This window comes from Winogradskyella rapida (assembly GCF_042675845.1).
GTDB classification, from domain to species: Bacteria; Bacteroidota; Bacteroidia; order Flavobacteriales; family Flavobacteriaceae; genus Winogradskyella; species Winogradskyella rapida.
In genome coordinates this window covers 230685-405348 of sequence record NZ_JBHTKM010000010.1, presented here as the reverse complement: position 1 = coordinate 405348, position 174664 = coordinate 230685, and the positions used below count along the sequence as shown (strand labels likewise).

161 protein-coding genes and 1 other RNA gene (1 of these 162 running past the window's edge) are annotated in these 174664 nt (G+C 35.2%); 76 read left to right on the top strand and 86 right to left on the bottom strand.

Features of this window, described 5'->3' with window-relative positions; all coding sequences use genetic code 11:
- Nucleotides 1-140: 140 nt before the first annotated feature.
- The gene (locus ACFQ13_RS03675) at nt 141-836 is read left to right on the top strand and encodes a hypothetical protein (RefSeq protein ID WP_386114118.1); all 696 of its coding nucleotides are present in this window, start codon (nt 141-143) and stop codon (nt 834-836) included.
- 598 nt (nt 837-1434) lie between these two features.
- Here the strand turns inward: ACFQ13_RS03675 and ACFQ13_RS03670 are convergent.
- The 12 genes from ACFQ13_RS03670 to ACFQ13_RS03615 all read right to left on the bottom strand — a co-directional run bounded on the left by ACFQ13_RS03670 (nt 1435) and on the right by ACFQ13_RS03615 (nt 15680).
- Complete coding sequence (locus ACFQ13_RS03670) at nt 1435-1674, bottom strand: DUF6095 family protein (RefSeq protein ID WP_386114116.1); 240 nt, start codon at nt 1672-1674, stop codon at nt 1435-1437.
- The gene (gene murQ, locus ACFQ13_RS03665; RefSeq protein WP_386114114.1) at nt 1661-2473 is read right to left on the bottom strand and encodes an N-acetylmuramic acid 6-phosphate etherase; all 813 of its coding nucleotides are present in this window, start codon (nt 2471-2473) and stop codon (nt 1661-1663) included. Before murQ ends, ACFQ13_RS03670 begins: the two co-directional genes overlap by 14 nt.
- A gap of 199 nt (nt 2474-2672) precedes the next feature.
- On the bottom strand, nt 2673-3488 hold the full coding sequence (locus ACFQ13_RS03660) for a DUF4249 domain-containing protein (RefSeq protein WP_386114112.1): 816 nt from the start codon (nt 3486-3488) through the stop codon (nt 2673-2675).
- 4 nt (nt 3489-3492) lie between these two features.
- Nucleotides 3493-5868: a TonB-dependent receptor gene (locus tag ACFQ13_RS03655; protein ID WP_386114110.1), complete on the bottom strand. Its 2376-nt coding sequence runs from the start codon at nt 5866-5868 to the stop codon at nt 3493-3495.
- 148 nt (nt 5869-6016) lie between these two features.
- Complete coding sequence (locus tag ACFQ13_RS03650) at nt 6017-8239, bottom strand: NADP-dependent isocitrate dehydrogenase (RefSeq protein WP_386114109.1); 2223 nt, start codon at nt 8237-8239, stop codon at nt 6017-6019.
- A 146-nt stretch (nt 8240-8385) separates the two neighbouring features.
- Complete coding sequence (locus tag ACFQ13_RS03645; RefSeq protein WP_386114107.1) at nt 8386-8958, bottom strand: pentapeptide repeat-containing protein; 573 nt, start codon at nt 8956-8958, stop codon at nt 8386-8388.
- 800 nt (nt 8959-9758) lie between these two features.
- Complete coding sequence (gene rplS, locus ACFQ13_RS03640; protein ID WP_114310487.1) at nt 9759-10109, bottom strand: 50S ribosomal protein L19; 351 nt, start codon at nt 10107-10109, stop codon at nt 9759-9761.
- 148 nt (nt 10110-10257) lie between these two features.
- Nucleotides 10258-10941: a tRNA (guanosine(37)-N1)-methyltransferase TrmD gene (trmD, locus tag ACFQ13_RS03635; RefSeq protein ID WP_114310486.1), complete on the bottom strand. Its 684-nt coding sequence runs from the start codon at nt 10939-10941 to the stop codon at nt 10258-10260.
- A gap of 109 nt (nt 10942-11050) precedes the next feature.
- Entirely contained in the window at nt 11051-11593 is a 543-nt protein-coding gene (hemG, locus tag ACFQ13_RS03630; protein ID WP_386114104.1) for a menaquinone-dependent protoporphyrinogen IX dehydrogenase, read from the bottom strand.
- Nucleotides 11594-11848: 255 nt separating this feature from the next.
- Complete coding sequence (locus tag ACFQ13_RS03625) at nt 11849-12457, bottom strand: tRNA (guanine-N1)-methyltransferase (RefSeq protein ID WP_386114101.1); 609 nt, start codon at nt 12455-12457, stop codon at nt 11849-11851.
- A gap of 225 nt (nt 12458-12682) precedes the next feature.
- Nucleotides 12683-14131, bottom strand: coding sequence for a glyceraldehyde-3-phosphate dehydrogenase (locus ACFQ13_RS03620; protein WP_386114099.1), 1449 nt, complete (start codon nt 14129-14131; stop codon nt 12683-12685).
- A gap of 139 nt (nt 14132-14270) precedes the next feature.
- The gene (locus tag ACFQ13_RS03615; RefSeq protein WP_386114098.1) at nt 14271-15680 is read right to left on the bottom strand and encodes a trypsin-like peptidase domain-containing protein; all 1410 of its coding nucleotides are present in this window, start codon (nt 15678-15680) and stop codon (nt 14271-14273) included.
- 168 nt (nt 15681-15848) lie between these two features.
- Between ACFQ13_RS03615 and dapF the strand changes: the two genes are divergently transcribed.
- The 5 genes from dapF to ACFQ13_RS03590 all read left to right on the top strand — a co-directional run bounded on the left by dapF (nt 15849) and on the right by ACFQ13_RS03590 (nt 19867).
- On the top strand, nt 15849-16622 hold the full coding sequence (dapF, locus tag ACFQ13_RS03610) for a diaminopimelate epimerase (protein WP_386114096.1): 774 nt from the start codon (nt 15849-15851) through the stop codon (nt 16620-16622).
- Nucleotides 16616-17140 (top strand): GNAT family N-acetyltransferase, encoded by a 525-nt coding sequence (locus ACFQ13_RS03605; protein ID WP_386114093.1) that lies wholly within the window; start codon nt 16616-16618, stop codon nt 17138-17140. Before dapF ends, ACFQ13_RS03605 begins: the two co-directional genes overlap by 7 nt.
- A gap of 2 nt (nt 17141-17142) precedes the next feature.
- Nucleotides 17143-18186: an endolytic transglycosylase MltG gene (gene mltG / locus ACFQ13_RS03600; RefSeq protein ID WP_386114091.1), complete on the top strand. Its 1044-nt coding sequence runs from the start codon at nt 17143-17145 to the stop codon at nt 18184-18186.
- Nucleotides 18137-19093 (top strand): DUF2279 domain-containing protein, encoded by a 957-nt coding sequence (locus ACFQ13_RS03595; RefSeq protein ID WP_386114088.1) that lies wholly within the window; start codon nt 18137-18139, stop codon nt 19091-19093. Before mltG ends, ACFQ13_RS03595 begins: the two co-directional genes overlap by 50 nt.
- A 117-nt stretch (nt 19094-19210) precedes the next feature.
- Nucleotides 19211-19867 (top strand): peptidoglycan-binding protein LysM, encoded by a 657-nt coding sequence (locus ACFQ13_RS03590; protein ID WP_114310477.1) that lies wholly within the window; start codon nt 19211-19213, stop codon nt 19865-19867.
- A gap of 97 nt (nt 19868-19964) precedes the next feature.
- On the opposite strand, the gene ACFQ13_RS03585 is transcribed toward ACFQ13_RS03590, so the two are convergent.
- The 7 genes from ACFQ13_RS03585 to dnaA form a co-directional block, all read right to left on the bottom strand.
- A complete protein-coding gene (locus tag ACFQ13_RS03585; protein WP_386114085.1) occupies nt 19965-20399 on the bottom strand; it encodes a hypothetical protein in 435 nt (144 codons plus the stop codon).
- Entirely contained in the window at nt 20389-20808 is a 420-nt protein-coding gene (locus tag ACFQ13_RS03580) for a hypothetical protein (protein ID WP_386114082.1), read from the bottom strand. The genes ACFQ13_RS03585 and ACFQ13_RS03580 overlap by 11 nt, the downstream gene beginning before the upstream one ends.
- Nucleotides 20809-20983: 175 nt before the next feature.
- The gene (locus ACFQ13_RS03575; RefSeq protein WP_386114081.1) at nt 20984-21634 is read right to left on the bottom strand and encodes an AbiU2 domain-containing protein; all 651 of its coding nucleotides are present in this window, start codon (nt 21632-21634) and stop codon (nt 20984-20986) included.
- 98 nt (nt 21635-21732) lie between these two features.
- Nucleotides 21733-22449: an SAM-dependent methyltransferase gene (locus tag ACFQ13_RS03570; RefSeq protein ID WP_114310473.1), complete on the bottom strand. Its 717-nt coding sequence runs from the start codon at nt 22447-22449 to the stop codon at nt 21733-21735.
- Nucleotides 22449-23870, bottom strand: a complete 1422-nt coding sequence (locus ACFQ13_RS03565; RefSeq protein WP_386114079.1) for a PQQ-dependent sugar dehydrogenase — start codon at nt 23868-23870, stop codon at nt 22449-22451. The genes ACFQ13_RS03570 and ACFQ13_RS03565 overlap by 1 nt, the downstream gene beginning before the upstream one ends.
- Nucleotides 23871-23928: 58 nt before the next feature.
- A complete protein-coding gene (locus ACFQ13_RS03560) occupies nt 23929-24387 on the bottom strand; it encodes a low molecular weight protein-tyrosine-phosphatase (RefSeq protein WP_386114077.1) in 459 nt (152 codons plus the stop codon).
- Nucleotides 24388-24398: 11 nt separating this feature from the next.
- A complete protein-coding gene (dnaA, locus tag ACFQ13_RS03555) occupies nt 24399-25826 on the bottom strand; it encodes a chromosomal replication initiator protein DnaA (RefSeq protein WP_114310470.1) in 1428 nt (475 codons plus the stop codon).
- 200 nt (nt 25827-26026) lie between these two features.
- Here dnaA and ACFQ13_RS03550 point away from each other — a divergent pair, with 200 nt between their 5' ends.
- Entirely contained in the window at nt 26027-26434 is a 408-nt protein-coding gene (locus tag ACFQ13_RS03550) for an acyl-CoA thioesterase (protein ID WP_386114076.1), read from the top strand.
- Here the strand turns inward: ACFQ13_RS03550 and ACFQ13_RS03545 are convergent.
- Genes ACFQ13_RS03545 through ACFQ13_RS03525 form a run of 5 tightly spaced genes read right to left on the bottom strand, consistent with a single transcriptional unit; the run spans nt 26429 to nt 30051 of the window.
- Nucleotides 26429-27034 (bottom strand): IMPACT family protein, encoded by a 606-nt coding sequence (locus ACFQ13_RS03545; RefSeq protein ID WP_386114075.1) that lies wholly within the window; start codon nt 27032-27034, stop codon nt 26429-26431. The two genes, ACFQ13_RS03550 and ACFQ13_RS03545, sit on opposite strands and share 6 nt — an antisense overlap.
- Nucleotides 27034-27885, bottom strand: a complete 852-nt coding sequence (locus ACFQ13_RS03540) for an EamA family transporter (RefSeq protein ID WP_386114073.1) — start codon at nt 27883-27885, stop codon at nt 27034-27036. The genes ACFQ13_RS03545 and ACFQ13_RS03540 overlap by 1 nt, the downstream gene beginning before the upstream one ends.
- Complete coding sequence (locus tag ACFQ13_RS03535) at nt 27882-28493, bottom strand: HAD family hydrolase (RefSeq protein WP_386114071.1); 612 nt, start codon at nt 28491-28493, stop codon at nt 27882-27884. Before ACFQ13_RS03535 ends, ACFQ13_RS03540 begins: the two co-directional genes overlap by 4 nt.
- Nucleotides 28494-28537: 44 nt before the next feature.
- Nucleotides 28538-29590, bottom strand: coding sequence for a bifunctional diaminohydroxyphosphoribosylaminopyrimidine deaminase/5-amino-6-(5-phosphoribosylamino)uracil reductase RibD (gene ribD, locus ACFQ13_RS03530; RefSeq protein ID WP_386114070.1), 1053 nt, complete (start codon nt 29588-29590; stop codon nt 28538-28540).
- Between the two features lie 2 nt (nt 29591-29592).
- On the bottom strand, nt 29593-30051 hold the full coding sequence (locus tag ACFQ13_RS03525) for an LEA type 2 family protein (protein ID WP_114310465.1): 459 nt from the start codon (nt 30049-30051) through the stop codon (nt 29593-29595).
- Nucleotides 30052-30113: 62 nt separating this feature from the next.
- On the opposite strand from ACFQ13_RS03525, the gene ACFQ13_RS03520 reads away from it, so the two are divergent.
- The 6 genes from ACFQ13_RS03520 (at nt 30114) to ACFQ13_RS03495 (ending at nt 35977) form a co-directional block, all read left to right on the top strand.
- Complete coding sequence (locus ACFQ13_RS03520; protein WP_114310464.1) at nt 30114-30605, top strand: GNAT family N-acetyltransferase; 492 nt, start codon at nt 30114-30116, stop codon at nt 30603-30605.
- 2 nt (nt 30606-30607) lie between these two features.
- A complete protein-coding gene (gene prmC, locus ACFQ13_RS03515; RefSeq protein ID WP_386114068.1) occupies nt 30608-31474 on the top strand; it encodes a peptide chain release factor N(5)-glutamine methyltransferase in 867 nt (288 codons plus the stop codon).
- Between the two features lies 1 nt (nt 31475).
- Nucleotides 31476-32057 carry an LOG family protein gene (locus ACFQ13_RS03510; protein WP_386114066.1) on the top strand — a complete coding sequence of 194 codons (582 nt, stop codon included), beginning with the start codon at nt 31476-31478 and terminating at the stop codon, nt 32055-32057.
- A 25-nt stretch (nt 32058-32082) separates the two neighbouring features.
- On the top strand, nt 32083-33135 hold the full coding sequence (locus ACFQ13_RS03505; RefSeq protein ID WP_386114064.1) for a hypothetical protein: 1053 nt from the start codon (nt 32083-32085) through the stop codon (nt 33133-33135).
- Nucleotides 33136-33140: 5 nt separating this feature from the next.
- Nucleotides 33141-35135, top strand: coding sequence for an NAD-dependent DNA ligase LigA (gene ligA / locus ACFQ13_RS03500; RefSeq protein WP_386114062.1), 1995 nt, complete (start codon nt 33141-33143; stop codon nt 35133-35135).
- A 101-nt stretch (nt 35136-35236) separates the two neighbouring features.
- Complete coding sequence (locus ACFQ13_RS03495; protein WP_386114060.1) at nt 35237-35977, top strand: hypothetical protein; 741 nt, start codon at nt 35237-35239, stop codon at nt 35975-35977.
- Between the two features lie 76 nt (nt 35978-36053).
- Here the strand turns inward: ACFQ13_RS03495 and ACFQ13_RS03490 are convergent, their stop codons facing one another.
- Nucleotides 36054-36968: a bifunctional metallophosphatase/5'-nucleotidase gene (locus tag ACFQ13_RS03490; protein ID WP_386114059.1), complete on the bottom strand. Its 915-nt coding sequence runs from the start codon at nt 36966-36968 to the stop codon at nt 36054-36056.
- A 69-nt stretch (nt 36969-37037) separates the two neighbouring features.
- Nucleotides 37038-37790 carry a 5'-nucleotidase C-terminal domain-containing protein gene (locus tag ACFQ13_RS03485; protein WP_386114057.1) on the bottom strand — a complete coding sequence of 251 codons (753 nt, stop codon included), beginning with the start codon at nt 37788-37790 and terminating at the stop codon, nt 37038-37040.
- 72 nt (nt 37791-37862) lie between these two features.
- Between ACFQ13_RS03485 and ACFQ13_RS03480 the strand changes: the two genes are divergently transcribed.
- The 15 genes from ACFQ13_RS03480 to ACFQ13_RS03410 all read left to right on the top strand — a co-directional run bounded on the left by ACFQ13_RS03480 (nt 37863) and on the right by ACFQ13_RS03410 (nt 55051).
- Nucleotides 37863-38381 (top strand): DUF6913 domain-containing protein, encoded by a 519-nt coding sequence (locus tag ACFQ13_RS03480; RefSeq protein WP_386114055.1) that lies wholly within the window; start codon nt 37863-37865, stop codon nt 38379-38381.
- On the top strand, nt 38381-39265 hold the full coding sequence (gene dapA / locus ACFQ13_RS03475; RefSeq protein ID WP_386114053.1) for a 4-hydroxy-tetrahydrodipicolinate synthase: 885 nt from the start codon (nt 38381-38383) through the stop codon (nt 39263-39265). Before ACFQ13_RS03480 ends, dapA begins: the two co-directional genes overlap by 1 nt.
- A 108-nt stretch (nt 39266-39373) precedes the next feature.
- Nucleotides 39374-40174, top strand: a complete 801-nt coding sequence (locus ACFQ13_RS03470; protein ID WP_386114050.1) for an outer membrane protein assembly factor BamD — start codon at nt 39374-39376, stop codon at nt 40172-40174.
- Nucleotides 40175-40185: 11 nt separating this feature from the next.
- On the top strand, nt 40186-40512 hold the full coding sequence (locus ACFQ13_RS03465) for a DNA-directed RNA polymerase subunit omega (RefSeq protein WP_386114137.1): 327 nt from the start codon (nt 40186-40188) through the stop codon (nt 40510-40512).
- Nucleotides 40513-40526: 14 nt separating this feature from the next.
- Nucleotides 40527-41747 carry a bifunctional phosphopantothenoylcysteine decarboxylase/phosphopantothenate--cysteine ligase CoaBC gene (gene coaBC / locus ACFQ13_RS03460; RefSeq protein WP_386114047.1) on the top strand — a complete coding sequence of 407 codons (1221 nt, stop codon included), beginning with the start codon at nt 40527-40529 and terminating at the stop codon, nt 41745-41747.
- Nucleotides 41740-42627: a type IX secretion system protein PorD gene (gene porD, locus ACFQ13_RS03455; RefSeq protein ID WP_386114045.1), complete on the top strand. Its 888-nt coding sequence runs from the start codon at nt 41740-41742 to the stop codon at nt 42625-42627. The genes coaBC and porD overlap by 8 nt, the downstream gene beginning before the upstream one ends.
- Before the next feature lie 142 nt (nt 42628-42769).
- Nucleotides 42770-44422 carry a DNA repair protein RecN gene (recN, locus tag ACFQ13_RS03450; protein WP_386114042.1) on the top strand — a complete coding sequence of 551 codons (1653 nt, stop codon included), beginning with the start codon at nt 42770-42772 and terminating at the stop codon, nt 44420-44422.
- A gap of 305 nt (nt 44423-44727) precedes the next feature.
- On the top strand, nt 44728-45549 hold the full coding sequence (locus tag ACFQ13_RS03445; protein ID WP_386114039.1) for an enoyl-ACP reductase FabI: 822 nt from the start codon (nt 44728-44730) through the stop codon (nt 45547-45549).
- A gap of 265 nt (nt 45550-45814) precedes the next feature.
- Nucleotides 45815-47935 (top strand): T9SS type A sorting domain-containing protein, encoded by a 2121-nt coding sequence (locus tag ACFQ13_RS03440; protein WP_386114135.1) that lies wholly within the window; start codon nt 45815-45817, stop codon nt 47933-47935.
- Nucleotides 47936-48300: 365 nt separating this feature from the next.
- A complete protein-coding gene (locus ACFQ13_RS03435) occupies nt 48301-49974 on the top strand; it encodes a T9SS type A sorting domain-containing protein (protein ID WP_386114037.1) in 1674 nt (557 codons plus the stop codon).
- A 159-nt stretch (nt 49975-50133) separates the two neighbouring features.
- Nucleotides 50134-51138, top strand: a complete 1005-nt coding sequence (locus tag ACFQ13_RS03430) for a glycosyltransferase (protein ID WP_386114034.1) — start codon at nt 50134-50136, stop codon at nt 51136-51138.
- A gap of 3 nt (nt 51139-51141) precedes the next feature.
- Entirely contained in the window at nt 51142-52104 is a 963-nt protein-coding gene (locus ACFQ13_RS03425) for a hypothetical protein (protein ID WP_386114033.1), read from the top strand.
- Nucleotide 52105: 1 nt separating this feature from the next.
- Nucleotides 52106-52693, top strand: a complete 588-nt coding sequence (coaE, locus tag ACFQ13_RS03420) for a dephospho-CoA kinase (RefSeq protein WP_386114030.1) — start codon at nt 52106-52108, stop codon at nt 52691-52693.
- Nucleotides 52694-52801: 108 nt separating this feature from the next.
- A complete protein-coding gene (locus ACFQ13_RS03415) occupies nt 52802-54337 on the top strand; it encodes a sensor histidine kinase (RefSeq protein ID WP_114310444.1) in 1536 nt (511 codons plus the stop codon).
- A gap of 9 nt (nt 54338-54346) precedes the next feature.
- Nucleotides 54347-55051, top strand: a complete 705-nt coding sequence (locus ACFQ13_RS03410; protein WP_386114028.1) for a response regulator transcription factor — start codon at nt 54347-54349, stop codon at nt 55049-55051.
- A gap of 89 nt (nt 55052-55140) precedes the next feature.
- Here the strand turns inward: ACFQ13_RS03410 and miaA are convergent, their stop codons facing one another.
- From miaA to ACFQ13_RS03370, 8 genes are all read right to left on the bottom strand, one after another.
- Nucleotides 55141-56055 carry a tRNA (adenosine(37)-N6)-dimethylallyltransferase MiaA gene (gene miaA / locus ACFQ13_RS03405; protein ID WP_386114026.1) on the bottom strand — a complete coding sequence of 305 codons (915 nt, stop codon included), beginning with the start codon at nt 56053-56055 and terminating at the stop codon, nt 55141-55143.
- 15 nt (nt 56056-56070) lie between these two features.
- Nucleotides 56071-56967: an ion transporter gene (locus ACFQ13_RS03400; protein ID WP_386114023.1), complete on the bottom strand. Its 897-nt coding sequence runs from the start codon at nt 56965-56967 to the stop codon at nt 56071-56073.
- A gap of 27 nt (nt 56968-56994) precedes the next feature.
- Nucleotides 56995-58941, bottom strand: a complete 1947-nt coding sequence (locus ACFQ13_RS03395; RefSeq protein WP_386114020.1) for a DUF3857 domain-containing protein — start codon at nt 58939-58941, stop codon at nt 56995-56997.
- Between the two features lie 6 nt (nt 58942-58947).
- Nucleotides 58948-60312 carry an exonuclease domain-containing protein gene (locus ACFQ13_RS03390; protein WP_386114133.1) on the bottom strand — a complete coding sequence of 455 codons (1365 nt, stop codon included), beginning with the start codon at nt 60310-60312 and terminating at the stop codon, nt 58948-58950.
- Between the two features lie 56 nt (nt 60313-60368).
- Nucleotides 60369-61031: a YggS family pyridoxal phosphate-dependent enzyme gene (locus ACFQ13_RS03385; protein WP_386114019.1), complete on the bottom strand. Its 663-nt coding sequence runs from the start codon at nt 61029-61031 to the stop codon at nt 60369-60371.
- Between the two features lie 51 nt (nt 61032-61082).
- Nucleotides 61083-62321, bottom strand: a complete 1239-nt coding sequence (locus ACFQ13_RS03380) for a DUF1015 domain-containing protein (protein WP_386114017.1) — start codon at nt 62319-62321, stop codon at nt 61083-61085.
- 240 nt (nt 62322-62561) lie between these two features.
- Nucleotides 62562-63455 carry a 3-hydroxybutyryl-CoA dehydrogenase gene (locus ACFQ13_RS03375; RefSeq protein WP_386114014.1) on the bottom strand — a complete coding sequence of 298 codons (894 nt, stop codon included), beginning with the start codon at nt 63453-63455 and terminating at the stop codon, nt 62562-62564.
- A 180-nt stretch (nt 63456-63635) separates the two neighbouring features.
- The gene (locus ACFQ13_RS03370; protein ID WP_386114012.1) at nt 63636-64595 is read right to left on the bottom strand and encodes a Gfo/Idh/MocA family protein; all 960 of its coding nucleotides are present in this window, start codon (nt 64593-64595) and stop codon (nt 63636-63638) included.
- A gap of 274 nt (nt 64596-64869) precedes the next feature.
- On the opposite strand from ACFQ13_RS03370, the gene ACFQ13_RS03365 reads away from it, so the two are divergent.
- The gene (locus tag ACFQ13_RS03365) at nt 64870-65511 is read left to right on the top strand and encodes a protein-L-isoaspartate(D-aspartate) O-methyltransferase (protein WP_386114010.1); all 642 of its coding nucleotides are present in this window, start codon (nt 64870-64872) and stop codon (nt 65509-65511) included.
- Nucleotides 65512-65592: 81 nt separating this feature from the next.
- On the opposite strand, the gene ACFQ13_RS03360 is transcribed toward ACFQ13_RS03365, so the two are convergent.
- The 5 genes from ACFQ13_RS03360 to smpB all read right to left on the bottom strand — a co-directional run bounded on the left by ACFQ13_RS03360 (nt 65593) and on the right by smpB (nt 70812).
- Nucleotides 65593-66609, bottom strand: a complete 1017-nt coding sequence (locus ACFQ13_RS03360; RefSeq protein ID WP_386114008.1) for a TQO small subunit DoxD — start codon at nt 66607-66609, stop codon at nt 65593-65595.
- 72 nt (nt 66610-66681) lie between these two features.
- Entirely contained in the window at nt 66682-67065 is a 384-nt protein-coding gene (locus tag ACFQ13_RS03355) for a hypothetical protein (protein ID WP_386114006.1), read from the bottom strand.
- Nucleotides 67066-67121: 56 nt separating this feature from the next.
- A complete protein-coding gene (locus ACFQ13_RS03350; RefSeq protein ID WP_386114003.1) occupies nt 67122-67658 on the bottom strand; it encodes a hypothetical protein in 537 nt (178 codons plus the stop codon).
- 9 nt (nt 67659-67667) lie between these two features.
- On the bottom strand, nt 67668-70136 hold the full coding sequence (locus ACFQ13_RS03345) for a DUF5686 and carboxypeptidase regulatory-like domain-containing protein (RefSeq protein WP_386114001.1): 2469 nt from the start codon (nt 70134-70136) through the stop codon (nt 67668-67670).
- Nucleotides 70137-70353: 217 nt separating this feature from the next.
- Nucleotides 70354-70812, bottom strand: coding sequence for an SsrA-binding protein SmpB (smpB, locus tag ACFQ13_RS03340; protein ID WP_386113999.1), 459 nt, complete (start codon nt 70810-70812; stop codon nt 70354-70356).
- A 209-nt stretch (nt 70813-71021) separates the two neighbouring features.
- Here smpB and ACFQ13_RS03335 point away from each other — a divergent pair, with 209 nt between their 5' ends.
- Complete coding sequence (locus tag ACFQ13_RS03335) at nt 71022-71810, top strand: DUF6503 family protein (protein ID WP_386113997.1); 789 nt, start codon at nt 71022-71024, stop codon at nt 71808-71810.
- On the opposite strand, the gene ACFQ13_RS03330 is transcribed toward ACFQ13_RS03335, so the two are convergent.
- The 4 genes from ACFQ13_RS03330 to clpB form a co-directional block, all read right to left on the bottom strand.
- Nucleotides 71796-72311 (bottom strand): SixA phosphatase family protein, encoded by a 516-nt coding sequence (locus ACFQ13_RS03330; RefSeq protein ID WP_386113995.1) that lies wholly within the window; start codon nt 72309-72311, stop codon nt 71796-71798. The genes ACFQ13_RS03335 and ACFQ13_RS03330 overlap by 15 nt on opposite strands.
- Nucleotides 72312-72348: 37 nt before the next feature.
- Nucleotides 72349-73047 (bottom strand): purine-nucleoside phosphorylase, encoded by a 699-nt coding sequence (gene deoD, locus ACFQ13_RS03325; protein ID WP_386113993.1) that lies wholly within the window; start codon nt 73045-73047, stop codon nt 72349-72351.
- 27 nt (nt 73048-73074) lie between these two features.
- Complete coding sequence (gene deoC, locus ACFQ13_RS03320) at nt 73075-73737, bottom strand: deoxyribose-phosphate aldolase (RefSeq protein WP_386113992.1); 663 nt, start codon at nt 73735-73737, stop codon at nt 73075-73077.
- A 649-nt stretch (nt 73738-74386) separates the two neighbouring features.
- Nucleotides 74387-76993 (bottom strand): ATP-dependent chaperone ClpB, encoded by a 2607-nt coding sequence (gene clpB / locus ACFQ13_RS03315; RefSeq protein ID WP_386113989.1) that lies wholly within the window; start codon nt 76991-76993, stop codon nt 74387-74389.
- 370 nt (nt 76994-77363) lie between these two features.
- On the opposite strand from clpB, the gene ytxJ reads away from it, so the two are divergent.
- Nucleotides 77364-77741, top strand: coding sequence for a bacillithiol system redox-active protein YtxJ (gene ytxJ, locus ACFQ13_RS03310; RefSeq protein ID WP_386113987.1), 378 nt, complete (start codon nt 77364-77366; stop codon nt 77739-77741).
- Nucleotides 77742-77808: 67 nt separating this feature from the next.
- Here the strand turns inward: ytxJ and ACFQ13_RS03305 are convergent, their stop codons facing one another.
- Together ACFQ13_RS03305 and ACFQ13_RS03300 are read right to left on the bottom strand one after the other, a co-directional pair.
- The gene (locus ACFQ13_RS03305) at nt 77809-82794 is read right to left on the bottom strand and encodes a LamG-like jellyroll fold domain-containing protein (RefSeq protein WP_386113984.1); all 4986 of its coding nucleotides are present in this window, start codon (nt 82792-82794) and stop codon (nt 77809-77811) included.
- Between the two features lie 507 nt (nt 82795-83301).
- The gene (locus ACFQ13_RS03300; protein WP_386113982.1) at nt 83302-84477 is read right to left on the bottom strand and encodes a hypothetical protein; all 1176 of its coding nucleotides are present in this window, start codon (nt 84475-84477) and stop codon (nt 83302-83304) included.
- Nucleotides 84478-84689: 212 nt separating this feature from the next.
- Between ACFQ13_RS03300 and ACFQ13_RS03295 the strand changes: the two genes are divergently transcribed.
- Nucleotides 84690-86378, top strand: a complete 1689-nt coding sequence (locus tag ACFQ13_RS03295) for an RluA family pseudouridine synthase (protein ID WP_386113979.1) — start codon at nt 84690-84692, stop codon at nt 86376-86378.
- Between the two features lie 206 nt (nt 86379-86584).
- Here ACFQ13_RS03295 and fahA read toward each other — a convergent pair whose 3' ends face one another.
- A complete protein-coding gene (fahA, locus tag ACFQ13_RS03290; protein ID WP_386113976.1) occupies nt 86585-87877 on the bottom strand; it encodes a fumarylacetoacetase in 1293 nt (430 codons plus the stop codon).
- Between the two features lie 109 nt (nt 87878-87986).
- Between fahA and glyA the strand changes: the two genes are divergently transcribed.
- On the top strand, nt 87987-89261 hold the full coding sequence (gene glyA, locus ACFQ13_RS03285; RefSeq protein ID WP_114310419.1) for a serine hydroxymethyltransferase: 1275 nt from the start codon (nt 87987-87989) through the stop codon (nt 89259-89261).
- Nucleotides 89262-89366: 105 nt separating this feature from the next.
- On the opposite strand, the gene ACFQ13_RS03280 is transcribed toward glyA, so the two are convergent.
- The 4 genes from ACFQ13_RS03280 to ACFQ13_RS03265 form a co-directional block, all read right to left on the bottom strand.
- A complete protein-coding gene (locus ACFQ13_RS03280) occupies nt 89367-90935 on the bottom strand; it encodes a hypothetical protein (protein WP_386113973.1) in 1569 nt (522 codons plus the stop codon).
- A 206-nt stretch (nt 90936-91141) separates the two neighbouring features.
- Nucleotides 91142-91906: a hypothetical protein gene (locus ACFQ13_RS03275; protein ID WP_386113971.1), complete on the bottom strand. Its 765-nt coding sequence runs from the start codon at nt 91904-91906 to the stop codon at nt 91142-91144.
- Nucleotides 91907-91989: 83 nt separating this feature from the next.
- Entirely contained in the window at nt 91990-92379 is a 390-nt protein-coding gene (locus ACFQ13_RS03270) for an acyl-CoA thioesterase (protein ID WP_386113968.1), read from the bottom strand.
- Between the two features lie 6 nt (nt 92380-92385).
- Nucleotides 92386-93414, bottom strand: a complete 1029-nt coding sequence (locus tag ACFQ13_RS03265) for a glutaminyl-peptide cyclotransferase (protein WP_386113966.1) — start codon at nt 93412-93414, stop codon at nt 92386-92388.
- A gap of 264 nt (nt 93415-93678) precedes the next feature.
- On the opposite strand from ACFQ13_RS03265, the gene ffs reads away from it, so the two are divergent.
- The 3 genes from ffs (at nt 93679) to fsa (ending at nt 95456) form a co-directional block, all read left to right on the top strand.
- Nucleotides 93679-93777, top strand: an RNA gene (gene ffs, locus ACFQ13_RS03260) — signal recognition particle sRNA small type.
- A 146-nt stretch (nt 93778-93923) separates the two neighbouring features.
- Nucleotides 93924-94727 carry an SDR family oxidoreductase gene (locus ACFQ13_RS03255; protein ID WP_386113963.1) on the top strand — a complete coding sequence of 268 codons (804 nt, stop codon included), beginning with the start codon at nt 93924-93926 and terminating at the stop codon, nt 94725-94727.
- 75 nt (nt 94728-94802) lie between these two features.
- Entirely contained in the window at nt 94803-95456 is a 654-nt protein-coding gene (gene fsa, locus ACFQ13_RS03250) for a fructose-6-phosphate aldolase (protein ID WP_114310413.1), read from the top strand.
- A 22-nt stretch (nt 95457-95478) separates the two neighbouring features.
- Here the strand turns inward: fsa and ACFQ13_RS03245 are convergent, their stop codons facing one another.
- A complete protein-coding gene (locus tag ACFQ13_RS03245) occupies nt 95479-96903 on the bottom strand; it encodes a TlpA family protein disulfide reductase (protein WP_386113959.1) in 1425 nt (474 codons plus the stop codon).
- A gap of 377 nt (nt 96904-97280) precedes the next feature.
- Between ACFQ13_RS03245 and ACFQ13_RS03240 the strand changes: the two genes are divergently transcribed.
- Entirely contained in the window at nt 97281-98906 is a 1626-nt protein-coding gene (locus ACFQ13_RS03240) for an ABC-F family ATP-binding cassette domain-containing protein (protein WP_386113957.1), read from the top strand.
- Between the two features lie 140 nt (nt 98907-99046).
- Here the strand turns inward: ACFQ13_RS03240 and ACFQ13_RS03235 are convergent, their stop codons facing one another.
- Nucleotides 99047-99286 (bottom strand): putative signal transducing protein, encoded by a 240-nt coding sequence (locus ACFQ13_RS03235; protein WP_386113954.1) that lies wholly within the window; start codon nt 99284-99286, stop codon nt 99047-99049.
- Between the two features lie 213 nt (nt 99287-99499).
- Here ACFQ13_RS03235 and katG point away from each other — a divergent pair, with 213 nt between their 5' ends.
- Together katG and ACFQ13_RS03225 are read left to right on the top strand one after the other, a co-directional pair.
- On the top strand, nt 99500-101731 hold the full coding sequence (gene katG / locus ACFQ13_RS03230) for a catalase/peroxidase HPI (RefSeq protein ID WP_386113951.1): 2232 nt from the start codon (nt 99500-99502) through the stop codon (nt 101729-101731).
- Between the two features lie 72 nt (nt 101732-101803).
- Entirely contained in the window at nt 101804-102274 is a 471-nt protein-coding gene (locus ACFQ13_RS03225) for an ankyrin repeat domain-containing protein (RefSeq protein ID WP_386113948.1), read from the top strand.
- Between the two features lie 178 nt (nt 102275-102452).
- Here ACFQ13_RS03225 and ACFQ13_RS03220 read toward each other — a convergent pair whose 3' ends face one another.
- The 10 genes from ACFQ13_RS03220 to ACFQ13_RS03175 all read right to left on the bottom strand — a co-directional run bounded on the left by ACFQ13_RS03220 (nt 102453) and on the right by ACFQ13_RS03175 (nt 112153).
- Complete coding sequence (locus ACFQ13_RS03220; protein WP_386113946.1) at nt 102453-103322, bottom strand: hypothetical protein; 870 nt, start codon at nt 103320-103322, stop codon at nt 102453-102455.
- A 189-nt stretch (nt 103323-103511) separates the two neighbouring features.
- Nucleotides 103512-104954, bottom strand: coding sequence for a hypothetical protein (locus ACFQ13_RS03215; protein WP_386113943.1), 1443 nt, complete (start codon nt 104952-104954; stop codon nt 103512-103514).
- Nucleotides 104955-105214: 260 nt separating this feature from the next.
- Complete coding sequence (locus ACFQ13_RS03210; RefSeq protein ID WP_386113940.1) at nt 105215-105745, bottom strand: TlpA family protein disulfide reductase; 531 nt, start codon at nt 105743-105745, stop codon at nt 105215-105217.
- A gap of 380 nt (nt 105746-106125) precedes the next feature.
- Nucleotides 106126-106347: a hypothetical protein gene (locus ACFQ13_RS03205; protein ID WP_386113937.1), complete on the bottom strand. Its 222-nt coding sequence runs from the start codon at nt 106345-106347 to the stop codon at nt 106126-106128.
- Between the two features lie 147 nt (nt 106348-106494).
- Nucleotides 106495-107499 carry a dienelactone hydrolase family protein gene (locus ACFQ13_RS03200; protein ID WP_386113935.1) on the bottom strand — a complete coding sequence of 335 codons (1005 nt, stop codon included), beginning with the start codon at nt 107497-107499 and terminating at the stop codon, nt 106495-106497.
- Between the two features lie 223 nt (nt 107500-107722).
- A complete protein-coding gene (locus ACFQ13_RS03195; protein ID WP_386113933.1) occupies nt 107723-107980 on the bottom strand; it encodes a DUF6952 family protein in 258 nt (85 codons plus the stop codon).
- 2 nt (nt 107981-107982) lie between these two features.
- On the bottom strand, nt 107983-108291 hold the full coding sequence (locus tag ACFQ13_RS03190; RefSeq protein ID WP_114310517.1) for a thioredoxin family protein: 309 nt from the start codon (nt 108289-108291) through the stop codon (nt 107983-107985).
- Between the two features lie 67 nt (nt 108292-108358).
- Complete coding sequence (locus ACFQ13_RS03185; protein ID WP_114310403.1) at nt 108359-108997, bottom strand: peroxiredoxin; 639 nt, start codon at nt 108995-108997, stop codon at nt 108359-108361.
- A gap of 142 nt (nt 108998-109139) precedes the next feature.
- Nucleotides 109140-110804 (bottom strand): Na+/H+ antiporter NhaC family protein, encoded by a 1665-nt coding sequence (locus ACFQ13_RS03180; RefSeq protein ID WP_386113931.1) that lies wholly within the window; start codon nt 110802-110804, stop codon nt 109140-109142.
- Nucleotides 110805-110953: 149 nt separating this feature from the next.
- The gene (locus tag ACFQ13_RS03175; RefSeq protein WP_386113929.1) at nt 110954-112153 is read right to left on the bottom strand and encodes an aminotransferase class I/II-fold pyridoxal phosphate-dependent enzyme; all 1200 of its coding nucleotides are present in this window, start codon (nt 112151-112153) and stop codon (nt 110954-110956) included.
- A 161-nt stretch (nt 112154-112314) separates the two neighbouring features.
- Here ACFQ13_RS03175 and ACFQ13_RS03170 point away from each other — a divergent pair, with 161 nt between their 5' ends.
- The 3 genes from ACFQ13_RS03170 to lpdA all read left to right on the top strand — a co-directional run bounded on the left by ACFQ13_RS03170 (nt 112315) and on the right by lpdA (nt 115560).
- Nucleotides 112315-112773 (top strand): Lrp/AsnC family transcriptional regulator, encoded by a 459-nt coding sequence (locus tag ACFQ13_RS03170; RefSeq protein WP_386113926.1) that lies wholly within the window; start codon nt 112315-112317, stop codon nt 112771-112773.
- Between the two features lie 120 nt (nt 112774-112893).
- Nucleotides 112894-113664: a LuxR C-terminal-related transcriptional regulator gene (locus tag ACFQ13_RS03165; RefSeq protein ID WP_386113924.1), complete on the top strand. Its 771-nt coding sequence runs from the start codon at nt 112894-112896 to the stop codon at nt 113662-113664.
- A 495-nt stretch (nt 113665-114159) separates the two neighbouring features.
- Nucleotides 114160-115560 (top strand): dihydrolipoyl dehydrogenase, encoded by a 1401-nt coding sequence (lpdA, locus tag ACFQ13_RS03160; RefSeq protein ID WP_386113921.1) that lies wholly within the window; start codon nt 114160-114162, stop codon nt 115558-115560.
- A gap of 95 nt (nt 115561-115655) precedes the next feature.
- On the opposite strand, the gene ACFQ13_RS03155 is transcribed toward lpdA, so the two are convergent.
- Nucleotides 115656-116249, bottom strand: a complete 594-nt coding sequence (locus ACFQ13_RS03155; RefSeq protein WP_386113919.1) for a hypothetical protein — start codon at nt 116247-116249, stop codon at nt 115656-115658.
- 405 nt (nt 116250-116654) lie between these two features.
- Here ACFQ13_RS03155 and ACFQ13_RS03150 point away from each other — a divergent pair, with 405 nt between their 5' ends.
- From ACFQ13_RS03150 to ACFQ13_RS03140, 3 genes are read left to right on the top strand one after another with little or no spacing between them, the layout of a single operon-like run.
- Nucleotides 116655-117248 (top strand): RNA polymerase sigma factor, encoded by a 594-nt coding sequence (locus ACFQ13_RS03150; RefSeq protein ID WP_386113916.1) that lies wholly within the window; start codon nt 116655-116657, stop codon nt 117246-117248.
- Nucleotides 117232-117411 carry a hypothetical protein gene (locus ACFQ13_RS03145; protein WP_114310395.1) on the top strand — a complete coding sequence of 60 codons (180 nt, stop codon included), beginning with the start codon at nt 117232-117234 and terminating at the stop codon, nt 117409-117411. The genes ACFQ13_RS03150 and ACFQ13_RS03145 overlap by 17 nt, the downstream gene beginning before the upstream one ends.
- Before the next feature lie 31 nt (nt 117412-117442).
- Complete coding sequence (locus ACFQ13_RS03140) at nt 117443-118276, top strand: mechanosensitive ion channel family protein (protein ID WP_386113913.1); 834 nt, start codon at nt 117443-117445, stop codon at nt 118274-118276.
- A gap of 109 nt (nt 118277-118385) precedes the next feature.
- On the opposite strand, the gene ACFQ13_RS03135 is transcribed toward ACFQ13_RS03140, so the two are convergent.
- Nucleotides 118386-119414 (bottom strand): formimidoylglutamase, encoded by a 1029-nt coding sequence (locus ACFQ13_RS03135; RefSeq protein WP_386113911.1) that lies wholly within the window; start codon nt 119412-119414, stop codon nt 118386-118388.
- A gap of 111 nt (nt 119415-119525) precedes the next feature.
- On the opposite strand from ACFQ13_RS03135, the gene ACFQ13_RS03130 reads away from it, so the two are divergent.
- Complete coding sequence (locus ACFQ13_RS03130) at nt 119526-120413, top strand: chromosome partitioning protein ParA (RefSeq protein ID WP_386113909.1); 888 nt, start codon at nt 119526-119528, stop codon at nt 120411-120413.
- A gap of 56 nt (nt 120414-120469) precedes the next feature.
- Here the strand turns inward: ACFQ13_RS03130 and hutI are convergent, their stop codons facing one another.
- The gene (gene hutI / locus ACFQ13_RS03125; RefSeq protein ID WP_386113906.1) at nt 120470-121708 is read right to left on the bottom strand and encodes an imidazolonepropionase; all 1239 of its coding nucleotides are present in this window, start codon (nt 121706-121708) and stop codon (nt 120470-120472) included.
- A gap of 423 nt (nt 121709-122131) precedes the next feature.
- Nucleotides 122132-123529 (bottom strand): class II fumarate hydratase, encoded by a 1398-nt coding sequence (gene fumC / locus ACFQ13_RS03120; RefSeq protein ID WP_386113904.1) that lies wholly within the window; start codon nt 123527-123529, stop codon nt 122132-122134.
- A gap of 337 nt (nt 123530-123866) precedes the next feature.
- Here fumC and ACFQ13_RS03115 point away from each other — a divergent pair, with 337 nt between their 5' ends.
- Nucleotides 123867-126266, top strand: coding sequence for a DUF2339 domain-containing protein (locus tag ACFQ13_RS03115; RefSeq protein WP_386113901.1), 2400 nt, complete (start codon nt 123867-123869; stop codon nt 126264-126266).
- Nucleotides 126250-127482 (top strand): DUF3999 family protein, encoded by a 1233-nt coding sequence (locus tag ACFQ13_RS03110; protein ID WP_386113898.1) that lies wholly within the window; start codon nt 126250-126252, stop codon nt 127480-127482. The genes ACFQ13_RS03115 and ACFQ13_RS03110 overlap by 17 nt, the downstream gene beginning before the upstream one ends.
- A gap of 12 nt (nt 127483-127494) precedes the next feature.
- Here ACFQ13_RS03110 and ACFQ13_RS03105 read toward each other — a convergent pair whose 3' ends face one another.
- Nucleotides 127495-128169, bottom strand: coding sequence for an ABC transporter ATP-binding protein (locus ACFQ13_RS03105; RefSeq protein ID WP_386113896.1), 675 nt, complete (start codon nt 128167-128169; stop codon nt 127495-127497).
- A 151-nt stretch (nt 128170-128320) separates the two neighbouring features.
- On the opposite strand from ACFQ13_RS03105, the gene ACFQ13_RS03100 reads away from it, so the two are divergent.
- The gene (locus ACFQ13_RS03100; protein ID WP_386113893.1) at nt 128321-128599 is read left to right on the top strand and encodes a hypothetical protein; all 279 of its coding nucleotides are present in this window, start codon (nt 128321-128323) and stop codon (nt 128597-128599) included.
- A 48-nt stretch (nt 128600-128647) separates the two neighbouring features.
- Here the strand turns inward: ACFQ13_RS03100 and ACFQ13_RS03095 are convergent, their stop codons facing one another.
- The 9 genes from ACFQ13_RS03095 to ACFQ13_RS03055 all read right to left on the bottom strand — a co-directional run bounded on the left by ACFQ13_RS03095 (nt 128648) and on the right by ACFQ13_RS03055 (nt 137318).
- Nucleotides 128648-129217: a type 1 periplasmic binding fold superfamily protein gene (locus ACFQ13_RS03095; RefSeq protein WP_386113890.1), complete on the bottom strand. Its 570-nt coding sequence runs from the start codon at nt 129215-129217 to the stop codon at nt 128648-128650.
- A gap of 14 nt (nt 129218-129231) precedes the next feature.
- Nucleotides 129232-131637 (bottom strand): TonB-dependent receptor, encoded by a 2406-nt coding sequence (locus tag ACFQ13_RS03090; protein WP_386113887.1) that lies wholly within the window; start codon nt 131635-131637, stop codon nt 129232-129234.
- 39 nt (nt 131638-131676) lie between these two features.
- Nucleotides 131677-132018 carry a hypothetical protein gene (locus ACFQ13_RS03085; protein ID WP_386113884.1) on the bottom strand — a complete coding sequence of 114 codons (342 nt, stop codon included), beginning with the start codon at nt 132016-132018 and terminating at the stop codon, nt 131677-131679.
- Complete coding sequence (locus tag ACFQ13_RS03080) at nt 132015-132509, bottom strand: DUF6787 family protein (RefSeq protein WP_386113882.1); 495 nt, start codon at nt 132507-132509, stop codon at nt 132015-132017. Before ACFQ13_RS03080 ends, ACFQ13_RS03085 begins: the two co-directional genes overlap by 4 nt.
- A gap of 50 nt (nt 132510-132559) precedes the next feature.
- Nucleotides 132560-133000: a DUF6146 family protein gene (locus ACFQ13_RS03075; protein WP_386113879.1), complete on the bottom strand. Its 441-nt coding sequence runs from the start codon at nt 132998-133000 to the stop codon at nt 132560-132562.
- A 209-nt stretch (nt 133001-133209) separates the two neighbouring features.
- Nucleotides 133210-133845: a DUF937 domain-containing protein gene (locus ACFQ13_RS03070; RefSeq protein WP_386113877.1), complete on the bottom strand. Its 636-nt coding sequence runs from the start codon at nt 133843-133845 to the stop codon at nt 133210-133212.
- A 153-nt stretch (nt 133846-133998) separates the two neighbouring features.
- Nucleotides 133999-134949 (bottom strand): D-2-hydroxyacid dehydrogenase, encoded by a 951-nt coding sequence (locus ACFQ13_RS03065; RefSeq protein WP_114310516.1) that lies wholly within the window; start codon nt 134947-134949, stop codon nt 133999-134001.
- Nucleotides 134950-135085: 136 nt separating this feature from the next.
- Nucleotides 135086-136147, bottom strand: a complete 1062-nt coding sequence (gene serC, locus ACFQ13_RS03060; RefSeq protein WP_386113874.1) for a 3-phosphoserine/phosphohydroxythreonine transaminase — start codon at nt 136145-136147, stop codon at nt 135086-135088.
- Nucleotides 136148-136259: 112 nt separating this feature from the next.
- A complete protein-coding gene (locus tag ACFQ13_RS03055; protein WP_386113872.1) occupies nt 136260-137318 on the bottom strand; it encodes an acyl-CoA reductase in 1059 nt (352 codons plus the stop codon).
- Between the two features lie 77 nt (nt 137319-137395).
- Between ACFQ13_RS03055 and ACFQ13_RS03050 the strand changes: the two genes are divergently transcribed.
- Nucleotides 137396-137752: a 4Fe-4S dicluster domain-containing protein gene (locus tag ACFQ13_RS03050; protein ID WP_114310378.1), complete on the top strand. Its 357-nt coding sequence runs from the start codon at nt 137396-137398 to the stop codon at nt 137750-137752.
- Nucleotides 137753-137836: 84 nt separating this feature from the next.
- Here ACFQ13_RS03050 and ACFQ13_RS03045 read toward each other — a convergent pair whose 3' ends face one another.
- The 3 genes from ACFQ13_RS03045 to ACFQ13_RS03035 all read right to left on the bottom strand — a co-directional run bounded on the left by ACFQ13_RS03045 (nt 137837) and on the right by ACFQ13_RS03035 (nt 143544).
- A complete protein-coding gene (locus ACFQ13_RS03045) occupies nt 137837-138334 on the bottom strand; it encodes a hypothetical protein (protein WP_386113869.1) in 498 nt (165 codons plus the stop codon).
- A gap of 148 nt (nt 138335-138482) precedes the next feature.
- Complete coding sequence (locus tag ACFQ13_RS03040; RefSeq protein WP_386113866.1) at nt 138483-138806, bottom strand: hypothetical protein; 324 nt, start codon at nt 138804-138806, stop codon at nt 138483-138485.
- 355 nt (nt 138807-139161) lie between these two features.
- Nucleotides 139162-143544 (bottom strand): AAA domain-containing protein, encoded by a 4383-nt coding sequence (locus ACFQ13_RS03035; protein WP_386113863.1) that lies wholly within the window; start codon nt 143542-143544, stop codon nt 139162-139164.
- Nucleotides 143545-144100: 556 nt separating this feature from the next.
- Here ACFQ13_RS03035 and ACFQ13_RS03030 point away from each other — a divergent pair.
- From ACFQ13_RS03030 to ACFQ13_RS03020, 3 genes are all read left to right on the top strand, one after another.
- On the top strand, nt 144101-144808 hold the full coding sequence (locus ACFQ13_RS03030) for an SIMPL domain-containing protein (protein ID WP_386113860.1): 708 nt from the start codon (nt 144101-144103) through the stop codon (nt 144806-144808).
- Nucleotides 144809-144897: 89 nt separating this feature from the next.
- On the top strand, nt 144898-145341 hold the full coding sequence (locus ACFQ13_RS03025; protein ID WP_386113858.1) for an SRPBCC domain-containing protein: 444 nt from the start codon (nt 144898-144900) through the stop codon (nt 145339-145341).
- Between the two features lie 147 nt (nt 145342-145488).
- On the top strand, nt 145489-146409 hold the full coding sequence (locus ACFQ13_RS03020) for a hypothetical protein (RefSeq protein ID WP_386113856.1): 921 nt from the start codon (nt 145489-145491) through the stop codon (nt 146407-146409).
- A 57-nt stretch (nt 146410-146466) separates the two neighbouring features.
- Here the strand turns inward: ACFQ13_RS03020 and ACFQ13_RS03015 are convergent, their stop codons facing one another.
- The 3 genes from ACFQ13_RS03015 to ACFQ13_RS03005 all read right to left on the bottom strand — a co-directional run bounded on the left by ACFQ13_RS03015 (nt 146467) and on the right by ACFQ13_RS03005 (nt 147792).
- On the bottom strand, nt 146467-146958 hold the full coding sequence (locus ACFQ13_RS03015; RefSeq protein WP_386113855.1) for a hypothetical protein: 492 nt from the start codon (nt 146956-146958) through the stop codon (nt 146467-146469).
- 11 nt (nt 146959-146969) lie between these two features.
- Nucleotides 146970-147230, bottom strand: coding sequence for a hypothetical protein (locus tag ACFQ13_RS03010; RefSeq protein ID WP_386113853.1), 261 nt, complete (start codon nt 147228-147230; stop codon nt 146970-146972).
- 85 nt (nt 147231-147315) lie between these two features.
- A complete protein-coding gene (locus ACFQ13_RS03005) occupies nt 147316-147792 on the bottom strand; it encodes an Hsp20/alpha crystallin family protein (protein ID WP_386113850.1) in 477 nt (158 codons plus the stop codon).
- A 338-nt stretch (nt 147793-148130) separates the two neighbouring features.
- Between ACFQ13_RS03005 and ACFQ13_RS03000 the strand changes: the two genes are divergently transcribed.
- From ACFQ13_RS03000 to ACFQ13_RS02955, 10 genes are all read left to right on the top strand, one after another.
- Nucleotides 148131-148568, top strand: coding sequence for a hypothetical protein (locus ACFQ13_RS03000; RefSeq protein ID WP_386113847.1), 438 nt, complete (start codon nt 148131-148133; stop codon nt 148566-148568).
- Between the two features lie 122 nt (nt 148569-148690).
- The gene (locus ACFQ13_RS02995) at nt 148691-149071 is read left to right on the top strand and encodes a hypothetical protein (RefSeq protein ID WP_386113844.1); all 381 of its coding nucleotides are present in this window, start codon (nt 148691-148693) and stop codon (nt 149069-149071) included.
- Nucleotides 149072-149139: 68 nt separating this feature from the next.
- Nucleotides 149140-149832: a haloacid dehalogenase type II gene (locus tag ACFQ13_RS02990; protein ID WP_386113841.1), complete on the top strand. Its 693-nt coding sequence runs from the start codon at nt 149140-149142 to the stop codon at nt 149830-149832.
- A 52-nt stretch (nt 149833-149884) separates the two neighbouring features.
- On the top strand, nt 149885-150448 hold the full coding sequence (locus ACFQ13_RS02985) for a helix-turn-helix domain-containing protein (protein ID WP_386113838.1): 564 nt from the start codon (nt 149885-149887) through the stop codon (nt 150446-150448).
- Between the two features lie 87 nt (nt 150449-150535).
- Nucleotides 150536-153061 (top strand): heavy metal translocating P-type ATPase, encoded by a 2526-nt coding sequence (locus tag ACFQ13_RS02980; RefSeq protein ID WP_386113835.1) that lies wholly within the window; start codon nt 150536-150538, stop codon nt 153059-153061.
- Nucleotides 153062-153251: 190 nt separating this feature from the next.
- Nucleotides 153252-153599 (top strand): hypothetical protein, encoded by a 348-nt coding sequence (locus ACFQ13_RS02975; RefSeq protein WP_386113832.1) that lies wholly within the window; start codon nt 153252-153254, stop codon nt 153597-153599.
- A 336-nt stretch (nt 153600-153935) separates the two neighbouring features.
- A complete protein-coding gene (ychF, locus tag ACFQ13_RS02970) occupies nt 153936-155030 on the top strand; it encodes a redox-regulated ATPase YchF (RefSeq protein ID WP_114310367.1) in 1095 nt (364 codons plus the stop codon).
- Between the two features lie 153 nt (nt 155031-155183).
- The gene (locus ACFQ13_RS02965; protein WP_114310366.1) at nt 155184-157043 is read left to right on the top strand and encodes a DNA topoisomerase IV subunit B; all 1860 of its coding nucleotides are present in this window, start codon (nt 155184-155186) and stop codon (nt 157041-157043) included.
- A complete protein-coding gene (locus ACFQ13_RS02960) occupies nt 157040-157513 on the top strand; it encodes a hypothetical protein (RefSeq protein WP_114310365.1) in 474 nt (157 codons plus the stop codon). Before ACFQ13_RS02965 ends, ACFQ13_RS02960 begins: the two co-directional genes overlap by 4 nt.
- Before the next feature lie 4 nt (nt 157514-157517).
- Entirely contained in the window at nt 157518-160145 is a 2628-nt protein-coding gene (locus ACFQ13_RS02955) for a DNA gyrase/topoisomerase IV subunit A (RefSeq protein WP_386113828.1), read from the top strand.
- A 130-nt stretch (nt 160146-160275) separates the two neighbouring features.
- On the opposite strand, the gene ACFQ13_RS02950 is transcribed toward ACFQ13_RS02955, so the two are convergent.
- Nucleotides 160276-160482 (bottom strand): helix-turn-helix transcriptional regulator, encoded by a 207-nt coding sequence (locus ACFQ13_RS02950; RefSeq protein ID WP_386113825.1) that lies wholly within the window; start codon nt 160480-160482, stop codon nt 160276-160278.
- Between the two features lie 699 nt (nt 160483-161181).
- On the opposite strand from ACFQ13_RS02950, the gene ACFQ13_RS02945 reads away from it, so the two are divergent.
- The 10 genes from ACFQ13_RS02945 (at nt 161182) to ACFQ13_RS02900 (ending at nt 171081) form a co-directional block, all read left to right on the top strand.
- Nucleotides 161182-162339, top strand: a complete 1158-nt coding sequence (locus ACFQ13_RS02945) for a hypothetical protein (RefSeq protein WP_386113823.1) — start codon at nt 161182-161184, stop codon at nt 162337-162339.
- A 48-nt stretch (nt 162340-162387) separates the two neighbouring features.
- Nucleotides 162388-162834: a hypothetical protein gene (locus ACFQ13_RS02940; protein WP_386113821.1), complete on the top strand. Its 447-nt coding sequence runs from the start codon at nt 162388-162390 to the stop codon at nt 162832-162834.
- A gap of 314 nt (nt 162835-163148) precedes the next feature.
- The gene (locus ACFQ13_RS02935; protein ID WP_386113820.1) at nt 163149-164171 is read left to right on the top strand and encodes an NAD(P)/FAD-dependent oxidoreductase; all 1023 of its coding nucleotides are present in this window, start codon (nt 163149-163151) and stop codon (nt 164169-164171) included.
- Nucleotides 164172-164518: 347 nt separating this feature from the next.
- On the top strand, nt 164519-165592 hold the full coding sequence (locus ACFQ13_RS02930; protein WP_386113818.1) for a hypothetical protein: 1074 nt from the start codon (nt 164519-164521) through the stop codon (nt 165590-165592).
- 152 nt (nt 165593-165744) lie between these two features.
- Nucleotides 165745-166845, top strand: coding sequence for a hypothetical protein (locus ACFQ13_RS02925; RefSeq protein WP_386113816.1), 1101 nt, complete (start codon nt 165745-165747; stop codon nt 166843-166845).
- A gap of 120 nt (nt 166846-166965) precedes the next feature.
- The gene (locus tag ACFQ13_RS02920; protein ID WP_386113814.1) at nt 166966-167883 is read left to right on the top strand and encodes a hypothetical protein; all 918 of its coding nucleotides are present in this window, start codon (nt 166966-166968) and stop codon (nt 167881-167883) included.
- An 85-nt stretch (nt 167884-167968) separates the two neighbouring features.
- On the top strand, nt 167969-168550 hold the full coding sequence (locus ACFQ13_RS02915) for a DUF4240 domain-containing protein (RefSeq protein ID WP_386113812.1): 582 nt from the start codon (nt 167969-167971) through the stop codon (nt 168548-168550).
- Nucleotides 168551-168722: 172 nt separating this feature from the next.
- A complete protein-coding gene (locus tag ACFQ13_RS02910; protein WP_386113810.1) occupies nt 168723-169265 on the top strand; it encodes a DUF4287 domain-containing protein in 543 nt (180 codons plus the stop codon).
- A gap of 215 nt (nt 169266-169480) precedes the next feature.
- A complete protein-coding gene (locus ACFQ13_RS02905; RefSeq protein ID WP_386113808.1) occupies nt 169481-170191 on the top strand; it encodes a hypothetical protein in 711 nt (236 codons plus the stop codon).
- An 8-nt stretch (nt 170192-170199) separates the two neighbouring features.
- Nucleotides 170200-171081 carry a hypothetical protein gene (locus tag ACFQ13_RS02900; RefSeq protein ID WP_386113806.1) on the top strand — a complete coding sequence of 294 codons (882 nt, stop codon included), beginning with the start codon at nt 170200-170202 and terminating at the stop codon, nt 171079-171081.
- 126 nt (nt 171082-171207) lie between these two features.
- On the opposite strand, the gene ACFQ13_RS02895 is transcribed toward ACFQ13_RS02900, so the two are convergent.
- Complete coding sequence (locus ACFQ13_RS02895) at nt 171208-171594, bottom strand: hypothetical protein (protein WP_386113804.1); 387 nt, start codon at nt 171592-171594, stop codon at nt 171208-171210.
- Between the two features lie 40 nt (nt 171595-171634).
- Nucleotides 171635-172057: a helix-turn-helix domain-containing protein gene (locus tag ACFQ13_RS02890; RefSeq protein WP_386113802.1), complete on the bottom strand. Its 423-nt coding sequence runs from the start codon at nt 172055-172057 to the stop codon at nt 171635-171637.
- Between the two features lie 303 nt (nt 172058-172360).
- Between ACFQ13_RS02890 and ACFQ13_RS02885 the strand changes: the two genes are divergently transcribed.
- The 3 genes from ACFQ13_RS02885 (at nt 172361) to ACFQ13_RS02875 (ending at nt 174645) form a co-directional block, all read left to right on the top strand.
- Nucleotides 172361-173503 carry a M14 family zinc carboxypeptidase gene (locus ACFQ13_RS02885; protein ID WP_386113800.1) on the top strand — a complete coding sequence of 381 codons (1143 nt, stop codon included), beginning with the start codon at nt 172361-172363 and terminating at the stop codon, nt 173501-173503.
- Nucleotides 173504-173577: 74 nt separating this feature from the next.
- Nucleotides 173578-174057 (top strand): Lrp/AsnC family transcriptional regulator, encoded by a 480-nt coding sequence (locus tag ACFQ13_RS02880; RefSeq protein ID WP_114310510.1) that lies wholly within the window; start codon nt 173578-173580, stop codon nt 174055-174057.
- Between the two features lie 69 nt (nt 174058-174126).
- The gene (locus ACFQ13_RS02875; RefSeq protein ID WP_386113797.1) at nt 174127-174645 is read left to right on the top strand and encodes a DinB family protein; all 519 of its coding nucleotides are present in this window, start codon (nt 174127-174129) and stop codon (nt 174643-174645) included.
- On the opposite strand, the gene aroB is transcribed toward ACFQ13_RS02875, so the two are convergent.
- Nucleotides 174642-174664, bottom strand: partial view of a 3-dehydroquinate synthase gene (aroB, locus tag ACFQ13_RS02870; protein WP_386113796.1) — the final stretch only. 1048 nt of this gene lie beyond the right edge of the window; 23 of the gene's 1071 nt are visible here — the last part of the coding sequence; the start codon falls outside the window, past its right edge — the gene reads right to left on this strand; its stop codon occupies nt 174642-174644. The genes ACFQ13_RS02875 and aroB overlap by 4 nt on opposite strands.

Here is a 174664-nt window from a genome sequence, read left to right as displayed (position 1 = left end):
AGTTAAGCCCGTTTGCGCCGATGGTACTACTTTACTGTGGAAGAGTAGGTCGCCGCCTTTTTTAAGAACCCTTACTAGATAACTAGTAAGGGTTTTTTGTTTTTTATACTTGATAGCAGTAATTTTACGAAAACCGAAATTTGAAAAACATACTTCTTTTTATATTCTTTATTACACTTTTTTCTAGTTGCGAAAAGGAAAAACCTGAACAGCTTCACACATTAGTTATTAAAAAAGAATATTGCGTTATTGAAAATGAAGGAATCATATTTTTACCAGAATTTGAATTAAGAAGAAATGATTCTTTGATTAGCACCCACAAGACGGAAATAATTACGAATTATTATAATATTGAAAATTTAAAATCTGGAAATTATAATATTGTATATACTTCATTGTTTAAAAGAACGGAATCGCAAAATATTATTTTGAATAATAAGAGCATTGACACTTTAATAATTTGTCTTGATAAAATTGATTATAGCTCAATCGACCATATACCATTTATTGATAGACTCAAGGAAAATGAGAATTATCTAATAGATGTTTATAATCAAGGGTGTTTTTCTTTAGGAGGTGCGACTATGAAAATTAGCAAAACCCAAAGCAAAATAATTGCAGAAGCTGATGAGAATAAAAAGGAATTAACATCGTCAGAAATTCAATATGTGAGACAATTTGAATTAGAATTAGTCAATATGAATTCTTGTTGTTGTACATCAACCGACTATTATTCATTGGAATATAATGATGAAGTTCTTAAAATAGAAGATGGTAGTTGCAATTGGTATGGTTATGGAAGGCTTTACAACAATCTATTCAATGTGGAAAATTAAAAACTATAGCTAACACCATGAATAATTAATTGCTGCATTGAGCTTACTTGCGGAAATTCCGGCTTAATTTTAACACGTTCGTAAATGTTTACTAACTTAGTTGCTAAACCATGAACTAACCATATACAAACATGGTTACAAAACATCGAAATAACCAAGCCTTTATATATAGCTCGCAATCTTACCATACTCCCAACTTCACAAGTAGCAGACCAAGACGTAACTTGATATTTAATTCTACTCAAAAAAATTACCTAACATACTATTTAGTAATCAGCTTTAGAAATAGGGCTAAGGTAGCACACTCCATATATAGTCAGCTGGATTAAAACTTAATTTTATATGGTTAAATAAATAAGAATGCTATAAGGAGACTTGTAGAATATAAACCTCTGCTTAAGGTCTTATACTTATATTAAGATCTTAGTAAAAAAGGCTTTATGCTAAGCCTTAGATAGGGTTTTTAGGTAAAAGCGGTTTCTCTATCGATAAAGCTAAAAAGGCAGTGCGAATGCCCCTATAGATTTACGTTTGTGCTATAAGAGTTATGTAAAGTGAAATCACTGATATGAACCCTAAAAAATTGAAATCGGTGGAATTATTTTTTCTTTTTAAACATGCTGTCTAAAATGGTATTGATACCCAAAAATAACATAACAACGGCGCCAATACATAATAGAAAGCCTAAAATAAGTAAAGGTATATAAAGTGATTTATCGCTATTATCTAAAGCTAAATGAACGATTGTGGGGCCTAAAAACATAAGCCCTAAACAAATTCCTAAACGTTTAACTCCTTTTACTAAAATGTCTTTATCGGTGTGATTATTGTCTTCCATGAGTGATACTATCTCTTACATTTTTATGCGTTTCTAATAGGGACGCGGCTTCGGTTTCAGAAATATTTAATTCATCCATAATCATCGTAATGGCGCGCTTAACGAGCTTATCGTTACTGAGCTGCATATCGACCATTTTGTTTCCCTTGACTTTGCCTAATTGAATCATGGTCGTTGTGGTGATCATATTAAGGACTAATTTTTGTGCAGTCCCTGCTTTCATTCTAGAACTTCCGGTTAAGAACTCTGGCCCAACGATAACTTCTACAGGAAATTGTGCGGTATGTGCTAACGGACTATTGTTGTTGCAGGTAATACAACCTGTAATGATATTATGTTTGTTACATTCTTCAAGGGCACTTATAACGTAAGGTGTAGTCCCTGATGCAGCGATACCAATAACCACATCTTTTTCTGTAATATGATAAGCTTCTAAATCTAACCAGCCTTGGGTTGTAGAATCTTCAGCATTTTCTACCGCTTTTCTTATGGCATGATCGCCTCCTGCGATGATGCCAATAACGACCTCATGGGAAACACCAAATGTTGGTGGACATTCCGAAGCATCTAGTATACCTAATCGACCACTGGTGCCTGCGCCCATATAAAACAAACGGCCACCTTCTTTTAATTTTGTGACCACATTGGTAATTAAGAGTTCTATTTGTGGTAAGGCTTTTTCTACAGCTAAGGGTACGGTTTGATCTTCTTTATTGATAGCGTGTACAATCTCGTTAACACTCATGTTTTCGAGATTATTATAATTTGAGGCTTGCTCTGTAGTTTTTATAAAAGTCATGGTTTATGGGTAAGCAATAAGGTTAGCGGATAAAGCGCATTAGCGGTAGTAACGGCATCCTTTTTACAAATTTAATTAATTGCGTGAGGGTGCCCTCGTTAATTTGAGTTTTTCTCTGTTGTTCTTTAAATTTCCTTAGGTTGTAAAAAGATATAGTGGATGACGCGACCCACCTTAAGTGGGGAATGCCCAAAAGCTATTATTCTACGGTATAAATAACTTCATCGACTTCTGAGAGTCTGAAATACCCGTAAGGAAAATTATCGGGATTGGTGGTATTGATACAATTGCCTCTAATGGTGGCGGGTTGAGTTTCAAATGGTCCACCGCCAGCGTCTCCGCCTTGTTGTAAAAGAATAAACATAAAATCATAGAATTGACTAGAAATACCATAGTTTCTTATGATAACCACATCTCCCGCTTCTAAATCTTCTTCGGTATAAAATCCAAATATTTCGTTACCATCTGTAAAGGTGTCGTCGTAGACCGCTAGGGTGGGAACTACGGGAATATCGCTAATAAATTCGAAAAAATAATAGTTATCTATTCCGGCCGGGTCGGTGTAAAAAGCTTTGAGTTCTATGTCTTCACCCGAAAAGCCACCTTCGTTATTCTGTTCTATAGAATTGATGGGAACCACGGACGTAAGGGTTTCAGTGGCCGTATAAATCTCGCCTTCATAATTGATAACCAAAGTATAATCTTCATTAATGACCGGTATAAAATTGGTATTGTAGTAAATCCCTGTATCGCCATCTTCTATAAAATTAAAGGTATTCCCTGAGCTGTCTGAAACTTGAATGCTTGCACCGTTGGCCGGCGGAATGCTGTCATTAAAAAATGGCGCAGTTAAGGACAACTTTATACTCTGCTCACTTCCGGTTGTATTTTTGAAATAATTAATAGATGCTTCAATGACCAATTTAGGTTCAGCTGTATTGAGGTCTACGTCTATGACATCTTCGCAATTAGTGCATAGTAGGAAGAAAGAGGTTATATAGAGGAGTTTTTTCATGATTTTAAAATTTAAAATTATAAGAGAAAGAAGGGACAATACCGAAAATAGATAAGCGTGTGGCTTCATTGTTTCCGGTATTTCGGTTTTCGCCGAAGGAAATACTAGCGGCATTTTTTCTGTTATAAAGATTATAGAGTCCGAAAACCCATTCGCCTTTAAACGCTTTTGTGGTATTGGGTTTTGGCGTATAATTAACGGCGACATCTAAACGGTGGTAAGCGGGAAGACGGCTTGAATTTCTGGCTTCGTAATTAGGAATGATAATATCGTTATATTGATACTGCCCGTTTGGAAATGTGGAAGGCTGGCCAGTTTGAAAAATAAAGTTAGAACTAAACGACCACTTTTTGTTGAGCTGGTAACTGGCTGTTACTGAAATATCATGGGTTTTATCATGTGCGGTGTTATACCAATCTCCGTTATTAATTCCGGTTTCTACAGGTGTTCTTCCTGGAGTTCGCTGTTCTGATTTTGATAGCGTATAGGCCAACCAACCCGTAAATTTTCCTTCATTTTTTTTAAAAAGGACTTCTAAACCATAGGCTCTTGCTTCTCCGTTAAGAATAACTTGCTCAATGGCATTGTTGGCAATAAGATCTGCCCCATCTATATAATCGATACGATTTTGAATGGTTTTATAAAATGTTTCAATTTCTAAGGAATAACGGTTATTGTTATAGGTTTTAAAATAGCCTAAGGCGACTTGATCTAATAACTGAGGTTTAATATATTTTCCGCTTGGCGTCCAAACATCTAATGGTGTAGGCGAACTGGTATTGGAGAGCAAGTGTAAATATTGACTCATACGATTATAGCTTGCTTTTACCGACGACGATTGATTTAATTGGTAGGCCATGGCTACACGAGGTTCTAAATTGGCAAAGGCGCTGATAACATCACTTCTGTTATAGGTTTCGGTCCCGATAGGTTCTGCTTTTTCGTAAATACCAATGGCTTCATTAAAAATTACTGGATTGTCATTTTCATATTGGTTTAATTCATCTTGTCCCATTCTATGAAAGACACTAAAGCGGGCGCCATAGCTTATAGAGAATTTATCACTTAATTTGTGTTCGGCATCTAAATAAATGGCATTTTCAAAAGCATATTTATCAATGAGTTTAAACGAATTTATACCAGACGCTTCGTTTATAGGTTCGATATCGCCGGGATTAAATTTGTAATACATACTGTTTAAGCCATATTCTAGCTTAAAGTTGTTATTGATATAATGTTTAAAATCGTACTTAAGATTAAAATTTCGAATGCCCGATACCCAATCGAAACCAACGAAGCCTAATTGTAGTCCGTAATAATAGTCCGAATAGATAAGGGATAGGTTAGAAAACAATTTTTCTGAATAGAGGTGGTTCCACCTAAAATTTAAGACGGCGTTTCCGAATGAATTTTCAAAACTATCTGAGATTTTAAAAACATCACGGCCAAAATACCCTGATAAGTACACACTGTTGTTATTGTTAATATTGTAACTTAATTTGGTATTTAAGTCGTAGAAGTAGGCAATATTATCTAAATCAAAAAGTGGTAAGAACAAGTGCGCATAACTGGTACGCCCCCCGATTAAAAAGGAGCCTTTGTCTTTTTTTAGTGGGCCTTCTGCAAGGAGTCGACTTGAAATTAATCCAATCCCGCCATTCATATGAAAAGATTTGCTATTACCTTCTTTCTGGTAGATATCTAAAACCGAAGATACGCGTCCGCCATACTTTGCCGGGATTCCTCCTTTATAGAGTTTAATATCTTTTATAGCATCCGGATTAAACACGGAAAAGAAACCAAACAAATGCGACGAATTAAAAATGGTGGCTTCATCTAAAAGAATAAGGTTTTGATCTGCTGCGCCACCTCTAACATTGAATCCGGATGCGCCTTCACCTGCATTAGTTACTCCAGGCAATAGGGTTATGGATTTTATAACATCGACTTCGCCCAGGACGACCGGCATACTCTTTATCGTTTTTATGGATAAGGAATTTACGCTCATCTGTGGTTTTTTGATATTTAATTTTTCAATATCCTGCGTGACCACGACTTCTTCTAAACTTTCTGTAGCTTCATTGAGTTTAAAGTTTTGAACCAAATTCTGATTAAGAACGATGGTTTCTGTCAGCGTTTGAAATCCGAGGTAACTGATTTGAATTTTATACGTGCCGGCGGGCAGGGTAATGGAGTAGAAGCCGTATTCATTGGTTACGGTTCCGGTTTGCTGTGACGGAACAATAACATTAACACCAATGAGCGTTTCATTGCTTAAATTATCGACTATGCTTCCGCTAAGGGTATAATTTTCTTGCGCAACAATAAATAAAGGACAGATTAAGATAAGATATCGTAGTCGTTTAAGAACTTGAATCATAAGATGTGATTGATGACATTTATTGAGGCGCTTCTATTCAGAAATGTCTCAAAATTAAGTGATTGTTATGATGTCTTAAAAATAACTTAAAAGCACAAAAAAAGCTTCCCGTAGGAAGCTTTTTAACATAACATTAATGTGTTATTAATTATGCGTTTATGATGGTATTTAAGACCTTACTTGGACGCATTGCATTAGAAACTAATTCTTCATTAGGATAGTAATATCCTTCAATATCATTAGGTTCTCCTTGGCATTCAATAAGTTCTTTTACAATAGCTTCTTCGTTAGAAGATAAAGCTTCATAAAGCTTAGTAAATTCAGCTTTTAATTCTGCATCTTTATCTTGGTTTGCTAAAGCTTCTGCCCAATATAAGGCTAGGTAGAAGTGACTTCCTCGGTTGTCTAATTCATTAACTTTTCTAGAAGGGCCTTTTCTGTTTTCTAATAATTTATCTGAAGCATCATCTAAAGCTTCTCCTAAGATTTTAGCTTTTTCATTAGAATTAACTTGAGAAAAATGTTCAAGTGAAACGGCTAAGGCTAAAAATTCTCCTAAAGAATCCCAACGTAAGTGATCTTCTGATAAGAACTGTTGTACGTGTTTTGGAGCCGATCCACCAGCACCAGTTTCAAATAAACCACCACCACTCATTAATGGTACAATAGAAAGCATTTTTGCACTTGTACCTACTTCTAAAATAGGGAATAAATCGGTTAAGTAATCTCTAAGTACATTTCCGGTTACCGATATAGTATCTTTTCCTTCTTTAATACGTTTTAGTGTAAAGTTTGTCGCTTCCACTAAAGATAAGATTCTAATATCTAAACCTTCTGTATCGTGATCTTTTAAATAAAGATTTACTTTTTTGATTAACTCAGCATCATGCGCTCTTTTCTTATTTAACCAGAATACTGCTGGAGTTTTAGAAGCTCTAGCTCTTGTTACAGCAAGCTTAACCCAGTCTTGGATTGGTGCATCTTTAACCTGACACATTCTCCAGATATCACCTTCTTCAACTTTATGCGTTAATAATACTGTTCCTTCAGCATCAATAACTTCTACTTTTCCTTTAGAAGAAATTTCAAATGTTTTATCATGAGATCCATATTCTTCAGCTTTTTGAGCCATAAGTCCAACATTAGGAACCGTTCCCATCGTTGTAGGATCAAAAGCACCATGCTTTTTACAGAAATCTATAGTTGCACTGTAAACACCGGCATAACTACTGTCTGGAATTACAGCTTTAGTATCTTGTTGTTTTCCTTCTGCATTCCACATTTGTCCAGAGGTTCTAATCATTGCTGGCATAGACGCATCAATAATTACATCACTAGGAACATGAAGATTGGTAATACCTCTATCAGAGTTTACCATTGCTAAGTCTGCACCGTGGTCTAGCGCAAAACGAATATCTTCTCTAATAACATCTCTTTTATCTTCTGGAAGTTCGCTTAATTTTTCAAGTAAGTTTCCAAATCCATTATTAACGTTCACACCAATTTTTTCGAACGTTTTTCCATGTTTCTTAAATAAGTCATCAAAGAATACACGAACGGCATGACCAAAAATGATAGGGTCTGAAACCTTCATCATGGTTGCTTTCATATGTAAAGAAAACAATACACTTTTATCTAAAGCATCTTCAACTTGCTCTTCTAAAAACTCTAATAAAGCTTTTTTACTCATTATTGTAGCGTCAATAATTTCGCCTTTCAATAATGCTAAATCACTTTTTAATGCGGTTTTATTCCCTTTAGCATCGGTATGAATAATATTTACCGAAGTCGCTTCTTCTAAAGTAACGGATTTCTCATTATTAGCGAAATCACCTTTAGACATGGTTGCCACGTGAGTTTTTGAGTCTGCAGACCAAGCTCCCATGCTATGTGGATTTTTCTTAGCGTAGTTTTTAACGGCTTTAGGAGCACGTCTATCCGAGTTCCCTTCTCTAAGCACTGGGTTTACAGCACTACCTTTAATTTTATCGTAACGCGATTTAATTTCTTTCTCGGTGTCGTTTGAAGGCTCACTAGGGTAATCAGGTATTTTAAAACCTTTAGCTTGAAGTTCTTCAATGGCAGCAACAAGTTGTGGTACTGATGCACTAATATTTGGTAATTTAATAATATTAGCTTCTGGTTTCTTAGCTAAGGCTCCAAGTTCTGCTAATGCATCTGCTACTTTTTGATCATCAGTTAAAAAATCTGGAAAAGTGGCTAAAATTCTAGCCGCTAAGGATATATCTTTTGTCTCTATAACAATCCCCGAAGACTTGGTAAATGCTTCCACAATCGGTAAAAATGAACGTGTTGCTAAAGCTGGTGCTTCATCCGTTTTTGTATAAACAATCTTTGCTGTTTTTGTCATAAGTCTTTAAAATAAAATGAATATAATTGCGCTCGAAATTGAGCTGAGCAAATATACGAAAAGGATATAGTTTTGTAGGTATAAGTTTGTCAGTAAACTCCTTTATATTTTATGAAAATGATAATTTGAGTCTTAAATATTTGTATTTAATCTAATATCTTGATATTGAAGGCATTTAGGAGTCCTGAAATATTTTCTTTTGAAAATGTCGCATTTTTGAGGATATTTTCTGACGGATTAATGGAAAAATTTACGGCTGTTGAAAAATCAGCATGCTGTAATTGGGTGTTATAAAAGCTAGATTGATATAAATCGCAGGACTTAAAAATGACGTGTTTGGCTTCAGATTTTGTGAAATCTACATTTTTCATAAGGCACTTCTCAAATACCGTATAATTAATTTTCAATTGATTAAAAGCACAAAAGTTTAAGGTACAATCGTTAAATTGAAAGGCTAGGAGAAAGGGATTACAATATTGAAAGTTGACCCCTAAAATTTTACAACGTGTAAAGACAACGTCGTTAAATGCGGTATTTTGAACCTGCACATTACTCAGGTTACAATCTAGAAACTCACATTCTATAAAAATGATATTCGCTAAACTGCTATTCTCAAAATTACAATTGGTAAAGGTGCAGCAACTATATTCGGCAAGCGCTAAGGGATTTTTACTATAATCCTTACCTCTAAAATTTTTTTGATAGACAGAATGTTCCATGCTACAAGTATACAAAAGAAAACAGAGATTCGATAAGAACTGGGGTGGGGCATTATGTCTTTGTAAAAGAGAATGGCACACAAGAGCGAGGGAACAGGACTTTAAACCTAGTGGGAGAGAAGTTGTGTGGTGATGCTACAAATAAAAAGCCATATCACTCAGAAATCTGTGTTGATATGGCTTTCATAGAAGTAGTTCTTACGTGACCAATAGAGTTAATTCGAACTCCGTTGAATGATTAATTAATGTCATCAACATTTATGGTTCAAGAGACCTAGCTTCAAAATTGAAACAATTCATAACTTTCAAAATGTATTGACCTGCTATGCTTTTGTTTCATAGGTTTGTTTTTTTTGATGTCTTACTTATAAATATCCTATAAATGAGTATTAGATGTAAAACATTGCTCATAATTTTCGAGTACAATTTTCATGATACAGTACTAATTTTGAACTTTTCACTTTAAGTCGTAATAGAAATCATTCACTTTAAGTGTCATGGTTGACTAACAAAAATCTATTCAAAAAAAGAATACATTATTCTGCAACCTCAAAAAACAATCCCAATACATAAAGAACGAATCTTTAGTAAGCAATTAACATAAATCTCAAATAATATTGAGAACTAAGTACATCTTGTTATTAATTGTTATGTAAATATACGCAATTATATATGAATTCGATAATATTTTAACACATTTAATATCAACAGTTTATAAACAGCACTTATTAACAAAAGTTCATAAATGAAAAAAGCCTTCTAAATAGAAGGCTTTTTGATCATTGTATATAAGTTGGAAACTATCTTCTAACTTCTTTAATTCTTGCTTTTTTACCAGTAAGACCTCTGAAGTAGAAAATTCTAGCTCTACGTACTTTACCACGTTTGTTAACTTCTACTTTTTGTAAAGCAGGTAAGTTTACTGGGAAGATACGCTCTACACCAACGGTACCAGACATTTTACGGATTGTAAACGTTTCAGAAGATCCACTTCCTTTACGTTGTAATACAACACCTCTAAAGAACTGTGTACGAACTTTTTCACCTTCTCTAATTTCATAGTATACTGTGATTGTATCACCAGCACTAAATTCAGGAAAGTCTTTACGGGTTACAAATTCGTCTTGTACAAATTTTATTAAAGAACTCATTTTATTTTATTTATAATTGTTTGATCTAAAGCAACATTCACGATTCTCGCCAGAGGTTGGTTCAAATTGGTTTGCAAAAGTAATACTTTTTTAAATATACACAATACTCTTGGGTAAAAAATAGAAAAATTAGCGCTAAGCTTGTTGTTTAAAGCTCCCCTTCTAATAGGTCTGGTCGTCTTTCTTTGGTACGCTTGTAGGCCTGTTCTTCTCTCCATTTCTCTATTTTAGGAAAGTTGCCACTAAAGAGGACCTCAGGGACTTTCATACCATCGTATTCTCTAGGTTTGGTGTAAATAGGCGGTGCCAATAAATTATCTTGAAAAGAATCTGTTAATGCAGAGGTTTCGTTTCCAAGAACCCCAGGGATTAAGCGGATTACAGCATCGCATAAGACCGCAGCACCAAGTTCGCCACCAGATAAGACGTAGTCGCCTATAGAAATTTCTCTAGTGATAAAGCGATCACGTACACGCTGATCTACACCTTTGTAATGACCACAAAGAATAATGATGTTTTCTTTTAGTGAGGTTTGGTTGGCAATACTTTGATTTAAAGTCTCTCCATCGGGCGTCATATAAATAAGTTCATCATAATGCCTTTCACTTTGTAATTTGGTAATACATTTCGCAATAGGCTCAATCGTCATAACCATACCAGCGCCACCACCAAATTGGGTGTCATCTACAGATTTATAGCCTCCTGTAGCATAATCTCTTAAATTGTGAAAATGAACCTCTACTAAACCTGCTTCAATAGCTCGTTTTAATATGGAAGCTTCAAAAGGACTTTTTAAAAGTTCTGGTAATACCGTGATAATATCTATGCGCATAACTTCATTTTATAAGGCTGCGAAGATATGTATAATTGATGTGATTTTTTAGCTATTGCAGCACTGAGGTGTAATTTTATGTTGGAAAAAGGGAATTTTAACCTTGGTATTAAGATTTAAGGAGTTGCTCTTTAATTCTCAATCCGAAATTTTTTACTTTATTCCAGTCGGTATAATCAATGGCCGTCTCAGATTTTGTGGGGCCATGGGTTAATTTCATAATGAATTGAATCATAATACGATCTAAAAAGGAATAGGACTTATAGTCAAGTTGCCCTGCAAACACTTCAACACTATTGGGTACCCATTGGGTTTGTTTTAAAAATTTGATAAGGTAAGGGTTGGTCTCTGGACTGTTTTTATCTTGATTACGTGCAACTAAATTCACCGAAAAAAAAGCTGTTTTAATATGGTTTAAAGCGGTACCGTTTTGGGCTATAAATTTTAGAATCTTTTTATGGTGTTTGCCATAGCGGATACTCGCTCCAATAATCAAGGTATGAAAATCTGAAACCTGAGCATCAAAGTTATCTATGGAATAGAGGGTTGTACGCATATTTTCTTGGCTTAAAATGCGCTGTAAATGTTCACAAATCTTTTTCGTATGTCCATCTACTGAAGCATAAATAATTCCGATGTTAGGGGCTTCCATTTTTAAATACGGTATTTGTGAAAATCGTATTTAAAGTTAATCAATTTTGGGCATTTTAAAGTGGGAAACCGTGAAAAAAAATGATGTTATTTATCGCGGGAATCCATATGATAAATCGCCATAGTTTTAAAGTGTACAAGGCTAGAGAAAACAGGCTATACTCACGGAAACGTTATAAGGCTAAACGATGCGGTACGTCTAAAAACAAAAAATCCGTAATGCAAGATTACGGATTTTAATGTGTAGTTTGTGTTATTAAGACTTATGCTTATTAAGCTCATCTTGTAATTGACGTCTTACTTTTTGTTCGCGTTCTAGGGCGTTGCGTCTATGTTCTTCAAATTCAGTTTCTACTTCTCCAAGTTTAAATTTGGCTTCACGTGTTGCAGAATTACTGCCTTTAAACTTATAAATAAAGAAGAGGAGTAAAGCTAATAGGGCTCCAATAATACTCCACATTAAGGCTTTGTAACTTCCTTTATCGGTTTGAATACCAAATAGGGAGATGTTATCTTTTTCGTCGTTTGTAGTATTCAATGTGGCTTCAGTACTTGATAAATTACTTTTTAAAGTTTCAATTTCTTCAGCTTGTCGGCTCACCACCGCTTGTGTATCTGTAAGATCTTTATGCACCGCTTTTAAAGAATCTAAGGTGTGTGCTTTTAAAGCATAAAGCCAAGTTTTTTTAACCGTTTTATATTCTTGCCAGCTATTAGAGCGTCGGATTACAAATTCAAATTGATTGTCGATACTACCCTCATTTAGAGATAGTTTATCTTCTTTATCGACATCTGTTTGTGCGCTTACAAATTGCAAACTTAATGTAACTGCAAGAACCACAGTGACTTTAGTTAAGAATTTCATCTTAGGTGTAATTTAGAGTTGTGTTAGATTTAAAAGTATGCCAAGATAATAATTTTATGAAGACTTCATAAAATTATTAGTAAACAAATAGCCTTACGGTGAGGTAAGGCTATTTATATACGAGACAAAATTTAGTTTAGATCTTAAAAGCTTTTAGAAGCCTAAATTTTTTGTTTGAAAAACCCCTAAGAGCTTTAGTCTCAGTTTCTTTTTTGTTGAAGAAAATTAATAATAGGTATAACGTCTCACTTTAGAAACATACTTGGCTAACCGAATGACTTGCTGACTATAGCCATATTCATTGTCATACCATATATATAGGATGGCATTTTTTCCATCTTTTCTTACAATGGTCGCTTTACTATCGTATATAGAAGGGGCAGAGCTTCCAACAATATCGCTAGACACCAACTCATCACTCATTTCATATTTAATCTGTTCCACAAGATCTCCTTCTAATGCATACTTTTTCATTACCGTATTAATATGCGTTACAGAAGCTTCATTTTCTAATTCCAAATTAAGTATAGCTAAAGATCCATTAGGGACAGGAACACGTATAGCATTAGAGGTTAGTTTACCTTCTAAGGAAGGAAGTGCTTTGCTAACGGCTTTACCAGCTCCGGTCTCGGTAATAACCATATTTAAACTAGCGGCTCTTCCACGGCGGTACTTAGAATGAAAATTATCAACTAAGTTTTGATCATTGGTGTAAGCATGTATGGTTTCTAAATGTCCCGTTTTAATGCCGAAAGAATCTTCAATAGCTTTTAACACTGGGGTTATGGCATTTGTGGTACAAGATGCTGCAGAGAAGATTTTTACCTTATCAGGGTTGTGCTCTAAGTGGTTAACACCATGCACAATATTAGGGATGCCTTTACCTGGCGCTGTTAAAAGAACTTTATCTACGCCTTTAGATTTTAAATGGCGACTTAAGGCTTCTTTATCTCTAAAGGCTCCAGTATTATCTATAATTAGCGCTTTATTTATACCATAAGCGGTGTAATCTATACTTTCAGGGGCATTGGCTGATATAATTTTTACCGTAGTTCCATTAATAATTAAGGCTGAATTTTCGGTGTCTACATTTACAATTCCAGAGAAATCTCCATGTACCGAGTCGTTTCTTAATAAGGACGCTCGTTTTTCTAATACCGTTTCATTAATCTCTCCTCGCGTTACAATTGCTCTTAGTCTTAATTGGTTGCCTTTGCCTGTTCTTGTCATTAATTCACGGGCCACTAAACGTCCAATTCTACCAAAACCATAGAGTACAACATCTTTAGGTTCTATATTTTTATTGTCTTTAGCGTTACCTAATTTTGAAGCTACAAAAGCGGTCGCATTGGCGTATTTCTGATCTTCTAAATGAAATTCATAGGTAAGTTTACCAATATCTAGCTTGGCAGGAGGCAGGTTAAAGGTACTAATGGCCTGAGCTATTTCTACAGAATCGAAAATAGAAATTGGCTTTTGAACAAATTTACCGGCGTACTCATGTAAGTTTAAAATTTCACTGACGTTTCTATCTATTAATTGGTTTCTAAACAATACCAATTCTATGGATTTATCATACCATAAATCGCTAACAATTCTAATAAATTCTACGGTGGCTTTTCGTCGATCAGCTTGAAATGCTAATTCTTTTTCATAAGTGGTATTAAATCCCATGTTTTCGTGGTTTAAGTGATTTAGATTTTGCGCAAAAATAATATATTTCAAACGTTTTCGTAGCCTGTTTGATGTAAAAATAAAACCCCTTCAGAAACGTAAATTCTGAAGGGGTTTTAGGTCGATATTTCTTCGTGTTTTATCTGAAATTATAAACGACTTTCTCTCCGTTTTTATTGATGACTTCAATTTGAAGCGGTTCGTTATAACGACGGGTTTTAATCGCGCTCTGTGCATCTTCAACAGTGTATAGTTTTTTACCGTTTATTTTGGTAATAATACTTCCTTCTTCCACACCACTTTTTATCCAGTTGGCTCTGTAGTTTTCATCTAATTCTGAAATTTTAACTCCGTAATCCGATTTAAAACGCTTTAATTCCTTCTCTGTAGGATTCTTAATTAAACCAATAGTCGGGAGGGTATAACTTGTTGGCTTTAATAAAGTCACCGGTACTTCCTCCAAGTCGCCATCTCGTAATAATGTAACATTAACCACATCGTCAGGGCTCTTGGTTTTTAAATATCCTGTTAGGTCTGAAAACTTATGAATCTCCACTTTATCAATTTTCTTAATAATATCTCCAGATCTTATACCTGCTTTTGAAGCTCCAGTATCTTCTTGTACTTCACTAACATAAAAGCCTTCAGTAATATCAGTCCCTAATTCTTTTGCAGCAGCACTATTTAGAGCACCACCCACAACGCCTAAAATTCCATTTTGTACATTACCATATTCCATAATATCATTCACAATCTTACGTGCAATATTACTTGGTACGGCAAAAGAATACCCTATATAAGAACCTGTTTGCGATGAAATTGCAGTGTTAATCCCAATTAAATCTCCGTTGGTGTTTACTAAAGCACCTCCAGAGTTTCCAGGGTTTACAGCTGCATCGGTTTGAATGAATGATTGCATATGCTGTCCTGATAAATCTCTAGATTTCGCACTGATAATTCCCGCAGTTACGGTTGAGTTTAAATTAAAAGGGTTACCAACGGCAAGAACCCATTCGCCAACCTTAGCATTATCAGAATCTCCAAACGCCATAAAAGGTAAGTCTTCATCAGCTTCAATTTTTAATAAGGCGATATCGGTGGTTTCATCGGTTCCAATTAATTCAGCATTATAGACTTTATTATTATTTAAGGTGATGCTAATTTCATTGGCATTTTTAATCACATGGTTGTTGGTTACAATATAGCCGGTTGGCGAAATAACCACGCCGCTTCCAGTACCAACTTGAGCACGTTGCGACTGACGTCCGAAAAACAAATCTTGCATAGTAGTCGGAGCAGAAACTACAGAGGTGTTTTTAACATGTACAACCGCATCTAAAGATTTTTCGGCCGCGTTTACAAAATTTGGGGCGCTACTTGCATTTGTATTTAAAGTGTTCGTTGTATTGGTCGGGACAAATACAGGGAAATCGGAGCGCTGCTCAACCAAAAGATCTTGCCCGTTTTCCTCCACAAAAAGTTTGTATCCTCCTAATGTTAATAGACCACCTAATGCAGAAACAAACACCAATGTTATAATCTTCTTCATAATTTTTCAGATTTAAGTTTAACTATTTAATTATATTTCTAACGATTAAAATTAGAAATTTATTGATTTTGATTTTCATTTTAACGACTATTTAACGCCAAATTTAACGCCCTATTAACAGCTATTTTTACGGTCTAATATGCTTATATTTGTCACTTATTTTTACATATGACATTTTACAAATACCAAGGAACAGGAAACGATTTTGTAATCGTAGATAATCGCTTACAAACTATAGACAAAAATAATACCAAACAGATTGCACAGCTTTGTGATCGACGATTTGGCATTGGAGCAGACGGCTTTATTCTCTTAGAAAATGATGAGAATGTAGACTTTAAAATGGTTTATTATAATGCGGATGGTAATGAAAGCAGTATGTGTGGTAATGGCGGACGTTGCATTGTAGCCTTTGCAAAATTTTTAGGCCTTATTGACAATGAAACGGAATTTATAGCTATTGACGGGCTACATAAAGCTAAGATTGAAAACGGTTTGGTGCATCTTCAAATGCAAGATGTTTCAGACGTTGAAACCTACGATACACATTTATTTTTAGATACAGGATCGCCACATCATGTAACCTTAGTGCCAGAATTAAAGGCGTTAGAAGTAAAAACTACGGGAGCAGAAATTAGATATGGTGCCCCTTATTATGACGCCGGAACCAACGTTAATTTTGTAGATCAAATAGGTGATGATCATTTTGCGGTAAGAACCTACGAGCGTGGAGTGGAAGATGAAACACTTTCTTGTGGTACCGGTGTCACAGCAGTGGCTTTAGCCATGCATCATAGTGGTAAAACCAAGGCACAAGAGGTGCGTTTAGAAACAGAAGGAGGACCTTTAAAAGTATCCTTTAAGTCAGGAGCTGAAGGCTATAATGATATTTGGTTGGTTGGCCCTGCACAACAAGTTTTTAAAGGCGAATTTCCATGGTAAGTCTTCAAGGAGAACGCATTTATTTAAGAGCTCTAGAGCCCGAAGATCTCGAGTTTGTATATGCTATTGAAAATAATACAGCGCTATGGGCTTTAAGTGACACCCAAACGCCGTATTCTAGATTTTTAATTAAGCAATATTTAGAGCATGCTCAACAAGATATTTTTGAAGCCAAACAACTTCGTTTAGCCATATGTAATCTTAATGATGCTACGATTGGCTTAATTGATCTTTTTGATTTCGATATAAAAAATAAGCGTGCTGGGATTGGCATTTTAATTCAAGATGAAGACCAACGTCAGCAAGGCTATGGTAAGGAAGCCTTAAGTATGCTGGTTAACTATTGTTTTAAAACCTTACATCTGCATCAAGTTTATGCCAATATTTCAGAACATAATAAAGCCAGTCTAAAATTGTTTGAAGGCAACGGTTTTAAAATCATTGGATTAAAGAAAGACTGGAGCTTTGACGGCACAAAATACACAAACGAATACCTTTTACAACGCATTAACGATTAACTATGTATATTAAAAAAATTTTATGGGCTGTTGCTCTTATTGGTTTAGCCATTTTTGGAGCCTTTGCCTATTATATTTACAGCACCATGTTTTCTCCAAATACAAATTTTGAAAACAAAACAGCTTACATTTATGTGCCTACTGACGCTAAGTATTCTGAGGTAAGATCGCAGCTAGAACCTTTGCTTAAGGATATCGAGGCTTTTGATGCTTTAGCAAAACAGAAGAAATATGTTTCTAATATTAAGGCAGGTCGTTTTGCAATTACCAAAGGAATGAATAATAATGATATTATAAATTCTATACGAAGTCGAAATCTTCCGGTGAAAGTAGCTTTTAACAATCAACACCGTTTGAAAGATTTAGCGGGGCGCATAAGCATGCAGATTGAAGCGGATAGTTTAGCCTTGTATACAGCGATGACGGATTCCACATTTTTATCTAAAAACGGATTTACTAAGGCTACGGCTTTAGGGATGTACTTGCCAAATAGTTATGAGTTTTTCTGGAATACCTCTGCTGAAACGTTTAGAGAACGTATGCTTAAGGAATACCACCGTTTTTGGACGGAAGCCAGATTGGCTAAAGCTAAAAAGTTGAAATTATCACCTAGTGAAGTGATCACTTTGGCGTCTATTGTTCATGAAGAATCAAAACAAGCCGATGAGCAACCTCGTGTTGCCGGGGTTTATTTAAACAGACTGCGTATTGGTATGCCTCTACAGGCCGATCCGACTTTAAAATTTGCAGCTTATCAATTGCCCGAATATGAAAATACAATTATTAGACGCGTTTTAAATGTGCATAAAACCATTGACTCACCTTATAACACATATAAAAACTTAGGTTTACCTCCAGGACTTATTGCTATGCCCGATTTATCGGCTATAAAAGCGGTTTTAAATCCGGAATCTCATAATTACCTTTATTTTGTAGCGGATGCTCAGCGTTTAGGTTATCATAAATTTGCAAAATCTTTAGCACAGCACAATAGTTATGCAAGAGCATATCACCGTTATTTATCATCTCAAGGGATTAATAAATAAGGTGAATCGGTTTTTATGCTATAGCGTTTGCTTTTTAGGCTTTAGTGTTGGGCTTTATGCACAATCGAAGTTCGATGCTTTTTTAACGCCTAGTGACACCTTAAACATTTCTAGAAGGAATACCGTCCTTATTACGGAATCTATAATGGCCACAAGTACGTTATTGGCGTTAAATGAATTGTGGTATGCGGATTATGAGCAATCTAATTTTAAAACCTTAGACGATAGTGGCGAGTGGTTGCAATTAGATAAAATGGGCCATATGTACTCGTCTTACCATTTAGGTAGGTTAGGGGCACAGGCTTTAAAATGGTCTGGAGTACCAAAGCAAGAGCAACTTATGTATGGCGCAACCTTAGGTTTAGGTTTTCTTACCGCCGTTGAAGTTATGGATGGTTTTTCGGAAGAATGGGGTTTTTCTTGGACAGATATGGCTGCCAATGCCGCCGGAACAGGTTTATATATAGGACAAGATTTACTGTGGAATGAGCAACGTTTGCTCTTAAAATATTCGTTTCATCAAACAAAATTTGCGGCACAGCGTCCAGATCAATTAGGAAATGGCTTAACGGAAGAATTTTTAAAAGACTATAATGGACAAACTTATTGGTTAAGTGCCAATATTAATTCGTTCTTAAAAACAGAAGGGATTCCTAATTGGTTAAATGTGGCATTTGGTTACGGAGCCGATGGTATGTTAACGGGAGAAGCTCAAGATCCCTTATTTTTAAATCAGAACAGGCAGCGGCAATATTACCTCAGTTTGGATGTCGATTTAAGCCGAATTAAGACAAATTCTCACCTGCTCAAAACACTATTTGACGTTTTCAACCTTATTAAGATCCCGTTTCCTACCCTTCAATTAAATGGCGATGGTCGGATAAAGTGGCACTATATCTACTTTTAAGTTAAAAATTTAACACTTAAAGCCTTGGTTTTCAGTATTTGAAAAAATGTTGTATATTTGCACGCGAATTTTGTGAAATGGTTCAAACAACCGTTTTACTATAATAATTTAGCTGTTATGATTAAAAATAGCGTAAAGAATATAGTATTACCATTTTCAATTTGTTTACTTATGGCTTTGGCCTTGTATCCAGATTCAGCTCTTAATCCAGACGTGTATTCCACAGAAGGATTGGAATTAGATTTTACAGTTTCTGAAGATTTAGCGATGGCAACGCCAGATCACAGCGTTAAATCTAATGTATTTACACCTTACTTAGGAAAATCCTTTGAAGGGTTTAAAGAAGCCTTAGCCTTTAAAGAATCTAGAGGTGATTATTTTACCGTAAATACTTTAGGGTACTTAGGTAAATATCAATTTGGGGCAGAAACCTTAAAAGTATTAGGAATCTATAACCCTAATCAGTTTCTCTATAATCCAGAATTACAAGAAAAAGCATTTATTGCGAATGCGGAACGTAATAAGTGGGTTTTAAGAAACGATATTAAGCGTTTTGAAGGTAAAAATATTGCGGGTGTTAAAGTTACCGAGTCTGGTATTTTGGCAGCAGCGCATTTAGCCGGACCAGGAAGTGTAAAGAAATTTTTACGTAGTTATGGCGGACAAAATTTCTCTGATGCTTATGGGGCTTCTGTAAAGTATTATATGAAGAAATTTTCGGGTTATGACACCTCAATGATTAAGCCCGATAAAAAAGCTAGAGTAACCCTTTAGACTTTAGAATCAAAATTAGAAAATGCTCTAAATTTTAAACGATGGTTTAAGGTTTAGAGCATTTTTATGTTGTAGTGTATTGAGGTCTGTGCGGCTTTTAGAGGCCGTCAAATATGCCTCCAATAAATTCGCCAATGCCTTCAAATAGTTCGTCAAAACTACTCCCGAAATCTAACCACGAAGCGTCAATATCGATATCAGAAATGGCTAACCAATCATCGGAGGTAGAAATGGCCAGTCCGCTTAACATTTCGGTTTTCATTTCAACATAGTTGCAAACTTCTCCTGTGATTTTGTGATAAGCGTCAAAGTCCGTATGAGATGAGAAGGTACACATAGCCCAACAATGCCAATCAATCCCATTTAAAGAATCATAATATTTAGATTTTTTTGAAGCTTTTTTGACGTCTTCTGGCTTATAATAGTTGTGCTTTCCGTGTTCAGCGACTAGTAGCTTTCCAATAGTGGTGATATATTCCTTTTTATTGGGCGGTGCTGCAGGACATTGGGTGTTACTCTTTTTATTTTTCATTTAGTTGGTCAAAATATTTTTTCCGATAGAAGTCATTTACATCTCTTTTTATAGTGTCTCCTTTTGCTTTAAGGATATAATATTCAAAATCCGAATCCATTTCCTTATAAAGGGAGTCTCCAATCGTCAGTTTTTTGTATAAGGAAAAAGGTATTTTCTTTTCTAATTTATCATCAATGAGAATTGCTCTTGAGCGTCCGTTATTATTATCAGGCAATAGGTTTGTTACTTTTCCTGCGTAGGCCTTATTTCGAATTTTTTTATATTGTTTTTCAAGATAGGTTTTCGAATTATTTTGAAAAATAGATATCGAGATCAGTACAAGAAAAATTGGAATAAATACCATTGCAAGACTTTTTCGGATGGTCTTGTCTTGTTGTTCCAGTTTATCTTTGTTTTCCGTACTCATTCGTTGTTTTATTGATGATGTACGGGATATACTTAGTTTCGTGGTTAAGCAACTAATTTAGCAAATAAAAACCGAATAGAACTGAGCGTAGCGCATTAGAAAAATAAAATCTTTAGGATTTTTGTAAGAAGAGGAGAACTAGCCATAAATTATTTATGGTGTTATGTGCTGGCTTTTAATCTCTGATTATTTTTAATAGTTCTTGTATTTCTATAGATGAATCTAGTTTACTATATCCATTTAATGTCAATTTTTGGATTTTTTTGAATTTGTGCAAATTATTTATAACACCTGGAGTAGTATATAGAATATCAAAACACCAGTGGTGGTTATCAAATTTTAAATTTAATTCACTGAATATATTTTGAAGACCTTCTAGAATTTCCCAACTTTCTTTTAAGGAAATATCATATTTATAAGTTTTTTTTCTCTTGTCGTTGTGTGCATAATATTTATTCCGTAAACCTTCTATTTGATCAAATTTCGTAGAAATCGTTGATAAATTATCGCTGAAATTATTTAATTCTTGTAATGAAATTGAATTTGCCCAATCTATTCTTTTTAAGTTTATTTTACAGAATTCAAGAAGCTTTTGAATATTGTGGTCTTCCTTTTTTCCAATTAATTTAAAAACATCTATAATGAATAGTCTTATATAGTTTCTATATAATCTATTAAAAAATATAGATTCAGTTAAGATTTCTTTCTCTTGTGAGTTGTAACTTTCTCTTAAACTTTGAATATCCTTTTTTACATATTCTAGTTCGAGTAATGTATTTCGAATTTCAGATAATCTTTCTTTCAATTTTTGTGTTTCCGGACTCATTTTTTTCTCAGTTTACGCACCACAAAATACCATACACCACTGTCAATGGCCAAAGAAAACAGTATTTATAGTGATTTAGGTTTTAAAGCGTCACGGACTTAGTCTTTTTGAATGATAAAGATGGCTGGGCGCTTATGGAAATCTTCCTTATTATGTTTCCAATCCTTAGCGGCTTTGGTTTTTATAAACTCGGTAGGTAAGGTTAAATCGCAAGCCACACAAACCCGGGTATTAGGGTGTAGTATAGATACCAAATCCTCTAACATCTTCATGTTTCTATACGGAGTTTCAATAAATATTTGCGACTGGTTGTGTTCCGAAGATAAGCGCTCTAAGGTTTTTAATTTCGACTTACGTTCACTTTTATCTATAGGAAGGTAGCCATTAAAGGTAAAGCTTTGGCCATTCATTCCAGATCCCATTAAGGCCAGTAGAATAGAGGAAGGGCCTACTAAGGGCATCACTCTTATATCCATTTCGTGCGCTAAACCAGCAATGTCTGCTCCTGGATCTGCAATAGCCGGACATCCTGCTTCCGATAATAAGCCTATTGAAATACCTTCTAAACAAGGATTTAAAAACGTATTGCGTTCTTCTTCAGTGGTATATTTATTTAAGACTTGAAGCTTTAGATTGGGTTGCGATTTGCTTGGCGAAATACGCTTTATAAATCGACGTGCTGTTTTTTCGTTTTCAACAATATAATAATCGAGTTCCTCAACTATTTTTTTTATAGAAATAGGTAAGACCTCTAGAGGAGGGTTGTCTCCTAATCGCGTTGGAATAAGGTATAGGTTGCCTTTAGAATTGCTCATTAATATTTAATTAATTGGTGTAGGTTTTCTTGTCCGTTTTTAGTGCTAATTTTAATAATATAGATACCATTCGCTAAGGAAGAAATATCTATGCTACTAGTGTTTAACTGCGGCACAGAAATGCTTTTTAAGTTTTGTCCTTGTAAATCATAAATTTGGATAACACTTACAGCATTTAAAGACGCATGTGAGCCAAAGTTAATATTTATATTGTTTTGTGCAGGATTTGGATACACAGAAGTTTCAAAATAAGATAAATCGGAAAGACCAAGCGCAGGATCTTTAAGTTTATAGATTAATCCGCCGTTGAGATCAGCAATATAAAGTTCGCCATTGAGATCTTCTCCAAAAGCGGACCAGTTTCCCGAAAAGGCTTCTAAATGTCTTGTCCATGTGTTAGTACTGTTGTCGTAAACAAGATAACCAATTTCTTCACTGCAATAATCGGCAAAAAAATAAGCCCCTTGAAAATTTGGATAATTAGTGCCTCGATAGACATAGCCGCCTGTGATAGAACATTTGGAAAGTCCGTCGTTAAAATGATTATAACCTCCAACAGGGAACGTGTAAGTTTCATTATCATTGCAAGCTGTTGAGCTAAATAGGGTATTACCTTCATAACATTTCCAACCATAGTTAAGACCTAATGCCGCTTCGCTTTCAGTGGCATAGTTTATTTCTTCATAATTACTTTGTCCCACATCGGCAATCCAAAGCGCACCATTAAGACGGTCAAATGAAAATTTCCAAGGGTTCCTTAAGCCATAGGCCCAAATTTCAGGGCGTGCTTCTGAATTATTTATAAAAGGATTAGACGTTGGAATACTGTAATTTTCGGAGGCGGTAAAGGTATCTACATCAATGCGCAACATTTTTCCTAATAAGCTTAATTTATTTTGCGCGTAATTTTGTGGATCGCCAGCAGAACCCCCATCTCCGGTAGAGATGTATAAATAATTATCAGCACCAAAAGCCATTTCTCCACCGTTGTGATTGCTATAAGGCTGGGTTATAGTAAGGATTATTAATTCTGAATTTGGATCGGCTTGAAGCTCATTCTCTAAGCTTCGTGTGTAGCGCGCTATAATAGTGTTGCCGCTATTATTTATATAGTTGACGTAGATATAACCATTATTGGTGTAATTAGGATGAAAAGCCAAACCTAAAAGTCCTCTTTCGTTTCCTGAGTCAGAAACCTTAGCATCTATATCTAAAAAAGGGGTGGCTTCTACATTGCCATCGGTTTGAAGGACTTTAATATAACCATCGCGTTCGGCAACATAGAGTCTTTCAGAGCCGTCATGTTTTATATTAACAGGATTATTAAGCCCAGAGGCGAAGAGTTCTAATTCTAAGGTTTGTCCATAGAACGTTGTCCAGGTAAGCATCAAAAAACAGAGCAGTAAATTAGAAGTTTTCATCTTAACGGAATTAAGGTTCTCTACTAATTTACAAAAAAGAGAGGTGAAAACTGCTTATCTATAAGTAAATCAGTTCTTTGTGAAGTATTTTAGAGGTGTCGTTAATTAAATTGTATACATATTCAAAATCTGTTTCATCACCGTAATACGGGTCTGGAACATTTTTATTTTGAATGCTGCTATTAGCCTCTAAAAATAGTTTTACTTTATTTTGGTCGGCGGTATTTCGGGCTAGTTTTAGGATGTCGCGGTAATTAGCATCATCCATAGCATAGATGATATCGAAGGTATCGAAATCCGAAACTTGAAACTGACGGGCACGTTGTCCACTAATATCAATATGGTGTTTACGAGCTACAGCAATAGAGCGTTTGTCTGGAGATTTACCAATATGGTAAGCTGCAGTACCTGAAGAATCTACATAAAATAGATCTTCAGGTAATTGCGCTTGCATTATGCCATGTGCTAACGGTGAACGGCAAATATTACCTAAACACACCATTAAGATACGTGTCATAATAATTAGGTTTAAAGGGCTAGTTTTTTAGACAAGTCCTCTACGTATTTTCTAAATTGTTTGTCTGTAGAAGAGAGGTTGTCAACAGTTTTACAAGCATGTAATACTGTGGCATGATCACGTTGTCCTATTTGAGAACCAATACTTGCTAAGGACGCTTTAGTATATTTTTTTGCAAAAAACATAGCTAATTGACGTGCCTGAACAATATGACGTTTTCTTGTTTTAGACTGTAGCGTATTCACATCCATTTGGAAGTAATCTGAAACCACTTTCTGAATGTAATCGATAGAGACTTCACGTTTGGTATTTTTAACAAACTTCTCTACGATATCTTTCGCTAAGTTTATTGTAATCTCTTTTCTGTTGAAAGATGATTGCGCGATTAATGAAATAATAGCACCTTCAAGTTCTCTAACATTACTTTTTATATGTTTTGCAACATAATCAATAATGTCATCTGGCATTTCAACACCATCTCTATAAAGTTTGTTCTTTAATATAGAGACTCTAGTTTCAAAGTCTGGTGTTTGCAATTCAGCAGAGAGTCCCCACTTAAAACGCGATAATAAACGTTGTTCAATATCTTGCATATCTACAGGAGCCTTGTCACTTGTTAAAATAACTTGCTTCCCGTTTTGATGCAGGTGATTAAAAATATGAAAGAATACATCTTGAGTACCTGTTTTACCAGATAAGAATTGCACATCATCAATGATCAGTACATCGATAATTTGATAGAAATGAATAAAGTCATTTCTATTGTTTTTCTTCACAGAGTCTATATACTGTTGCGTAAATTTTTCAGCAGAAATATAGAGTACTGTTTTCTCAGGATATTTGTCTTTAATGTCTACCCCAATGGCATGCGCTAAGTGTGTTTTTCCTAGACCAACACCTCCAAAAATAAGAAGCGGGTTAAAAGAGGTTCCACCAGGTTTGTTGGCTACAGCAATTCCTGCATTTCTAGCCAATCGGTTAGAGTCTCCTTCTAAGAAATTTTCAAAACTATAGCTCGGGTTAAGTTGCGATTCAATCTTAACATTTCTAATTCCAGGAATTATAAATGGATTTTTAAGCTCAGGGCTTTTGTTATTGAATGGCACATCTACATCTTGAGATTTTAAGGCTGATCTATTAGCACTTGGTATCTTCTCTGTAAATGGTTGTTTATTCCCGTAGGTATTCTCCATTTTGATCACATAGACCAATTTGGCATCTTCGCCCAGCTCTTTATGTAACGATACTTTTAAAATCTTTACATAATGTTCTTCTAACCACTCGTAGAAGAATTTACTTGGAACTTGAATACTCAATGCATTACCAGAAAGTTTGACAGCATCTATAGGTTCAAACCAAGTTTTATAGGCTTGCGGTTGTATATTATCTTTTATAAAAGCGAGACAATTACTCCATACAGATTGCGCTGTGATCCCCATTCGTTAACTTAAGTTTTTTATTGATAAATTAGATTAGTAAAAAAAAAGAGAAATGATTTCTCTTGTAGTTTTCAACAGGGCAAATATGTGAACAAAATTCTTAAAAAAAAAATCTAATTTCGTCGAATCTTTAGATTTTTTTTCCCATGTTTAAAAAACATTTTAAATGTACAAAATTATACTTATTAAAGCTAAAATATATGGATTATAATGAAACTAAATTAAAAGTACGTTACGGCGAAACAGATCAAATGGGTGTGGTCTATCATGCCAATTATGCGGCCTATTTTGAAGTGGGAAGAACCGAGTGGTTACGCGAGTTTGGCCTTAGTTATAAAGGTATGGAAGACGATGGAATTATGCTGCCTGTTGTTTCATTATCCATAAATTACAAGAATTCTGCCCACTATGATGATGTTCTTACCGTGAAGACCATGCTTAAAAAAATGCCTACTGCATCGATAGAATTTTCCTACGAAATATATAACGAATCTGAGGTCTTATTAGTCACCGGAAACACCGTTTTGGCTTTTGTAAATATGGAACGAAATCGACCAACACGATGTCCAAAATATCTCTTAGAAAAATTGAAAAATTACACCTTATAAAGACTTAATTTCAACACCAAAAAAATGTGAAAAAAGTTCAAATATTTTTTCACTGTGATTTTTTCTAACTGATATTTCTAATAAACAATCAAGTTCTAAAATTTGATTGGTGATTTGCACGTCATTTTCTTTTAAAATACGCATCACTTTACTCATGTTTTTATACTCAAATTGGAGTTGAAAAGAGGAGTTAATGGTGCGTTCTATAATTTCGCACGCTTCTAAAGTTAATTGCGCACTTGTTCTATAAGCATTAATTAAACCACCAACACCAAGTTTTACACCGCCATAATACCGCACAACGATAATTAGCGTATTGGTGACTTCAAAGGATTGGAGTTGCCCATAAATTGGCATTCCGGCAGAATTGTTGGGTTCGCCATCATCATTTGCTCTATAATTAAGGGTTTCTGTACCAATTTGGTAGGCGTAGCACCAGTGTCTGGCCGCATAGTGCTCCTTTTTTATGGCTTCTAAATGCGCTTTAACCTGGTCTTCATGAGTAACAGGAAAAGCAAAGCCATAAAACTTACTGTTTTTATCCTTAAATAATTCACCTTGAGCCGGTGCTTTTATGGTTTTGTATAAATCGTTTTCCATTATGCTAAAGTAACTAATAAGATGGCGATTAAGGCTAGGACTATGCCTATCCAGTTTTTTATTGAGATCTGTTCTTTAAAGAAAAGGAGCCCTATTATAGTAGAGAGTGCTAATATCGCAATATGGTTTACTGTAAATAGGGTAGAGCTTTCTGTGTTTTCTACACGTAAGGCCATTAACAAAAAGTGAATGGAGCCATAATTTACAATCCCTAAGGTAACCCCAAAAGGGATAGCTTTAAGCGTTAGGTTGTTTTTGGTTTTTAAGGCTCTAAAACTTAGAAGCAAAACGCCGATTAGAGCAGCCATGGCAAATATTGTTGCTGAAAACAGCGGGATTTGATCATCTGGCGCAAAATAATTGATTGAGGTATCTATGGTTCCAGATCCAAAAAACAAAATCAAGGGCAAATAGATAGACTGTTTTAAGACGACGTTTCCTTTTTCTTTAAGGGAAGTGAGGAAGACCGCCACTAAAGCGATAAGGATCCCTATAATTTTTTGCGCTCCGATACTTTCATTAAAAACAATTATACCAAAAACAATAGGGATAATCACACTCATTTTACTCGATACCGAGGCTACAGATAATCCATTTTTTTGAGCCGTTAAGGCCATAACATTAAAGATGGCTATAAACAAGAATCCGAGCATTACAGCCGCGAAAAACCAACTAGTTTGTACGATCTCAGATGGATTTACCTCGCCATCATAGTATAGAAACCCACAAAAGAAAGCTATAAAATAATTTATAACGATAACTTGAAGCGTATCAATATTAAATTTCTTTAAGAGCTTAAAAAGCACAAAAATGGCTGTAGAGGATAGGATGCTTATAAGTAAGTAAATCAAAAGAGGTCCTTTTTAGTTTCAAAAAGTGTGACAACATCTTCTTGGGTTTCATCAATATTCCAGGTATGAAAACCGAGGCGTTCCGCCGTATCCGTATTGGCTTTAGTATCGTCTATAAAAAGACATTCTTCGGCTATTAGATTGTTTTCCTTCAGAACAAATTCAAAAATATCGGCATTAGGTTTTCTAAAATGAATTTCTTGCGATAAATAAAAGACATCAAAGCAATTTTTAAAGGCTTCAAAAAATGGAACACTAGCTTTTACCGCATCAATATGTAAGTGATTGGTATTGCTTAACAGAATGAGCTTATATTGCTTTTGCTGTGCTAAATTCTGAATAAACTCTAAACGATGTTCTGGAAAATCTTTAAGGATAGAATTCCACACCTCTACAAGTGTTTGTTCATCTAAATGCGGAAACCTGGTTTTATAAAACTGAATAAATGCTTCGGTAGACATTTTCCCCATTTCATAATATTCATTGGTTGCGTTTATTTCTGCATCTAAGGCTTTAAGTTGAAATACATTTAAAGCATTTTGTAAAGCGCCTTGTTTATCTAGGTTGATAAAGACATCGCCAAAATCGAAAATTAGTGTTTTAATCATTGGTGTTTCCCTTTAATAGAGGGGGGATTAGTTGTGTTAATTGGTTATTTAGACTTTGGTTTAAAAATCTTTAGCGTATCATCTAAAATAGGCTGTTCTGAAACTAAAAGTCCGTTGAGTTTAGGCGCTTTCACCCCTTTATTAAATTGCGACGGTCCTATAAAGACTCTAGCTTCGTCCCAAAGGTTTTCGTCTATAAAGGTTTGTAGCGTTTGAGCGCCACCTTCAATAATGACAGAATTTATATTACGTTGGTATAAAACCGCACAGATTTGTTTCGCAATGTCCTGTTTTAAGCTCCAATCTATAGAGACGTTAGACTGTAATGTATCTTCATGCTCATGATTTGCACTTCCAATAACGAGGGTTTCTGCGTCGGTATTAAAAATGTTAGCTTCAGAAGCTAATTTAAAATCTTTATCTAAAACAATTCTAATAGGGTTGGCTCCAGACCAATCTCTAACGGTTAAGCTAGGATTGTCTTCTGTCACGGTTTGGGTTCCTACTAAAATGGCTTGCTCTTCGGCACGCCACTTATGCACAAGCTGACGAGAGTACTTATTTGTAATCCAAACTGGTTTCTGTTCGTTTCTTGATTTAGGCGCTATAAAACCATCTTGTGTTTCGGCCCATTTTAAAATAATATAAGGCCGTTGTTTTTGATGGATGCTAAAAAAACGCTTGTGGTGTTCTTTGCATTCCGCTTCTAAAACACCCACAGTGACATGGCAACCTGCTGCTTTTAGTCTTGCAATGCCTTTTCCGGCCACTTCCGGATTATCATCTACACAACCAATAACCACATTCGGAATTTTACGGGCTATAATTAAATCGCTACAAGGCGGTGTTTTTCCAAAATGGCTACAAGGTTCTAAGGTGACGTAAATCGTGCTTTTTTCTAAAAGTGAAGGGTCTTTTACGGCGTTAATTGCGTTTACTTCGGCATGGTTGCCTCCATAAGCACTGGTAAATCCTTCACTAATAATCTGGTCTTTGTAAACAATAACAGCACCTACCATAGGGTTGGGCCTTGTACTGCCTAAGCCATTTTTAGCAATTTGTAAGCAACGTTTAATGTAAGTGTCGTGAGAAGTCAATCTTAAAATTTTATTTTTACATCTTGAATTTCATCTAACGTATAGGTAGAGGAGTAACCCAAAATTTTATATTTAATAGCGCCTTTATAATGCAGTTGTAGGCTTTGAGTGAGTAGGCTTCCAAGGAGACTGCCCAAGTTTTTATCGTTCATTATGCTTTCGGTGGCCACCTTTACGGTTAGCGGAATGGTGAATTTTTCTTTCCTTGGCACATCAAATTCATCAGAAATAACCGAAGCCAATTCTAAATCATTAAGGTAGACTTTTAAGTCGTCCGTTTTTAAGGTGCCCCCAACATCATTCTTATTTAGAAATAGGGCTTCCGCTCTAATGGTGATCTGTTTAGAATTAGAGTCAATGACTTCAATGTTCTCTAACCTAACAAATTCGGGCTTTTTAGTGAAAGAACAACTGACCAATAGTGTAAAAAATAGGGAAAACATTAAGACTCTTTTCAGCATAAAATTCTTTTTATATGTATCTTTCTCGCCGAAAATAATTCAGCCTTAAAAATTAAAGTTTAGTGCGTAAAGATACTATTGTTATTCGAGAAATTGAAGCGAAGGATAATCCTAAGATTGCCAAAGCTATTCGGAGTGTTTTAATAGAAATGGGCGTGCCTAAAGTAGGGACGGCTTATGAAGATGCGGCTTTAGATTGTATGACGGAAACCTATAATGAAGCCAATAAAGCTTATTTTGTAGTGGCACATAACGATGAGATTATTGGTGGAGCGGGAATAGCACCTTTAGAAAACTATGAAGGAAAGGTGTGCGAATTGCAAAAAATGTATTTTATGCCTGAGGCCCGAGGCAAAGGACTAGGAAGCCAAATGATGGAAACCTGTCTTAATTTTGCAAAACAAGCAGGATTTGAGCAGTGTTACTTAGAAACCTTACCTTATATGGAGGACGCGAGGAAACTTTATAAGAAAGTCGGTTTTAAACCGTTAGAAAAACCAATGGGAAACACCGGACATTATTCATGTACCGTATGGATGTTAAAAGCGTTGTAAAGATGAAATTATTAGAGCTTAAAGGTATTTTTCATAACGAATTAGATGCTATATATGGGACGCATGAAGTGGGCAGTTTTTTCTATATGTGCACGGAACATTATTTAAACGTGCCAAGAATTCAACTCAGCTTAGAGCCAGAATTTACCATTACTAAAGATGAAACAACAATCTTTATAAAGGCCTTAGAGCATTTAAAGCAACAAAAGCCCATACAGTACTTGTTAGGGGAAACCGAATTTTACGGTCTTAACTTCAAGGTGAATGAAAATGTATTAATTCCACGACCAGAAACTGAAGAGTTGGTAGATTTAATACTAAAGGCTCATGCTTCAGATGCTAAAAACCTAAAAATCTTAGACATCGGAACAGGATCGGGCTGTATAGCGATTTCATTAGCCAAAAATTTGCCCAATGCTCAAGTTTACGCCTTAGATGTGAGCTCAGACGCTTTAACGGTGGCCAAGCAAAACGCAGAACAGCATAAGGTAGACATCACTTGGATAGAAGCAAGTATTTTAGATGATGCTGCCAACGCGGCTTGGGCCTCAGAGATCAGTTTTGATGTCATTGTGTCTAATCCGCCCTACGTAAGAGTTTTAGAGAAAGTAGAAATTCAGCCTAACGTGTTAGAGAATGAACCTCATTTAGCGTTGTTTGTAGAAGATGATAATCCGTTGTTATTTTACAAAGCCATTACTAACTTCGCCCTTCAGAAATTAAAATCTAAAGGCGCGCTGTATTTTGAAATTAATCAATATCTAGGCGAAGAAACTAAAGCCTTATTAAAAGAAACTGAATTTGAAAATGTAGTTTTACTGAAAGATTTTAGTGGAAACGATAGAATGCTTAAAGGACTAAAAATATAATATGAAAAGTATAGCTGTTTTTTGTGGAAGTAGTGATGGTAATGATCCCCAGATTATAAATGAAGCCTTTCAATTAGGGCACACCATAGCTCAAAAAGGAATGGCCTTGGTGTATGGTGCTGCCAAAATTGGGCTTATGGGAAAGGTGGCGGAAGGCGCTTTAAATGCAAAAGGTGATGTTATAGGTATTATTCCTAATTTCTTAAAAACAAAGGAGATTGTACATACAGGCCTTTCAGAATTAATTATTACCGATAATATGCATGACCGTAAGGTTATTATGTACGATAAAAGTGATGGTTTTATCATAATTCCAGGAGGATTTGGGACTATGGATGAGTTTTTTGAAATTACCACCTGGGGCCAATTAGGCTTGCATACAAAGCCAATAGGTATTTTAAATAGCAATGGCTATTATGATGCGCTTATTGCTCAAAGTAAAATGATGGTGGAGCGTGGCTTTCTAAAACAAGAAAATTTAGATGCGGTCGTTATCGATTGTACAATTGAAGGGCTATTAGAAAAAATGAATAATTACCAACCTTTACCTGCACCGCAGTGGTTAAATAAAGAAGGTCTTTAATCTGAAGCCATCCAAAGTTTAAAGCATGCAAAAATTAGTACTCTTATGTATAGTCCTGTGTTGTTTCTCCTTATATGGCGAAACAACCAAAGCGCCATTAAGACTTGAGGAGGCGCGTACTTCTCAGTATCTTAATGTTGAGAAAAGGCAGCGCATTGCGAAGAGGGAAAATACTTTTGTATGTGCTGAAAATGGCCTGAATGTAAGAGACCAAAACAATCAAATTATTGGCAAGTTGCCTAATGCTGCTCAAGTTGAAATTTTAGGGTATACCGATGAGGTCTTTGAGGTTTATGATCAGGGGCAAGTTATAACAGGGCGAAAAGCCATTATAAACTATTATTTAGAAACGGCTAACTCCAGTCGTCATGTAAAAGCTTATGTTTTTGAAGGGTATTTATGCAGCGCTGAAGCAGTGAGAATTTACGATTCAGAATTGTGTCAATATTATTTTCTTACTGATGAGTATAATGCACCAACAAAATGTTTAAAGAAGCTCTTAAAATTAGAATTGGTGGCAGATGGCACTATGCCTAAGACGATTTTAAAACGGGAAACTGAATTTACAAACCCAGAGGCCTATAAGAAAGAAGCCGGAGTTTTAGCATTACCAACAGCAAGTGGCACCTTGCGTATTGAAGATATTAATGATGAAAATGCCGAAGATAGCCAGCAAATTTATCAGTACTTAGGAGACCTAGAGGTTTTGAACAGCTATGTAGTTTCAGGACAATATTGGGAGAGTGGTGATGTTAGCTTGTACGATAAAACAACAGGGGAAGAGGTGGCACTTTTTGAAGTTGCCCCACAAATTTCACCGGATCAAAAACATATTATTTCCCTTAATTTTGAGCCTTATGAAGGCGGAGGAATTGTACAATGGGGAACTATTGAAAACGGAAAGTTAAGCACAATGCACAATTTAAATTTTTTAAATTGGACCATTGCAGATCAACCGGATTGGGTTTGGTTGTCTAACCATTCCTTTTTAATTAACGTAGTACACATTAATGCTTATTGGCAAACAAATGGTGCTTACAATGAAAATTACCAACGCTTAAAGATTACGATTTTATAACACCTATGAATATACAAGAGAAAATACATACGCTTCGCGAAGAGTTACGTCAGCATAACTACAATTATTATATTTTAGACGAAGCTACTATTAGCGATTACGATTTTGATATTAAATTAAAAGAACTTCAAGCATTAGAAGCGGCGCATCCTGAATTTTTTGATGCCAATTCGCCTAGTCAAAGAGTAGGTGGTGCGGTAACTAAAAATTTTAAAACTACAGTACACGACTCAAGAATGTATTCTTTAGATAATTCGTATTCTAAAGAAGATTTACAAGATTGGGAAGCGCGTGTTAAAAAAATGGTAGATGGCGATGTAAGTTATACTTGCGAGCTAAAATATGATGGAGCGTCTATAAGCCTTACCTATGAGCAAGGTAAATTACTACGTGCGGTAACACGTGGTGATGGTGTTCAAGGTGATGAGGTAACGAGTAATATAAAAACGATAAATACGGTGCCTTTACAGTTAACGGGCGATTTTCCGGAACGTTTTGATATTAGAGGAGAGATTGTATTACCAATTGCAGGCTTCTTAAAGATGAATGAGGAACGTATAGAAAATGGTGAAGATCCTTATAAAAACCCTCGTAATACGGCCTCTGGAAGTTTAAAATTACAAGACAGTGCCGAGGTTGCAAAGCGTCCTTTAGAATGTTTACTATATAGTATTGTGGGCAATAACCTTAATATAGAATCGCAATTTGATGGTTTAGAAAAAGCGCGATCATGGGGTTTTAAAGTGCCTCAAGAAGCCAAATTGGTCCATTCTATAGATGAGGTTTTAGATTATATTAATTATTGGGACACCCACCGATTTGATTTACCTTTTGAAATTGATGGGGTTGTGGTTAAAGTTAATAATCTTCACCAGCAAGACGAATTAGGCTTTACCTCAAAAGCGCCACGTTGGGCTATGGCTTATAAGTTTAAAGCCGAACAAGTTTCAACCCGATTAAATAAAATCACCTATCAAGTGGGGCGTACAGGGGCTATTACGCCTGTAGCGAACTTAGAACCGGTACAATTGGCGGGAACGATTGTAAAACGTGCCTCGCTACATAATGCCGATCAAATTGAAAAACTAGACATCCGTGAAGGTGATGAGGTATTTGTAGAAAAGGGTGGTGAAATTATACCAAAGATTATCGCCGTAGATCTTACAAAACGACCAGAGGATTCTTTGCCTACAGAATATATAAGCCATTGCCCGGAGTGTCATGCAGAACTGATTCGTTTAGAAGGCGAAGCCAAGCATTACTGCCCTAATTACAATGGCTGTCCTACTCAAGTGGCAGGTCGTATTCAGCATTTTATCTCAAGGAAAGCTATGGATATTGATGGTTTGGGTGGTGAAACAGTAACACTATTGGTAAAAGAAGGTTTAATTTCTAATTACTCAGATTTATATGACCTAACCGTAGAGCAAGTGATTCCATTAGAGCGAATGGCTCAAAAAAGTGCGGTCAATTTAGTAAATGGTATTGAAGCGTCTAAACAAATTCCTTTTGAGCGTGTGCTATTCGCTTTAGGAATTCGTTATGTGGGCGAAACAGTGGCTAAGAAACTCGCTAAGCACTATAAGTCTGTAGAGGCTTTAATGCAGGCGTCACTTACAGATTTAGTTACCGTAGATGAAATAGGGGAGCGTATTGCTCAAAGTGTCGTGGAGTTTTTTAATGCTGAAGAAAATAAAGCCATTATTGAGCGTTTAAAAAGTTTTGGTGTACAATTAGAAATTTCTGCAGATCAACTTGCCAACCAAACCGAGAAATTAAAAGGACAGACTTTTGTGGTTTCAGGAGTTTTTGAAACGATTTCTAGAAACGAATTAAAAAAGCTTATTGAAGATAACGGCGGAAAAGTATCGTCGTCCATTTCATCAAAAACGAGTTTCTTAATTGCTGGAGATAAAATGGGACCTAGTAAACGTGAAAAAGCAGAGCGTTTGAATATCAATATTTTAACGGAAATGTCTTTTTTGAATAAAATGAAATAAATTCTTACAGAAAAATAACATTTATTCGGTGAATTACGCAGTTTTACCGTTGAAAAGTTAGATATTTGTTTATATTTGCTAGCGTTAATAAGGGATAATTAATGTTAGTAAAGAGAATTTTAAAAATAGTATTACTGCTATTGGCGGTGACCTATGTTTTTTTTCAAACGATGTCGTTGGAGTTTGAGGGGGCTTTAACAAGTGCTGTCATCATGGTGCTATTGACTATTTTGTATGTGGGCTGGACCCCTAATGTTTCCAAATTATTTTTATCGTTTTTGGTGTTATACGCTTTAGCTGAGGTTATTACTGTCGCGGCTTGGTCAAAACCTGAGGTTGCGATAGAGAATGTAGATTGTATTTATTTTAGTATTAATACACTATATCTTATCGCTTACACGTTACTTATTGTTCAGATAATTAGGCAACTCGATTTTAAAACGGTTTTTAAAGAGCTCACTATACCGATCATCATCTTATTGGTTTTAGACGTGTTTAGTGTTACGCTTATTTCTAATACAACAGAAGGCTTTTTCAATTTATATGAGTACGCTTTAGAGTATACCTATAATGCTGTTGTGATGCTGTTGTTGTCCTTAGCCTTAATTAATTATATGTACCGCAACACCAATAAATCGATGCTCTTTTTAATTGGGTCTATATTTTTAGTGTTTTCGGAAATTATTCAGCTAAGCTATTATTATATTTTAAAAGATGATAATTTAGGCTTTATCTATTCGCTCTTTTTTATGATTGCGTTGGCCTTCTTTTACTTGCAATCTCAGCAAGAGTTTTCAGATCCAATACAAGATTACACCGATGAAAATTACAGCATAGATTAAATCTTTGCGGTATTTTATCTTAAAAATCTCATGAGAACACAGCCGTAAGCACGATTAAAACTACGCAGCGTTAGATTTAAACGATAATAGAAGCGCCATCAGATTTTACTTTTCTTCCTGGTTCAAAATAAAAGTCAACACGTCCTAAATACAACCCAAAACAGCCCACTTGGTTAACTAAAACACTTTTGCCAACACTATTAGTTTCTACGGTTGGTTTAGGTAAAAAAGTATGGGTGTGGCCTCCTATAATAAGATCGATGTCTTTAGTCGCTTTTGCTAAAGAAATATCGCTAACTTTCTGTGGTGCATTCTTGTATTCATAACCGAGGTGCGATAGGCAAATGACCAAATCACAACCTTCATCTTCACGTAAAATACGAGACATATCCTGAGCTTTTTCAATAGGGTCAAGGTATACCGTTTCTTTATACATGTCTTTACCAACTAAGCCTTCTAACTCAACACCTAATCCAAAAATTCCAATTTTAATACCGTCTTTAATTAGGATTTTATACGGTTTTACATGCGTGTCCATCACGGTGTTTGTAAAATCGTAATTGGCGGAAACAAATTCAAAATCAGCATGTGGAATTTGAGCGTACAACCCATCAATTCCATTGTCAAAATCATGATTACCAATGGTAGCAACATCATACTTTAACATGCTCATGAGTTTAAATTCTAACTCACCACCGTAATAATTAAAATAAGGCGTTCCTTGAAAAATATCTCCGGCATCTAATAATAAGGTATTCGGATTTTCAGCTCTAATAGATTCTACTAAACTAGCACGCCTAGCAACACCACCTTTATTGGCGTTTCTACCATCTTCTGGACCAAAAGGGTCAATATGGCTATGGACATCGTTAGTATGTAGTATGGTTATTTTTTTTGTTTTGGAAGAACTAAAAGATTGTAAGCCTAGACCACCAACACTTGCTAATACAGTTGCTGCTGTTGATTTTTGTATAAATTGTCTTCTTTTCATGGGTCTTTTATTTACGGTATATTATAAGGATGACTTCGTAAAATAGATTTAGATATAAGTGAATGCGTTTTATAATTTAATAAAACGTTGGTCTCTTTTAGGATTAATGGTATCGTATTTTTTAAAATGGTCAATAAGGATGTTTCTTATTTTATAGTTTAAAACATATAGACCTTCATTAGGATGGAAAAACGTCATCCCATCACCGCCATCATAAAGATAATCATTTGTAGCCACATAGTAGGTCTTGCTCTCATCAATAGGAGCACCATGAATGGTAGCGGATTTTACTTTTCCGTTTTCATCTAAGGTTAACTGTAATTGTTTTGATATAGGATGCGCTCGTTTTCCGCGAGAAAGGTATTCCATCATTTCCATAATTTGAGTGCCTTTTAAGCCAGCGACTACAACAGAGTTTTCAAACGGCATAACACCATAGGCAGTTCGGGTGGTAATATTTCCTTTAGAAATTATAGATCGGATCCCACCATAATTTAATAACACAAAATCAAGATCTTTTTGAGTCTGTTTTTTAAATACGGGATTTCCTTCAGCATAAACGGCATCGGCCATAAAGTTTCCTATAGCCGTATTAAATTTACCATCGGTTTTAGAATAGGTTTCTGGCGCGTAAGAAATAACGCTATCCATGTCTTTATTAATATGAAGACGGTAAGGTTTTATAAAATCGTCAATGGCCTGATCGGTCTTTAAAGTGGCATCAATATCTAAGCGTTTGCCTTCAATTTTAGAAATTTCTGACGAGGCACAAGAGAAGATAAGCAGTAGTACACAGAGGTTTAAAAGATGTTTTATAGACATTAGAATAACTTATAAGAAGTTTGTAATAAAGTTGAAGTGCTTTTACTAAATTTGCACAAAGGCTAAAGGTAAATGATTTTAAAAGCATTTAAAGAAAAATCGAATCGAAAATATGTTAACAATTTATTGGCTGCACGTAAATCTAGAGTTAACCAAACTAAAATTAAAACGGTTGCTGTCCTTTTAAATGCTAACGAATTTCATGAATTTGAAGTCTTTAGAGTCTTTTTTAAATCTTTAGGTTTAGAGTCTCCGAAGCACAAAATTATAGCTTTTACTTTAGATGACAAATTAGAGCATAACCAATGGAATACGCATGTAAGTCCAAAAGACTTTGGTTGGAAAGGAAAAATTAAAAATGCCGACTTAGAGACTTTCATTAAGGAGCCTTACGATTTATTAATTAGCTTTTATAAAAATCCAGTGTTGCAGCTCGATTTAATTACGGCAGCCTCCAAGGCCCAATTTAAAGTAGGCATTACAAGAACCGATGAGCGGTTATACGATTTAATCATAGATGTCGATTTAAAAGACATCAACATTTTTAAACAAGAATTAAAAAAATACTTAAATATCTTAAATAAATTATAATGACTGAATTTATAGGAACAGGTGTGGCATTAATTACACCTTTTAACGCTGACTTAAGCATTGATTTTGATGCCTTAGAGCGTTTAGTAGAATATAATATTGAAAATGGAACGGACTATTTAGTAATAAGTGGAACCACAGGAGAGAGCGTAACAGTAACGCCAGAAGAGAAAAAAGAACTCATTGCATTTATATCTAAAGTTAATAAGGGAAGACTTCCTTTAGTATTAGGAATAGGAGGGAACAACACCTTAACAGTACTTGAAGAAATTAGAACCACAGATTTTACAGGGATTGATGGAATCTTATCTGTAACACCTTATTATAGTAAGCCAACACAAGAGGGGATTTATCAGCATTTTAAAGCTATTGCTGAAGTATCTCCAAAACCAATCATCTTATATAATGTTCCAGGACGAACGGCATCTAACATGACTCCTGAAACCACTTTACGTTTGGCTAAGGATTTTGAGAATATCGTAGCTGTAAAAGAAGCCGGAAATAATGTTCACCAGTATTTAGAATTATTAAGATCTAAACCAAAAGGCTTTTTAGTGTTGTCTGGAGATGACGATTTAGCTTTAGGTGTAGCCTTAGCAGGAGGATCGGGTGTGATTTCGGTTATCGGACAAGCCTTACCAAAAGAGTTTTCTGAAATGATCCGTTTAGGAATTGCACGCAAAGCGAAAGAAGCGTACGATATTCATTTTAAATTAATGCCAATTACCGGATTAATCTTTTCTGAAAATAACCCTTCAGGAATTAAAGCTGTATTAAGTGCGCTAAATATTTCTAAGCCTGTTGTGCGTTTACCGTTAGTAGAAGCAACAGATAACTTAAAATCTAAGATTGCTGCAGAACTTAAAGTTTTAGGTAAAAGTTAAACTTAGCATAAATTGATTTTTTGCGCTGAGGCAAGGTTTATTTTAGCGTATAATAAATTTTTTTTAAATCCGTTTATAATGTTTACTTTTGCACACTGTTTATTATTTATGAAGAGAGGAATATACATATTACTAGTCAGTATCTTATTTATTTCTTGTAGTGATTTTCAAAAGACGTTAAAGTCTGATGATACCGCTGCAAAATATGAAATGGCTACTGATTTATACGAGGCTGAGAAGTGGAATAAATCTTACAGATTGTTAGATCAAATTCTTCAACAATTTAGAGGAAAACCACAAGCAGAGAAGATTACTTTTATGCATGCGATGTGCTCGTATCAATTAGGGGATTACTATATTTCTAGTTTTCATTTTGATAAATTTACCGATGTGTATCCGCAAAGTGAAAAAGCTGAAGAAGCTGCTTTTTTAGCTGCAAAAGGGTATTATTACAACTCACCGGTATATTCTAAAGAGCAAAAAGAAACGGTTGAAGCGATTGAAAAGTTACAATTGTTCTTAAATCGTTATCCAAATTCTGAATACTTAAGTGAAGCCAATACTTTAGTAAAGGAGTTAGATTTTAAATTAGAGAAGAAAGCTTTTGAAATCGCAAAGCAATACAATACCATTGGTGAGTATAAAGCGTCTATTAAATCGTTTAATAACTTTTTATTAGAGTTTCCAGGGACATCCTTAAGAGGTGACGCCTTTTATTACCGCTTTAATTCTGCTTATAATTTAGCGATATTAAGTGTGGAGCATTTAAAAGAAGAACGTCTAAAAGATGCTATAAATTACTACAATGCCCTTAAAAAAGGCTATCCTAATTCAACCTATTCGGAGATTGCGGATATGATGAATGCGGATTTACAAAAAGAATTAAATACGTTTACTACAAAAAGTTGAACATTATAATGATGGATTTAAAAAAGACAGATGCACCAGTAAGTACAGTGACTTACAACCGAAATGAAATTGATGCTCCTACAGATAATATCTATGAAGCAATTTCTGTAATTGCTAGACGTGCCGAACAGATTAATACAGACATTAGACGTGAGTTAATTGACAAGCTTGAAGAGTTTGCAACTTACAATGATAGTCTTGAGGAAATTTTTGAAAACAAAGAACAAATTGAAGTTTCTAAGTTTTACGAAAAATTACCTAAGCCACATGCTTTAGCGGTAAAAGAGTGGATTGATAACAAAATTTATCATAGAAACACTGAGGATCCTCAGCCATAATTTAATAACCTTAGATGTCTATTCTAAAGGATAAGAATATTTTATTGGGCATTACTGCTGGTATTGCCGCATATAAATCTGCGAACTTAGTCAGATTATTTATTAAAGCAGGCGCTAACGTTAAAGTCGTTATGACGCCTGCTTCTAAAGATTTTATAACACCGCTTACACTTTCTACCTTATCTAAAAATCCGGTGTGTTCTTCATTTGTTGCTGAAGATGAGCAAAATGAAGATGATCAAGTTTGGAACAACCATGTTGATTTAGGACTTTGGGCCGATCTTTTTATTATCGCGCCCGCAACGGCAAATACTATGGCTAAAATGGCCAATGGTGTATGCGATAACATTCTTTTAGCCACCTATCTTTCTGCTAAATGTCCGGTGTATTTTGCACCTGCTATGGACTTAGATATGTATCAGCATGCGTCTACAAAAGCGTCGTTTGTAAAACTTCAATCTTATGGTAACACCATGATTCCGGCAGGAACGGGTGAGCTTGCTAGTGGTTTAATTGGAGAAGGTCGTATGGCAGAGCCAGAAGCCATTGTTGGTTTTATTGAAAAGGATATCTTAGATCAATTGCCATTAAGAGGGCAACACGTTTTAGTTACAGCAGGGCCTACCTATGAAGCTATAGATCCTGTTCGGTTTATAGGAAATCATTCCAGTGGTAAAATGGGCTTTGAGATTGCCAAAGCAGCTGCCAATTTAGGGGCTGAAGTAACTCTAGTCAGTGGGCCTACGCACCAAACAATAGATCATCATTTAGTCAGCTTGAAACCTGTGGTTAGTGCTGAAGAGATGTATAACGAAGTGCACAAGCATTTTTCAACAGCTCATATTGCTATTCTTTCTGCTGCGGTTGCAGATTACAGACCTAAAGAAGTGGCCAGTCAGAAAATAAAAAAGCAATCGGCAACGTTTACTATAGGATTAGAGAAAACTAAAGACATTTTAAAATCGTTAGGAACGCTTAAAACCAGTCAGTTTTTAGTTGGTTTTGCTTTAGAAACGAATAACGAATTAGAGCATGCTAAAGGCAAACTAAAAGCTAAAAACTTAGACCTTATTGTCCTTAATTCGTTACAAGATAAAGGCGCCGGTTTTGGAGTGTCAACAAATAAAGTTACATTTATAACGTCAGCAAATGACATTATAGAACAGGAATTAAAATCTAAAGCCGATGTCGCTAAAGATTTAATGCAATTGATCTTAAAACAAACCCATGCGTAATCTTTTATTGATTTTTACTTTCTTCCTTACTTTAACAAGTGTAGCACAAGAACTCAACTGTACAGTCAACGTCATTGCACAGCAAACCGGGAATGAAAACGATATTATTTTTAAAACCTTAGGGACACAACTTACAGAGTTTATTAATAATACCAAGTGGACCTCACAAAGCTTTGGCCCCCAAGAGCGCATTAATTGCAGTATGGTTATAAATGTAAAAGAGCAAAATAATAATGCCTTTTCAGCCACGCTTCAGGTGTCTTCATCACGTCCTGTTTTTAATTCAACCTATAGCACTCCGGTGTATAATTATAACGATAGAACTTTTAATTTTGAATATGTAGAATTTCAGAATTTGGTGTTTAATGAAACACAGTTCGAGTCTAATCTCATTTCAGTATTATCATTTCATGTGTATATGATTTTAGGAATGGATGCCGATACGTTTCAGCTTAATGGGGGCGACGACTATTTTACACAAGCACGGACCATTGCCAATTATTCACAACAACTCAGTGGTCAAGGTTGGAAGCTAGAAGACGGATTACAATCGCGATTTGCACTCATTAATAATTTAACCTCGCCAATGTATAAAGGCATTAGAGCGGCGTTATACAAGTATCATATTCAAGGATTAGACATCATGAATGAAGATGCTAAAGAAGGAAAATCTGAAATCATTTTAGCCTTAAATGAGCTTCAAAGCGTACATAGTGTAAGACCTAACTCTTACGTTATGCGTGTATTTTTCGATGCTAAAGCCGATGAGATTGCCGATATTTTTTCAGGTGGACCTAGCGTTAATATTAGAGACACCGTAGATCTTTTGGCTAAAATTGCGCCTATGCACTCACAGAAATGGAGAAGCATTAAGTACTAAATGCCTGCTTTTATTTAAAAAACGCGAGTGGCTTGCTTGTTGTGTTTTAAGCCTACCGAGTGTAAGACCGCTTTTAATGGCGAGTAAAACACTTAAAAATTAGAGTTATTTTTTAATTTTATATTCTTAAATCTATAGACGCTTGTTAACATCACTTCACATAAAAAATTACGCCCTTATAGATGAACTTAAAGTTTCATTTCATAATGGTTTTACAATTATTACAGGAGAAACCGGTGCGGGTAAATCCATATTATTAGGAGGTTTATCGCTTGTTTTAGGAAAACGTGCCGATTTAAGTCAGGTAAAAAATAGCAAAGAAAAATGTGTTATTGAGGCCGTTTTCGATATTGCCAATTATAATTTATCGGCATTATTTAAAACCTTAGATTTAGATTATGATGTACAAACCATCATTAGGCGAGAAATTTTACCTTCCGGAAAATCTAGAGCTTTCATTAATGATACACCCGTAACCTTAGAAAATTTAGGAGCTTTAAGTGCTTATCTTATAGATATCCACTCGCAGCAGCAAACACAACAAGTTACGCAAGATGATTATCAATTTAAAGTCATCGATGCCTTGGCCGAAAACCAATTGAATATAGAGGCGTTTTCAAAACAATTAAAGCATTATAAAAGTTTAGAAAAAACTTTAGAGCAGTTAAAGCAGTCTAAAGCCGAATTGATTAAGGAATATGATTACAATCTCTTTTTAACAAAAGAATTGACCGAAATTAATTTAGAAACTGTTGATTTAGAAGCCTTAGAAGCAGAATATGAAGCGCTTAATAATGTAGAAATTATTGGCGAAAAACTAACAAGCGCTAAGGCCATTTTAAATGCTGAACAATTGGGGGTTTTAGATCAGATTAACGCGTCTAAACAAGAGTTAACTAAAATTGCTTCCTTTGGTGCAGCCTATGAAAACCTAAAAGAACGCATTGTAAGTATTGGTATAGAGCTCGATGATATTTTGGTTGAAATTGATGACCTCGAAGAGAAACTTTCTACAGATCCTGAGGCCTTAGAGGGGATTAATACCAAACTTCAAATTATAAATAATCTGTTTCAAAAGCACGCCGTCTTAGATGTTAAAGCTTTAATTGAAATTAGAGATGCCTTACAATTAAAATTAAACGATACAGAAAGTTTAGACGATGCCATTGCAGATAAAGAGCAAGAGCTTGTAAAAGCCCAAGAAAAGCTTAAGCAAATGGCGCTTAAAATTCACAAGAATCGAAAAAAGGTCATTCCTGTATTCGTTTCAAAATTAGAAGCTATTCTTTCAGAATTAGGCATGCCAAATGCGAAATTTAAAGTCGAGTTAGAACCTTTAACGCACTTTGTTAAAAACGGAAATGATAATTTACAGTTCTTGTTTATGGCCAACAAAGGGTCTAGTTTTAATGAGCTTAAAAAATCTGCTTCTGGAGGAGAGTTGTCGCGTATTATGTTAGCCATTAAATCTATTCTAGCAGATTACATACAGCTGCCTTCCATTATGTTTGATGAGATTGATACGGGAGTTTCTGGAGAAATTTCTAATAAAATGGGAGATATCATGAAACAAATGAGTCTAAAAATGCAAGTATTTAGTATTACCCATTTACCTCAAATTGCAGCAAAAGGAAGTGCGCACTTTAAAGTGTTTAAAACCGATATTGATGATGTTACGCATACCAACCTTAAAAAACTATCAGAAGAAGAGCGTATTGTAGAGATAGCTCAGATGCTAGGAGGTGTAGCCATTACAGATTCTGCCATGGCACATGCCAAACAATTATTAAATTAATAAACAACAGATCAAGTCTTAATCAACGGGTTTTAGGTTAACATTGCTTATAGGCTTTGAAACCAATATATAAGCGAGGGAAGGCCTCTAGAGTGAATTTTAAAGTTTCTAACGTAGAATGAAGCTTAAACCGCTGTAAAGAAACCTATTGTAATAATATTAATAGACGTAGAGGTTAGAAGAAGGGAAGGCTAAAGGGCCTATGCTGGTCATATGGCAGATTTAGGAATTAAAACCGACTAATAAGTTTAAAGTTTTATTAACTTTGAACTCTTAATATAGCTTATCAATAAATAAAAAATAACATGTCTTATAATTTATTAAAAGGAAAACGAGGAATCATATTTGGTGCCTTAGATGAAAACTCTATCGCTTGGAAAACAGCAGAACGTGTACATGAAGAAGGCGGAACATTTGTTTTAACAAATGCACCAGTTGCGATGCGTATGGGGCAAATTAATGAGCTTGCAGAAAAAACAGGTTCTCAAATCATTCCTGCAGATGCGACTTCTGAAGAAGATTTAAAAAACTTAGTAGAGCAATCTATGGAGATTTTAGGAGGTAAAATTGATTTTGTATTGCACTCTATAGGGATGTCTATTAATGTAAGAAAAGGAAAACATTATACAGATCAAAATTATGCATGGACTCAAAAGGGAACTGATGTTTCAGCCATGTCTTTTCATAAAGTAATGCAAACCTTATACAAAGCAGATGCTATGAATGAGTGGGGAAGTATTGTTGCTTTAACCTATATGGCTGCACAACGCGTATTTCCAGATTATAACGATATGGCAGATAATAAAGCCTTTTTAGAAAGTGTTGCTCGTAGCTTTGGTTATTTCTTCGGAAAAGATAAAAAAGTACGTGTTAATACCATTTCACAATCGCCAACACCAACAACTGCAGGTAGCGGGGTTAAAGGGTTTGACGGTTTTATTGCCTATGCTGAAAAAATGTCGCCTTTAGGAAATGCTACGGCATTAGACTGTGCAAATTACACCGTTTCTCTATTTAGTGATTTAACAAAACGTGTAACATTACAAAACCTTTACAATGATGGAGGTTTTAGTAATATGGGAGTTAGTGATGCTGTTATGGAAGCTTTTGTAGATCAGCAACAGTAGAAGAATAGAATTAATAATAAACGATTAGCCATTATGTTTAAGCATAATGGCTTTTTTTATGTCCGTAAATTGATGAATTTTAAAATAGAACTTAAAGCTAATGTTAAATATTTAACACTTTAAAAGGTTAATGTTTTTTGTCGGTATTTTCTTCATTTAAACGAATTGAAAGTTAAAGCTAAGTATATTACAGGGAATTAACATATTTTTAAAGAATAACTAACTTAAATTATTTTTTATGAAGAAAATTACTTTATTATTATTGGTGTTATTTGCTTTTTCATGGCAGAGTAATGCTCAAATTTTTATCGATGAAAGTCTCGATTCAGGCTTTCCTTCTGGATGGACACAATATAGTTACTTTACTAACAGTATCTCCACATATTTATGTGAAGGAACAGGTAATATCGCTGATAATATGTATAGCTCAGCATCGAATGATGGTTCATTGACCTCTCCAAATTATGTAGGGATTTCAAATGGTACTGATACATTAGTTGAATTTGATTGGTTGGCTAGACCTTATGCATCCAATGCAGTTGATTACATTATATATGTTGAATATTCAACTAATGATGGTACCGATTGGAATTTAATTTCTTCTTTTGCAGTTACAGAAACTACAGCTTGTACTACTTATAGTGAAGTTATTACGGCTGACAATTTAATATCAGGATCAGATTTTAAATTTAGAATTAGAGGTGAATGGCAAAGTGGAGATAGTTATTTTTATTTAGATAATCTTTATCTTTCTCAAACTATAAGTTGTCCACAACCTTCAGATTTATTAGCAAGCAATATCACATTAGACGCTGTTGATCTTAGTTGGGTTGCAGGTGGATCAGAAACTGATTGGACATATGAATATGGTGTTTCTCCTTATACACAAGGAGATGGTGGTATTACTGGTTCTTTAACGAGCCCAATGTTAAGCTTATCAGGTTTAACAGCAGGTGAAAGTTATGATATTTATGTACAAGCTAATTGTGGCGTAGATTCTGGTGATAGTAATTACGTTACTTTATCATGGACACAAGCTAATATTGGTGATGATTGTACAAACCCAATCGTTATAAACGCTTTGCCGTATAACACTACAGACGATACTGTAAATTATAGTAATTTTTTCGGGAATGGTGATAGTGTTTGTAATGCTAATTATTTAAGTGGAAATGACGTTGTGTATACATATACACCAAGCGCAGATGTTAATATTAATTTAGATTTAACAGAATTAACAGCTACGTGGTCAGCCATTCATTTATTAGATGGATGTCCTACGGATGAAGCAACCGCTTGTGTAGGTTTTGTAGGTTCTAGTGGTAGTGCTGATAGAGGTATTGAAGCTGTAGATGTTCTTGGAGGAACTACATATTATATTGTGATTTCTACATACGCATCACCAAATTCTGTGGGTTACACTTTAGATATTACAGAAAACACTTGTACAGATGCTACAGCGGCATACACTGTAGTTAGTGATTGTGAAGCTAGTGGTGGGTTTAACATAGAAGTAGATATTACGGATATGGGAACAGCTACAGATATTACAGTAATTGACGATCAAGGTAGTGATGCTCAAGCAGCAACGGAAGCAACTACCTTAACTTTTGGTCCTTATGTAAATGGTACGGACGTAGTTATTACAATAGCTGATGATAATGATGAAAGTTGTGAACAATCAAGTGATGCCTTAACGCAGTCAGTGTGTCCTCCATCTAATGATGATTGTTCAGGTGCAGAGGTGTTAACTGTTGAAAATGAAATAACTGATTTAGATTCTGCTACTCAGATTGCAGCATCTATAGATGGAGCGACAGACTCAGGTATTGAAGCCTGTGCAGGTAGTAATGCAAATGATGATGTTTGGTTTAGTTTTGTAGCGACGTCAACAAGTGCTAATATTGATGTAACTGATGATTTTGATGGTGTAGTTGAATTATTTAATGGAGCTTGTGGTAGTTTAGTATCAATTGAATGTGATGATTATGATTCTACATTTGGTAATCCAAGAATTAGTCGTACTGATTTTGTAGTTGGTGAAACTTACTATGTAAGAGTTTTTCATTATTATGGTTACACAACAGCTTCACCAGATTTCACAATTGCAATATGGTCTCCTGATGAAGCTTTAGGAATCAATGATTTTGAAAAAGAAGCCGCATTTACTTACTATCCAAACCCAGTTAAAAACACATTATCTTTAAATGCTCAAAACTCTATAGAGCAAGTGACAATGTACAATATGCTAGGTCAAGAAGTATTAAGAGCTACTCCTAATACTGTTGATAGTGAATTAGATATGTCTCAGTTACAAACGGGTACTTACTTTGTTAAAGTAACTATTGCAAATGTGACTAAAACGATTCGAGTAATTAAGCAGTAGAAACTGTCATGCATGATAAATGCATAACTTAAATACGCTATTTTATTATTATAAATGAGTTAAAACCAGAGAAGATCACTTCTCTGGTTTTTTTTTGTTTAAGGTTATAGGTAAGTGAACTTTATTATTATTATTATTATTATCAAAATCATTAAAATCAAAAAAGTCTTAGGGGAATGGGGCTCAATTTTTATAAGTTTTGTAGGTCTAATAAGTTCATAGTCTTGAATGAATAGACTTATGGTTTTTTAAATTGGTGATTTCATCGAATTTATGAGCTGTTTGGCGATTGGGTAATTTGTGATGAAGTATTCTTGTTGTTTTAACATATTTTTAGAGAATAATCTTACTTAAAATACATTTTTATGAAAAAAATTACTTTATTACTTATTGCTTTGTGTCTCGGATCTGTAGCGTGGGCGCAATGTACAAGCGGAACTCCCTATGAAGGCGCTGTTTTGGAAAATAATGGAACTATAGAACAGCAATCTATTTGTAATTTTTCTGGCGAGTATAGCGAAACTACAGGGATTATAGATGGTGACACCTATACGTTTTTCTCAGATATAGATACTGATTTCCTAACCATAACGAGTTCTGATGGTAGTGTAATCTATGGTTATGGGATAACCCCGGTAACGCTAACGATTAATACCATACCCGATGTTAATGATCAAGCTGTAAATGTATATTACCATATTAATGAATATTGTTCTACGGATATCTATACTTGTCGTCGCACAAGTGTAAGAAATGATACTGTTGCTGAAGGTGCGTGTTTATCTCCTCTTGAGGTTGAACTCAGTAATATAGAAGATGCCTCTGCTGAACTTTCTTGGGAGACCAATGGTATTAGCGTTATTGATTATACAGTAGAAGTGTATTTGGTAGGAGAAAGTGCATCTAATTCAAATACGCCTGTGTTTGCTAATGCCAACGTTGAAGGTGAGAGTGTTCTACTAACTGGGCTTTCTGCATTAACAGAATACGATGTTTATATTAATGCCAACTGTGGAGGGGCTACTACAACGAGTGGGTTAACAAGTTTAAACTTTACCACGACAGCGTCTTGTGAGCCAACTTCAGACCTTGATTTAGAAAATGTTATGTCTAATTCTGTTGTGGTGACGTATACACCAGGTACAGGAAATAGTACTTTTTTAGTTGAAATTTATCTTGAAGGAGAGAGCGCAGCCTTAGGAAATACACCCGTTTATTCTAATGCTTCGGTGACAGAAGCTTCAGAGTATGTGGCTAATTTAGTTGAAGAAACAGCTTATGATGCTTTTGTTACAGGATTTTGTGATGGTGTCGCTACGGATTTGGTAGGCCCTGAGTCATTTGCAACAGTTGCGACTCCTCCAGCAAACAATGATTGTTATAATGCCCAAATAATTGTTCAAGAAACGGAGATTAGTGATGAGGACGCTGCAACACCTACATTAAGCACTATAGAAAATGCTCTACCATCTGGTGTTCCGGCAGAAGTATGTGATGGTTTTGAAGGTGATGCAAATGATGATGTTTGGTTTTCTTTTGTGGCCTTAACAGAGAATGTAACTATTAATTACGACCTTACTTTTGATGGGGTTGCTGTGTTATACACCGGTACTTGTGATAACTTAACCTATGTAACTTGTGCTGATAATTACGGGAATTCGGAAACAATTAATGCGACGGACTTAACGGTAGGTGAGACGTATTATACGCGTATATATCAGTATGATACAGCTCCAACAGAAGGTAAAACTTTTGAAATAAAAATTTGGTCATCAGATGAGAGCCTATCTACAACTGATTTTGAAAATGAGTCCGCATTTACTTACTATCCTAATCCTGTTTCGCAAAGCTTAACTTTAGATGCTAAGCGTACTATAGAACAGGTAGTAATGTATAATATGTTAGGACAAGAGGTTTTAAGTCTAACACCTCAGACTTTAACGAGTCGTATAGATATGGATCAATTACCATCAGGGACCTATTTTGTAAAAGTTAGCATTGCTAATACTACGGAAACCATTAGAGTGATTAAAAAATAAGAGAAATCAACTTAAGTTTATATAAAAGCCGCTTTAAAAGCGGCTTTTTTTTGGCGTAAATCGTATATGTTGCGGAGCCATAAAAAACATGAAAAATGGAACTATTTAAAGTGGTTTTAGCTTTAATTGTCACCTTAGTATTATTTACCTTTGTAAGATATGGCAGCGATATATTTTTCTTTTATTATACCCGTTTATAACAGACCTCAAGAGGTTAAAGAACTTTTGCAAAGTTTTTTAAGTTTAGAAGGGCAGCATCAGTATGAGATTGTTATTGTAGAAGATGGCTCTACAGAAAGTTCAGAGCAGGTTGTAGATACGTTTAAAGAGCAGTTAGAAATTTCTTACTTTAATAAACCAAATTCAGGACCCGGCGATTCTAGAAACTATGGAATGCGAAACGCCAAGGGAAATTATTTTATCATCTTAGACTCTGATGTTTTATTACCACCACACTATTTAAATACAATTTCATCATTTTTAAGGGAAACCTATTACGATTGTTTTGGCGGACCAGACGCGGCACATTCGTCTTTTACACCGCTACAAAAAGCAATTAATTTTGCTATGACTTCTTTTATTACAACTGGTGGAATTAGAGGAGGAGCGGAGAAGATTGAAGATTTTCAACCCCGAAGTTTTAATATGGGCTTATCTAAAGCCGCGTTTTTAGCCACCGGCGGCTTTGGTAAAATCCATCCCGGTGAAGATCCCGATTTATCACTTCGTTTACAACAATTAGGTTACAAAACAGTTTTAATTGCTAAAGCTTTTGTTTACCATAAGCGACGGATCTCTTGGTCTAAGTTTTATAAACAAGTCCATAAGTTTGGACAAGTAAGGCCCATTTTAAATCAATGGCATCCAAGTTCTAAAAGTGTGGTGTATTGGTTACCAACCGTATTTAGCTTAGGAATGCTCATCGCGGTCCTTTTAGCTTTGTGGTCCTCTTATTTCCTCTTATATTTATATGGTGTTTATTTTGCGTTGGCTTGGATCTTAGCTCTAATTTCAAATAAAAATATTAAAGTGGCTTGTATGGCATTATGCGCTATAAGTATTCAATTTTTTGGCTATGGTTATGGCTTTTTAAAATCGACAATTGCACTCGTTATATTAAGAAAGACGCCAGAAACGGCATTTCCTCATTTATTTTTTAACTAAACAATGAATTCAAAAAAAAAGACTAACATTATAGATTACCTGAAAAAGAAAAATTTTAAAAGGTTCAGTCTCTTTTTTCTTGTTGCCTTTGTGTTTTTAATTTTCTCTAAACTCTCTAATGATTATAAACAGACCATACGTTTAAAGGTGAAATTGATTCATGTAGATGATGAAATTTTAATTAAAAAAGATTCCTCTAATAGTATTGAAGCTTATGTAGAGGCCAAGGGGTTTTCGTTAATGCCTTTTATTTTTGATAATACTAAAGCCTTAATTGTTGATGCTAAAACAGATGTTACGGTCCGCTCTGATTATTTTGTTTTTGACGTTACCAAGCACAAATATCTTATAGAGCGACAATTTGGGGATGCTTACCATTTAATTTCGGTAATTCCAGATACGTTGGCGATAGCCTATTCTAAACGCGCTTCAAAAAAACTTCCTATTACATTTAAAAAAGAAATAGCGTATAGTGTGGGCTATGATTTAAAAGGTGGCTTTGCCTTAGAAATGGATAGTGCAAAAGTGGTGGGGCCTGTAGAGGAGATTTCAAAAATGGAAACCATTACAACAGAAACCTTAAAGCTTAACGAGGTGAAAACGGATATTAATAGCAGTGTAGGTTTAGACATCTCGGCTTTTAAAAATGTAGAAGTCTTTCCTAAAACCATAAATGTTAAAGGAAAGGTAGCGCGTTTTACCGAAGGGGTCATAGAGGTTCCTATTACTATTATTAACCAACCCGAAGATGTGGTTATTAATTATTTTCCTAAAACCGTTACATTGAGCTATTATGTAGATTTAGATCAGTATAACCATATTAAGGCTTCAGATTTTAAAGTGGCATGTGATTATTTGGACCGCGAAGAAAATCAAAGGTTTTTAGTTCCAAAGGTGGTGCAGTCTTCAGAATTTGTAAAGTATGTAAACATTAAGCAGAAACAAATTGATTTTATAGAATTATAATATGGTTGTAGGATTAACAGGAGGCATAGGAAGTGGTAAAACCACCATTTTAAAATATTTTAAATCCTTAGGCGTACCGGTCTATATTGCAGACCAAGAAGCTAAGGCCTTAATGAATTCATCAACAGAGATTAAGCAACAGTTAATCCGTTTGTTTGGTGACGAGGCCTATAAAGAGGGCGTGTTAAATAGAGCGTTTTTATCGGCAAAGATTTTTAGCGATAAAGCCTTACTCCAAAAAATGAATGCCATAGTACACCCTAAAGTGGCGGCGCATTTTAAAACTTGGTTACAGCAACAAGAGGCACCTTATGTCATTAAGGAAGCAGCCATTATTTTTGAAAATAACCATCAAGATCAGTACGATTATATTATTACCGTCATAGCAGATGAGGCTTTGCGTATACAACGTGTTATGGCTAGGGATGGGGCTACCGAAGACAAAGTAAAGTCTATTATTAAAAATCAATGGTCAGACGCAGACAAGGTAAAAGCTTCAGACTTTGTTATCGTTAACAACAGCTTAAAAGAGGCCAAGGATAAAGCCTTGCAAATTCATAATTCCTTACTAAAAAAGTTAAATCCCTAATTATACACTTTCATTTGTTAACATTAGGTTAAACCTAATTTGCACTAAATGTTAAAATGTTAAATTTGGGAAATGAACAAAAAACTATTCGTGTTATTAATAGTCCTAATGAGTTTATCGCTCATAGGGATTATTTTTGTACAAGCATTTTTCATAAACAACAGTTTAGAAAATGAGAATAAAAATTTTACGTTTAGTGTAAGACGATCATTAAGTTTGGTGTCTCAGGCTATTGAAGACTATGAGTATCGCGATTACTTTATGAAGCTTCAGCCTTACTTAAGTCAAGACAATAAGGCCGATTCCTCAATCATTAAACAATTATTTATTGCTACGGAAGATGATGTTAATGATAAGACCATTATTCACCGTAATACCGTTTTAGAAGAACGCTTTAAAGTGCCTTCTTTGTTCTTTGAAATTGATGCCGATAGTTTTAACGTTAGTAAATTATCTAGTGAACGGGTTACCGAAACATATAATAATACCAGTATTGATGGTAATAGAAGAATAGACCCACAAACACAATTAAGAGAATATTCGTCTTTAAGTGCTTTAGATAAGCAGGTATATGAAGATACCTTTAAGACCTTGTTAAAAGACACTCCTGTTTATAAGCGTGTTTCTGCTGCGCAAGTAGAAACCTTTTTAAAGCGCGAGTTAAGAGCAGAAGGAATTGATTTAGATTTTGAGTTTGCCATTTATGATGATGATTTAGCGACTAAAGTAAGATCTGAAAATTTTGAGTTAATCGATGGGGAAGCCTATGGAGTGCCTGTTTTTTTAGATGGTAATAATGAAAGTAGTTACAATCTTTGGGTTGACTTTACAGGACGAAAAAAATACCTGTTGTCCTCAATTTTATGGATGATTGTATTGTCTATTGTTTTTACAGGAATTATCATTTTAGCTTATTCTAGCGCTATTTATCAATTGATAAGACAGCGACAGATTTCTCAGATTAAGACCGATTTTATAAATAATATGACGCATGAGTTTAAAACCCCTATTGCGACTATAAATTTAGCTTTAGACTCTATAAAAAATCCTAAAATTATTTGCGATCAAGAAAAGGTAAGACGTTACTTAGGCATGATTAAAGAAGAGAATAAGCGGATGCATGCGCAGGTAGAAAATGTGTTGCGTATTTCTAAGCTTGATAAAAATGAGCTGAATATTAGTAAGGAACGCCTAGATATGCACGACTTAGTAGAGGATGCCATTACCCATGTGGAGTTAATAGTAGAAGATAGACAAGGTTATGTAAAAAGCCATTTAGACGCAGAGCATACTTCTATATTGGCTAATGACACGCATTTTACTAATGTGGTGGTTAATATATTAGACAATGCTATAAAATACTCGGATAATGCACCAATGATTGATGTTTATACTGAAAATGTAGGGAATAGCATTATTTTAAAAGTGGTAGATCAGGGTAACGGAATGTCTAAAGCGGTAGCAAAACGTGTGTTCGAAAAATTTTATAGAGAACACACCGGAAACGTACATAATGTAAAAGGACATGGCTTAGGTTTAGCCTATGTTAAAAAAATAGTAGATGACCATCATGGTCATATTTCAGTAGAAAGTGAAAAAGGAAAAGGCAGTACTTTTATAATAAAGATGCCGTTAATATCATAAAAACGAATTATGGAAGAGCAAAATAAAAAAATTCTTTTGGTAGAAGACGATCCAAATTTTGGAACTGTTTTAAAAGATTATTTAATGATGAATGATTACGAAGTAGTCCATGCCAAAAACGGAATGGAAGGCTTTGAAAAATTCAAAAAAGATGATTATGATCTTTGTATCCTAGATGTCATGATGCCTTATAAAGATGGCTTTACCTTGGCTAAGGAAATTAGAGAAAAGAATGAAGATGTGCCTATTATTTTCTTAACCGCTAAGGCTATGAAAGAAGACGTTCTTAAAGGTTATAAAGTGGGGGCAGATGATTACCTTAATAAGCCTTTTGATAGTGAAGTTTTATTGATGAAAATCAAGGCCATTATGCAACGTAAAGCTAAAGACACCGTTGCAGATAGCAAACAATTTGAATTTAAAATTGGGCGCTTTGATCTTAACTCTAAATTGCGTTTCCTTAAATTTGATGGTGGCGAACCGTCTAAATTATCTCCTAAAGAGAATGAATTATTACGCCTTTTAGCTTTACATGAAAATGATTTAATGCCTAGAGAATTAGCATTAACAAAAATTTGGCGTGATGATAACTACTTTACATCACGAAGTATGGATGTTTATATTGCGAAATTACGTAAGTATTTAAAACCAGATCCAAGTGTAGAAATCTTAAATATACATGGAGAAGGATTTAGATTGGTGGTAAACAAATAAGTCCAAATAAATTAGATTTATAAAAAAATCCAGTGGTTAATTCCGCTGGATTTTTTGTGTTTTATAAGACAAACTTCAACCTTTCAAAATTAAAGTTGAGCTTCTATATAACTTATAATTTGTGAGATATCGGTTTTATAATCAAACCATTCTATGGAAGGATCTTTCCTAAACCAGGTAAGCTGGCGTTTAGCAAAGCGTCGTGTGTTCTTTTTTATTTCAGAAAGGGCAAAATCTAAACTATGATGGTCTTCAAAATATTGAAACAGCTCTTTATAACCCACCGTATTTAAGGCATTGAGATCTTTATAAGGGAGTAATCCTTTTACTTCATCTAACAAGCCATTTTCAACCATAAGATCTACACGTTGGTTAATACGATCGTAGATTATAGAACGCTCGGCATTAAGTCCAATACTTATAGTTTTAAACGGACGCTCTTTTTCAGGATCGGTTAAAAAGGAGGTATAAGGTTGTCCAGTGCCAATACAAATTTCTAAAGCTCTAATAACCCGTTTAGGATTATCAATAGCAATGGTACGGTATGCCTTAGGATCTAAAGTTTTTAATTGCTCATGAAGAACTTCTAAACCATCTTTTTCAAATTTGGCATTAAGATCTGTTCTTATCTGCGCATCAACCTCCGGAAAATAATCTAAACCATCCTTTACAGCTTTTACATACAAGCCCGAACCGCCTACCATGACTACAACGTCCTGTTTTTGGTGTAACTCTTGAAGTTTTAAAATGGCTTCACGCTCAAAGTCTCCAACGTTATAAGTGGTCTGTATCGATTTATTTTGAATAAAATGATGTGGAGCAGCCTGCAATTCTTCAGTAGAGGGTACCGCAGTACCAATATTCATTTCTTTAAAGAATTGACGCGAGTCGGCCGAAATAATTTCGGTATTAAAATGCTGCGCTAATTTTATACTTAAAGCCGTTTTGCCAATAGCCGTTGGGCCTACAATAGAAATAAGAAATTTAGGGGATGGGTGTGCCATTGGTATTTTAAAAGGTTAAAGGTGGAGTTGGTTACCACAATTGTAACAAAAGTCGGCATTATCTCTATGATTAGAGACATGACAGTTAGAACAATGTTGCGAGTTCAGATGAATGGTTACATGTTGTGTAGGGTCATTTTCCTGATCGTAGTTATTAGATTCTAAAGACTTTTTTTCATCATCGCTCTGTTTTCCAGATCTAATGTACTCAGCAGAAACAATTCCGGTAGGTACAGCAATAATTCCGTAACCCAAAATCATAATAAAAGTTGTAATAAGTTGTCCTAAGGCCGTTTGTGGCGCAATGTCTCCAAAACCTACAGTGGTTAAGGTAACCACACACCAATAGATACTTTTGGGTATGTTGTCAAAACCATTAGCCTCGCCTTCCACCAAATACATAATGGTTCCGAAAATGACCGACGTAATCATCACCGCAAATAAGAATACCATAATTTTTACGCGGCTAGCAATAAGTGAGGCTTTTAAATGATTAGAAGCACCGAGATAACGCGCCAATTTTAGAATTCTAAAGACTCTTAACAGACGAAGCGCACGTAAGGTGACCAACGCTTGTGAGCCTACAAAAACAAAGGATAAATACATAGGTATGGTAGAGAGAAAATCTACGATACCGAAAAAACTAAAGACATATTTTAAGGGTTTCTTTACGGAAATGATGCGTAAAATATATTCAACAGAAAACAAAATAGTCACCACCCATTCACCGACATATAAGAGTTGATGGTATTCTTCATCAATACTTGCAATACTTTCTAACATCACCAAAATGATACTGAAGATGATGAGTACCAATAAAATAATATCAAAGAGTTTACCAGAGGGTGTGTCGGCCTCATAAATCACTTCGTGAATTTTATGTTTCCATTTTTGTTTTTGTTGAGAATCCATAGGCATTAAAAGTCTAAAAAAGTATCACTATTGATTTTCTAAAACAATTACTGAATTGTTTTGAAGTTCTACAACCTTATCCATAAATTGTTTTAGATAAGGATAATATTCAGGTAAATAAATGGGTTTATTAAATTGGATTTTAAAATAAAGCGTTAGTACTTCATCTTTCATATTGGTATTAAATAGTATTCGTCCGCCATTATTAGGTAAGGCATAATTAACGGAAGAAGGCATTTCTACTATTTTTAAATTATCATTAAGATCTATTTTTACTTTATACATAAAAATGCTTTTGTAACCAAAATCTATAGGGTATGTTCTTTCTTGTAATTGAAAAGGGTTCTTATTAAAAAATTTTAAAATAAAGGGGTTTAAGTAAATTTTGTTACCTATAATTTCAGGTTCTAAAGAAAAATTTAAAGTTTCATTAAATTCTGACTTTGTTTTATCGTAATCATTAATGTTATGATCAATGATTTTAATATCAGTGTAATTATTAATGCTGTTCTCTTTATAATTTGTAGAGTTTTCCTCAAACTGTTTTTTTTTATTATATGAATAATACCCTTTAGAATTACTGTTTATTCTTCCTGTAAAATGGTCATCTTCATATGAAAATAACTCTATACTGTGTGATTTTAAAGAGTTGTCATTAACAATGATATCTTCCCAATGACTTCCATTATCAAAATCTATAAGTCTTCCGTATTGATTTAAAGTTCTAAAAGGTAATTCTCCAAAAACGAGAAAAGGATCAGTAGCATCTAAATAATAGCTTTTTTCATCTATTGTAATTTTTAGGATGACATAGTTAAAGTCACTAAGTACAGGATAGATTTTAGTTATTAAACCATTTTGTCTGGTAGATATTAAGATAGGGTAGGCTTTGATACCTTCAATATTTAATAAATTTTCTAAGAGTAAATTAATTTCAAAAGAACTTCCTACTTTCTCTTTATTTAAAGTTTTTATTGAAACATCATACCTTTCAGATTTACCGTTCCATTTATAATTATCAAGAACAAATTGATAAATAGCTTTCGCTTTAGTTAGCTTATCAGAAATTAGAGAAATGGACTCTGGTAATACATTTTTTACGAGACTCTTTTTACTAATCTGTCTTCCAAAATCTCCATCGGTCTCTAATTCTTTATCCGCATTTTTCCATGTTTTGGCTATTTTCTTAACAACGCCATCAAATCCACGGAACACACTTAGTTCATATTCTATTCTAGAAATATAATTTAACTCTGTAGTGGTATAATCTTCCAATTTATAGGCGGGTATATTTTTCATCACATACTTAGAAATCCCACAGTCTGAATAACCATTACGCCCCACTTCTAAACATTTTTTTTCTAAACTAACATCATTAGTGTCTAAAGGAATACCACCAACTAATTTTACATGATATTCGTAATTACCAGGAATACTAGTGTTGTATTCGCTGTACATTACAGGGTCTTGTCCTTGGAAATACCACGGCTGATATTTAGACATAAATTTAGATTGTGTTTCATATCTAACCGTTAAAACACTTCCTACTTTTACTTGTGGCAAAGCAAACTTTACTAAAGTATAGTTTTCATTTTCCTCTTTAAAAATAGCGTCCTTAGATAAATGACTTTTAACAATTTTCCCATTAACTAAATTGTAGGTCGTAGCACTAATGTTTTCAATTTTTTCTTCAGAAGATTTTCCTTTATAGAGTTTAACTTCAAATTGGCCTCGTTCTATTCCTTCGGGTCTTAAAATTTTTATTTTTCTTTGATTTTGTACTCTAAGCCAAAATGTATTTTTATCCACAAAACTGTTACCATAATCGTAAATAACAAGAGCATTTGCAGTAGAGTCTTTACTGTAAGAGGTGAGTTCTAAATCACTTCTAGAAACAGACATAGCCGTATTGTATTCTTGAGAAAAACCAATAATGCTGATAAAAAATACAACGATAAACAACCTTAATTTCATGAAAATCTATTTTAAATCTACTATTTTTAATCGCTTATTACGCCTCATATAATTCTGAATAATATGCTGCGTATCTCTATTGTTTTCCATCGGCGTAATGATTGACGATAGAATAGCTCTATTATTGATTTGATGATTTAAATCAAAGTATCCCATTCCTTTAAAAATACCGTTCTCAATTAAAAACACGGTTTTTTCTTCAATGGTACGTCCTCGATCTATAATCAGCATGTCCTTGTTTTGGTAGCTATACTTGTCAATAAGCTGCTTTACACGTTGGTTGTATGCCGCCACAGGTTCCTCATTAATGCAAGCCCCTTCGCATTCTTTAACATCGTATTTAAAACAACCGCTTTTAGTGGTATATAAACCGGTTAATTTCTGACAAAGCTCAAATTGGTCTACCGCTTTAAACAAAAAGTTTTTAGCACTTAAGCGCGTACTAAAAGTGATTATAGGCGTTTCTTGACGATTAGATTTGTCTATTTCTAGATTAATATAGCCGTTGCTGTCTGTATATTGGTATAAGGCATGTGTAAAAATGGTACGTCTTAAAGCCCTATTAAAAATAGGCTTATGCGTTTTTATTTCAGCACTTTCTTTTAATAACGCGGCGAGTTCACTACCCGTTTTTTCATAGGTTACCGTATTGACTAAGCGTTGTATTTTTTTTGATTTTGAATTGGTACCCGTAAAATGCTGAACAATACGTTTTCTTATATTATTGCTCTTACCGATATAGATAATTTCGCCATCCGCATTATGGATGTAATACACGCCTGTATCTGAAGGTAAGTTGTCAATGATATCTTTTAAATTAGGCGCTATGCTCGATTTTTTTTCCACCTTAATAGCGTCCTTAACAATAGCTTTATCTAAATCTTTATGAAGCAACATTTTAAATAACTTCACCGTAGCCATAGCATCACCATTAGCACGGTGTCTGTCGCTCATAGGTATGCCTAAAGAACGGGTGAGTTTACCCAAACTGTAAGAGGGCATATCTGGAATAAGTTGTTGTGAGAGCTCAACAGTACAAAGGGTCTTGCGTTTAAAAGGAAAGCCTAAACGTTTAAATTCGGTCTTTAGAATTCTATAATCAAAAGAAGAATTATGGGCAACGATGATGCAGTCTTCCGTAATTTCAACAATGCGTTTTGCAACTTCGTAAAACTTAGGCGCATTTTTAAGCATATTAGAATTTATGCCTGTTAAATTGACGACAAAAGGTTGAATTTCGCGCTCCGGATTAACCAAAGAAATAAACTGATCTACAATGGCGTGACCGTCAAATTTATAAATTGCTATCTCAGTTATGCCTTCTTCATTGAACTTACCACCGGTGGTTTCTATGTCTAATATTGCGTAAATAACGTTATAAATTTTAAGGTTTAATCGTAGGCAGAAAACTGCTACAGCATTGAGAACTAGTTATTGTAATTCCGAGATCCAAAGATACGACTTCCTACACGAACCATAGTACTTCCATTTTTAATGGCCAGCTCATAATCACCACTCATTCCCATACTTACAATTTGAAGTTCTGAATGCTCGGCTTTAAGCGCAGTAAAAGTGCGTTTTAAGTATTGAAACTCATTTTCAACCTGTTCAAGGTCTTCTGTAAATGTAGCCATTCCCATGAGACCAACAATACGAATATGTTTTAATTCTGAAAATTCTTCCGATGCTAACAGTTGTGAAGCCTCATCAGCAGACATTCCGAACTTGCTATCTTCTTCGGCAATTTTAATTTGAAATAAGCAGTCTATAATGCGGTTGTGCTTTTCGGCTTGTTTATTAATTTCTTTTAAGAGTTTGAAGCTGTCTACACCATGAATTAAGCTTACAAATTCGGCCATATATTTAACCTTATTACGCTGAACGTGTCCAATCATATGCCACTCAATATCTTTTGGCATTTCGGCATGTTTCTCAGCCATTTCTTGGATCTTGTTCTCTCCAAAAATACGTTGACCAGCATTGTAAGCTTCCATTAAATCTGAAACAGGTTTTGTTTTAGACACTGCAACCAATGTTACAGTTTCCGGTAGGCTTGCTTTTATTTCTTTTAAATGTTTTGTAATGCTCATGAGTTTGTAAATGAATTATAAAATGCGTTAGCTTTAATAATTTGTAGTTCTTTAATATTCATAAATGGTAATGCCGCTCCTTAATTTTGGTAAAATATAGGTGCTTTTTGGCGGCATGGTTAAACCTTCATCGGCAATTTGTTTCATTTGGTGTACGTTAGAGGGGCATAAACCAAAACCCACTTTAAACGCACCGCTATCTACACTGCTTTTTATAGTCACCATTTCGTGTTGACCATTAACATACGAAATTCTGTCGTTATGCCTTAAATCGTCAATACCTAATAAAGGCTGAAGAATGGTTTTATATAATATCTGTGCATCTAAGGCATCTAATGCCGTATGAAACTCATAGGCCGTTTTTCTTAAAAATAAAGAATAAAATTCACCATCTAAATACATACTAAAATGATGCGCCTCTTTAGGCTGATAAGGCATAATGCCTCTATTTTCTATCCTGAAAGTGGTATCGAGCTGAATTAAAAATTCTTCCTTAGTAAACCCGTTGAGATCTTTTACCAAGCGGTTAAATTCTTGAATAACCAATTCCGATTCCGGAATTAAATAAGACATAAAATAATTGTAAGACTCATTGCCTTGATGCTTCGGGTTTTTAGCTCTTTCATCTTTATATAAAAGATAGGAGGATGCTGAGCGGTGATGTCCATCGGCAATGTAAACCGTTTTCATCTTTTTAAATTCCTCTTGTATAATACCAATAGTTTTAGGGTCTTCTACTTTCCAGAGATAATGCGTATCCCTATAGGTCATAGTAAACTCAAACTCGGCATAACCTTTTTGCGTGTCTTTTATAATCGCTGCAATGACGGCATTGTCAGGATACGTTAGTAATACAGGCTCAGCGTTAAAGCCTACGGTTTGAAGGTAAGATTTAAAGGTTTCTTCACGTTGAGCAATAGTGTCTTCGTGCTTTTTTATCAGATTCTTTTCATAATCTTCAGCACTAGCTGCCGCTATAATACCATTAAACTCATGCCCATGTCTATTTACAATTTTATAGACATAAAACGATGGGGTTTCATCTTGAACAAAAATACCGTCTTCTTTAAATTCTAAATAACGATTTTGAACCATTCGGTAGCGTTCTTTACCGGTAACTTCCTGATCATATTTATAACCTGGATTGACGATATGAAGAAAACTAAAAGGATTATAGGCCATTCTGGACTCGCGCTCATCTAAAGTATAACTTTGATAAGGGCGCGCCGCAACGAGGCCTACAATGGCTCTTGTGGGTTTTACAGCTTTAAATGGAATAATATTCGGCATGGATATTTAAAAGTATAAGTCTTTAAGTATGGAGTTTGAACTAAAATAACGATGCTTTTTGTTATAGACGCTACTTGGGTTGAAGTCTTATAAATTGCTGTTACGCCTTTTGCTTTCAATTAAAAATGAACCTACATTAAAATAAGAATCCTTTTAAATAGAATCGTGTGGCTTCAATACCATCGCCGAGGGCTAAGCTTTACAGCTCTAAAAAAAAACTGTAAAGCTTAAAATTGGGCTTTAGTGTTTTGCAAACTGTTCAGACACTTTTTCTGCTTTTCTACTTTCTGCATAATCATAAAATCCTTCTCCAGATTTAACGCCTAATTTTCCAGCCATTACCATATTGACTAACAGTGGGCAAGGGGCGTACTTTGGGTTTTTAAATCCGTCATACATAACGTTTAAAATCGATAGGCAAACATCTAAACCAATAAAATCAGCCAGTTGTAATGGTCCCATTGGGTGTGCCATACCTAGCTTCATAACAGTATCTATTTCTTCAACTCCAGCAACACCATTATAGAGGGTTTCTATAGATTCGTTAATCATTGGCATTAAAATACGATTGGCTACAAAACCAGGGTAATCATTGACCTCTGTTGGAACTTTACCAAGTGTTTTTGAGAGTTCCATAATGCTTGTGGTCACTGCATCACTCGTGTTATAACCTCTTATAATTTCAACCAATTTCATTATTGGCACCGGATTCATAAAGTGCATACCAATAACTTGTTCTGGTCTTGAGGTTGCCGCAGCAATCTGAGTGATTGATATTGATGAGGTGTTGGTTGCCAAAATGGTGTGTGCTTCACAAACCTCGTCTAGTTGTTTAAAAATTTTAAGCTTTAAGTCTAGGTTTTCCGTAGCGGCTTCTACAACTAAGTCTACATTTTTAACCCCTTCTTGGGTGTCGGTAAATGTAGTAATGTTGCCTAAGGTCTCTGCCTTATCAGCAGCACTTATTTTTTCTTTAGCAACCATACGGTCTAAATTACGAGCAATGGTATCCATTCCACGTTTTAAAGAGGCGTCGTTAAGATCAATAAGTTGTACTTTAAATCCAGATTGTGCAAAGGTATGGGCAATACCATTCCCCATAGTTCCTGCACCTATAACAGCGATGTTTTTCATAAATAAAAAAGCCCAAATTAGCCTTCCTAGAGCGAAGGAATTCTTACGTGGGCGAAATAAGAATTTTGTTAATGCTTTATCTATTTATATAAAGTAAAGCGTTTATTTAGTTATACTATAAAGCTTTAAGCTAAGGGTTTTATTTTTAAATAAAACCCGAAGGCCTAAACGTTGTAAGTCTTAAAATTGATTGATAATCATATTGGCAACACGTAAAGCTTCTGTACCATCATGAAGTGTTACTATAGGTTTTGTGTTGGTATTTATAGCTTCTGCAAACGTTTCAAGTTCATCTAAAATCGCGTTGTTATTAGCAATGTCAGGATTATCGAAATAAATTTGTTTTTTAACGCCTTCTGCGTTTTGTAAAATCATATCAAAATCGCCAGGAGTTTCCGGAGCATCTTTCATTTTTACAACCTCACATTTCTTTTCTAAAAAGTCTACCGAGATATACGCGTCTTTTTGAAAGAAACGTGTTTTTCTCATGTTTTTAAGTGAAATTCTACTCGCGGTTAAATTAGCGACACAGCCATTTTTAAACTCGATACGTGCATTAGCAATATCGGGCGTTTCACTGACCACAGATACACCACTTGCAGAAATGTGGGTAACTGTAGATTGTACAACACTTAAAATAATATCAATATCATGAATCATAAGGTCTAATACCACCGGAACGTCGGTTCCACGTGGATTAAATTCAGCCAAACGATGACACTCTATAAACATAGGGTTTTTAATCTGATCTTTTACTCCGGTAAAAGCAGGATTAAAACGTTCTACGTGTCCTACTTGTCCTTTAACACCGTGTTCTGCAACCAAAGCTCTAATGGTTTCAGCTTCCTCAACAGTATTGGTTATAGGTTTTTCTATAAATACATGTTTTCCTTGTTTTATGGCTTGTTTTGCACACTCGTAATGCGAGAGTGTCGGTGTAACGATATCAACCACATCAACGGCTTTAATTAAAGCGTCTATAGAATCGAAATAGGTATAACCAAATTCTTCAACAACGCGTTTTGCGTTTTCAGGATCGGCATCGTAGAAACCAACAAGATCGTATTTATCCGATTGGTTGAGTAATCTTAAATGAATTTTACCAAGGTGACCAGCACCAAGAACACCAGCTTTCAGCATGTTTTTCTGTTTTTAACAAAAATAGTCGTTTTCACTTAGAAATTGAAATAAGAACCTACAAAATCTCAGGGTCTAAAACGGGGTGAAATAGTGCGAATTTTAAGGTGATTTTTAAGACTCTACAAGCTCATTAACAGCATAATTTGCCAATTTAGTGTTGTGAGATATTCTGAGTTTTTACTTATGACATGGGGATTTTAGGATAATAAAATGCGTTTATTGGGGTTGGAAATTGCTTTTCTTTGGTTTATTTTAGCAGAAACTAATCTACGCTTTGAAAGATACATTTAAGCATCAAGGGATGCGTCAGCAACTTGTTGAGGTCCTTGTTAATAAAGGAATTAAAGACCATAAGGTATTAAAAGCTATAGGGAAAATTCCTAGGCATTTATTTATGGATTCAGGATTTATAGACCATGCTTATCAGGATAAAGCGTTTCCTATTGCGGCAGACCAAACCATTTCACAGCCATATACCGTGGCCTTTCAATCGGAGTTGTTACGAGTGAGTCCGGATGATAAAGTTTTAGAAATAGGAACAGGGAGTGGTTACCAAACCGCGGTACTTTTAGAGCTCGGAGCAAAAGTCTATAGTATAGAGCGCCAAAAAGAGCTTTATAAAAAGACTTCTAATTTTTTACCTAAAATTGGGTATCGGGCGAAACAGTTAATTTTTGGTGACGGTTATAAGGGTTTACCAGAAGAAGCACCATTTCAAAGTATAATTGTTACAGCAGGAGCGCCTTATGTTCCTAATCCGCTTTTAAGTCAGTTGGCTATTGGTGGTCGTTTGGTTATTCCTGTTGGAGAAAATGTACAGGTCATGACCTTATTTATTAGAAAAGGCCCTAAGGAATTTGAAAAACATGAGTTTGGAGATTTCCGATTTGTACCTATGTTAGAAGATAAGAACTAAAGCTGAGGCCTAAAGTCATCTTATAAAAATAGAACGCCTAAAATTGTCAATTCAATCGTACAATTTTAGGCGTTTCTTTATTTAGGGTTTAGAGATCTTGTGTTCCCAATGGAGTCCACTAATGTCCGTTATTTTCAAGGTATACGTTCCTTTGGCTAAAGTTTTGAGTGTCTCATTTCTAAAATGTAAACGGGCCTTGGCCCCTAAAGGCACAATTAAACTATGTTTTCCAGGTTGTATCTGTGCGACATAATAATTATCAATAGCACCTTCGTTTAAATGGGCTAATTGAGACTGATCTAAAGACCATATCACATCACCATTGGCATCACTTAAGTCCATTTTAATAATCCACGCCCCATAAACATCTACACCTTCGGTTCTAAAGAGATCGAAAGAAAGATGATCTTGTTGGAGCTGCGCTTCTGTAATTTCTAATTTAGGTTTAACGGATTTATTATGTAAAGTTCCCCAAAGTCCTCCGTGAAACACCTGATTGGTGTATAAGGTAAGTCCTAAGATGAAAAACGAACCGATAAGCACTATTTTTGAAAATAGACTATTCTTTAAAGGAATAAGGCCAGAGCCCAACCAAGCAAATCCTTTTGTTTTTGTGATTGTGGCTTGCTTTTTTAAGAGGTAATAGTCTATGGAATAGCGGCCGCTTCCGGTTAGGAATAGGACGAATCCTGTTGCAATACCAAGGACGCCTATTTGCCATTCATCTAGGCAGGTGGTTCCAATCCAACCAGAGCCTAAAAGAATGCCCATGGCAAGTCCGAATACGCCAATACTCATTAAGCGTGTGAACAATCCGAAAATGATAAAAAGTCCTACAAGGCCTTCTATTATGGTGAAGGCAACCATATGATACCATAAAATATCAGGATTTTCAACGAGGTAGAGAATCATGGGTTTAATGCCTAAGGCATTAGGGAGGAAATGGTTGAATTTTTCGCCAATATAGCCTGCGGTTTCAGGATCTAATTTGTCGGCTAAAATGGTGCGTCTAAAAAAGGCTGAAAAGTAGGTCCAACCGACCACCATACGTAAGGAAAGGGTTAAAAAACCCGAGTCATTTTTAAGAGGTAATTTCATTGTATATATCTATAAATGTGTAAACTAATTTTCTGCTAGCGAAAGTCGCTAGGATGCTGTTTAGAAAACAAATTATAGATAAGCCTTACAATGTTTATAGAGAATATAATAAGGCGCTAAGGGAGGTATTTCGCCTCTAGCGCGATAAGTTAGTGCCAGCAAAGGCTTTAAGACAAGACCACGATATAAGCTAAAGTTTTTTAAATTGGGCGTTGTGGCAACTGAAAATTGAAGTTTCTTATAAGCTGTTAAGTGGCTATTGTAGGCTTCTACAGAAGACTTGCAGAGGGTATTTGTTAATGAAGAAATACTTTTATTAGAAACTTTGGTAATTGGAATTTCTAAGGAGTTTTGAATTGTATTTCTGACTTTACAAGGTGAAAATACCAACAAAACCATGAGCCCTAAAAGGGCTAGGGCACCGCTGATTTTTTTTATGTGTAAAGGTAATTTCAAGGCACAAATATGAAATGATAATATTGAAATACTGCAAAATTTAAGTTAATTCTGCATTAGTCTTCCTGTGGTAAATAGGTTGCAGGAATTGGTGTGTCTTCGGTTTCTTGGGTCCATAATAAATTGATAATCCACCATCGTGTACCGTCATTGAAGAGTTGTATACTATTGATGCCTTTTAGAAAAGGAACCTCGTCTGTCTTAGTTTTATAGGCTTCATAAGTGCTAAAAACTTGGGTGATGGCCCCAAAAGATTCAACCGTTCTATGCACTTCTCTTTCATGAAATCCATTGGTTTCTAACCATTCTCCTGAAGTTGAAATATAATCGTCAACACTCATATAGCGGACTTTCAATTCATCCTTTCTCGATTTTCTAGCAGGAATAAGTTTAGCATTCTCATGAAACAAATGCTTAAATAAATCCCAATCGCGTTTAAAACCTTTATCGCCAGAAATTACGGTGTATAGCGATTCAATAGTGCTGTTTAAAGTGGCAACATTGGATGTGTAATCTTTTTCTTCAACATCGTCTTGGGCAAAAGCTCCAAAAGACAGCGTGAGTAGGAGGGCTGTTAAAACAATTTTTTTCATGGGGTAAATTTAAAAGAATTTCAAACCAAATACAACGGCATCACTTTGAAATCCGCTTTGGTAAGAGCGCAAATAGTCAACGCGTAGAAATTTCCACTTTCCCCAACCAATATTGTCTACACCTACAGAGTATTCTTGGTAAGGACTGAAATTAGGTTGTGCTAAAACATGCATTCCTAAAACCAAATTAAAATTTAAATTGTTCAGTAGCGGGAGTTTTCCAAGGATATAACCATTAAAGTCGTGCTCAATATGGCCTTCAAAATAAGCGTCATTGGTGCTAGCGGTATAGTAATCTAAATTGTTAAACACATTGGTGTAATTTCCAGAAGTGCTTACATGAGTTTGGTTGCCGTTAAAATGTTGGTAATCCATAAACGCAATGTTATCGGCATTAAAAAACTTTCCTGCTTTTAGGTTATAATGGAAACGGCCTTTGTCTTTAATGTTGAAGGCTTGTTTGAGGCTTGCTTTAATTTGATGGTAATTATAGTCCTGATCTGATGCCGCAAAACTGGTCTCGTAGCCTAAGTATAAGGTTGGATAATCTTCATTATTCACATTGTATTTAGCATCGGGATAGCTTAAGTATTTTTGTCCAAAATTAATACGGGCATCAAGATTTCCTTTGAGGGTATGGTGGGTGTTAAAAGGCGCAGTCCCAAAAGCGAGGGCGTCTAAAGGATTGTTGCTGGTGTAAGCATCATCGTCATCATTAAAAAAGGTTTGGTCTGTGGTGTTAAAGATAGCTTTTCGTCGTTCATAACTTAAACCAGCATAAATTCTGAAACCGTTAAATAGTTCTTCAGCATAATTGATGGCTAAGTAGCTTTTGTCGTATAACTTTATGTAGTTGTCTTCAAAAAATAAGGTACTCACCGTATTTATCAGTGGAGTTATGGGCGTAGAGGGACTAAATTGTTCTGCGCTAACACCACCCGATAACACTAAAAATGAATTTGTAATACTATTAAATTTGTAAATCATAGATGCTGAAGCCCGAAATCGCTGATCTGAAAATCCATATTGCAGAGAACCATCGATATTGAAATACCGATTATAGGCATCGTATTTTTTGGTGTAAAACACATCGGCATTAGCGGTATAACCTTGTACGGTGTTAAATTGTACGGCTTTTAAGGTTGGAATGTTAAAACCTAAGCGGTAATCTTTAATGGAGTTTTGATAGGTGTAGCCAAGAATGTTACTTACTTTAAATTTGTTTTTAACGCGGTCTACAGAGTCTAAATAAGGTTGCGATTCGCGCAGCACCTGAAGACTATCTTTTTTTGTGTAATCGGTACGTTCTTCAGCCGTTAGTGGGACCGGTCTAATGCTGTTCCAAAAAATAGAATCTTTGGTATTGGCCTCTTTTTCATACGTTACAATTTCACGTGTAAAGTCTTTATTGCTGAGTCCAATATTAAATTCATAATTGCTATAAACGGCAGTGAATCGGCCTTCACCTTTAATGCCAAAAAGAGCATATTTTAAATCGATACTCTGAGAAATTAATGCCCAAAGCTCATGATTTTCAGAATACGAAAAACTTTGCTGTAACGATAGCTGATCAACAATAGGAATTTTAGCTTGAGTTCCGGTAAGGCTCAATTCTATAGCGAAAAGCGTCCATTGCTCTTCAACAATATAGATAAATCCAGAAAAAACCGGATCATTTTTGCGCTTAGGAATTACCTTTATTTTATTAATGAGCTGACCTCGTTCGTTATAAAACATTCCTTCAAGTTTATAATTGTAATAGGAAAAAGCATTATTGGCAATAGGAGAGATGATTTCATTTCCTAAAGAAATTGTATTGTTATAAAAATTGTAGTCTACGTCTAGTGCACTATTAAAACTAAATCCATTACTATCACCACTTACTTTTGAAGCTGTAATTTTTTCTTTCAGCTTATTGGGATTTAGAAATTGAATTTTAGAAATGGTTTCAGATAAATAAACAATACCACTGCGGGTAGAGTCTAAGCCACCACCCAAATCTCCTAGCTCTTGACCCATTATTTTTTCTGGCGCGTCTACAATTTTAAGTAATCCGCGCGAATAGAAATCGGCTTTAAAGGATTCTATTTTAGCAAGGTTGGCTTCTCTATGGGCAATGGTTTGGCGTATTATGGCATTAGCCGGATCCGTTTCAGAATCGATAAGCACCTCGTTTAAAGACACGGATTCTTCTATAAGAACCATATCTAATTCATAAGGAAACTGGCTAATCTGTACCTCTTTTTTTACCGTTTTATAGCCTAAATAGCTAAAGACAAGCGTATAGGTTTTTGGAGTGGTTATGTTTAGTTCATAAAAACCATCGTCATTACTCGTTGTGCCTTTGTAGGTATTCTCAATTAAAATATTTACAAAAGGAAGTGGTTGATTGTTTTGGTCGGTGACTTTTCCTTTAATTTGGGCTGAAACGAGTGTGGTGGCGATGAGGCACAACAAACCGAAGAATTGTTTTTGCATAGACGATGAGATTGATGAATTAATGTACGACCCTTTTAGTCCATTAAACCACAGGTAAAGTGATCTAAATGTTAGGCATCATAAAAGTCGCAACTAAAAATGAACGTTAAGACCCTAATTTAAGGCCAGATAAATATAGACGAAAGTTTAAAGTAAACGCGAGTCCGCCCTAAATTTAACGCAAAAAAATAAAATGAAGTCGATGCTGAGAAAGCGCTTAGCGGAAGTTCTTCTTAATACGGTCTAGGTTTCGCTTATTGTCACGATCCTTAATGGTATCGCGCTTATCGTAAAGTTTTTTACCTTTTCCTAAGCCTATAACAAGTTTAGCCAAACCACGGTCGTTAATAAACAAGCGTAACGGAACAATAGCATTCCCTTTAATATTCACTTCCTTTTCTAACTTTTTTAGCTCTCTTTTATTCAGCAATAGCTTGCGTTCAGCCTTAGGTCGGTGGTTGTAATAGGTACCGTATTTGTATTCTTCAACCGTCATGTTAATTACAAAAAGTTCACCTTTGTCATTAAATTCACAAAATCCTTCAGCGATAGACGCTTGTCCAGATCGTATCGATTTAATCTCCGTACCAGAAAGCACGATTCCAGCGGTGTATTTATCCAAAATTTCATAATGAAACTTGGCTTTTCTATTGAGTATGTTGACGGTTTTTTGCATGGTGGGCAAAGATAAGAAAGTATGTGTGAAGTTTGAAGTCTTATAGATATAAAAAATGAAAGGGATTTCTGTTTGGGTTTTAGATCGTCTTTAGCGTCATGCTTTCTGGGCGTTTTGTAAACCTTTTGAAGCAACCTTTATCATGAATTTAGGATAATTCTGTAATCTAAGCTATACATTAGCGACTGCAGTATTGTAAAACCAATGATATGAAAAACTACTTCTTCCTCGCAGCCTTAATCTTTATTTTAGGATGTAAAAATGAAAATGCAAAGACGAATACCGTAACACCTACTGAAACGGTTGAAAGCGCATTAACGGCAAACCAAATTATTGATAAAGCTATTGATGTAGCGGGAGGTGAGCGATTTCAAAAATCGAGTTTGAAGTTTGAATTTAGAGATGTTTATTACCAAGCGCTTCGTAAGAATCATGAGTTTTTATTGGTAAGACTTAAAGTGGAAGGGACAGATTCTATTTTTGATATGTTAAGCAATGTGGGGTATGAGCGTTATAAGAATGATGCTTTTGTACAGCTTGAAGATTCCATTGCTAAAAATTATGAGGCTTCTGTAAATTCTGTTCATTATTTCTCTGTGCTGCCTTATGGCTTAAACGATAAAGCCGTAAATAAAACGCTTTTAGGGACAGAAACCATTAAGGACAAAGCTTATTATAAAATTAAAGTCACCTTTGATCAAGACGGTGGAGGGGAAGATTTTGAAGACGAATTTATATATTGGATTCATACCGATAGCTTTAAGGTAGATTACCTTGCTTATTCTTATGAAGAGGAAAGTGGAAGAGGGCAGCGCTTTAGAGAGGCTTATAACGAGCGTTACCGCGGTGGACTTCGATTTGTGGACTATAATAATTTTAAAACCGACGATGCCGCTTTAAAACTAGAAGATTTAGGAAAAGCCTTTGAGGCCAATTCATTAAAATTATTGTCTAAAATTGAATTGGAGAACGTTACTGTAGAATTAGTCAACGACTAAGAGCTCCGATTTTGTTTGATCTTCAGAGCGTGTCACAATATACAAGTTGGCATTATTATCATCAGCAATAGCCTCATATTTCTCTTCACCCAATAAAGCATTAACAAATTTTGGGGTGGTGTTGCTATGTCCAACGATTAACACGGTTTTGCCTTGGGTTTTACTGATAAACTTGTCGATCTCAAGGTCTGAAGGATTATAATATTGAACCGCTAATTGCTTAGCTTCTGCTGTGGGTTGTGCTGTTTGTTCCGTACGCTTATAGGCGGTAGTATATACGGCATCAAAAGGGATTGACTTAAAATAATCTGCCCAATGTTGTGCACGTTTCAGTCCTTTTTCGTTTAAATCAGGATTTTTGTTAGAAGCATCAGACCGATCTTTTTCAGCATGCCTAATGAGGTAATAGGTGCTTGTACTCGCAGTATTAGATGGCACTTGGTCTTTGCAAGAGACTAGGCCTATTGCAGCAATTAATAAAATTATAATCTGTTTTCTCATAACTGTTGAAATTGGAGAACTTGTGCGTATTCTAAATTTAAGCCAATTCTAATGCGACTTCAATCATATGTTTAAAGGTGGTTTCGCGCTCTTTACTAGTTGTTGATTCTCCTGAAACCAAAGAATCTGAAATAGTTAGAATGGCAAGGGCATTTACCCTGTGTTTAGCGGCAATGGTATATAAGCCGGCGGCTTCCATTTCTACACATAAGACACCGAATTTAGACCATTTTTTAAAGGACTCTTTATCGTCTTCATAAAATTCATCTGAAGATAGAACATTTCCGGCTTTGATAGGAATATTTTTAGAACGGGCAGCTTCTACGGCTTTAATAAATAAACCGAAATTTGCAGTTGGCGCATAGTCCGCACCGCCAAAACGTAATTCATTAACCCCAGAGGTTGATGAAGCTGACATGGCCAAAACCACATCTCTAATTTTAACGTCGGCTTGGTAGGAGCCAGCGCTTCCTACTCTAATAAGATTTTTTACGCCATACTCGGTAATAAGTTCGTTAGCGTAGATAGAAATACTTGGGACGCCCATACCTGTTCCCATTACAGAAACACGTTTTCCGTTATAGGTCCCTGTATAGCCATACATGCCTCTAACTTCATTGAAACAAAATGGATTGTCAAAATAAGTTTCAGCAATCCATTTTGCTCTTAATGGGTCTCCTGGTAATAGGATGGTCTCTGCGATGTCGCCTTTTTTTGCTCCGATGTGTACACTCATAGTACAAAGTTAAGCAAAGTAGCGCAATTAATAAGCAGCTTTAGCGGCTAACTCATTCATCATGGCAACACCCGCCGAAGCTCCGATGCGGTCAACACCAATATCAATGTATTTCTGAGCTGTTTCAGCATCTCTAATACCTCCAGAAGCTTTAATTTTAACCTGGTCACGAACGGTTTTACGCATAATTTTTACCGCTGTTAGGGTTGCGCCACTTTTAGAAAATCCGGTTGAGGTTTTTATAAAATCGGCTTTAGCATCCATACAGATTTCACAAGCTTTTACGATTTCATTTTTAGAGAGTTCGCTAATTTCTAGGATAACTTTAAGGGTTGTAAAGCCAATAGCGCGCTTTACGTCACTGATATCCTTAAGAACTGCGAGGTAATTTTTACTTTTTAAACGACCGATATTTAAAACCATATCGATTTCAGTAGCGCCTTGCTCTATGGCATTTTTAGCTTCAAAAATTTTAGCTTCAGTAGACATCGCTCCAAGAGGGAATCCTACGACAGTACAGATTTTAACATCAGAATGTCCTAAGGCTTGTTTGGCGAGGATTACATTGCTACTATTCACGCATACGGAATAGAAATTGTATTTCAATGCTTCTTCGCAAAGTTGTAAAATGTCTGCTTCGGTGGCAGAGGCACTTAATAAAGTGTGGTCTAGGTATCGATTTAAATTCATCTATTATATAAGTAGGGTTATACTATAAATTGAATGATGTCGTCATCTCATTAAAGATTTCAGTACATCGGTAATAAACTTAAAGGGAAGGATTAAATAGCTCGACAAAACTAAGTATTTCTCCGATAAAAAGCACAATAAATTGGGTAAATTTATAGTGCATTTGGTCGAAAAGTTAAAAACACGGCTTTAAACCCCTTAATTTTAGGGGTGTATGAAATTTGATTAAAAAAATGTTTCTTAACCATTTAGGAGTTGTTTTACCTAAAATAAAGTCAATACCTGCATTGTTTTTCTTAAATGTCTTTTTTGATTTCTGAATTGAAGCCTGAATTATTACAACTTATTTTCATAACATGTAATGGATTTTATGCTCCTAAATCAGTCTTTGTTTTAATATATTTTGAAATTAAAATTGAAGTGTTTTTCCTAAGTTTTGAACGTTTATTTGACTTATGAAAAGCCCTTAGTCTGATACTAGAATGTCAAAATTTTAATATAGGCCACCGCTTGTAGTCGTACTTTTATTTATAAGTTTTTAGCGTAAAAAAAGGGCATGAAAAAAGCAACACTCTTGGTTTCCTATCGAAAACTAAATGTTGCTTTTAAAGGTGTTTAAAAATGTAATTTAATGCCTCAAAGTTTTAATTTAAAACTCTTCAGTGACTAAATCCCCTTGATTTCTAAAGACCAATTGCTTATCAAACTCATCAAGTAGAATAATGCTATCCGTAGAGACTTTTCCTGATAAAATCTCTTTACTCAATGCGTTAAGAACTTCTTTTTGAATCACACGTTTTACAGGTCGTGCGCCATATTCTGGATGATAGCCTTTGTCCGCTAAATAACGTGCAGCTTCCGGAGTGGCGTCAAAAGTGATTCCTTGTTGCGCAATCATTTTGGTGATGCCTTTAAGTTGGAGTCCTACAATGTCCAAGATGTTTTCTTTAGACAGTGGCGTAAACATTATGGTATCATCAATACGATTTAAAAACTCTGGTCTTACCGTTTGCTTTAATAGAGCCAAGACATCAATTTTAGCTAATTCCATAGCAGAAGCAACATCTTTTGTGGCTTCAAAACGCTCTTGTATAATATGGCTTCCCATATTAGAGGTCATGATAATGATGGTGTTTTTAAAATCGGCCACACGCCCTTTGTTATCTGTCAATCGGCCTTCATCTAAGACCTGTAAAAGAATATTAAAGGTGTCGGGATGGGCTTTTTCAATTTCATCTAACAAGACCACAGAGTAAGGTTTTCTTCTCACGGCTTCTGTGAGTTGTCCGCCTTCATCATAACCCACGTATCCTGGAGGTGCCCCCACTAAACGACTTACGGCATGGCGTTCTTGGTATTCACTCATATCAATCCGAGTCATCGCATTTTCATCATTAAACAAATATTCTGCTAATGCTTTTGCTAATTCGGTTTTTCCCACACCTGTAGTTCCTAAAAATAGGAAGGTACCCACCGGTTTATTCGGATTTTGTAATCCAGCGCGAGAGCGGCGTACCGCATCACTAACAGCTTCAATGGCTTCTTCTTGTCCTACCACACGTTTGTGCAGTTCATCTTCAAGTTTAAGTAATTTTTCACGATCACTCTGTAGCATTTTGGTCACCGGAATTCCAGTCCATTTTGCAATAACATCAGCGATATCTTCATAAGTAACTTCTTCTTTAATTAAAGAGGTTTCTTGTTGTGCGGCAAGTTGTTTTTGGTAGTTTTCAAGTTGCTCCGTCGCTTCTTTGATCTTTCCGTATCGAATTTCGGCAACTTTACCGTAATCGCCTTCACGCTCGGCACGTTCCGCTTCAATTTTAAAGGTTTCGATATCTTGCTTAATATTCTGAACGTTTTCTACAACTTCTTTCTCTGATTTCCATTTCGCATTAAGCTCGTTACGTTCTTCTTTAAGGTTAGCAAGATCCGCTTTTAAACTTTTAAGTTTTGTTTCATCTTTTTCACGTTTAATGGCCTCATGCTCAATTTCAAGTTGCATAATCTTACGGTCTAGAACGTCTAATTCTTCAGGTTTAGAATTGATTTCCATACGTAATTTAGAAGCTGCCTCATCCATTAAGTCAATGGCTTTATCCGGTAAAAATCGATTGGTAATATAGCGCTCAGAGAGTTCTACGGCACCAATAATAGCTTCATCTTTGATTCGCACTTTATGGTGCGTTTCGTACTTTTCTTTAATTCCTCTTAGAATAGAAATCGCACTTTCGGTATCTGGTTCATCAACGGTTACTTTTTGAAAACGACGCTCTAAAGCTTTGTCTTGCTCAAAGTATTTTTGATATTCGTCTAATGTTGTGGCACCGATAGCTCTTAACTCACCGCGGGCTAAGGCAGGCTTTAAGATGTTAGCGGCATCCATGGCGCCTTGTCCGCCACCAGCGCCTACAAGCGTATGGATTTCATCGATGAATAAAACGATGTCTCCATCACTTTCCGTAACTTCTTTTATTACAGATTTAAGACGTTCTTCAAACTCACCTTTGTATTTAGCACCAGCAATTAGTGCCCCCATATCTAAGGCGAAAATTTGTTTATCCTTAAGGTTTTCAGGAATATCTCCATCAATAATTCGATGGGCAAGCCCTTCAGCAATCGCCGTTTTACCGGTTCCTGGTTCCCCAACTAAGATGGGGTTGTTTTTAGTACGACGCGATAAAATTTGAAGAATACGTCTAATTTCTTCATCGCGACCAATAACCGGATCTAATTTGCCATCGCTAGCTAATTGATTTAAATTCTTAGCGTATTTTGATAGGGAGTTGTACGTGTCTTCTTGACTTTGAGAGGTAACTCTATCGCCTTTTCGAAGTTCTTCAATAGCTGCATTTAATCCTTTTTCTGTAACGCTTTGATCTTTTAAAATCTGAGCTATTTTGCTTTTAGATTTAAAAATAGCAACGATAAGATGTTCAATAGAAACAAAATCATCGTTCATTTTTTTTGCAATGATTGACGCTTCATTTAAACTTTTACTCGCTTCACGCGAAAGCATCAGGTCACCACCCGAAACTTTAGGGAAACTCTCCAATTCTTTATCTAAAACTTGTTGAAGCATTGTAACGTTGACGTTCAACTTCTTTAAGATAAAAGGGAGGACGTTTTCATCAACATTAAAGAGGGCTTTAAAAATGTGTTCGTTCTCTATTTGCTGATGACCAAAGCCTTGAGCCAGTTGTTGCGCTTGCTGTATGGCTTCTTGCGATTTAATGGTGTAATTATTAAAATTCATCTTTTTTATGCCTGTTCTAAAAAACAGGTGTCTTTTTTAGTTTAACATTTGGTTTCGTCATTCAAAAGACATCTAGAAGTTAGACCGCTTTTGATAGACCTTAACATCGCCTCAGATGGCGTTGTTTTGATAAGCTATAGTCAATTATCTTACCATTATTAAAAAGTAGGTAAAGCACGACAAAATGTCTTATTTTGAATGATTTATAATGACGTTTTGTCTTTTTGTAAGAATACTACTTTATTTCGACTTAAAGTATGACTAGCGTCAGTTTAGGGCTTTTATTGTTTTTGAAAGTAAAAATTAAATTGTATTATAGTGTAGAATGTGCGACCTTATATTTAGGGGGAACACGATTAAAAGATAAAGTATGTTTAAGAAAATATTCGGCAGTTCAGAGCCAAAAGAAGAAAAGGTGTTACCATGGCAATCTTTAGAAGAGGTGGCGCAATTAGATGTTATTGCTGAAAAATCTATGGTTAAACCGCAACTCCTATTTAAGCATTCGACGCGTTGTGGAATTAGTAGAATGGTATTGAAACAGTTTGTTTCGGATTATAATTTAGACCTTAATATAGACTTACATTTTTTAGATCTATTAAGTTACAGAGCGGTATCTGATGCTATTGGGACAAAATTTGAAGTCGTACACCAATCTCCGCAAATGTTAATTATAAAAAATGGTGTTGTGGTGGCTCACGGCTCTCATGGGGCTATAAATGAGATGGATTTAGAAAAATTTATATAGACCCTAAAAATAAACAGCCCTTAATGTAGTGTTACGTTAAGGGCTGTTCATTGAAGTTGCTATAGCTTTAATGGGTTGTCACTATAATCTTTTTATGAGTAGTCTTGTTTTTTGTTTCTACCTTAAGAATGTAAGTGCCTTGAGCAATATGCTTTACAGGAATCCGTACTTGGTTAAGACTATTTGAAGTTGGGTTTGTCCAACTTGCGACGGTTTGGCCGGCAATATTAACAAGTTGAATCGTTTTAATGCTATCCTCTAACGGAGCTTGTACAAAAATCGCTTTAGATTGATTTAAATACCGAACTGTAACGGCGTTAAAAGTCGCGTCTGAAATCCCTAAAGTTTCCTGATCTTGAAAAGCTAAATAGAATCGGTCCGTATAGGTGCCTGCTTCCAAATATTGTTGGTAACTAACAGTATTGAATCTTGTATAAGTTTCTAATAGCGCATCGTAAATATAGACATCAATAGGAGTTTCAAAATTTTCAAGAGTGTGAAGACTTATTTCTACATTCCCCGAGAGCCCTAAAATCATATCTAAAGGATACACTTTAGAGGCTTCAAATTCGCCCACACCTTGAATAATATAGCGTTCTCCTTCAATATTGAAAGATAAGTCACTAGGGAAGGTGTCTGCATTTAAGGCGTCATAACCATAGTCTACACTGTCTGTAGCCGCATTGTCTGATGTAAATCCGAGTAAAAGCTGTCTTACGGCACCTTCTGGCGTGGTAAAATTGAAATAAATACGTCGTATAACGCTTTCTTCAGTATTTGTTTGGTTTAGGTCTTCTGTATTAAGCGTTCCATTTGAAGGTCGGAAGAACAACGAGGCTCCTGAAGCTTCTGTTTTAAAACAACGCTGATTGTTGTTGAATGTAATTAAGCCTCCATTTGCATTCCCTGAGACAAAGAACCCTTGTCCTATTGGGATATAGCGTTCTGGGATTTTACTCGCATTTCCAGCGCCGTAAATTTCGGATGGTGCGGTGACCGCTGGAGCACCTCCTGTATAGTTGTAATACGAATAGCGCCCTTCATAGTCCGCCAACATATGCGAATTATTGCTCGGTGCTTGTTCCCAAAAGGTAATTGTTCCGTCATCCAAAACGTTTTCGTTATCGGCTATAAATTGATCTGCATCTAGGGCCGATGGATAAGGGTTTCCTAATAAGGTATAATTAAATCCTCCTCCCATAGAAATATTAATTTCTCCGTTGTTTGGTTGCCCTTTAAAGGTGTAATTCTGAAAATCTTCACTAGAGCCACTGCCTTTCATGGTGTAGCCCAATCCAATAGCTACTGCGGTGTTTTGAGAAATAGAAGACCAGTTGGAATAGTCGGATTCAGCATCATTAAAAACATATAACCATCGCGAACTTATGGTTAATGGAGAAGGACTTCCGTTGTAATTAGGGGTCCAATTTACCGGGGTGTTGCCATCAAACAGAATGCTGCTCAGTTGGTAGGTTCCCTCGGCATTGCTAACCGGGCTTCCCCAATAGTTGTAATTAAATTTATTAGTTGTGCCTTGTTGATCTCGTTCTAAGATTCCTGTTCCATTAGTGTCTACAATACTGCCTTCGTGCTGTATCAATTGCGACTCACCAACCAAATCTAAAGTACCGTCGATTTTTAAATATTTACGAACCACGAGAGGTTGGTTGTTAGAAACCGTTAACGTATGATTAGTGTCTACAATTAACCCCAAGAGTTCCATAGGTCTATCTATTGTAACATTGTGAGTCGTTTTTACAATATTCCAATACACATCGTTGGTATTAGGCGCCATAAGATGTGTACCACCTTGCCAAGTGTTCGCCACATCCCAACTCCCATTGGTTTCGGTAACATAGGGGAGTGGAGCTTTAGCAGATTGTAAAGCGCTCATATTATTTAATTGTCCAGACGCTCCCGTATTAGCGTTTAGAAAGCCATTTGTAATATCCGTCGTTCCTTGATTCATCTTGTAATAGCCTACTAAATTATTCCATGATAAACCGGTTGTCACTTCAGGACCTGTAATACTTCCAATAACACTATTGTTATTTTCAATTTCTTGATTCATCATAATTCTAATTTGCTCTGTAGATAGCGCAGTATTCCATATACGGATTTCATCTAGCCATGCATCTAAATGATGGGTGGGCATGTTGTCTTCACGGGCCATTGCTCCGATAAGCATATCGTAATCGTTAAGTAATGGGGCAGCGCCTGATAGTGTTGCTTTTTCTATACCATCAACATACATGGTATAGCTGCCGTTGTAAGTAATGGCAATGTGGTACCAACGGGCTGTACTAATATTTCCTACGGAGATGCTTGTATTGTTATTAGCGTTAAAGGAAATTGTACCATTGGTAAGGCTTAAATCGTAACCCGTATTGAGTTGTTCTGCGTGACGTTTAGATAAAATGGTTTGTTTGGAATTACTTTGCGTGTTAGGCTTTAGCCAGAGTTCAATACTAAAGTTTTGAGGTAGGTTATAATGATCTCCAAAATCGATATACTCTTCATTTCCAGCGAAAATTAAATTACTTCCACAGTTAGGAATTGTAAAGGTTAAGCTGTCTGTATCGTTTTCACATACGGAAGCAGTATTAATAGCATTCCATGTTAACTGATACGTGGTGCCGCTTTCACCAGTAAATTGAGAGTTTGGGGAAGTAGGATCGGAGAAATATCCGGTTTGAGGTGTGGCAGACCAAAAGCCTGAGACCTCATTGTTTGCTGCTAATGTAATTGTGGTATTCTCACAACTTAATGCAGTTTGGTCAGGACCAGCATGGGCCACATTATAAGGTATAATTTCAACATCTAATGTTTCGGTAACCGCATTACATGGTCCGTTAGGGGGGGTGCTTGTAAATGTAAAAGTCTTAGTTCCGCTAGAACTAATGAGGTAGGTTGCCGTGGCACTATTTCCAGTAACTGTGGTCGCTAATGGAGTTCCCGAAATACTCCATGTTCCACTTGTGGCAGTACCACCTAAAATTGCTTCTAAATTTATAGCGTCTTCTGAAGCACATATAATAGGGGAGGCTGTGCTTAAGGTTACCGTAGGGATCGGGTTAATATTTAGGGTTCCTGATAATGTTTTTTGACCACAACTTAAGTTTGAAGTTATGGTATAATTAAAGACTCCTGTTTCTGTAGGTGTACCACTTATTGTAAATGTTGTGCCATTATAATTAGTACTTAATCCTGAAGGAAGACCTGTTACTGTTGGGTCGCTAAGTCCATCACCAACATAGACTGAGAGCGTTTCAATTGGCGTGTTTTCACAAAGGGTCTGGTGTTGTGTCTCTGGTGCTGAGGTGAGATGAAAAAAGGGTAATTTTGACATAAAAGAAATATCATCTAAACCAAAATCATTTCCTGCTAAAGCTGATTGTAAATTACGAATTTCAATATCGACTACAGTCTCCGAAGGTCCTGTAGTATAAGTACCGTAAAACTGGGTCCAATTATCGGCGTTTAAATTATTATTGTTGGGATGCGGATCTAGGACAGGGGAGGTTCCAATATTAGTACCGTTAATATTAAATGTAAGTTGCGCATAGGGTCCATGGCTATTTAAGCTCATAGCCCAAGCCGAAAAGTAATATTCTGTGTTCGGTTCTACAGTTACATCATTTTGAGCCCACACAATTAGTGAAGTGCCTTTACCATTAACGGCCATAAAATAACCCTGACTATCTCCTGTATGATCATAACCCCAAAAACTGTTATGTACATTTTGACCGTTTTGGGTTATAGAGTAACCGCGGTTGTCTTGGTCATTTTGTAATTCGTTATTCGTGTTGTTTTGGTCTTCAATATAAAGGTAGTCTGAAACAAAATGAGCGTTACCTAAGTTAAAATCTCCATTAATTATAAGATCTTGAGACATGTTATATAAGGTGCTATTGGTACATCCATGACTTGTTGTTGCAGTGATGTTGTAAGCTCCAGATTGACTAATGTATATTGTTGAACTTGTCTCGCCTGTGCTCCATAGCCAACTTGAAATATTTTGATTCGCTGTAGCGGTTAACTGCACCATATTGCTTTCGTTTTGTGGTGTACTTGGAAGGTCTAACGGACAGTAGTTTGCGCTGATGCTTATTTCTGGTGTGGCATATATTGAAATTGGATTAGCGCTATTTGTAGTACCTATTGGGGTGGTTACCGTTATTAATCCTGTTGAGGTATTAGGTGTCACGGCTGTAATTTCAGTATCGCTATTAACGGAAAAAGAAAGGGCTTCAGTGCCATTAAATTTAACGGAGGTGGCATTGGTAAAATTCCGACCCGTTAATGTTACTGTTTCGCCAACACATACGGCAGATGGAGAGAAATTATTAATCACTGGACGGAGAATAATCTCGTATGTAATGATAACCTTACCGTTGGCTCCTGCCCCGCCATCTTTAAAGCTTGAGTTTCCTAATCCAAGACCTGAATGAAAAGCACCACCGCCGCCGCCGCCGGGAATATGACCGGGGCTTCCGTCTGTAAGAATGCCACCGTTACCGCCAGTGTTAATCGTATTTCCAGAATCTCCACCTTGTCCACCTATTCCAATTCCGTTAGAACCACCGGGGGACCCTGGTATGTTGGTAGCACCTCCAGTTGCAGTTCCTCCAGCACCTCCATCGTTGTTAAAGCTATTACTTTGGTCTCCTCCTTCACCGCCACCTGCGGTTATCGATGTTCCGCTAATGCTATGGTTTAGTGTAGATGCGCCTCCGGTATTACCAGGTCCGGAATTATCAGCGATAGCACCTCCAGCACCGATTTCATAGGTTATCGTTTCGCCTGCTGTGACTGTAAAAGTTTGCGTAGCATAGGCGCCACCTCCGCCACCGCCACCGCCGCGACCTGTTTTTTTGGAGCCTCCACCAGAGCCACCTGCGCCCCATATTTCTACGGTGGCAGAAACGGCGTCAAGTGGAACGGTACTGCTGTAAGTACCAGGTGTACTTGAGTCTACATTTTGAGAAAAAGTCTTTGTAAGGAATAGTGAGAAAAAACAAAGGCTTAAAACTTTTACGAAATGAATTTTCATGTTTTATATAATTATACCTTAAGAAAAAGAGACTTAAACGTGTTGTGGGGAAGGGGTAATTTCTAACAACGTTACAATCTGATTTCCTTAAAAAAAATTTATAAAAAAGGACTATTCAAATTAGTTATAAGGGTATCCCAATATAAGACGTTAAATGTTAAAATCAAACAAAAATCATCGATAAAATGTAAAATACATCGTTGAAATACTATTTTTTGTGGGTTTTGATGTTGGGAATGTTAAAATTTCGTTGTGTTAAAACCTGAGTAAAATCAAGGGATACGCGCTATTAATAGGGTAGAGAATACCCCTTCTTAATGGGTTGTAATTTTTTTTGAAAAAAACAGAAAAAAACAGTATAAAATTGCATTTATTATAGTGTTATGACTCTGATTTTTAGTGATTTTAAATGCTGAAAAGCAAGAAAAAAAGCTAAATATTACAGAAAAGGGTAAAAAAAACGCTCATATAGATTTATATGAGCGTGCTATTAAAATTAAATTAGTTTCACATCGTATAGGACGTTATAATACGTTTTAATTGCCGCTTTAAATCTTCACCTGTATCATATACCATATCTTCATCAGACGGAAACTGCAGTTCTCTTTGATTTAGTATGGTGCGATCATCGGCGTTTAGGGCACGACTGTCGCCTTGGTATCTTCCGAATACATTTTCGAATATAAATTCGCTAGCAATAGGAAAAGCATCAAGGACTTTGTTCTGTTTTAAGTCTGAATAAACCACATTGGCTACAACTTGTGCTGATTTGGTTTGTGAAACTTCATAAAACCTAGCCGTTACGGTTACAATTTTATCAATTTTAATATCATTACCAAGACTGTCTTTTTTTACATTTCCAGCACGATCTAATTCGTATTCCCAACCATCAACAATGTCTCGTTCTCTAATAATCTGACGTTCGCTCATACGTTCTGGGGAAATTGAAATTTGCTTTAATTGCAGCTCCATGGCGTAATCGTAATTCAAATCGCGCTCTTGAAACGAATGGTAGGTGGTCCAAAACTGATCTAAGCCATAGGTATTAAAATCTAAGAGCTCAGACTCTAAACGTCCCGGAATAATCTGCTGGGTTTGATTCTGAATAGAGACATGTACATAATCCATTCCTTTTTGGTGCGCTTCAGTCATTAGACTTCTCGTATTCTCAAAATTAGGATTAATCTGTTCTATATAATTAAAGATCTCATAGGCTTCCCGTGCATTATATTTATCATTAGAATCTAATAGGCTAAGTCCTTGACTCTTCAAATAATTAGAAGTTTTATAACGGTAAGAAACTAAATCACTACTATAATCCTTAAACTTAAACTCTATAGTTTGGCCGTCAATTTGTAAGGGCAAAACTCTTTTAATCGCCGTTTGCCTTGCGTCTAAATTAGAATAGAGGCTATAGATGGTTTTGTATTGCTCCGGATTTCCGTCTTTCTTTAAATGTTTTATGGTTTCTAGATCTTCTTCAAGCGCTTTATAAAACGCTTCTTCTAACAAAGCAATGTATTCTTGTTTGCTTTTTTTGTCTTTATTCGTTTCTAATTTTTCTAACGCATCATCTATGGCTTGGTCAAAATTTCCATCGCTAATAGCGCTTTTAATTTGTTTTTTAGCGCTACAAGATCCAAGTGCTAAAAAAAGAATAGATAAGAGTAAAAGTTTTTTCATAATCTTGTGGGTTTAGGTTCGTGATTTAGCGAATCCAATTATGATGCCAAAATAAATAAAATATATGAGTTCCGTGAATTTAGATGGGTAAAGCGATCATTTTATTAAAATGTTTTATAGGATATTAAACGCCCTATTTTGAAGCGATGATTTTTACGGTTAGGCCTTATAGCCCTATATTATTTCGTTTCTTTGCACGGTAATACGAATTAATGATGTTTAAACCGGAAGACAATTATTTTCACCCTTTAAAGTTGAAAGACGCTGTAAATTTACCTCAAGAATTTACCTATCCATTCTTATATGTTCCACATCCTTATTGTGTGGAAGCTGCTGATGAGGTTAAGGCGTATTTGAGTTCTCAACAGGATTTTGAACATAATTTTGGATTAGATCCGGCTCTTAAAGGTTTACAAATAGGAAAGATGTTTGGGGTTATGCTGGTGTTAAATGTTGAAGGACAATTAGGCTATATCAGTGCGTTTTCGGGGAAATTAGCGGAAAGCAATCATATCTCGGGTTTTGTACCGCCAGTCTACGACACTTTAGATCCAAAAGGATTTTATAAAGAAGGAGAGGCTTACTTAAACCAATTAACGGAGAAGATTTCGGAATTAGAGCAGCATCCCGATTTAGAAGCGGCTAAACGTAGCCTTATAGCGGCGCAGGAAAACCAAGTTCAGAAAATTACAGAGTTTAAACACCAAGCCAAGGTAAATAAAAAGTTGCGTCAACAACGGAGAACACATGAGGCTCAAAATTTATCTGAAACGGAGAAGTCTTTATTGTTTGAAGAATTAAAACAACAGAGTATCCAAAGTAATTTAGATCTTAAATATTTAAAATTAGACTGCGATTCTGAGTTGGAACAAGCACAAGAACAGTTAGACTGTCTTTTAGAGCCTATTGAAAAATTAAAGCAAGAACGTAAAGCCTTATCAGGCCAATTGCAGAAACAGATTCATCAAGAATATCGGTTTTTAAATGCTGATAAGGAGACGGACGATTTATTATCTATTTTTCAACAGACGGATTTAGGGTATCCTCCTGTGGCTGCGGGAGAATGTGCAGCACCAAAGTTATTTCAGTTTGCATATCAGAATCAATTACAACCTTTAGCAATGGCTGAATTTTGGTGGGGTGTAGCGCCTAATAGCGAAGTGCGACGTCATGGGCAATTCTATCCGTCATGCCGGAGTCGTTGCGAACCTATTTTAGGGCATATGATGAAGGGCTTAAATGTAGAACCTAATCCTATTGCCTCTGCCGGACGCTTTGATGGCACTTTAGAGATTATATATGAAGATGACGCTATACTTCTGGTAAACAAGCCTCATGAATTCTTATCCGTTCCCGGAAAAACCATAAAAGATTCTGTGCTTACAAGGATGCAAGAGTATTTGCCTGAGGCTACAGGTGCCTTATTGCTTCACCGGTTAGATATGTCTACCTCAGGGCTGTTACTTGTGGCCAAGACGGAAAGGGCACATAAGCATCTTCAGCGCCAATTTATTAACCGAAAAATTAAAAAACGTTACGTGGCGGTGTTAGATGGTGTATTGTCGTCTACAAAAGGAACGATTGATTTGCCACTTCGGGTAGATTTAAACAACAGACCCCGTCAGTTGGTGTGCTATGAGCATGGCAAATTAGCAACCACAAACTATGAGGTGATAAACGTTAAAGACCATAAAACCAGAATTTATTTTTATCCCGTTTCCGGACGTACCCATCAACTTCGGGTGCATGCCGCCCATGTAAAAGGGTTAAATACCCCGATAGTCGGGGATGATTTATACGGACAGCCTTCTAACCGCTTGCATCTTCATGCTGAAACCTTAAGTTTTGAACATCCCATAACCAAAGCGTGGATGCACTTTAGTTGCGCCCCCGATTTTTAGAAGATGTTTGTTATTGAGCTATTTTAAGGCAAAAGTCTATTTATGAAACAAAGGCCTCAGTATTTATGTTAGCAATGACGTTGAAAGTTATACGTTAATTAATGTCAATTGTCTACTTCTTGAGGTGTATATAACGTTATAAAACAAAAAAGAAGATTAAAGTACGGTACTCTAATCTTCTTTTTATAATGGTATAAGTCTAAAATTTATTTCTTTTTCTTCGGATTAAATATTGGAAGTAACTGTGTTTTTACCGTTCCAAATCCAATACGTGTACCATCGTTTTCACAATGCCCTCTCATAATTACAGAGTCGTAGTCATTGATAAACTTTCGTTCGGTACCATCTTTCATAGTTAAAGGTTTGGTTCCTTTCCAGCTTAATTCTAACATAGATCCATAAGAGTCTGGAGTAGGACCAGAGATGGTTCCACTTCCCATAACATCTCCTGAGTTTACCGGACATCCGTTTACAGTATGGTGTGCTAATTGCTGAGCCATATTCCAATACATATATTTGAAATTTGATTTGCTCACAATAGTTTCTTTAGCACCTTTTGGCTGAATAGCAACTTCTAAATTAATATCGAAACTTTTCTTTCCTTTACTTCTTAAATACTCTAAAGGCTTAGGATTTTGTTTTGGACTTTCAGTTCTAAAAGGCTCTAAAGCGTCTAAAGTTACAATCCATGGCGACATTGATGAGGCGAAACTTTTTCCTAAAAAGGGACCTAATGGAACGTACTCCCATTTTTGAATATCTCTAGCTGACCAGTCATTGAATAAAACCAATCCGAAGATGTATTCTTCAGCTTCTTCAATAGGAATTGGTTCTCCTAAATCATTAGCATCGGTGGTGATAAACGCCATTTCAAGTTCAAAATCTACAAGTTTTGACGGTCCAAAAACAGGAGCATCAGCATCTGGAGGTAGGGTTTGACCTTGAGGTCTATGTACTGGAATTCCTGAAGGGATAATAGAAGAACTACGGCCGTGGTAGCCAACAGGCATATGTACCCAGTTTGGCATTAAAGCATTATCAGGATCTCTAAACATGGTCCCCACATTGGTTGCATGCTCTTTACTTGCGTAAAAATCTGTATAATCACCGACTTGTATAGGCAGTTGCATTTCTATTTCGTCTAAACGGAATAAAATAGTTTCTTTATGTGGAATGTTATTTTTTAAGGTGTCGTTTTCAGCATCAAAAATCTCAGCGATTCTATTTCTTACCAGACGCCATGTTTTTCTTCCATCAGCAATGAAATCATTTAAGGTATCTTGAAGAAAAATATCATCGGTAAGCGGTATGCCTTCAAAATAACCTAATTGGTGTAAAGCTCCAAGATCAATAGCCGTATCTCCAATTCTAGTTCCTATGGTAATGATGTCATCTCTAGTAAGAAAAACCCCAAAAGGAATGTTCTGAATCGGGAAATCTGAGTTTTTACCAACATGTAACCATGAGGTACGATCTGGATTGTTTGCGGATAATGGCATATATTATTGTTGATTAATTGTTCATTAAATTCAGTCAAACCTACATAATTTTTGATATTTAAACTAATGTATTCACTATTTTTGTATTGATTTAACAAACACTTTATTTATGCAACGCGACGAACAAATATTTGAACTCATTCAAGCTGAAAAGGAACGCCAAATTGATGGTATAGAATTAATAGCTTCAGAGAATTTTGTAAGCGACCAGGTTATGGAAGCTGCAGGATCTGTATTAACTAATAAGTATGCTGAGGGGTATCCTGGTAAACGTTACTACGGGGGCTGTGAGGTTGTCGATGAGGTAGAGAATATTGCTATAGAGCGTGCCAAGACCTTATTTGGTGCTGCTTATGCCAATGTACAACCACACTCTGGGAGTCAGGCAAACACTGCAGTATACCACGCATGTTTAAAACCTGGAGATACAATTTTAGGTTTCGATTTATCTCATGGTGGTCATTTAACACACGGATCTTCAGTAAATTTTTCAGGTAAATTATATAAGCCAACCTTCTACGGGGTAAAGAAAGATACGGGGTATATTGATTACGATATGCTTGCGGATCAAGCTCAAAAAGAAAAGCCAAAATTAATTATTGCTGGTGCTTCAGCCTATTCTCGTGATATTGATTTCGCTAAGTTTAGAGAAGTTGCTGATAGTGTAGGAGCTGTATTATTAGCTGATATCTCTCACCCAGCCGGATTAATTGCAAAAGGAATTTTAAATGATCCAATGCCGCACTGTCATGTTGTAACGACTACAACTCATAAAACCTTACGTGGACCAAGAGGGGGAATGATTATGATGGGAGAAAATATTGATAATCCTTTCGGAATTACTCTAAAAAATGGAAATCTACGTAAAATGTCTAGCTTATTAGATTCTGGTGTTTTTCCAGGAAATCAAGGTGGACCTTTAGAGCATATTATTGCTGCTAAAGCGATTGCTTTTGGTGAAGCGCTTACTGACGATTTTATGCATTATATGTTACAGGTGAAGCACAATGCTAACGCTATGGCTAAAGCTTTTGTGGCTAAAGATTATAACTTAATCTCTGGAGGTACGGATAACCATATGATGTTGATTGACCTTAGAAATAAAAATATTACAGGTAAAGATGCTGAAAACGCTTTAGTAAAAGCAGATATTACTGTGAACAAGAATATGGTACCGTTTGATACGGAATCTCCATTTGTAACTTCTGGTATTAGAATTGGTACTGCAGCGGTAACAACAAGAGGTTTAAAAGAAAGCGATATGCCTTACGTTGTAGATTTAATTGATGAAGTTCTTGCTAACCATGATAACGATACCGTTTTAGAAGGTGTGGCTAAGAAAGTAAATGAATTAATGAGCGGACGTGCTTTATTTAATGCTTAAAATCTAGTCCTGTAGATTTTTAATATACAGGAGTCTTAATATAGAAAAAGCCTTTCAATTTATTTTGAAAGGCTTTTTTATTTGTTAGCGTTGTTACTATTCTAGCTACTCGTCAAAAGTGGTATGGATGTAAGCACCAGCGTCTATAGCGCCTGAACGTGGATTGCCAAGTAAATCTGTAGCAACGGTAAATTCAGAACTACCAATACCTATAGCTTCTGAATCGGCACCAATACGTAGCTTATTATCATAAGGCGCTTCAAAATCGGGATCTTCATTAAAAACATTGTTCGCATAGAAGGTGCTGTCTTCAAAATCGTAAATTCCATTACCTGAAAGATTCAAGTTATTAAAACGGAGAAGAGAATTTGAAAATTTAAATTGAAAGACGTCGCCTTGTTGCTCTAATAAAAATTCAGGATTATCATTACCATATATAATACAGTTGTTAAAATTGGCTTCGGTTAAGTCATTCACATAAACCGTATTATTTTCATCAACAATATAATCGTTTAAAAGTAGGGCAGGGTATTCTCTAAAGCTGCTGTTCCAGTAATTGGCAATGGTACAATGTGTAAAATTGTATTTTCCACCATAAGTTCCCGCAAAAGAAGATTGTCCGGAGTTATTAAGGACTACATTTTCAGCGCTAATGGAGGTGGCTCTTCCTAAGATACCAAAGCTGCTAGTGTTGTAGATTTGAGAATTGGTAATCGTTAATTTGTCTGTAGTTGCATTCGGATTCCCTTCCACTAAGAGTCCAACCGTAGCATTCTTAATTGTGGCATGATTAATACGGTTATTTGTACTTCCGTTATAGAGCCAAATAGTACCCCATTGTCCGGGAATATCCTCGTATAAAGGTTCTAAACGATCCCCTTCAATAATAACTTCGTTTTCTAAGAGGTCAGGATTACTACTAAGCGCACCATCAATGTGTAGCGAGGCTCCATCGGTTATGATAATTCCAGAATCGGCATGAAAATGAACCCGTGCTCCGGCTTCCATGGTAAGAGTTTTTCCGGGATTAACACCAGCATAACCATAGATAACATAAGGTTTTTCGTTGGTGAAAGTTAATTCTTCATCCGTTAAAAATCGACCTTGAGTAGTCGTATCATCAATAACGCCATCGCCATCAATATCAAAACTTAAGGTTTCTATAGTTCCTGTAATTTCGTCTTTACTTGGATAGATAAAAACAGCATCCTTAACTAAAGTTACCACATCAATATCTTGCTGATGATTCCCCGCGTCAAAAAGAATTCTATCGGTGTATAAAAACTGATTCTCTAAAGCTCCAAGAGTAGTGATATCTATAGTAGTTTCAATAAAAATATAAAGGCTATCGTTGGCCAATAGTTCTACGTCTTCAAAGAATTTTCCTTCTTGGGCACCTTCTAAACCGGTTTCGCCATCGACATTCATTCGGTATCGTGAGTCAGTTCCGTTTTCAAATTGAATGGTAGGGATTACAATATCCTCGTCGCTACGGTTATAAACTTTAAGGTTGTACGTGCTCGACCCAATATTAGAAAACACCGTATCTAAATAGATGGTGTCTTTGGCAAATTCTAATTGCCCTTGACTCGGTGAGAATTCAAAATCGTTACGACAAGAACTCCAAAAGATTAAAATTCCAAAACAAAACATAAAGGATAGCAATCGCTTCATAAAAGAGAAATATAATTAAGGCTTAAAAATATAACTTTTGAAATTAGATTTTAGTATTGTGGCCTATAAATTACAAGACCCTAGCATAAAGGCGTGGGGGAGGCCGTGTATTTATGGTTATAAGGTTCGTGGTTTCTAAGGTTGGCATTTGTCCTTATAAAGGGAAATGCTAAAAAGTCTACCTTTTGAGAACCACTAGAAAGCGCTTACTCTTGTTTTAAGCTTTCTTCGCCGTACTCTTCTAAAAGAATTAAGAATAATTGACTGTTTACAACCAATGCTTCTAATAATTGCATTTTATTTTCTTCTTTGAGCAATTCTGAACTGAGTTGTTTAGAGGCGCAATAATCTAAAAAGAGATAATTATAGGCTTCAGGGATTTTAAGGCTTTGGGTTAATAACTCCAGATTAAAAAATGAGCTTGTTTCAATAAGGGAGGTGAAATTCTTGTAAGTAATGACTGTGGGCTTTTCAGTCTTTGGTTTTTTAGATTTTATTAGGTTGTAGAGTTTTTTAGCGAGGTATACAAAATCTACACCTTGATTATTACCTAAAGGCGCATATTTTTCAGGATGATTTTTAATATCTTCTTGAATTATATTTTTAAGCTCAATATTGTAGGTTTCTTCGGAAAAGACAGGCTGTTCGGGTTCTGCTTTTACTTCTACTTCATCGAGTTCATTAAGAATTTCTTTCAGCTCAAAGACGGCCATACTTCCAAAGTGAGAGGGTTTTAAAACTACGGTTTTTTGATGATAGAAAAGGGACTGAAAAATAATACTATCTTGAACTTTAGCTTCAATTTTAAAATCACCATCAGCATTGGTAATGGTCATTCGGTTTTGCGTTTTATTAATCACCTTTATATTTTTTAGTACACTTTTGGTGTCGTAGACTTTACCGTTTAAGGTTTGAGAGAAGTGAATAAAAGGAAGGAGACAGAATAAAAGGCTAACCGTAATGTTACGCATAATAGGATGGATTGATGCGTTAAAGAAAAGGGTTTAAGCCCTAAATGTTGCGCTTATTAGTTAAACTTTAACCTAAAGAATTGTTAATTAAATAATTCTGAAATTTCTGGGATAATACGTGTTGGCCGTAATGTTTTATTATCAATGAGGCACCACTTGGCTTTAGAAGCGACTACGATTTGGTCCGTTTTGGCATTGATAATTTCTACATGCCGTGTTGTAGATACGCCTTCTACCACCGGAACAAAGGTTTTTAAGATTAAAACATCACCAAGTAAAGCTTGATTTTTATATTCAATAAAATGGTTGACTAAAAACCAAGAGTAGGTGTCTGTTATTGTTTTAGGGGCATAGGTGAGCCAATGTTCTTTGGCAATATCTTGTACCCATTGCACATAACGCACATTGTTAACGTGATTGAGATCGTCAATATCGTCCTCACAAACGGTAATGGTTTTTTGAAATACTTGCACGGATGTCTATTTTTTTTGAAGTTTGACTTCAAATAATTTATCCCAATTTTTTCCGGTTACAAAAATGGTGTTACGTTCTGGGTGGTAGGCAATACCATTTAAAACATCGAGTTCTGGATGTTGTGTGACTAATTTACGTAACGGTTTAAAATCGATAACGCCTTCAACACCTCCTGTTTTAGGATTGATGATAACCACACCGTTACGTTGGTAAATATTCGCATAAATTTTACCATTGATCCATTCCATTTCATTAAGGTTCGGGATTTTTCCTTTTTCCGTATAAACCTCAATATGACCTTTTTCATTTAAGTTGTCTGGGTTAAGCAGGTAAATTTTTTCAGTCCCGTCTGATTTGTATAATGTACTTCCATCATTACAAATACCCCAACCTTCTTTACTTGTACCATAATTAAAAGTACTGAGGCGTTCAAAGGTATTAACGTCGTAAACAAATCCGCGTCTAGCTTGCCATGTTAATTGATAGATTTTATCGTTTAAAATGGTCAATCCTTCACCAAAATAGGAATCATCTAGGTGGATGTTTTTTAAAACTTCACCAGTTTCAAAATTTACTTTTCTCAATTTAGATTCGGTACGTTGTCCTGTACTTTCGTATAATTCGCCCTTATAAAATTCTAAGCCCTGCGTATAAGAAGTCATATCATGCGGGTAAACATTTACCACTTCATAAGTGTAATATGATGGAATAATATTATTAAAAATCTGAATGGATTGTGATAAGGTTTCTTTTTTACCGCCCACCATAAGCTCGGCCGTAATATTTTTTTCGCCTAAAGTCACAGCATTTAAAATAGCATTCTGCTTTATAGGTTTCCCGTTTAATTGATAATTGACACTTGAAATCTCTAAATTTTTAGGATTGTTAATAGAGAGGTTAAGGGTATCGCCAAGCATTAAAGATTGTGCGCCTACATTAATAGATAATCCAGATTGTTTTGAGGCGTTGGTATCTCCACATTGGAATAAAAGGAAGCTGAAGGCTAAGAGAAAAAGATAATTATAGTGGCGCATGGCGAATATTGGATTTTTTTGGCAAGTTATTAAATAAAATTCAGTTTGAATATGCTTTTTAGCGTCTAAATTCAATGTGTATTTAGCATTTTTCTAGAGGAAGAAGAAGGTGAAATGGGATAAAATTTCAGCGTAGAATCTCAAAATAATAGATTTTTATGAGTAATTTTTATCTAAGATTCTCTTAATTAGAGGGTTAAAAATTTTAAAGATTTTATGGAATTTCTTTTGGCAAATACTCTGAAAAGATTGTATCTTTGCACCTGGCAAGTCCTACACAACCAGCTCCTGTTGAATCCTCCAGGGCGGGAACGCAGCAAAGGTAAATGGTCGTAGCGGTGTGATGTAGGTAGCTTGCCTTTTTTTGTACCCAAAACTCAAATCTTGAACGCTATAGCTCTTCGAGATTTTTTTAGTTTAAAACCTTACTATTCTTCAATTAGTTAAGGAATAAAAGGTCTACTAATTTCAGAATTTGTAATTTTCAAAATTATAATTTATATCATCATATGTCTAAAGTTGTATTAATAACAGGGGGCTCCTCTGGAATCGGAAAATCTGTTGGTGAATTTCTTCAAACTAAAGGATTCAAAGTATATGGCACGAGTAGAAATCCTAATAATTATCCGCAAAGTAAGTTTCCTATCGTGGCTTTAGATGTAACGAAACCTGAAACCATTACGGCTTGTATTAATGAGGTTTTAACTGCTGAAACTAAAATTGATGTCCTTATTAATAATGCGGGTGCCGGAATCACGGGACCTATAGAGGAAATCCCTGATGCGGAAATCAAGCGAAATTTTGAAACCAATTTATTTGGTCCTATAAATGTAATTAAAGCAGTTTTACCAAGCATGCGTCAGCAACAATCTGGCTTAATTATAAATGTAACGTCTATTGCGGGCTACATGGGATTGCCGTATCGTGGTATTTATAGTGCAAGTAAAGGGGCTTTAGAGTTAATAACCGAAGCTTTTAGAATGGAAATAAAAGGCTTTAATATTAAGATGACCAATGTGGCGCCCGGCGATTTTGCAACCAATATTGCTGCCGGACGTTACCATGCACCGGCTTTAGAAAATTCGCCTTATAAAGAAACCTACGGCAAAACCTTAAGCCTTATGGATGAGCATGTTGACAGTGGTGGAGACCCTAAGGAGATGGCAGAGGCTATTTACAAAATTATGCAGACGAAATCGCCTAAAATTCATTATAAGGTTGGGGCCTTTTTACAAAAATTTTCTATTGTTTTAAAAAGAATTCTTCCAGATGCTATCTACGAGAAGATGTTAATGGATCATTATAAATTATAATCAACACATTGTTTTGATGGGCTTAAAACCGTAAATTTGCGGCAACTAAAAACACAACAACTTAAATAAAGTTTTATGAAATTTTTTATTGATACTGCAAATTTAGAGCAGATTAAAGATGCTCAAGATATGGGTATTTTAGATGGGGTAACTACAAATCCATCGTTAATGGCTAAAGAAGGCATTACAGGAACTGATAATATTATGAAGCACTATGTGGCTATTTGTAATATTGTGGAAGGTGATGTTTCTGCAGAAGTTATTTCTACAGATTTTGAAGGCATGGTAAGAGAAGGAGAGGCCTTAGCTGAATTACACGAGCAAATCGTTATTAAATTACCAATGGTAAAAGATGGGATTAAAGCGTGTAAATATTTTTCAGATCGTGGTATCAGAACAAACGTAACCTTAGTATTTTCTCCAGGACAAGCTTTATTAGCAGCTAAAGCTGGTGCAACTTATGTATCTCCGTTTATTGGACGTTTAGATGATATTTCTACAGATGGTTTAAACCTTATTGCAGAAATCCGTCATATCTATGATAATTATGCTTTTGATACGCAAATTTTAGCAGCTTCTGTCCGTCATACGATGCATGTTATTGACTGTGCAAAATTAGGAGCCGATGTTATGACAGGACCATTAAGTTCTATTACTGGTTTATTAAGACACCCTTTAACAGATAGTGGATTAGAGAAATTCTTAGCAGATTATAATAAAGGAAACTAAGACAATTTCAACCTATATAATTTTAAAGAGCATCTTGTTTAGCGATAAGATGCTTTTTTTGTAGTAATTCTTCGAGAGTATCGTGAAATTCTGAGCTAAAAATGTTAGCGTTAGGGTGTAAGATAATACCATCTTGGTCTACAACAATACATTTATTCAGATAGTTTACCGCTAGCGTTTTACGCGCTTCTTTAGAGTTTTTAAACTTAAACTCGTTAATGGTAGGGAACTTATAATTATCAATAATGTTTTTCCAAAACTTATCGTTGTTGTCATTTACATTAATAGAGATAAAATCGGTTTGCGGAAATTGAGACTTTAATTGGTCTACCATAAAATGACTGTTGCGGTACTGTGACTTAGAGTTAGAGGACCAGAAATAAATAATCGTCGGTTTGGTAATGATAGAGTTTATACGGTGTTCCGTGTTGTTATAATTAACGATTGTAATATTAGGCAACGGATTTCCTTGACGTAATAATTTTAAAGAAGATACTAAATCTTTCATATACAATTTGTCTTCTTCATTGGTGCTCTTAGACAAATAATGCTCTAAAATTTCATTAGCTTCATCTTCTGTGTGGTTATAGCTAATATACTCTCTTGCCTTATATTTAAGTAAGTTATTTTTTATTACCGGATCTGAAATAATACTATCAATTAAATCGAGTTTAGACTTGTTATAGCCCATAGCATGTCGGTTAAATTTACTATGGTAGGCATTATCTTTATAGTAATCATGAATGGCCAAATTATCAATGTGCGAAAATAAAAAGCGGTTGTAGGCGAAAAAGCGGCTTAAATGCGTGGCATTATAATCGATATGCTTTCTGTGGGCGAAAAAATCTTCAGGAAGATCCTTAATATGAATCAGTTTATTGTTACCAAAATAAGCAAAAGGATAAATTTCCTTATCCGCATAGTTGTTGTAATTAATATTGGCTTCAACAATAGACTTAAAAAATTCAGATTCTTCGGTCTTACTTAGAAAGGTGTGAAAATCACGCAATTGTTTTAATCGACGTTTTTCAACAAAATCATTAAACGCCTCCGGTTCCATTTTAGAATAGCGCACTAACTGTTTCGCCTCTTTTTCGTTAGATAAATACGTTTTAAGAAGGTAGTTGTTTTTTCTAGCGCCATGACCGGTAAACACAAGCGACTCATCAAAATCATAAGTATTAATACGGAACATAATACTGTCACTAGGCTCTAGCAACAACATTTGGTATTCACCACCATGGGTAATAGAGTGTAGGCCAGGATGTAAATTGTCTATTTTGTAAATAAAACGATTGTTATCGTCTAAGGTAATAGAGTCTAAAATCTGACCTTTTGTATTGTAAATAACAACACTGTTATTTTTCGGGTTTATGATTTCACCTCCAATATATGCGTAATCTGTTGTTTTACTACCTTTAAATTGGCATCCAAAGATGGTAGACATTATAGTTAAAGCAAAAACGAAACGTAGACTTAGCATGTATATTTCATAAAAGTTAGGCTAACAAAAATAGAAGAAGCTTTGCAAATCCGTTGTTAATACCTCGTTAAATGTTAGCAAACTCCCACAATATTAGGATAAAAAGAGCGTATCATCGGTATAAAAGTCAGAGAATTTAAAAGAATATTTTCCGGCTTAGGATATTTTCTGAAGGCCATTTTAAGTCCTCATCGGCGTTTTAGTTTTAAGATTAAGCCTTTAATGGATTTTTTCTAATTGAAGAGGGCCTATTATAAGAGTTTCTGCTTTTAATTTTCTACTTTTGCAATCTTAAAAATTCACCTTTACTATATAAGGTTAACAGAATAAAATTTTACAACATGTTATCAGTTTCTAATCTTTCGGTTCAATTTGGAAAACGCGTACTTTTTGATGAAGTAAGCACCACTTTTAATAATGGTAATTGCTACGGAATTATCGGTGCCAATGGGGCCGGGAAATCAACGTTTTTAAAAATTATAGCGGGAAAAATGGACCCTACTTCAGGGAGTGTGCATTTAGAGCCAGGGAAGCGTATGTCTGTTTTGGAGCAAAACCACAACAAGCACGACGATGATACCGTTTTAGAAACCATATTAAAAGGAAATAAACCGTTATACGATCTCAAAACTCAGATCGATGCGCTTTATGCCGACTATACCGATGCTAATGCTGAAAAAATTGGAGAGCTTCAGGTACAGTTTGAAGAAATGAATGGATGGAATGCCGATAGTGATGCTGCGGCCATGTTATCAAATCTAGGAATTAAGGAAGAGTACCATTATACCTTAATGAAAGATTTAGATGGAAAGCAGAAAGTCCGTGTGTTATTAGCGCAGGCTTTATTCGGGAATCCAGATTTACTAATTATGGATGAGCCTACCAATGATTTGGATTACGAAACCATCTCTTGGTTAGAAAATTTCTTAGCAAACTATGAAAACTGTGTTATTGTGGTATCTCACGATAGACACTTTTTAGATTCTGTTTGTACCCATATTTCTGATATTGACTTCGGAAAAATTAATCACTTCTCAGGAAACTATACCTTCTGGTATGAGTCTTCGCAATTAGCGGCCAGACAACATGCACAGCAAAATAAAAAGGCTGAAGAGAAGAAGAAAGAATTAGAAGACTTTATCCGTCGTTTTTCTGCCAACGTTGCAAAATCTAAGCAAGCAACGAGTAGAAAGAAGATGATTGATAAATTAAATATTTCTGAAATAAAACGTTCTAGTCGTCGTTACCCAGCTATTATTTTTGAACGCGACCGTGAAGCTGGAGATCAGATTTTAAATGTTCAAGGTTTAGGAGCTAGTCTTGAAGGCGACGTTTTATTTAAAAACGTAGACATCAATTTAAATAAAGGTGATAAAGTGGTGGTTTACTCTAAAGATTCTAGAGCAACAACCGCATTCTACCAAATACTTAATGGTAAAGAACAAGCCGAAGAAGGAAAATTTGATTGGGGTGTTACCACAACACAATCGTATTTACCTTTAGATAACAGTGAATTCTTTAATAATAAATTGACGTTGGTCGATTGGTTACGTCAATGGGCGCAAACAGAAGAAGAGCGTGAAGAAGTAAACATAAGAGGTTTCCTTGGAAAGATGATTTTTAGTGGTGAAGAAGCCCTTAAAACTTCAGATGTGCTATCAGGAGGAGAAAAAGTACGTTGTATGCTAAGCCGAATGATGATGATGAGAGCTAACGTTTTAATGTTAGATGAGCCTACAAACCACTTAGACTTAGAAAGTATTACGGCGTTTAACAATTCCCTTACTAACTTTAAAGGAACGGTTTTATTAACCACACACGATCATGAGTTTGCACAAACGGTGGGTAATAGAATTATAGAATTAACTCCTAGTGGTGTTATTGATCGTTATATGACTTTTGATGAGTACATGGGAGATAAGAAAATAAAAGAACAACGTGAGAAGATGTATGGTGTAGCTTTATAATAAGCACTCTATAATAAGTCGCTATAGATTTATAGTATAAAAAAAGCTGGTATGAAGATACCAGCTTTTTTTTTGCTTTAAAGTGACGGTATTAAGGCCTAAAAAACATTAGAACCATTTCCTTTATTATAGATACAAGATTAAGAGGCTTCCATTTCAGCCTTCAGCCGATTTATAATGCCCATGGCTTTAGCTAATTCGTCATTATGTACAAAAACTTCTTGGTATCCCTGATTTAAGGAAGCAAAACCTGCCAAACGTTGCGATTCCCCTTCGTCTTTAATAATAGGAACGATGCCAGAGGCTTCTAATTCATTCTTTATTCTCGTAACTAAAATAAAATTTCCGTAATAAACTTTGGTATATTCTGTAGTGCTCATAGCTATAGGTATTGATTCATACTTAAAAGTTACGAAATTTTCTTGAGATTTCAGCCTATAAAATGCTTTACTTATTTGTGTTAACTATTGTTTTTTAATTAACCATAGTTTTTACCTATCAAAAAATAAATTAAAAAAATTACGTATCTTAAGCCTAAGGTGGATAATAGCATAATTTTATCAAAAATTAAATCAAAAAAAAATATATAGGATATGGAAAGTAATTCGCATTCAACCAGTGCTCCCCAAGGTAAAAATTTCGACATTAATGAAAGTGCAGCAAAATGCCCGTACTTAAGTGGTACTGTAAAACAAACCGGTGGTGGTGGTGTAAAAAACCGTGACTGGTGGCCTAATGAATTGAAACTAAATATTTTGCGTCAACACGCTGCAAAATCGAACCCAATGGGTGAAGATTTCGATTATGCTGAGGCGTTTAAAAGTTTAGATTATGACGCTTTAAAAAAAGAGCTTACAGATTTTATGACCGATTCTCAAGATTGGTGGCCAGCAGATTATGGACATTATGGAGGATTAATGATCCGTATGGCGTGGCACAGTGCAGGAACCTACAGAGTAGGAGACGGACGTGGTGGAGCAGGAGCAGGGAATCAGCGTTTTGCACCAATTAACAGTTGGCCAGATAATGGTAACTTAGATAAGGCACGTTTGTTATTATGGCCTATTAAACAGAAATATGGCAATAAGATTTCTTGGGCCGATTTAATGATTTTAGCCGGAAACTGCGCCTTAGAATCTATGGGATTCCCAACAGTTGGGTTTGCCGGAGGACGTGTAGATGTATGGGAACCAGAACAAGATGTGTATTGGGGAAGCGAAACGGAATGGGGTGCGAATGAAGACCGTTATAAGGATGGAGATTTAGAAGATCCATTAGCCGCTGTAATGATGGGGTGGATTTATGTAAATCCTGAAGGACCAAACGGAAATCCTGATCCTATGGGCTCTGCACACGATGTTAGAGAAACCTTTGGAAGAATGGCGATGAATGATGAAGAAACTGTGGCTCTTGTTGCGGGTGGACATACCTTCGGAAAAGCTCATGGTGCTGCAGATCCTAATAAATACGTAGGGAAAGAACCACATGGCGCTTCCATAGAAGAAATGAGTACAGGTTGGAAAAACTCTTATGGTACAGGCGTATTAGATGATACGATTACAAGTGGTATTGAAGGGGCATGGACGCCAAACCCAACACAATGGGATGCTGATTATTTTGATGTCTTATTAAACTACGATTGGGAATTAACACAAAGTCCGGCGGGTGCACACCAATGGAAACCTACAGCTGCTTCTAATGCTAAAATGGCTCCTATGGCTGGTGATGCTACTGCAAGACAAGATCTTATGATGACCACTGCAGATATCGCGCTTAAAGTAGATCCTAAATACTTAGAGATTTCTAAACGTTTTCATGCCGATCATAAAGCCTTTGAAAAAGCCTTTGCAAGCGCTTGGTACAAATTAACGCATCGTGACTTAGGACCAACATCACGTTACTTAGGTCCTGAGGTACCACAAGAAGAATTGTTATGGCAAGATCCAATCCCTACTGTAGATTATACCTTAAGTGATGCGGATATTGAGACTTTAAAAGGGTTGATTTCAGATTCAGGTTTAACAACGTCGCAATTAGTGACTACAGCTTGGGCTTCTGCATCTACATTTAGAGGTTCAGATAATAGAGGTGGTGCTAATGGAGCTCGTATTCGTTTAGAACCACAACGTAGCTGGGAGGTTAATAATCCTGCGGAATTAAATAAGGTATTAACCGTATTAGAGGACATTCAAAATAAATTTGAAGGCGATGTGTCTATGGCCGATTTAATTGTTTTAGCCGGAAATGTTGGTGTAGAGCAAGGACTTAAAAATGCCGGATACGATCAGAAAGTCGAATTTTCTCAAGGTCGTGGTGATGCCACTCAAGAACAAACCGATATTGAACAATTTAGCTATTTAGAGCCTTTGGCTGATGGTTTTAGAAACTATATTAAAAGCGATTTAAAAATTGCTGCTGAAGATTTATTAGTAGATAAAGCTAACTTACTAACGCTTTCTGTACCAGAATTAACTGTTTTAGTAGGAGGATTACGTGTGTTAGGTGCTAATTATGATGGTTCTGATAACGGCGTGTTCACCGATAATGTAGGGCATTTAACTAATGATTTCTTTAGAAATATTTTAGACTTTACCTATACTTGGAAAGCTACTTCAGATGATGATCGTTATTTTGAAGGACGTCACCGTAATACAGGAGATTTAAAATTTAAAGGCACACGTGCTGATTTAATTTTTGGTTCTAATACCGAATTAAGAGCAATTGCTGAAGTGTATGGTGCTAATGACGGACAAGATCGTTTTGTAAAAGATTTTGTAGCTGCTTGGACCAAGGTGATGAACTTAGATCGCTTCGATTTAAAATAAACCGTAGAATAATTAAATATGAAGAAGGAGTGAGTGTAAAATCTCATTCCTTTTTTAATTAACACATACATTATGAAAGATATTGATATTTTTTTCGAAGCCATTAGAGTTGGTGATCAAGACCGCATTGAAGCCTTATTAAATATAAATCCTAAGCTTATTAATGAAAAAGATGCTCGTGGCTTTACGCCTTTAATTTTGGCAACCTATTTCGATAATGAAATAATTACGGATGTCTTGTTAAAGCATCAAGCCGATATAAATGCTAAGGATGGTTCTGGGAATACCGCTTTAATTGGCGTAAGCTTTAAAGGAAATGAGGTTTTAGCGCGAAAATTGATTAACCATGGTGCCGAGGTTAATGCCGTAAATGCAACTGGAGTTTCAGCCCTAATTTTTGCTACCATGTACAATCGTGCGTCTATTGTTAGTCTTTTATTAGAGCATAATGCCGATAAAAGCCTCACTGATGAGCACGGAAAATCAGCTTTAGATTACGCTAAAGAAAAAGAATTTGATGCTCTTGTTGCCTTATTGCAATAATGCATTAATAGCACAATGGTATAAAGTCACTTCGATTGAAGTGGCTTTTTTGTTTGAAGTTTTTTACGCAAGCTTTGGGGCTTAGGTTATGCGTGGTTGTTTATGGTTGGTTATGAGTGTTTTTGTCAGTAGGGAAGAAGCTAGCAATGAATTAAATACGGTGTTGTACGTTCGTGTATTATTCATCACAATATTTTTTAACGTGATTTAGTTGCCAGTTATATAAATATTCGTTCAGAATATTAAGGTCTAATGTGATTTCTGACTTTTCTTTTGGAAGATATGTCAAACTTGCAATTGGTGGATATATTTTTAGATTTTGATAAGCTAGTAATTTATGATGTCCATCTAAAACAAAATAGTCTGAATGTATTGAATAATCTGTTTTTGAATTGTCTTTATTTATTCTAAGGTCTGAAAAAAAGTAATTGTATATTAATATGAAAGGTCTAGAACCATTTCTAATTTCATTTTCGAAATATTCCACTCGTTTCCAATCAATTTCTTCTTTAGGCTGTGTAGCTAAAAAGAAAGTGTCAAATCCAGAATAGAAATTATAAGTAGTATATTCTAAAATGTCCGAGGGATAAAATTCCTTTGTTATCGCATTTTTTATGAGAAATGCTTTATGTTCTATTTGTTTTTTATTTTCTTCTTTTTTAATGGTTAAATTACCAAAATGTAATTCCCAATTACTTAAATGAGTTTCAGTAAAATTATCTCTAGAAGTTTGATATTTAAATAAGTTTTTTTCTTCGGAATTATGAAATTTTAGTGAATATTCACCATTAGGAAATAGTCTAAACAAAGGAAGAAGTATTGCATGCAATTCTTCTATGTTTTTGGAAAAGTCAATATTGAGATTTGAAGTGATGGAGTTATGTATCTCGTTTCTATATTCTTCAGAAAAAGGTAAAGCACAAAGATATTTTCCTACCGAACCACGATTGTCATACCAGCAAAATGTCAATGGACGAATAAATGCAAAACAGTCAACATTTACACCAATTTTTATTTTACCTAAACCATCTTTAATTTCAAAATTCATAAGTTCATTTGTAAATTTAGAGTCTGTTGAAAATGACGCAAGACGGTCTCGGCTATGAGTAGTTGCGCGATTTAGCACTTAATTTTGCAAGTACACACCAAGTTGGAAATTCCGAAGGAATTTCCAAAGTAGGCGAAAACAAGCAATTACTTATAGCCATTGTTGTACGCAGTTTTTTATAATTAAATATTAGTACTCAAACTTCATCAATCGAAATAATTCTGATTCTAAATCCTCCTCTAGAATATATATACCAGTGTCTAGTATAAAACTGTTATAGTTATTTTTTTTAGATTTCACAGATTCAAAGTATTCAGAAACACTAGGAGAAATAAATGATGCAAAAAAAGTATTTACGTTTAAATTGTTTTTTCCATAATCCTTTTTTGAACTATAACCTGTCGGAAACGAACCGCCTCTAATACCTTGCAATTTTATATTACTTACTTTGAATTCAACTTTTTTGTTTTTAGTTACTTTACCATCACTGTTGTTTAATAAAAACATAAAGGAATAATCATGATTTTTATTACTAATTCTAATACCTTTTTGCTCATTTTTTAAATTAAAAAATTCTACACTGGTAAAATATGACACAGAGTTTTTGTTATAATCCTTATCCTTAATGCTATTGAATGAATCCCAAATCAAATTTCCATCGAATGAATATTTTTTTATATAGAATCCATTATTCCTTGCATTATAGAGGTCTAAATCTTTTTTATTTGAATAAAGTCCAAATACATAATATTCTTTGTTATCATTATCTATGTAGATATTTCCTGTAGCATTTTCGCCAAGTTTATGATGGCTAAAGTTTGGACTATAAACTTTTGTAGATGAGCCAAAACCACAGTTTGAAGTTGTAAAAAATTTGTTCCCTAATGTGACTTCAATTGAAATACTGGACAATAACTCTCCTTCATAGCTATATTTAATTAAGTTATATATATCTATGGCTGATTCTTTATCTAGAACCTTATTCAATAAGTAGAATCCATCTTCATCAAAAGAATGTAAACCTAATCCAATTTGTTCTGCATCTGTTTGAATAGGTGGTAATTGTAAAGCGACTTTTTTTGTTGATTGATCCGAAAGACTTCTTTTAAAGAAATAAATATTATCATCTTGTTGTACATTCTTATTTTTACGACTCCTTTTTTTTATTTTACCTAAATAACATGCATAGTTGTCGCTGTAAAAAGAAAAGAATGTTTTTATATCTTCAGTTTCATCATCTTCATCAAAATTAAATTGGCTTTGTTCACCTTCACGATTAATTATAAATCTATCAATGTTGGAAATCAAATATTTACCATTGGTAGTTGCGTACATATCATAGTAACTAGGTAAATCATTCATACCTCTTCCAAAAAATGCAGGTAATGGTTCATATTTAGATTTATTATTTTGCTTCTCATAGATTAAATCAAGGTTTTGATCATAATTTAAAATTTTTATTTGCGCTTTTGGATTTTTTCCCTTTCCAGTTGCAATGTAGAACAAACCATTCTCTGAATACTCGAATCCTAAAAATTCTGTTTTATTGGTTGGTTTAATCTCGACTAATTTGTCCTGCGAAAATGCATAATTGAAAATTACTAATAATGAAAGTGTAAATATAAATCTCATTCTTATTGGGTTTTGATTTTAAGTTTGCTAATATATGTATATAAAAATTTGTTAAATGTAATAAACATTTATATGTTAATAGGTTAGTTGAAATTGCGTACAACATCAGGTGTATAGTTAATTACCTGGTTAAACAACTAATTTAGCAAAAATGGACCGAACGTGAGGGAATTCCGCAGGAATTTTGGCAAGTAGGGAAGAGCAAAGCAATTAATTATACACGGTGTACCCATAGTTATTTTACTAATTTTATTAGTTCTTCAGCTTTTTTTAAAATCGAAGTCAATAATATTAAATTCACTGTCAATTACAATTTTTGTCGGAAATGAATAGACCTTATAAGCAACTTGTATATCTGAGTTTGGTCCAGCGTACAAGTCAGTCCATTTTATTCCATCGTCTTTAGAAACCTTATTCCATATGCTTGGGTCAGTATCGATATTTATTCCGATAATTTCAATATTATTTTCTTTAAGTTTTGAGTAAACAGGCTCACTTTCTTTATTAAATTTTCTACATGGTGCACAATTACTCCACCAAAAATCTAAAACTGTATATTCATTATTCTTTATTATCTCTGATAACGTAGAGTTTCCTCCTCTTATGTTTTTGAGTGTGAAATCTTTAAATGCCATTAGGGCTTTAAAGTCAACCAAGCTATTTATTGTCGATTTAAACTGTTTAAAATCTTTGAGCGCAATTTTATTTGAATCAACTTTATTTGATATTTGTTTCAAATATTTTTTATCACTATCATTTATGTAATCCTTATCAAATTGTGGTTGATTCATAGAGAGTAAATAATTCCAAAAACTTACATAAGCAATACTGTTTTTTTTATCATAAATACTGTCGAACTTTCTAAAGAATTCAATCTTTTCTTTCGAGTATTTATGTTTTTGAATACTATCTCTATTTTCTTGATAATTATCTGAATAACTAAAATGATTTATAAGGTTAGGTGAGTAGAGTTCTTCATAAAATATTTTGTTATTGTTTCCGCTAATTATTTTAAGATCACTGACATCCTTAAAAGCACCGTATTTACTTTCAGATATTCCTAATGAAAGTTTGATTTCATTGGGTTCAATAATGACAGGAATATAAGATTGATTCGAATTGTTGTTTAAAACATCATATTCAAATTGAATTTCAGCAAATTCTGGTTTTTCTATAAAACCATTGAATTCAAATTTTCGTTTAGTATTTTCGTTTTAATTCTTTTATCTATGCCTTGACTTGGAATTACTAAAGAAATTTCAATTCCATTTGCTGTAGAATCTGTTACAATTCCAGAAATATTATAATTAAACCCTGGGTTTTCATTCTTTTGGCAAGAAACCAAAATTAATAGAAGCAAGAACAATATTTTAAGGCACGGATTTTTTTTCATGATTATGGGTAACATCAGGTGTATAGTTAGTTGCCTGATTAAATAACTAATTTAGCAAAAATGGACCGAACGTGATGAAATACCGCAGGAATTTTCACATATAAGCCCATAAAAGTAATTTATAACGCACGGTGTTCGCATATACTATTATTGCGTTTTATTCACCCAATTTAGAAAATCTTGAAAAACATCGTTCCAATGGTCTTCAAATTCGCCGTTTTCTAATTCCATTTCAAATCCGTGGTCAAGATTCGGGTATGCTTTAAAAGTTAAATTGTCTTTTTTATTTCGTATAAATTCAATTGGTATCAAGTAAGCAGATTCAGGTGCTACGGCTTGGTCTTTTGTTCCGATGGCAACAAATAATGGTTTATTAATTTGCAATAGATTCTCAATAGGCGGCTCCGAAAAATGACTCCATCGCTTATAGCTATTATCGTCTCCTTGCCAAAATTTGTCAGTTGCATTGGGATGAGACATAATATCTCTTAAGTCGTTAAATAGCGAATCTATTTTTATTGTTGCTTGTTCTTCCGTTAAAATCCCTTTTTCAACATCTTTTCTTATAAATGTTACAAAATCAATAAATTGGGTATTCCCGCCACCTGACCAGTATCCATAATGTGTTACTTTTTTATTTATAGTTCCAAGTTTTGCAACAACATCACTACCCTCAGAATGTCCAAGTGCTATTATTTTATCTAATTGTTTGTTGTATATTTTATGTAAGTCATTTATGACCAAATTTGCTTGATTGGCTCGATATTCTAGTGTTTGATTCTCAAAAAATGATTCCGGAATGGGAAATGGCTTATCTATTTCAGTAGAAAATGGAAATCCTTTACGTGATATTACAACGAATAAAAAATGATCTGGAATTGTGGCTAAATCAAAAGGTACGGTTGTTGCAATGACTATACTACCTTTTTCTTTTTTGACTTGGTATAAAGATATCGCACTTGAACCTTGAATATATAAGAGAATGGAATTTAGATCATCTGTTTTTACCTTAGCGTAAGTATGATAGTTTATGGTATCATTTTTAGTAATGATGGAGTGATGTTGGTAATTCTGTAATTCACTATATTTCTGTGCAAATACTGTGAAATTACTGGTCAAAAATATAATTGTTATAACTAATAGCTGTTTCATTCTCAAAGGTATGCCAACATAAACACATAAGCAACAAAAAGCACTAAACCTCTGTACACTTAGAAGGAAAACCAATAAGATACCCATTCTAAAAGATCGTTTAGACCTTCAGGTTTGCATTAGAATAGGTTGGAGTAGGGATGGAACCACGATTCAAATGGCATAAGGCACAAAAAAACCCTTCGATGGAAGGGCTCTTATTTAAGCGGAAATTTTTCTTTTTTTATTTATCTATAGAACCAAGAACACGAGACATAAAAGTATTCAGTGCTTCTTTTTTAGGCGTTCCGTCCTTTATCATTTTTTGGACCTCTACAGCGCCATACATATTAGAGATTAATTCTCCAATAACATCAAGTTCTTCATCTTTAAGAGAAGGGACTTCTGTAAGTTGTTCTAGAGTTTCAATAGTTTCTAAAACATAATCTTCATCATTCTCTTCAATGAATTGCGTTAAATGCTTAATTACAGGTAATTTCATAATTAAATAGCTTCTTCAACAAGTTCTTTAAGAACGTCGAACTTATTAGTTTGTACTTGATTTTTAAACGCTCCTTTTTTAAAGGTGGCGAAAGTTGGTAAATTATCAACCGTCGCTAATTTTCTACTTTCAGGAAATTTTTCAGCATCAGCAATCACAAAGGCAGTACCTTCATTTTCTGTTGCTAATTTCTTGAATTTTGGTTTCATAATTCTGCAATTACCGCACCAAGTTGCAGAATACTGTACCACTACAGTATCGTTATTATTAATAATATCTTGTAGGTTGTCTTGTTCTAATTCTTGAATCATAACGTTTTGTATTTTTTTTTAAACCTGAGCTATTCTTACAAATAACCCAGGTTTATATCATTTTGGATTAGTGAGCAGCTAAATAAGCAGCAGTGTCTTTAGCGTTAGCTTGCATTGCTTCTTTTCCTTCTTCCCAGTTTGCAGGACAAACTTCACCTTTTTCTTGTACGTGTGTTAAAGCATCAATGATTCTGATGTATTCATTTACGTTTCTACCTAATGGCATGTTGTTTACACTTTCATGCTGAATAGTTCCTTCTTCATCAATGATGTAAGTGGCTCTAAAAGTAACATTGTCACCTTCTACAGTTACTAATCCTGTTTCTTCATCATATTGCTCATTAAAAATATCTAAAATTCCTAATGCAGAAGCAAGGTTACGATTAGAGTCTGCAAGGATTGGGTAAGTTACACCTTCAATTCCCCCGTTATCTTTAGAGGTGCTTAACCATGCAAAGTGCACTTCAGCAGTATCACAAGAAGCACCAATTACAATGGTATTTCTTTTTTCAAATTCTCCTAATGCGGCTTGGAAAGCGTGTAATTCTGTTGGGCAAACAAAAGTAAAATCTTTTGGGTACCAGAATAATACTACTTTTTTATTATTGTTCTTAGCTTCTTCTAGAACGTTCACTTTAAAAGTGTCACCCAATTCATTCATTGCGTTTACGTCTAAATCTGGAAATTGTTTTCCTACTAATGCCATGTTTTTATAGTTTTAAAATTATTAATTATTTTACACTACAAATATACTTCGCATCAAGGGAAATAAACGTTAATCGAATTTTAATTTTTTATAAGGAAATAGGCATTGGCTATGATAAAGTTTTGGACTCTATACAGGCGTTTTATTGCGCTTTAATCATCTTGATTTTCAACTTTAAAGCCGCAAAAATTAAGGTGGTTACCGGACTTAACCAATTAAATATCGCATAGATAAAAAATTCTCCGACGCCCACACCTAAAACGCCACTATGGTAGGCACCACAAGTGTTCCAAGGAATTAATACTGAAGTTACTGTCCCCGAATCTTCTAAAGTACGACTCAAGTTTTCTGGGGCTAAACCACGATCTTCATAAGCTTGTTTAAACATTTTACCAGGAATAACAATGGCTAAATATTGATCTGAAGCGACAATGTTTAAACCAAGACAGCTCGCTACAGTACTCGCAAATAATCCAAAGACCGAAGTTGCAATAGATAATAAGGCTTTCGTAATTCTAGATAGGGCACCGATACCATCCATAATTCCTCCAAAAATCATGGCACAAAAGATTAAGTAGATGGTCCAAAGCATACCGTTCATTCCTCCAGAACTAAATAGTTTTTTCAGCCTTTTAATGGTGATGAGTTTATCTAAATTTTCAACTTTAGTTTCAATAACCTCGGGATCACTATATGAAGTCGCAAAAAAGCTTTTTAAATTTTCTGTGGTATAGATTCCTTTTAAATCATTATCGCTAAATAAATTGGCTAAACGGCCTTCATCATTATTTATATTTTCAATATCAGCTGCGGTAAAAGTATCCTTATAAACTTCATCTGAAATCGTAACATTAATATCTGTTAAAACCGAAGTGGTAATAGTATCTATTGAAGAGTCTGAAATGCTATTAATAAGTTTCGGTTGAAAAACAAAAGCAAAAACAATGGCTAAGACCACCCCTGAAACCAAGGCTAATAAAGGTTTTGTCTTTAATAAAATAAGGCCTACAACCGCTACAGGCACTAAGAATAACCAAGGCGTAATATTAAAGTAACTACGGATGGTTTCTAAGATAAAACCAGTATCAGAACTTCCTGTGGTATCAATATTAGCACTTATAATCGCAAAGACTATTAAGGTAATGATTACGGTGGGTACCGTAGTAATCCCCATATATTTAATATGTGTAAACAAATCGGTACCGGCCATAGCGGGTGCTAAATTAGTGGTATCACTAAGCGGAGACATTTTATCGCCAAAATAAGCTCCAGAGATCACGGCCCCAGCAATCATTCCAGGATCAATCCCTAAAGCGGTTCCAATACCTACTAAGGCAATACCTACTGTTGCTGATGTGGTCCATGAACTTCCCGTAGCGATAGAAATTATGGCTGCGATAACGACTGAGGCTGGTAAAAATATAGCCGGACTTAACACTTGCAGGCCATAATACACCATAGCGGGGATTACACCACTAACGAGCCAGGTCCCGGCAAGCGCTCCTACTAATAAAAGGATTAACACCGGAACAAAAATGGTTTTAAGATTTTCCCAAACTTCGGTAATCATCGTTTTTAAGCTGGTTTTATTGAAAAAACCAACACCTGCGGCAATAGCACCTCCTATAAGAAGTATAATTTGATTGGTATAGGCCCCGAACCATTCTTGACTTTCAACGAAAAAAATGTTGTACGCTAAGAGCCCCATTAAAATAACAACTGGGATAAGGGCTTCAAGTAGATTTAATTCTTTATTGTCTATGATATTTTGATTGTCAAAATCTAATTGAGAGGGCTTATCTGGCATTTTATCTGAGTTTAGTGTCGTAATGTTACGATTTTGTTAACTCATTTGCAAATGAAGAAGCGTGAGGCAAGGCTTATAACTGAAAAAAAGGTTAGATTTTCATTTCTGAAAATACTAACCTTCAATTATATTACCTGTTTTTATAAATTTTATAAAATATTTAATTGGGTCATACACGCTTTCATTTTTGTGAAGGTCCGTTCAATATCGGCGTCCAATCCAATTGAAAAACGTATTAGACCGTCGCTTAGTCCCATAGATTTCTGTTCTTCTTCAGGAATTTCTGAAGATGTAGAACTCCCCGGAGCGCTAAATAAGGTTTTGTAAAAGCCTAAACTTACGGCGAGATAGCCTAAATTTTCTTTTTGCATCAATTCCATTAAGGCATTGGCTTTTTCTAAAGAGCCTACATCAATGGTGAGCATCCCTCCAAACCCGTATTTTTCATTCATCATAGCTTTAAACAAGCCACAAGAAGGATGAGATGTTAATCCTGGATATACGGTTTTTAAGCCTTCACGTTCAAATTTTTCAGCTAAATAAGCCGCATTAGAACTGTGTTGTTGCATCCTTATATGTAACGTTCTCAGGTTTTTTAATACTGAAGCAGCGCGCAGGCTGTCCATAGTAGCGCCCAAGAGCATGGCTGCACCGTCATTAACATTACGCAGGTCGTTGATTAATTCTGTAGTTCCGCAAACTACGCCACCAACGGTATCTGACGAGCCATTGATAAATTTTGTTAAACTGTGAATGACTACATCGGCACCTAAATGATAAGGCGAAATGGATAAAGGAGAAAACGTATTATCAACCACCAATTTTAACTTGTAGGTCTTGGCTAATTGTGCTAAGCCTTTAATGTCAGCGACTTCGAGTAGTGGATTACTTACCGATTCGCAATACAACACTTTAGTCTTTGGGGTAATGGCCGCTTCCACGCGTTCCAAATTGGTAATATCTACAAAGCTGGTGTTTATGCCCAAACGTGGCGTAAAATTCTTTAAAAAAGCATAGGTTCCACCGTAAATTGTCCTGCTACTGACTACATGGTCTTCAGCGCCACAAAGCTGTAATAATACGGCGGTAATGGCGCCCATGCCCGATGCGGTTACCGTAGCAGTTTCAGTCCCTTCCATAGCGGCTAAAGCTTCAGCTAAATACAAATTAGAGGGCGACGAGTGGCGGGAGTAGAGATAACAGCCATCAGCATTGCCTTCAAAAGTATCAAACATGGTTTTTGCCGAGAGAAAGGTATAGGTAGAGGAATCTGAAATGGAAGGGTTTACGCCTCCAAATTCTCCAAAATACTGTAAATCCTGAATCTGATTTGCGGGTTTAAATGCCATAATTATAAAGTCTTAGTTAGTACATCAAAAGTCTGCTATTTTAGAATATTAGTCAACAGTTGTTGTTTATTTTAGAAAAATTAAAAGTAATTAAGGGTTTTTGTAGATTTTTAATCTTAAATTACTTAACGATAACGCTACGATTAGAAAAAAAGATAAGTATGATTTTTGATGCTACTGACAGAAAATTACTTCACTTACTGCAAAAGGATAGTAAACAAACCACAAAAGCTTTAGCGCTGCAGTTAAATTTATCGGTAACTGCCGTTTATGAGCGTATTAAAAAATTAGAACAAAGCGGAATAATTAAACAATATGTCGCCTTGGTAGATAAGGGCAAGGTGGAGAAAGATTTTGTGGCCTTTTGCCATGTAAAATTGGTACAACATTCTCAAGATTATGTGGTGCGTTTTGAGCGGGAAGTAGCGCAATTAGACGAGGTCTTAGAGTGCTACCATCTCAGTGGAGATTACGATTATTTACTTAAAGTACTTGTAAAAGATATGAAAGCTTTTCGGGTATTTATGGTAGAGAAATTAACTAAAATTAATCACATTGGTAGTACCCACAGTATGTTTATGATTAATGAAGTGAAGTACACAACGGCCATTTCGGTTTAAATAAAAAAGCGTATTTTTATTAGAGTTTTCTTTAATATAATGTTGCTAATTAGATGATTGGGTTAATGTTTTTTTTGAATAGATACCCCTAGTGAAATGATAATTTTTTAAGTTTCTCTTATGAAATACGATGAAATTAAAGATGTATACGAGTTTATTTTTAAGTCCTATGATAAACCGTTTTTAGAAAAGCATATCAAGAAATTTATTGAGCTTGACGAATATCTACCTTATAGTTCAACGTTTTTTTGTGTTACGAATACACAGTCTCTTACCTTTGAATATGTCAGTAAAAATTACAAGAGTTGTTTAGGTCTTGATCCAGAGGAATTAAAACGACGTGGCATGCGCTATTTTTGGAGTAGAATTCATCCAGACGATGTTGAGCCATGGATTCAAAGCCTCAATGGTTTGATGGAATTTACGCTTGAAAAAATTCCTGTAGACAAAAGAGGAGATACCAATTACACTTGGAATTTCAGACTTAAAAATAGTGAAGGGAATTATGTAAATGTGGTTCAAAATACTACGCCTTTAATTTTTGGTAGCGAAGGCAAACCTATTATTGGCTTAGCCCATTACACCGTTTTAGATGCAGGACTTAAAATGGACATCTCTGCTTCGGCTAAAATCTTAAATGCTAATAATGAATACGAAACCCAATATTTTAATAATTTTTCTCAAAAATTACTTCAGGGACGCATCAGTAATCGCGAGCGCGATGTTATTAGGTTGTTAGTCCTTAATCAATCGAGTAAAGCCATTTCAGAAAAACTTAATATTAGTTCGCATACCGTAGATACACATCGTAGAAATATTTTAAAAAAGCTAAACATTTCATCAACAGGAGAATTAGTAGGGCTATTAAAAAGCAATAAACATTGGTTGTAAGCATAAATACTCAAATTGAGTATTGTGGGTATCATTAATATGTCGCAACTTTGAGAAGCTATTAAACCTAGGGTAAAATAGGTCCATTCTAAGAGTTATTTAGGGGTAACTCAAAGTTTGGGCCATTTTTTTTAGGCCAAATTAAAAGGGAGTCTGTTTCAGAACTTCTAATGTAAACACTTCACTTAATAGTTCTCACTTCAAAGTATTTTATTTTAAAAAAAACGACCTATACTATAGGTTCTACGACAATAGTTTTTGGCTTAAGATTGCTAGGATCAATTGAGGTTGTATGGCTTTAAGTAATTTCTAAACCGAGTTGTTTTAAAAATCCAAAAGAATTTTTTGACCCATAATTAGGTTTAAAAATGGGGTAGAGGCAATGGAAATTAAAAAAGTAAGCTAAGGGGCATTTAATATTGTTTTAAAATTCGTAATATATTAATCTAAATTGTACATTTGTTATCGTTTTTTAATCAACGAAAAAAAAATCATATGAAATCGTACGATGTAGCAATAATAGGTTCAGGACCTGGTGGATATGTAGCAGCAATCCGTTGCGCACAATTAGGCATGAAAACTGCAATTATTGAAAAATATTCTACTCTCGGTGGAACTTGCTTAAACGTAGGTTGTATTCCAAGTAAAGCTTTATTAAGTTCTTCTCATCATTATGAAGAAGCAACAAAACACTTTGAAGATCATGGTATTGAGATTCCAGGAGATATTAAAGTGAATTTAGAAAAAATGATTGGTCGCAAGCAAGCTGTAGTAGACCAAACAACGGGAGGTATTGATTTCTTAATGAAGAAAAACAATATCGATGTTTTTGAAGGGTTAGGATCTTTTATAGATGCGACTCATATTAAGATTGAAGGAAAAGATGCTCAAGAGATTGAAGCTAAAAAAGTAATTATAGCAACAGGGTCTAAGCCTTCTAACTTGCCATTTATCTCTTTAGATAAAGAACGTATTATTACGTCTACAGAAGCCTTAAAATTAAAAGAAGTGCCTAAGCACCTAATCATTATTGGTGGTGGGGTTATTGGTTTAGAGCTTGGACAGGTTTACCGTCGTTTAGGAGCAGAAGTGACTGTTATAGAATATATGGACAGAATTATCCCTACAATGGATGCTGGTTTGTCTAAAGAATTAAATAAGGTCTTTAAGAAAGCAAAATGTAAAATGATGCTTTCTCATAAAGTACAGTCTGTAGAACGTAACGGAGACGAGGTTGTAGTAAAAGCAGAGAATAAAAAAGGTGAAGTGGTTGAGTTTAAAGGAGACTATTGTTTAGTGTCTGTAGGACGTAAGCCTTACACGGAAGGATTAAATTTAGAGGCTGCTGGTGTTAAGATGAATGACAGAGGGCAAGTAGAAGTTAACGAACATTTACAGACGTCTACCTCTAATATCTATGCCATTGGTGATGTTATTAAAGGGGCTATGTTAGCACATAAAGCTGAAGAAGAAGGGACGTTCGTTGCAGAAACTATTGCCGGACAAAAACCTCATATTGATTATAATTTAATTCCAGGTGTAGTTTACACATGGCCAGAAGTTGCAGCTGTGGGTAAAACGGAAGAAGAATTAAAAGCTGATAACGTAGCTTATAAAGTAGGACAATTTCCTTTTAGAGCCCTTGGTCGTGCTAGAGCAAGTGGAGATATAGAAGGATTTGTAAAGATTTTAGCAGATAAAACTACAGATGAAGTATTAGGTGTACATATGATTGGTGCACGTTGTGCCGATTTAATTGCTGAAGCGGTTGTGTCTATGGAATATAGAGCGTCTGCGGAAGATATTTCACGTATGTCTCATGCGCATCCAACTTTTGCTGAAGCGGTAAAAGAAGCAGCATTAGCAGCGACAGATAACCGTGCGTTACACGTATAATCAGATATTGAAACTTAAGGTTTCAATTATAATAATAGAAAAGCGAACTTTAGGGTTCGCTTTTTTTTGTGCCTTTGTTTATGATACTGAGATGGTTAGTCGAGTTCGTTGATTAAATCAAAAATACGTAAGCGCTCACTATAATCGTAAGCATTAATATCTCGGACAAAACAATAGCCACTTATTTCTCCATCACGGACTTTTTGGGCTAATTCTTCAACTTTACAGGGACCAAATTCTTCAGATTTTTCGATATAATAAAATTCATGATCGTAGATAGTGGTACTGACCTTCTTCCGATATTTATACTTTAAAAAAGCTTGAATGTCTTCTATGGAATTTAATTCGTCTTTATATTTTGTGGTATTTATATAAAGCGCAAATTCATCATTATCCTGGTTGTTAAGCACAAGGATATCATCATCTTTAAAAAACGCACTCACCGTAATTTGGCCGTCTTCGGTTTCTATAGTGAGTATATTCTGAAGCGAAATGGTCCACGATGTTTTAATAACATTGTCTTTACGTGAGATTTCAAGAATATTATTGGCTCTAAAAGTGTAAACTGATTTTTTATTAGAAATCCCATTAACCAAAACCCATTGTTGATTTATAAAATGCGCATCATGATGACGTTCATAATTAAATGGTTTTAAATTCGGAATGGTTTTATGCAAAAAATCGTTCATTCAATAGATTTGTGGTACCGTGCTGCGATGATAAAACGTTTGTTTGATGTGGTTTATTTCTTAAAGTTAAGGATTTTCTAAACTTTTCAAAATTTCTGGTTGAGAACTTTTAGGGGCATTGGCTATTCTTTAGGGCTAGAGAAAGCCTTTTTTGACGCCTACAACGTATTATTAGTAAGAAAAGTAATAATGAAGCCATATAAATTATGTAATTTTGCCAAAGCGCTTTACAGTCTCTGTTTTTAGAACCTAAACTGAAGCGCTAAACTTTTAAATTGATCTTTTTAATACTCCAGTATCAGAATATTTATAGTGTCTTCAAAAATAACAAAACGTATAAGTGACTTTATCTTAAAAGAAGTGTCTTATAACTAACAACCAAATAATTACAGAGTAAAATTTCCCTTGACAGTAGACGCTATTCATACCCTAAACGATGAAGCGCTCGTAGAAGCTATCGTAAAAACAAACGACACTATGTTGTTTGAGGTGCTCTATGACAGGCATGCCGCTATGGTGTATAATAAGTGCTATGGATTTGCCAATAGTGTTGATGAAGCCAAGGATTTAACTCAAGATGTTTTCTTAAAGGTTTTTATTAAATTAAAAAGTTTTAAGGGGAAATCTAAATTTTCAACCTGGTTGTATGCGTTTACCTATAACCATTGTGTTAATTATGTGACTCGTAATACCGCTAAGAAAATTGAAAAGCAATCGATTAGCAGCGACTCTATAGATATTGAAAATATAGGCGAGGATATAGATTCTACTCATGAGTTTGAAAACATGAGAGTTGAGCAATTAAAATTAGTCATGGAGCTTATATCGCCAGATGAAAAAATGATTTTATTACTAAAGTATCAGGATAATTTATCGATTAGAGAATTAGCAGATGCTTTAGATATTGGAGAAAGCGCCGTTAAGATGCGTTTAAAAAGAGCAAAAGAAAAATTAGTACAGAAGTACTCAAATTACACGAAAGATGGAGAATCCATTTAAGCAATTAGATCAGCCTCTTAAGGAAGTTCCTTCTGAGCTTAAAGCAAAAGTGATGCACGATGTGGCTATGGCTAAGCTTTTTATGGAATTAGCTGAGCTATTTTCTTATAATATAGGTCATATAATAGAAAGTGTACAGAGTAAAAGACAAAAACATAATTAATTAAAATAATCCCTCACCTAAACGTATTACCATGGAAAATATAATGACTTTTAAGAACAGTGCAATACAATCGTTGTACGCTTTATGGCCAGAATTTTCAGCTCTAGCTCTAAAAATATTAGGGGCTATTGTCCTTTTAATTGTTGGATGGCTAGTAACTAAGCTTGTGGTAAAAGCGATTCAAAAACTTTTAAAATTCGCCAAGGTAGAGAAGCTAGACGCTAAATTAAAAGAAATTGAAATTGTAGAAGGGAAGTCCATCAATTTTGACACCGTTAAAGTGATTTCTAAGGTTGTAAAATGGGTGATGTATATCATTTTATTAGTGGTGATTTCTGAAAGTTTAGGGCTAGAAATCATATCTAATCAGGTGAATAATTTACTAGGGTATTTACCACAGTTATTTGCAGCTTTAGTTATTTTTATTTTAGGATTATTGTTTGCTAATTTTGTAAAAAACGGACTAAAATCGCTTTTTGCTTCTATGGATTTATCGGGAGGAAAGATGATCAGTCAAGTGGTGTTTTTCCTTATTCTTACCTTTATATCTATTACAGCCTTAAACCAAGCGGGTATTGATACGGTAATTATTACTAATAATATAACCATGATTATGGCGGCCTTCTTATTGGCCTTTGCTATTGCCTTTGGTTTTGGAGCTAAAGAAGTGGTGGGAAAACTATTGAATACCTTTTATGCCAGAAAGACTTTTGAAGTAGGACAAAAGATTATGTTTAATGATCAATTGTATACAATTGAAGCTGTTCAAAGTATTTCTGTGGTCTTAAAAAATGCACAAGAAAAACTTATTGTTCCCGTAAAAGACATTATAGATACACAAATTGTTGTGAAGGATGAGGCTTAATTTTAAGGCCTCACCCTTTAACTGTTACGTTGTGTTTTGGGAGGAATAGGGTATTGAGATGCTTTACCTTTTATAATTTCCTGTAAAATCTTTTATATCTACCTCAGTCTTACAAATTGCAAGCGTTTTTAGCACGAATAAAATCAGTGATAAGATAGGTGATTAATTTTCCAACCTGGGTTTCATTAGATGGAGTAGGTGCTGCTTCACAAATATGAAGATAGGCCGCGTTTTTATGCGAGCCAAAATAATGTATAAATTGTCTTGCTTTTTCACTGCTAAAGCCGCTAGAAGTCATCGCACTACTTGGCACATGCCTTATGGCATCGCAATCCATTTCTATTCCAAACGGTCTGTCGTTAATATGATCTGCTGCCGATTTTAATTCTGAACTGTAGTCCAGTTCTTGTCTTACGGCAATGGCTTCATAAGTGTTATATTTTATAGATTTCACTTTTTTAAGCCTACTTAGTAAATTTTGAGAGGTATAATTTTCATGCAACCCAAAGATGAAATAATACTTTAAAAACCCTTCGGCATAGGCATAACTAAAACCATTACCACTATGTCTACCTTCGTCAGATCTAAAATCGGAATGCGCATCAAAATTAATCACATTCATACGTTGCTTGTAAGCTAATGCAGCGCCTTTAATATTACCATAAGCGTTATTATGGCCGCCACCAATAATAATTGGAATTTTGCCGGCTTCTAGTATAGCAGTCACCAAATGTGTTACATCACGATCTATAGTTTCTACAAAATGGCGCACTTTAGCAAGTTGTTTTTTCTTGCTTAAATCTAGACTTAATAGCGCTTTACGTTCTTCAGGGTATTCTAATTGGCCTAAGACTAAAACCCGGTTAGGGTTGGTAAAGGTATTACTCTGAATATTTAATAAAACTTTTAATGTAGCATCCCAAGCCTTATAAGTTCCTGTTTTACCGTGGTTTGCCGCAACGCCTATATCTTCGCTAATACCAAAAATAACATAGTCAACATCTAAACGTGCAATATCATCGTATATCTTTGTGAGGTTGGGTATTAACTGAATCTGTTCACCAAATTTTGTTTCCCCTTTTCGTTTATTTAAAAGCTGTTGTTTTTCTTTTTCAGTAAATAAAGTTAGCTGCTGCATTTAAATGAAATATTATTTTAATTTAGTTAAATGTACATTTTTATTTAATTACTTTGACCTTAAATATCATTAAAAACAACAATTAAAGAAGACTCAAAAACTAAACAAATTATGGAAGGATCTCAAAAATCGAATTCAGGATTAAAGGTAGGATTAGTAATACTCTTGGTATTATTCTTAGTCACTGCGTTTTACACCTCAAAACTGTATAGCGAAAAACAAGAAAATGAAAAATTACTGATGAGCGAAAAGCAACAAGTCATGAATGATCTTAATAATATGGCTAAGGATTATGATGAGGCCATTGCTGAGAGTGAATTAAAAAATCAAGATTTAGTGGCAGCTAGAGATCGTATTCAAGGATTAATGGATTCGCTAAAAGTGTCTCAGAATAGTGTGGGAAGCTTATGGAATTATAAAAAGAAGTACTTAGCCTTACAAGAAGAAATGGATGTCTTATTGGTTGAAAACGACCGTTTAAAAGGTGAAAATCAATATTTAGCATCGTCATTAGACAGTACGCAAACACAATTGGCAGAACGTACCATGTTTACCGATTCTTTATTGGTGCAAAACACTCAGTTATCTACGGTAGTGAAAGATGCAGCAGCTTTACAAACTGTTGGTTTGGTAGGAATGGGCGTTATAGAACGTAATAATGGAAAGCAGATTCCAACAGAGCGTGCAAGACGAAGTGATAAACTTAAAATTTGTTTTACCGTTGCTAAGAATACTTTAACGGAAAGCGGTGACAAAGAATTATATGTACAGGTTATTGATCCTAATAACAATGTTTTAGGAAGCAACGCGCAAGTAGAATTTGACGAACAGGTTTTAAACTACAGTTTAATTAGCCGTTTTAACTACGAGAATAGAAACCTAAACATCTGTGAATATATAGATGAATTAGAAGATTCTAAATTTGAAGAAGGACGTTACACAGTGAATGTCTTTAACGATAAAGCGTTAATTTCAAGTTCAGAATTTGAATTAAGATAAGTCTTAATAAAAGCTAAAAAGAAAAAATCCAGAAGTTTAAGACTTCTGGATTTTTTTTATTTTAATAATTGCCCATTAATAATAACATGTTCAATAGGATCGTGAGCAAAAGCATATGGAATTTCACTGTAGTGTTTCATGGGCTTGGTAATAATAATATTAGCCTTTTTTCCTCGGGTAATACTTCCGTACATACTGCTAATTCCCATAGCATAAGCCCCATTAATGGTGGCTGCATTGATGGCTTCTTCTGGAGTCATTTTTAGTTTAACGCAAGCCGCACTAACAATAAAGTTCATATTTCCACTTGGCGAAGACCCCGGGTTGTAATCTGTAGCAATAGCTAAGGGTAAACCTGCATCTATGATTTCTCTTGCTTTGGTATAATTCATACTTAAAAAGTAAGAGCAGCCTGGTAGGGCCACCGGAATGGTGTCTCCTGTTTTTAAGGCTTCAATGTCTTCGGCGTTCAGTTCTTCAAGATGGTCTACGGATAAGGCATTGTGTTTTACCCCTAACGCAATTCCGCCGAGAATATTAAACTGATTTACATGAATTTTTGGCCTAAGATTATACGCTTGGCCAGCCTTTAAAATGGTTTCGGTATCCTCAATATCAAAATAGCCCTTTTCACAAAACACATCAATAAAGTGGGTGATATTTAAAGCCGCCGCTTGCGGAATCAACTCTTCAGTGATAAGCTTAATATAGGCCTCTTTATTGTCTTTATAGTCTTTAGGAATGGCATGAGCTGCTAAGAGGGTAGGGATGATGGTGGCTAAACTCTCTTGCTTAAGATGCTTTATAACCCGTAGCATTTTAAGTTCGGCCTCTACCGTAAGTCCGTAGCCTGTTTTAACTTCAACCGCACCAGTTCCCATAGCGATAAGTTCATTCAATCGTTTTAAAGATTGCTCAAACAATTCTTCTTCCGAAGTTTCCTGAAGTTTTTTGGCTGAATTTAAAATACCGCCACCTTTATTAGAGATTTCTTCATAAGAAAGGCCATTAATTCGATCGACAAATTCCGAAGTTCTATCCCCAGCATAAACCAAATGGGTGTGAGAGTCGCACCAAGAAGGTAAAACAATCTGCCCCGTGGCATCTATAATTTTTTCAGCATGGATTCCTTCACAATCTTCCATAACACCATACTCTATAATGGTATCATCTACAATATAGAGATACGCATTTTCTAAGACAGGAAGGGTTTTCATATCGCTTCCTTTAACGATCGTGGTGTTATGTTCATGTACCTGAACGAGTTGTTGAATGTTTTTTATTAATATAGACATGCTTATTAGTATTTGGTAAACGTATTAGTTTTGAATAAAAAAACGCTAGGTATAGAGGTCTAGCGTTTTTTTTGATTTATTAGAACATTGTAATTTTACTTTTTTATAAACTTTAAGAAGCCTTTGTTATTAGGGCTTAACACTTTAAAAGACTTAGACGATGAACACGGAACAAATCCTGTAAGCCTAAGCTTCAAACTTTAAGTACAGCTTCTGTATTGTTGTAAAAGAACATAGGGTAGAGGAGCATTCCTCTTGTTACTATGTAGTTTATATTTTCAATATCTAAAAAAACTGCGCCTCAATGCGTTATTTTAAAGCTTATAAAACGGCTATTCCAAAAGTACAAGGTATAAGATGTCTACGAATATAGTCATAAATTATAATTGTAGCCATGAGGTCTTATGGAAAGCGCCTTACAAGTTACTTTAAGCTACCCACCATATTTTCTGGCTTCACCCATTCGTCATAATCTTCAGCAGAAACATAACCTAAATTCACGGCTTCTTCTTTTAAAGTGGTGCCATTTTTATGGGCTGTATTTGCAATTTCAGCTGCTTTATAATAACCAATTTTAGTATTTAAAGCCGTTACAAGCATTAAAGAATTGTTTAATAATTCTTTTATAACTTGGTGGTTAGGCTCAATACCACTTGCACAGTGCTCTTCAAAGCTTACACAAGCATCACCAATTAATTGTGCTGATTGTAAAAAGTTAGCTGCCATTACAGGCTTAAAGACATTCAATTCATAGTGTCCTTGTGTTCCTCCAACAGAAATAGCCACATCATTACCTAAGACCTGTGCACAAACCATAGTTAAGGCTTCACACTGCGTAGGGTTTACTTTTCCTGGCATAATAGAACTTCCAGGTTCATTCGCTGGGATAATAATTTCACCAATACCAGAACGTGGTCCTGAGGCCATCATTCTAATATCATTAGCAATTTTATTTAAAGATACCGCCAATTGCTTTAAAGCGCCATGAGTTTCTACTATAGCATCGTGTGCCGCTAAGGCTTCAAATTTATTTTCAGCAGTAACAAAAGGTAAGTTTGTAAATTGAGCAATGTATTTAGCCACAAGAACGTCATAACCTTCTGGAGTGTTTAATCCGGTTCCTACAGCGGTTCCTCCTAAAGCTAATTCACTTAAGTGTGGTAAGGTATTTTCTAAAGCTTTTAAGCCGTGATCTAATTGCGATACATACCCTGAAAACTCTTGTCCTAAGGTAAGCGGTGTCGCATCCATAAGGTGGGTACGTCCAATTTTAACGACTTCCTTAAATTCTTGAGATTTTTTATGAAGTGTATTACGTAACTGAATAACCCCTGGAATGGTGGTTTCTACAATTTTCTTGTAAGCCGCAATATGCATTCCTGTTGGAAACGTATCGTTAGACGATTGCGATTTATTAACGTCGTCATTAGGTTGAATAGTTTTTTCGCCCTCACCAATAGTTTTACCAGCGATTTGGTGTGCTCTGTTGGCCACAACTTCATTCACATTCATATTACTCTGGGTTCCAGAACCGGTTTGCCAAATGACTAATGGAAATTGATCATCGTGCTGTCCTTCTAAGATTTCATCACAAACTTTTGCGATTAAATCACGTTTTTCTTTAGACATCACTTCCAATTCACAATTGGTATACGCTGCTGCTTTTTTTAAATATGCAAAACCATAAACAATTTCTAAAGGCATTGAGGCTGTTGCACCAATTTTAAAGTTATTACGAGAACGTTCAGTTTGTGCTCCCCAAAGTTTATCGGCAGGTACTTTTACCTCCCCCATGGTGTCTTTTTCTATTCGGTAATTCATGTTGATATATGTATTTATTGCTTTACAAATTTAAATATTTTAAGGGTCTAAACGGGTATTCTATCGGTTTTATTTAAACAGTTTTTAGATAAAATGGTTAAAAAGTTTTACGCCAGATTCTCCTAAAACTAAAGCTGTAATTAAAGCTGATAAATATCATTTTTCTTTAAATATTTTATTTTAAAGTTAAGATGCCGCTTAACCTTATACCTTCGGAAAAAGTAAGTATTTGATTACATTTTTTTTGAATAGGCGTCGGTCTAAAACTCTAAATCAAAATATATATGCTATTTTAGCTTGGTCTAGTACTTTTTACTAATCGCGCAATTATAGTTATATGTCAGACCGTCAAGAACTCATAAATAAGCTTATAGAGAAGTTAGAACTTTTGTTTGAAAGGCAAGCCGAGTTTACTTCAGAAATAAATAGTTTAAAGGAAGAATTGTATCGCTTACAATCTGAATTTCCTGAGGCTAATGCTGAAGATGATGTGGTAAAGGTTGAAACTCCAGTGGTTGAAAAATTTGAAACTATTGAAACGGTTGAAATTACTGCGGAAGAACCCGTATTACAAAATTTACCGCCGGTCGAAGCCTCAACGCCTCCGGTTAGTTCTGAGCATGAAACGTCTCAAGACCGGTCTGAAGATCCAGAACCAAAGCGTAAAAGCAGACCTAACAAATTTCGTTTAGAATCCTTTATCGGGGAAAACCTCCTGAATAAAATAGGGATACTTATTACTGTAATAGGGGTGGCTATTGGAGCAAAATATTCTATTGAAAACAATCTTATAAGTCCTAGTACACGTATTATTTTGGGCTACCTCATGGCCATTGGACTTTTAGGATTTGGTATAAAACTGAAAGCAAAATTTACAGCGTTTAGTGCCGTTTTAGTCAGTGGTGCTATGGTTATTTTATATTTTATCACCTTTTTTGCTTATAGTTTTTACGACCTAATTTCACAAGGCGTCACGTTTGCGCTGATGGTCATATTTACGCTCTTTACCGTCGTTGCTGCCATTAATTACAATAAGCAAATTATTGCTCATTTGGGCTTGGTAGGAGCCTATGCAGTACCTTTTTTACTCAGTGATGGTTCAGGACGCCTAAGTGCGCTGTTGAGTTATATGGTGATTATCAACTTGGGCATCGTAGTGCTTTCCTTTAAAAAGTATTGGAAAGCCTTATACTTATCGGCCTTTGTCTGTACCTGGTTAATTTATGCGGCTTGCTATTTTGTAGAAACGCCTTTTGAAGACCAATTGCTTTTGGGGCTCAGTTTTCCGACCATATTTTTTCTTATCTTTTATGTAACGTTCTTAGCTTTTAAAATGCTTAAAACAGAAGCTTTACACAGCAGTGATGTGGTGTTATTATTGCTTAACTCGTTTTTATTCTATGGCTTTGGATATATGATTTTAGAAGCGGATCCTGTAGGACAAGAGTTATTAGGTGTTTTTAGTCTTGTTAATGCCTTAATTCATTTTGTAGTGAGTTATATTTTATTCAAGAAAAACTTAGGTTCTAAAAATCTATTCTATTTAGCCTCTGCTATGGTATTGGTGTTTATAACCATCACTATTCCTGTACAATTAAATGGAAATTGGGTCACCTTGCTATGGGTTACAGAAGCAGCCTTATTATTTTGGTTGGGGAGAACCAAAAGCATTCCCGTTTACGAGAAACTCGCATTCCCATTAATCTTATTAGCCTTTTTAAGTTTAATTGAAGATTGGTCTGTAGGGTATAGTGGTTTGGGAGACCATGCTGTTCTACCTTTTATATTTAATCTATATTTTTTAACCTCGGTATTATTTATAGCTGCTTTTGGGAGTATGGTTTGGCTATCTAGAAACCCGGCCTATCCTTCAACGTTAAAAACTGATTCAATTTGGATAGTTGTCCGTAAATATGGCTTGCCTTGTCTGTTGTTGTTTACCATTTACTATGCCTTTAGATTAGAAATTGCCTCATATTGGAATCAGTTATTAGATGGTACAAAATTAACCTTAGATGATGAAAACATCTATAGCACTACATTTTATAATCACGATTTAATGACCTTTAAGACCCTATGGGTGCTAAATTATTCCTTAGGTTTTGTGGCCGTGTTAGCCTTAGTAAACCTAAAAGTCATAAAAAATGAAATGCTTCAAAAAGTGGTCATCGGCTTGTCTATCATTAGCATTTTTACCTTTTTAACGCAAGGATTATACGCCCTAAGTGAGTTAAGAACAAGTTATTTAGAGCCTTCAGAATACTTTATAAGTACAACCTTTAATTTATGGCTGCGCTATATCTGTTATTTATTTTTAGCTATAGTGTTATGGACTGGTACTAAAAGTGTAAAAGACTATAGATCTGATAAAATTGTGAATATGATTTACGATTTGGTCTTGCATATCGCCCTTTTATGGTGTCTAAGCAGTGAGCTTATTCATTGGATGGATGTCATGGAATCAGGACAATCTTATAAATTAGGACTTAGTATTTTGTGGGGCTTATATTCTTTTGTTTTAATTGTCTTCGGACTTTGGAAAGACAAAGTTTACTTAAGAATAGGTGGTATAGGCCTATTTGCCCTTACCTTATTAAAGTTGTTTTTCTACGATATTTCACATCTCAATACCATTTCTAAAACGATTGTGTTTGTCTCCTTAGGGCTACTATTGCTCATCGTCTCATTTTTGTATAATAAGTATAAAAGCCGTATTTCTCATGACAATAAAGACTAATTATCTATTTAGTATTCTGCTGATGTTCAGCTTGGGTTGTTTTGCGCAAATGGATACCTATCAGTATGAACGACCGCTTACAGGTATAGAAGATGAGTGGCATAACATTATCATCCCGTCTAAGGTTTTTGAGAATTTACAACCAGACCTGTCAGATTTAAGAATTTATGGACTAACCTCTACTAATGATACTATCGTAGCGCCCTACCTCTTAGAAACTCTTTCGGACCAGGTGGTACAGCACAAGATTCCGTTTAAAATTATTAATCGTAGTAAAGGCACGGAAGGGTTTTATTACACCTTTCAAGTTCCAACGGAGGCTTCAATTAATGTGATTGATCTTGATTTTAAAGTCGCTAATTTCGATTGGAATGTAACTCTAGAAGGGAGCCAAGATCAACAAGACTGGTTTACGATTTTAGAGGATTACCGTATTCTTTCAATCCAAAATAATATTACAAACTATAGCTTTAGTCAATTGCGATTTCCAGAGGCTAATTACACTTATCTAAGGCTTTTGGTAAAAACGAAGGAAGCTCCGCAATTAGAAGGGGCACACCTTAATAAGGTTGAAGTTAATAGAGGTACGATTTTAAATTTCCCTATTCGTTCTATGTTTCAAAATACGGATCGCGGTACGAAAATCACGGAAGTTGATGTTATTTTAGAAGAAACCGTACCAGTCTCTGAGCTTCATATTGAAGTTGATAACACTTATGATTTTTACCGTGCGCTTAAAATTGAATACCGCAGCGACAGTTTAAACACCGAAAGAGGTTGGACCTACCAATATTCAACCTTAACAAAAGGGGTTCTACATTCTTTAGAACCGCAAACATTTAGTTTTAAAAGCACGCTAGCAAAGCACCTAAAAGTAACACTGTATAATAAGGACAATGAACCTTTAAGTTTAGGGAAAATTAAAGTTTATGGACCACAACATCAATTATTAGCACGTTTTTCTCAGCCTGCGGCATATCGTTTAGTCTATGGGAAAGCTTCAGCAAAAGCGCCGAGTTATGATATTGCAAGGTTTAAATCTAAGGTGCCTAAAGAATTAAAAGCATTACATGTTGGAGATGAAGTAAGCTTACAAAAACAAAAATCACCTGAAGCAAGGCCATTATTTCAAAATAAATATTGGCTATGGGGTATTATTGGAGTCATTATCTTAATTCTTGGCGGATTTACGCTAAGTATGATGAAGAAGCGTTAAGGGAGCACGGTCTTAATTGACAATTTTACCATCTACCATGGTGAGTTTACGATCGGCCATTTCAGCTAACTCTTGATTATGAGTTACCAAAACAAAGGTTTGGTTAAACTCATCACGAAGCTTAAAAAATAAATTATGAAGTTGTTCAGCAGATTCACTATCTAGATTTCCAGAAGGCTCATCGGCAAAAATAATATTAGGATTATTAATTAGAGCTCTGGCAACCGCTACACGTTGTTGTTCCCCTCCAGACATGCTATTAGGTTTGTGGTGAATACGTGCACTGAGGCCTAAATACTCTAACAATTCCTTAGCGCGCTTTTCAGCTTCTGCTTTTGGAGTGTTGTGAATAAAGGCGGGAATACAAACATTCTCTAAGGCCGTAAATTCAGGTAATAACTGATGAAACTGAAAAATAAAACCTATATTTTTATTTCTAAACTTAGCCAAAGCTTTATCGTTTAGGGTTTTTATAGATTGGTTGTTAATTATGAGTTCTGTATCGGCTTGATAGTCGGATTTATCTAAGGTCCCTAATATTTGAAGCAGGGTGGTTTTACCAGCTCCTGAAGCGCCAACAATAGAAATAACTTCGCCTTCTAAAATGGTTAAATCAACACCTTTTAAAACCTGAAGTGTTTTATAGGCTTTTTTAATTTGTTTTGCGGAAATAACAGTTTTGCTCATACGATGTGAAAGTACTACTAAATGTCAGAATCTACAATAGTAGCTTATAGTTTTATGGTAGTCAAGAAAAAATTAAGATATTTAAAGGGACAAAATTTCTAAAAATTTTTGGAACAGTTTTTGAAGTTCTTAATACGAATAAATAATACAGATGAATAAATACAAAAAATTAATATTGGGTATCGTTTTAGATGCTATAGGCTTAGTCTCTTTCATCATTCCTGGAGTAGGGGAGTTTTCAGATATTGTTTGGGCGCCCATTTCTGCTTGGATAATGACCCGTATGTATCAAGGGAAGGCTGGGAAGATTGCAGGTTTTGTAGCCTTAGTAGAAGAGGCTTTACCGGGACTTGATGTGATACCAAGTTTTACCTTAATGTGGTTTTATAGCTATGTAATAAAAAAACAAACCCCAGAAATTAAAGCATAAAAAAAAGCACTCCTCGGAGTGCTTTTTTTTTATAAAGGAACTGCGTTATTAGTTAACATCATACGTAAATGTAACTTCAGCATCTGTAGCTCCACCAGCATTAGTAATGTCACCAGCACTAACACCATCAGCACTTTTACTTGGCTCATGTCTTAGTGTTACGACTAAGGTATTTCCTGTAGAAGCTGCTCCTGAGTTAAATAAAGTAGAAACTCCAATTGGGTTTCCGTCGCTATCTACATCGTTGTAAGTAAAGCTACTGTCGGTAGCAGAAGTAAACGTATAGAATACTTGGTGGTCATCACCTTCTTCTAAAACTTCTAAAGTAATATCTTCAGCAGGGTTTTCAAGTTCATTTAAAAACTGAACAGCACCAACATAATCCGTGTTAGCAACAAGATCACCTTCCATAGTATAAATTGGGGCATCAGGGCCATCACCGTCTAAATCTTGACTTTGAAAAACAACCACTTCTCCTGTTGCAGGTGTTAGTTCTAAACGAACTGTTGTGATTAATTCTTCTTCGTTTACAACTTCAGGTGTATCATCATCAGATGAACAAGATACAAGTGCAGATAAACTTAATACAGATAAAAATAGATACTTAATGGTTTTCATGTTTTAATTTTTTTTTAATAGTTAAATTGTAGTTGTAGCATTATATTTCTTCCTAAGTCATCAGCAAAATAACGAAGGCGGTTTAGGTAAGCTCTATACTTGGTGTCTAATAAATTATTCACACTAAGGGCAATGTTTAAATTGGTTTTAGCGGACGTCTTTAAAGTCACTTCAGAATAAAGATTTAATAACTGATAAGCACTAGGAGGCGTACTCACATCAACAAGAACGGTTTCTTCTGTTGCTGCAATATAGGTCTCAAAATTATTATCAGGGTATCGGGTTTGTTCAAAATTCCAATCGCTACTTAAGGATGCTGAAAATTGTTTCCAATTTGCGTTGGTATAGGTTATTGTATTTAAGGTTTTAAAACCAGGGATATTAATAAGCGGTTTATCATCTTCAATATTCGTTCCTACGGTGTAAGACGATTTATTTGAAAACTTAAAATGCTCATTAATATGGTAGTCTGCACTTAAATCTATCCCATATAACTCCGCATCGGTCTGTAAATAACTCCAAACCGGAAAAGCACCTCTTATGGTTTGCTCAATTCCTGTTGGTTCTATATACATAAAATTAGCAATACGATTGTAAAAGACTTCTGTGGTAAGTTTGAAGGGGGTGCTTGTGTAATTATAACTCGCCGAAACTCTATTAGACGTTTCTTTGGTTAGTCTTAAATCACCCAATTCAATTCTTGCCGCAGAGTGGTGTAAGCCATCACTAAATAATTCTGAAGCGTTAGGAGGTCTGCTTGATAAGCTATAGTTTCCTATAAAACCGTGGTGCTCATTAATCTGATACTGAAATCCTGCTGAGGCTGAAAAATTATGATAATCAAAAACGGGGTTGGCTAACAATTGCGTGCCCGAATCGATATAATCAATAATAATATCAGAGAAATCCTCATCATACCCGCGTTCTTCCCAACGTGAGGTGATGTAGTATTTCTTAGCATCAATACGATTGTAGTCGTAACGAAATCCTAAATCTACAGTTAAATTAGTGTTTAAGCGCTGCTCTGCTGTGGTGTAAATACCAAAATCATATTTATCGTAATCCGGAATTAGGCGTCGTATGCCGGTATCTGGATCTGGAAAATTATTTTGGTAGCGGCCCATCAGTCCGAACTTTACTTTTGTCTTAGAAAAGGCATCTAAAATCACGTCTGTCATTACGGTATGGGTATTCAACTCTAAATCTAAAGCGGGCTTATACTTGTCGTCACCCACACGAATATCGTACTCATAGCGTTGATTGTTTTGATAATCGTATTGCACATTAACTTTACCAAAATTTGTAAAACGTTTGTAATACATAGCTTTAAAAAGCTGATGGGTTACATCTTGTTTTGGTGCGTTAATGTCGTAACTAAAATCTTCAATCACTAAAGGTTCTCTACTATTAATAGCGGTTACTAAATCTTGGATACTACCAATATGAGAGGCTTTTAAGATTCCTATTTCATTATTTAAATAGCTGTAAAAGATTTCAAAACCCGATTCAAAATTATGTTTTCCGCCACGGAAAGAAAATCCTTTAGACTTAGCGCCCGTGTTGGTTAAATTATAATCTGGAGTTTCAAAATCACCGTTTTGCTTTAGGGAACCTTGCACAGCGGCAAACCAACCTTTAGCGGTGTATTTATTTAATTTGGTACTTAAGGAATAACCTCTTCCATTGCTTTGTCCGGTTACTGTGGTTTTTCCAAATAAGGTATCTTCTAAAAATACCCGCTCTGGATTAACAACCACCACACCACCAATAGCATCGCCGCCATAAGCCAAAGCTCCGGCGCCTTTAATAACAGAAATTTGAGACGCTACATTAACATCGATATTAGGAGCGTGTTCAATTCCCCAATCTTGGTCTTGTAGCCTTACATTATTATTTAGCATAATAAGTCGGCTACTATGCAATCCGTTAATCATAGGTTTAACAATTGCACTTCCCGTAGAAATTGAAGAGACACCAGCCACTTCTTTTAACGCATCTCCAATACTTAAAGCGGCATACTTTTTTAGGGTTTGCTCTTTTAATACGGTTTCTTGCGCTGTAGTGGTTTCCTTTTTATCCACATGAGCAACCACAGAAACTTCCTTGAGTTCTTCAATATGATGTTCAATTAAAATAGTTTTAAAAGTATCACTATTGATGTTAAAACTCACGGTTTTAGTTTCGCAATTGGCATGCGATATGGTTAATGTTAATGGACCTGCACAAAGATTTTTAATTTTGAATTTCCCGTCTAAGTCAGAGAAGGCATACTTATCATTTTCTTTTTGATAAATAGTGGCTGACTCTATAGGGGATCCGTCATGAAAATCTTTTAACTCTCCTAAGAAAATATAACTGCAGTTTTGACCATAACTAAAGCTAGATATAGCGATAACTAGGCCAATAATTAATCGTGTCATTCAAATAGATTTATTAGTGTAATAGAAATTTTACAAATTCTAAATCACTACAGGTGGCCCCCGATCAAACCTTGATAAATGCTGATAATCTTCAAAAGAAATATAATGTGAAAAATAAGTTTTCTCTGTTATAGCTTCTTCTAATAAGTCGTAATTAGAGCTAACAAAGAATTGGGTGTTATTGAGTTGAAATTTGTAGAAATCGCAATTGAGGTCCGACTCATGAAAATGGGTTTTTTTATTGCCATCGACCTTACAAACCTTGTGTGATCGGTGCGAAAACACATGGCTTAATTTTATCACAGAAGGAAACAATACCGCCAGCACTAGCACAACGGCTAATGGCTTTAATAAGGGCGTAAATATTGTTTTTAAATTCAATCTATAAATCTTTTTAATCCGAATCTACGAAGCATTTTCTTTTCAAATTCCCAGAAGAATTTAAACTGACCAAAGAGCCAACCATAAGAAACTAAAAGGATTTGGTAGAAAATAAGCCCAATGATAAGGAATAAAAACCAATAGAGTATAGGGTTTAAGTTTTCTTTAGTAATTCCTATGGCATAAATAAGGGGACGTCCTACAAATAACGAAGAACTCCCTGTTATGGCGAAAACCATAAAAACGCGAATCATCTCCCATTTATAATCTAAAATCCATTTTTTCTCTAATTTTTTAAAGATGAATAAAATGAATTTCAGTAAAACGAAGAAAATAGCAATAGCCGCTACAATGCTTATGATAAGGCCATAAGTTTTTAATATACCATTCGCTATTTTGAAGGCCGAATACCCTAAAATAACTAGACCTAAAAAGGGAAATAACAACTGCCAATTGTGTTGTATTTCCCAGTGTTTTTTAAATTTTTCCATATGCATCACTCTCGTGCTGCAAAACTAATAAATAAAGATGTATTTAAAGCTTAAATTCTAGGACTAAACGCAGAGGTCAGTCTTTGCTTATATTTTATTTGAAAGTATAAAAAGTAGTTGTACAATTTGTAATTAACCTCGTAGCCGTAGTCTGAATTAACATCGTAATCAATACGAACTTCGTATAAACTAGGATCGTAGTTCTGGGGTTGCATGTTTCTTTGGTTCCAACTTTGTACTAATATAGCGTTTCTAGACTCTAACCATTCTTGGGAGTGGTAGCCCTCTGGTCTTGCGGTAGATAATAACCAAGAATTAAAACCAGGTTCTATAATAATAATCTCATAGTCGTTTTCATCACTACTAATAGACACTGTATCATTGGCAATAAGGCTGTGCTCATTTTCATTATTTATAACGGGGCTCGTGGTATAAGATTTACAACTTGCCACCAAAATAACAACAACAATAAAGGGAAGTAATTTTTTCATAGATAATAAAGGTATTAATTTTTTTTGAAGTCCTCGTGTTTTACTTCAGTTTAACACCGTAAAGTAAATGTATTTAAGAGCGCAAAACTAGGGGCAATGCGTAAACTTAAGGTTTAACGGAGGGAGGGAGGCCTATGACTACGTAAAGCGGCATAAAAAAAAGCAGCTCTAGGACTAGAACTGCTTTACTTATTTTTTTGGTCTAAATTTTATTTACCAAACATTCCTCCTAAAAGGCTTCCAATACCTCCAGAGCTTTTATCGCTTCCTAAAACCATACCAGCCACATCGTCTACAACGCTACCATCACCATCGGCATCTAATATTTTTTCGAAGAAACTTTGTTCGTTACTCGCGCTACTTCCTCCAAGCAAACCTCCTAAAAGCCCGCTGATATCAGATTGAGAGCTTACATTATTCTGATTGGCTTGTTTTCCTAAAATACCCATTAATATAGGTGCTGCCACCTTAAGGATGTTAGAGACTGTATCGGTATCTAAGCCCGATTTAATTCCAATCACTTGTTCTACACCTTCTTGTTTACTTCCTAAAACATGGCTAAGAATTTTAGAACCGTCACTTTTAACGCTATCATCTACACCACCACCAAATAAACCACTAAGGTTATCTAAGATACCACCGTTATGCTGCCCATTTAAAGCACCCATAAGGCTTTCTGCACCTTCTGGAGTAGAGGCATTACGCTCCATTGCCTTCATTAATACGGGTAGCGCCATGGTTAATACGCTGCTTGTTTTATCTTGGTCTGCACCTGTTGAGCCTGCTACACCACTGATAATATTTTTTCCTAAATCACTGTTTAATAAGTCTAAAATTCCTGCCATTTTATTTTTGTTTTTAAGGTTCGTTAAATATGGTTCTTCAAGATACAAAAAAAAGTCCCACGTTATGTAGGACTCATTTTATTTGTATTGGTCACATTTTCTAGTGTTTTTTTTGACCTTAGAAGCTGTGTGCCGTCATTTTAAGACAAGCAATTAACCAAGAATAGCAATAATTTGTTCTGCTAATTCCGTTCCAATTCTATCTTGAGCTTCATTTGTAGCCGCCCCGGTATGTGGGGTTAAAGATAACGCTGGGTTCATTAGCAATTGAATTTCTGGTTTAGGTTCTTTTTCAAAAACATCTAAAGCTGCTCTTGAGACTTTACCGCTCTGAATCGCTTCAACTAAAGCCACTTCATTAACAACACCACCACGGGCAGCATTAGCGATAATGACACCGTCTTTCATTTGTTCAAATTCTTTCTTGTCTATAACGTATTCCTTCTGAGCAGGTACATGTAAGGTTAAGAAATCAGCTTGTTTTAAAACCTCTTCTTTAGAAATGGTTTCAATTTCAAAATTCACTTTTTGACCATCAAAGAAATCCAATTCAAGATTTGCTTTTTCTAAGAAAGGATCAAAAGCAACAACTTTCATACCCGCTCCGATAGCTACTTTAGCGGTAGCTTGACCAATACGTCCAAAACCTAAAACCCCTAAAGTTTTACCTTTTAATTCTGTTCCTTTAGCGTAAGATTTCTTTAACCCTTTAAAGTTGGCATCACCTTCTAAAGGCATATCGCGGTTAGAGTTATGTAAGTAACGTGCAAGTCCGTAGAAATGTCCGAAAACTAACTCGGCCACAGAGTGCGACGATGCAGCAGGAGTATTAATAACTTTAAGACCTTTGCTACGTGCGTAGTCTACATCAATATTATCCATACCAACACCACCACGACCAATAACTTTTAGGCTAGGGCAGTTGTCAATTAAATCTTTTCTTACCGTTGTAGCACTTCTTACTAATAAAACTGAAATTTCATTTTTATTAATGTAATTTTCTAATTGTTCTTGTGCAACAGTTGTTGTTATTACTTCGTAACCTGCAGCTTCTAAAGCGTTAATTCCACTTTGAGAGACTCCATCGTTTGCTAATACTTTCATGATTTTCTTATTGGTCATTGTTTACAGTAGGCCTGGTTATTTTTAATCTTTTTAGGCGTGTAAAAAAATGACAGTTATTATTTAATGGCGTTAGGTTAGCGCTTGAATAGCAAGGCGCCCTAAACGATTTTTTTAATTAAGCTTTGCTTTCTAATTCGCTCATCACTTCAACTAAAGCTTTTACGCTATCTAAAGTTAAGGCATTATACATAGAAGCTCGGTATCCTCCAACACTACGGTGTCCGTTAATACCGTTGATTCCTGCTTCTCTTACCATATCATCAAACGTTTCTTTTAAGTTTTCGTTTTCTAGAGTAAAAGTCGCATTCATAAGAGAACGATCTTCTTTGGCTGCAAATCCTTTGAATAATGGATTTAAGTCAATTTCAGAATAGATAAGACGTGCTTTCTTTTCGTTTTCTTCTTCAATAGCTTTGATCCCTCCTAGGTTCTTTAACCATTCTAAAGTTAACATAGAGACATAAACGGCAAATACAGGAGGCGTATTAAACATACTGCCTTTGCTGATGTGCGTTTTATAGTCCATCATTGATGGAATTTGACGCGATACTTTACCTAAGATCTCTTCTTTAACAACGACTAAAGTTGTTCCCGCAGGTCCCATATTTTTTTGAGCGCCGGCATAGATTAAATCAAATTTAGAAAAGTCTAACTGACGAGAAAAGATATCACTACTCATATCACAGACCAATGGGACTGGTGAGTTTGGGAAGCTTTTCATCTGGGTTCCAAAAATGGTATTGTTAGAGGTGCAGTGAAAATAATCATAGTCTTCAGGAATATCATATCCTTTAGGAATATAATTATAGTTGGCACTTTTAGAGGAAGCAACCTCATAAATATCATCATAAATTTTAGCCTCCTTAATGGCTTTATCTGCCCAAGTTCCGGAGTTTAAATATCCTGCTCTTTTTTCAAGTAGATTTAAAGCTACCATTAAAAATTGTGTGCTTGCGCCACCTTGAAGAAATAAGGCTTTATATCCTTTACCTTCTAGGCCTAACAATTCTAAAGCTAAGGACCTCGCATTCTCCATGATGTCTACAAAGGGTTTGCTACGATGCGAGATTTCTAATAACGATAAACCATCATCAAAGTTTAATACAGCAGCTGCTGCTTGCTCCATTACAGATTTTGGTAATACACATGGTCCTGCGCTAAAATTATGTTTTTTCATGAAAATTATGATTTCATTCCCGATGCTTCGGAAATATGATTTTACTTATTATAGAGTAACAAAGGTGCTAATTAATTGGTTATTTAGTGTTATAGATTTGATAATTTTTACTCTATATTTTTAATAAAAATTCAATAGTGTCTTCACCGTCCGCATAATCCCAAAGCTGCGGATTTTGTGTTTCTCCGAAGGCTACTGTGTTTTCAGTAAAAGAACGCGAAACAACACATTGTATTTTATCGGCGTCGGCCTTTAATTTTTCTTGTAAGGTATTACGGTCTTCATAATATTCGTAGAAGAGGGTAGCAATCGGCGAGGCGTAACTTTGGTCTTCTTTTATCATTAGGAAACCGTTCTCTAGCATATCAAACTCACTCATTAAATAAACCGCTTTATTATAATCGTAATTATTAGCGTATTTAGATTCGTTAATAATAGGATTCCATTTATAAACGGCCTTAAAAAAGTTTTGAAAGTCGTAATCTTTAGGTACAAATAACTTAGACACATTTCTGCAACCTAGACCGTAATATCTAAAAATATCGTCGGCTAAAGCTTCTAATTCTTCATGTGTTTCGGTTCCATTTATTACGGCTACAGAATTTCTATTCTTTCTAATAATAGACGGTTTGTCTTTAAAATAGTACTCAAAATAGCGGGCTGTATTATCACTTCCTGTCGCAATAACGGCATCAAAGTTTTCTAATTTGGCTTCTGTAAAGGTGATGTTACCTTTAAATTCAGGCGCTACAATTTCTAAGTATTTGGCTAAAAAGGGAAGGAGCTGTTTGTCATTTGAAGACTGCTTCACAAGAACCTGATGCCCGGTGATAAGTACACTTAAAAAATCGTGAAAGCCTACTAAAGGAATGTTTCCGGCCATGATGATAGCAACCTTCTGCGGGTTTACGCTTGCAAAATCATAGTTTGCTAACCACTGTTTAAAGTTGTCTTGGGTTAAGGCCTGAGCCCAATTTTTTAACGTAAAGGCGATATTTGCCTTAGTAAACCAGCCGTTATGCTCTTGGGCGAGTTTTAATTGATGCTTAAAGCCATCAAAGAATAAATCGTTGGCTTCAACAGTATCCTTTTTTACGCTGTTAATATCTTGAAATTGACTTAAAAATTCGCCTAATTTTACAAAAGCGTTAATTCTATCTTGTAAATCCATAAAGAGTTTGGTTATACGATGTTTTGGCTTTATTTTTGCAAGTGCAAATTTAAGCAAACAATACTAAAAAAATTACTATGGCAATTATTATCACAGACGAATGTATAAATTGTGGTGCGTGTGAGCCAGAATGTCCTAATACAGCTATTTACGAAGGTGCAGATGATTGGCGTTATGCTGATGGCACAAGTTTAGAAGGTAAAGTTGTGTTACCTGACGGTAAAGAAGTGGACGCTGAAGAAACGCAAGAACCTATAAGTGATGAAGTTTATTACATTGCGCCCGATAAATGTACAGAGTGTATGGGATTCCATGAGGAGCCACAATGTGCTGCAGTTTGTCCTGTAGATTGTTGTGTGCCTGATGAAGACCACGTAGAAACAGAAGAAGAATTGTTAGGTAAGCAGCGTTTTATGCACCCTGATGGGCATTAAAACGGTCAACCTAATTCTATTTATAAAAAATCCTAGGTCATTTGGCTTAGGATTTTTTGTGTTTTAGAAGGAGATAACGACGCTTTAAATGAGATGACTGCTGTTTTGCTCGTTTAATTTTGAACTTAAAAAAAGGCTTAATTTAGAATGGTCTACCGCTAATGGCTCAATATTTAATTTTATGAGGTTATTTTTTAATTGAGACTGAGCTGTTTTCCGAAAAAGATAGTTAAAGTCCTCGAGGTTTACCTGTCCTTTTGGGTTTAAAACGAGAAGGAGATTGTTTTTTTCTTTTTTAATCTCTGCTTTTGAAATAGCACTCCATAAAATCATTTGTTTAGTGATTTTTTTATGTTCAATACCTAAGTCAGATACAATTAATTGAGGTTTATGATTTAATAAATGATATAAATTGATGACGAGGCTTACAGCACCAAGAATTAAATTTAAATATCCTAGTATTGTGATGATCAGTAAATCGGAATCTAAACATGAAATTCCGATGATTATGATCATTGAAGACAAAAGGATGGATTTCATCAATTTTCGTTTAGAATTATAAAATTCTAATTTATTTTCCATGTCGTTTCAAGCGTTATGCAACCGATCCGTTTACTTTAGGTTTAAATTCTAAATTTAGGAAATAAAAGCAGAATATAAAACCTTCTATAATTTTTTAAGAGTAGGCGAGAGGGAGTGTTAAATGAGCTTTGTTTTTGGTCATTGTGTTTTATTCGGCTATTGCTATTTTCCCTGAATTTAAATAATTTTTCCCAAAAAGACCTTTCTGGAACACTATAGTGATGTGATCTCCTTTCTTTATGTTATTCAGGTCAGATGCTGTAAACTTATTTTCTGTGCGTTCGAAATAGTCGCTTTCTAATGACCGTATTCCGACGTCTCCATTTTTCATTACATAAGTAATTTCAAAACGTTCGGTTACCTTATCAGTACTGCCCATACGATTGATCCATAGTCCGGTTGCGACGACTAAACTTTGTATCCAGATTAAATATCCAAACCCCATTAAAACCGCGTAGGCAAACGTCTTCATTATTCTAATTGATGTTGACTTTTCGAGTGATAACAAACGAAAAAACAGAACTAAGGAAATGAAAAATATAATTCCGGTTATAATTAGAGTTTCCTTTAGAGTGAAGGTGATAAAATCTCGTTCTAAATAGAAGTTATATTGGTAGGGAACAAGAAACCAATACATGAAAAGGAAAATACCTATGCCTACAAGCCATTTTCAATGTCGTTTTAGTTGCTCCATGTTTTTTTGGGGGTGGGTTTAGTGAAGTAGAAATCTGTATGAATTTAAGCGTTTGGACTTCTGAATTTTCTTTTTTTTCTTAATTTGTTTTTTATTTAGACCTTTCTAGGTTAGGCTAATTTAATCTCTTGATTCATTTTTTTATTTCTAATATTCTAACATATTTGTCTAAACCACCAATTTTCACGGTATCTCCAACAGATTTTCCTTTTAAGGCAATACCTAAAGGCGTTTTTATATTTATTTTTTGAACACCATTTGATTTTTCAAGTTTTGATATAACTTGGTCTACTAAATGAACTTTTAAATCTTTATTGATATTCAAATATTTTACTTTCACTTTACTATCAACAGTAATGGTTTCTTTATCTGATTTTGGTTGAACAACTTCTTTTTTGCTAACAGCTTCAATAGTTTCCTTTAAATCCTTTTTAAGGTCTGGTGAAACTTTAGAAAGCTCATTTTCTATAATCGTAATATTATCTGTAAAAGCTAAACTTGTTTTTGATTTATCTTCAAAAATTGAAGGACTGCTGTTTTCAATACTTTTTATAAATTCAACTAGTTTTTTTGTTTCTTTCTTTGGATTTCTCCACCAATTGGTACTCCATATTCTGTGAAAAACAAAACCGTGGCTTTCAAGTATTTTTTGTCTATGACTATCATGTAAATATGCTTCTTGACTGGAGTGATAAGCTGCCCCATCACATTCTATGGCAATTTTTGGAAGTCCAATATGTTTTGTGTCGTAAACCATATCAATTCTAAAACCTGCAAATTGTAGTTGAGGAATTATATTTTTTTCGTCAAAATGTTCGGTTAGAGCTTCATAAACTTCCTCCTCAAAAGGTGATTCGAGGTCTTCATTCATGTTATCGATTGTAGTGCTTTTCGTAGAATTTTCTGCAAGTGTATTTAAGACAGAAATTCTTGCTTCATTATCTTGGTCACTAACAGCTTTTGAATATGCTAAATAGGCATATAAAGCTCCTCTTCTGTTATTTGAACCTTCATTTATTAAATGTTTTTTATAATTTAAAAATACGTCTTCAGGGATTGAAGTACATACATATACTTTGTATTTTGCTCTTGTAACAATAACATTTAAAAGTTTGTATCCTTTTTGATGATTTATGGAGCCAAATCTCTGGGCAAACTTCCCTTCTTTATTTTTACCATAAGTAGTCGATAGAATTATTACATCTCTTTCATCACCTTGAATGTTTTCTAAATTTTTGACGAAAAAACCGTTTTCTTCGAGTTTAACTATTTTGTCATTAAAATCACTATATTTTTCAAATTTTCTTCTTTCATTAATCTTAGCTAAAACTAGGTTTCTTTGATTGATGTTGAAGGTTGCTACTCCAACTGTAGGGTAGTCTCCATTGGGAAGTCTTGAAATATTATTTTCAATAATAGACAGAATTGTTTCGGCTTCTGCGTCATTGGAAGTGTCAGAATAAGTGCCATTTACAGGTACATATTTTATTGGTATGTAATCAAAACTATTTGGAAGTGGTTTTAATCTTTGATTATAAAAGGCGTAATTTGAATAATCAATTAGGTAAGGATGTCTTGAACGATAGTGAAAGTCTAAATGTTTTTTCTCAAAACCTAATTCAGATGCAAAATCAAGAAGTGATTCACAATCTGAAAGCGAATTGCTTATATCGTTTTTAATTTTATCTATTTCGTCTTCAAATTCATCTTCATCATCAATCAAACCGTCAAATACTTTGCTGAAATAATTTGAGGGTGGCATTTGGTGTTCATCTCCTGCAATAATAATCTGCTTCCCTTTTAAAAGTGCTGGTAAATTATCTTCTAATTTTAATTGACTTGCTTCATCAAACATGACAATATCAAAATAATGATTTTTGCCTTTAAAAAGATTACTTGCTACGTCTGGTGTTGTTAGAATTATTGGAAAAAAAGTAGTGAATAGATCCATGTCCAAGGTTACTATTTCTCGTAAGGATAATCGTTTATGTCTTTTTCCTGCTCGTTTGTTGTATAGATTTTCAACAGCTAAATTTGGATTCTTTTTGTCGAAATCTCTAGTTGCATCTATTTGTTTTGAAAACCAATATTCTTTTATGTATTTAATTTGTTCTTTTTCAAGTTCGGATAAAGATTTTCCTAATTCAATATGGTCGTTATTATTTGTTGGTAAATCTGTATTGGCAGAATTTACGAGCATAGAATTAAGATAGAATATTAAAAATGTTTTTCTCCAATTTGTTTTTTCCTTTAATTGGTCAATGATTAATTTGTTATCCGTTGATAAAGAATTGTAAAATTGAAACCACTTAAATTCAATAGAAAAAAGGTCATTTTCATTTGCAAAAAATTGTTCTTTCAAATCTAATAATGTCTGAATTTGAGAACTTAAAATATTGTGAGTGTTTCCATCCAATTTTTTGTGTGACCAATTTTGTTGTTCTATTTTAGTCCTTAAATTGGTGAAATTTGATTTTATTGTTTGTAAAAGTTCTGTGTCAAATTCTTTTTCAAAAGAATTAAGCAGATTTAATGATTTAAACTCACTTTCGATCTTTGCGGTAAATTCTTTATCAATTTTTTCAATAATTAACTGGTAGTCTTTAAGAGTTTCTTGATTCCCTTTAATTGATTTGAATAAATCGATATTTTCAAAGTCCTTGCTTTGATTAATTTTTGATGAATATTCTTCAAAAAGTGTGTTTATAGTTTGCTGGTCAGAAAGTGTAGTTTTCTTTTCTCTTGAGAAAACAGAAATAGTTTTAAATAAAAATCCATTTGTTTTTTCTTCATCAAAAAAATCGTTGTTTGTCTTGTGTTTTGTTAGAATATTTTGGACAGAATTACCAATATCACTAATAGAGCTTTTTTGTAAATTAAATTGCTCTTTTCTAATATTGTAATATTCTATCTCATAGCTAGAGATGTCATCTAATATGATTTTTAACTCTTTTTTGTAGTTTGAAAAATCTTCTTCTATTTGTTGCTCTAGAATAAATGGATTGTCTCCAATTAATTTTGAAGAGTTAATGAAAGAAAGCTTTAAATGAGGTCTAAATTCATCATATAAATTCTGCCCTTTTCTAATGAGTTCTAATAATTGATTTAATTCACTTGATTCATAATTGAATTTATCTTTTGCTATATCCAGATTGTATGATTCTGAATTATCTTTTAATTCTGATAATAGTGAACCAACAATGTGTGTCCAATTTTTATTACCGACTAAATTCTCTCCTAATTTTTTGTGCTTTTTATTTATTGAATCTATTAAGTTTTTTGACTTTTCAATTATGTTATCTAAAGTTTCCTTTGAATGGGTATATCTATATCTGCGATAAGAGGAATTATCAACTCTATCTCTTACAGAATCAACTGCGACTCTTCTGTCTTTAACAATATCTTTTAGTAAAACACATTGATAATTAAGACCTTTTTCATTTAGTGCATTATGAAGTACTTCTAAAGCGGTTCGTTTTTCACAAACAACAATTGTTTTTTTATGATTTTCTAAGGCATTTACTAAAATAGCTGTGAGCGACTGACTTTTCCCGGTTCCTGGTGGTCCTTGAATTAAGATATTTCGAGAGGCCTTTAAAGAGTGTAAAATTCCTTGCTGAGATGGGTCAGTTTCGACTGATGATATTGGCTGAAACGTGTGTCCTTCCATATCTTCAAGATCAATTGTGGCTCCTTTTAACTCGAGTAAATTTCCGTAATCTCGAATAATATTTTGCTTCTGAACCTCGAAAATTGAAAAAAGTCCACCAAAATCTATAAATGAATTATTAGATGTTAAGGGTAGCTTTTCGTAATGCTTTTTGTCTGGAATAGGTTTTATTTGATTCAGCTTTTTCTCAAATGTTTCACGAAGATTATCTGGAATAGAACTATTTATTGATTCTATGATATTTACACAAATATCTAAAAGTTCACTTTTATCAATTAGGCCATCATCTAAAAAATCTGTAGAAATTTGTTTGATCTCAATTTTAGAATCATTTTGTAAATGGTTTATTAAAACCTCATTGATGTAAATTGGGTCATCTTCTGTTCGTAGTATTTCCCAAGTATTAAATTCTTTGGTTCTTCTTATTTTTAATGACCAAATCAAAATAGGGGCAACAGTTAATTTGTTATCCGATTGGTCGCGTCTTACAAGTATTGGAAAACCAAAACCAAATGTATTGATTCCTTTTTCCGATTCTATTGCATCTGTTTGATTAATAAGGTTTTCAAAAGACTTTGTGATTTTTACCAATTGTGTTTGGTCATCTTCAAAAAGGGAATTTAAATCGGGTACATTATCTTTCCAACTAATTTTAAATTTTAAAGGTAATTCGGTTAAAAGTGAATTAATAAAATTTGCAGGAAGGTTTTCATCAATGTGAGATAATCGTGTTAGGTCAAACTTGTACCTTGATCGGGCTGGAATTGCATTTAAATGTACACCTCTACGGCTACCAACTTTTAGACGGTTTTGTAATTCAATCAGTAGCTTTTCGGTTATCTCCATCTTTTTGTTGATTTTTAGAAGTTCAAAATATGTACTTATTTATAATATAGATTACGGTTTTCCTCACTTGGATGAGTGTTGATAGAAAATAAATCTTTTGTTTTTTTTAGCGTTGACTTATGTGTCGGTAAAAAAAATAAAATCTGCTGTATTGCAGGTTGGTTTTTAAGTTAAAATATTGAATATCAAAATAGATTTAGCACAATGTTCAACAATTATAAATATACCATACAAACCCTAAATGTAGCAAATAAAAACAAAATAGAAAATTTTAATGGATTTTTGTGAGGAGTTGAATAGAACCTAGGATTTACCGTTTTACTAAATCTATTTTCTAATAAATAAAAGGGGATGTTGTTTACTTTAAAAACGGAGGAGATAAAAAATCTGAAACCAAGACTTGAAATACGGACACGGCCCATTTTACCGAATTTGCTTTTCAAAATAGGACGCTTTACGCAGTAAAACCACTAGTTTACGTATTTTAAGGAGGGAAAAAGCGTTTAAAATCATAGCTTTGTTATATAAGCATACAACCCAAATAAAACGAAATACGATGAAAAAACTAGGAATATTATTTACTTTAAGCCTGCTCGCTTTACAGAGTTATGGGCAACAAAAAAACTTTATCGATCAGGCCTATTTAGAAACAACAGCCGTTGTAGATACATTGGTGGTACCCGACCAAATTTATTTAGACCTATTAATTAGCGAAAAAGATACCAAAGGAAGAACCTCGGTTGAAGAATTAGAAAACCAGATGTATACCAAACTCGAGGCGCTAGGGATAGACACCAAGACACAGTTAGCGCTTTCAGACGTGGCGAGTAACTTTAAAAACTATTTTTTAAGAAGTAAAGAAGTCTTAAAGAATAAAGCCTACACCTTAGAGGTTTATGATGCTGAAATGGCAGGAAAAGTTATTGTCGCTTTAGAGGCCATCGAGATTGCTAACGTTTCCATACGTAAAATGGAATATTCTAAAATAGAAGCGCTTAAAATCAATTTAAAACAGAAAGCTATTCTTAGGGCTAAAGCACAAGCGGAGGCTTTATTAAAGCCCTTAAATCAGAACCTAGGAAAGGCGCTTTATATTTCAGACGTCAATTTTAGTTCCATGAACTATCTACAAGGAAAGACCTCCGGAATCCAGATTCGAGGATATGCCTCATTAGATGAAGTTTCAAATTATCAGCCTATAGATATTGAATTTGAAAAGATAAAAATAGAAAGTACGGTAACCGTAAAGTTTGCTATTGAATAAAGGCAAATCAAGCTGTGCCTAAAGCATAAAAACCAAGCTCTGTTTTCATTTGTAATAACAACTTAAACAAGCTTTAAAAACGAAAGGATATGGTATTAGAATCTAAAGCCCTTTTACAAATTCAAAAGCCCATTGCAACGGTTTTTGAAGGCATTGTCAATCCAGAGATCATGACCCAGTATTTTATTTCTGAAAGTAGTGGACGACTTGAAACCGGAAAAACGTTAATTTGGAAGTTTCCAGAATTTCCAGACCAGTTTCCTATAACCAACGTCCGCGTAGAGAAGGAGCATCTTATCACCTTTGTTTGGGATCCTGAAACGGTAGTAAACATTACATTAGAAGCCTTGCCCAATCAAAGTACCCTTGTAAAAGTCTGTGAAAAAGGAAAAGCATTAAATGACGCCAATATAGAGTGGGCGCTGCAAAATACAGGAGGCTGGGCTAATTTTTTAGCCTGTATGAAAGCCTATTTAGAATACGGGGTTCATCTTAGGAAAGGTGCATTTGATTTTATGCGTACTGAGACGTAGAAATCAGGTCTTGGTTTAAAAAGTACACCTATAGGTTTGTTCTAATTAACTGTATTTTAGAGTGTTATGTTTTAGTTTTATTTTTTTATATAGTAAGTATTTACTAATTTAGAGGAAACTAATGTGGCATTTAACATTTACAGGGTTATGGAAAAACAACAAATTTCATGCTTTTTATGGCTTGTATTTAGCACATTTACCTTCCTTGGTTTTGCGCAAGAGTCGGGGGTAGATACTTCTATTCACAAGGGGCTTAAAACACTAAAAACCGATTATAGCTTTAAAACTTTTGTCTCCAATGATACTTTAAAACGAAGTGATCAAACCTTAGAGAATCTAAATCTAGCCAAGCATTATTTCGATGCACTTTTTGAGACCTATCTAGATTTTGTGGTGGTCCTGATAGAGAATAAATTATGGGAAAAACACGCCTATTTTCCGCCTCCAGGAATGCCACAAGCTATAAAAGGTAATATCATTTTAGGTTTAGGGAAGTCTTTACTTTCGCAAACGGTAGAGCGTGCCTTGCTAGAGGTGCCAAAAGCGCATTGGTCAACCTTAACAACTGTATATGGGGATCCTTTAGATTTAGATCTTTTTTATCGCGATATATTGTCTATTCATGAATTGGTGCATCTCTATCAGTTTAAAAATGGGACGCAACCCCAAAGAAAATGGCTGCAAGAGTTATTTGCCAATATGGGGATGTATGCGTTTGTTAAAGCGGAGTCTAAAGCCTTATATCCGCTAATGGATACCTATCCTAATTTTGTGTTGAAATCAGGAGCTCGTATGGCCACTTATAGGACGCTCAACGATTTTGAAGATAAGTATGTGCAAGAGCTCAGTCCTCAAAATTACGAATGGTTTCAAATGCAATTCTATAAACAAGCCCAAACGATTATTGATGAAAATGGTCCTAGTATTCTTGTGGACCTCTTAAATTTTTTAGTGGAAACCGATTTAAGTCAAACAGAGCAACTAACGGATGCTGCATTGCTAACAGCCTTAGACGCTAAGGTGGGGGAATCGGTCGCAAATGTTATGCGCCATTGGAAGACGCCATAAGGACTTGGATTTAAAAAAACTTACACGCTAGAGCATAAAAAAAATAAAGACGAAAACTTAAGGGTTCTCGTCTTCAGGTTCTATAAGTGTTGAACTTTCTGGGGCTAAAAATGCTTTATGCCGTTCAAACAGTTGCTGTTTAATTTTTTCTAAGTCTATCATGTCTGTTCCCATAGCCTGTTCAAAAAAATCATCTAAAAACAAAGGCGATTGTAATAACGAATCTTCAGGAAATCCTTGATGTAATAACGATTTATGGCCTCCAGAAAATTGAGAAAAGAAACGAGAACGCATAGCGCTCAATAGACTGTCTTGCTCAACTTGTGGTAAATCTTGTGCCCCATTGTGGGACGACCAAGAGTAAACACTATCAAAACGTATAAGATTACCCTGTTCATCGTAGGTTTTGTTAACGCGCCAAGACCCTTCAGGAGGGTTTACTTGTGATTTTGGGCTAGCTTGTTGTGCTAAACTTTTATCCGTTTCAGTTTGTCCGTTGCAGCTTAAAAATAGCAAGCAAAGCCCTGTAAATAAAAGTTGTTTTTTCATAATATTGAAATTTAAGTTAAACGTAAGGGGTTAGGCGAATTGTACGTTTTAAATAAACCGTCAGCGTTCCTATGGTGGATCAATGCATTCTGATGGAAAGTCTCTACATAACGTTTTCCATGGTTATACCAGACACATTCTAAAAATGTATCTTGATCTTTTACACCAAGAAAAGGCGCTTTATGAACCGTATATTTTAAAACTTGCATTTTAGGAGCGGTAAGTTTTCCTTTAATCCTTACCCAGTCTCCGGGTTTAAATTTTTTAGGCATAACTTTAAATTTTAAAATTGAATACATAACCAAGAGGAGGCTCTATTAAAGCCTCCTTCTTAAATAATAAATCCTTTAATAAGCCTTAAGATATCTCTATGTTTCTTACAGGCTTTTGTTTAGCTTCTTCTTTTTTAGGAAGCAAAATACTTAAAATACCATCTTCGTAACGGGCGTTAATCGCGTCTTCGTCAACACTTTCAGGTAAATTAAAACTACGTTTAAAGGATGCATATCCAAATTCACGACGTGTGTAATTGGCGTCTTTATGCTCATTTTCTTCTTTAGTTTCCGTAGAGATAGACAACAGGTCGTTATCTAAATCGATTTGGAAATCCGATTTTTTTAATCCCGGCACCGCCATATCTACAATAAAAGCATCTGCCGTTTCTTTTATGTTCACCTGTGGTAAGGTCATCCCTGTATTAAAATTAGACGTTAATACAGAAGGAAAATCTCTGTTGAAAATATCATCTAACCAATGTGATAAAGTGGAGAAGTTAGAATTTGAATTGCTGTTTGATAAAGTTCCGTTTTTAGGAACACTAATTAAATTGCTCATAATTACAAAAATTTAAATTAAACATTATTTCAAAATATGAAATCTATAGTGCTAGACTTCGTAAACTAAATAGACAAAAAAAATGCCAAACCTCTAATAGGGCTATTTGAAGTTGTTTTAGCTGTTTTTTTATGATATTTTGTCTTGAAAATGAGTATTTCCGTATTATATTGTAGTAAAAATGTCAATTTGACATTTTTAAGACCCATAAAAATTAGATCTTTTAAGGACGAAGCGGTTGAAAAAATGGCAGTTCTTATAGGTTTGTCAACTTGAGTTTTAGGTCTTGTTTTAGGACGATTTAAACAGAAGCCGTTAACCTTTTAAAAAATAATAAGATGAACAATACAACTCTCAATAGACCTTTGTGGTTTGCTATAGTCGCAATCGTACTTTTAATATGGAATGCGCTAGGCATATTCTCATTTTTTGCCCATACCTTTATTTCTGACGAAGCTTTAGCGGCATTGCCCGCCGAAGAAAGTGCTTTATACGGGGCTTACCCTTTTTGGACCACTGTAATTTTTGCTATTGCGGTCGCTACAGGGTTTATAGGTGCGCTCGGTTTAGTTTTAAAGAAGGCTTGGTCTAAAAAAGCATTTATCATATCATTATTAGCTATTATTCCGCAAATGATTCATAATGTATTTTTTACGGATGCTATTGCGGTTTACGGAACGGCAGAAGCAGTCACTATGCCAATTCTAGTGGTGCTTCTTGCAATATTTGCGTTATGGTTTTCTTCATATGGGATTAAAAAAGGCTGGCTTGCATAGTGGATGCCTAATATATATAATAGATATTTGTAGTGATAGAATGAGAACGGCAAGGCGTCGGATTTAAATAAGACAGAATTCATCTTATAAGCGCGTAACCTTGCATTAGTTAATTAAAGACCATGACATACGAAGACGATTTTAATGAATTTTGGAAAACGGTAGAGCAGAGTATTGAAGCCCAAACTTTTGCTAAGCTAACAATGGCAAAAACCATAGGGAAACCTGAACTGAAAAATATTTTTCTGAGACCATTATACGGAAAGGCGGATTTTAAAGTACTGCTTAAATATAGTTTTAGACCTCGAGAAACTGAAGATATTGAGGAGGAAATGACTTTAGAGGCCGCTTTGCCAATTATTAAAGCACATTTAAAAAGTGCATTCTTATCAGTGTTGTTATTTACAACGGAAAAGGATGTTACGTTTAAAATCAGCAAAAAAGGAGTAGGGAGCATCACGGAAGGCTTTCCGACCTTTAAAAATATAATTCCGGCAGAATAATCCACATGCGAAGAGGAGGGATTCATTTTGTGATCTCTAGCCGTCCCAAATCCATAAAAACACATACAATGCAAAAGCACAAACCCAGTCGACCTAAAGTAGTATTCTTTGATGTGAACGAAACATTACTCGACCTCGCTCCGATGAAAACAGAAATCGCGACGGTATTAGGAGCGGAGAAAGAAGTTTTGGCCTTGTGGTTTACTACCATGTTGCAGTATACTTTAGTCACTTCTGCTAGCGGACAGTATAAATCCTTTGGAGAAATTGGTGCGGCCGCATTACAAATGGTTGTGGCCAATCAGAATAGTTTTATTTCTGAAGCCGATGCGCTAAAAATTGTTAGCGAATCCATGCAAAACTTACCACCGCATCCCGAGGTAAAAGCGGCTTTAGCTTTGTTGAAAGAGGAAGGTTATACCTTAGTGGCCTTAACAAATTCTTCTGTAGAAAGTTTAAAAAATAAGTTTGAAAATGTTGGCTTAACCTCGTATTTCGACACCTTACTCAGCATTGAAAGCGTCGGAAAATTTAAACCTTTTTCTGAGACCTATCATTGGGCCGCACAAGAGATGAAGGTTAAGAACGAAGATTGTATGTTAGTCGCAGCTCATGGTTGGGATGTGGCCGGAGCACTTTGGGCAGGCTGGCGCGCAGCTTTTGTGAGTCGTCCGGGGCAGCAAAAGTTTCCTTTAGCACCAGATACTGAAATTACAGGTTCTGACTTATCTAAAATTGCAGAGGCTTTAATTCAATATTAATTCGCGCTCATTACACCTGTATCAACTAAAAACAGCTTCTAGAACTCAATATATGTCAACGCTTCACATTAAAAATATGGTTTGTAACCGCTGTATTGCTGCCGTGAAAAGCGCTTTAGAAGCTTACGACCTAGACATTCTGTCTATAAACTTAGGGGAAGTGGTGTTGTCTAAAGCGTTGCCAAAACCTCTAAAAGTTCAACTGGCTAAGGACTTAGAAGAACTCGGTTTTGAGTTAATCGCAACGAAAGAGCATCAGGTGGTCGAAAAGATAAAGAATGCCATTGTACACCTCGTGCATTATAAAAATAACCAGCTTAACGTTAAGTTGTCTGAATATTTACAGAGTCAGTTGCATCAAGATTATAGCGCACTTTCTAATTTGTTTTCTGAAGTAGAAGGGATCACCATTGAAAAATACCTTATCGCTCAAAAAATTGAAAAGGTCAAAGAACTCTTAATTTACGATGAGTTAAGTTTAAGCGAAATTGCTTTTCAACTGCATTATTCTAGCGTGGCTTATTTAAGCAGTCAGTTTAAAAAAGTCACCGGGCTCACCCCGAGTCAGTTTAAGAAAAATGGGATTTACGAACGTAAGCCTTTAGATAAACTTTAAATCTCATAAATCTTTTCCATAATACTATAAGGTCGCGGTTGTAGAGATTTCCGAATTTTGTATTTTAATCCTAAATACAAATAAGAGATGTCTAACCCTCAACTTATAAAAGCCCGATTTCCTGTTTTAGGGATGACTTGCGCTTCTTGTGCGGTAAGTGCAGAAACAAGTGCTGCCGCTGTAGATGGCGTTGTAGAGGCTTCGGTTAATTATGCTTCGGAATCGCTTGCGGTAAGCTATAATGCGGAAGTGACCAATGCAAAGGCCATACAAAAAGCCGTACAATCTATAGGCTACGATTTACTCATAGAAGAGGAGCATCAAGACCAAGATGTAGAGGGGATCAATAAGAAAAACTACCAAAACTTAAAGCAAAAAACCATTTGGGCGGTTGTATTGGCATTCCCTGTCGCAGTGATTGGAATGTTTTTTATGAACATGCCTTACGCTAATGTACTCATGTTTATATTAACCACGCCTGTGGTACTGTGGTTTGGACTTGGGTTTTACAAGAGAGCATGGAAACAAGCCAAACATGGTACAGCTAATATGGATACGCTTGTGGCCTTAAGTACCGGGATTGCTTATAGTTTCAGTGTGTTTAATATGGTTTATCCTCAATTTTGGGAAACTCGTGGCTTAGAAGCGCATGTGTATTTTGAAGCGGCCGCCGTTATTATCGCTTTTATATTAATAGGAAAACTAATGGAGGAGAAGGCTAAAGGAAATGCCTCTTCGGCTATTAAAAAGTTAATGGGCTTGCAGCCTAAAATGGTCACATTAATAACTGCGGAAGGTGAAGAACGAAAAACAGCTATAGAACATCTTCAGGTCAACGATCTTATTTTAGTAAAACCTGGTGAAAAAATTGCCGTAGACGGTGTATTGGTTTCAGGGACGTCTTATGTGGATGAAAGCATGCTAAGCGGTGAGCCTATTCCGGTTTTAAAGGAAAAAGAGCAAATGGTTTATGCGGGTACCATAAACCAAAAGGGGAGTTTTAAGTTTAAAGCCAGCAAAGTAGGGAAACATACCTTATTGTCTCAAATTATTGCGACTGTACAAGAAGCGCAAGGGAGTAAAGCGCCGGTACAAAAATTAGTCGATAAAATTGCGGCCATTTTTGTGCCTACAGTAATCGCTATTGCGATACTCACCTTTATAGTATGGTTGATTTTTGGAGGCGATAATGGCGGAGTTCAAGGGCTTCTGGCTGCAATAACGGTATTGGTCATTGCTTGTCCTTGTGCGCTTGGCTTAGCGACACCAACAGCAATTTTGGTTGGTGTGGGCAAAGGCGCCGAACAGGGAATTCTTATTAAAGATGCCGAAAGTTTAGAGTTGGCCAAAAAAGTCAACGCTATGGTTTTAGATAAAACAGGAACCATAACAGAAGGACAACCGAAAGTTACGGAAGTACTAGGTTTAGAAAATTATGAGGCTTTTATCGGAATTTTACTTGGTTTAGAACAGCAATCAGAGCACCCACTTGCAGACGCTGTGGTGCATCATTTTAAGGCGCACAAAGCAAATGAAATTGTAGATTTTGAAAGTTTAACCGGTAAAGGTGTTACGGGTAAGTTTGAAGAAACCACATATTACGTAGGGAATGCGGCACTTCTAAAAACTCACAATATTACTATAGCTCCACATTTATTGGACAAGGCTGAGGCTTGGAGCGCAGACGCTAAAACGGTTATTTGGTTTGCGAATGAAGAGAAAGCTTTAATGGTTCTAGCGATTTCAGATGCCATTAAGTCCAGTTCTAAAGCGGCAATTGCAGCGCTTAAACAGATGAATATTGAAGTGTATATGTTAACTGGAGATAATCCGTCTACAGCTAAAGCCATTGCTAAACAATCAGGGATAACACATTTTAAAGCCGAAGTGTTACCGCAGGATAAGGCCGATTTTATAAAAACGCTTCAAGCAGAAAATAAAGTGGTGGCTATGGTTGGAGATGGTATTAACGATAGTACCGCATTGGCAACGGCTAATGTGAGTATTGCCATGGGAAAAGGAAGCGATATCGCGATGGATGTGGCGAAGATGACACTTATTTCGTCCGATTTACTTAAAATCCCTCAAGCAATCACTTTGTCTAAACATACCGTGGCCACGATTCGGCAGAACCTATTTTGGGCCTTTATTTATAACCTTGTAGGGATTCCTATTGCTGCCGGAATTTTGTACCCTATTAATGGGTTTTTACTTAATCCTATGCTTGCCGGAGCGGCAATGGCTTTAAGTAGTGTGAGTGTGGTGAGTAACAGTTTGCGATTAAAAGGGCGCTCTTTGGGGAATAGCTTGTTAGAAAAACCAAAACAGCCAGAGGCTCCTAACAAAGTGGAGACCATGCCACCAACACCTTCAGAAAAACAAACAAAAACAACAAATAAAATGAAAACTCAAGTTTTAAAATTTAAGACTAATATTAATTGTGGACATTGTATTTCAACAGTAACTCCTTATTTAGATAAGCTTGTTAAGGAGCAATGGGAGGTAGATACAGACCACCCCGATAAAATCTTAACGATAACCTCAGATACGGCAAATGCAGATGAAATTAAGTCCGCTATAAAAGAGGCAGGGTACCAAATTGAAACGGTTTAGGGCGTTCGCTTTGTTGGATGACGTCAATTTAAAGCTGAACTAAACTGGTTTTAATTAAAAAATAGTGGGGGGAGATGGCTTACAATACAATAAAGAAGCTAACTTTGCCCGAACCTTTAAAAACAGGAATTGCTTTTATGTATAAGACATAAAGAACAGATTTTTTTAGGTTGAAGTGATATACAGTACAATGGAAAAAAACGAATTTTTAGAAGCATATGTTTTTAATGGCTTAGAGCCAATTGAGGTTGCCAACGCCACAGAAGGCATAACTTATTTTTCAGAATCAGATTTTGGGACGGTTTTAGAGCGTGCGGAGCATTATGGCTTAAGTATTTATACTATTGAAGCACGTTTAGACGCTGAGGTTTTTGATACCTTAAGTCATGACAAAGCAAAAAAGAAAGCAACAGATCCTAAATGGTACACCCAAGCGTTGGTTCATTTTAAAAAGCGCCAATCGGACTTGGTTTACGGGGCAACCTATAAAGTGTCTCAAAAACTATTAGATCGTAATAGCGATGCAGAAGCGCTATAATTAGAACTGCTAATTGTAAATTTAAAAGAAATCCTGAGCGTTGAGCTTGGGATTTTTTTTGCGTTTTAATGGCAAGGAGAAGATGAAGTGTTTTTGACAGGAATGAAGATGTTATATCGCGTTTTATTTCCGCTGCTAAGCCGGTGAAAAAATAGGGTTTTAATGGGGTTGAGGATTTCAAAAAATATAATTCAAACTATTCTCTGAATTAACTACATTTGCATTCGCAAAAATCTGTGTCGGCTATTCTTTTAAAATCGAAAGGAAACGCAGGTACAGAAATGATAATTTTATTAATAAAGTTCCCGCATCTATGGGAATGAAAATATATTTTCGATGAAAGCAGGAATCGTAGGATTACCAAACGTAGGAAAATCAACCTTATTTAACTGTTTATCTAATGCTAAAGCGCAGAGTGCCAACTTTCCGTTTTGTACGATTGAACCTAATATTGGGGTGGTGAATGTACCAGACCCAAGATTAGAGAAATTAGAAGAATTAGTAAAGCCAGAGCGTGTTTTGCCAGCAACTGTAGAGATTGTAGATATCGCAGGTTTGGTAAAAGGAGCGTCTAAAGGTGAAGGTTTAGGAAATCAGTTCTTAGCGAACATCCGAGAAACTGATGCTATTCTACATGTATTACGTTGTTTTAATGACGATAATATTGTTCATGTTGATGGTTCTGTAGATCCTATTAGAGATAAGGAAACCATTGATATGGAATTACAGTTGAAAGATTTAGATACTGTAGAAAAGAAATTAGATAAAGTAAAGCGTGCTGCTAAAACCGGGAATAAAGAAGCCCAGAAAGAAGAAGCTATACTGCTTAAGATTAAAGAAAATTTAGAAGCAGGGGTTTCTGTAAGAGCTTTAGAATTTACGGAAGAAGATTACGAAGAATTTGTAAAACCATCACAGTTTATTACCGATAAGCCTGTAATGTATGTTTGTAACGTTGATGAAAGTGCTGCAAATACAGGTAACGCTTACGTAGAGCAAGTGCGTGAGGCGGTTAAAGACGAAAATGCTGAGGTTTTAGTCTTGGCTGTTGGTACAGAAGCTGATATTAATGAATTAGATGACTACGAAGAGCGTCAAATGTTTTTAGCAGATATTGGTCTTGATGAGCCAGGTTCGGCAAAATTAATTCGTTCAGCCTACAAGTTACTTAATCAGCAAACTTATTTTACGGCTGGTGTTAAAGAAGTACGCGCATGGACAGTAAATGTTGGCGCTACAGGCCCACAAGCTGCTGGTGTTATTCATACGGATTTTGAAAAAGGATTTATTAGAGCTGAGGTTATCGCTTACGAAGATTACGTAACTTACGGTAGTGAAGCCAAAGTAAAAGAAGCTGGAAAAATGCGTGTAGAAGGAAAAAATTATATTGTTAAGGATGGTGATGTGATGCATTTCTTATTTAATGTATAATCGTCGTAAATCATAGTAATTTTTACGATATTAATAAAAAGCCAGTGTTCTCAACAACATTGGCTTTTTTGTTAATTATTTTAGCATTTGATTATTTCATTTTTTAAGGTATAATCTTATATTAGCCTTTCATCTTAATACTTACCTCACTTTATGTCAGAACAGACGAATTATACTGAAGATAACATACGCTCACTCGATTGGAAAGAACACATCCGAATGCGACCTGGTATGTATATCGGAAAGTTGGGTGATGGCTCATCTCCCGATGACGGAATTTATATTCTTCTTAAAGAAGTTTTAGACAACTCTATTGACGAGTATGTTATGGGCGCTGGTAAAACCATTGAAATCTCTATTCATGGCGAGCGCGTTATTGTACGCGATTACGGTCGTGGGATTCCTTTAGGGAAAGTGGTAGACGTGGTGTCTAAGATGAATACAGGTGGGAAATACGATTCTAAAGCCTTTAAAAAATCGGTTGGACTAAATGGTGTAGGTACAAAAGCCGTTAATGCCCTGTCCTCTTATTTTAGAGTAGAGTCTACCCGAGATAGTAAATCGGCTTCTGCCGAATTTGAGCAAGGGAATCTTATCAATCAAGAATTGTTAGAAGATACCTCGCGTAGAAAAGGAACTAAAGTCTCTTTTATTCCTGATGATCTTATCTTCAAAAATTACAAATACCGTAATGAGTATGTGGTTAAGATGCTTAAAAACTATGTGTACCTAAATCCAGGGTTAACCATAGTCTTTAACGGTGAAAAATTCTACAGTGAAAACGGATTAAAAGATTTACTTGCTGAAAATATTAAAGCAGACGATATGCTGTATCCTATCATTCACCTAAAAGGGGATGATATTGAAATAGCCATGACGCATAGTAAAACCCAATACAGCGAGGAATACCATTCTTTTGTTAATGGGCAGAATACCACACAAGGAGGAACGCATTTAGCGGCCTTTAGAGAAGCGATCGTTAAAACTGTACGTGAGTTTTACGGTAAAAACTACGAGGCTTCAGATATTAGAAAATCGGTGGTGACGGCTATTGCCATTAAGGTTATGGAACCGGTTTTTGAGAGTCAGACCAAAACAAAATTAGGATCTACAGATATGGGAGGCGAATTGCCAACCGTACGTACCTACATTAATGATTTTGTTAAACGCTATTTTGATAATTACCTCCATAAGAATCCTGATACAGCCGAAAAACTGCAACGTAAAATTCTTCAAGCAGAACGTGAGCGTAAAGAATTATCAGGTATTAGAAAATTAGCGAAAGACAGAGCGAAGAAAGCCAGTCTTCATAATAAAAAATTACGCGATTGCCGTGTACACTTTGGGGATACTAAAAACGATCGTAATCTAGAAACCACGCTGTTTATTACCGAGGGAGATTCAGCATCAGGTAGTATTACCAAATCACGTGATGTAAATACCCAGGCGGTATTCAGTCTAAAGGGGAAACCGTTAAACTGCTATGGTTTAAGTAAAAAGATCGTTTACGAGAACGAAGAGTTTAATTTGCTTCAAGCCGCCTTAAACATAGAAGAGTCCTTAGAAGATTTAAGATATAACAATGTGGTGATTGCTACCGATGCCGATGTCGATGGGATGCACATCCGTTTACTGCTAATCACATTTTTCCTTCAGTTTTTTCCGGAGGTTATCAAAGAAGGGCATTTGTATATTTTACAAACCCCGCTTTTTAGAGTTCGAAATAAAAAAGAAACCATTTACTGTTATTCCGAAGACGAAAGACGTGACGCTATTGAGAAATTAAAGCCTAAGCCAGAAATTACTCGATTTAAGGGGTTAGGGGAGATCTCTCCAGATGAATTTGTACACTTTATTGGTGAAGATATTCGTCTAGACCCTGTGATGTTAGATAAAGAAATGCCTATTGAAGATTTATTGGCGTTCTACATGGGGAAAAATACACCAACCCGTCAAGAATTTATTATAGATAATCTGAAAGTTGAATTGGATGTTGTTGAAGATACGTTATGAGAACAGATAATAGGGAAATAAAAAACACCATAATTTCTATCTACTTTATTATTGTTGTTTTGGCCGTGCTTTTGGCCACTGTATTTAGGTCGTTTCGTTTGGTAGAGGGCAGTTCGCTTTATGTCTTGTTAGGCTTATTGCTTGCTGTAGTTATCGTTCATTTTGTAGCCCGCTTTTTTGAATATGATAGCGATGGTGCCAATGTGATTATTACCAATAGCGGCTTAATTTTAACTGATTATTTTAACTATAGAGAAAATAAAGTTGAGGTTGCAAGAAACCAACTGACCGGTTATAGGATTGTAAACTACTATTTTTATAAGAGCTTAATTGTTTATGTAACAAGTAGTAGCGGTAAGGTTTCAAAGGAACGCTTTAACATCACGCTTCTTAAACGTAAGAAGGTACGCTATGTAAGGCAATCTCTAAAAAAGATTATTAAGGAAAATAAAATGCATAAATTAGACTAGTGAGATGGCAGAAGAACATGACGAATTTATAAATGAGGATAACGGTAGTCAAGAAACCATTACCAAGGTTACCGGAATGTATAAAGAGTGGTTTTTAGACTATGCTTCCTACGTAATTTTAGAACGAGCGGTTCCGGCAATTGAAGATGGGTTTAAACCTGTGCAACGCCGTATTATGCATTCTATGAAAGACTTAGACGATGGGCGTTACAATAAAGTCGCTAATATCGTTGGTCATACCATGCAATATCACCCCCATGGTGATGCCAGTATTGCAGATGCTATGGTGCAGATCGGTCAAAAAGATTTACTAATTGACACTCAAGGAAACTGGGGTAATATCCTGACCGGAGATCGTGCTGCAGCGTCTCGTTATATTGAAGCCCGCCTTTCTAAGTTTGCTTTAGATGTGGTGTACAATCCAAAAATCACAGAATGGCAAGCCTCTTATGATGGTCGTCGTAAAGAGCCTATTAATTTGCCAGTTATGTTCCCATTATTGTTAGCGCAAGGTGGAGAAGGGATTGCTGTAGGTTTGTCTACCAAAATTTTACCGCATAACTTTATAGAGCTTATAGACGCTTCTGTAAAGCATTTAAAAGGAAAACGTTTTACAATTCTTCCAGATTTTCCAACGGCCGGAATTGCAGATTTTTCAAATTATAATGATGGAATGCGTGGCGGTAAGGTTAGAGTTCGTGCTTTAATCTCGCAACGTGACAAAAACACCTTAGTCATTACCGAAATTCCTTACGGAACCACCACATCATCGCTGATAGACTCTATTCTTAAAGCCAATGATAAAGGGAAAATAAAAATTAAGAAAATTGAAGATAATACCGCCGCAAAGGTTGAGATTTTAATTCACCTTCCTGCTGGTTTGTCTCCAGATAAAACTATCGATGCGCTCTATGCCTTTACAAGTTGCGAAACGTCTATTTCGCCTTTAGGTTGTGTTATTGAAGACAACAAGCCTTACTTTGTTGGGGTGACAGAAATGCTACGTAGATCTACGGATAATACGGTTCAGCTTCTAAAAAGTGAGTTAGAAATAAAGCTTGGTGAGTTTCAAGAGCAATGGCATTTTGCATCTTTAGAACGTATTTTTATCGATAAGCGTATTTACCGTGATATTGAAGAGGAAGAAACTTGGGATGGCGTTATTGAGGCTATTGATAGAGGGTTACAACCTCATATAAAACACCTAAAGCGTGCTATTACGGTTGAAGATATTACCCGTTTAACAGAGATACGAATTAAGCGTATTTCTAAATTCGATATTGATAAAGCCCAACAAAAAATTGATGCTTTAGAAGCGCAAATCGCTGAAGTAAAACATCACTTAGCGCACTTAACCGATTATGCTATAGCCTATTTTGAACGTTTAAAAAAGGAATACGGCGAAGGTAAAGAGCGTAAAACAGAAATCAGAATTTTTGATGATGTTGATGCGACTAAGGTGGTTATCAGAAACACAAAACTCTATGTCAATAGAGCAGAAGGCTTTGTAGGGACCGCACTAAAACGCGACGAGTATGTTTGCGATTGTAGTGATATTGATGATATCATTGTCTTTACCAAACAAGGGACGATGATGGTCACCAAGGTGGATTCTAAGACCTTTATTGGTAAAAATATCATTCATGTAGCGGTCTTTAAGAAAAAAGACAAGCGCACCATTTATAATATGATTTATCGCGATGGAAAAACAGGCCCATCGTATGTAAAACGTTTCGCGGTTACTAGTATGACCAGAGATCGTGAGTACGATTTAACGAACGGCTCTAAAGGATCAGCCTTATGGTATTTCTCAGCCAATCCTAATGGTGAAGCCGAAGTGGTGACTATTATGTTGCGCCAGGTAGGAAGTATTAAAAAGTTGAAGTGGGATTTAGATTTTGCAGATGTGCTTATAAAAGGACGTGCGTCTAAAGGAAACACGGTTACTAAATACGCTATTAAGCGCGTAGAACTTAAAGAGAAAGGCGTTTCTACACTAAAACCACGCAAAATTTGGTTTGATGATACGGTAAGACGTCTTAATGTTGATGGACGTGGCGATTTAATTGGAGAATTTAGAGGTGAAGATCGTCTGTTAATTATCAATCAGTCGGGTGTGGTAAAAACGATTGTTCCAGAATTAACCGCGCATTTTGATAATGATATGATTGTGATGGAGAAGTGGATTCCTGAAAAACCAATTTCTGCCATTTATTTTGAAGGTGAAAAAGAGCGCTATTACGTTAAGCGTTTTGTGGTGGAGCATGAAGGCCGAGAAGAGTCTTTTATCTCAGACCATGCCAACTCGCAATTAGAGATTGTTTCTACGGATTGGCGTCCGGTGGCAGATGTAGAATTCACCAAAGAACGCGGAAAAGAGCGTAAGCCTAATATGGAAGTTGATCTTGAAGAATTTATTGCGGTAAAAGGGATTACAGCCTTAGGAAATCAGCTAAGTAGAGATAAAATAAATCAGATTAGTTTGTTAGATCCTTTACCTCATGAGGCCTCAGAAGCGGAAGCTGAAACGGAAGACCATGATGGTGACGGTGAAGCGTCTAAAGCTTCTCAAGAGGAAGGAGCTGATGCACATTCGGATGAGGATGATAAAGACCAGCCGACCTTATTTTAATACTGAAAAGTGATAAGCATCGTGTTTTGATTTTGCCATAGGGAATGTTGTTTTTAAATCAATCCTAGTCCTAAAAGCGAAATTCAAAACGCGATTTTTTTTATGTTGATTTATGGTTTGACCAAAGAAATTAAACCCAATCAGAATCTTCTAAAGTAAAGATGGCGCTAATTTCGACATCAAAGATCTGCGCCAATCTTAATGCTAAAACTGTTGACGGCACATATTTTCCTAATTCCATAGCATTAATAGTTTGTCTACTCACTTTAGCTAATTTAGCTAATTCAGCTTGCGTGATATTCTTTTTTGCTCTTTCAACCTTTATACTATTCTTCATAATGAGCTGATTTTTTAAGTTTAGAAATTTGCCAATTAAATCGGACTATAAAAAAGAGGAGCATTGTAAACATATTGAATATCATAACCCATAAAAAGGAAAAATCGAAAATAAACAAAAAGGAAAATAAAAGCAGTCCGTAATTAAAATAGACGGCCCAAACCAAGGACTCTAATCGTATTTTCGCTATAAATTCATCCTCTAACTTTTCTTTAGAAAACGCGACGAATAAAGCACTAATAATAACTAAAATTCCCAGAACCTCATTGAGGATATTGTTTTTGACAAGCCCGAATAGTTTGCTATCCGTTACAAAATCACCTATAAAAATAGCCGGAACGTTAAAATCTAAAATACTGGGTTCGTATTCATATATAAGGGATAACAAACCAAAAATTGCAGATGGAAGGAGTATAAGCCAACCGATTTTTTTAAACGCGTGGGGGAATAAAAAATTCACTGTCATAATACATTATTTTAGAAGGTATTAAAAGTAAAACAAATAATACTATTTGACAAGTTAACTTTACATTTAGTAAAATGAATAATACATGTGAAATTCGGAATTCTGTGTTTCCAGATCTAATCGACTTACAAAAATCCTTTAAGATTTTCTATTTAGTTTTTATTGGTTAATTTAGTTATTTAACAACCTATTTTATTATTTAAATAGGTTGCCGCACACTGAAAAAAATACAAATGAAACATAGAATACTGATTTTACTGCTGATCTTATTACCAATAATCGGTTTCAGTCAGAATACTAATGAGAATGTCTTATATGTCGTAGATTCAATTCCTATTATTGAAGAACCTAAAGAAGGGTTTGATGTATTAACAGCAGATGAAATTGATAATGTTGTTGTCGTAAAAGACAAAAAGGTTATGCAATCCTCGGGTTACAAAGATTTAGATGGAATAGTCTATGTTTTTACAAAAGCATATGTTAAAAGACCTGACAGTATAAAAGCAATTCCAACAACCAAATTAATGACCAAAACTAACGGAACTTGGTTTTTAGACAATAATTCAACACCCTATTCAGGGAAATTTATTGACTATTATCTCACAGGAACGAAACAAGGTGAGGGGATTATGTTTAATGGGAAATTAAAGGGGAAACGCCAGCTCTATTACTTAAATGGAATTAAATCTGACGAAATTGAATACGCTAACGGAATTTCAAACGGACTTGAGCAAAGGTTTTATGAGGATGGGACTTTAATGCAGCAAGGAACGTTTAGGAACGGAAAAGAAATTGGAGTTTGGGAAATGTACCATCCAAACGGACAATTAAAGCAACAGACTACATTTAACGAAAATGGAGAAATGGACGGTGAATCTGTTTCGTATTATTCAACGGGAGAAGTGAAAGGTAAAAACGTTTACAAAAATGGAGTGTATCAAAAAGATAAAGTCAACGACAAGCTTTTTAAACTTTACAACCAATCACAAGAACTGTATCATCAAGCCAATTATAAAGGGGCAATCAAAAAGTTAGACAAAGCTTTGGATTTGGACTCCAATTGGGCTGAAGGCTATTTTGCGAGAGGGACTATGAAATTAAACGATTTTCAGTTTGAGGAGGCTATTAAGGATTTTAATAAAACCCTTGAAATTGAACCTTATTTTACAAAGGCGTATTCTAATCGTGCTTTTGCTCATATACGAAAACAGGAACTTGGAAATGGTCGTACCTTATCAGAATCAAAAGACCTCCAAATAATGGCGTCAAAGGATGTTGAAATTCCACAGTCGGAATTAGACAAAATTTGTGCAGATTTGAAAAAAGCAGTGGCGCTTGGAGATGACAATATGATGGTTTTAGAAGCTTTAGAAAAATATTGTAAAGAATAAGATTAGTTGTCAAAAACCATCTAACACCATATAAAACAAGTGTATCAAATGATTAAAGAATTGAAAAACAGCTGTGTTATAATATTTTGTTGTCTTGTGACTTGCGGAATGAATGCGCAGTCAGAAAAAGATGCAGTAAAAGCGGATTGGAATACTTTAATTGTTGGAAAGTGGGTGAACAAAATAAACCGCACTTTAGATGGGAAAGTGTATAACGGATTGAAGTGTAGAGGTACGATTCAGTATTTATCAAACGGAACCTATAGTTCCAAGCAATGTGTTTGGAATGAAACAGGGAAGTGGAGATTTTCAGATAATAAAGATGCAATCATTCATTTTGAAATTAATAACGCCTATTGGAAAAAGGAATTAGGAACTGAAGATCTGGGCGAAAGTCGTGCCCAAATTATATCGTTATCTGAAACGGAATTTGTAACCGTGTTATTCGATGAAGAACTAGGGGAGGTTCATCAATATTATGTCCGACGCGATTAAAATTCAACATGACCCTCTAGCTAACGCTGATCATAGTCTTGATTTTTAGCGTTTTTTTTTCTGCAAATATTAGGTACGCTTCTCGCCTTTGCATAAGCATTTTATAGACATGGTCTTCTCAAAATCTACTCCAGAGAAAATTTAATAGCGCACTTTTAAAAGCGGGCGATGTCTTCTTTCGACTACTTGAAACGCATAGATTTGGTCCTGTTAGTTTTAAACGTTTAGAATGTCTTGTTAAAGCGAATTTTTACATTTAATTATTCTATTGCAACTTAGTTGCAATAAAAATAAAATGCCTAACTTTGTTTCGTATGAAAAAGAACAGTCAAACTAGGCGTAATTTTATAAAAAGCACATCGTTGGCGGTTTCGGCTATGGCTTTTTCAAGCGCATTAAAGGCTTTTAAATCATTAGAAGATATGAAGGAAAATCAACAATTCGACGTCGTAATCATTGGAGGTAGTTATGCAGGCTTATCGGCTGCAATGACCTTAGGGCGGTCATTAAGGTCGGTGCTCATTATTGATGGTGGGAATCCATGCAATAAACAAACTCCACATTCACATAACTTTCTAACCCAAGATGGAGCAACCCCAAAAGAGATTGCTGAAGTAGCAAAAGCACAAGTTTTAAACTACCCAAGTGTTAACTTCCTGAATGATTTGGTGGTTTCAGTTCGTAAAATGGATTTTGGTTTTGAGGTTTCAACACAAGCTTTAAAGTCTGTAAAGGCGAAAAAGTTACTTTTTGCGACAGGAGTTAAAGATATAATGCCCAATTTAAAAGGATTTTCGGAATGCTGGGGGATTAGTGTTTTGCATTGTCCGTATTGCCATGGTTATGAGGTTGCTCATAAAAATTTAGGAATAATTGCCAAAGGCGATACGGCTTTTGATCTGTGTATGCTTATTCAGCATTGGGCTGGCGATTTAACCTTATTTACCAATGGGCCTTCAGAATTGACTCTACAACAATTGAATAGCATTGAAAAACTCCATATTAAAGTTGTAGAAGAAAAAATAGCAGCACTTCATCACACTCAAGGGAAAATAGACAGCATCGCTTTTGAGGATGGGGCAAAGAAAGCTATTGAGGCGGTGTTTTCAAGAGTTCCTTTTGAGCAACATTGTAAACTGCCCATAGAATTGGGTTGTGATATAACCGATACGGGCCATATCCAAGTCGATTTTTTTCAAAAAACAAATATAGCTGGTCTGTTTTGTGCTGGTGATAATACAACGCCGTTCAGAACGGTTTCTTCAGCGACATCTGCCGGTACCAAAGCGGGAGCTTTTATTAATATGGAGTTATTGCAAGAAGCCCTTCCGAAGTAATCAGATATCTCTCCATCCTACGTATTTAACCGTTGCGCACTCTGATTTTTATATTGAATTTATTAAGTGGCTAAAATCTAAAAATGACAACATAGAATTAAAGGTGTTTCCTTCTGATCATATCATGAACCATAAAATTCAAGAAGTTTATGGATTTAAATACCGAAAAATGGTGAAGAAAACGCTTTAGAAACGTCGAATAACAGGTGAAGTGTATCATGGCCTGTACTTTGAGAAGGGAATATTCCTTCGGAATTTCCTCATATACAATTCTTTTTCCCTAAATTACTCCCTTAACCAACACAACGTATCATAAACCAAGCGTTGTAGATCATTAAAACCCATCTATGAAAAAGACAATTTTACTCGTCACTTGCCTATTATCAATCTTCAGCGTTTACTCACAAGTCAATATTGGACGAAAAAGAGGTCTGGGGAATTTATATGTTGTAGAGCATAAGGATAAGTTGTACGATGTTATAGGGAAAACTACAACTTACTTTGTGGTGCCAGAAACTCTAGATTTTGACGAGACCAAAAAGACCATTGAAGAAATTTGGACCTTCAACACTATTAAATTTATCTCTGAAAAAGATTATGAAAGCGGAGATTTCATTGCTACAGATAATTCTATCATCAAATTTCAGGATAAGAATTATATCAAAACAAAAGAAACCATGGGTTTAAACGATAAACGAATGGTTGGTGTTGTTGATCTGTATAAATTTCAAATGTTTTATTTCAAAGAAGTCACCAAAAAAAATAATGGAAAAATTAAAAAAGATATAGGGCAGATTGCAGAAATCATATTTACGCCAAATACCTATTATAGGTTTTTAGCCAATAAGGTAGAGGATACCGGCGACTTTAAAGTAGGGTATGTAAAGAAGTCAACTCCATTTGGAACTTCGCTAGAAGACGTTAAGATGGAAACTACAGATGATGGTAATAGCTATAAGTTGCTTCTAGATCCAGAATCGTACAATTTTAACCTCGGTTATATTAAAAATTATTTTCAAATTTTGAATAACAAATTAATAGCGCGTCAAAGTTTAAAAATAAGAGATGACATCAAAGATAAAGACAAATTAAAAGTCCTTAAATCGAAAACACTTTATGCGCCACATTGGTTGTTAAAAAAATATAGCACCATAAAATTAAAAGTAACTGGAATTTTAAAACCTGAAGAATTATTTGAGGATTACAAATACAAATTTCAAATTCTTTCTAATGAGGAATTAAATTCAAAAATTTTAAACAAAGAAGATTTTTACTATTTGATGCATACCACTTATAATGGAGAGAAGGTGGTTTCTATTATTAATAGTCTGTCAGGGGAAATAATCTACTCCACAGTGGATAATTCTAGTGATCTTATTGAAGCATCAGATTTAAAAACGATAAGTAAATTAATCAAATAATACCAATTTGTAATATCTTGTAAAAATAATTGCAAATTAAAGCATGTTGCGGGTTTGTAACGTTTGGTTTTTCTCGGAAAATCCTACTGTGCAAACCCGTATTACGTCTTAAACAAAGCTGTTGCTTGTCATTTAAATAAAATAACTGTGAGATGAATTTTACAACCCTTATTCTTAATGTTTTATGTCTTAGTGTCGCTATGAGTACATCTCCTAAGCTTCAGACGACCAATGATAGTCTTGATATAAAATTTAAAAATTCATATTATGTTAAACAGGCTACGGACAGCGTAAAGCCTAATAAAAGTAAGTTTCATGTCGTGATTAAAGGGGCTGAAGATTACGATATTGTTCTAACTAAGGTGCAAAAAGAGACTTATGAGGTGGCAAAACAAATTAAAACCACTCAAGTATTAGATAAAACGATAAAGCCCTCTCAAGTAAATTTTACTGAAGACTGTTATACCGTTTCAACTGGTGTTAAGACGATACAAAACTGCTTATCGGATGATGAGCAACTCCATAGTATAGCTTATCTCGGATTCATTAAAAAATTAAATAGCGTTGTTGTTACTGAAGATTGGTTTGAATCAACCACTTCAAATTTATTGATTAATTTAGATGATGGAGCAAGGTCTTACATCTCGGGCGATACGCTTATTTTTTCTCCAAATCTAAAATTTATTTATAGTTATGCGCATGACGGTATTGATTTCGATGGCATGTCATTACATTATATAAAAGATAAAAAAGCAAAGCCTATTCTTGTAACCGATTATGATATGCAAGACAAATACAAAGTTGATTTTAGCGCTTTGGGTGATGTCTATTGGGATTCGGACACAAGTTTCCTCGCTAACACTGACAATGACTATTACAGATTTAAGATTCAAGATAAGCATGTAGCTTATCGTAACTCGCGAGAAGCAACAATTATTCATTCTGAAAATAAAAAGTTTATCATTAAAGTAGATCAATTAAAGGACGGCACGCTAAGGTATATGTCTTGGAATAAACCGAACAGCACTAAGGATAAGCCTGATTTGGTTTTGTATAACGGTGAGAAAGAAGAACAACATAAATACGGTTCCGGATTTGATTATAGATTTGAAAACGGGGCGTATCTTTATATTATTGAAGATAACGTAGAAACAACAAGTGCTAAACGTTTAATGCTGAGGCTTTATAAGGCTAATGAAGAAATACTCTATACGAGTTTATCAAATTTGAAGGAATTGAATAAGGCAAAATAAACGGAGCTATAGAGCGTCACGTAAGTTGTTTTTTGGGTTCTTATTTGGTTTTTAGTTCCATTTACGCCTAATCTACAAGGGCTAATCCGATCACAATCCTTGTATGTAACTATAAAAAAGATGAGAATACCAATACTATTAATTCTATTTTTTACAAGCTTTTTAAGTGCTCAAGGAAATTCTGAAAAAGCAAAAGAATTTCTAACCGTACTAAATTCAGATCAGGTAATCGATGACTATTATGAGAAATACAAGCATAAAATATTAGAGGCTACAGATTTAGTTTTTAAAGAGCATAATTTAGATATTTCAGATAGCACTCTGCTGAAAGCGTATAATAAATCCATAGAGAAAAACTTTGAATTTTATCGTAAAGAGGCAAAAGAAACAACCTTACGTATATACACTAATTATGAAAAGGAGAGGTTAGAAAGGTTTATAGCGCTGGCTAAAACCGAACCGGATTTTAATAAAGTTCTTGTTGAAACTAATTATTCTATAATTGTTGAAAATATCATAAACGAACATGCAGACTATGTTTTACACGATATTCCATTTATAATTAGAGGATTAAAAGCGCTTTCTGAACCTTTAAAATTAAGATTAGTTATTGATAAGGACACGATATCAGACCTAGCGCAAACGGATTTTAATCTTGAGCTGATAACAAGAAACCCTAACTACAAAAGAATCCAAATTCTAAATAGAGACAATTTCGAAATTACCCTACCTAAAGATCTCGACTATGCAGATTTAGATTATATTATTCTAACTTATAATAATGAGCCGTATGATTTTTTTAAAGATCATTTTGAAAATCTGCCAAAAGAATTAAGAGCAATTTTAAGTGATGAAGATAAAGAATTGCACAATCCGATTTCGCAGTATTGTTTTGAAAAACTCTTGTTTTGGGAAATAGTCATTGATAGTGACCCTAAAAACAATTCTGATTACGAAATGATAAAAAGGAGTGGGGATTTCACCAAGGGGATAATTAGTTTTAAGACGCGGGTGACCTCTATTGGAAGACTAAAATAATAGGATATAACAAGATTACAGAAAAGTGTAGAGTTCAAAGTATGGCTTTTCAATTCCTTTTACAGACAATCATATAAAATTACACATGGGAATATTTGATAAATTATTTGGTAAAAAATATCCAAGTTTTCAAACAGAAGGGCTTTCGCAAAATTCTGAACAATTGATGGATTCTCAAATGTTTTGGGAAATGATATCAATATCAAAGGCGAATAGTTCTGGGGATTATGAGCAACAACAGTTAGAACTTAAAAAAGAATTACTAAAACGAAATGCAACCGATATTCTTGAATTCGACAATAAATTCAGAACATTAAGAGGGGAGATTTATGATTGGAATTTTTGGGCTGCGGCTTACATTATAAATGGAGGTTGCTCAGATGATTGTTTTTCCGATTTTAGAGGTTGGTTAATTGGACAAGGAAAAGCGGTTTTTGAAAGTGCCATTCAAAATGTTGAAAATTTAGCGGAACTAAAGGATACTAATGATGGCGATTGGGAAGGTTTAAGTTATGTCCCGTCTGAAGCTTATGAGCAAAAAATCGGAAAGGATCTTCCGGCAGGGATTCGTGAAAATTTTGAAATAACAGGAGAGGAGTGGAGCGAGGATGGTGATGATTTAAAAAACAAATTTCCTAAGCTGTGGGAGAAATTTGGTTTAGAGTAAGTTGTAGTCATTCCGGGATGTGATGATCCCTTTGGTTCAGATTTAAACTTATAGTCCTGTAGAACGTTCATGTATTTGATTCCTTTTTACTAAATTAGTTGATCAGCAACATTGCTAAGGATTTAATGAATGTCGCAATCAAAAAATATAAAAATAGTAAACCAATCGTCTTATGGATAAAGCACTAAAAACAATGATTGATAATATGCCTGAAAAAACAGGTAAATCCTTAGCGGAATGGAAAATTCTCTTAAAAGAAAAGGCTTTCGCTAAACATTCAGAAGCGGTTAATTATCTGAAAACCGAGTATAAGGTGACACACGGATTTGCAAATACCATTGTAACACTTTCCAAAGACGAACAGCATACATCAGAAGACCTTGTTGAAAACCAGTATAAGGGAAAAGAAAGTCTAATTCCTATTTATAACGCACTCATAAGTTTTGTAAAGTCCTTAGGTGAAGATATTAGCATTACGCCAAAAAAAGGCAGTGTAAGTATTATAAGAAAACGACAATTTATTTTAATTAAGCCAGCCACTAAAACAAGAATTGATTTAGGATTTAAATTAAAAGATAAGCCCACCACAGAGCGACTTGAAAATTCTGGACCTTTTGGTGCTATGTGTACGCATAGAGTGCGCTTATCAAATCTGGAAGAAGTGAATGAGGAATTAAAAAGTTGGATTAGGGAAGCGTATGAGAAATCTATATAAACTTGTAGCAATAAAAAAAGTGCTATAATATCAGAGCGGCATAAGCAGGGCGCGTTGTGGCTTTAAAAACTAAATAAAAATTGAAATACCCCTTAATCTATGTAATCTGAATAGCCGTTTCTTGTTCAGATAAGATTAAATTTATAAGGTGAAAAGCGGAGCGATTTTATCTTAAATCTCTTATTTTGGATGAAAATTAAAATCAACAATTTTTAATGTCTATATTCACCTATCATCTTGTTAGGCTACCATATCACTTGGCGCTAAAAGGATTAATTGCTTCTCCAATACACAAAAAGACCAAAGGCCTTATTCATTCAGAATATATGACAGCGATGACTTTAGGTTCTCCAATAATCTCAAGGTCACGATTTCTTATACAGCAAGTTGCTATTTTTGCGCAATGGGAAAACGAGGCTGCTTTTGAAACTTACCTCGAAACCGAAAAATTTGGTCAAACCCTAGCTAAAGGTTGGCATGTGCGCTTAGCCTTTATGCGCGAATGGGGAAAAATAAGCGGCTATAAAATTCCGATGCAAAAAGCAGAATTAGACAACGAATCGTCTCCTGTGGTTGCGGTTACCATTGCGAGAATGAAACCTTTAGCGATTCCAAGATTTTTGCGCTGGGGAAGACCTGTAGAGAAATTAGTGAGAGACCATTCCGGAACCTTAATGTCACTCGCTTCAATTCGTTGGCCTAATACCGTATCGACGTTTTCAATTTGGAAGACTGAAAAAGAAATGACCAATATGGTTCATGGACACAGTGCGATGCCAAAACCGAAAAGACATGCAGACGCCATGAAAGAACGAGCACGCAAAGATTTTCATTTTGAATTTACAACTTTGCGTTTTAAGCCTGTTTCTGAATTTGGATTTTGGAACGGAAAAGAAAATTACATCCCAAATCTTAAAAACAAATAAATTAACCAATGGGAATTGCTGCTTTCAAACAAAACCTTCAAGATTGGATTACGCAACAATGGGTCATTCTATTCGGAAAGAGAATCCAACCAGAAGATGAGCCTTGGTTATTGGGACCTTTTGGAGATAGCAACGGAATAGGTCTAAGGTTTATTAAGCAGTTAGCACAGCACGAAGGCTTAATTATGGATAAGAAACAAATTGATAAAGGTTTACTGAATTCCATTGGTCAACTCCATTTAACAGAATCAGCGTTAAAACACTTATCTAAAGATGTTATTGACTTTTACGAAAATACCAGTAATTATAAGTTTGATTTAAAAGTAAAATGGAATCCGCTCTTTAAAGTATTTGGATATGTCTTAAAATTTTTATTCAGTAATCGGATTGAGCAGTTAAACATTCCGATGAATAACACCAAAGCTTCAAGCGTTTTAAGTAGTGAGATCATTCATTTGTTAGACAAAAATAACAAGGCCGTAAAACGAACCATTTGGTTAAGGACATTTAAGGCTTCCGGGCAAGTAGTGTATTCTGGCATTTATGAAGTTTGTACAATTCCCAACGGACAGCCGTGTATAAAAGCTATTTTTCCTTTGCCTAACGGAAGTGCCACGGTAATCTTAGAACCCAAGGTTGGTAAAAACGGTGAACTTATTTTAAATTCCTCAGGACAAACCATTGGAGATCCTGGTTTTTATTTTCTGCTGAAAGACGCCAAGGGAAACTTATGGACAAAATTTATCAAATCGTTTAAAGATAAACTCGTGGTCAGTTCTGAATATGAAAATGTAAAGGCGGTACAAACCTTAACACTTTGGAATTTAAAAGTGTTAGAATTTCAATACGCCATAAAGAAAATAAATTGCGACGCTAAAACGCAAGGGTAAATTAAAGTGGATGGCTTCAGAAATAAAAACGCAGTAAGTTTTCTTAACTCCCTTTAAAAAAGAAATCGGTTTCCTTCTACAGAAAAAGCAAACATTCTAAAAGCGTTCAAAAAATCTAAATATTATTTAGTCCACTTTCTTGGCTACACCTTTCTCAACGCGTGTCGGTCGATTAGGACGCTTTACAGCGCGTTTATATTCAAAAACGTATGAATCCTTAGATGTAGACAAAATCTTCATGTGTATCGCTTCTTTTTCGGCATTTGTTGTTGGGTGTAGTTTTTTTAAGATAAACTCACAATCGTTAATCCAACGTACGGACGAGGAATCCGCATGGCCTTCATGGTAATCAATATTTAAAGTGTCTGTTCTTTTAAATCGACTGGTGTGTTCAGTGCCGTCGATGGTGTAGGTAAATTCAAAAGTTCCAGTTTTAAAATCTGTGCAGTCGCGCTGATTAGAATAACAACTCGTTAGGAGGGCAAGGCTAAGAAGAACTAAAATTTGTTTCATGATAAACTTTTGCCAAAGGTAATCAATCCTTCAATGAAAATTAAGGCTTGTAACTTTTAAAAGTACCGTTCTTGTAAAAGATCACAATTTTTTCAATCTCGGAATCTGAAGGTGGAGGTGTAATCTGATTTTCGTTTTCCGCTTCGGTCGGAATTAGAATTTGACTGCCATTTTCAGAAGGCGATTTTTTTGGAGCTTCTGAAATTTTTGGTGGCGGTGTTTGGTCGTCAATAGGGTGGTGAGGAAAATTTCCTTTCCCGTTAAGAAGCCAATATAATTCTACCTCAGGGTAACTGTTTAGGACCTTCATAACAAAGTCTAAACTCGGCTTGTTTCGTCCTGATAAAATGTGTGAAATACTAGAGCGTTGCACACCAATTTTTTCGGCAAAGCTAGAGGCTGATTCGTTGTAATAATCGATGACTTTTTGCAGTCGACCTGTAAATTCCGCAGAGTTTATCATTGTATACAATTGTAAAGTAAAACTTATGGTACAAATGTAAACAAAACGGAGAATATGACCTAGATAAACTTTAAAACCTTGAAAAACAATGTAAAGTAATACTTCGGTAAATGAATTTAAATTACTGAATAACAGTATTTTAAATTTTAATTTAAAAATTAATTGTTTTTAGCCTTATCTCTAGGCTTGTTTTTCGTTTTAAAGCAGAAGAAGCTGTTTACCGTTGTAACAAAAGAATAGCATTTCGTTGTTTACAATTGTAAAGTATCAAATGATTACATTTGTAACCAATAAAATTTACATATGACACTAGATAATTTCAATAGCTTATACCATCAAGTAAAAAACAGTAATTTACACGGACGTTTTATTACCAATTCTCATATCAAATCGAGTCTCGATTCCTTGGCGAAACCAGCCGTTTCTGTGCTTGGATATTCTGTAGAAAACCGACCAATTTATAGTGTGAAATATGGACAAGGTCCGATCAAAATTTTGCTATGGTCGCAAATGCATGGGAACGAATCTACCTCTACAAAAGCTCTTTTTGATTGCTTTAATTTGTTTGAAAACGACCATGCTTTGGCCACCGAAATTTTAGAACAATGTACCTTAGTAGTGATCCCTATTTTAAATCCAGATGGTGCCGAACGCTTTACAAGAGTTAATGCAAATACGGTCGATTTAAACAGAGATGCCCAAGACCTCACCCAGCCAGAAAGTCAAATTTTACGTCAAATATATACTCAAGAACAGCCCGATTATTGTTTTAATCTGCATGGTCAGCGTACCATTTTTAGTGCAGGAGAAACAAATAAAATAGCGACATTGTCATTTTTATCGCCAGCGCAAGACCCAGAACGCCACTTAACATCCAATAGAAAAGCAGCTATGGCTATTATAGCGGAGATTAATAGCGTGTTGCAAGAAGGGATTCCAGAAGGTGTAGGACGTTATGATGATGGTTTTAATTTGAATTGCGTCGGTGATACGTTTCAGAATTTTGGTGTACCGACCTTATTATATGAAGCCGGACATTACCCTGATGATTATGAAAGGGAAGAGGTGAGACGTTTAATGTTTACGGCTATTTTAAAAGGTATAGCGGTTGTTGCGCAAGGTATGGATACGGAGGCGTATATGGCGTATTTTAATATTCCGGAGAACGGTAAGTGCTTTAATGATGTGATTATACGTAATGTAAAGCGCGCTGATGAGAAGGCTTTAGTCGATGTGGCTATACAATATAAAGAGGTTCTTATCGATCGCGAGTTACATTTTATTCCGGTGGTGGTGCGTATAGCGACTTTAGAAGGGCAATTTGGGCATCGCGAAATAGACGCTCAGGGTGGTTTTATCAAGGATTCTGATAATTCTGAGATAACTATAGGTTCCGAAATCGATTTCGTAATGTTGAATAATGAAAGAATATCATTAAAACCTTAAAATTATTCATTTAAAATGCACAATCGTTAACTGAAATGTCTTAATTTTGCATTTACTTTAAATATTATATGATTATGGCAAAATTTAAATTAGATGAGGTTGATCACCAAATTCTAGATATGTTGATTGATAATACCCGAATTCCATTTACAGATATAGCAAAGAAACTGTTAATTTCAGCAGGTACCGTACACGTACGTGTTAAAAAAATGGAAGAGGCTGGAATTATAATGGGGTCATCCTTAACCTTAAACTATCAAAAATTAGATTATTCATTTATCGCTTATGTTGGCGTTTTCCTTCAGAATACCTCACAAACTAAATTTGTTTTAGAGCGTATCCATGAGATTCCTTATGTAACTGTAGCGCATATTACAACGGGCAAATTCAATATTTTCTGTAAAATTAGAGCTAAAGATACCATGCATGCAAAGGATATTATCTTTATGTTAGATGATATTGAAGGCGTATACCGTACGGAAACGATGATTTCTCTTGAAGAAAGTCTTAATGACAAGAAAAGATTGATGCATACAATATTTAATGAGTTGTAATCTATCAAAATAATAAATACCTTAAGCCCTTTGTAATTTTACTTAGGGCTTTTTTTATAACTATATCTTATGACGCGTACCACATTATTACCTTCAGAATACCATAACTTTTACCAAATCTATATTGATCAAGTAGATCCCGCTTTGGGGATTGTAGAAGGTTTAAAAACCCAACACTTAGTCATCTTAAACTTTTATAAGCAGCTTCCTGAAGACAAGCATAACTATGCGTATGCTAAAGATAAGTGGACGATTAAAGATGTTTTATTGCATATAATAGATACCGAACGGATTTTAGCTTACCGTGCGCTGCGCATTTCTAGAGGCGATAAAACAGCATTAGCCGGCTTTGAACAAGATGATTTTGTGGTTCATGGAAAAGCCAATGAGCGTTCAATGGAGAGTTTATGCGCTGAGTATTCAGCGGTACGACAAGCGAGTATTGCCTTGTTTTCGTCCTTTGATGACGCTGCAAACCTCCGCGTTGGTGAGGCGTCAGGCTTTCCAATATCAGTAAGAGCTCTAGGGTTTATTATCTTAGGGCACGAAAATCACCACAACCGAATTATAGAGGAACGTTACCTCTAGCGGTTGTAATATTCAAAGG

What these genes read in the sequence shown, in the direction of transcription:
- ACFQ13_RS03670 (WP_386114116.1), bottom strand. Translation starts at nt 1,674, where the DNA reads ATGGAAGACAATAATCACACCGATAAAGACATTTTAGTAAAAGGAGTT.
- murQ (WP_386114114.1), bottom strand. Translation starts at nt 2,473, where the DNA reads ATGACTTTTATAAAAACTACAGAGCAAGCCTCAAATTATAATAATCTC.
- ACFQ13_RS03660 (WP_386114112.1), bottom strand. Translation starts at nt 3,488, where the DNA reads ATGAAAAAACTCCTCTATATAACCTCTTTCTTCCTACTATGCACTAAT.
- ACFQ13_RS03655 (WP_386114110.1), bottom strand. Translation starts at nt 5,868, where the DNA reads ATGATTCAAGTTCTTAAACGACTACGATATCTTATCTTAATCTGTCCT.
- ACFQ13_RS03650 (WP_386114109.1), bottom strand. Translation starts at nt 8,239, where the DNA reads ATGACAAAAACAGCAAAGATTGTTTATACAAAAACGGATGAAGCACCA.
- ACFQ13_RS03645 (WP_386114107.1), bottom strand. Translation starts at nt 8,958, where the DNA reads ATGGAACATTCTGTCTATCAAAAAAATTTTAGAGGTAAGGATTATAGT.
- rplS (WP_114310487.1), bottom strand. Translation starts at nt 10,109, where the DNA reads ATGAGTTCTTTAATAAAATTTGTACAAGACGAATTTGTAACCCGTAAA.
- trmD (WP_114310486.1), bottom strand. Translation starts at nt 10,941, where the DNA reads ATGCGCATAGATATTATCACGGTATTACCAGAACTTTTAAAAAGTCCT.
- hemG (WP_386114104.1), bottom strand. Translation starts at nt 11,593, where the DNA reads ATGGAAGCCCCTAACATCGGAATTATTTATGCTTCAGTAGATGGACAT.
- ACFQ13_RS03625 (WP_386114101.1), bottom strand. Translation starts at nt 12,457, where the DNA reads ATGAAATTCTTAACTAAAGTCACTGTGGTTCTTGCAGTTACATTAAGT.
- ACFQ13_RS03620 (WP_386114099.1), bottom strand. Translation starts at nt 14,131, where the DNA reads ATGGGATTTAATACCACTTATGAAAAAGAATTAGCATTTCAAGCTGAT.
- ACFQ13_RS03615 (WP_386114098.1), bottom strand. Translation starts at nt 15,680, where the DNA reads ATGAAGAAGATTATAACATTGGTGTTTGTTTCTGCATTAGGTGGTCTA.
- dapF (WP_386114096.1), top strand. Translation starts at nt 15,849, where the DNA reads ATGACATTTTACAAATACCAAGGAACAGGAAACGATTTTGTAATCGTA.
- ACFQ13_RS03605 (WP_386114093.1), top strand. Translation starts at nt 16,616, where the DNA reads ATGGTAAGTCTTCAAGGAGAACGCATTTATTTAAGAGCTCTAGAGCCC.
- mltG (WP_386114091.1), top strand. Translation starts at nt 17,143, where the DNA reads ATGTATATTAAAAAAATTTTATGGGCTGTTGCTCTTATTGGTTTAGCC.
- ACFQ13_RS03595 (WP_386114088.1), top strand. Translation starts at nt 18,137, where the DNA reads ATGCAAGAGCATATCACCGTTATTTATCATCTCAAGGGATTAATAAAT.
- ACFQ13_RS03590 (WP_114310477.1), top strand. Translation starts at nt 19,211, where the DNA reads ATGATTAAAAATAGCGTAAAGAATATAGTATTACCATTTTCAATTTGT.
- ACFQ13_RS03585 (WP_386114085.1), bottom strand. Translation starts at nt 20,399, where the DNA reads ATGAAAAATAAAAAGAGTAACACCCAATGTCCTGCAGCACCGCCCAAT.
- ACFQ13_RS03580 (WP_386114082.1), bottom strand. Translation starts at nt 20,808, where the DNA reads ATGAGTACGGAAAACAAAGATAAACTGGAACAACAAGACAAGACCATC.
- ACFQ13_RS03575 (WP_386114081.1), bottom strand. Translation starts at nt 21,634, where the DNA reads ATGAGTCCGGAAACACAAAAATTGAAAGAAAGATTATCTGAAATTCGA.
- ACFQ13_RS03570 (WP_114310473.1), bottom strand. Translation starts at nt 22,449, where the DNA reads ATGAGCAATTCTAAAGGCAACCTATACCTTATTCCAACGCGATTAGGA.
- ACFQ13_RS03565 (WP_386114079.1), bottom strand. Translation starts at nt 23,870, where the DNA reads ATGAAAACTTCTAATTTACTGCTCTGTTTTTTGATGCTTACCTGGACA.
- ACFQ13_RS03560 (WP_386114077.1), bottom strand. Translation starts at nt 24,387, where the DNA reads ATGACACGTATCTTAATGGTGTGTTTAGGTAATATTTGCCGTTCACCG.
- dnaA (WP_114310470.1), bottom strand. Translation starts at nt 25,826, where the DNA reads ATGGGGATCACAGCGCAATCTGTATGGAGTAATTGTCTCGCTTTTATA.
- ACFQ13_RS03550 (WP_386114076.1), top strand. Translation starts at nt 26,027, where the DNA reads ATGGATTATAATGAAACTAAATTAAAAGTACGTTACGGCGAAACAGAT.
- ACFQ13_RS03545 (WP_386114075.1), bottom strand. Translation starts at nt 27,034, where the DNA reads ATGGAAAACGATTTATACAAAACCATAAAAGCACCGGCTCAAGGTGAA.
- ACFQ13_RS03535 (WP_386114071.1), bottom strand. Translation starts at nt 28,493, where the DNA reads ATGATTAAAACACTAATTTTCGATTTTGGCGATGTCTTTATCAACCTA.
- ACFQ13_RS03525 (WP_114310465.1), bottom strand. Translation starts at nt 30,051, where the DNA reads ATGCTGAAAAGAGTCTTAATGTTTTCCCTATTTTTTACACTATTGGTC.
- prmC (WP_386114068.1), top strand. Translation starts at nt 30,608, where the DNA reads ATGAAATTATTAGAGCTTAAAGGTATTTTTCATAACGAATTAGATGCT.
- ACFQ13_RS03510 (WP_386114066.1), top strand. Translation starts at nt 31,476, where the DNA reads ATGAAAAGTATAGCTGTTTTTTGTGGAAGTAGTGATGGTAATGATCCC.
- ACFQ13_RS03505 (WP_386114064.1), top strand. Translation starts at nt 32,083, where the DNA reads ATGCAAAAATTAGTACTCTTATGTATAGTCCTGTGTTGTTTCTCCTTA.
- ligA (WP_386114062.1), top strand. Translation starts at nt 33,141, where the DNA reads ATGAATATACAAGAGAAAATACATACGCTTCGCGAAGAGTTACGTCAG.
- ACFQ13_RS03495 (WP_386114060.1), top strand. Translation starts at nt 35,237, where the DNA reads ATGTTAGTAAAGAGAATTTTAAAAATAGTATTACTGCTATTGGCGGTG.
- ACFQ13_RS03490 (WP_386114059.1), bottom strand. Translation starts at nt 36,968, where the DNA reads ATGAAAAGAAGACAATTTATACAAAAATCAACAGCAGCAACTGTATTA.
- ACFQ13_RS03485 (WP_386114057.1), bottom strand. Translation starts at nt 37,790, where the DNA reads ATGTCTATAAAACATCTTTTAAACCTCTGTGTACTACTGCTTATCTTC.
- ACFQ13_RS03480 (WP_386114055.1), top strand. Translation starts at nt 37,863, where the DNA reads ATGATTTTAAAAGCATTTAAAGAAAAATCGAATCGAAAATATGTTAAC.
- dapA (WP_386114053.1), top strand. Translation starts at nt 38,381, where the DNA reads ATGACTGAATTTATAGGAACAGGTGTGGCATTAATTACACCTTTTAAC.
- ACFQ13_RS03470 (WP_386114050.1), top strand. Translation starts at nt 39,374, where the DNA reads ATGAAGAGAGGAATATACATATTACTAGTCAGTATCTTATTTATTTCT.
- ACFQ13_RS03465 (WP_386114137.1), top strand. Translation starts at nt 40,186, where the DNA reads ATGGATTTAAAAAAGACAGATGCACCAGTAAGTACAGTGACTTACAAC.
- coaBC (WP_386114047.1), top strand. Translation starts at nt 40,527, where the DNA reads ATGTCTATTCTAAAGGATAAGAATATTTTATTGGGCATTACTGCTGGT.
- porD (WP_386114045.1), top strand. Translation starts at nt 41,740, where the DNA reads ATGCGTAATCTTTTATTGATTTTTACTTTCTTCCTTACTTTAACAAGT.
- ACFQ13_RS03445 (WP_386114039.1), top strand. Translation starts at nt 44,728, where the DNA reads ATGTCTTATAATTTATTAAAAGGAAAACGAGGAATCATATTTGGTGCC.
- ACFQ13_RS03435 (WP_386114037.1), top strand. Translation starts at nt 48,301, where the DNA reads ATGAAAAAAATTACTTTATTACTTATTGCTTTGTGTCTCGGATCTGTA.
- ACFQ13_RS03430 (WP_386114034.1), top strand. Translation starts at nt 50,134, where the DNA reads ATGGCAGCGATATATTTTTCTTTTATTATACCCGTTTATAACAGACCT.
- ACFQ13_RS03425 (WP_386114033.1), top strand. Translation starts at nt 51,142, where the DNA reads ATGAATTCAAAAAAAAAGACTAACATTATAGATTACCTGAAAAAGAAA.
- coaE (WP_386114030.1), top strand. Translation starts at nt 52,106, where the DNA reads ATGGTTGTAGGATTAACAGGAGGCATAGGAAGTGGTAAAACCACCATT.
- ACFQ13_RS03415 (WP_114310444.1), top strand. Translation starts at nt 52,802, where the DNA reads ATGAGTTTATCGCTCATAGGGATTATTTTTGTACAAGCATTTTTCATA.
- ACFQ13_RS03410 (WP_386114028.1), top strand. Translation starts at nt 54,347, where the DNA reads ATGGAAGAGCAAAATAAAAAAATTCTTTTGGTAGAAGACGATCCAAAT.
- miaA (WP_386114026.1), bottom strand. Translation starts at nt 56,055, where the DNA reads ATGGCACACCCATCCCCTAAATTTCTTATTTCTATTGTAGGCCCAACG.
- ACFQ13_RS03400 (WP_386114023.1), bottom strand. Translation starts at nt 56,967, where the DNA reads ATGGATTCTCAACAAAAACAAAAATGGAAACATAAAATTCACGAAGTG.
- ACFQ13_RS03395 (WP_386114020.1), bottom strand. Translation starts at nt 58,941, where the DNA reads ATGAAATTAAGGTTGTTTATCGTTGTATTTTTTATCAGCATTATTGGT.
- ACFQ13_RS03385 (WP_386114019.1), bottom strand. Translation starts at nt 61,031, where the DNA reads ATGAGCATTACAAAACATTTAAAAGAAATAAAAGCAAGCCTACCGGAA.
- ACFQ13_RS03380 (WP_386114017.1), bottom strand. Translation starts at nt 62,321, where the DNA reads ATGCCGAATATTATTCCATTTAAAGCTGTAAAACCCACAAGAGCCATT.
- ACFQ13_RS03375 (WP_386114014.1), bottom strand. Translation starts at nt 63,455, where the DNA reads ATGAAAAACATCGCTGTTATAGGTGCAGGAACTATGGGGAATGGTATT.
- ACFQ13_RS03370 (WP_386114012.1), bottom strand. Translation starts at nt 64,595, where the DNA reads ATGCTGAAAGCTGGTGTTCTTGGTGCTGGTCACCTTGGTAAAATTCAT.
- ACFQ13_RS03360 (WP_386114008.1), bottom strand. Translation starts at nt 66,609, where the DNA reads ATGAAATTACCTCTTAAAAATGACTCGGGTTTTTTAACCCTTTCCTTA.
- ACFQ13_RS03350 (WP_386114003.1), bottom strand. Translation starts at nt 67,658, where the DNA reads ATGAAAAAAATTGTTTTAACAGCCCTCCTACTCACGCTGTCTTTTGGA.
- ACFQ13_RS03345 (WP_386114001.1), bottom strand. Translation starts at nt 70,136, where the DNA reads ATGCAAAAACAATTCTTCGGTTTGTTGTGCCTCATCGCCACCACACTC.
- smpB (WP_386113999.1), bottom strand. Translation starts at nt 70,812, where the DNA reads ATGCAAAAAACCGTCAACATACTCAATAGAAAAGCCAAGTTTCATTAT.
- ACFQ13_RS03335 (WP_386113997.1), top strand. Translation starts at nt 71,022, where the DNA reads ATGAAAAACTACTTCTTCCTCGCAGCCTTAATCTTTATTTTAGGATGT.
- ACFQ13_RS03330 (WP_386113995.1), bottom strand. Translation starts at nt 72,311, where the DNA reads ATGAGAAAACAGATTATAATTTTATTAATTGCTGCAATAGGCCTAGTC.
- deoD (WP_386113993.1), bottom strand. Translation starts at nt 73,047, where the DNA reads ATGAGTGTACACATCGGAGCAAAAAAAGGCGACATCGCAGAGACCATC.
- deoC (WP_386113992.1), bottom strand. Translation starts at nt 73,737, where the DNA reads ATGAATTTAAATCGATACCTAGACCACACTTTATTAAGTGCCTCTGCC.
- clpB (WP_386113989.1), bottom strand. Translation starts at nt 76,993, where the DNA reads ATGAATTTTAATAATTACACCATTAAATCGCAAGAAGCCATACAGCAA.
- ytxJ (WP_386113987.1), top strand. Translation starts at nt 77,364, where the DNA reads ATGTTTAAGAAAATATTCGGCAGTTCAGAGCCAAAAGAAGAAAAGGTG.
- ACFQ13_RS03305 (WP_386113984.1), bottom strand. Translation starts at nt 82,794, where the DNA reads ATGAAAATTCATTTCGTAAAAGTTTTAAGCCTTTGTTTTTTCTCACTA.
- ACFQ13_RS03300 (WP_386113982.1), bottom strand. Translation starts at nt 84,477, where the DNA reads ATGAAAAAACTTTTACTCTTATCTATTCTTTTTTTAGCACTTGGATCT.
- ACFQ13_RS03295 (WP_386113979.1), top strand. Translation starts at nt 84,690, where the DNA reads ATGATGTTTAAACCGGAAGACAATTATTTTCACCCTTTAAAGTTGAAA.
- fahA (WP_386113976.1), bottom strand. Translation starts at nt 87,877, where the DNA reads ATGCCATTATCCGCAAACAATCCAGATCGTACCTCATGGTTACATGTT.
- glyA (WP_114310419.1), top strand. Translation starts at nt 87,987, where the DNA reads ATGCAACGCGACGAACAAATATTTGAACTCATTCAAGCTGAAAAGGAA.
- ACFQ13_RS03280 (WP_386113973.1), bottom strand. Translation starts at nt 90,935, where the DNA reads ATGAAGCGATTGCTATCCTTTATGTTTTGTTTTGGAATTTTAATCTTT.
- ACFQ13_RS03275 (WP_386113971.1), bottom strand. Translation starts at nt 91,906, where the DNA reads ATGCGTAACATTACGGTTAGCCTTTTATTCTGTCTCCTTCCTTTTATT.
- ACFQ13_RS03265 (WP_386113966.1), bottom strand. Translation starts at nt 93,414, where the DNA reads ATGCGCCACTATAATTATCTTTTTCTCTTAGCCTTCAGCTTCCTTTTA.
- ACFQ13_RS03255 (WP_386113963.1), top strand. Translation starts at nt 93,924, where the DNA reads ATGTCTAAAGTTGTATTAATAACAGGGGGCTCCTCTGGAATCGGAAAA.
- fsa (WP_114310413.1), top strand. Translation starts at nt 94,803, where the DNA reads ATGAAATTTTTTATTGATACTGCAAATTTAGAGCAGATTAAAGATGCT.
- ACFQ13_RS03245 (WP_386113959.1), bottom strand. Translation starts at nt 96,903, where the DNA reads ATGTCTACCATCTTTGGATGCCAATTTAAAGGTAGTAAAACAACAGAT.
- ACFQ13_RS03240 (WP_386113957.1), top strand. Translation starts at nt 97,281, where the DNA reads ATGTTATCAGTTTCTAATCTTTCGGTTCAATTTGGAAAACGCGTACTT.
- ACFQ13_RS03235 (WP_386113954.1), bottom strand. Translation starts at nt 99,286, where the DNA reads ATGAGCACTACAGAATATACCAAAGTTTATTACGGAAATTTTATTTTA.
- katG (WP_386113951.1), top strand. Translation starts at nt 99,500, where the DNA reads ATGGAAAGTAATTCGCATTCAACCAGTGCTCCCCAAGGTAAAAATTTC.
- ACFQ13_RS03225 (WP_386113948.1), top strand. Translation starts at nt 101,804, where the DNA reads ATGAAAGATATTGATATTTTTTTCGAAGCCATTAGAGTTGGTGATCAA.
- ACFQ13_RS03220 (WP_386113946.1), bottom strand. Translation starts at nt 103,322, where the DNA reads ATGAATTTTGAAATTAAAGATGGTTTAGGTAAAATAAAAATTGGTGTA.
- ACFQ13_RS03215 (WP_386113943.1), bottom strand. Translation starts at nt 104,954, where the DNA reads ATGAGATTTATATTTACACTTTCATTATTAGTAATTTTCAATTATGCA.
- ACFQ13_RS03210 (WP_386113940.1), bottom strand. Translation starts at nt 105,745, where the DNA reads ATGAATCAACCACAATTTGATAAGGATTACATAAATGATAGTGATAAA.
- ACFQ13_RS03205 (WP_386113937.1), bottom strand. Translation starts at nt 106,347, where the DNA reads ATGAAAAAAAATCCGTGCCTTAAAATATTGTTCTTGCTTCTATTAATT.
- ACFQ13_RS03200 (WP_386113935.1), bottom strand. Translation starts at nt 107,499, where the DNA reads ATGAAACAGCTATTAGTTATAACAATTATATTTTTGACCAGTAATTTC.
- ACFQ13_RS03195 (WP_386113933.1), bottom strand. Translation starts at nt 107,980, where the DNA reads ATGAAATTACCTGTAATTAAGCATTTAACGCAATTCATTGAAGAGAAT.
- ACFQ13_RS03190 (WP_114310517.1), bottom strand. Translation starts at nt 108,291, where the DNA reads ATGATTCAAGAATTAGAACAAGACAACCTACAAGATATTATTAATAAT.
- ACFQ13_RS03185 (WP_114310403.1), bottom strand. Translation starts at nt 108,997, where the DNA reads ATGGCATTAGTAGGAAAACAATTTCCAGATTTAGACGTAAACGCAATG.
- ACFQ13_RS03180 (WP_386113931.1), bottom strand. Translation starts at nt 110,804, where the DNA reads ATGCCAGATAAGCCCTCTCAATTAGATTTTGACAATCAAAATATCATA.
- ACFQ13_RS03175 (WP_386113929.1), bottom strand. Translation starts at nt 112,153, where the DNA reads ATGGCATTTAAACCCGCAAATCAGATTCAGGATTTACAGTATTTTGGA.
- ACFQ13_RS03170 (WP_386113926.1), top strand. Translation starts at nt 112,315, where the DNA reads ATGATTTTTGATGCTACTGACAGAAAATTACTTCACTTACTGCAAAAG.
- ACFQ13_RS03165 (WP_386113924.1), top strand. Translation starts at nt 112,894, where the DNA reads ATGAAATACGATGAAATTAAAGATGTATACGAGTTTATTTTTAAGTCC.
- lpdA (WP_386113921.1), top strand. Translation starts at nt 114,160, where the DNA reads ATGAAATCGTACGATGTAGCAATAATAGGTTCAGGACCTGGTGGATAT.
- ACFQ13_RS03155 (WP_386113919.1), bottom strand. Translation starts at nt 116,249, where the DNA reads ATGAACGATTTTTTGCATAAAACCATTCCGAATTTAAAACCATTTAAT.
- ACFQ13_RS03145 (WP_114310395.1), top strand. Translation starts at nt 117,232, where the DNA reads ATGGAGAATCCATTTAAGCAATTAGATCAGCCTCTTAAGGAAGTTCCT.
- ACFQ13_RS03140 (WP_386113913.1), top strand. Translation starts at nt 117,443, where the DNA reads ATGGAAAATATAATGACTTTTAAGAACAGTGCAATACAATCGTTGTAC.
- ACFQ13_RS03135 (WP_386113911.1), bottom strand. Translation starts at nt 119,414, where the DNA reads ATGCAGCAGCTAACTTTATTTACTGAAAAAGAAAAACAACAGCTTTTA.
- ACFQ13_RS03130 (WP_386113909.1), top strand. Translation starts at nt 119,526, where the DNA reads ATGGAAGGATCTCAAAAATCGAATTCAGGATTAAAGGTAGGATTAGTA.
- hutI (WP_386113906.1), bottom strand. Translation starts at nt 121,708, where the DNA reads ATGTCTATATTAATAAAAAACATTCAACAACTCGTTCAGGTACATGAA.
- fumC (WP_386113904.1), bottom strand. Translation starts at nt 123,529, where the DNA reads ATGAATTACCGAATAGAAAAAGACACCATGGGGGAGGTAAAAGTACCT.
- ACFQ13_RS03115 (WP_386113901.1), top strand. Translation starts at nt 123,867, where the DNA reads ATGTCAGACCGTCAAGAACTCATAAATAAGCTTATAGAGAAGTTAGAA.
- ACFQ13_RS03110 (WP_386113898.1), top strand. Translation starts at nt 126,250, where the DNA reads ATGACAATAAAGACTAATTATCTATTTAGTATTCTGCTGATGTTCAGC.
- ACFQ13_RS03105 (WP_386113896.1), bottom strand. Translation starts at nt 128,169, where the DNA reads ATGAGCAAAACTGTTATTTCCGCAAAACAAATTAAAAAAGCCTATAAA.
- ACFQ13_RS03100 (WP_386113893.1), top strand. Translation starts at nt 128,321, where the DNA reads ATGAATAAATACAAAAAATTAATATTGGGTATCGTTTTAGATGCTATA.
- ACFQ13_RS03095 (WP_386113890.1), bottom strand. Translation starts at nt 129,217, where the DNA reads ATGAAAACCATTAAGTATCTATTTTTATCTGTATTAAGTTTATCTGCA.
- ACFQ13_RS03090 (WP_386113887.1), bottom strand. Translation starts at nt 131,637, where the DNA reads ATGACACGATTAATTATTGGCCTAGTTATCGCTATATCTAGCTTTAGT.
- ACFQ13_RS03080 (WP_386113882.1), bottom strand. Translation starts at nt 132,509, where the DNA reads ATGGAAAAATTTAAAAAACACTGGGAAATACAACACAATTGGCAGTTG.
- ACFQ13_RS03075 (WP_386113879.1), bottom strand. Translation starts at nt 133,000, where the DNA reads ATGAAAAAATTACTTCCCTTTATTGTTGTTGTTATTTTGGTGGCAAGT.
- ACFQ13_RS03070 (WP_386113877.1), bottom strand. Translation starts at nt 133,845, where the DNA reads ATGGCAGGAATTTTAGACTTATTAAACAGTGATTTAGGAAAAAATATT.
- ACFQ13_RS03065 (WP_114310516.1), bottom strand. Translation starts at nt 134,949, where the DNA reads ATGAAAGTATTAGCAAACGATGGAGTCTCTCAAAGTGGAATTAACGCT.
- serC (WP_386113874.1), bottom strand. Translation starts at nt 136,147, where the DNA reads ATGAAAAAACATAATTTTAGCGCAGGACCATGTGTATTACCAAAATCT.
- ACFQ13_RS03055 (WP_386113872.1), bottom strand. Translation starts at nt 137,318, where the DNA reads ATGGATTTACAAGATAGAATTAACGCTTTTGTAAAATTAGGCGAATTT.
- ACFQ13_RS03050 (WP_114310378.1), top strand. Translation starts at nt 137,396, where the DNA reads ATGGCAATTATTATCACAGACGAATGTATAAATTGTGGTGCGTGTGAG.
- ACFQ13_RS03045 (WP_386113869.1), bottom strand. Translation starts at nt 138,334, where the DNA reads ATGGAAAATAAATTAGAATTTTATAATTCTAAACGAAAATTGATGAAA.
- ACFQ13_RS03040 (WP_386113866.1), bottom strand. Translation starts at nt 138,806, where the DNA reads ATGAAGACGTTTGCCTACGCGGTTTTAATGGGGTTTGGATATTTAATC.
- ACFQ13_RS03035 (WP_386113863.1), bottom strand. Translation starts at nt 143,544, where the DNA reads ATGGAGATAACCGAAAAGCTACTGATTGAATTACAAAACCGTCTAAAA.
- ACFQ13_RS03030 (WP_386113860.1), top strand. Translation starts at nt 144,101, where the DNA reads ATGAAAAAACTAGGAATATTATTTACTTTAAGCCTGCTCGCTTTACAG.
- ACFQ13_RS03025 (WP_386113858.1), top strand. Translation starts at nt 144,898, where the DNA reads ATGGTATTAGAATCTAAAGCCCTTTTACAAATTCAAAAGCCCATTGCA.
- ACFQ13_RS03020 (WP_386113856.1), top strand. Translation starts at nt 145,489, where the DNA reads ATGGAAAAACAACAAATTTCATGCTTTTTATGGCTTGTATTTAGCACA.
- ACFQ13_RS03015 (WP_386113855.1), bottom strand. Translation starts at nt 146,958, where the DNA reads ATGAAAAAACAACTTTTATTTACAGGGCTTTGCTTGCTATTTTTAAGC.
- ACFQ13_RS03010 (WP_386113853.1), bottom strand. Translation starts at nt 147,230, where the DNA reads ATGCCTAAAAAATTTAAACCCGGAGACTGGGTAAGGATTAAAGGAAAA.
- ACFQ13_RS03005 (WP_386113850.1), bottom strand. Translation starts at nt 147,792, where the DNA reads ATGAGCAATTTAATTAGTGTTCCTAAAAACGGAACTTTATCAAACAGC.
- ACFQ13_RS03000 (WP_386113847.1), top strand. Translation starts at nt 148,131, where the DNA reads ATGAACAATACAACTCTCAATAGACCTTTGTGGTTTGCTATAGTCGCA.
- ACFQ13_RS02995 (WP_386113844.1), top strand. Translation starts at nt 148,691, where the DNA reads ATGACATACGAAGACGATTTTAATGAATTTTGGAAAACGGTAGAGCAG.
- ACFQ13_RS02990 (WP_386113841.1), top strand. Translation starts at nt 149,140, where the DNA reads ATGCAAAAGCACAAACCCAGTCGACCTAAAGTAGTATTCTTTGATGTG.
- ACFQ13_RS02985 (WP_386113838.1), top strand. Translation starts at nt 149,885, where the DNA reads ATGTCAACGCTTCACATTAAAAATATGGTTTGTAACCGCTGTATTGCT.
- ACFQ13_RS02980 (WP_386113835.1), top strand. Translation starts at nt 150,536, where the DNA reads ATGTCTAACCCTCAACTTATAAAAGCCCGATTTCCTGTTTTAGGGATG.
- ACFQ13_RS02975 (WP_386113832.1), top strand. Translation starts at nt 153,252, where the DNA reads ATGGAAAAAAACGAATTTTTAGAAGCATATGTTTTTAATGGCTTAGAG.
- ychF (WP_114310367.1), top strand. Translation starts at nt 153,936, where the DNA reads ATGAAAGCAGGAATCGTAGGATTACCAAACGTAGGAAAATCAACCTTA.
- ACFQ13_RS02965 (WP_114310366.1), top strand. Translation starts at nt 155,184, where the DNA reads ATGTCAGAACAGACGAATTATACTGAAGATAACATACGCTCACTCGAT.
- ACFQ13_RS02960 (WP_114310365.1), top strand. Translation starts at nt 157,040, where the DNA reads ATGAGAACAGATAATAGGGAAATAAAAAACACCATAATTTCTATCTAC.
- ACFQ13_RS02955 (WP_386113828.1), top strand. Translation starts at nt 157,518, where the DNA reads ATGGCAGAAGAACATGACGAATTTATAAATGAGGATAACGGTAGTCAA.
- ACFQ13_RS02950 (WP_386113825.1), bottom strand. Translation starts at nt 160,482, where the DNA reads ATGAAGAATAGTATAAAGGTTGAAAGAGCAAAAAAGAATATCACGCAA.
- ACFQ13_RS02945 (WP_386113823.1), top strand. Translation starts at nt 161,182, where the DNA reads ATGAAACATAGAATACTGATTTTACTGCTGATCTTATTACCAATAATC.
- ACFQ13_RS02940 (WP_386113821.1), top strand. Translation starts at nt 162,388, where the DNA reads ATGATTAAAGAATTGAAAAACAGCTGTGTTATAATATTTTGTTGTCTT.
- ACFQ13_RS02935 (WP_386113820.1), top strand. Translation starts at nt 163,149, where the DNA reads ATGAAAAAGAACAGTCAAACTAGGCGTAATTTTATAAAAAGCACATCG.
- ACFQ13_RS02930 (WP_386113818.1), top strand. Translation starts at nt 164,519, where the DNA reads ATGAAAAAGACAATTTTACTCGTCACTTGCCTATTATCAATCTTCAGC.
- ACFQ13_RS02925 (WP_386113816.1), top strand. Translation starts at nt 165,745, where the DNA reads ATGAATTTTACAACCCTTATTCTTAATGTTTTATGTCTTAGTGTCGCT.
- ACFQ13_RS02920 (WP_386113814.1), top strand. Translation starts at nt 166,966, where the DNA reads ATGAGAATACCAATACTATTAATTCTATTTTTTACAAGCTTTTTAAGT.
- ACFQ13_RS02915 (WP_386113812.1), top strand. Translation starts at nt 167,969, where the DNA reads ATGGGAATATTTGATAAATTATTTGGTAAAAAATATCCAAGTTTTCAA.
- ACFQ13_RS02910 (WP_386113810.1), top strand. Translation starts at nt 168,723, where the DNA reads ATGGATAAAGCACTAAAAACAATGATTGATAATATGCCTGAAAAAACA.
- ACFQ13_RS02905 (WP_386113808.1), top strand. Translation starts at nt 169,481, where the DNA reads ATGTCTATATTCACCTATCATCTTGTTAGGCTACCATATCACTTGGCG.
- ACFQ13_RS02900 (WP_386113806.1), top strand. Translation starts at nt 170,200, where the DNA reads ATGGGAATTGCTGCTTTCAAACAAAACCTTCAAGATTGGATTACGCAA.
- ACFQ13_RS02895 (WP_386113804.1), bottom strand. Translation starts at nt 171,594, where the DNA reads ATGAAACAAATTTTAGTTCTTCTTAGCCTTGCCCTCCTAACGAGTTGT.
- ACFQ13_RS02890 (WP_386113802.1), bottom strand. Translation starts at nt 172,057, where the DNA reads ATGATAAACTCTGCGGAATTTACAGGTCGACTGCAAAAAGTCATCGAT.
- ACFQ13_RS02885 (WP_386113800.1), top strand. Translation starts at nt 172,361, where the DNA reads ATGACACTAGATAATTTCAATAGCTTATACCATCAAGTAAAAAACAGT.
- ACFQ13_RS02880 (WP_114310510.1), top strand. Translation starts at nt 173,578, where the DNA reads ATGGCAAAATTTAAATTAGATGAGGTTGATCACCAAATTCTAGATATG.
- ACFQ13_RS02875 (WP_386113797.1), top strand. Translation starts at nt 174,127, where the DNA reads ATGACGCGTACCACATTATTACCTTCAGAATACCATAACTTTTACCAA.